The 230,686-nt window shown below is 67.3% G+C and carries 197 protein-coding genes, 2 tRNA genes and 1 pseudogene (2 of these 200 only partly in view); 63 read left to right on the forward strand and 137 right to left on the reverse strand.

From position 1 onward, the window contains the following. Positions 1 to 133: the end of a carbohydrate kinase family protein gene (locus tag WS87_RS10280; protein WP_059818100.1), read on the forward strand. The gene continues 818 nt to the left of window position 1, outside the view; the window shows 133 of its 951 coding nt (coding positions 819–951); the start codon falls outside the window, past its left edge; the stop codon is at positions 131 to 133. A 41-nt stretch (positions 134 to 174) separates the two neighbouring features. Here the strand turns inward: WS87_RS10280 and WS87_RS10285 are convergent, their stop codons facing one another. The 3 genes from WS87_RS10285 to WS87_RS10295 all read right to left on the reverse strand — a co-directional run bounded on the left by WS87_RS10285 (position 175) and on the right by WS87_RS10295 (position 3,211). Then, on the reverse strand, positions 175 to 1,902 hold the full coding sequence (locus WS87_RS10285; RefSeq protein WP_059818098.1) for a SulP family inorganic anion transporter: 1,728 nt from the start codon (positions 1,900 to 1,902) through the stop codon (positions 175 to 177). Between the two features lie 24 nt (positions 1,903 to 1,926). Then, positions 1,927 to 2,553, reverse strand: coding sequence for a ParB-like protein (locus tag WS87_RS10290; protein ID WP_059818096.1), 627 nt, complete (start codon positions 2,551 to 2,553; stop codon positions 1,927 to 1,929). A 115-nt stretch (positions 2,554 to 2,668) separates the two neighbouring features. Beyond that, positions 2,669 to 3,211, reverse strand: coding sequence for a GNAT family N-acetyltransferase (locus WS87_RS10295; protein WP_059818282.1), 543 nt, complete (start codon positions 3,209 to 3,211; stop codon positions 2,669 to 2,671). Positions 3,212 to 3,492: 281 nt separating this feature from the next. Between WS87_RS10295 and WS87_RS10300 the strand changes: the two genes are divergently transcribed. The 4 genes from WS87_RS10300 to WS87_RS10315 all read left to right on the forward strand — a co-directional run bounded on the left by WS87_RS10300 (position 3,493) and on the right by WS87_RS10315 (position 8,729). After that, complete coding sequence (locus tag WS87_RS10300) at positions 3,493 to 4,713, forward strand: MFS transporter (RefSeq protein ID WP_059818094.1); 1,221 nt, start codon at positions 3,493 to 3,495, stop codon at positions 4,711 to 4,713. Between the two features lie 216 nt (positions 4,714 to 4,929). After that, complete coding sequence (locus tag WS87_RS10305) at positions 4,930 to 5,748, forward strand: TetR/AcrR family transcriptional regulator (protein WP_059532963.1); 819 nt, start codon at positions 4,930 to 4,932, stop codon at positions 5,746 to 5,748. Between the two features lie 282 nt (positions 5,749 to 6,030). Then, positions 6,031 to 7,785 (forward strand): AMP-binding protein, encoded by a 1,755-nt coding sequence (locus WS87_RS10310; RefSeq protein ID WP_059691796.1) that lies wholly within the window; start codon positions 6,031 to 6,033, stop codon positions 7,783 to 7,785. A 29-nt stretch (positions 7,786 to 7,814) separates the two neighbouring features. Beyond that, the gene (locus WS87_RS10315) at positions 7,815 to 8,729 is read left to right on the forward strand and encodes a DUF1571 domain-containing protein (RefSeq protein ID WP_059818093.1); all 915 of its coding nucleotides are present in this window, start codon (positions 7,815 to 7,817) and stop codon (positions 8,727 to 8,729) included. 27 nt (positions 8,730 to 8,756) lie between these two features. Here the strand turns inward: WS87_RS10315 and WS87_RS10320 are convergent, their stop codons facing one another. After that, positions 8,757 to 9,038, reverse strand: a complete 282-nt coding sequence (locus tag WS87_RS10320) for a PXPV repeat protein (RefSeq protein ID WP_059533118.1) — start codon at positions 9,036 to 9,038, stop codon at positions 8,757 to 8,759. A gap of 293 nt (positions 9,039 to 9,331) precedes the next feature. Here WS87_RS10320 and hfq point away from each other — a divergent pair, with 293 nt between their 5' ends. After that, positions 9,332 to 9,925, forward strand: coding sequence for an RNA chaperone Hfq (gene hfq, locus WS87_RS10325; protein WP_059701435.1), 594 nt, complete (start codon positions 9,332 to 9,334; stop codon positions 9,923 to 9,925). Positions 9,926 to 10,008: 83 nt separating this feature from the next. Here hfq and WS87_RS10330 read toward each other — a convergent pair whose 3' ends face one another. From WS87_RS10330 to WS87_RS10395, 14 genes are all read right to left on the reverse strand, one after another. Then, on the reverse strand, positions 10,009 to 10,716 hold the full coding sequence (locus tag WS87_RS10330) for a DUF2968 domain-containing protein (RefSeq protein ID WP_059701437.1): 708 nt from the start codon (positions 10,714 to 10,716) through the stop codon (positions 10,009 to 10,011). Positions 10,717 to 10,771: 55 nt separating this feature from the next. Continuing rightward, on the reverse strand, positions 10,772 to 12,163 hold the full coding sequence (locus tag WS87_RS10335; RefSeq protein WP_059818091.1) for a sigma 54-interacting transcriptional regulator: 1,392 nt from the start codon (positions 12,161 to 12,163) through the stop codon (positions 10,772 to 10,774). A 110-nt stretch (positions 12,164 to 12,273) separates the two neighbouring features. Next, complete coding sequence (locus WS87_RS10340; protein WP_236873178.1) at positions 12,274 to 14,313, reverse strand: pilus assembly protein TadG-related protein; 2,040 nt, start codon at positions 14,311 to 14,313, stop codon at positions 12,274 to 12,276. A gap of 11 nt (positions 14,314 to 14,324) precedes the next feature. Further along, a complete protein-coding gene (locus WS87_RS10345; protein WP_059818088.1) occupies positions 14,325 to 14,651 on the reverse strand; it encodes a DUF3613 domain-containing protein in 327 nt (108 codons plus the stop codon). Between the two features lie 26 nt (positions 14,652 to 14,677). Further along, positions 14,678 to 15,520 (reverse strand): pilus assembly protein, encoded by an 843-nt coding sequence (locus WS87_RS10350; protein WP_059818087.1) that lies wholly within the window; start codon positions 15,518 to 15,520, stop codon positions 14,678 to 14,680. Positions 15,521 to 15,538: 18 nt separating this feature from the next. Further along, the gene (locus WS87_RS10355) at positions 15,539 to 16,534 is read right to left on the reverse strand and encodes a type II secretion system F family protein (RefSeq protein ID WP_059818085.1); all 996 of its coding nucleotides are present in this window, start codon (positions 16,532 to 16,534) and stop codon (positions 15,539 to 15,541) included. 4 nt (positions 16,535 to 16,538) lie between these two features. Beyond that, positions 16,539 to 17,531 carry a type II secretion system F family protein gene (locus tag WS87_RS10360; protein ID WP_059532993.1) on the reverse strand — a complete coding sequence of 331 codons (993 nt, stop codon included), beginning with the start codon at positions 17,529 to 17,531 and terminating at the stop codon, positions 16,539 to 16,541. Continuing rightward, a complete protein-coding gene (locus tag WS87_RS10365; protein ID WP_059818084.1) occupies positions 17,524 to 18,891 on the reverse strand; it encodes a CpaF family protein in 1,368 nt (455 codons plus the stop codon). The genes WS87_RS10360 and WS87_RS10365 overlap by 8 nt, the downstream gene beginning before the upstream one ends. A gap of 3 nt (positions 18,892 to 18,894) precedes the next feature. Beyond that, the gene (locus tag WS87_RS10370) at positions 18,895 to 20,169 is read right to left on the reverse strand and encodes a fimbrial protein (protein ID WP_059818280.1); all 1,275 of its coding nucleotides are present in this window, start codon (positions 20,167 to 20,169) and stop codon (positions 18,895 to 18,897) included. A 60-nt stretch (positions 20,170 to 20,229) separates the two neighbouring features. After that, positions 20,230 to 21,561, reverse strand: coding sequence for a type II and III secretion system protein family protein (locus tag WS87_RS10375; RefSeq protein WP_059532999.1), 1,332 nt, complete (start codon positions 21,559 to 21,561; stop codon positions 20,230 to 20,232). Positions 21,562 to 21,625: 64 nt separating this feature from the next. Next, entirely contained in the window at positions 21,626 to 22,561 is a 936-nt protein-coding gene (gene cpaB, locus WS87_RS10380; protein ID WP_059818082.1) for a Flp pilus assembly protein CpaB, read from the reverse strand. Positions 22,562 to 22,650: 89 nt separating this feature from the next. Continuing rightward, positions 22,651 to 23,094 (reverse strand): TadE/TadG family type IV pilus assembly protein, encoded by a 444-nt coding sequence (locus tag WS87_RS10385; protein ID WP_059533005.1) that lies wholly within the window; start codon positions 23,092 to 23,094, stop codon positions 22,651 to 22,653. Further along, entirely contained in the window at positions 23,091 to 23,591 is a 501-nt protein-coding gene (locus WS87_RS10390; RefSeq protein WP_059818080.1) for an A24 family peptidase, read from the reverse strand. Before WS87_RS10390 ends, WS87_RS10385 begins: the two co-directional genes overlap by 4 nt. 87 nt (positions 23,592 to 23,678) lie before the next feature. Continuing rightward, positions 23,679 to 23,885, reverse strand: coding sequence for a Flp family type IVb pilin (locus WS87_RS10395; RefSeq protein WP_059533012.1), 207 nt, complete (start codon positions 23,883 to 23,885; stop codon positions 23,679 to 23,681). A gap of 667 nt (positions 23,886 to 24,552) precedes the next feature. Between WS87_RS10395 and WS87_RS10405 the strand changes: the two genes are divergently transcribed. From WS87_RS10405 to WS87_RS10420, 4 genes are all read left to right on the forward strand, one after another. Further along, positions 24,553 to 26,241, forward strand: a complete 1,689-nt coding sequence (locus WS87_RS10405; protein WP_059818079.1) for a collagen-like triple helix repeat-containing protein — start codon at positions 24,553 to 24,555, stop codon at positions 26,239 to 26,241. 40 nt (positions 26,242 to 26,281) lie between these two features. After that, entirely contained in the window at positions 26,282 to 27,631 is a 1,350-nt protein-coding gene (locus WS87_RS10410) for a collagen-like triple helix repeat-containing protein (RefSeq protein ID WP_059818077.1), read from the forward strand. A gap of 144 nt (positions 27,632 to 27,775) precedes the next feature. Next, complete coding sequence (locus WS87_RS10415) at positions 27,776 to 29,461, forward strand: ShlB/FhaC/HecB family hemolysin secretion/activation protein (protein ID WP_059818075.1); 1,686 nt, start codon at positions 27,776 to 27,778, stop codon at positions 29,459 to 29,461. 166 nt (positions 29,462 to 29,627) lie between these two features. Further along, a complete protein-coding gene (locus WS87_RS10420) occupies positions 29,628 to 30,089 on the forward strand; it encodes a DUF2147 domain-containing protein (protein WP_059818074.1) in 462 nt (153 codons plus the stop codon). A 102-nt stretch (positions 30,090 to 30,191) separates the two neighbouring features. Here the strand turns inward: WS87_RS10420 and WS87_RS10425 are convergent, their stop codons facing one another. The 6 genes from WS87_RS10425 to typA all read right to left on the reverse strand — a co-directional run bounded on the left by WS87_RS10425 (position 30,192) and on the right by typA (position 39,877). Then, positions 30,192 to 30,602, reverse strand: a complete 411-nt coding sequence (locus WS87_RS10425; protein ID WP_059691808.1) for a transposase — start codon at positions 30,600 to 30,602, stop codon at positions 30,192 to 30,194. 144 nt (positions 30,603 to 30,746) lie between these two features. Next, positions 30,747 to 31,844 carry a cell division protein ZapE gene (zapE, locus tag WS87_RS10430; protein WP_059818072.1) on the reverse strand — a complete coding sequence of 366 codons (1,098 nt, stop codon included), beginning with the start codon at positions 31,842 to 31,844 and terminating at the stop codon, positions 30,747 to 30,749. Positions 31,845 to 31,942: 98 nt separating this feature from the next. Next, positions 31,943 to 33,373 (reverse strand): dihydrolipoyl dehydrogenase, encoded by a 1,431-nt coding sequence (lpdA, locus tag WS87_RS10435; RefSeq protein ID WP_057924323.1) that lies wholly within the window; start codon positions 33,371 to 33,373, stop codon positions 31,943 to 31,945. Positions 33,374 to 33,454: 81 nt separating this feature from the next. Then, positions 33,455 to 34,732 (reverse strand): 2-oxoglutarate dehydrogenase complex dihydrolipoyllysine-residue succinyltransferase, encoded by a 1,278-nt coding sequence (odhB, locus tag WS87_RS10440; protein WP_059691809.1) that lies wholly within the window; start codon positions 34,730 to 34,732, stop codon positions 33,455 to 33,457. 136 nt (positions 34,733 to 34,868) lie between these two features. Further along, positions 34,869 to 37,733 carry a 2-oxoglutarate dehydrogenase E1 component gene (locus WS87_RS10445; protein ID WP_059818071.1) on the reverse strand — a complete coding sequence of 955 codons (2,865 nt, stop codon included), beginning with the start codon at positions 37,731 to 37,733 and terminating at the stop codon, positions 34,869 to 34,871. 317 nt (positions 37,734 to 38,050) lie between these two features. Next, entirely contained in the window at positions 38,051 to 39,877 is a 1,827-nt protein-coding gene (typA, locus tag WS87_RS10455; protein WP_059533039.1) for a translational GTPase TypA, read from the reverse strand. A gap of 346 nt (positions 39,878 to 40,223) precedes the next feature. Between typA and WS87_RS10460 the strand changes: the two genes are divergently transcribed. From WS87_RS10460 to WS87_RS10475, 4 genes are all read left to right on the forward strand, one after another. Beyond that, entirely contained in the window at positions 40,224 to 40,715 is a 492-nt protein-coding gene (locus WS87_RS10460; RefSeq protein WP_059818069.1) for a MarR family winged helix-turn-helix transcriptional regulator, read from the forward strand. 87 nt (positions 40,716 to 40,802) lie between these two features. Beyond that, a complete protein-coding gene (locus WS87_RS10465) occupies positions 40,803 to 42,299 on the forward strand; it encodes an efflux transporter outer membrane subunit (RefSeq protein ID WP_059818068.1) in 1,497 nt (498 codons plus the stop codon). A 52-nt stretch (positions 42,300 to 42,351) separates the two neighbouring features. Next, complete coding sequence (locus WS87_RS10470; protein WP_059701462.1) at positions 42,352 to 43,569, forward strand: HlyD family secretion protein; 1,218 nt, start codon at positions 42,352 to 42,354, stop codon at positions 43,567 to 43,569. A gap of 27 nt (positions 43,570 to 43,596) precedes the next feature. Then, on the forward strand, positions 43,597 to 45,156 hold the full coding sequence (locus tag WS87_RS10475) for a DHA2 family efflux MFS transporter permease subunit (protein WP_057924316.1): 1,560 nt from the start codon (positions 43,597 to 43,599) through the stop codon (positions 45,154 to 45,156). 90 nt (positions 45,157 to 45,246) lie between these two features. Here the strand turns inward: WS87_RS10475 and truB are convergent, their stop codons facing one another. From truB to WS87_RS10520, 9 genes are all read right to left on the reverse strand, one after another. Beyond that, a complete protein-coding gene (gene truB / locus WS87_RS10480; RefSeq protein ID WP_059818066.1) occupies positions 45,247 to 46,179 on the reverse strand; it encodes a tRNA pseudouridine(55) synthase TruB in 933 nt (310 codons plus the stop codon). 13 nt (positions 46,180 to 46,192) lie between these two features. Next, on the reverse strand, positions 46,193 to 46,513 hold the full coding sequence (rbfA, locus tag WS87_RS10485) for a 30S ribosome-binding factor RbfA (protein WP_373557200.1): 321 nt from the start codon (positions 46,511 to 46,513) through the stop codon (positions 46,193 to 46,195). Between the two features lie 190 nt (positions 46,514 to 46,703). Then, the gene (gene infB, locus WS87_RS10490) at positions 46,704 to 49,625 is read right to left on the reverse strand and encodes a translation initiation factor IF-2 (protein WP_059818065.1); all 2,922 of its coding nucleotides are present in this window, start codon (positions 49,623 to 49,625) and stop codon (positions 46,704 to 46,706) included. Between the two features lie 91 nt (positions 49,626 to 49,716). Next, positions 49,717 to 51,192, reverse strand: a complete 1,476-nt coding sequence (nusA, locus tag WS87_RS10495) for a transcription termination factor NusA (protein WP_059533060.1) — start codon at positions 51,190 to 51,192, stop codon at positions 49,717 to 49,719. Continuing rightward, the gene (rimP, locus tag WS87_RS10500; RefSeq protein ID WP_014897219.1) at positions 51,192 to 51,650 is read right to left on the reverse strand and encodes a ribosome maturation factor RimP; all 459 of its coding nucleotides are present in this window, start codon (positions 51,648 to 51,650) and stop codon (positions 51,192 to 51,194) included. The genes nusA and rimP overlap by 1 nt, the downstream gene beginning before the upstream one ends. Before the next feature lie 417 nt (positions 51,651 to 52,067). Further along, positions 52,068 to 53,771 (reverse strand): 23S rRNA pseudouridine(2605) synthase RluB, encoded by a 1,704-nt coding sequence (gene rluB, locus WS87_RS10505; RefSeq protein ID WP_059818063.1) that lies wholly within the window; start codon positions 53,769 to 53,771, stop codon positions 52,068 to 52,070. 60 nt (positions 53,772 to 53,831) lie between these two features. Continuing rightward, on the reverse strand, positions 53,832 to 54,854 hold the full coding sequence (scpB, locus tag WS87_RS10510) for an SMC-Scp complex subunit ScpB (protein ID WP_059701467.1): 1,023 nt from the start codon (positions 54,852 to 54,854) through the stop codon (positions 53,832 to 53,834). Between the two features lie 272 nt (positions 54,855 to 55,126). Continuing rightward, complete coding sequence (locus WS87_RS10515; RefSeq protein ID WP_059818061.1) at positions 55,127 to 56,329, reverse strand: pyridoxal phosphate-dependent aminotransferase; 1,203 nt, start codon at positions 56,327 to 56,329, stop codon at positions 55,127 to 55,129. Between the two features lie 64 nt (positions 56,330 to 56,393). Beyond that, the gene (locus WS87_RS10520) at positions 56,394 to 57,296 is read right to left on the reverse strand and encodes a LysR family transcriptional regulator (RefSeq protein WP_059691817.1); all 903 of its coding nucleotides are present in this window, start codon (positions 57,294 to 57,296) and stop codon (positions 56,394 to 56,396) included. Positions 57,297 to 57,726: 430 nt separating this feature from the next. On the opposite strand from WS87_RS10520, the pseudogene WS87_RS10525 reads away from it, so the two are divergent. Together WS87_RS10525 and WS87_RS10530 are read left to right on the forward strand one after the other, a co-directional pair. Beyond that, positions 57,727 to 58,122: pseudogene (locus WS87_RS10525) on the forward strand (transposase); the annotation flags it as partial. Positions 58,123 to 58,323: 201 nt separating this feature from the next. Next, a complete protein-coding gene (locus tag WS87_RS10530; protein WP_059533075.1) occupies positions 58,324 to 58,575 on the forward strand; it encodes a hypothetical protein in 252 nt (83 codons plus the stop codon). Positions 58,576 to 58,755: 180 nt separating this feature from the next. Here WS87_RS10530 and WS87_RS10535 read toward each other — a convergent pair whose 3' ends face one another. Then, positions 58,756 to 59,073 (reverse strand): hypothetical protein, encoded by a 318-nt coding sequence (locus WS87_RS10535; RefSeq protein ID WP_059510817.1) that lies wholly within the window; start codon positions 59,071 to 59,073, stop codon positions 58,756 to 58,758. Between the two features lie 157 nt (positions 59,074 to 59,230). Between WS87_RS10535 and WS87_RS10540 the strand changes: the two genes are divergently transcribed. From WS87_RS10540 to WS87_RS10550, 3 genes are all read left to right on the forward strand, one after another. After that, entirely contained in the window at positions 59,231 to 59,947 is a 717-nt protein-coding gene (locus tag WS87_RS10540) for a YdcF family protein (RefSeq protein ID WP_059533077.1), read from the forward strand. A 222-nt stretch (positions 59,948 to 60,169) separates the two neighbouring features. Further along, positions 60,170 to 60,448: a hypothetical protein gene (locus tag WS87_RS10545; protein WP_059701473.1), complete on the forward strand. Its 279-nt coding sequence runs from the start codon at positions 60,170 to 60,172 to the stop codon at positions 60,446 to 60,448. A 136-nt stretch (positions 60,449 to 60,584) separates the two neighbouring features. Further along, entirely contained in the window at positions 60,585 to 60,842 is a 258-nt protein-coding gene (locus WS87_RS10550) for a hypothetical protein (protein WP_059533081.1), read from the forward strand. A gap of 684 nt (positions 60,843 to 61,526) precedes the next feature. On the opposite strand, the gene bamC is transcribed toward WS87_RS10550, so the two are convergent. The 3 genes from bamC to WS87_RS10565 all read right to left on the reverse strand — a co-directional run bounded on the left by bamC (position 61,527) and on the right by WS87_RS10565 (position 63,839). After that, positions 61,527 to 62,735: an outer membrane protein assembly factor BamC gene (gene bamC, locus WS87_RS10555; protein WP_059691819.1), complete on the reverse strand. Its 1,209-nt coding sequence runs from the start codon at positions 62,733 to 62,735 to the stop codon at positions 61,527 to 61,529. Between the two features lie 141 nt (positions 62,736 to 62,876). Beyond that, a tRNA-Pro gene (locus tag WS87_RS10560) sits at positions 62,877 to 62,953 on the reverse strand. Between the two features lie 172 nt (positions 62,954 to 63,125). Then, positions 63,126 to 63,839, reverse strand: a complete 714-nt coding sequence (locus WS87_RS10565) for a methyltransferase domain-containing protein (RefSeq protein ID WP_059818059.1) — start codon at positions 63,837 to 63,839, stop codon at positions 63,126 to 63,128. 398 nt (positions 63,840 to 64,237) lie between these two features. Between WS87_RS10565 and WS87_RS10570 the strand changes: the two genes are divergently transcribed. Together WS87_RS10570 and WS87_RS10575 are read left to right on the forward strand one after the other, a co-directional pair. Then, positions 64,238 to 65,050 (forward strand): tyrosine-protein phosphatase, encoded by an 813-nt coding sequence (locus tag WS87_RS10570; protein WP_236873179.1) that lies wholly within the window; start codon positions 64,238 to 64,240, stop codon positions 65,048 to 65,050. 360 nt (positions 65,051 to 65,410) lie between these two features. Next, positions 65,411 to 67,621: a hypothetical protein gene (locus WS87_RS10575; protein WP_059818054.1), complete on the forward strand. Its 2,211-nt coding sequence runs from the start codon at positions 65,411 to 65,413 to the stop codon at positions 67,619 to 67,621. Between the two features lie 78 nt (positions 67,622 to 67,699). Here WS87_RS10575 and WS87_RS10580 read toward each other — a convergent pair whose 3' ends face one another. The 13 genes from WS87_RS10580 to WS87_RS10645 form a co-directional block, all read right to left on the reverse strand. Continuing rightward, the gene (locus tag WS87_RS10580) at positions 67,700 to 68,113 is read right to left on the reverse strand and encodes a MerR family transcriptional regulator (protein ID WP_059818052.1); all 414 of its coding nucleotides are present in this window, start codon (positions 68,111 to 68,113) and stop codon (positions 67,700 to 67,702) included. Positions 68,114 to 68,174: 61 nt separating this feature from the next. Beyond that, positions 68,175 to 68,561 (reverse strand): integration host factor subunit alpha, encoded by a 387-nt coding sequence (locus WS87_RS10585; RefSeq protein WP_006486093.1) that lies wholly within the window; start codon positions 68,559 to 68,561, stop codon positions 68,175 to 68,177. A 72-nt stretch (positions 68,562 to 68,633) separates the two neighbouring features. Beyond that, the gene (pheT, locus tag WS87_RS10590) at positions 68,634 to 71,063 is read right to left on the reverse strand and encodes a phenylalanine--tRNA ligase subunit beta (RefSeq protein ID WP_059818050.1); all 2,430 of its coding nucleotides are present in this window, start codon (positions 71,061 to 71,063) and stop codon (positions 68,634 to 68,636) included. 94 nt (positions 71,064 to 71,157) lie between these two features. Then, positions 71,158 to 72,171, reverse strand: a complete 1,014-nt coding sequence (gene pheS / locus WS87_RS10595) for a phenylalanine--tRNA ligase subunit alpha (protein WP_014897235.1) — start codon at positions 72,169 to 72,171, stop codon at positions 71,158 to 71,160. A gap of 148 nt (positions 72,172 to 72,319) precedes the next feature. Beyond that, positions 72,320 to 72,679, reverse strand: a complete 360-nt coding sequence (gene rplT / locus WS87_RS10600; RefSeq protein ID WP_004192938.1) for a 50S ribosomal protein L20 — start codon at positions 72,677 to 72,679, stop codon at positions 72,320 to 72,322. Between the two features lie 30 nt (positions 72,680 to 72,709). Beyond that, positions 72,710 to 72,907 (reverse strand): 50S ribosomal protein L35, encoded by a 198-nt coding sequence (gene rpmI / locus WS87_RS10605; RefSeq protein WP_004191477.1) that lies wholly within the window; start codon positions 72,905 to 72,907, stop codon positions 72,710 to 72,712. 190 nt (positions 72,908 to 73,097) lie between these two features. After that, positions 73,098 to 73,622: a translation initiation factor IF-3 gene (gene infC / locus WS87_RS10610; protein ID WP_071734130.1), complete on the reverse strand. Its 525-nt coding sequence runs from the start codon at positions 73,620 to 73,622 to the stop codon at positions 73,098 to 73,100. A gap of 49 nt (positions 73,623 to 73,671) precedes the next feature. Beyond that, positions 73,672 to 75,579, reverse strand: coding sequence for a threonine--tRNA ligase (thrS, locus tag WS87_RS10615; protein WP_059818048.1), 1,908 nt, complete (start codon positions 75,577 to 75,579; stop codon positions 73,672 to 73,674). A 271-nt stretch (positions 75,580 to 75,850) separates the two neighbouring features. After that, positions 75,851 to 75,927, reverse strand: a tRNA-Val gene (locus WS87_RS10625). A gap of 97 nt (positions 75,928 to 76,024) precedes the next feature. Then, positions 76,025 to 78,259 (reverse strand): RelA/SpoT family protein, encoded by a 2,235-nt coding sequence (locus WS87_RS10630; RefSeq protein ID WP_059818046.1) that lies wholly within the window; start codon positions 78,257 to 78,259, stop codon positions 76,025 to 76,027. A gap of 39 nt (positions 78,260 to 78,298) precedes the next feature. Next, complete coding sequence (locus tag WS87_RS10635) at positions 78,299 to 78,652, reverse strand: RidA family protein (RefSeq protein WP_014897238.1); 354 nt, start codon at positions 78,650 to 78,652, stop codon at positions 78,299 to 78,301. Between the two features lie 80 nt (positions 78,653 to 78,732). Then, positions 78,733 to 79,629: an alpha/beta fold hydrolase gene (locus tag WS87_RS10640; RefSeq protein WP_059818044.1), complete on the reverse strand. Its 897-nt coding sequence runs from the start codon at positions 79,627 to 79,629 to the stop codon at positions 78,733 to 78,735. Between the two features lie 131 nt (positions 79,630 to 79,760). Then, a complete protein-coding gene (locus WS87_RS10645) occupies positions 79,761 to 80,666 on the reverse strand; it encodes a LysR family transcriptional regulator (protein ID WP_059818042.1) in 906 nt (301 codons plus the stop codon). Positions 80,667 to 80,804: 138 nt separating this feature from the next. Here WS87_RS10645 and WS87_RS10650 point away from each other — a divergent pair, with 138 nt between their 5' ends. The 3 genes from WS87_RS10650 to WS87_RS10660 are packed head-to-tail and all read left to right on the forward strand — an operon-like array spanning position 80,805 to position 83,136. Then, positions 80,805 to 81,362: an ester cyclase gene (locus tag WS87_RS10650; protein WP_059818040.1), complete on the forward strand. Its 558-nt coding sequence runs from the start codon at positions 80,805 to 80,807 to the stop codon at positions 81,360 to 81,362. An 11-nt stretch (positions 81,363 to 81,373) separates the two neighbouring features. Beyond that, positions 81,374 to 82,384, forward strand: coding sequence for a polysaccharide deacetylase family protein (locus WS87_RS10655; protein WP_059818278.1), 1,011 nt, complete (start codon positions 81,374 to 81,376; stop codon positions 82,382 to 82,384). 38 nt (positions 82,385 to 82,422) lie between these two features. Beyond that, complete coding sequence (locus WS87_RS10660; protein WP_059818038.1) at positions 82,423 to 83,136, forward strand: SDR family oxidoreductase; 714 nt, start codon at positions 82,423 to 82,425, stop codon at positions 83,134 to 83,136. Between the two features lie 78 nt (positions 83,137 to 83,214). Here WS87_RS10660 and WS87_RS10665 read toward each other — a convergent pair whose 3' ends face one another. Both WS87_RS10665 and WS87_RS10670 read right to left on the reverse strand, forming a co-directional pair. After that, positions 83,215 to 83,856, reverse strand: coding sequence for a CoA transferase subunit B (locus WS87_RS10665; RefSeq protein WP_059533109.1), 642 nt, complete (start codon positions 83,854 to 83,856; stop codon positions 83,215 to 83,217). Position 83,857: 1 nt separating this feature from the next. Further along, entirely contained in the window at positions 83,858 to 84,562 is a 705-nt protein-coding gene (locus WS87_RS10670; protein WP_059533110.1) for a CoA transferase subunit A, read from the reverse strand. A gap of 223 nt (positions 84,563 to 84,785) precedes the next feature. On the opposite strand from WS87_RS10670, the gene WS87_RS10675 reads away from it, so the two are divergent. Further along, positions 84,786 to 85,331: a LuxR C-terminal-related transcriptional regulator gene (locus WS87_RS10675; RefSeq protein WP_059447349.1), complete on the forward strand. Its 546-nt coding sequence runs from the start codon at positions 84,786 to 84,788 to the stop codon at positions 85,329 to 85,331. Between the two features lie 109 nt (positions 85,332 to 85,440). On the opposite strand, the gene WS87_RS10680 is transcribed toward WS87_RS10675, so the two are convergent. Next, positions 85,441 to 85,872, reverse strand: a complete 432-nt coding sequence (locus tag WS87_RS10680; RefSeq protein WP_059533112.1) for an acyl-CoA thioesterase — start codon at positions 85,870 to 85,872, stop codon at positions 85,441 to 85,443. A gap of 32 nt (positions 85,873 to 85,904) precedes the next feature. Continuing rightward, the gene (locus tag WS87_RS10685; protein ID WP_059533114.1) at positions 85,905 to 86,681 is read right to left on the reverse strand and encodes an SDR family oxidoreductase; all 777 of its coding nucleotides are present in this window, start codon (positions 86,679 to 86,681) and stop codon (positions 85,905 to 85,907) included. 178 nt (positions 86,682 to 86,859) lie between these two features. Between WS87_RS10685 and WS87_RS10690 the strand changes: the two genes are divergently transcribed. After that, positions 86,860 to 88,533, forward strand: coding sequence for an electron transfer flavoprotein-ubiquinone oxidoreductase (locus WS87_RS10690; protein WP_059818036.1), 1,674 nt, complete (start codon positions 86,860 to 86,862; stop codon positions 88,531 to 88,533). A gap of 117 nt (positions 88,534 to 88,650) precedes the next feature. On the opposite strand, the gene WS87_RS10695 is transcribed toward WS87_RS10690, so the two are convergent. Genes WS87_RS10695 through rbsK form a run of 3 tightly spaced genes read right to left on the reverse strand, consistent with a single transcriptional unit; the run spans position 88,651 to position 91,950 of the window. Next, positions 88,651 to 89,598: a dihydrodipicolinate synthase family protein gene (locus WS87_RS10695; RefSeq protein WP_059524174.1), complete on the reverse strand. Its 948-nt coding sequence runs from the start codon at positions 89,596 to 89,598 to the stop codon at positions 88,651 to 88,653. Positions 89,599 to 89,642: 44 nt separating this feature from the next. After that, positions 89,643 to 90,962: an MFS transporter gene (locus tag WS87_RS10700; RefSeq protein ID WP_059818034.1), complete on the reverse strand. Its 1,320-nt coding sequence runs from the start codon at positions 90,960 to 90,962 to the stop codon at positions 89,643 to 89,645. Positions 90,963 to 91,020: 58 nt separating this feature from the next. Next, positions 91,021 to 91,950 carry a ribokinase gene (rbsK, locus tag WS87_RS10705; protein WP_059818031.1) on the reverse strand — a complete coding sequence of 310 codons (930 nt, stop codon included), beginning with the start codon at positions 91,948 to 91,950 and terminating at the stop codon, positions 91,021 to 91,023. Between the two features lie 238 nt (positions 91,951 to 92,188). Here rbsK and WS87_RS10710 point away from each other — a divergent pair, with 238 nt between their 5' ends. Then, a complete protein-coding gene (locus WS87_RS10710; RefSeq protein WP_059818029.1) occupies positions 92,189 to 93,259 on the forward strand; it encodes a LacI family DNA-binding transcriptional regulator in 1,071 nt (356 codons plus the stop codon). A 69-nt stretch (positions 93,260 to 93,328) separates the two neighbouring features. On the opposite strand, the gene aroC is transcribed toward WS87_RS10710, so the two are convergent. From aroC to WS87_RS10725, 3 genes are all read right to left on the reverse strand, one after another. After that, the gene (gene aroC, locus WS87_RS10715; RefSeq protein WP_059524168.1) at positions 93,329 to 94,429 is read right to left on the reverse strand and encodes a chorismate synthase; all 1,101 of its coding nucleotides are present in this window, start codon (positions 94,427 to 94,429) and stop codon (positions 93,329 to 93,331) included. Positions 94,430 to 94,626: 197 nt separating this feature from the next. Next, complete coding sequence (locus WS87_RS10720) at positions 94,627 to 96,561, reverse strand: MFS transporter (protein ID WP_059524166.1); 1,935 nt, start codon at positions 96,559 to 96,561, stop codon at positions 94,627 to 94,629. Positions 96,562 to 96,700: 139 nt separating this feature from the next. Beyond that, entirely contained in the window at positions 96,701 to 97,156 is a 456-nt protein-coding gene (locus WS87_RS10725; RefSeq protein ID WP_044846066.1) for a CBS domain-containing protein, read from the reverse strand. Positions 97,157 to 97,313: 157 nt separating this feature from the next. Here WS87_RS10725 and WS87_RS10730 point away from each other — a divergent pair, with 157 nt between their 5' ends. Next, the gene (locus tag WS87_RS10730) at positions 97,314 to 97,631 is read left to right on the forward strand and encodes an Mpo1-like protein (protein WP_059524162.1); all 318 of its coding nucleotides are present in this window, start codon (positions 97,314 to 97,316) and stop codon (positions 97,629 to 97,631) included. 18 nt (positions 97,632 to 97,649) lie between these two features. On the opposite strand, the gene WS87_RS10735 is transcribed toward WS87_RS10730, so the two are convergent. Next, the gene (locus WS87_RS10735; protein ID WP_059818028.1) at positions 97,650 to 98,981 is read right to left on the reverse strand and encodes a YihY family inner membrane protein; all 1,332 of its coding nucleotides are present in this window, start codon (positions 98,979 to 98,981) and stop codon (positions 97,650 to 97,652) included. A gap of 142 nt (positions 98,982 to 99,123) precedes the next feature. Between WS87_RS10735 and wrbA the strand changes: the two genes are divergently transcribed. Genes wrbA through WS87_RS10755 form a run of 4 tightly spaced genes read left to right on the forward strand, consistent with a single transcriptional unit; the run spans position 99,124 to position 102,428 of the window. Then, positions 99,124 to 99,744, forward strand: coding sequence for an NAD(P)H:quinone oxidoreductase (wrbA, locus tag WS87_RS10740; RefSeq protein ID WP_059818026.1), 621 nt, complete (start codon positions 99,124 to 99,126; stop codon positions 99,742 to 99,744). Beyond that, positions 99,741 to 100,133, forward strand: a complete 393-nt coding sequence (locus WS87_RS10745) for a DUF2069 domain-containing protein (RefSeq protein ID WP_059818024.1) — start codon at positions 99,741 to 99,743, stop codon at positions 100,131 to 100,133. Before wrbA ends, WS87_RS10745 begins: the two co-directional genes overlap by 4 nt. 20 nt (positions 100,134 to 100,153) lie before the next feature. Then, positions 100,154 to 101,575: an FAD-binding oxidoreductase gene (locus tag WS87_RS10750; protein ID WP_059818022.1), complete on the forward strand. Its 1,422-nt coding sequence runs from the start codon at positions 100,154 to 100,156 to the stop codon at positions 101,573 to 101,575. 25 nt (positions 101,576 to 101,600) lie between these two features. Then, entirely contained in the window at positions 101,601 to 102,428 is an 828-nt protein-coding gene (locus WS87_RS10755; protein WP_059818020.1) for a metallophosphoesterase, read from the forward strand. A gap of 56 nt (positions 102,429 to 102,484) precedes the next feature. On the opposite strand, the gene WS87_RS33950 is transcribed toward WS87_RS10755, so the two are convergent. Together WS87_RS33950 and WS87_RS10760 are read right to left on the reverse strand one after the other, a co-directional pair. Then, positions 102,485 to 102,643 (reverse strand): hypothetical protein, encoded by a 159-nt coding sequence (locus WS87_RS33950; RefSeq protein WP_175908214.1) that lies wholly within the window; start codon positions 102,641 to 102,643, stop codon positions 102,485 to 102,487. A gap of 125 nt (positions 102,644 to 102,768) precedes the next feature. Next, a complete protein-coding gene (locus WS87_RS10760; protein WP_059818018.1) occupies positions 102,769 to 103,710 on the reverse strand; it encodes a LysR family transcriptional regulator in 942 nt (313 codons plus the stop codon). A gap of 157 nt (positions 103,711 to 103,867) precedes the next feature. Between WS87_RS10760 and WS87_RS10770 the strand changes: the two genes are divergently transcribed. The 4 genes from WS87_RS10770 to WS87_RS10785 are packed head-to-tail and all read left to right on the forward strand — an operon-like array spanning position 103,868 to position 108,765. Further along, positions 103,868 to 105,460 (forward strand): efflux transporter outer membrane subunit, encoded by a 1,593-nt coding sequence (locus tag WS87_RS10770; protein WP_082750614.1) that lies wholly within the window; start codon positions 103,868 to 103,870, stop codon positions 105,458 to 105,460. Positions 105,461 to 105,475: 15 nt separating this feature from the next. Continuing rightward, positions 105,476 to 107,677, forward strand: a complete 2,202-nt coding sequence (locus WS87_RS10775; protein ID WP_059818013.1) for an FUSC family protein — start codon at positions 105,476 to 105,478, stop codon at positions 107,675 to 107,677. Further along, the gene (locus WS87_RS10780; RefSeq protein ID WP_011351756.1) at positions 107,674 to 107,877 is read left to right on the forward strand and encodes a DUF1656 domain-containing protein; all 204 of its coding nucleotides are present in this window, start codon (positions 107,674 to 107,676) and stop codon (positions 107,875 to 107,877) included. Before WS87_RS10775 ends, WS87_RS10780 begins: the two co-directional genes overlap by 4 nt. Before the next feature lie 12 nt (positions 107,878 to 107,889). Continuing rightward, on the forward strand, positions 107,890 to 108,765 hold the full coding sequence (locus WS87_RS10785; protein ID WP_047900486.1) for an efflux RND transporter periplasmic adaptor subunit: 876 nt from the start codon (positions 107,890 to 107,892) through the stop codon (positions 108,763 to 108,765). 36 nt (positions 108,766 to 108,801) lie between these two features. Here the strand turns inward: WS87_RS10785 and WS87_RS10790 are convergent, their stop codons facing one another. Together WS87_RS10790 and WS87_RS10795 are read right to left on the reverse strand one after the other, a co-directional pair. Next, positions 108,802 to 109,830, reverse strand: coding sequence for an EpsG family protein (locus WS87_RS10790; protein ID WP_059818011.1), 1,029 nt, complete (start codon positions 109,828 to 109,830; stop codon positions 108,802 to 108,804). 196 nt (positions 109,831 to 110,026) lie between these two features. Further along, positions 110,027 to 111,700, reverse strand: a complete 1,674-nt coding sequence (locus tag WS87_RS10795; protein WP_059818008.1) for a methyl-accepting chemotaxis protein — start codon at positions 111,698 to 111,700, stop codon at positions 110,027 to 110,029. Between the two features lie 399 nt (positions 111,701 to 112,099). Here WS87_RS10795 and WS87_RS10800 point away from each other — a divergent pair, with 399 nt between their 5' ends. Continuing rightward, on the forward strand, positions 112,100 to 113,338 hold the full coding sequence (locus WS87_RS10800; RefSeq protein WP_059524136.1) for an MFS transporter: 1,239 nt from the start codon (positions 112,100 to 112,102) through the stop codon (positions 113,336 to 113,338). A gap of 66 nt (positions 113,339 to 113,404) precedes the next feature. On the opposite strand, the gene WS87_RS10805 is transcribed toward WS87_RS10800, so the two are convergent. After that, positions 113,405 to 114,202, reverse strand: a complete 798-nt coding sequence (locus tag WS87_RS10805; RefSeq protein WP_059818006.1) for a 5'-methylthioadenosine/adenosylhomocysteine nucleosidase — start codon at positions 114,200 to 114,202, stop codon at positions 113,405 to 113,407. Further along, entirely contained in the window at positions 114,199 to 116,562 is a 2,364-nt protein-coding gene (locus tag WS87_RS10810) for a UvrD-helicase domain-containing protein (RefSeq protein WP_059681737.1), read from the reverse strand. Before WS87_RS10810 ends, WS87_RS10805 begins: the two co-directional genes overlap by 4 nt. 214 nt (positions 116,563 to 116,776) lie before the next feature. Here WS87_RS10810 and WS87_RS10820 point away from each other — a divergent pair, with 214 nt between their 5' ends. Beyond that, complete coding sequence (locus tag WS87_RS10820; protein WP_059818004.1) at positions 116,777 to 119,644, forward strand: valine--tRNA ligase; 2,868 nt, start codon at positions 116,777 to 116,779, stop codon at positions 119,642 to 119,644. Positions 119,645 to 119,732: 88 nt separating this feature from the next. Continuing rightward, the gene (gene galU, locus WS87_RS10825) at positions 119,733 to 120,617 is read left to right on the forward strand and encodes a UTP--glucose-1-phosphate uridylyltransferase GalU (RefSeq protein ID WP_059818002.1); all 885 of its coding nucleotides are present in this window, start codon (positions 119,733 to 119,735) and stop codon (positions 120,615 to 120,617) included. A gap of 59 nt (positions 120,618 to 120,676) precedes the next feature. Here the strand turns inward: galU and WS87_RS10830 are convergent, their stop codons facing one another. From WS87_RS10830 to WS87_RS10860, 7 genes are all read right to left on the reverse strand, one after another. Next, positions 120,677 to 121,291 carry a DUF4136 domain-containing protein gene (locus WS87_RS10830; protein ID WP_059818000.1) on the reverse strand — a complete coding sequence of 205 codons (615 nt, stop codon included), beginning with the start codon at positions 121,289 to 121,291 and terminating at the stop codon, positions 120,677 to 120,679. A 37-nt stretch (positions 121,292 to 121,328) separates the two neighbouring features. Next, positions 121,329 to 123,716 carry a CHASE2 domain-containing protein gene (locus tag WS87_RS10835; protein ID WP_059817998.1) on the reverse strand — a complete coding sequence of 796 codons (2,388 nt, stop codon included), beginning with the start codon at positions 123,714 to 123,716 and terminating at the stop codon, positions 121,329 to 121,331. Positions 123,717 to 123,726: 10 nt separating this feature from the next. After that, positions 123,727 to 125,088 (reverse strand): FecR family protein, encoded by a 1,362-nt coding sequence (locus WS87_RS10840; RefSeq protein ID WP_059817996.1) that lies wholly within the window; start codon positions 125,086 to 125,088, stop codon positions 123,727 to 123,729. Further along, positions 125,085 to 125,789 carry a response regulator transcription factor gene (locus tag WS87_RS10845; RefSeq protein WP_006402120.1) on the reverse strand — a complete coding sequence of 235 codons (705 nt, stop codon included), beginning with the start codon at positions 125,787 to 125,789 and terminating at the stop codon, positions 125,085 to 125,087. The genes WS87_RS10840 and WS87_RS10845 overlap by 4 nt, the downstream gene beginning before the upstream one ends. Before the next feature lie 264 nt (positions 125,790 to 126,053). Beyond that, positions 126,054 to 126,491 carry a hypothetical protein gene (locus WS87_RS10850; protein ID WP_059817993.1) on the reverse strand — a complete coding sequence of 146 codons (438 nt, stop codon included), beginning with the start codon at positions 126,489 to 126,491 and terminating at the stop codon, positions 126,054 to 126,056. 226 nt (positions 126,492 to 126,717) lie between these two features. Beyond that, positions 126,718 to 126,945 (reverse strand): sulfurtransferase TusA family protein, encoded by a 228-nt coding sequence (locus WS87_RS10855; protein WP_006753156.1) that lies wholly within the window; start codon positions 126,943 to 126,945, stop codon positions 126,718 to 126,720. 127 nt (positions 126,946 to 127,072) lie between these two features. Continuing rightward, entirely contained in the window at positions 127,073 to 128,008 is a 936-nt protein-coding gene (locus tag WS87_RS10860; protein ID WP_059817991.1) for a LysR family transcriptional regulator, read from the reverse strand. Between the two features lie 107 nt (positions 128,009 to 128,115). On the opposite strand from WS87_RS10860, the gene WS87_RS10865 reads away from it, so the two are divergent. Further along, positions 128,116 to 129,636 (forward strand): CoA-acylating methylmalonate-semialdehyde dehydrogenase, encoded by a 1,521-nt coding sequence (locus WS87_RS10865; RefSeq protein ID WP_059817989.1) that lies wholly within the window; start codon positions 128,116 to 128,118, stop codon positions 129,634 to 129,636. 62 nt (positions 129,637 to 129,698) lie between these two features. Here WS87_RS10865 and WS87_RS10870 read toward each other — a convergent pair whose 3' ends face one another. From WS87_RS10870 to WS87_RS10905, 8 genes are all read right to left on the reverse strand, one after another. Continuing rightward, positions 129,699 to 130,583 (reverse strand): MurR/RpiR family transcriptional regulator, encoded by an 885-nt coding sequence (locus tag WS87_RS10870; RefSeq protein ID WP_059524114.1) that lies wholly within the window; start codon positions 130,581 to 130,583, stop codon positions 129,699 to 129,701. 284 nt (positions 130,584 to 130,867) lie between these two features. After that, entirely contained in the window at positions 130,868 to 132,040 is a 1,173-nt protein-coding gene (locus WS87_RS10875; protein ID WP_059817987.1) for a Gfo/Idh/MocA family protein, read from the reverse strand. Between the two features lie 54 nt (positions 132,041 to 132,094). Next, the gene (locus tag WS87_RS10880; RefSeq protein WP_059817985.1) at positions 132,095 to 133,021 is read right to left on the reverse strand and encodes a TIM barrel protein; all 927 of its coding nucleotides are present in this window, start codon (positions 133,019 to 133,021) and stop codon (positions 132,095 to 132,097) included. Positions 133,022 to 133,106: 85 nt separating this feature from the next. After that, the gene (locus WS87_RS10885) at positions 133,107 to 134,120 is read right to left on the reverse strand and encodes a Gfo/Idh/MocA family protein (protein ID WP_059524106.1); all 1,014 of its coding nucleotides are present in this window, start codon (positions 134,118 to 134,120) and stop codon (positions 133,107 to 133,109) included. 70 nt (positions 134,121 to 134,190) lie between these two features. Further along, complete coding sequence (locus WS87_RS10890; protein WP_059817984.1) at positions 134,191 to 135,105, reverse strand: sugar phosphate isomerase/epimerase family protein; 915 nt, start codon at positions 135,103 to 135,105, stop codon at positions 134,191 to 134,193. Positions 135,106 to 135,142: 37 nt separating this feature from the next. Continuing rightward, positions 135,143 to 136,168 carry an ABC transporter permease gene (locus WS87_RS10895; RefSeq protein ID WP_014722872.1) on the reverse strand — a complete coding sequence of 342 codons (1,026 nt, stop codon included), beginning with the start codon at positions 136,166 to 136,168 and terminating at the stop codon, positions 135,143 to 135,145. 27 nt (positions 136,169 to 136,195) lie between these two features. Then, positions 136,196 to 137,770: a sugar ABC transporter ATP-binding protein gene (locus tag WS87_RS10900; RefSeq protein WP_059817982.1), complete on the reverse strand. Its 1,575-nt coding sequence runs from the start codon at positions 137,768 to 137,770 to the stop codon at positions 136,196 to 136,198. Positions 137,771 to 137,838: 68 nt separating this feature from the next. Beyond that, the gene (locus tag WS87_RS10905) at positions 137,839 to 138,765 is read right to left on the reverse strand and encodes a sugar ABC transporter substrate-binding protein (protein WP_059817979.1); all 927 of its coding nucleotides are present in this window, start codon (positions 138,763 to 138,765) and stop codon (positions 137,839 to 137,841) included. A gap of 308 nt (positions 138,766 to 139,073) precedes the next feature. On the opposite strand from WS87_RS10905, the gene WS87_RS10910 reads away from it, so the two are divergent. The 5 genes from WS87_RS10910 (at position 139,074) to WS87_RS10930 (ending at position 145,390) form a co-directional block, all read left to right on the forward strand. After that, a complete protein-coding gene (locus WS87_RS10910) occupies positions 139,074 to 141,032 on the forward strand; it encodes a bifunctional 5-dehydro-2-deoxygluconokinase/5-dehydro-2-deoxyphosphogluconate aldolase (RefSeq protein ID WP_059817977.1) in 1,959 nt (652 codons plus the stop codon). 46 nt (positions 141,033 to 141,078) lie between these two features. Beyond that, complete coding sequence (iolD, locus tag WS87_RS10915) at positions 141,079 to 142,962, forward strand: 3D-(3,5/4)-trihydroxycyclohexane-1,2-dione acylhydrolase (decyclizing) (RefSeq protein ID WP_059817975.1); 1,884 nt, start codon at positions 141,079 to 141,081, stop codon at positions 142,960 to 142,962. Positions 142,963 to 143,023: 61 nt separating this feature from the next. Then, positions 143,024 to 143,953, forward strand: coding sequence for a myo-inosose-2 dehydratase (gene iolE, locus WS87_RS10920; RefSeq protein WP_059817974.1), 930 nt, complete (start codon positions 143,024 to 143,026; stop codon positions 143,951 to 143,953). Positions 143,954 to 143,984: 31 nt separating this feature from the next. After that, positions 143,985 to 144,803: a 5-deoxy-glucuronate isomerase gene (iolB, locus tag WS87_RS10925; protein ID WP_059817972.1), complete on the forward strand. Its 819-nt coding sequence runs from the start codon at positions 143,985 to 143,987 to the stop codon at positions 144,801 to 144,803. A 92-nt stretch (positions 144,804 to 144,895) separates the two neighbouring features. Beyond that, entirely contained in the window at positions 144,896 to 145,390 is a 495-nt protein-coding gene (locus WS87_RS10930) for a heme-degrading domain-containing protein (RefSeq protein ID WP_059817970.1), read from the forward strand. Between the two features lie 22 nt (positions 145,391 to 145,412). Here the strand turns inward: WS87_RS10930 and WS87_RS10935 are convergent, their stop codons facing one another. From WS87_RS10935 to WS87_RS10970, 8 genes are all read right to left on the reverse strand, one after another. Next, entirely contained in the window at positions 145,413 to 146,159 is a 747-nt protein-coding gene (locus tag WS87_RS10935) for a glucose 1-dehydrogenase (RefSeq protein WP_059817968.1), read from the reverse strand. 164 nt (positions 146,160 to 146,323) lie between these two features. Continuing rightward, positions 146,324 to 147,028 carry an ABC transporter ATP-binding protein gene (locus WS87_RS10940; RefSeq protein WP_059817966.1) on the reverse strand — a complete coding sequence of 235 codons (705 nt, stop codon included), beginning with the start codon at positions 147,026 to 147,028 and terminating at the stop codon, positions 146,324 to 146,326. After that, positions 147,025 to 147,774 (reverse strand): ABC transporter ATP-binding protein, encoded by a 750-nt coding sequence (locus WS87_RS10945; protein WP_059817964.1) that lies wholly within the window; start codon positions 147,772 to 147,774, stop codon positions 147,025 to 147,027. The genes WS87_RS10940 and WS87_RS10945 overlap by 4 nt, the downstream gene beginning before the upstream one ends. After that, entirely contained in the window at positions 147,771 to 148,997 is a 1,227-nt protein-coding gene (locus WS87_RS10950; RefSeq protein WP_059817963.1) for a branched-chain amino acid ABC transporter permease, read from the reverse strand. Before WS87_RS10950 ends, WS87_RS10945 begins: the two co-directional genes overlap by 4 nt. Next, the gene (locus tag WS87_RS10955) at positions 148,990 to 149,925 is read right to left on the reverse strand and encodes a branched-chain amino acid ABC transporter permease (RefSeq protein WP_059818276.1); all 936 of its coding nucleotides are present in this window, start codon (positions 149,923 to 149,925) and stop codon (positions 148,990 to 148,992) included. Before WS87_RS10955 ends, WS87_RS10950 begins: the two co-directional genes overlap by 8 nt. 13 nt (positions 149,926 to 149,938) lie before the next feature. Next, entirely contained in the window at positions 149,939 to 150,376 is a 438-nt protein-coding gene (locus WS87_RS10960) for an acyl-CoA thioesterase (protein ID WP_059817961.1), read from the reverse strand. A 139-nt stretch (positions 150,377 to 150,515) separates the two neighbouring features. Then, on the reverse strand, positions 150,516 to 151,052 hold the full coding sequence (locus tag WS87_RS10965; protein ID WP_059524079.1) for an NUDIX domain-containing protein: 537 nt from the start codon (positions 151,050 to 151,052) through the stop codon (positions 150,516 to 150,518). Positions 151,053 to 151,173: 121 nt separating this feature from the next. Beyond that, positions 151,174 to 152,430 carry a YbfB/YjiJ family MFS transporter gene (locus tag WS87_RS10970; RefSeq protein ID WP_059817959.1) on the reverse strand — a complete coding sequence of 419 codons (1,257 nt, stop codon included), beginning with the start codon at positions 152,428 to 152,430 and terminating at the stop codon, positions 151,174 to 151,176. 124 nt (positions 152,431 to 152,554) lie between these two features. Between WS87_RS10970 and WS87_RS10975 the strand changes: the two genes are divergently transcribed. Continuing rightward, on the forward strand, positions 152,555 to 153,472 hold the full coding sequence (locus WS87_RS10975; RefSeq protein ID WP_059817957.1) for a LysR family transcriptional regulator: 918 nt from the start codon (positions 152,555 to 152,557) through the stop codon (positions 153,470 to 153,472). Positions 153,473 to 153,613: 141 nt separating this feature from the next. On the opposite strand, the gene alaS is transcribed toward WS87_RS10975, so the two are convergent. Continuing rightward, positions 153,614 to 156,238, reverse strand: coding sequence for an alanine--tRNA ligase (alaS, locus tag WS87_RS10980; RefSeq protein WP_059817956.1), 2,625 nt, complete (start codon positions 156,236 to 156,238; stop codon positions 153,614 to 153,616). A gap of 239 nt (positions 156,239 to 156,477) precedes the next feature. Between alaS and WS87_RS10990 the strand changes: the two genes are divergently transcribed. After that, positions 156,478 to 157,698 carry a CaiB/BaiF CoA transferase family protein gene (locus WS87_RS10990; RefSeq protein ID WP_059817954.1) on the forward strand — a complete coding sequence of 407 codons (1,221 nt, stop codon included), beginning with the start codon at positions 156,478 to 156,480 and terminating at the stop codon, positions 157,696 to 157,698. 107 nt (positions 157,699 to 157,805) lie between these two features. Here WS87_RS10990 and WS87_RS10995 read toward each other — a convergent pair whose 3' ends face one another. Further along, positions 157,806 to 158,354, reverse strand: coding sequence for an RBBP9/YdeN family alpha/beta hydrolase (locus tag WS87_RS10995; RefSeq protein ID WP_059817953.1), 549 nt, complete (start codon positions 158,352 to 158,354; stop codon positions 157,806 to 157,808). A gap of 169 nt (positions 158,355 to 158,523) precedes the next feature. Continuing rightward, positions 158,524 to 158,733 carry an ornithine acetyltransferase gene (locus WS87_RS11000; RefSeq protein WP_006497729.1) on the reverse strand — a complete coding sequence of 70 codons (210 nt, stop codon included), beginning with the start codon at positions 158,731 to 158,733 and terminating at the stop codon, positions 158,524 to 158,526. Between the two features lie 253 nt (positions 158,734 to 158,986). Here WS87_RS11000 and WS87_RS11005 point away from each other — a divergent pair, with 253 nt between their 5' ends. After that, positions 158,987 to 160,696, forward strand: a complete 1,710-nt coding sequence (locus WS87_RS11005) for a glutamine--tRNA ligase/YqeY domain fusion protein (RefSeq protein ID WP_059817951.1) — start codon at positions 158,987 to 158,989, stop codon at positions 160,694 to 160,696. A 112-nt stretch (positions 160,697 to 160,808) separates the two neighbouring features. Here WS87_RS11005 and WS87_RS11010 read toward each other — a convergent pair whose 3' ends face one another. The 3 genes from WS87_RS11010 to WS87_RS11020 all read right to left on the reverse strand — a co-directional run bounded on the left by WS87_RS11010 (position 160,809) and on the right by WS87_RS11020 (position 163,130). Further along, a complete protein-coding gene (locus tag WS87_RS11010) occupies positions 160,809 to 161,279 on the reverse strand; it encodes an NUDIX hydrolase (RefSeq protein ID WP_059524067.1) in 471 nt (156 codons plus the stop codon). Positions 161,280 to 161,290: 11 nt separating this feature from the next. Then, positions 161,291 to 161,677, reverse strand: coding sequence for a hypothetical protein (locus WS87_RS11015; protein WP_059524065.1), 387 nt, complete (start codon positions 161,675 to 161,677; stop codon positions 161,291 to 161,293). Positions 161,678 to 161,789: 112 nt separating this feature from the next. After that, positions 161,790 to 163,130: a cytochrome-c peroxidase gene (locus WS87_RS11020; RefSeq protein ID WP_059817950.1), complete on the reverse strand. Its 1,341-nt coding sequence runs from the start codon at positions 163,128 to 163,130 to the stop codon at positions 161,790 to 161,792. Positions 163,131 to 163,352: 222 nt separating this feature from the next. Between WS87_RS11020 and WS87_RS11025 the strand changes: the two genes are divergently transcribed. Next, a complete protein-coding gene (locus WS87_RS11025; RefSeq protein WP_059817948.1) occupies positions 163,353 to 164,939 on the forward strand; it encodes an acid phosphatase in 1,587 nt (528 codons plus the stop codon). A 105-nt stretch (positions 164,940 to 165,044) separates the two neighbouring features. On the opposite strand, the gene WS87_RS11030 is transcribed toward WS87_RS11025, so the two are convergent. The 5 genes from WS87_RS11030 to WS87_RS11050 all read right to left on the reverse strand — a co-directional run bounded on the left by WS87_RS11030 (position 165,045) and on the right by WS87_RS11050 (position 170,310). Then, positions 165,045 to 166,535, reverse strand: coding sequence for an alginate export family protein (locus WS87_RS11030; protein WP_059817946.1), 1,491 nt, complete (start codon positions 166,533 to 166,535; stop codon positions 165,045 to 165,047). Beyond that, the gene (locus WS87_RS11035) at positions 166,532 to 167,230 is read right to left on the reverse strand and encodes a YoaK family protein (protein WP_059817944.1); all 699 of its coding nucleotides are present in this window, start codon (positions 167,228 to 167,230) and stop codon (positions 166,532 to 166,534) included. Before WS87_RS11035 ends, WS87_RS11030 begins: the two co-directional genes overlap by 4 nt. Then, entirely contained in the window at positions 167,227 to 168,141 is a 915-nt protein-coding gene (locus WS87_RS11040; protein ID WP_059817942.1) for a VOC family protein, read from the reverse strand. Before WS87_RS11040 ends, WS87_RS11035 begins: the two co-directional genes overlap by 4 nt. A 92-nt stretch (positions 168,142 to 168,233) precedes the next feature. Next, positions 168,234 to 170,123, reverse strand: a complete 1,890-nt coding sequence (locus WS87_RS11045) for an amidohydrolase (protein ID WP_107938128.1) — start codon at positions 170,121 to 170,123, stop codon at positions 168,234 to 168,236. A gap of 19 nt (positions 170,124 to 170,142) precedes the next feature. Beyond that, positions 170,143 to 170,310, reverse strand: a complete 168-nt coding sequence (locus WS87_RS11050) for a DUF1427 family protein (RefSeq protein WP_059815448.1) — start codon at positions 170,308 to 170,310, stop codon at positions 170,143 to 170,145. A 113-nt stretch (positions 170,311 to 170,423) separates the two neighbouring features. On the opposite strand from WS87_RS11050, the gene WS87_RS11055 reads away from it, so the two are divergent. After that, positions 170,424 to 171,347 (forward strand): LysR family transcriptional regulator, encoded by a 924-nt coding sequence (locus tag WS87_RS11055; RefSeq protein WP_059815451.1) that lies wholly within the window; start codon positions 170,424 to 170,426, stop codon positions 171,345 to 171,347. 18 nt (positions 171,348 to 171,365) lie between these two features. Here the strand turns inward: WS87_RS11055 and WS87_RS11060 are convergent, their stop codons facing one another. Next, positions 171,366 to 172,052, reverse strand: coding sequence for a hydrolase (locus tag WS87_RS11060; RefSeq protein WP_059700604.1), 687 nt, complete (start codon positions 172,050 to 172,052; stop codon positions 171,366 to 171,368). A 283-nt stretch (positions 172,053 to 172,335) separates the two neighbouring features. Here WS87_RS11060 and WS87_RS11065 point away from each other — a divergent pair, with 283 nt between their 5' ends. The 4 genes from WS87_RS11065 (at position 172,336) to WS87_RS11080 (ending at position 175,550) form a co-directional block, all read left to right on the forward strand. After that, positions 172,336 to 172,596, forward strand: a complete 261-nt coding sequence (locus WS87_RS11065) for a DUF1427 family protein (RefSeq protein WP_059523312.1) — start codon at positions 172,336 to 172,338, stop codon at positions 172,594 to 172,596. 10 nt (positions 172,597 to 172,606) lie between these two features. Next, positions 172,607 to 174,187, forward strand: a complete 1,581-nt coding sequence (locus WS87_RS11070) for a cation:proton antiporter (RefSeq protein ID WP_059815454.1) — start codon at positions 172,607 to 172,609, stop codon at positions 174,185 to 174,187. A gap of 61 nt (positions 174,188 to 174,248) precedes the next feature. Beyond that, positions 174,249 to 174,641 (forward strand): OsmC family protein, encoded by a 393-nt coding sequence (locus WS87_RS11075; RefSeq protein ID WP_059815458.1) that lies wholly within the window; start codon positions 174,249 to 174,251, stop codon positions 174,639 to 174,641. A 24-nt stretch (positions 174,642 to 174,665) separates the two neighbouring features. Beyond that, entirely contained in the window at positions 174,666 to 175,550 is an 885-nt protein-coding gene (locus WS87_RS11080) for a pirin family protein (RefSeq protein ID WP_059815461.1), read from the forward strand. Positions 175,551 to 175,611: 61 nt separating this feature from the next. Here the strand turns inward: WS87_RS11080 and WS87_RS11085 are convergent, their stop codons facing one another. From WS87_RS11085 to bcsB, 9 genes are all read right to left on the reverse strand, one after another. After that, positions 175,612 to 175,806: a hypothetical protein gene (locus WS87_RS11085; protein WP_059691215.1), complete on the reverse strand. Its 195-nt coding sequence runs from the start codon at positions 175,804 to 175,806 to the stop codon at positions 175,612 to 175,614. Continuing rightward, complete coding sequence (gene bcsG, locus WS87_RS11090; protein ID WP_059815464.1) at positions 175,788 to 177,341, reverse strand: cellulose biosynthesis protein BcsG; 1,554 nt, start codon at positions 177,339 to 177,341, stop codon at positions 175,788 to 175,790. Before bcsG ends, WS87_RS11085 begins: the two co-directional genes overlap by 19 nt. 27 nt (positions 177,342 to 177,368) lie before the next feature. After that, positions 177,369 to 179,906 carry a UDP-forming cellulose synthase catalytic subunit gene (bcsA, locus tag WS87_RS11095; protein WP_059816353.1) on the reverse strand — a complete coding sequence of 846 codons (2,538 nt, stop codon included), beginning with the start codon at positions 179,904 to 179,906 and terminating at the stop codon, positions 177,369 to 177,371. Next, complete coding sequence (bcsQ, locus tag WS87_RS11100; RefSeq protein ID WP_059815467.1) at positions 179,903 to 180,691, reverse strand: cellulose biosynthesis protein BcsQ; 789 nt, start codon at positions 180,689 to 180,691, stop codon at positions 179,903 to 179,905. The genes bcsA and bcsQ overlap by 4 nt, the downstream gene beginning before the upstream one ends. Further along, positions 180,688 to 180,897 carry a hypothetical protein gene (locus WS87_RS11105; RefSeq protein WP_059815470.1) on the reverse strand — a complete coding sequence of 70 codons (210 nt, stop codon included), beginning with the start codon at positions 180,895 to 180,897 and terminating at the stop codon, positions 180,688 to 180,690. The genes bcsQ and WS87_RS11105 overlap by 4 nt, the downstream gene beginning before the upstream one ends. Beyond that, complete coding sequence (gene bcsE / locus WS87_RS11110) at positions 180,894 to 182,849, reverse strand: cellulose biosynthesis protein BcsE (protein WP_059815473.1); 1,956 nt, start codon at positions 182,847 to 182,849, stop codon at positions 180,894 to 180,896. Before bcsE ends, WS87_RS11105 begins: the two co-directional genes overlap by 4 nt. 294 nt (positions 182,850 to 183,143) lie before the next feature. Then, complete coding sequence (locus WS87_RS11120) at positions 183,144 to 187,067, reverse strand: cellulose synthase subunit BcsC-related outer membrane protein (RefSeq protein WP_059815475.1); 3,924 nt, start codon at positions 187,065 to 187,067, stop codon at positions 183,144 to 183,146. Continuing rightward, complete coding sequence (gene bcsZ, locus WS87_RS11125) at positions 187,052 to 188,272, reverse strand: cellulose synthase complex periplasmic endoglucanase BcsZ (RefSeq protein WP_059815479.1); 1,221 nt, start codon at positions 188,270 to 188,272, stop codon at positions 187,052 to 187,054. Before bcsZ ends, WS87_RS11120 begins: the two co-directional genes overlap by 16 nt. 3 nt (positions 188,273 to 188,275) lie before the next feature. Beyond that, positions 188,276 to 190,585: a cellulose biosynthesis cyclic di-GMP-binding regulatory protein BcsB gene (bcsB, locus tag WS87_RS11130; RefSeq protein ID WP_059815482.1), complete on the reverse strand. Its 2,310-nt coding sequence runs from the start codon at positions 190,583 to 190,585 to the stop codon at positions 188,276 to 188,278. 504 nt (positions 190,586 to 191,089) lie between these two features. On the opposite strand from bcsB, the gene WS87_RS11135 reads away from it, so the two are divergent. Continuing rightward, the gene (locus WS87_RS11135; protein ID WP_236873180.1) at positions 191,090 to 192,112 is read left to right on the forward strand and encodes a sensor domain-containing diguanylate cyclase; all 1,023 of its coding nucleotides are present in this window, start codon (positions 191,090 to 191,092) and stop codon (positions 192,110 to 192,112) included. Between the two features lie 47 nt (positions 192,113 to 192,159). On the opposite strand, the gene WS87_RS11140 is transcribed toward WS87_RS11135, so the two are convergent. The 4 genes from WS87_RS11140 to WS87_RS11155 all read right to left on the reverse strand — a co-directional run bounded on the left by WS87_RS11140 (position 192,160) and on the right by WS87_RS11155 (position 196,455). Then, a complete protein-coding gene (locus WS87_RS11140; protein ID WP_059815488.1) occupies positions 192,160 to 192,612 on the reverse strand; it encodes a hypothetical protein in 453 nt (150 codons plus the stop codon). After that, complete coding sequence (locus WS87_RS11145) at positions 192,612 to 194,015, reverse strand: phosphatase PAP2/dual specificity phosphatase family protein (protein WP_059815492.1); 1,404 nt, start codon at positions 194,013 to 194,015, stop codon at positions 192,612 to 192,614. The genes WS87_RS11140 and WS87_RS11145 overlap by 1 nt, the downstream gene beginning before the upstream one ends. After that, the gene (locus tag WS87_RS11150) at positions 194,012 to 195,781 is read right to left on the reverse strand and encodes a bifunctional alpha/beta hydrolase/class I SAM-dependent methyltransferase (protein WP_059815494.1); all 1,770 of its coding nucleotides are present in this window, start codon (positions 195,779 to 195,781) and stop codon (positions 194,012 to 194,014) included. Before WS87_RS11150 ends, WS87_RS11145 begins: the two co-directional genes overlap by 4 nt. A gap of 68 nt (positions 195,782 to 195,849) precedes the next feature. Continuing rightward, the gene (locus WS87_RS11155; protein ID WP_059691206.1) at positions 195,850 to 196,455 is read right to left on the reverse strand and encodes a CDP-alcohol phosphatidyltransferase family protein; all 606 of its coding nucleotides are present in this window, start codon (positions 196,453 to 196,455) and stop codon (positions 195,850 to 195,852) included. 83 nt (positions 196,456 to 196,538) lie between these two features. On the opposite strand from WS87_RS11155, the gene WS87_RS33550 reads away from it, so the two are divergent. From WS87_RS33550 to WS87_RS11170, 3 genes are all read left to right on the forward strand, one after another. Then, positions 196,539 to 196,676, forward strand: a complete 138-nt coding sequence (locus WS87_RS33550) for a hypothetical protein (RefSeq protein ID WP_159085658.1) — start codon at positions 196,539 to 196,541, stop codon at positions 196,674 to 196,676. A 231-nt stretch (positions 196,677 to 196,907) separates the two neighbouring features. Beyond that, positions 196,908 to 197,540 carry a lysophospholipid acyltransferase family protein gene (locus WS87_RS11165; RefSeq protein ID WP_059523822.1) on the forward strand — a complete coding sequence of 211 codons (633 nt, stop codon included), beginning with the start codon at positions 196,908 to 196,910 and terminating at the stop codon, positions 197,538 to 197,540. A gap of 36 nt (positions 197,541 to 197,576) precedes the next feature. Then, positions 197,577 to 198,506: a phosphatidate cytidylyltransferase gene (locus tag WS87_RS11170; RefSeq protein ID WP_059523347.1), complete on the forward strand. Its 930-nt coding sequence runs from the start codon at positions 197,577 to 197,579 to the stop codon at positions 198,504 to 198,506. A gap of 196 nt (positions 198,507 to 198,702) precedes the next feature. Here the strand turns inward: WS87_RS11170 and WS87_RS11175 are convergent, their stop codons facing one another. From WS87_RS11175 to WS87_RS11190, 4 genes are all read right to left on the reverse strand, one after another. Next, on the reverse strand, positions 198,703 to 200,532 hold the full coding sequence (locus WS87_RS11175; RefSeq protein ID WP_059815497.1) for a methyl-accepting chemotaxis protein: 1,830 nt from the start codon (positions 200,530 to 200,532) through the stop codon (positions 198,703 to 198,705). 302 nt (positions 200,533 to 200,834) lie between these two features. Further along, complete coding sequence (locus tag WS87_RS11180) at positions 200,835 to 201,146, reverse strand: AtuA-related protein (RefSeq protein WP_059700641.1); 312 nt, start codon at positions 201,144 to 201,146, stop codon at positions 200,835 to 200,837. After that, on the reverse strand, positions 201,146 to 202,507 hold the full coding sequence (locus WS87_RS11185) for an acyclic terpene utilization AtuA family protein (protein ID WP_059815500.1): 1,362 nt from the start codon (positions 202,505 to 202,507) through the stop codon (positions 201,146 to 201,148). The genes WS87_RS11180 and WS87_RS11185 overlap by 1 nt, the downstream gene beginning before the upstream one ends. Positions 202,508 to 202,546: 39 nt before the next feature. Next, the gene (locus WS87_RS11190; protein WP_059523350.1) at positions 202,547 to 203,845 is read right to left on the reverse strand and encodes a CitMHS family transporter; all 1,299 of its coding nucleotides are present in this window, start codon (positions 203,843 to 203,845) and stop codon (positions 202,547 to 202,549) included. Between the two features lie 97 nt (positions 203,846 to 203,942). Here WS87_RS11190 and WS87_RS11195 point away from each other — a divergent pair, with 97 nt between their 5' ends. After that, a complete protein-coding gene (locus WS87_RS11195) occupies positions 203,943 to 204,839 on the forward strand; it encodes a LysR family transcriptional regulator (RefSeq protein ID WP_059815504.1) in 897 nt (298 codons plus the stop codon). A 40-nt stretch (positions 204,840 to 204,879) separates the two neighbouring features. Here the strand turns inward: WS87_RS11195 and WS87_RS11200 are convergent, their stop codons facing one another. Beyond that, a complete protein-coding gene (locus WS87_RS11200; RefSeq protein ID WP_059815507.1) occupies positions 204,880 to 205,473 on the reverse strand; it encodes a flavin reductase family protein in 594 nt (197 codons plus the stop codon). 418 nt (positions 205,474 to 205,891) lie between these two features. Here WS87_RS11200 and WS87_RS11205 point away from each other — a divergent pair, with 418 nt between their 5' ends. Further along, entirely contained in the window at positions 205,892 to 207,052 is a 1,161-nt protein-coding gene (locus WS87_RS11205; protein WP_059815511.1) for a porin, read from the forward strand. Between the two features lie 422 nt (positions 207,053 to 207,474). Further along, positions 207,475 to 208,710 (forward strand): lytic transglycosylase domain-containing protein, encoded by a 1,236-nt coding sequence (locus tag WS87_RS11210; protein WP_059815515.1) that lies wholly within the window; start codon positions 207,475 to 207,477, stop codon positions 208,708 to 208,710. A 21-nt stretch (positions 208,711 to 208,731) separates the two neighbouring features. Here the strand turns inward: WS87_RS11210 and WS87_RS11215 are convergent, their stop codons facing one another. Continuing rightward, positions 208,732 to 209,067 carry a hypothetical protein gene (locus tag WS87_RS11215; protein ID WP_059816357.1) on the reverse strand — a complete coding sequence of 112 codons (336 nt, stop codon included), beginning with the start codon at positions 209,065 to 209,067 and terminating at the stop codon, positions 208,732 to 208,734. Between the two features lie 278 nt (positions 209,068 to 209,345). Beyond that, on the reverse strand, positions 209,346 to 210,092 hold the full coding sequence (locus WS87_RS11220; protein ID WP_059815519.1) for a MipA/OmpV family protein: 747 nt from the start codon (positions 210,090 to 210,092) through the stop codon (positions 209,346 to 209,348). 245 nt (positions 210,093 to 210,337) lie between these two features. Between WS87_RS11220 and WS87_RS11225 the strand changes: the two genes are divergently transcribed. Next, positions 210,338 to 211,066 carry a response regulator gene (locus WS87_RS11225; RefSeq protein WP_059815522.1) on the forward strand — a complete coding sequence of 243 codons (729 nt, stop codon included), beginning with the start codon at positions 210,338 to 210,340 and terminating at the stop codon, positions 211,064 to 211,066. Next, positions 211,066 to 212,436, forward strand: a complete 1,371-nt coding sequence (locus WS87_RS11230; RefSeq protein ID WP_059815525.1) for an ATP-binding protein — start codon at positions 211,066 to 211,068, stop codon at positions 212,434 to 212,436. The genes WS87_RS11225 and WS87_RS11230 overlap by 1 nt, the downstream gene beginning before the upstream one ends. Before the next feature lie 25 nt (positions 212,437 to 212,461). Here the strand turns inward: WS87_RS11230 and WS87_RS11235 are convergent, their stop codons facing one another. The 15 genes from WS87_RS11235 to WS87_RS11305 form a co-directional block, all read right to left on the reverse strand. After that, a complete protein-coding gene (locus WS87_RS11235) occupies positions 212,462 to 212,905 on the reverse strand; it encodes a nuclear transport factor 2 family protein (protein ID WP_175916647.1) in 444 nt (147 codons plus the stop codon). 85 nt (positions 212,906 to 212,990) lie between these two features. After that, positions 212,991 to 213,971, reverse strand: coding sequence for an NADPH:quinone oxidoreductase family protein (locus tag WS87_RS11240; protein WP_059816361.1), 981 nt, complete (start codon positions 213,969 to 213,971; stop codon positions 212,991 to 212,993). 270 nt (positions 213,972 to 214,241) lie between these two features. After that, the gene (locus tag WS87_RS11245; protein ID WP_059815533.1) at positions 214,242 to 214,976 is read right to left on the reverse strand and encodes a winged helix-turn-helix domain-containing protein; all 735 of its coding nucleotides are present in this window, start codon (positions 214,974 to 214,976) and stop codon (positions 214,242 to 214,244) included. A 117-nt stretch (positions 214,977 to 215,093) separates the two neighbouring features. Next, the gene (locus WS87_RS11250; protein WP_059815537.1) at positions 215,094 to 215,831 is read right to left on the reverse strand and encodes a TenA family transcriptional regulator; all 738 of its coding nucleotides are present in this window, start codon (positions 215,829 to 215,831) and stop codon (positions 215,094 to 215,096) included. Positions 215,832 to 215,850: 19 nt separating this feature from the next. Then, entirely contained in the window at positions 215,851 to 218,250 is a 2,400-nt protein-coding gene (locus WS87_RS11255) for a putative bifunctional diguanylate cyclase/phosphodiesterase (RefSeq protein WP_059815541.1), read from the reverse strand. 140 nt (positions 218,251 to 218,390) lie between these two features. Next, positions 218,391 to 219,167, reverse strand: coding sequence for a Crp/Fnr family transcriptional regulator (locus WS87_RS11260; protein WP_059815545.1), 777 nt, complete (start codon positions 219,165 to 219,167; stop codon positions 218,391 to 218,393). A 423-nt stretch (positions 219,168 to 219,590) separates the two neighbouring features. Further along, positions 219,591 to 220,604 (reverse strand): lipase secretion chaperone, encoded by a 1,014-nt coding sequence (locus WS87_RS11265; RefSeq protein WP_059815550.1) that lies wholly within the window; start codon positions 220,602 to 220,604, stop codon positions 219,591 to 219,593. A 3-nt stretch (positions 220,605 to 220,607) separates the two neighbouring features. Beyond that, positions 220,608 to 221,648: an esterase/lipase family protein gene (locus WS87_RS11270; protein ID WP_059816365.1), complete on the reverse strand. Its 1,041-nt coding sequence runs from the start codon at positions 221,646 to 221,648 to the stop codon at positions 220,608 to 220,610. Positions 221,649 to 221,751: 103 nt separating this feature from the next. Further along, entirely contained in the window at positions 221,752 to 222,168 is a 417-nt protein-coding gene (locus WS87_RS11275; protein ID WP_059691195.1) for a DUF4345 domain-containing protein, read from the reverse strand. 16 nt (positions 222,169 to 222,184) lie between these two features. Continuing rightward, positions 222,185 to 223,480, reverse strand: coding sequence for a hypothetical protein (locus WS87_RS11280; protein ID WP_442861410.1), 1,296 nt, complete (start codon positions 223,478 to 223,480; stop codon positions 222,185 to 222,187). A gap of 20 nt (positions 223,481 to 223,500) precedes the next feature. Then, entirely contained in the window at positions 223,501 to 224,280 is a 780-nt protein-coding gene (locus tag WS87_RS11285; RefSeq protein ID WP_059815558.1) for an outer membrane lipoprotein-sorting protein, read from the reverse strand. A gap of 51 nt (positions 224,281 to 224,331) precedes the next feature. Continuing rightward, positions 224,332 to 225,741 carry an ABC transporter permease gene (locus WS87_RS11290; protein WP_059815562.1) on the reverse strand — a complete coding sequence of 470 codons (1,410 nt, stop codon included), beginning with the start codon at positions 225,739 to 225,741 and terminating at the stop codon, positions 224,332 to 224,334. Then, on the reverse strand, positions 225,738 to 226,454 hold the full coding sequence (locus WS87_RS11295; protein WP_059815567.1) for an ABC transporter ATP-binding protein: 717 nt from the start codon (positions 226,452 to 226,454) through the stop codon (positions 225,738 to 225,740). The genes WS87_RS11290 and WS87_RS11295 overlap by 4 nt, the downstream gene beginning before the upstream one ends. After that, positions 226,451 to 227,836, reverse strand: coding sequence for a flavin-containing monooxygenase (locus tag WS87_RS11300; RefSeq protein ID WP_059815572.1), 1,386 nt, complete (start codon positions 227,834 to 227,836; stop codon positions 226,451 to 226,453). Before WS87_RS11300 ends, WS87_RS11295 begins: the two co-directional genes overlap by 4 nt. A 20-nt stretch (positions 227,837 to 227,856) precedes the next feature. Continuing rightward, positions 227,857 to 230,686, reverse strand: the 3' portion of a protein-coding gene (locus tag WS87_RS11305; RefSeq protein WP_059815576.1) for a cytochrome P450. The gene runs 1,202 nt beyond the window's last position; only the last 2,830 of its 4,032 coding nucleotides appear in the window; its start codon lies beyond the right edge, outside the window — the gene reads right to left on this strand; it ends in the stop codon at positions 227,857 to 227,859.

A 230,686-nucleotide genomic window follows, 5' to 3' on the forward strand; every position in this document is an offset into this window, starting at 1 on the left:
GCGCTACGCGGCAGCCTGCGCGGCGGTCGCCTGTGCGCATGCGGGCGCGTATGCGCCGACGGCTGCCGAGGTGGCAGAGGTGATGGCCAATCCCGCGACCGCCGAAGCGGCCGACGCCGCGCTATCGCACTAGGCAGCACCGGAACGCGCCGACGGCGCGTTCGCCTCGCAGCGTCACGCACCGCCCTGCGCGCCCTTCCCGCCATTACCGCGCGCCTGCAGCAATTGCAGGCTCTCGTCGACACTCAGTTCGGACATCGCGTCGTCGCGCAGCGTCTCATCTGCCGCGCGGCGCAGCGCATGCAGCGCGTGCTCCTTGAGCCGCACGATCGCGAACTGCAGCCCACGGGCCGCGCATTCGGCCGCGAACGTACGCAACGACTCGATCGTCGTGCCGTCCACGTCCGGCGTTTCCTCGAGACTCAGCAGCACGGTACGCGTATCGGGCGCGGCCTTCATCAGCGCACGCACGCGATTGAGCATCCGGTCCGCGTTCGCGAAGAACAGCTGCGCCTCGGGCCGCACGATCAGCACGCCGGGCACCGGCTTCGCATCGGCATGATTCGCGACGTCGACGAAGTCGTGCCCGTCGCGCAACCGGCCGAGCACGCTCACGTTCGGCTCCGACAACTTACGCAGCGTCAGCAGCAGGCTCACGCCGATGGCCGCGAGCAGGCCGTGCAGCACGCCGAGCACGAGCACCGCGAGCAACGCGGCGATCACGACGAGCCGGTCGCGATGCCAGACCCAGTACGGCCGGAACACCGTCGGATGCAGCGAGTGGCTGACCGCAAAGATCACGATCGCCGCGAGCACGGGCTCCGGCGTGCGCGCAAGCTGCGGCAGCAGCAGCCACACGATCAGCGCGACCACGCCGGCCGCCCACAAGCCCGCGAAACGCGACCGTGCACCGGCCGCCTCGTTCGCGGACGTCGCCGAATAGCCGGCGCCGACCGGCATCCCGTGCAGGAGCCCGGACACGAGGTTCGCGCAGCCGAGCGCGACGAGGTCGCGGTTCGGCGACACGCTGTCGCCATGCTTCAGCGCGAAGTTGCGAATCGATCCGTACGACTCCGCATACAGGATCAGCATCAGCGCGAAAGCAAGTTCGACCGTCTGCATCCATGCATTGCGGTCGAGATGCGGCAGGCCGAATTCGATGTGCCGGAAATCGATGTGCCCGACGATCGCGATCCCGTAGTGCTGCCAGTCGACCAGATACCCGGCCGCGATCGACAGCACGATCACGACCAGTGTCGCGGGCACGCGCGAGCGCCGGCCGAGCACGAACAGCAACGCGAGCGCGGTGGCGCCGAGCGCGACGCTCGCGAGGTTCGCATGCGGCGCGCCGGTGACGAGCTCGAGCGCGACATGCGGCGCGTCGCTGTGCTGCACGGAGATCGCGAGAATCTTCGGCAACTGCTTGATGACGATCGTCAGCGCCAGGCCGAACGTGAAACCGCGCAGGACCGGACGCGCGACGAAATCCGACATGCCGCCCAGTCGCGCGGCGCCCGCCAGGATGAACAGCACGCCGGTCATCGCGACGAGCGCGGCCGCCAGCGCGAGCTGCGCGGCAAGCGCCATCCCGGACTCGGCCAGCACGGTCGCGGCGAGCACGGCCGCCGACGACGATGTCGACGACACGATCGCAAAGCGACTGCTGCCAGTCAGCGCATAGACGACAAGCCCCGACAGCAGCGCGATGAGACCGGCCTGCGGCGGCAGGTTGGCGAGACCCGCGTACGCGACCGCCTCGGGAATCAGCAGCCCGGCGATCGATACGCCGGCCAGCGCATCGAGGCCGATGCGCCGCATGGGCGGCGACGTTGCCGCATCGAGTGCAGCGAAATGCTCGGGATGCTGCGGGCCGGCATCCGGACGGGGCGGGACGTTCGTCATGAAGTGGCAGGCACCAGGAGCGTATCAGGGCTTGACGGCAATGACGCCCGACCAGCCGGGCAGATAGCGCGCGTCCTGCTCGTGCGCATGGCGCAGCGAGAGGTCGAGCGCCTTCGAGAAGTTCTTGCGGATCTGGTCGAGCGTCACGTGCTGGCGCAGGTAGTCGGCCCACAGGAATTCGCTGAACGGCGTCGCATCCTTCGCGTAGCCGCCGGCCGTGCGCAGCTCGCCCGCAAGGCTCCGGTACGGATCGTCCTCGAGCCCCGTCAGCGCCTTCGGCAGACGCGCGTAGTCGCGACGCGAACCGTCCGCGCCGAACGGATGCACCCACTGGTTGTGTTCCATCATCCGCCAGAAGATCGTGTCGTCGAGCCAGGACAGATCCTTCAGCAGCATCGCGTTCACACGCGTCTCCCCTTCCTCGATCAGCGCGAGGCCGAGGTGGTGATGATCGGTGATGTAGTGCAGCCCGCCCGGACCGAGGACGGCCGGAAACCAGTGCGACTCGATCGCGGCTTTGCGCGCGCGCTTATCGAGCGTCTTCCAGTGCTTGCGCTTCGCTTTCACTTCGCGATAGCCGACCGTCATTTGCGTCGGACGCAGTGCGTCGAGCTGGACGGGAATGAGATGAACGTCGTTGCCGAGTGCCATGGTCGTACCCCATGTTACGAATTTCCGGCAACGATACTCCTGATCTGACGAGCCGTTAATACGTCACGGCCTCGATGTGCATGTGCTTGACCATCTCTGACAACCGGACGCAACACTATGTACGCAGGTCGTCGCGCTCAAGACGGTGGCGCACGTAAGGAATCCCGTCGTGAACGACGCTCACGCGGCGCATCCCGAGCTTGCGTGCGACATTCAGCGAACCCGTGTTCGCCTCGGCGATATCGGCGATCACGCGCGGCAGCCGCACGGTGTCGAACGCATGACGCACGACGGCCGCGGCAGCCTCGCATGCGATGCCGCGCCCCCACGCGGCACGCACGAGCCGCCAGCCGATCTCGACGTCGCGCGCGCCGCCCGCATAGTCGGGAATCAGCAGGATCCATCCGACGAACGCATCGGGCGCGGCCTTCTCGAAGATCGACCAGTAGCCGAGGCCCGGCGGATACGCGCGCGTGATCCGATGCGTGACGAAGCGGCGATGTTCGTCCGGGTCGTGCCACGGGCCCGCGATGTAGCGCGTGACCTCGGGATCGCGATCCATCTCGATGCTCGCGTCGAGATCGGCCAGCACGCGCGGGCGCAGCCACAGCCGCCCGGTCTCCAGGACGGGCAACGCGGCAACGGATGGTTCGGTCATCGGGACTCCTGATTCGGTGGCGATGCGCGTCGCGCACATTACATGACTGATACAAAAAGCCTTCCGGAATGATACAGATGCCTGTCGCCTGTCTCGCGCACGCTCATTTCCGTTTTCTCAACGATCCATTTCATAGGGATTATTCCCGATTCGCGGTTATCGCACCCCGCATCGTACGGCGGTGCGGCCTACACTCGATCCATGCCCCCGCACCGCGCGCAAGCCGGGCCGGCATCCGCCAGCGGATCGAGAGCGCGCAAGCCTACGAGGAGACCTCGGACATGAGCTGGACCCGCGAACAACGCAACGTCACGATCGCCGCCTACCTGGGCTGGACACTCGACGCGTTCGATTTTTTCCTGATGGTCTTCGTGCTGAAGGACATCGCCGCCGAATTCGCGTCGACGATCCCCGCGGTCGCGTTTGCGCTGACGCTCACGCTTGCGATGCGCCCGATCGGCGCGCTGATCTTCGGCCGGCTCGCCGACCGCTTCGGCCGCCGTCCGACGCTGATGGTCAACATCGCGTGCTATTCGCTGCTCGAACTCGCGTCGGGCTTCGCGCCGAGCCTCGCCGCGCTGCTGGCGCTGCGCGCGCTGTTCGGCATCGCGATGGGCGGTGAATGGGGCGTCGGCTCCGCGCTGACGATGGAAACCGTGCCGACCCACGCGCGCGGCTTCGTGTCGGGCTTGCTGCAGGCCGGCTATCCGAGCGGCTACCTGCTCGCGTCCGTCGTGTTCGGCCTGTTCTACCAGTACATCGGCTGGCGCGGCATGTTCATGGTCGGCGTGCTGCCCGCGCTGCTCGTGCTGTATGTGCGCACGCACGTGCCCGAATCGCCGGCCTGGAAGCAGATGGAAAAGCGTCCGCGGCCGAGTCTCGCGGCCACGATCCAGCAGAACTGGAAACTCACGATCTACGCGATCGTGCTGATGACCGCGTTCAACTTCTTCTCGCACGGCACGCAGGACCTCTACCCCACCTTCCTGCGCGAACAGCATCACTTCGATCCGCATACCGTGTCGTGGATCACGATCGTGCTGAACATCGGCGCGATCGTCGGCGGCCTGTCGTTCGGCGCGATCTCGGAGAAGATCGGCCGCCGTCGCGCGATCTTCGTCGCCGCGCTGATCGCGCTGCCGGTGCTGCCGCTGTGGGCGTTCTCGAGCGGCCCGGTCGCGCTCGCCGCCGGCGCGTTCCTGATGCAGATCTCCGTACAGGGTGCGTGGGGCGTGATCCCCGTCCACCTGAACGAGATCTCGCCCGACGAGATTCGCGCGACGTTCCCCGGCGTCGTCTACCAGCTCGGCAACCTGCTCGCGTCCGGCAACGCGACGATGCAGGCGTCGCTCGCGGTTTCCCAGGGCAACAACTACGGTTTCGCGCTGGCGCTCGTGGCCGGCACCGTGGCCGTCGCGATCGCCGTGCTGATCCTGTTCAGCCGCGAACGGCGCGGCATCGACATGACGCAATCGGTCAATACGCGTAGCACCGTCGGCTGAGCCTGCGCATTGCCGCATCGCACCATCGCGCGCGCCCCATCCCGCCGGGGCCGCGCGACAGACTTTCCGCATTCGCACATCGAACTAGAGGAATTTGTCCAGATTCCGCGCTTGCCCGCGCCGCCCGCGTTTTTTTATCTTAATAAAAACGGCTGTTTGAATCAGATAATCAAATCACCTGTTCGCGGCCGGGCGACCGGCATTGGGAGGCGGGACATGGCAGTCAGTCAGGAGGGGCGACCGTCGGCGGGACGGCCGTCCGGGACGCGGTCATCCGGAAATCGGCAGACCGGCGGGACGAAGGCGCGCATTCTCGATGCGGCCGAGGACCTGTTCATCGAACATGGCTTCGAAGCGATGTCGATGCGGCAGATCACGTCGCGCGCGGCGGTGAACCTCGCCGCGGTCAACTACCACTTCGGCAGCAAGGAAGCGTTGATCCACGCGATGCTGTCGCGTCGGCTCGATCAGCTCAACCAGGAACGTCTCGGCATCCTCGACCGCTTCGATGCGCAGCTCGGTGCACACATCACCTGCGAGCACGTGCTCGGCGCGATGTTCATTCCCGCGCTGAAGGCGTCGCGCGACCCCGAGCGCGGCGGCCCCGCGTTCCTGCGGCTGATCGGCCGCGCGTATACCGACCCGTCGCCGTTCGTGCGCAACTTCCTGACCGCGCACTACGCGAGCGTCGCGGGCCGCTTCTTCGACGCATTCCAGCGCGCGCTGCCGCACCTGCCGCGCACGGAGCTCGGCTGGCGGCTGCACTTCGCGATCGGCGCGCTGTCCGGCGCGCTGGCCGGGGCCGAAACCGAAAGCCTCATCGACGAATTCTCGCAAGGCCGCACGATGAACGACGTGCAGATGATCGCGCGGTTGTCCTCGCTGATCGTCGCCGCGCTGAAGGCGCCGATGCCCGACAGCGCGCAGCTGTCGATCTTCGCGGCCGTGCTCGACGATGCGGGTGCGAGCGAGGCGTTCGGGCTGCCGTCGAGCGCGCCGGCCGCCGATCCGGCGACGGTGCATTCGGCGAGCTGATCGCACGAGGCCGCGCAGGCGGCGATTCACGATTTTGGCGGCCCGGGCCGGCGTTGACACGCTGGCCCGGGCCGAACGAATGTCATGCGGCGGGAGCCAAGTCTGGCTTGCGCTCGTCGACGAAAAAGCATGGGGCGAGAATTAGCGCTGAAGCGTCAACTCTTGTCGACCGCGAAGCATGGGACGAGCGTAAGCGCTGAAGCGCTAACTCTTGTCGACCGCAAAGCATGGGACGAGCGTAAGCGCTGAAGCGCTAACGCTCGTCGACACCGGAGACATGTCATGTCCTCATCCGCAGCAACCGCAGCGGCCCAGCTCCCGCCGAACACCGACGGCATCTGGTACGCCTCGTATCCGCCCGGCGTGCCGCATGAAATCGACGTCACGCAATACGCATCGCTCGTGCAATTCTTCGACGAATGCACGACGCGCTTCGCCGAGCGCGTCGCCTACGTGAGCGCAGGCGCATCGATGACCTATCGCACGCTCGCGCAAAAAGTCGATGCGTTCGCGTCGTATCTGCAAAGCACCGGCGTGAAACCGGGCGACCGCGTCGCCATCATGCTGCCGAATACGTTCCAGTACCCGGTCGCGCTGTTCGGAACGCTGAAGGCCGGCGCGATCGTCGTCAACGTCAACCCGCTCTATACCGCGCGCGAACTCGCGCACCAGCTGAAGGACAGCGGCGCGCAGACGATCGTCGTATTCGAGAACTTCGCGCGCACGCTGCAGGACGCGTTGCCGGAAACGCAGGTGAAGAACATCGTCGTCACCGCGCTCGGCGACCTGCTCGCCGACGGCTTCAATGCAAAAGGACGCCTGATCAATTTCGTGCTGAAGCATGTGAAGAAGCTCGTGCCGGCCTACAGCCTGCCGCAGGCGATCCGGCTGCGCGCCGCCCTCGCGCTCGGCGCACGCGGCAAACCGCAACCGGTGCAGACGACACGCGACGATCTCGCGTTCCTGCAATACACGGGCGGCACGACCGGCGTCGCGAAAGGCGCGATGCTCACGCACGGCAACCTGATCGCGAACCTGCTGCAGGCCAAGGCGTGGATCGCCGACCAGGTCTCGGGCGACGTCGAGACCGTGTTGACGCCGCTGCCGCTTTATCACATCTATTCGCTGACGGTGAACGCGTTCATCTTCATGGGGCTCGGCGGGCGCAACATCCTGATCGCGAATCCGCGCGACATGAACATGGTGATGAAGATCATCCGCAACGAGACATTCACCGGAATCACCGGGATCAACACGCTGTACAACGCGTTCCTCGACAACGAGGAATTCCGCAAGCGCGACTTCTCGAAGCTCAAGCTCGCGATGGCGGGCGGCATGGCGATGCAGCGCGCGGTCGCGGAGCGCTTTCAGGAGGTCACGGGGCGGCCGGTCGTCGAAGGCTACGGGCTCACCGAATGCTCGCCGATCGTCACGATGAATCCGGTGGATCTGACCGACATGGCCGCGTTCAGCGGCTCGATCGGCCTGCCCGCCCCGTCGACGCTCGTGCGCTTCCGGCGCGAGGACGGCACCTGGGCCGCCGTCGGCGAGCCGGGCGAGCTGTGCGTGCACGGTCCGCAGGTGATGCGCGGCTACTGGCAGCGGCCCGACGAGACCGCGAAGGTGATCGACGCCGACGGCTGGCTCGGCACCGGCGACATCGGCGTGATGGACGAGCGCGGCTTCATCCGCCTGATCGACCGCAAGAAGGACATGATCCTCGTCTCGGGCTTCAACGTGTATCCGAACGAGATCGAGGAAGTGCTGGTCATGCATCCGGGCATCAGCGAAGCCGCCGCGATCGGCATCCCGGACGAAGTCCAGGGCGAACGGATCAAGGTCTTCGTCGTGCGCCGCGACCCGACGTTGACGGTCGACGACGTGCTCGCGCATTGCCGCAAGAACCTGACCGGCTACAAGATGCCGAAGTTCGTCGAATTCCGCGACGCGCTGCCGCAGACGAACGTCGGCAAGATCCTGCGCCGCGCGCTGCGCGACGAGGAACTCGCCAAGCTCAAGGCCGCGAAGCAAGGCTGAACGATCCATCGCCCCGGGAGACGCTGTCGATGAACGAAGGAACGAAGCGCCGCACGCGGCACGCCGCCGCGGCCGTCGCGTGCATGCTGTCGCTCGCGCAAGCCGGCCTGCATGCGCAGGAAACCGCCGCCGCCGCGAGCGCGGCCCAGGAGGCCGCACTGCCGGCGGACCTGGCGAAGGTCACGCGTGAGCCGGTCGCGCAGCAGGCGCGCTGGCTGCGCACGGCCGCACAGCGCGGCGCGCTCGCACAACTTGACGACGCGACGCTCACGGCGCTGTTCAAGACCCTCGATCCGCTCGCCGTCCCGCTCTATATCCGCAACGGTCCCAATGGCTATCCGTCGTACCAGTTCACGATGGTGCGCCAGGAGCGCATCAGCGGGAAATGGTCCGACACGCCCGACCGCATGCTCGTGAAGACGACCCGCGAACCGTTGCGGGTGTACGCGAAATGGCTGCCGGGCGGCGCGCATGCCGGACAGGAGACGATCTACGACACGACCCAGCGCAAGGACGAGATGTACGGCCATCTCGGCGGCCTGCTCGGCAAGATTCCGCTGTGGACGGCGCTCGACGGCGCACTCGCACGCGCGCAGTCGAATCACCAGGTGAAGGATCTCGGCACCGAGTTCATCACGAACCTGTACCTGACCGAAGGAAAGAAATACCAGGAAGCCGGCGTGCAGCGGCCGACGCAAGTGGAAGCGAAGACGATCGGCGGCGTGCGCGTCGTCGCACTCACCTACGAGACGCCGACCGGCCGCCCGCAGTTCTACGCGAAGAAGGAAACCCTCGGGCTCGACCTGCACGCGCCGTACTTCAGGACCGTCGAATCGTATGACAACGACGGCAAGATCTTCGAACGGATCGTCATCGAGAAAATCGCGCCGGTGACGCTCGACGAATCCGCGTTCGACCCGAAGAATCCGGATTACGCGTTCTGAACGTCACCGGCGCCGCGCAGGTCGCGCTCAATCGTCGTCATCGTCGTGATGCTTGCGCCAATGCTTGTAATAGTGCTTGCGCCATTTCCGGTAACCGTCGTCGTCCTCTTCGCCGTAGTAGCCGTATCCGTAACCCGGATAGGCGACCACCGCCGGCTGCGGCGCCACATAGACCGGTGCCGGCTCGACATAGACCGGCGCGACCGGCACGCCGATGCCCACCGACAAGTCGACGTGTCCCGCCATTGCACTGCCGGAAGCGAGCAACGCCACACTCCCGATCCACACCGCCAATCCCCTCTTGTTCATGTTCCCCTTCCCGGATCCGCCGGCCAGCCCGGCACGCGCGTCGAATGTAATCGCGCCGCGCGCCGCCAGGTGCTACGCCGTTGCGAGAGTCGTAACGCGACGTAACGAAACGGCATTAGCCATTCGACCGAATCGCGAAAATGCACGGGAACGTCTATAGTGGGTTACGGTTCGACACAATCGCGACTGCGCACTGGTGGAACGAACAGGGTAAAATCCCGCCAAACACTTGGTGGGCAACCACGCCACACACGCACAACATATTCTCTGACGCAGGCTCCTGCCGCACCTCAATGGCCAATCCCGCAGAATCCCATCCGCAAAACGACTTCATCAATTCGGCGCGCAAGGAACGTAAGCGTGTTGAAATCTATCTCGTCAACGGCATTCGTCTGACGGGGTGTATCGAGTCGTTCGACCAGTACCTGGTGATGCTGCGCACCCCCGTGGGTCTGCAAGGCATCTACAAGCGTGCGATTTCCACGATCCAGCTCGACACGGGCGGCTCGCGCCCGGGCGGCGGCGGCCCCCGCGGCCCGCGTACCGGCGGTCGGCCGGGCGGCCGCGAAGGCGGCGGCCACAGCCCGTACGGCTCGCACGGCGGCGCCCGCGAATCGCGCGGCGACGGCGGCGGCTACGGCTCGCGCGAACCGCGTGAAGGTTACGGTTCCCGTGAACCGCGCGAAGGCTATGGCTCGCGCGAACCGCGCGAGGGTTATGGCGCGCCGCGCGAACCCCGTGAAGGCTACAGCGCACCGCGCGAAAGCTACGGCGCACCGCGCGACGCCGGCGACGCATCGGGCAACACGTCGCCGTCCGACGCACGCGGCGGCAACGGGCCGGTGATCGTCACGCGCCGCCGGCGAATCGTGCCGGACGGCCAGTAAAACGAAAGGGCAAGCCAAGCGGCTTGCCCTTTTTTCTGGTGGGTCGGCGCGGCATGTCGCCGCACCGGCCGTGCCGTGATCGCTCAGTGCGCCGTCGTCGGCAAGCCTGCGTCGGCCTCGCGCTGCAGCGAACGCACCTGCTGCTGCAATGCGCGCAGTTGCGACTGAAGCTGCGCCTGTTGCGCCTGCAACGCCGCCGTTTCGGTGCGGACGCTCTTCTGGCGGTCCGCGACCGCTGCCTGCTGCTCGCGTGCGATCGAGATGTCCGCCTGCAGACGCCGCGCCCGTTCCTGCGTGACTTCGATCTGCCGGTCCATCTGCGCCTTTTGCGATTCCAGCTTCGCCGCACGCAGTTCGTTGACGGCCAGCCGTTCCGCCTGACGTGAGAAATCGCGATAGATCGTCTCGGCCCGCGTTTCGTCGTAAGTCTTGATCACCCGCCAGAACGCCTTCTGCTGGAACAGCGCGACGAAATAGGAACCGTCCTTCACGCTGAACAGCAGGCTCGCGCCGTAGCTGCCGTTATAGCTGGTGCGCATTTCCGTCAGCGAATGCGCCTGGATCTGGCGCTGCAGTTCGTCGACCGTGCTCTGCCCGGTCGTCTCGCCCGCCTGCGGCTGTACCGACGTCTGAACCTGCTGATCGATCACCGGAATCGCCGCAACCGGCGCCGACGCCTGCTGCACCGCCGGCGATGCATTGCCGGCCAACCCCTGCGCGAACGCGCCCTGCATGCCTCCCATCATGGCGAGCAACACACACGCCCGCCCCAACCCCGTCATATGGCTCATGAATTTCGATTCCCCGCCCGTGTCGTTGTAATTCAGCGCGATTTTATCTCATTAATTATTCGCTTTCGCGAGTCTCGGGCTCTTCGTCGAATATCTGATACTTGCGCATCTTTTCCCACAGGACTTTCCGGCTGATGCCGAGCTGCTGCGCCGTATCCTGGCGCCGCCAACCGTTTGCGTCGAGGGCGGCGATCACGCGGCTGCGCTCGTTCATGTCCCACTTGCTGCGGTCGACGAAGACCTCTGCCGCACTCTCCACCGGCACCGGCTGCGCCGAATTGCGTGCATGCGCGACCAGCCGCTGCAGTCGCGCGGCATCCCAGCCGCCCGTTTGCCGCACCGTCACCCCGACGCGCTCCGCAAGGTTGCGCAGTTCGCGCACGTTGCCGGGGAAATAGCTGTCCGCCACCGCGTCCGCGAGCCAGTAAGGCAGGTCGGACAACTGCGCGAGCCGCTCGTCGCCCACCACCTCCGCGACAAACGACTTGAACAGCGCGATCTTGTCGACCGCGCCCCGCTCTTCCAGCGACGGAATACTCAGCTCGATCACCGCGAGCCGATAGTAAAGATCCGCGCGGAACAGGCCCTCCTTCACGAGCTGCGGCAGCTTCTTGTTGCTGGCCGCGACGAGACGGAAATCGACCTTGATCGGCGTCGTCGCGCCGACCCGCAGCACGGCGCCGTCCTCGAGCACGCGCAGCAGCTTGACCTGCTGGTACAACGGCAGGTCGCCGACTTCGTCGAGGAACAACGTGCCGCCCGCCGCCTGTTCGAAATAGCCTTTATGCGCAACAACCGCGCCGGTGAACGAACCCTTCGCGTGCCCGAAGAACAGCGATTCGAACAGGCCGTCCGGAATCGCGCCGCAGTTGACCGGCACGAATTCGCCGGTCCGGTAGCGCGAATGCTTTTCGTGGAGCAATTGCGCGATACGTTCCTTGCCGACGCCGGTTTCGCCGTGCAGCAGCACGTTGGTGTCGCAGTCGGCGAACGTATCGACCTCGTGCAGCAGCGCCTGCATCGACTCCGAATGCGCGACGAGTTCGGACGGCTGCAACGTGTCGGCCGCATGCGCGCGCAGCTGCGTTACGAGCTTGCCGATCATCCCGCGCAGTTCGGCGCAGGTGAAGTCGAGCGGCAGGATGTGCGAATAGTCGGGCGGATACTGCGACGCGTCGTGGTCGCGCGCCGCGCCGACCCAGACGACCGGCATGCCGATGTTGGCCTGCCAGTCGCGCAGGAACGCCGCGCCGGTTTCGATCATCGTCACGCTGATGATCGCGAGCGACGGCCGCAACGCGGCGCGCTCCGGCGAGATTTCCGCATTGTCGGCGCGGATCACTTCGACGTCGAAGCTCGCCATGCAGCGGGCAACGCGGTCGACGATGTCCGCCTTGCCTTCCCAGACGTACAGGTCGAGTTCTGCGATTGCGGAGGTGGTTCTCATGATTCAGGTGCGGCTACGGTTATTGACGAGTGATGCGGCACTGCGGGTCAGGCGCGGGGCATGGGCCGAAGCGCTGCCCGTGCTCCCGACGTAAGTGGACGCCGCGGTTTTCATTGCACGAGCATCGGATTGCCGCATTTGATCGAATCCGGTGTATTTGTGACATAGGCGTTCCCAAGACTCAAGCCGAGCAAGCCGGTGACCGACGTCAGCAGGGAATCGATCGGTTGCAGGACGAGCGGAACGAGTGTGCTCGCCAGTGCGGTCAGAAGCGGCCCGGTGATGAGGCTCACCACCGGATTCAATATACCGGCCAGCAATCCTGCCAGACTGCCCTGTGGGGCAGACAGTGACAGCGTCAGACCACCGTTGGCGATACCCTGAACCGCGGGCGACAGGAACTGATCGGTTCCCACGGAAAGCATGTACGGCGATGCCGGACTCGGCGACGCGGATGATCCAGGCCCAGGATAGGTGAACACCAGCGACGTCGGATTTTGATTGGCGACCGGAACCGTCAACTGGCCGGGCTGCAAATTGACGTTGACCGAGATGTCGTTCACGTTGAGGAGTCCGAGCGTGGCGACGCTGAGCAACGTTGTCAGCGCCGATGTCAAGCCGCCGAGGTTGAGCAGATTCAGCAGGCTCTGCAAGTTGACGGACACCAACGTGATCGGCGATGCGCCGCCGTTCGGAACATAACCGCTGGACGCATTGAGGTTGATCGGCGTATTCGCCGTCCCACCGATATAGACGGCGACCACCCCGGTCTGCACGTTCACCGTCGCGCTCTTCGTACCGTTCGCGGAACAGGTGACGGAGGCGAGCCCGGCCTTCGCCGGCGCGACATACGCGGTAATCGGCAGTTTCACGGCGGCCAGCGGCGTCGCATTGCCTGACGGGCAGGTGCCCCCCGGATAGACCAGCGATCCGTTCGAGCACGTCGACAGCAGCGATATCGACGTATTCAGGAACACGTTCCCTTGCGCTGTCGACGTATTGGTCAAGCAATTCGACGTCCCGCAATTCGACGGTCCGGGCGGCCCACTCGCGGTGGCCGGCGGCGTTCCGGCGAGGGATACGGAACCCGACACCGTCGCGTTCAGCAGCGGCGCGAGCGCGGTCGGCGTCTGGACAGTGATGCTCGGGATGGCAACGGCATTCGTGCCGTTCGCGACCTGTAGCGCGGTCGACAACAGTCCGAGCGCGTTGACGCTGGCGTCGACTGCAGAGCTGCCGTTGGCCACCGCGGCCGAAACCAGCTGGTTAAGCGCGATCTGCGGCCCGCCGCAGACACTGCCGGAACAAAGCGCGGCGACGATCGCATTCAGCACGTTCAGGTTCGCGCCCACCAGGTTCTGTTGGGTCGCCGCCTGCACCACCGCGTTGGCCAACTGACCAAGGGTCACGGAGCCGTTCAGTACGGCCGTGCTCGAGCCGACCGGCAAATTGGCGAGAATGCCCGCCAGCTTCAGGTTGACCTGCGCCAGCCCCTGATAATCGACAGCATTGAGGCTCAACGATTTGGGCGAACCGGTCAGCGTCTGGAGCAATTGATTGGCCAGCCCGCCATTCAATGCGGCGAGCGACGTGGTCAGCGTAAAGGTATCGGTCGGCGTGCTCTTCGCCATGGCCGACGCACCGATCGACTTTCCGCCGCGGAAAAAGCCTGTCACCGGTTCGGAAACGCTCACGCACACGGCGTTGGCCGACTGTCCGGTCGTTGATCCGGCCGGCCCTGCCGACAAGCCGCCGCATTGACCGTTCATCGGGTCGCCCGCGGTCGGCGTAAACAGCGCGGCACCGCCACTGGTTTGAGGCGCAGTCCACACGCCGCACGTCACGGAAATGGTGGCGTTTGCCGGTACGGAATTCGCCGAAGGGCTCGCGACCTGCTGGGCCGCCGTCTTCGCCGCCGAACAGGTCGTATCCGCGCTGGCTTTCATGACCGACGAGAGCGCGGCCAGATCGGCAGCCGCCTGCATATGGCGTCGTTCGGAATAAAAGCGGCCGATGTCGATCCCGCTGAGTACGATGACGGCAACCGACAGCCAGATCGCCGCCATGATCGCGATGGAGCCGCGCTGACGCTGCCCCGCCGGCCCGTCAGTACCGTGTCGCCGCCCCACCCGTGATTGATCCGCGCGCATCGCCATTTCGCTTACTGCGCACCCTGTCCGTTACCCGACATGCCACCTGATGAACCGAGCTGCGTGCTCATCGACTCAGGAATCTTGTTCTTGAACGAATCGAGATAACGCTGGTAGATCAACGACGCGACGTCGCCAAGCAACGGTTGCGTCGGCGCTGCCGCCCGATTTTCGCCCTGCATCGTGAGCCAGTCCCTGGTCGAGCGCCCCACGTCGGACGCCACCGGTGCCGCATCCTGCTGTGCGTATGCGGTGACGGTTCCCAGCGCCATGCAGGCAACCGCCGCCAGCATCGCAACGCGCCCCGCATGCATGTTCCGACGAGCATTGTTGTTCATGTCGTTCCCCCGCCTGTTCGTTCTGTTCATTGTGCAAACCGTTGCAGCAGCGGCACGGTCTGGTCATAGCCGAAATTGTTCGCCATCGGCGTGATCGGCGCGGTCGCGGCGTGCCGCGACACCACCGGCGGCGTCGCGACCGCACGCTGCTGTGCACGCGCCGCGGCCGTAATCTTTGCGGCATCGCCAATGATGTCCTTGCGGATATCCGCCGGTAAACGCTGCTGATTCATCAGTCGCTGCGCATCCTGCGTGCGCCCGGACGCGAGCAGATACAGTGCGAGGTTGCTGACGATCTTCGGATTGCGTTGATCCAGTTCCGCTGCCTTCATCAACGGCACCCGCGCGCCCACCACATCGCCGTTACGCAATTTCGCATAAGCGAGATCGGACAGCAGCGACGCGTCGGTCGGCGCAAGCTCCGACGCCTGCGTCAGTGCCTGTACAGCCAGACCGAAATCACCGGCCGCACCGGCGATCAACCCCAGCCCGCGGTAACCACGCGACGCGAGCGGCGTCTTCAGTAACTGCGTATACGCAGCCGCGCCGGCAGCCGGTTGGTCGGTCATCCGCAGCGCGTCCGCGCGCAGCAGAATTGTGTCCGGCGACACGCCGTAGGCCTTGTCGTAAGCGTCGATGTGCGCGAGCGACGCGTAATAGAGGCCCTGCGCCTGCATCCGCTGGATCAGACCGAGATACATCGCAGGCGTATCCGGCACCGCCTGCTTCTGGTCGGCCGCCTGAATCAGCGCCGCGCGTTCTGCCTGCGCGTTCACGCCGTACCCGCCCTCCTTGGTCGCACATGCGCCGAGCAGCGCTACCAACGCCACCACGCCAGCGTGCCTCGCCATTCCGCCGATCCGCTTCATCGTCTTTCCTTCCGTCCGTCAATGATGATGCGCCGTCAGCGCACGCATCACGGCCAACAACCCCGGTCCGGCCGTCACGATCAGCAGTGCGGGCAGCAATGTCACCACCATCACACCGGTCATCTTTACGGTCAGCCGACCGATCCGGTCGCGCAGCATCGCGCGGCGCGTTTCCCGAAGCCGGTCGCCGAACTGCTTGAGCGGCTCCTGAACCGCGCCGCCGTGCTTGTCGACCTGCACCATCAGCCGCGCAATCGCGCGCAAGTCCTCGTTGTCGAATCCGCTCGACAACCGTTGCATCGACTGCTCGCGCGTGCGGCCCGCTGCGAATTGACGCTGTGCGATTCCGACCTCCGACGACAGCACCGGCATCATTCCGCGGAAATCATTCGTCACGACCTGCAGGCTTTGATCCAGTGACAATCCGACGCCCTGCAACAAGCGCAGCATGTCGACGAGCAACGGCAGCTCGTCGATGACACTCTGGCGCCGCGCGGCCGCACGACGCTGCAGATAGAGCTTCGGCAGCATGAAACCGAACCCGAATGCGGCGAACATGCCGATCATCCAGAATCCTCTCGTCGTTCGTCCGCTCGCGAATATCGCGAACAGCAGCGGCAACGCGATCCCGCAGGCAATTCGCGCGATCAGGAACAGCCCGCGCGTACGCGCGTCGACGTAACCGCATTGCTCGAGCAGACGACGGTCCTCTTCCGCGACGACGTGCTTGCCGAAACCGGTATCGAGCCAGCGCATCCCTGTTGCCGAGAATCGCGCAAGCATGCGCTCAATGCGCTCGCGCCCGCGCGTGTCCGGTTTCACGGACGGAACCTCGCCCGCCGCGGTGCGCGCCTTGGCTGCCTCCAGCGCCGCCATGCGCTGATCGAGCGCATCGGCCAGCGCACGTTCTGCGCGCGACGCGGCACTCGCACGCAACAACGCGATCATTCCCAACAACAGCACGCCTAGCGCGCCAAGTGCCAGTGCGACCGATCCGATCTGAGTTGCTGTCATCGCATCACCTGAGTCGAGCCATTCGATACAGCCATACGCTGCCCGCAACCTGCGCCAGGAACGCGAACATGAGGAGCATTTGCCCGCTCGGATCGTTCCACATCCCTTCCAGGTACTTCGGATTGGTCATCACGACAAAGCTGCCGATCCCGATCGGCAACATCACGAGCACGAATGCCGACAGCCGCGTTTCCGCCGACATCGCCGTCAGCTCGCGCTCCGCTTGCTCGAGGTCGCGCATGAAGACGGCCATCCGCTCCAGCATGACGTCCGCACGACCGCCGTACTTGACCGACAACCGCAGTACCGAGCCGAGCAATTCGAACTCCTCGGTCCGGTAGATCTTGGCGATGTGAAGCATCGCGCGATCGATCTCGACACCCGAGCGCAGCATCCGGGACACGTGATCGAGACATCCCCGCAGCGGCTCCTCCGTCGTCAGCAGCGCTGCCTGGAATGCGGCCGGCACGCTGTTGCCGAGCGTCACCAGTCGCACGATCCCGTCGAGAAACGACGGAATCTGCCGGACGATTTTCAGTCGCCGCTTCTGGATTCGCGACGTGAGCCAGACACCGAAGATCGCACCGCCGCACGCAAGCGCCGCGAAACACGCAAGCACGCCGCCGCGGCTGCCCGCGATTGCCGCAACCGCGGCGAGAGCGGCCAGCGCGACGATCGCCTTGCCGCGTGCGCCTTCGATCCCCGCACGGTTCACGAGGTTGGTCAGATACTCCGTTGCGAGCGCATACCAGTGCGCCCAGAAAGCACGAGACGCGGCATTGTGCGCGCCACCGGACGACGACACGGCCCGCGACGCGGCAGATGCCGCCGATCGTGCAGCCGGTGCCGCCACGCGCACGCCGGGTTCGAGCCGACTGTCGATGAAGCGCTTCGCATCGGTGCGCACGCGCCGGGTTTCCGCATGTCGCCACAGCATCAGTGCCGATGCCACGCACAGCATCGCGACCGCGAGCACCCAGATCATCGCGCTATACATTGAAGCCCCCGCCGCGGCCGAAACCGCCGCCACCAAAGCCGCCACCGAAACCGCCCCCGCCCATCGCGCTGTTCGTCAGCGTCTGGCGGAAGCGCGCGAGCTTCGGCGAATGCGGATGGATGCCGAGCGATTCCCAGTGATCGATTTCCTCGCCTTCCGGCGTCACGCGCGCTTCGTAGCGATACAGCTCCTGCGTCGCGATGATGTTGTCGGACAGCCCTGTCACCTCGGTGATCGACAGAATCCGGCGGCGTCCATTCGACAGCCGGCCGATCTGCACGATGAAGTCGATCGCGTTCGCGATCTGGCGACGCAAGCTCGACTCGGTCCCCTGGAAGCCGGCGAAGCCGGCGAGCATCTCGAGACGGTACAGGCACTCGCGCGGCGAACTCGCGTGCACGGTGCCCATCGAGCCGTCGTGGCCCGTGTTCATGGCCTGCAGCATTTCGAGCACTTCACCGCCACGCACTTCGCCGACGATGATCCGGTCCGGACGCATCCGCAACGTGTTGCGCAGCAGGTCGCGAATCGTCACGACACCGCTGCCGTCGAATCCGCCGGGACGGCTTTCGAGCCGCACGACGTGCGGGTGGTTCAGCGACAGCTCCGCCGTATCCTCGATCGTCACGACGCGCTCGGCCTCCGGAATGTGGAATGCGAGCGCGTTGAGCAGCGACGTCTTGCCCGAACTCGTTCCGCCCGACACGAGCACGTTGCAGCGTGCCTCGACCGCCGCCTCGAGCAGCGCGCCAATCTCGTCGTTGTACGTGCCGTTGCCGAGCAGGTCCGACGGCTTGAGCGGATCCTTGCGGAATTTGCGGATCGACACGATCGGTCCGTCGATCGACAGCGGCTCGATCACGACGTTCACGCGGCCGCCATCGGGCAGTCGCGCGTCGACCATCGGGTTCGATTCGTCGAGACGACGCCCGATCGGCGCGAGGATCCGGCGCACGATCCGCAGCAAATGCGCGTTATCGGTGAAACGCACCGGCAGCTTCGCGAGAATCCCGTGCCGCGACACGTACACGTCGTTGTAGCCGTTGATCAGGATGTCCTCGACCGCCGGATCCGCGAGCAGGTCCTCGATCGGCCCGAAGCCGGCGAGCTCCTTCGTCAGGGCCTCGGCGATCGCCCGCACCTCGTTCTCGTTGAGCGGAATGCGGCGCAGGCGGACGAAGCTGTCGATCTCGAGATCGACGAACTGATTGATCGCCTGGCGCGACCATCGGCCGAACTCGGCGCCCAGTTCCTCGATACGCGTCAGCAGGTGCTCGTGCGCCGCATTCTTGATGTCGTGGAATTGCTGCGTCTGGGAGAACGGCGCTGCGCCGTCGGCGAATTGAATGTCGTGTGCCATCGGTTATGACCGCTTGGACGAGGGTTGAATGAAGCGTTTGAGCGCCGACAGGCCGGGCGCCGCGCGCGACGCGCCCGCCACGCCCGATACGCCGGGCAGCCGCGTGGCGAGGGATTCGAGTGCGCGCACATACGGATCGCGCTCCGCCGCGTCGATGATGAGGCGCCCCTGGTTTGCCGCATGGCCGATCGCGACGCGACGTGCCGGCAAGGTGCCCACCAACGACAACCCGAGACGCTCGGCGATCTGTCCGGGCATCAGATCCAGCGCGGAATCGTACTGGTTGACCACGAGCTTGACGCGATCGGTATCGACGCCCGCATCGCGCAACCCGGTGAGCAGGTCGGCGGCCGAAACGATCGACGCGACGCCCTGATCGCAGACAAGCCACGCCTCGTCGGCCGATGCCGCGATCTGCGTGACGAACTCCCGATTCGAGAACCCGCCGAGATCGACGACCTGCTGGTCGAAGAACGCACGGAAGCGGTTCAGCAAGCCGATGCACGACGCATAGGACACGTCGCGCAATCCGCCGAGGTCCGGCGGCAGCGTCGTCAGTGCGACGCCGCTCTGGTGTCGCGTGAGCGCGGTGTTCACGAACGTGCGATCGATGCGGCGCAGATTCTGCACGGCATCGATGAAATGGAATTCGCAGCGCGTGTTCAGGAACAGCGCGCCGTCGCCGGCCGGCAATCCCAGGTCGATCAGCGCGGTCTGGCGACCGGCCGGCGCGCCGCCGTCCGCGCCGCCCGTCGCGCCCGGGCCGAGCGCCCGCTTCTGCAGCCAGACCGCGAGATTCGCGGCAAGCGTGCTGACGCCCATGCCCGCACGCGCGCCGAGCAATGCGACGACCTTTCCGTGGCGGCTCGTCGGCTCGCCGACGTGGGAGAGCAATCCACGCGTCGTTCGCAGCGCATCCTCGGCCGATGCCGATACGTCGATGAAGTCTCGCACGCCCGCTCGCAGTGCGGCGAGCGTGCTCTCCGGCTGGGTGAGCGAGCCGAGCGCGACGATCGGCAACCCCGGATGCGCCGCACGTACCGTGGCCGCGGCGACGCTCGCCGCTTCGCTGCGTTCGGAGAAGTCGATGAACACGAGGGCCGGATTGAGCCCGGTGATGCGCTGTGCCAGCACACCCGGTTCCAGCGACGCGGCCTCGACCGCACCGGCCGAAACCAGCGTATCGGCCAACCAGCGCACATGCGCTTCCTTTGTCGACGCACAAACGAAGTAGTCGGTCACGGCGGGTTCACACAATGATTGGGTTCGTGCATTCATGTCGAACACCCCCGATTACGCATGGCGTAGCGATGTGCCGCGACGCGCAATGCTTCAGATTCATTTCGAAAACCCCGGTGCCGCATCCGGCGACGCCGCACCGCCCAGATAGGATCGCCACACCGGCCCGTCACGCTGCTCCGACAACTCGCCGGGCGTCGCGGGCAGTACCGCCCCCTTCGCGATCGGTGCGACGAGATGCGGTGTCACGATGATCAGCAATTCCTTGTCGTTCTGCTGGTAGTTCAGGTTCTTGAAGAACGTGCCGATGATCGGCAGGTCGCCGAGCAACGGCACCTTGCTCACGTTCGACAATGTCTGGCGATCGATCAGTCCGCCGATCACGAAGCTCTCGCCGTCACCGAGTTCGACCGTCGTATCGGCACGACGCGTCGTGATCCCCGGCACGGCGACGCCGCTGATCGTCACGCTGTTCACGAAGTCGAGCTGGCTCGATTCCGGTGCGACCTTCAGCGCGATCCGGCTCGGACTCAACACAGTCGGGGTCAGTGACAGCCCGACGCCGTATTGCTTCCACTGGATCGCGGTCGAGCCGAGTCCCTGTGGCGCCGGCACCGGAATCTCGCCGCCCGCGAGGAAGCTGGCGCTCTGACCGGACAGCGCCACGAGCGTCGGCTCCGCGAGCACGCGCGCCATGTTGTTCGCTTCGAGCAGCGACAGGTCGGCGAAGATGCCTCGTCCTGCTGCGTTCACAACCAGGTTGAACGCTGACGCGACCGGCGCGCCGAGCGTCGGAATGTATGAGCCCGTGCCCGGGCCCGCTGCGCCGTTATACGATTGCACGCCGCCCGGTGCGAACGAACCGAACGAAAAGCCGTTGCTCTGCTTGAAGAAATTGAAGCCGATCTGCTTGAGCACCGAACGGCTGAATTCCACCACCCGCACATCGACCTGCACGACGTTCTTGCCGGCCAGCGTCGAGCGATCGATCACCGTGCCTTTGGGGCTCATGTTTTTGGCGACCGCCGCGGCGCGTTCGTGAGCATCGAGCGATGCCGACGTTCCCCGCAGCACCGACGTCCCGCCGTACGCCTTCACCTGCGGCGTAGAACCGTCGAGTACCGCTTGCGCCGCCGCGTCGACGACTTCCACGCTCCACACCGTCGGTTCGTCGCGACCGCGCTCCCACAACATCACGTTCGTCGCGCCCGGCGCTTTCGCGGTCAGCAGCACCGAACCGGAACGACTGCCCTTCATGATCAGCACATCGGCGATTGCCGGATCACCGACGGCGACCCGCTGCAGCGCGTGGCCGGCGGAAATCTGCCGCTGCGCGCCGACGGCGAGCTCGATCGTGCCGCTCGCGCTTGCAATGGAGGCGAATGTCAGGGTCCAGAGCGCAATCGCGAATGCAATCAGTGTGTTTTTCATTGTTTGTTGGACCGTCGCACGGCCTTTACTTGTCTTCGCCGATATCGATTGCCATCGATGTTGTTCAATACGCGACCGTTTCCGACCGGCCGCCGCGGATCACCTCGATGCTACCCCCGCCCCCGCTGCCGCCTGGTCGCATCGCCGGTGGCAAGCGCGACGGCAGCGGCGGCACGTTCACGTTGGCCACAGCGGTCCTCGACGTGCCGGACAGCTGTTGCAGCGATACGCCGGCCGCGGCAAGCGCCGACGGCGACAGCTTGTTGTCCGTGCGCACCGCCACCGTCTGCGTCGCGAGCTCGTCGTCGCGCGGGTTGCGCAGCGCGAGCGTCAACCGGCCGCTCGCCTCGCCGAGAGTCAACGCATCGACCTGCGCGGTCGGCACCGCGAGTACCGCGATGCGCGTGTTGCTCGGCTGGCCATTGCTGCCGTTCGTGTTGTTGCCGCTGTCGCGATCCGGCGTCGCATCGCCGAACGACAGCACGCGAACCTTCGACATCAGGAGCCGCGCCTGCGTCTGCGAGACTTCACCGTCGAACATCGCGCCACCTCCCTCCCGCTTCAGGTTCAGGAACACGTCGACGAAATTACCGGGCCGAAGGCGGTTGCCGACCGCATTGGTCTCGTCGACGCGAACCGCGATTGCGCGTTCGCCCGGCTCGACGTCCTCGGCAAGACCCGACACCAGTGCGCCCGAGACGACGGGTGCCGATGCCGGAATGTCGCGCGCCGGTACGCGACCGACCAGTGTGGCCGGATCGGAAAACGCCCCTGCCGGCGCTGGTGCGGTCGGCTGAATCTTCAACGCGTCTGCGGCGATCGGCTGACCGACCGACAGCGTGCGCGTCGCGACCACGACCGGCACCGGGGTCGCGGCCGCTGCCGGTTGCGCCGGGACAGGACTAGACGAACTGCGCCCGAGCATCCACGCATAGATTCCGAGCAGAACGGCGATCGCAATCAGCAGCCCCGCGATGATCTTCGTTACGTTATTGGCCATGTTGTCGTATGGATACCGGATAAGGTCCGTGCAAATCTTTTTGTCTGACAATTAACACGACAAAAAACCGCCTCGTCGCGATGTGCAACTCATTGAAGCAACGACTGCGAAATCTGGACGACTGCCGTGCTTGTCAGCGGTTGGGTCAGAATGGTGCCCACGAAGGGCATGGTCGTTACCCAAGCTTGCGGCGAATAGCTCACCGTTACCGACAGGCAATACAGCGACGCGTCGTATTTGCATGCAGGTGCCTTCACCACGACATTCGGCGCGCTGATATTCAGCCAGCCGACGACGTCTTTCGCGGTCGCCTGCGCCTTCGCGGTTCGAGTCGTCAAATCCGGGGCGTAATTCAAGGCCGCGCGCGCGCCCTCACTGGCGGCGAACGTCAAACTTTGCTGAATCACGAAAACCATTCCGAAACAAATGATCCCGTAGCAGATCACGAAGAAAAGCGGAAATATGATTGCGAATTCGACTGCAGTCGCTCCGCGCTGCCGCCCGTATCCGCACCGCTTTCTCTGCCGCTTCATCGCACGCTCCCACCCGCGACGAGGCAGACGAGCCATACAGCCGCAGGGATTGCAAGGCACGCGCCATAAGGCGTCGCGCGATATCGACCGATCATCGACGCCGGTGCGCCACGCCGCCACAACGTACCGAGCGGCGTGCGAGACAACAACAGCACGGCAAGCGCGTGAATCCCCGCCACAAGGCTTGCGGCGATCCAGAGCCACATCAGGCCATGAACGCCGCACCACGCGCCGAGGACGGCAAACACCTTCACGTCGGCCGCGCCCATCACCCCCAGGAAAAAGAACGGGAGAAGGCCCACCAGACCGACGAACGTGCCGAACAGCGCCTGGACGCGTCCGATGCCGAACGGATTTGCACCGTAAAAGGCGCTTGCAAATGCGGCGACCAACCCGCCGACAACGAGCAAATTCGGAATACGCCGGGAATGAATATCACTGGCCGTGACGAGCACTGCCCAGGCCAGGAACGCCCCGATAGAAAATAGATATGCCATCGCGCCAGACCGGTCGCGGATATAAGTTGAGCGGCTCGCCGCAGCAAGCCGCCCGATATCACGCCGAAAGACAATGATTGGGACTGCTTAACCCAATTTGCACGCCGCGGCCGTGCCCGAGCTACCGACCGTGCTGACGCACGTGCCGATGGTCGAGAACATCGAATTGAGATTGGTGCCGAGCGACGATACACCGGCGATGATGGCGACAGCGACCAGCCCCGCAATCAGACCATACTCGATCGCGGTAACCCCGTCTTCTTCCTTAAGGAAGCGCTTGATGAGTGCTTTCATTTTTTAATTCCTCGTGCCTGTGTGTACGTTCTTTGGCCTTTTATACGTTGTGCGTCCCCGTATATCTGGCCCTTGCCTCGCGCCGTTCGTTACACATGTGAAACGACAGCCGAGTGCGCTTTCTTTATATGTCACCCCGAGGGGTGCGTATCACAATTTGATGCAAGTTAACATTCGCGATAGTGACCCTCCTCGAACGTCGTGTACCGAACTGTACATTTCCTTACACCTGCTCCGGATTCTATATCCGTTCCTATTTAACTTCCAACCTCTTTTAAGACCGGGCCGAAAAAACTTTCCGGGAGCACAACGTATTTGTACGGTGTTTCGGTACGATTTACACATAGGATTTACGATAGGTTAGATGTGCACACCTAATCCACCAGTAAAACAATCAGACCGCCCGCCAGCCCTACCCGCCCCTCACGTTACGCCGCACGCGTAACGCCAATGTTGTGACGTTACGTTACGAAACGGCCGAAACCGTTCTCATTTGACTGCCCTTAAACAGATTCAACAATCTTTCAATTTGCCTAAATCCCTTTTCCGACAAGGAATTGCCTCGTTTAAAACCAATCGTCGAACTGTCGGCCATCGAAATGGCACGACAGTTGCAGAGTAATCCGCGCATCACTCAACACAACATCAGCTTCAATGCGAGGACGAAATGGACATTCAGGTTATCCCTCATGGCACGCTCCGGACGACAATGATCGCGGCCACCGTGGCAGCCATGCTTTCCCTCTCCGCGTGCGGCGGCTCCGGCTCCATCAGCAAGGGGCTCAGCGGCGGCTCCAGCTCGGGCGGTGGCGATTCGATCTCCACGTCGGGCGGCGGCACCTCGGGCGGCACGTCCGGTTCGACGAGCGGCAGCACCTCGGGTAGCACCAGCGGCTCGACCAGCGGCAGCACGAGCGGCTCGACGAGCGGTTCGACGAGCGGCAGCACCAGCGGCACCACGAGTGGAACGAGCAGCGGCACGAGCGGCACCTCCGGTGTGTCGTCGAACGCGGTGGGAACCGTCCTCGCAAGCAGCAGCAATCTCGTCACGAATCTCGGCGGCACCGTATCCGGCCTCGGCTCCGTGATCGCCGGCCAGTCGCTGCCCGGCGTCAACCCGGGCACGACGCAGGCGGCAGGCGGCATCGTGCAGAACGTCGGCGGCGCGGTAACGGCGCTCGGCAATGGCCTCGGCAACGGTCTCGGCCAACTCGGCGCGACGAAGGACCCGATCGGCGTCACGGTCGCCAGCACCGGCGGCGTGGTGAACCAGCTCGGTGGCGCCGTCACGCAAACCGGCAACCTGGTCACGAGCCTCGGCACCGGCCCGCTGTCGCCGCTCGCGCCCGTCACCGGCGCCGTCGGTGGCCTCGTGACGCAGGTCGGCAACGCCGTATCGAACGGCGGCACCACGCTGTCCAACGTATTGTCGACCGGCCCGATCCAGCAGGTCACGCAGACGGTCAGCTCGGCGATCACGCCGATCACGACGATGGTCGGTCAGACGACGCAGACGATCGGGACGGCCACCGGCCTCGGCGCCCCGCTCAACATGCTGCTCGGCACGATCGGCAACGGCCTGAACCAAGGCGGCGCGCTGATCGCATCGACGGGCGGCAACCCCGTCACGACCGGCCTCGGCAACACCGTCTCGTCGACCGGCAATACCGTGAAGGCTGTCGGCGGCGTGTTCACGGGCGGCACCGGCGGCGCAACCAACCCGCTCGCGCCGCTCACGGGCCTCCTCACGACGGTCACCGGCACGCTCGGCGGTGCAGCGGGCGGCACCAGCGGCGGCCCGCTTGCCCCGGTTACGGGCCTCGTCTCGACCGTCACCGGCGCACTCGGCGGCGCGACGGGCGGCGCCAGCGGCGGTCCGCTTGCCCCGGTTACGGGCCTCGTCTCGACCGTCACCGGCGCGCTCGGCGGCGCGACGGGCGGCACCAGCGGCGGTCCGCTCGCGCCGGTCACCGGCCTTCTCTCCACCGTCACCGGCGCACTCGGCGGCGCGGCGGGCGGCACCAGCGGCGGCCCGCTCGCGCCGGTCACCGGCCTTGTCTCCACCGTCACGGGCGCACTCGGCGGCGTGGCCGGCGGCAGCAGCGGTCCGCTCGCGCCGGTCACGGGCCTGGTCTCCACGGTCACCGGCGCGCTCGGCAGCGCAACGGGCGGCGCAGGCGCCGGCAACCCGCTCGCCCCCGTGACGGGCGCCGTGTCCTCCGTCACCAGCACGGTCGGCGTACCGGCACTGAGCGGCAGCACGGGCGGTGTCACGAACTCGGGCTCGGGCTCGAACCTGCTCGCGCCTGTCACGTCGCTGATCGGCGGCCTGCTCGGCGGCACGCACGGCAAGTAATCGAACATCCATTCATCGACAAGACAGCGAGGAGTCCATCATGTCCCAGCAACGTTCCATCACGACGGTCGTCCTGCGCCAGTGGCGCGTACCCCTCACCGCCTTCGCCGCGGCGTGCCTGCTGGCTGCCTGCGGCGGCAACAGCGTCAGCACGCCGCCGACCAGCAGCAACGGCGGCAGCTCCAGCGGCACGAGCGGTACCAGCGGCACGAGCGGCACCAGTGGCTCGTCCACCGGCACCAAGGGCGCTGTCAGCACGGTCGGCCAGACCGCAACGGATCTCGGCAGCACGATCGGCAACGTCAGCCTGCCGGGTCTCGGCGACGGCGTGACGAAGGGCGTCGGCAGCACCGTCTCGAGCACCGGCACGATCATCAACGCGGCCGCCGATGCGTTGAGCAACGGGCTCGGACAGACCGGCTCGATCAAGGATCCCGTCGGCACGACGGTCGCCGGCCTCGGGAATGTCGTCGGCGCGACGAGCAATACCGTGTCCGGGCTGAGCTCGACGGTCAAGGCGCTCGGCACGGGTCCGCTCGCACCGCTCGCACCCGTCACGACGCCGGTCGGCACCGTGCTCGACACGGTCGCCAACGGCCTGTCGGCCGCGGGCACGACGATCGGCTCGACGCTGTCGTCGGGCGCCGTGCAGCAAGTGACGCAACCGCTCAGCTCGGCGATCACGCCGCTGGTGATCACCGCGGGCCAGGTCACGCAGCAGGTCGGCACGACCACGGGTCTCGGACAACCGGTGTCGGGCCTGCTGGGCCAGATCGGCGGCGCAATCAGCTCGGCGGGCAAGCAGGTCGGCAGCACGTCGAATCAGCCGCTCGTCGGCGATGTCGGCCAGCTCGTCACCGCGGTCGGCAACACCGTGACCAATGCAGGCGGCCTCGTGAACCCGAACGGGCCGAACGGCGCGGCGCCGATCCCCGGCCTGATCACGAGCCTCGTCGGTGGCTCGACGGCTAACGTACAGAACGGCTCGTCGTCGGGCTCCAGCTCGACGAACCCGCTCGGCGGCCTGCTGTCCGGTCTCGGTTCGACGCCGCTCGGTTCGCTCACCGGCGCAGTCGGTGGCGCAACGGGCAGCTCGGGCAGCAGCCCGCTCGCACCGGTCACCGGTCTCGTGTCGACGCTGACGGGCACGCTCGGCGGCGCAACGGGTGGCGCAGGCGGGGCAAACCCTCTCGCGCCCGTCACCGGTTTGCTGAATACTGTCACCGGAGCAGTCGGCGGTGCAGCGGGGTCCGGGGCTTCGTCGAATCCGCTCGCACCGGTCACGTCGCTCGTCGGCGGCGCGACGGGGACGGCATCGTCGGGCAGCTCGACGGGGCTCCTCGCGCCGGTAACGGGGTTGCTGGGCACGCTGGGTAGCGTTGGCAAGTAAGGAGGACGGTCGCGCCTTTGCAGCCGGAGCATGAGGCGCGGCCGTACAAACACAACCGGCAATGCGGCAAGCGGCGCGCGACACCCTGGTGTCGCGCGCCTGCATTAGAAAGAAGACGAAAAGCAAGGCCTACGAGGAAGAACAATGAAATCCAGACTCGACAGATGGATGATGCTGCTCGCCATCGCAGCGGCAGGCACGGCACATGCACAGACGCGCGCGGCAGGTAATCCGCTCGATTCGCTCCCCCAGATCAACGCACCAAAGAAAGGCCCGAGCGTCACCGTGCAGGTCGCGCCGCAAGCACCGCAACTCCAGGAGTTGCTGTCGCGACACCTGACACCGACGACGTTCCAGGTCGAAGGCGTGAAGTCGGTGCCCTTCGACGAAATCTCGCGTCGCTTCACGCCGCTCGTCGGCAAGGACATCACGATCGGCGAGCTGATCGAAACCGCGAACGGCGTGACCAAGCTGTATCAGGATCGCGGCTATGCGCTGTCGTTCGCGTTCATTCCCGCGCAGACGTTCGAGAACGGCGTCGTGCGCGTCACGGTCGTCGAAGGCTATGTGTCGGACGTCAAGGTCACCGGCAAGCCCGGCGCGATGGAATCGAAAATCCGCGCGATCGCCGCGCACATCACGGCCGATCGCCCGCTGCGCCGCGCGACGTTCGAACGCTACGTGAACACGTTCGGCCTCCTGCCCGGGGTGACGGTGAAGGCCAACGTGCCGCCGCCGCAAACGACCGACGGCGCCACGACGCTCGAACTGGCCGTCGACCGCAAGGCATTCAACATCAGCACCGGCATCGACTTCAATCACCCCGGCGTCCAGGGCCTCATCACCGCGACGGAGAACGGCCTCACGTCGTTCGGCGAACAATTGAGCATTTCCGCGCTGGTGCCGCCCGGACGCGACAAGCAAACCTACGTCGCGTTCAGCGGTGCGGTGCCGGTCGGCAGCAGCGGGCTGGTCACACGCCTCGACGCCAGCACGTATCGCGGCAAGCCGACCGACAACCCGGGCCTGCCGTCGACCGTCGAGCGTACGGTCAAGAACGAGAAGCTCGGTCTTTCGGCATCCTATCCGTTGCTGCTGAACAACCAGCGCAGCCTGCTCGGCACCGTGTCGGGCTATGCGTCGCACAACGAGGACCGTTACCAGAACAAGATCAGCGGCAACAGCATCGACACGCGCTCGCAGGTCCGCGTGCTGCAAATGCAGCTCGACTACACGAGCGTGTCGGCCAAGCAGGTACAGAAGCTGAGCGTCAACGTCGCGAAGGGTTTCAACATTCTCGGCGCGTCGAAATCGCAGGACATCACGATCGGCTCGAACACGACATCGGTTGACAGCCCGATCTCGCTGACGTTCGTGCGCACCGGCGCAACCTTCACGCAGACCAACGAATGGCCGTTCAAAATCGGCACGTCGGTCTCGCTGACCGGCCAGTACAGCCCCGACTCGCTGCCGACGTCGGAGCAGATCTCGTTCGGTTCGACGCGCTATGCGCTCGGCTACCAGCCCGGCGAAACGTCCGGCGACTCGGGCTGGGGGATGTCGCTGGAGGTCAACCGCGGATTCACGCCGGGCTGGACGTATATGAAATCCATTACGCCGTACATTGCGTACGACATGGCGCGCGTGTATCTGCATACCGGCACGCCGTCGCCGAGCCGCCTGTCGTCGGTCGGTATCGGCGTGCGGTTTACGGACAGCCGTTACTACAGTCTCGACCTGAATATCGCGAAGCCGGTCGGCGATGCGCCGGTTGAAAGCGCATCGCGCAGCCCGCGCGTGAATGCCGCGTTCTCGTACCAGCTCAACTGATCGGTCACCAAACAGCCCGCGTCGCGCGGGCCGTTTGGATTAGAGCCCCCTCTATCAAACGCAGCGCGCGGTTTCACGTATTCTGGCAAAGCTCGCAACATGCCACCGCCCCATGCAGACGGTCGTGCGAGCGCATCGAATACGACATGAAACAAGGAGGAAGACGATGATTCAACTGACCCGCCCGTTGCGCACGCTGGCCATTGCAAGCGCGCTGCTCGCTTGCGCCGCCCCTACGTTCGCCCAAGCCGACAGCCCCGTCGGCATGTGGCAGACGATCGACGACAACACGCATCAGCCGAAGGCGCTCGTGCAGATCGCCGATGACGGCGAAGGCTCACTGGCGGGGAAGGTCGTCAAGGGCCTCGGCGCCAACGACACGCCCGATCGCCGCTGCACCGCATGCACGGACGAGCGCAAGGATCAGCTCATCAAGGGCATGACGATCATCAAGGCGATGAAGAAGGACGGCGACCACTGGGACGGCGGCAATATCCTCGACCCGGAAAACGGCAAGGTCTACAAGTGCAAGATGTCGCTGGAAGACGGCGGCCAGAAGCTCGTCGTGCGCGGCTATATCGGCGTGTCGCTGCTCGGCCGGTCGCAGACCTGGGTTCGCGCGCAATAACGCGACGCGCGTCGATACGCGCAACGTAATGAAAAATCGGCCTGCGACGATGTCGTCAGGCCGATTTTGTTTTGATGCGGGCGCGAATGAATTCGACCAACGTCATGCCGCACGCTTCAGCGCATCCGCCGCATAGCCGCCCGGTGCACGATACGCCGGCGCCGCAGCACTGCGCACCTCCGCCGCCTTCGACTGCGCGTGCTTGCGCATCCGCGTGGCCAGCTCCTTGCACAGATTCACGCCGGCGTCGCCATACAGCTCGCGCATCACCTGCATCAACGTGCCGGTCTCGTGCCATACCTTGAAGCGGCGATGGCACGTCTGGTACGACGGGTAGCGACGCGGCATCGCGGACCAGGTCGCGCCGCTGTAAATCACCCAGAGTACGCCGTTCAGGACGGCGCGCGTGTTGGCCAACGGACGGCCGCGCAACTCGGTGCGCGGCTGCATTTCGGGCAGAAGCGGTACGACGCAGCGCCACTCATGGTCGGTCAGATCGCGATACGGTGTCATGGACATCTCCAGCCTTAGGAACCATGACTCAACGATATCGACAGCCCTCAACCATGAATATAAGACAAATCCGAAATTACCCCGAGATCGCGATAATTTAACCGGAATTGACGTTTGAAGTCCGTCATTTGCCGAAAACCGCGATCAGGTCAGCGAAGTATCGACGATGCGGCGCCGCGTCTCGAGGTATTCCTTCGACTGCATCTCGACGATCCGCGAAACCGTGCGCGCGAATTCGTTCGCCATCGGCCCTTCGACGTACAACTGCTCCGCCGGTACCGCCGCGGACATCAGCAGCTTGACCTTGTGGTCGTACAGCACGTCGATGAGCCAGGTGAAGCGCCGCGCCTCGGACGCCATCCGCGGCGACATCTGCGGCACGTCCGACAGCACGATCGCATGGAAGCGGCTGGCAAGCTCGAGATAATCGTTCTGCGAACGCGGGCCGCCGCACAGCGTCGCGAAATCGAACCAGACGACCCCGTCGGCCTTGCGCAGCGCCTTCAGCTCGCGCTTCTCGATATGCAGGATCCGGCTTTCGTCCGGCACCGCGGCGAGCTTCGCGAATGCATGACGCAGTTCGCGATCGGCATCCGCGCCGAGCGGCGTGTGGTACATCTGCACCTGCGCGAGCGTGCGCTGGCGATAGTCAACGCCCGCGTCGACGTTCAGCACGTCGAGCTTCTGCTTGATCAGCGCGATCGCCGGCAGCATGCGGTCGCGATGCAGGCCGTCGGGATACAGATCGTCGGGATCGTAGTTGGACGTCATCACGAACTGCACGCCGTTGTTGAACAGGCGATCGAGCAGCCGGTACAGGATCATCGCGTCCGCGATGTCCGACACATGGAATTCGTCGAAGCAGATCAGCCGGTAGCGCTTCGCGATGCGTCGCGCGAGCTCGTCGAGCGGATCGGCCTGCCCTTTCAGCTCCTCGAGTTCGCGGTGTACCTCACGCATGAATTCGTGGAAATGCAGGCGCGTCTTGCGCTGCACGGGCACCACCGCGTAGAAGCTGTCCATCAGGAAGCTCTTCCCGCGACCGACGCCGCCCCACATATAGACGCCGCGCGGGAGGTCCGGATGATTGATGAGCTTCTTGAACGCGTTCGAGCGACGCGCCTTGTATTCGACCCACTCGTCGAAACAGCACTGCAGGCGATCGACGGCCGCGCGCTGGGCGGGATCGGACTGATAGCCGCGCGTGGTCAGTTCGCGCGTGTAGTATTCGGTGACGTTCATCGGGCAAACCGGAAAAAACGAAGGCGGACGGGAAACCCCGCCCGCCTTCGTCATGAGACGGCTGCGCCGGCCGATGGTCGACCGGCGCTATATCGCGCTCAGCTGTTCAGCGAGCGCTTGTCGACGGCGAGCGCCGCTTCGCGCATCACTTCCGACATCGACGGGTGCGGATGGCAGATGCGGGCGATGTCTTCCGACGCCGCCTTGAACTCCATCGCCACCACGGCTTCCGCGATCAGGTCCGACGCGTTCGCGGCGATCACGTGCACGCCGAGCAGTTCGTCGGTCTTCGCATCCGCGATCATCTTCACGAAACCGTCCGGCGCGTTCATGCCGAGCGCGCGGCCGTTGATCGAGAACGGGAACTTGCCCGACTTGATCTCGCGGCCTTCGGCCTTCAGTTGCTGTTCCGTCTTGCCGACCCATGCGATTTCCGGGTACGTGTAGATCACCCACGGAATGCAGTTGTAGTCGATGTGCGGCTTCTGGCCGTCGATCACTTCCGCGACCAGCACGCCTTCGTCTTCCGCCTTGTGCGCGAGCATCGGGCCACGCACCACGTCGCCGATCGCATAGACGTTCGGCACCGCGGTACGGCAGTGGTCGTCCACGTCGATGAAACCGCGCTCGTTCGCCTTCAGGCCGATCGCCTCGAGGCCGAGGTTGTCGGTGTTCGGCACGCGGCCGACCGACACGATCAGGCGGTCGGCGTCGAGCGTCTGCGCGTTGCCGTCCTTGTCGGTGTAGGCGATCGACACGCCGTTCGCCGTCGTCTTCACGTCACCGATCTTCACGCCGAGATGGATGTCGAGGCCTTGCTTCTTGAACAGCTTGGCCGCTTCCTTCGCGAGCGCTTCGTCGGCTGCGCCGAGGAACGCCGGCAGCGCTTCGAGCACCGTCACTTCGGCGCCGAGGCGACGCCACACCGAGCCGAGTTCGAGGCCGATCACGCCTGCGCCGATCACGGCGAGCTTCTTCGGCACCGAGTCGAACGTCAGCGCGCCTTCGTTGTCCGACACGATCTTGTTGTCGACCGGGATGTTCGGCAGGTGACGCGCCTTCGAGCCCGTCGCGATGATCACGTTCTTCGCGGTGACGACTTCGGCCTCGCCCTCGCCGCTCACTTCGATCTGCACGCCGGCGTCGGTCTTGCCGGTGAACTTGCCATGGCCCTTCAGCCAGGTGATCTTGTTCTTCTTGAACAGGAACTCGATCCCGCTCGTCATCTTCTCGACGATCGCATCCTTGCGGCCGAGCATCTTCGCGACGTCGATCTTCACGCCGTCGACCGTGATGCCGTGGTCGGCCAGGTGATGCGACGTGTTCTCGAACTCTTCCGACGAGGCGAGCAGCGCCTTCGACGGGATGCAGCCGACGTTCAGGCAGGTACCGCCGAGCTTCAGCGCGCCGGCCGGGTTCTTCCACTTCTCGATACAGGCAACGGTCTTGCCGAGCTGCGCGGCGCGAATCGCGGCGATGTAGCCGCCGGGGCCGGCGCCGATCACGACGACGTCAAATTCCTTGGACATGACAATCCTTTCTACTTGTACGCCCGCACGGTCGCGCGTGTACGCGAGCGTGCGGAGCGGGTCAATGCAGTGAGACTCGGCTTACAGGTCGAGCAGCAGGCGTGCCGGATCTTCCAGCGCGTCCTTCATCGCGACGAGCGACAGGACGGCTTCGCGGCCGTCGATGATCCGGTGGTCGTACGACAGTGCCAGGTAGTTGATCGGACGGATCACGATCTGGCCGTTTTCGACGACCGGGCGCTCCTTCGTCGCGTGCACGCCGAGGATGGCCGACTGCGGCGGGTTGATGATCGGCGTCGACAGCATCGAGCCGAACACGCCGCCGTTCGAGATCGAGAACGTACCGCCCGTCATTTCCTCGATCGACAGCTTGCCGTCCTTCGCCTTCTGGCCGAATTCGGCGATCTTCTTCTCGATGTCCGCGAGACTCAGTTGATCGGCATTGCGCAGGATCGGCACCACGAGGCCGCGCGGCGAGCCGACGGCGATACCGATGTCGAAGTAACCGTGATAGACGATGTCGTTACCGTCGATCGACGCGTTCACGAGCGGGAACTTCTTCAGCGCATGCACGGCCGCCTTCACGAAGAACGACATGAAGCCGAGCTTCACGCCATGTTCCTTCTCGAACTTGTCCTTGTACTTGTTGCGCAGTTCCATGACCGGAGCCATGTTGACTTCGTTGAACGTCGTCAGGATCGCGTTGGTCTGCTGCGACTCGAGCAGACGCTCGGCGATACGCGCACGCAGACGCGACATCGGCACGCGCTGTTCCGGACGATCGTTGAGCCACGTCGTGGCCGACGCCGGCACCTTCACTTCCGGCAGCGACGGCTTTGCAGCGGCGGTCTTCGCCGGTGCGGCGGCCGGAGCGGCCTTCGGTGCGCTGCCTGCGGCCAGCGCGTCGCCCTTCGTGACGCGGCCGTCGCGGCCCGAACCGGCGACGTCGCCTGCCGACAGGCCCTTCTCGGCCAGCAGCTTCGCTGCGGCCGGCGATGCGGCTGCCGAGCTCGATGCAACCGCGGCAGCCGGCTGTGCTGCCGGTGCGGCTGCAGCGGGTGCTGCGGCCGGCTTCACTTCGGCGGCGCCCGCCGCTGCTTCGGCAGCACCTGCCTTCGCTTCGGTGTCGATCGTCGCGATGATCTGGTCGGCGACGACCGTGTCACCGTCGTTCTGCAGCACTTGCGCGAGCACGCCCGCGGCCGGTGCCGGCACTTCGAGCACGACCTTGTCGGTCTCGAGTTCGATCAGGATTTCGTCCTGCGCGACTGCTTCGCCCGGCTTCTTCTTCCACTGCAGCATGGTGGCTTCCGAAACCGACTCCGAAAGCTGGGGGACTTTGACTTCTACGATAGCCATGTGATTTTCCTGGATGCTTAATCTGGGTAATGACGAGGTTCGTGCGATTCCTTCGGCCGATGCGGCGCGCGACGCGCCCGGCGGGCCAAAAGACACGGGAAAGCGCTGCGCGCCTTCCCGTTTCGCTTGACGTCGATTATTTCGCGATCGATGCGCTCTTCAGGCGGCCGAACGCACCTTCGATGAGGGCCTTCTGCTGCTCGTAGTGCTTCGCGTAGTAGCCAACCGCCGGCGAGGCCGAAGCCGGACGGCCGCTGTATGCCAGCTTCTGCCCTTCCTTCATGCCTTCCTTCAGGTGGTGCTCGACGTAGAACCAGGGGCCCTGGTTCTGCGGCTCGTCCTGCACCCAGACCACTTCAGTCGCGTTCTCGTACTTCTTCATTTCGGCTTCGAACTGCTTGTGCGCGAACGGATACAGCTGCTCGATACGGATGATCGCGACGTCGTTCGCCTTCGCTTCGCGGCGATGCGCGACGAGGTCGTAGTACACGCGGCCCGAACACGCCAGCACGCGCTTGACCTTCTTCGCGTCGATGCCGCCGTCGGTTTCGCCCAGCACCGGTTGGAACGAACCCTTCGCGAGTTCCGACAGGTCCGACACCGCTTCCTTGTGGCGCAGCAGCGACTTCGGCGTTGCGACGATCAGCGGCTTGCGGAACAGACGGATCATCTGGCGACGCAGCAGGTGGAAAATCTGTGCCGGCGTCGTCGGTTGAACGACCTGCATGTTGTGATCGGCACACAGCTGCAGGAAACGCTCGATACGCGTCGACGAGTGTTCCGGACCCTGGCCTTCGTAGCCGTGCGGCAGCAGCATCGTGAGACCCGACACGCGGCCCCACTTCACTTCGCCCGACGAGATGAACTGGTCGATCACGACCTGCGCGCCGTTGACGAAGTCGCCGAACTGGGCTTCCCACAGCACGAGCGTGTTCGGCTCGGCGGTCGAGTAACCGTATTCGAAGCCCAGCACCGCTTCTTCCGACAGCACCGAGTCGATCACCGTGAACTTCGCCTGACCGTCGGCGATGTTCTGCAGCGGCACGTACGTGCCGTCGTTCCAGCGTTCGCGGTTCTGGTCGTGCAGCACCGCGTGACGGTGCGTGAACGTGCCGCGGCCCGAGTCCTGGCCCGTCAGGCGCACCGAGTAGCCCGATGCGACGAGCGACGCGAATGCGAGGTGTTCGCCCATGCCCCAGTCGAGCGGCTGGTCGCCGCGCGCCATGTTGCGGCGATCGTTGATCACGCGCTCGACGAGCGGGTGGACCTTGAAGTTTTCCGGGACCGTCGTGATGCGTTCGCCGAGGCGCTTCAGTTCGGCGAGCGGCACGGCCGTATCGGCTGCATCCGTCCACTTGCGGTTCAGGAACGGAACCCAGTCGACCGCATACTTGCTCTTGTAGTTCGACAGGACCGGATCGACGGTGTGGTGGCCGTCGTCCATCGCCTTGCGGTACGCCTTCACGTAGTTGTCGGCGTCTTCGGCGGTGATCACGCCCTGCTGCACGAGCTTCTCGGCGTACAGCGCACGGGTGCCCGGGTGCTGCGCGATCTTCTTGTACATCAGCGGCTGCGTGACCGCCGGCGTGTCCTGCTCGTTGTGACCCAGCTTGCGGAAGCAGACGATGTCGATCACGACATCCTTGTGGAACTGCATCCGGTAGTCGATCGCGATCTGGATCGCGAGCACGACGGCTTCCGGATCGTCGCCGTTCACGTGCAGCACCGGCGCTTCGATCATCTTGACCACGTCGGTACAGTACAGCGTCGAGCGCGCGTCGCGCGGATCGGACGTCGTGAAGCCGATCTGGTTGTTGATGACGATGTGCAGCGTGCCGTGCGTGCCGTAACCGCGCGTCTGCGCGAGGTTCAGCGTTTCCATCACGACGCCCTGGCCAGCGAAGGCCGCGTCACCGTGGATCTGCACCGGCAGCACCTGCAGGCCGTCTTCGTCGCCGCGACGGTCCATCCGTGCCTTCGCCGAACCTTCGACCACCGGGTTCACGATTTCGAGGTGCGACGGGTTGAACGCGAGCGACAGGTGGACCGGGCCGCCTTCGGTCGACACGTCCGACGAGAAGCCCTTGTGGTACTTCACGTCACCTGCCGGCAGGTCGTCGACGTGCTTGCCTTCGAATTCGGCGAACAGGTCGGCCGGCATCTTGCCCAGCGTGTTGACCAGCACGTTCAAACGGCCGCGGTGTGCCATGCCGATGATGATTTCCTGCACGCCGGTCTTGCCTGCGTGCTGGACGACTTCGTCCATCGCCGCGATGAAGCTTTCGCCGCCTTCGAGCGAGAAGCGCTTCTGGCCGACGTACTTGGTGTGCAGATAGCGCTCGAGGCCTTCCGCTGCCGTCAGGCGATTCAGGATGTGCTTCTTCTTGTCGATCGAGAAGGACGGCGTCGCGCGGGTCGATTCCAGGCGCTCCTGCCACCAGCGCTTCTGCTCCGGATCGCTGATGTACATGTATTCGGCGCCGATCGTGCCGCAGTACGTGTCACGCAGGCCCTTGACGATGTCGCGCAGCGAAGCCTGGTCGAAACCGAAATACAGGTTGCTTGCGCTGTACGTCTGGTCGAGGTCGCCTTCGGAGAAGTCGTAGAACGCGGGTTCGAGTTCGGGGATGGCGGGACGTTCGCGACGCTTCAGCGGATCCAGATTGGCCCATTGCGAGCCGAGGAAGCGATATGCGCTGATGAGGGACTGGACGTGGACCTGCTTGCGCGCGGTCGCCAGATTGCTCGTGCTTTCGCGCGGGATGAAGGCATTGGCCTTCGCACGCTCGGCAAACGATTCGACGATCGGGAAATGAGCAACGTCATTGGCGTTCGAGCCGTCGGTTGCAGGCACGTTCTGCAGCGCGTCGAAATACTCTCGCCAGTTCTCCGGCACCGATGCCGGATTGTTAAGGTATGCATCGTACAGTTCTTCAACGTACGAAGCATTGCCGCCGAACAGATAGGAGTTCAGCTGAAACTGCTTCATTACATCTGACATTTTACGCTCACCTTTCTTCGAGCTTCTCGAGAAATAGCGGGTTACTCAACCTTCCGCGACACGGCCTGACCGTTTAGCGGATTGCGAATCAAGTCTTGCTTGGAAGGACCTAAAACTTGCGTGCGCGCAGCATATCACAGAACCGATACCGAAGTTCACGGCGAAATGCGGCTGAAAGCACCGCGTGACGGGGTTTCGCCGGATTGCCACGACTCGCGGGAACAGTGTTTTGCAACCCGCCCGATTGCACACTGCGCAGATGCAAAAAAGGCCGCCCGAAGGCAGCCTTTTTCGTCATGCACGGGAACAGCCGATGCTTAGTCGACCGCGCCTTCGCGGCTCGCGCGGCGACGCTCGTGCTCCTTCAGGAAGCGCTTGCGCAAACGGATCGACTGCGGCGTCACTTCCACGAGTTCGTCGTCGTCGATGAATTCGACCGCGTATTCGAGCGACATCTGGACCGGCGGCACGAGACGCACGGCTTCGTCGGTGCCCGACGCACGCACGTTGGTCAGCTGCTTGCCCTTGATCGGGTTCACGACGAGGTCGTTGTCGCGGCTGTGGATACCGATGATCATGCCCTCATACAGCGCATCGCCCGGCTTCACGAACATGCGGCCGCGATCCTGCAGCTTCCACAGTGCGTACGCCACGGCAGCGCCGTCGTCCTGCGAAATCAGCACGCCGTTGCGGCGCTCGAACACCGAGCCGTCCTTGACCGGTGCGTACGAGTCGAAGATGTGGCTCATCAGGCCCGTGCCGCGCGTCAGCGTCAGGAATTCGCTCTGGAAGCCGATCAGGCCACGCGCCGAGATCTTGTATTCCAGACGCGTGCGACCGCGGCCATCCGACGCCATGTCGAGCATTTCGCCCTTGCGGCGACCAAGCTCTTCCATCACGCCACCCTGATGCTCGTCCTCGACGTCGACGGTCAGCAGCTCGTACGGCTCGTGCCGCACGCCGTCGATTTCCTGCATCACGACGCGCGGACGCGACACGGCCAGCTCGTAGCCCTCACGGCGCATGTTCTCGACGAGAATCGTCAGGTGCAGTTCGCCGCGGCCCGACACTTCGAACACCGTTTCGTCACCGGTATCCTTCACGCGCAGCGCGACGTTGTGATTCAGTTCCTTCATCAGGCGGTCGCGGATCTGGCGGCTCGTCACGAACTTGCCTTCACGGCCGGCCAGCGGCGACGAGTTGACGAGGAAGTTCATCGTCAGCGTCGGCTCGTCGACGGTGATCATCGGCAGCGCTTCGGGCGTATCGACCGCGCAGATCGTCGCGCCGATGCCGACGTCTTCGATACCGTTGATCAGCACGATGTCGCCAGCTTCCGCCGACTCGACCTGCACGCGCTCGAGGCCCTTGAACGACAGCACCTGGTTGATCTTGCGGTTCAGCACGTCGCCTTCCGGACCGAAGCGCATCACGACCGGTTGACCCGGCTTGATGCGGCCGCGCGTGATGCGGCCGACGCCGATCCGGCCGACGTACGTCGAAAAGTCGAGCGACGTGATCTGGAGCTGCAGCGGCGCTTCCGGGTCGGCCGGGCGAACCGGCACGTGCGCGAGGATCGCCTCGAACAGCGGACGCATGTCGCCTTCGCGGGTCGCCGGATCGAGCGACGCGTAGCCGTTCAGGCCCGATGCGTAGACGATCGGGAAGTCGAGCTGCTCTTCGGTCGCGCCAAGCTTGTCGAACAGATCGAAGGTCTGGTTGATGACCCAGTCGATCCGCGCGCCCGGACGGTCGATCTTGTTGATGACGACGATCGGCTTCAGACCGAGCGCGAGCGCCTTCTTCGTGACGAAGCGCGTTTGCGGCATCGGACCCTCGACGGCGTCGACCAGCAGCAGCACCGAGTCGACCATCGACAGCACGCGCTCCACCTCGCCACCGAAGTCCGCGTGCCCCGGCGTGTCGACGATGTTGATGTGCGTGCCTTCGTATTCGACCGCGCAGTTCTTCGCGAGAATCGTGATCCCGCGCTCTTTTTCGATGTCGTTCGAGTCCATCACCCGCTCGGCAATCTGCTGGTTCTCGCGGAAGGTGCCGGACTGGCGAAGCAGTTGGTCGACGAGCGTGGTCTTGCCGTGGTCGACGTGAGCGATGATGGCGATGTTACGAAGGGCGCGGGTCATAGAAACCTGGAAATCGTTGAACGCGCAAACGCGCACGCTCGTCAGTCACCGGGACACGTGCGCGCGCGTTGCAGCTTGGAAACCGCAAATTATAGCACGTGAGGATGTCGAAAGCTGGACTGCCTTTGCAACGCAGCAAACGACGCCTCCCTGCCCTCGTCGCAGACCGGTAAATCGAGCCGGCAGATCGACCGGCCGACACCGCCGACGGGAAGCCGAAAACCCTGACGACGACACGGGAATTTCGAGACGCGGAGCGCGCCCTCGCCCGTTCGATTAACATTTGCCGCGGCAAGCAATTGTGCCTATACTGCTGCCTAGTCAACTATTGCAGCTTCAGGGTTTTATGTCGGATTCTCCTTCCCAATCGCCTATTTCGCCGCTGTCCTCGTACCAGATGAACGACAGCGTCGGTTATCTGATGTCGCGCGTGAAATCGGTGATGACCAACCTCGTCACACAGCGCACGCAGGAAGAGCTCGGCATCACGGGCACACAGGCGAGCATGCTGTTCATGATCGCGGTCGGCAAATGCTCGACGGCCGCGGAGCTCGCCCGGGAATACGGGATCGACGCGAGCGCGGTCACGCGCCTGCTCGATCGCGTCGAGAAGCGCGGCCTGCTGTCCCGTGTGCGCAGCATCGAGGATCGACGGGTCGTGCGTCTCGAGCTGACCGACGAAGGCCGCGCGCTGGCAGAGCGGCTGCCGCCGGTGTTTCGCAGCGTACTGGACCAATTGCTGGACGGTTTTACGCCTGAAGAAGTCGGGTTCCTGAAGAGCATGCTGCGCCGCATTCTCAGCAACTATTGCGAGACCGCCGGCGGTAGCGTCACGTAATAGTTGCCATAACAATTACTTTTGACAGATTAATGTAAGGAAATCCTTGCAGTGTCCATCATTCATTCCGAGTCAGGGAACAGCGCGATGAAATCCTCCCCGTTGTCCGTGCGCGCCGGGTCGTGCCGCGCCGCCGTTGCCGCCGCGGTCGCCGCGCTGGCACTGGCGGGCTGCGCAAACTACATCGGCATCAAGAGCGACAAGCAGATCGCTCCCACGTCGCAATTCGAAACCGCCCAGAGCCTGCCCGCCCAGGGCGGCCAGTGGCCGGCACTCGACTGGGCGAACCAGTTCGGCGATCCGCAGCTGCCGAAGCTGATCGACGAGGCGCTCCAGGGCAGCCCGTCGATCGCGCAGGCACAGGCGCGCATCGCGAAGGCGTCGTCGTACATCGAATCGTCGCGCTCGAACCTGATGCCGAAGGCCGAAGCCAGCTATTCGTGGACGCGCGAGCTGTATTCGTCGAACGCGCTGTTCCCGCCGCCGTACGGCGGCCAGTGGTATAGCGAGAACAACGCGCTCGCGAGCGCGTCGTGGGATCTCGACCTGTGGGGCAAGAACCGCGAGCGCCTGCATACGGCCGTGTCGCAGGAAAAAGCCGCCGAAGCCGACATGCAGCAGGCGCGCATCACGCTCGCGTCGTCGGTCGCCCGCACCTACAATTCGCTTGCGCAACTGTATGCGCTGCGCGACATCGCGCAGCGCGAGATCACCAACCGTCAGACGGTCGGCAAGATCACCGACGGCCGCGTATCGGCCGGCCTCGACACCAACGTGGAGCGCCAGACCGCGCGGGGCAACATCGCGACGACCCAGGCGTCGCTGTCCGACCTCGACGGCCAGATCACGACCGTGCGCTACCAACTCGCCGCGCTGCTCGGCAAGGGGCCGGACCGTGGGCTGCAGATCGCCGCGCCCGTGATGAACCCGACCGGCGAAGTCGCACTGCCCGGCAACCTGCCAGCCGACCTCGTGTCGCGCCGTCCCGACATCGTCGCCGCGCGCTGGCAGGTCGAGGCCGCGATGCACGACGTGAAGGAAGCGAAGGCCGAATTCTTCCCCGACGTCAACCTCGCTGCCGGCTTCGGCTTCGACGCGTTCGGCTGGGGCAAATTCCTGAATTTCGCGAGCCGCCAGGCGCAGTTCGGCCCCGCCATCCACCTGCCGATCTTCGATGCCGGTGCGTTGCGCGCGCAGCTCAAGGGCCGCTATGCAGACTTCGACCTGTCGGTCGCGAACTACAACCAGACGCTCATCAGCGCGCTGAACGACGTCGCGACGCAGGTCGCGTCGATCCGCGCGGTCGATCGCCAGATGGACGACGCGCAGCGTGCGCTCGACGCGTCGACGCGTGCATACGACCTTGCCGTGATCCGCTACAAGGCCGGCCTGTCGCCGCAGCTCCAGGTGCTGACCGCCGACAGCAACCGCCTCGCGTCCGAACAGACGGTGACGAACCTGAAGATGCGCCGGCGCGACATGCAGCTCGCGCTGATCAAGGCGCTCGGCGGCGGGTTCGACGCGACCGGCACGCGGCTCGCCGCGCCCGACGCCGACAAGCAGACAAAACAGGCCGCCAACTGATCCGGCGCCACCACTACGCAGACACTCGAAATAACGGACGGAGAAAATCGCCATGAGCGACCCTCAACAAAACGCCGCCAGCGCACAGGCGCAGAACAACGGGAAGCGCAAACGGATGATGACGCTGCTGATCGCGGTGATCGTGATCGCTGCCATCGCGTACGGTCTGTACTACTTCCTGGTCGCGCGCTTCCATGAAGAGACCGACGACGCGTACGTGAACGGCAACGTCGTGCAGATCACGCCGCAGGTCACGGGTACCGTGATCGCCGTGAAGGCCGACGACACGCAGACGGTCAAGGCCGGCGATCCGCTGGTCGTGCTCGATCCGGCCGACTCGCAGGTCGCGCTGCAGCAGGCCGAGGCCAACCTCGCGCAGACGGTACGCCAGGTGCGCGGCCTGTTCGTCAACGACGACCAGTACCGCGCGCAGGTCGCGCTGCGTCAGTCCGACCTGTCGAAGGCGCAGGACGACCTGCGCCGCCGGATGGCCGTCGCGCAAACGGGCGCCGTATCGCAGGAGGAAATTTCCCACGCACGCGACGCGGTGCGCGCCGCGCAGGCGTCGGTCGACGCGGCGCAACAGCAGCTCGCCTCGAACCGTGCACTGACCGCGAACACGACGATCGCATCGCACCCGAACGTGATGGCCGCGGCAGCGAAAGTTCGCGACGCATACCTCGCGAACGCGCGCAACGTGCTGCCCGCGCCGGTCACCGGCTATGTCGCGAAGCGCTCGGTGCAGGTCGGCCAGCGCGTGTCGCCGGGCAACCCGCTGATGTCGGTCGTGCCGCTGAACGCTGTGTGGGTCGACGCCAACTTCAAGGAAGTTCAGCTCAAGCACATGCGCATCGGCCAGCCGGTCGAATTGACCGCTGACATCTACGGCTCGTCGGCCGTCTACCACGGCAAGGTCGTCGGCTTCTCGGCCGGCACGGGTTCGGCGTTCTCGCTGCTGCCGGCGCAGAATGCGACGGGCAACTGGATCAAGGTCGTGCAGCGCCTGCCGGTGCGTATCGAGATCGATCCGAAGGACCTGGAAAAGCACCCGCTGCGCATCGGCCTGTCGATGCAGGTCGACGTCGACATCAAGGACGAGCGCGGCGACCAGCTGGTCAACGCAAAGAACACAGTCTACGAGACCAGCGTGTTCGCGAAGTACGGCGACGAAGCCGACGCCGAGATCGCGCGCATCATCGCCGAGAATGCCGGCGGCAACGCGCCGGCACCGGCCGCGGCGAAGTCGAACGGCACCGCAAAGATGATGTAACGGCTCCGATTCCGGAAAACTACCGACATGGCACAGGCTCCTGTCTCCCACCCGCCCCTGCAGGGCGGGCAACTCGTGCTCGGAACGATCGCGGTATCGCTCGCGGTGTTCATGAACGTGCTCGACACGTCCATCGCGAACGTCGCGATCCCGACCATCTCGGGCGACCTCGGCGTATCGTCCGACCAGGGTACGTGGGTCATCACGTCGTTCGCCGTCGCGAACGCGATCTCCGTGCCGCTGACCGGCTGGCTGACCGACCGCTTCGGGCAGGTTCGTCTGTTCCTCGCGTCGATCATCCTGTTCGTCATCTCGTCGTGGATGTGCGGGCTGGCGCCGAGCCTGCCGTTCCTGCTCGCATCGCGCGTGCTCCAGGGCGCGGTCGCCGGGCCGATGATTCCGCTGTCGCAATCGCTGCTGCTGTCGAGCTACCCTCGCGCGAAAGCGCCGATGGCGCTCGCGCTATGGTCGATGACGACGCTGATCGCACCGGTCGCGGGCCCGATCCTCGGCGGCTGGATTTCGGATAACTATTCTTGGCCGTGGATCTTCTACGTGAACATCCCGGTCGGCATCGCCGCCGCGCTGGCCACCTGGTCGATCTATCGCACGCGCGAATCCACGGTGCGTCGCGCGCCGATCGACGGCGTCGGCCTCGCGCTGCTCGTCTTGTGGGTCGGCTCGCTGCAAATCATGCTCGACAAGGGCAAGGATCTCGACTGGTTCGCGTCGACGACGATCATCGCGCTCGCGCTGATCGCGGTCATATCGTTTGCGTTCTTCGTGATCTGGGAGCTGACCGCCGAACATCCGGTCGTCGACTTGTCGCTGTTCCGGATGCGCAACTTCACAGGCGGCACGATCGCCCTCGCGGTCGGCTACGGGCTCTATTTCGGCAACCTCGTGCTGCTGCCGCTGTGGCTGCAGACCCAGATCGGCTACACGGCAACCGATGCAGGCCTCGTGATGGCGCCCGTCGGGCTGTTCGCGATCCTGCTGTCGCCGCTGACCGGCAAGTTCCTGCCACGCACGGACCCACGCTACATCGCGACCGCCGCATTCCTGACGTTCGCGCTGTGCTTCTGGATGCGCTCGCGCTACACGACCGGCGTCGACGAGTGGTCGCTGACGCTGCCGACGCTCGTGCAAGGCATCGCGATGGCCGGCTTCTTCATCCCGCTCGTGTCGATCACGCTGTCCGGCCTGCCCGGTCACCGCATTCCCGCGGCATCGGGCCTGTCGAACTTCGTGCGGATCATGTGCGGCGGCATCGGCACTTCGATCTTCCAGACCGCGTGGGACCACCGGAACAATTTCCACCACGCGCAACTGGTCGAGCAGACCAACCCGTACAATCCGACGTTCAACCAGGCCGTCACGCAGATGGGCAACCTCGGGCTGACGCAGGACCAGGCGCACGGTCTCATCAACAACATGGCCACGCAGCAGGCCGCGCAACTCGGCGTGAACGACCTGTTCTACATCTCCGCGGCGATCTTCGTGCTGCTGATCGGACTGATCTGGATCACGAAGCCCGAACGCGCGGGCGGCGGCGATGCGGGTGCGGCGGCGTCGGCTGCACACTGAGCACCGCGCTCGAACGCACACGCCAAACAAAAAGCCCGGTCGATTTCGACCGGGCTTTCTTTCATGCCGACGGCGCTTGCGCGCCGCGCATCACACTGCCGTCACGACGAGGCGCTCAGGTGCGAGCACGCCGTTGGCCTTGCGAGCCACGCCGAGCAGCCGTGCCGCGTCGTACACGCGCACACGCTCGCCCTCCGCCGCGTCGATCGAATCGAGCGCCGACAGCGGCAGACGCTGGCCGTGCAGGAACCGCTTCGCGCAGGCTTCGTCGAGACGCACCAGCGGAAACGTCGACAGCAGCGCGTCGACCGGCTGAAGCCACGCGTCGCGCGCCGCTTCGGCGGCGTCGGACAGCGCGTCGAGCGTCACCGCATGTTCGAGCGTCAGCGCGCCGACGCCCGTGCGACGCAGCATCGTCAGATGCGCGCCGCAGCCGAGCGCCTCGCCGATATCCTCCGCCAGCGTGCGTACATACGTCCCCTTGCTGCAAGTCACCCGAAACGTCACGTCCGGCAGGTCGCAGGCCAGCAGATCGAGCGCATGGATCGTCACGTTGCGGCCTTCCCGTTCGACGGTCTGGCCCGCGCGCGCATATTCATACAGCGGCTTGCCGTCGCGCTTGAGCGCCGAATACATCGGCGGCACCTGCACGATCTCGCCGGTAAAGCGCATAAGCGCCGCCGCCACCGCCGTCCGGTCGCATTCGACGGCGCGCGTGTCGAGCACATCGCCTTCGGCATCGCCGGTGGTCGTGCGCACGCCGAGACGCATCGTCGCTTCGTAGGTCTTGTCCGCTTCCAGCAAGTCCTGCGAGAACTTCGTCGCCTCGCCGAAGCACAGCGGCAACAGACCCGAGGCCAGCGGATCGAGCGTGCCGGTATGGCCGGCTTTCTTCGCGAGAAGCAGGCGCTTCGCGCGAATCAGGGCGTCGTTACTCGACAGGCCGACCGGCTTGTCCAGCAGGAGCACGCCGTCCAGCGCGCGCCGCGGCATGCGTGGACGCTGAGGAGCTGCAGTCTTCATGGGGCGCGCGCGCTCACTCGTCCTTCGCGGGCGCGTCGGCTTCGTCGTCGTCCTTCGCGCGCGTCGAGTTGGCTTCCTTGATCAGACGCGACATTTCCACCGCTTTTTCGATCGTCTGGTCGTAATGGAAATGCAGCGTCGGCACCGTATGAATGTGCAGGCGCTTGAAGAGCAGGTTGTGCAGGTGACCCGACGCGTGATTCAGCGCTTCCTGCGTCTTGTCCGGATCGCCGGTGAGCGCCGTGAAATAAACTTTCGCGTGCGCATAGTCCGGCGTGAGCTCCACGCTCTGGATGGTCACGATGCCGATGCGCGGGTCCTTGACCTCGCGCATGATGAGCTCGGACAGATCGCGTTGAATCTGGTCTGCAATCTGAACGTTGCGATTGGGGGAAGTACGTTTCCTGGACATGATCGATCCGTGATCCGTTTATCAGGATAAAGCGGCGCGCCGCTGGCACGCCACCATGAAAATGGGCGGGACAGGCCCAAGCCTGCCCCGCCCACGAGCCGATACGCGACGATTACAGCGTACGTGCGACTTCGGTCACTTCGAAGACTTCGAACTGGTCGCCTTCGATGATGTCGTTGAAGTTCTTCACCGACATACCGCATTCGAAGCCTTGCTTGACTTCCTTCACGTCGTCCTTGAAGCGCTTCAGCGATTCGAGTTCGCCCGTGAAGATCACGACGTTGTTGCGCAGCACGCGAACCGACGACGAGCGCTTGACGATACCGTCGGTGACCATACAGCCGGCAACCGTACCGACCTTCGGCACCTTGAACACCTGACGCACCTCGACCATGCCCGTCACGACTTCGCGCTTCTCCGGCGCCAGCATGCCCGACATCGCGGCCTTCACCTCATCCACTGCGTCGTAGATGATGTTGTAGTAGCGAATATCGATACCGTTCGCTTCGGCCAGCTTGCGCGCCTGTGCATCCGCACGCGTGTTGAAGCCGATGATGACCGCCTTCGATGCCGTCGCGAGGTTGACGTCGTTTTCGCTGATGCCGCCCACCGCGCTGTGCACGATCTGCACGCGCACTTCGTCGGTCGACAGCTTGAGCAGCGACTGCACGAGTGCTTCCTGCGAGCCCTGCACGTCCGCCTTGATGATGAGCGGCAGGTTCTGCACTTCGCCTTCGCCCATCTGCTCGAGCATGCTTTCCAGCTTCGCGGCCTGCTGCTTCGCCAGCTTGACGTCGCGGAACTTGCCCTGACGGAACAGCGCGATTTCGCGCGCCTTGCGCTCGTCCGGCAGCACGATCACTTCCTCGCCCGCACCCGGCACTTCCGACAGACCCTGGATTTCGACCGGGATCGACGGGCCGGCTTCCTTCGTCGGCTTGCCGTTCTCGTCGAGCATCGCACGCACGCGGCCATAAGCCGTGCCTGCCAGCACGATGTCGCCGCGGTTCAGCGTACCGGACTGCACCAGGATCGTCGCGACCGGGCCCTTGCCCTTGTCCAGCTTCGCTTCGATCACGATGCCCTTGGCCGGCGCCTCGACCGGTGCCTTCAGTTCCAGCACTTCTGCCTGAAGCAGCACGTTCTCGAGCAGGTCGTCGATACCGGCACCCGTCTTCGCCGACACCGGCACGAACGGCGAATCGCCACCGTATTCTTCCGGCACGACGCCTTCCGCGACCAGTTCCTGCTTGACGCGGTCCGGGTTCGCTTCCGGCTTGTCGATCTTGTTGATCGCCACGACGATCGGCACGCCACCCGCCTTCGCGTGAGCGATGGCTTCCTTCGTCTGCGGCATCACGCCGTCGTCCGCAGCCACCACCAGCACGACGATGTCGGTCGCCTTCGCGCCGCGTGCACGCATTGCCGTGAACGCCTCGTGACCCGGCGTATCGAGGAACGTGATGACACCGCGCGGCGTTTCGACGTGGTATGCGCCGATGTGCTGCGTAATGCCGCCCGCTTCGCCCGCTGCAACCTTCGCGCGGCGGATGTGGTCGAGCAGCGAGGTCTTGCCGTGGTCGACGTGACCCATCACGGTGACGACCGGCGGACGCGGCAGTTGCTCCGCATCGGTACCGGTCTCGCCTTCGACCAGCAGTGCTTCCGGATCGTCCAGCTTCGCGGCGACCGCACGGTGGCCCAGTTCCTCGACGACGATCATCGCCGTTTCCTGGTCCAGCACCTGGTTGATCGTGACCATCTGGCCCATCTTCATCATCACCTTGATGACTTCGGAGGCCTTGATCGACATCTTGTGCGCGAGATCGGCAACCGAGACGGTTTCCGGCACGTGCACTTCACGCACGATCGGCTCGGTCGGCGCCTGGAACGTCGATGCGCTGTCCTGGTGACGGCCGCGCCCCTTCGGGCCGCCGCGCCAACCGCGGTCGACACCGCCGCTCGAATCGCCGCGCGTCTTGATGCCGCGGCGCTTGGCCGCGTCGTCCTGCCAGCCGCCCTTGCCGCCACCCGGCTTCTTGTTGCGGTCGCCCGCGCCTGCCGGCGCCTGCGTCGTCGCCGGCGCTGCGCCGGCCGGCTTCTTCACGGCCGGACGTGCCTGCGCGCCTGCGCCTGCGGGCTTGGCCGGCTTGTGCAGCGTGCCCTTCGCTTCGGCCGGCTTCGGCGGTTCCACCGGCTTCGGCGGCTCGACTGCCTTGACCACGGCCTTGCGCGGCGTGTTCATCATTTCGCGGATCGCGCGAGCCTCGGCTTCTGCCGCCGCACGACGCTTGCTGATCTCTTCCTGCTCGGCCCGCGCCTTGTCGGCCGCCTCGCGGGCAGCGTCCTCGGCCTTCTTCGCCGCTTCACGCTGGGCCGCACGTTCGGCGGCCGCGCGCGCTTCGTCCTGCGCGGACTGCGCACCGGCTGCTTCCTGCTGGGCTTCGGCGGCCTGCTGGGCAGCAGCCTGCTGTGCCGCTGCGGCTTCGGCAGCGGCGCGCTTCACCGCTGCTTCTTCCTCGGCACGACGGCGCTCGGCTTCGGCCGCTTCCTCGCGGGCACGGCGCTCGGCTTCCTCGCGCTCGAGGCGTTCCTGACGCTCGCGCAGTTCCTGCGCCTGCTTTTCGAGCAGCTCGGCCTCGCGGCGCGCTTCTTCCTCGCGACGCTTCAGATCCGCATCGTCATCCGCTTCGGCAACCTGCGCCTGACCCTGTTCCGCACCCTCGGCCACGTCGTCGCGCTTGACGAACGTACGCTTCTTGCGGACCTCGACCTGAATGGTGCGAGCCTTGCCCGTCGCGTCAGACTGCTTGATCTCCGACGTATGCTTGCGGGTCAGCGTGATCTTGCGCTTGTCGCCGTCGGTTGCGCCGTGCGACTTGCGCAAATGATCGAGCAGACGCGCCTTGTCCGCCTCGGACAGCGCATCGTCTTCACTCGCTTTCTGGACGCCCGCTGCCTGCAGCTGTTCGAGCAGCACACCAGCAGGCATTTTCAGTTCCGCGGCAAATTGGGCTACGTTGTTACTCGCCATTCATTCCTCTTAGTGCAAGGACCGATTCCTTGCGGTTAGCATCGGGTCAGGCCATACGGCCGCCATCAAATCAGTGCGCCATGGTCATTTCTCACTGGAACCAGTGTTCACGTGCTTTCATGATCAACGCCTTAGCGGCATCCTCTTCCATCCCGGTCATGTCGACCAGTTCATCCACAGCCAGCTCGGCGAGATCGTCCCGCGTCTGCATGCCGTGTTCGGCCAGTTTCGCGAGCAACTCCGGCGTGACGCCGTCGAGGCCCTTCAAATCCAGCGCTGCGTTTTCGACCTTTTCTTCGTTCGCGATCGCCATCGTCAACAGTGCATCGCGTGCGCGGTTGCGCAGCTCGTGCACGGTGTCCTCGTCGAACGCCTCGATTTCGAGCATTTCGTTGAGCGGCACGTAAGCGATCTCTTCGAGGCTCGTGAAGCCTTCGTCGATCAGGATGTCAGCAACTTCTTCGTCGACGTCGAGACGCGCCATGAACAGCGAACGCAGTCGATCGCGCTCTTCACCCTGCTTCAGGGCGGATTCGTCCGGCGTCATGATGTTGATCTGCCAGCCGGTCAGCTCGCCGGCAAGGCGAACGTTCTGACCGCTGCGGCCGATCGCGACAGCCAGCTCGTTTTCGTCGACGACGACGTCCATCGAGTGCTTTTCTTCATCGACGACGATCGACTGGACGGCTGCCGGCGCGAGCGCGCCGATCACGAACTGGGCGGGATCCTCGGACCATAGCACGATGTCGATGTTTTCGCCACCGAGCTCGTTGCGCACGGCCTGCACGCGCGAACCGCGGATGCCGACGCAGGTGCCGATCGGATCGATCCGCTTGTCGTAGGCGATCACGCCGATCTTCGCGCGCACGCCCGGATCGCGAGCGGCTGCCTTGATCTCGAGCAGGCCCTGCTCGATTTCCGGCACTTCCATCTCGAACAACTTCATCAGGAACTCGGGCGCGGTGCGCGAGAGTTCGATCTGCGGGCCGCGCGCGGTGCGGTCGACCTTCGCGATGTATGCACGCACGCGGTCACCCACGCGCAGATTTTCCTTCGGGATCAACTGGTCGCGGCGCAGCAGCGCTTCGACACGGCCCGATTCGACGATGAAGTTGCCCTTGTCGAGGCGCTTCACCGTGCCCGTCATGATCTTTTCGCCGCGCTCGAGGTAATCGTTCAGGATCTGCTCGCGCTCGGCATCGCGCACCTTCTGCAGAATCACCTGCTTGGCGGCTTGCGCGCCGATACGGCCGAACTCGATCGACGGCACCGGCTCCTCGATGAATTCGCCGACTTCGACGTCGGGGTTCTGCTCACGCGCTTCGAACAGCAGGATCTCGCGATCCGGCTCCTGCAAGCCTGCCTCGTCGGGCACGACGAGCCAGCGACGGAAGGTTTCGTGCTCGCCGCTTTCGCGATCGATATGGACGCGGATTTCGGCGCCTTCGTCGAACAGCTTCTTGGAAGCGGACGCGAGCGCAGCCTCGAGGGCGCCCAGCACCACATCCTTGTCGACGTTTTTCTCGCGCGCCAGCGCATCCACCAGCATCAACACTTCGCGACTCATTATTTGCGGCTCCTAAAGTCAACTTGCGGAATCAGGCGGGCTTTGTCGATATCGGCCAGCGTGAAATCCAGCATGGCTGCCTCGCCCTTCTTCCTCTCAAATTCCAAACCGATCGTTTCGCCATTCGGCGCGTGCAGAATGCCCCGGTACGTCTTGCGCCCGTCCAGCGGCTTTTTCAAGGTCACGGAAACTTCGCTGCCGGCGAAGCGCTCGAAGTCGGCCAGCTTCTTCAACGGGCGGTCGAGCCCCGGGGACGAGACTTCGAGCCGTTCGTAATCGATGTTTTCGACCGTCAAGACGTGCTGGAGCTGACGCGTGACCTTTTCGCAATCTTCGAGCGAGATGCCGGCAGGCTGATCGATATAGATGCAAAGCATGCCGCGCCCGGTGCGCTCGAGATCCACCAGCTCGTAGCCGAGCCCGGTGACCGTGGTTTCTATCAGTTCCGTCAGTTGCACAGTGTCCTCTCAGGTGTTCGCGCCCGCCGCTCGCGATTCACCCGCGGGCGCGCGCCTTAGCCGGCGCAGGAAGCGCTACCCGAGATGCCTAACCGTTTCAGCAAAAAAAAATGGGCGGAACGCCCATCTTCTTACTGGTGGTCGCACCTGAGCCGCACATTGAATCCGTACGCCCAGCGACTCCGCGATTATAGCGATTTTTGGCGCAAACGCCAAGCCAGCCGGTAAAAGCAGCGCCCAGCCCGCCATTACCGACCAAAAATGCGAAACCGGACTGTCCGACCAGGCGGCACAATCCGGCAGCGCGTATATATACAGTCAAAAGCAAACCACGCAACGCGAGGTGCCGACGCAACCCGACTCGCGTCGATATTGTCGGCACACCGGCGGCTTCACGCCGCCGACCGCCGGAAACGCTCAGCGACCGCGTGAGCGATTACGCTGCGGACGCTGGCCGCCGCGCGCACCACCACCACCGTTGCCGGCGCCTTCGGCGCGATTACCGTTCGGATTGCGGTTGCCGCCCTTGCCGCCGCCGCGCTTGCCGCCCGCGCCTTCACGCTTGGGGCCGGCGCCATACGACGCACGATTGCCATCGACATCGCGACCGCCACCCGAGCGGTTGCCGTAGCCCGACGGCGAAACCGGCAGGCTGCCGTAGCCGCTCAGGCCAGGCAAGCCCGGGGCGCCACGTCGACCACCACCGCGACGCGGCTGATCGAGCTGACCATGCGTCGTCAGCACCGGCTCGCGGCCGATAAAGCCCATCGACGTCTGCATCGGATCCGGCTGGCGGCGCTCGGCCTGCCCGCCACCACCGCGCTTCCCCTTTTCCTCGGACGGCGCCTTCAGGCCGACGGTCGCCATCAGCTTGCGCACCTGCGCTTCGTCGAGCTCCTCCCAACGACCGCGCTTCAGGCCGCGCGGCAGCGGAATCGGACCGTGACGCGTACGGATCAGGCGGCTCACCATCAGGCCGGCCGCTTCGAACATCCGGCGCACTTCGCGGTTGCGGCCTTCGGCCAGCGCGACGTGATACCAATGGTTCGTGCCTTCGCCGCCGCCGTCGCGGATGCGCAGGAAGTTCGCCGGGCCGTCATCGAGTTCGACGCCGTGCAGCAGCTTCTGCCGCATCCCTTCGGACAGTTCGCCGACGACGCGCACCGCATACTCGCGCTCGACGCTGTAGCGCGGATGCATGAAACGGTTTGCGAGATCGCCCGACGTCGTGAGCATCAGCAGACCTTCGGTGTTGAAGTCGAGACGACCCACCGCGAGCCATTTCGCCGTCTTCATCGGCGGCAGGCGATCGAACACCGACGGACGACCCTCCGGGTCCGCGTGACTGACGATCTCGCCCGTCGGCTTGTGGTACAGCAGCACGCGCGGCGGCTTGTTCGGCAGCTTGCGCTTGACCGGCTTGCCGTTGATGCGGACCTGGTCGGTCGGCATGATGCGCTGGCCGATGTGCGCGGGCTCACCGTTCACCGACACGCGGCCGGCGACGATCAGTTCTTCCATTTCACGGCGCGAGCCCATGCCGGCTTCCGCCAGCACCTTGTGGAGCTTCGGCGCGTCGTCGTCCGGCGACAGCACGCGCTTGTTCGTCGGCTGGCTGCGACCGCGACGCAGCATCGGCGCACGTACGCCGCTGCCGCCGGCCGAATTGTCCGCATCGAACGCCGGCGACGTCACATAGGCGAACAGGTCGTCCTGCGACGCCGCGTCGCCGTCGGCCTTCGCTGCGCCGCCCTCGGCCTTCGCCGAACCGCTGCGCCGCGCCTGGCCGCCTTGCCCGCCCTGGGCACCCTTGGCCGCACCTTCGCGCTTGCCGGCCGGCTTGCGGCCGCCCTTGGCCGCGCCTTCCTTGCGCGGCGCGCGTGCGGGCTGAGCTTCCGCGGCCGGCTGCGCATCCGCGCCTTCGCCGCCCTGCGACTCGCCATCGCCCTTCGACTTGGCCGCCGCACGGCGGCGCGCGATCAGGCTGCGCGGGCCGCGCCGCAGGCCGCGGCGGGGACGCTCGTCACCACCCGCGGCCGGAGCATCCTGCTCCGGCGCATCGTCGGCACGCGCGGCCTGCACGGCAGGCGCGGACGATTCAATATCGTGGATATCAGTCAAAACAACCTCAAAATGTCAGGTCTCGCGCCCGGCTCGGGCGCGGCAAGAAGTCGGCCGCGATCAGGCGCGGCGCTGTTCGGGTTCTGCTTCGTCGTCCGGCAGTGCGTCGGCGCCGATGGGCGCGCTGGCACTGCGTACGGCATCGGCGAGGCTGTCGGACGTATCGTCCAGCAGTTCGCCGTCCGCGGGACGGGAGCGTGAGGCGTCAGCGTGGCCAGGCTCGCCCGGCATGTCGCCGGCCGCTTCCGCTCCGTCTCCGGCAACCGCGTCGGCGGCCGGCTTGCGATCTTCCTCGTTCCCTTCCGCGCGCAGCGGCTCGGGCTGCTCGCCGGCCGGCGCTACTTCGGCGCCGCCCTGTTCCATCTGAACGCGATCAGCTTCCAGCGTATCGCGGTTCGGCATTTCCTGCGACGCCGCACCTTCCGCTGCGGCGTCGCCCGGCAATTCATCCGGCTGCATGTGCGACACGTCGGCCGCCGCTTCGCCGGCTTCCGGCACCGCGTCCGCTACCGGCGCGTCGCCATCGAAGTCCATCGCCTGCTGCGCGAGCAGCGCGGCCTCGATGTTCGCGGCCGGCTCCTCGAGCGCCGGCAGGTCGTCGAGCGCCTTCAGGCCGAGATCGTCGAGGAACTGCTTGGTCGTCGCGTACAGCGCCGGACGCCCCGGCACGTCGCGATGCCCGATCACCTCGATCCAGCCGCGGTCCTCGAGCTGCTTGACCACCTGCGTATTGACCGTGACGCCGCGAATCTCTTCGATGTCGCCGCGCGTGACGGGTTGCCGATACGCGATGATCGCGAGCGTTTCGAGCACCGCGCGCGAATATTTCGGCGGCTTCTCGGGATGCAGCCGGTCCAGATAATGGCGCATCGCCGGCTTGCTCTGAAAGCGCCATCCGGTTGCCAGCGCCACCAGTTCAACACCGCGGCCGGACCAATCCTGTTTCAGATCTTCGAGCAACGTGCGGACCGTGTCAGCCGACACGCCGTCGGCAAAGAGCTTGCGCAAATCGCCGAGTTTCAGCGGTTCTTGCGCGCAGATCAAGGCAGTCTCGAGGACGATCTTCGCCTCTTGGGTATTCATGCAGCTAGGCCAGACCCTGTGGTCAAACGAACCGGATCAACAAACAGACGAAAGGAACGGAAGACGCGCTCGCCCGATTCTGATCGGTCATATTGATGGGAGCACGAACCGGGGGCGGCGAACCAACTTCAAGCCAGGCCCAAACCGGACGGAACAGCACGGCTCAACGACGGAACCGCGTGACTGAGCGCCATCTTACGCAAAATTGCCCGGTGCGTAAAGATGAGCCGAACGGCCCGTCGCTCGCACGCCGCAGCAGCTCCGCCCCCGCTTCAACGCAGGCCCGCGCCGCGCGCGAGGAACGCCCGCAAGCGCTCGACGCCTGCGTCGAGCCGCACCGGATCGCACGCGTAGCACCAGCGCACGAACCCTTCCCCTTCCGGGCCGAACGCGCGCCCCGGCGCCAGCCCAAGCCCGGCCTCGCGCACCAGCGACTTGCAGAACGCGAGACTGTCGTCCGCGCCCGGCAGGCGCAGGAACAGGTACATCGCGCCCGGCGGAGGCGGCACATCGACGCCCGGCAACGTGCGCAGCGCGGCGACCAGGTGGTCGCGCGCGCCACGCAGCGCCGCAACGAACGACTGCACGAACGATTCGCCGTCGCGCAGCGCGACTTCCCCCGCGGCCTGGATGAAACCTGGCGCACACGACGTGTTGTATTCGACCAGCTTCGACAGATCGCCCATGATCGACGCCGGCGCGACCAGCCATCCGAGCCGCCAGCCCGTCATCGCCCAGGCCTTCGAGAACGAATTCACGACGATGACCCGCTCGTCGCGCGACGCAATGTCGAGAAACGACGGCGCGCCGTCCGCGCCGAACGCGAGCCGTTCGTACACCTCGTCGGAGACCACCCAAATGCCGTGACGCCGGCAATGCGCGAGCACGGCCCGCTGGTCGTCGCGGGACATCGTCCAGCCGGTCGGATTGTTCGGCGAGTTCACGAACAGCATTCGCGTGCCGGGCGTCAGCGCCGCGAGCAGCTGGTCGATGTCGAGCCCCCAGCCCTCATCGCCATGGCGGAGCGGCATGCACTCGACCTGTGCACCGAGAATCTTCGGGATTTCAACGAGGTTCGGCCAGAGCGGCGTGACCGCGACGACGCGATCGCCCGGACCGACCAGCAGCTGCGCGGCCAGCATCAGCGCGCTCACGCCCGAACTCGTCACGGCGATCGCATCGGCCCCGGTCGCGCCGTGACGCGCGCTCACATAGACCGCAATTGCGTTGCGCAACGATACCGTGCCGAAGTTGTGCGTGTAGAAGGTTGCGCCGTCGCGCAGCGCCGCGGCAGCCGCGTCGCGAATGAATGCCGGCGTCACGCGATCGGATTCGCCGAACCAGAATGGCAGCACGTCGGGCACGCCGAAGCCGGCGTTCGCGACTTCCCTGATCAGCGACGGACGCAGCGCGCGGACCGCGCTGCGCGCCGTCGGCTCGCCCGTCGCCGGGCCGACATCTGCGGAATACGTCATCGAGAACCGCCACCGAGGAACACGATCCGCGTAGTGTACCGGCGTGCGCGCCGGATCAGCACCCTCAGTCGAGGTCTTCCGCCCGCGCCGGCATCTGGCGCACGAGTTCCCAGATCGCCTGCGCGGCCGGCGACAGCGACCGGTCGCGGCGGCGCACCAGCTCGACGGTGCGCTCGGTACGCGGCGTCAGCGGCCGCGCGACCAGCGACGATCCCGCCGGCAGCGGCAGCGACAGCCACGGCTGCACGCTCACGCCGACACCGGCCTCGACGAGCCCGAATACCGTCGCCGAATGCCCGAGCTCCTGCATGACCGTCGCGTTCACCCGATGGGCTGCCAGCGCGGCGTCGATCAATGGCCGGCTTCCGGACGCATGGTCGAGCAGGACGAGGCGCTCGCCATCGAGCGCCGTCCAAGGCACCTCGGCCCGCGCCGCGAGCGGGTGATCGGCGCGCGCGACCAGGCAGAACGAGTCGGTCATCAACGGTTCGCACACGAGATCGGCAACGGTGAGCGGCCCGATGACGACGCCGAAATCGACCTCGCTCGACTTCACCTTTCGCAGCACGTCGCTCTGCACGTCGTCGCGCAGGCCGAGCGTGACGAACGGAAACTGGCGCTCGCAGGCCGCGACGACGCGCGGCATCAGCCGGCACGCAATCGTCGGGCTCGCCGCGACGATCACGCGCCCGCGCCGCTGCTCGCCGATCTCGCGAATTTCGCGCAGCGTGTCGTCGAGATCGTCGATCAGGCGGGACACACTCGCGATCAGGTTCCCCCCGACGTCGGTCAACTGCACGTCGCGGGTCGTCCGGTCGATCAGCTTCAGTCCGAGCTCGGCCTCGAGTTCGCGCACGCAACGGCTGACCGCAGACTGCGTGAGTCCGATCTCGTCACCCGCGCGACTGAAGCTCCGGAGCCGCGCAACCTCGATGAATACGCGAAGCTGGCGCAGCGTAACGTTCATCCCCTCACCTCATCAATCGTCGATATCGATGCACGATTTTAATGCACGAAATCAGCGTCGATTGACGAATGCCGCACCGGCCGCACATGTTTCGCTGCGGTGCAATATCCACGGAAACGCACGTGGCGCGGGCGAATTGCACAAGATTGGTGATTGTCCTGATTTGCTGACGGGTTATTTTGGCGTCTTATACGCCCCTAGCTGACTTAGCCGTTAGCCCGCTGCCAAGCGGCTCTCAAGGGAATCGCCTCCGACATGGCACGCATCGTGCTTTACCTGACGCACAGGGCGCAGGTCGAGTCGGACGGAAGGCAGAAACGCCGCTGCCGGTCAACCGGACGCCCCCACCCGGCACTCGACGCTCGAGTGCTTGAAGAGTGCGCGGCGCAGGGCAGCGCACCGGAGTTAGCTTCGCTGAGGTGAGGACATGATGCTGTTCGACGATTTGAGAGATAACGAGTGGGCGCTGGTCGAAGGTCTGTTTTGCTCGGAACCCGCACGCAGTGAACGGCGCGGCCGCCCCCGCGTGGAGGCCCGCTCGGTGGTAAACGCCGTGCTGTGGGTACTGTCGACCGGTGAAGGCTGGTCGAAGCTGCCGGGTCGCTATCCGTCGCCGCCGACCTGCCGCCGTCGCTTCGACGAATGGCAGGCAGACGGGACGCTCGCCGAAATCGTCAAGCGCCTCGGCACGAGCGGCCGCCAGATCTCGCTGCGCGGGCGCATCGGGGCAAGCGCGGCGAAGCCGCCTGCACCGCCGAGCCGCGACCGGTTGCGCGGCGCCTTCTGGACCAATCCGGAATCCTGGCGCGCCCCCGTGAAGATGGCGTAACGCATGCTCGATCGGGCGGCTTCGGCCGCCCGGTTTCTTTCGGCGCCACGCGTTTTGCGCGGCGCCCGCGTCGTCGCCGATTACCGCTGTCGTGCCGCGATACATCTATTTACTATTATTTACAGCAAGCCTGCACTCCCGCGCTTACCTTAGCGTCATATCAACAAGCCGCGCCGATGGCTTGAAGGGAGCCCCGCCATGAAAACAATGTCACTGCTCGTCGCATGCGGCATTGTCATTTCGCTGGCGCTGACCGCCCCCGCTCACGCCGACGATCGCGCGAAGCCGCCTCACCGCCAGCAGGATCACCGAAACACCCTTCGCCAGCAACCGCCCGCCACGTCACTCAATCGACAGACCGTGCCGCGCGGCGATTTGCGCGGCGACATCGCCAGCAACGCACGCGCGCGCATCGGCTCGCAGCCGACAGATCTGCCGCGTCATCCGTAGTCCACAGGATTTCGTCAAAGAAAATTCCCCAATCCGGGAACTGCTCGACATACGACGAGTCACATCCGTTGCCATGAGCACAGCGTGGCAACAGCAAAAGTATCCGGTACGCCCGTATCCTCGCGATACGGGCTTTTTTTTGAATGCCGCCGGCGACGGCGCGAGGCCAGGGGTGCGCCGCTACAGGCGGCTTTCGAGAATCGCCACGGCGCTCGCTTCGCTTAACGCGTAGTCGTCCATACGGCGATCGGTCCAGGAGAGTAATTTCTCGTCGCGCTCGAGGCGCGCGCATTCGGCCCGACCACTATCGGTCAGCACCGCGATGTCGACCGGCGCATGGAAACCCGGCGCGGGGGCAACCGTCTTCTGCCTGACCGTGTCCATCAGCCCCAGCGACCGAAGATACTCGAACACGCCCGGGCGGCGCGCCCACGGTACCTGGCGGTACTGCACTCGTCTCAATGCGTCGAGCACCGCTTCGTTGGAATACGTGGCCATCTCGATTCTTTCTTAAAGTGCAGCGACAATGCGAAGCGGCGCGCCGGGCGGGAGCTCCGCCCGCCGATACCGCCACCGATTCTGGGGGCCGACGTTCGGCGTCGCGTCAGGGCCGGATCGTCAGCCGTCCATAAAAAGACACCATACCCCAATCAAATTGATTCTGTTCGATTCATTTGTACTTCTCTTCATCGGTTTCATGCTCTTCCGCAAGCGGCGGAGACTCATCGCGATCGCGAGCGTCGCGCTGCTCTGGCTGCTCGCGACAGGCTGGCTCACCGCGCCACTCATCGCATGGACCGAGGCGGGCGTGACGCCGGTCGAGCGCCCCGACATGCACGGCCGCACCACACTGATCATCATCGGCATCGGCACACGGCGCAGCGACACCGGCCTGCGGCCGCCGCCCGACGGGGAAGCACGCATCCGTACGACCGCGGCGCTCTATCGCACGTGCCGCGAGCAGGCCACCCGCTGCACCGTGGTGATGTCGGGCGGCGACCCTCAACATCACGGCGAAACCGAGGCGGCCGTCTACGGGCGCCGCCTGATCGCGGAAGGCGTCGCTCCCGGCGACCTCGTTCTCGAGCCGGACAGCCGTACCACCTACGAAAATGCGAAATTCACCGCTTCTATACTACGCTCACAACATGACGACTCGCGCATTCTCGTCGCATCGTCCTACCAGATGCGTCGCGCATTGCTCGATTTCCGCCGCTTCGGCATCGATCCGCAGCCCGTTTATTCCAATCGCCGGCGCGCGCAAACGGGCTGGCTGCCCCGCTGGCACAACCTGGAAGATGCGAATCAGGCATTGCACGAACTGATCGGCATCGCGCAGTTCCACGTCTACCGATGGCTCGGCTGGTTTTGATGGCGACGCGTGCAGCGAAGGCGGAAACGACGGCGCCGCGCGGGATGGCATGCGCATGACGGAATGCAGGAAGTGTTGCGCGACTTCAACGGGGCCTTGCGCTGCACACCGATCCGGTGCACATTGATCCGTCACTTTTGTTACACTCGACACGCACTCGATTGCAGTCGCCAGACAAAACGGCAACATTCGGGTTCATCACCACTTAGCGGAGGTAAAGCAATGAAGAAGACGTCCCTGGCTATTCTGGTCGCGATGTCGGCGCTGACTGGCGCAGCGTATGCGCAAGAGAGCACGCAAATCCAGACCATCACCGACCCGGCCAAGATCGCCGAGATCGAGCAGCGCGCACAGGCACTGCAACAGCAGCAAGCAGCCGAGGCTGCACAGCCGGCGATGCAGGAAGAGCACCACGGCAAGAAGGCTGCTCACCACAAGGCAGCGAAGAAGGCTGGCAAGAAGGCCGCCAAGGCCGCTCCGGCAGACGCTGCCAGCCAGTAAGTTCGGCGGCACCGCACAAGCGAAAAGCCGAATCCGGGCAACCGGGTTCGGCTTTTTTGGTTGCGGCGCCTGCGCGCTGTGCTAAAGTCGCGCACCGAAATTTTCCACCCGTGCGCACCCCGGTGCGGAGGACAGCATGAGCAACATTCAACTCGACATCGAGTGGACCGACGCAGCCACTCGCAAGATCAAGCAACTGATGCCGCGCGGCTCGGACGACGCCTTCCTCGCGCTGCCGCCGATCGAGTGCCTGCCGATGGAGGGCGACGTGATTTTCCTCGGTCCGCAAGGCAAGCAGCAACCGTTTATCGTCGCCGAACGTCAGTATCACCATGACGGCGACGCCGACTGGACGATCATCCTGATTCTCGACGTACCCAGCGCGTCGCACTGACGCGCCGCAGCGGCCGGCAACGTGTCCGGCCGCACCACCCTGCTCACGCGGGCTTCGACAGCACGCGGATCCCGGACCGATCAACTCAGTGCGCGGCGGCACGCGCATGCACAGCCAAAGCCATCTGGCCGTCCCGGCGCTCTGCGAATCGCGCCAGCTCTCCATTCAGAAAAGATTGCGAATCAGCGAATCCAGCACGCGCCGGATCGCCATGTGTCGCATTGCGGCCCCACCAAAAAAATTGCCCGCGCTTCAGACGAAGCGCGGGCGAAACCGTCGCCCTACGAGGATAGGCGACGGGGCCATCGAGATCCGCGCGAGGCGCGGATCATCATCGGTTACGCCAACGCTCGCAGCGCCGGCATCTGAGACGTCGAAACCGTTGATCGGGCGCTCGCGACGCCTGCCCGGTCTCTGACGCCATCCTCCCTGTCCTAACGATTCGCACTTATAAAGCAGTTTGCGTGCCAGGCGCACTTTCGAAAATATGCCGTTGATCCATAAGGATATTTTCCGAGGTCACGGTGATGTAACACCCGTTCTTCCGCCGTAACGCGCGAATGTTACGTAACGTCACGACGGAGGGACGCGAACGTCCCGCACACGCCAGAATCGGCAGGCGCGCGACCATGAAAAAAGCCCGCCGGAAGGCGGGCTTTTTCGAAGAGCGGGAGCGAACCGCGATCAGCGCAGCTGATTCACGAGCAGCCCCATGATCTGCCGGGCCGGCCCCGACGTATCGATCGCGCCCGAGTCGTCGACGATTGCCACACGCGTCTGGTCGGGCGTCAGCGCCTTCACGTTGACGCGATACTGCTTCGCCTGTTTTTCCTTCTTGCCGTGGAACAGTTGGCTCCAGAAGCCCTGCTCGGCCGAGCTCAGATCCTTCGGATCGACATAACGCACGAAATACAGCCCCTTCGTGCGATCGCGATCGTCGACGGTGAAATTCGCACGATCGAGTGCGAGGCCGACATGCAGCCACGACCGGTCGTACGGTTCGCCGAGCGTGACTTCGGACGGCACCGCGGCCGAATCGACGTCGTTCGCTTGCGACGACGTACGCGCGACGTTCTGCGCAGCGATCGCCGCGGCGGCGGCCTTCGATGCGTCGGTATCCGCCTTCTTGTCCTTCGGCACCGTGTTGTCGTTGATGTTCGCGATCGGCGGCTCACCGTTCTTCGCGCGCTGCTCGTTCTGTGCGAGCACCGCCATCAGCCGCTTCAGGTATTCGGTCTCGAGCGCTGGATCGTTGGGTTTCGCTTCCCACTTGCTCGAATCGTTGTTCGCGCCGGTGATCGCCTCGCGCATGCCCTTCTGGCTAATGAACACGTAGGTGCCGCCGTTCGGCGCCGAATCGAGGCGGGTGCGGTACTTGTTGCGCTCGGCCGTCACGTACGAATTGCCCATCGCCTTGGAGATCACGCTGCGAATCAGGCCGTCGTTGATCTGCGGATGGGTTTCGTTCCAGTCGGTTTCCATCACGCCTTTATCGCGCTGGTCGACGACGAGCAGGAAGCCCTGCTCCTGCCAGAAACGGCGAACTTGCGGCCAGATGTCGGCGGGCTTCTTGCCGTCGATCACGAGCCAGCTCTCGGTGCCGTCGCGCTGAATATGCATGCCGGCCACGGCGGGCGCGACGGTGTCCGTCGTGGGCGCCGCGTGCTGGACCTGCTGAAGTGCGGACAGGGAAGTCGCGCCGCCCTGTGGCGGCAGCGAACGCTGATCGGCCGTCTCGTCGAGCATGTTGGGCGGCACTGCGAGCGACGCTTCCTTCGATTTGGAATCGCTCTTGTAGTCCACTTTCGTGGGCGACGACGTACCGCAACCGGCAACGAGCGCGCCGGTGGCGAGCACTGCAGCGAACCGCATGGTAAGACGAAGATCAGTCATGTTCGGGGAATCCTCTTCCGCTAAATCACGGCGCTTTCCGTGGATCAACCTTGCATTTTACCGGGGCCGCGCCGGGATGTGCAAAAAAGCGACCGGCAAGAAAAAACCCGCGTCAGCCTGAACTGACGCGGGTTCTTTGTCTGGTCGGGGCGAGAGGATTTGAACCTCCGACCACCTGCACCCCATGCAGGTACGCTACCAGGCTGCGCTACGCCCCGAAAGAAAAAAATTATAACAGACAGTTGGCCGCTTTAGAACGGGTCGCATGCATTTTGTGCATGTTCCTGCGAAATTATTTGCGACATGAGCCAACGGGGCAAGCCGGCTTCGACACGGGCGGCAACGCGCATCCCGCTATGCCACGGTCCGGCGATGCGATCCGCCCCATGCTCACGGCCGGCGTGCGACACAGATGACCGTGAGGCCCGCCATCCGGTTGAACCGGAACATCGGCAACTCGGCGCGGCAGATCAGCTTGAGCAAACCGTTGACGACCGGACGGTGCCGGCGCAACTGCGACGCCGGTTCGCGCGGTTGCCGACGCACCCGCTCGCTCAGTCGCAATGCCGCCGCGAGCGGGAACGTGAGGCCGAAGTAGTAGGCGCCGCGCTCGACCTCCAGCCCCGCGCGACGCGCGACATCCTCGAGACCGTCGAGCGTATACCTGCGCTTGTGCTCGAGAAAATCGTCATGCGCGCTCCAGAGGAACTGAAACGCGGGAACCGTGATCAGGAACCGGCTGCCCTTCGGCGCACCCGCCACGTAGCGGGCAAGCAAGCCGACATCGTCGTCGACGTGCTCGAGGACATCCATCAGCAACACGAGATCGGCATCGAACCGATCGACGGCCCGGCGAAAATGGACGGGCTTGCCGGCCGCCTCCCCGTCGGTGTCGTCGGCGTAGCTCGTATCGACACACCATGCTTCCGTCGCCTGCGTGCGCTCGAGCAAATGCTTCGAAAAGAAACCCGAGCCGGCACCGACGTCGAGTATGCGGTTCGCGTCCGACGTGCCCAGAAACCGACGGATCGCGCTCGCCTTCGACGCGTAGTACCAGTGATCGCCTACATCCGCTCCCAATACGTCGAGCTCCTTCAGATCCATGACGCCTCCCCCGTGTCGGCCACCATGCTTTGATCCATCCAGCCACTGACGCCGATCTTACCGCGCCGCCGCCGTCGCACGTACGGCAAGTTGCGCGATTCGCACGGGCAATCTGTGTCGCGCCTTAATCGAAAAGGACGATGGCCGATTCGTCACGGGTCGCTACCGTGCGCTTGCCCGGTGCGAGATCAACGCGCACGGCACATCGTCCGACTGCATGCCGATCGATATGGCACATCTCCGCTTCGCCGCGCTGCGCGGCACGCCGGCGGCGGTTTCGATCGCAACGGCGGTCGCGACGTCCCGTCACCGTCTCAGACAAAGGCCAGTGAATGACTCAGAAAAGCGACATTTCCCGTCGACACTTTCTCCGGCTGGGTGCCGGCACGATCGGCATCATGCTGGGAGGCACGCCTCTTCTGACCGCGTGCGGCGGCGATTCGATCGCGGTCGCCCCCGTCACGACGCCCAGGCTCGGTTCGGCAGCGAACTTTCGTGACACCGGGGGACCGGACGGAACGGGCTATGCCACCGCGAGTGGTGCAGCGATGAAGAAAGGCGCGATCTACCGGTCGTCCGCGCTCGCGCTGTCGGCGGCCGACCTCGCAACGGTCGATACGCTCGGCATCACGCACGTATGCGACCTGCGCACGACCGCAGAGATCCACGCGCAGCCGGATGTGCCGCTGGCCGGCGCCACCTGGCAGAACCTCAACGTGCTCGGCGTCGCCAGTATCGGTGCGCTCCCGACCGACGGTGCGACTGCCGCGGCCTTCATGCAAAGCATGTATCGGGCGTTCGTGACGTCGGAAACGGCACGGACGAGTTACCACACGCTATTCGCCGGCTTTGCCGCGTCCGGTGGCAACCTGGTCTTCCACTGCACGGCCGGAAAGGATCGCACCGGCTGGGCGACGGCCATTCTGCACACGATCCTCGGTGTCCCACGGCAGACGATCCTCGCCGACTATCTGCTGACCAACGTCTACAGCGCGTCGGAGATCGCCGCTTATGTCGCACAGGCGCGCAAAAGCGGCGGGCAGGATGCGGCCGACATGATGGCCGCGTTGCAGAGCGCCCAAGCGACCTATCTGCAGGCGGCATTCGACCAGGTTGTCGCATCGTACGGCTCGATGACGTCGTACATCGATAACGGCCTGCAGCTGGACCAGACGACGCAGAATGCAATCCGGCGGAGCATGCTGGTCTGATCGGTCGTGCAGGCGGCGAAAGCGGTGGCGTGTCAGCCACTCCCGCCCGCCGCCTGCACCCCGGATCGGACATCGCCTTCATCCGGCATGTCACTCCGCGCCAGCCAACGCCGACGCCGGGTTTGTCGATCCGGCGCAACGCGCGCCGCCCGCCTCGACCGCAAAACCAAACGACCGTTTGATCTTTCCGCCCCGCCGCCGCGAATCCATTGTCCCGTCGCGCGCCGGCCGGTCCTGCCCGGACGCCCGCTGTTTGGTTACGCCGCTCTAGCGCGCTATGCCACACTGCACGGCATCGACGTCCGCGCCGCGCAACGGCCGTGCGCCCTCGCCGATCACGACAAGACATGGAGACAGACGATGCGGAATGCGGTCCGGCGCGGCCATCGCACGCCTTTGGCATTTCTCGACTGGATGGCCGGCCCGCGACGCGCGGCCGCGTCGGTTTCACCGGGCACCTCTCGTGTGTTCGGCCTTGGCGCGCTTGCGCTCGCGCTGCTCTGCGCCGGCTGCGCGGAACCGGCCGCGCAGCGCGACGGCAACACGTCTGTCGCATCGACGAAGATCGAGCGCGCCAAGGCCAAACGCCTCGCCCGCGAACAGCAGATCGCGCGCACGGTGCCGTCGCTCGCATCGCTCAGCCTCACTCAGCCGCGCCCGTTCACGCTGCGCGACTCGGGCCAGAACGGTGCGATGACGTTCCTGCGCGACGTCGATTTCCGCATCGTCAACAACCTCGGCTTCTTCATCCATCAACTGTCCGCGACACTCGTGCCGACGCAGGCCGGCGCGCCGATCGTGTTCGACGATCCGACGAGTTTCGAGATCGACGTGCACGAAGGCACGGTCACGCTCGACAACGCGAAGCTGACCGCCCTCTTCAACACGTACATCTTCGGTTACCGCAACGCGCCGCTGCGCAAGCTCGCGGTGTCGGCAGGCGACGGCGTGATCCATCTGCAGGGCGAGATGCAGCGCGACGGCTGGGTGCCGTTCTCGCTGACCGGCACGCTCACGATCCGCGACGGCAGCCAGCTCGTATTCCACCCGACCGGCGTACTTGTGTCGGGCATCAACGCGCAGCCGGTGATGCGCGCGGCCAACGTGAAGATGGCCGATTTGCTGAAGGTCGAGACGCCGATCGCGCGGCTCGCCGGTGACGACCTCGTGATGTCGGTCGACAAGCTGATGCCGCCGCCGCGGCTGAAGATCAGGATCACCGCGCTGCGCGTGACGCAGGCCGGCCTCGACCTGACACTCGACGACGGCTCGCACGCCGGCTTCGCGCTGCCCGCGAACGCGCCGCAACAGGCGATGTACATCCGCGGCGGCGACGTGAAGTTCATGCGCTCGATGCCGATGAATGCCGACATCCTGATCGGCCCCGTCGATCCGACCAAGCGTGACCAGCATTTCGTCTTCGACCTGTATCACTATCGCGACCAGGTATCGGCCGGCTATTTCAATTTCGACGAAAGCGGCGCGATGGCGATCCGGATGCCGTCGTACACGGGCCCCGCGAGCGGCGCCGCGCTCGGCAACGCGGCAGCTCGCCTGAACGACAGCTTCCTCGCCGCGCAGCAGACCGCGTTGCACGACTCGCGCCAGCATTGGGAAGCGTTTGCACTCGCGGCCGGCACGGCGCAGCCCGGCATGCAGAAAGTTGCGATGCGGCGCTCGTCGGCCATCCCGTTCAACGAACGGCACGTGTCGAACCGCAACCCGACGATCCATCTGCACAATGTCGACTTCAACCTGTCCGGCGACATCGGCTTCCACGTCGAGGATCTCGACGTCCAGCTCGTCGCGAAACGGCCGGGCGAACCGGTCGACCTCGACGATCCGAACCAGTACGACATCCGCATCCTCGGCGGCACGGTCGTCGAATCGTGGAAGGCGATGTCGGCGCTCTTCAACAGCTACCTGCTCGACTACTCGCCGCGCTCGCTGAACGACCTGCAGTTGAGCGCGGACGGTCAGGACCTGCGCGTCCAGGGCGGCATCAAGCTCTGGAATCACGTGCCCGGAGTGTGGCTGCCGACCGACATGAAGGGCTCGCTTTCGGTGCTCGACGACCGGCACCTCGCGTTCCGGCCGTCGCAGGTATCGGTGCTCGGCATCCCGCAGGCGAAGCTGCTTCGCTCGCTCGGCATCGAGCTCGCGTCGTTGACGCCGCTGCAGCGCCGCGGCGCGGAACTGCGCGGCGACACGCTCGTGCTCGACCAGTACACCGTCTTTCCGCCGCCGGTGCTGAGCGGCAAGCTCGGCCAGGCCACGGTCGAACGCGACGGACTGCGCCTCACGTTCCGGCGCGTTGCCGACGCACCCATGCCGAAGCGGCCGCAGATCGACGCGCCGAGCTACATGTGGATGGAAGGCGGCGACGTGAAGATGTTCAACGTGCTGGAACTGAACGTGCGCGCGTTGATCCGGAACTCGGCCGAGGCAGGCCCGATGCGCTTCGACCTGTACAGCTACCGCAGCCAGGTCGCGCAAGGCTCGGTGCGGATGCTGCCGGACGGCACGCTGGTCGTCGACATGGGCAAGCCGAATCCGCTCGCATCGCGCTGATCCGGGCAGGCACGCGTGCATGAAAAAAGCCCGGTGGCGCTTCGCCAACCGGGCTTCGTGTCGATCCGAGCGTCGCGCTCAGTCGTGCTTCAGTCCGTCGATCACGTCGAGGAGCGCCTGCCGCAGCGCGATCACGTCGACGGTTGTCCCCGGCTTGCCCGATGCACGCGCATCGGCGGCCGGCACGTCGGGCTCGACCGGGGCGCCTGCAGCACGCTCGCCGGCCGGTGAATCGAGCCGGTTGCGCGCCCCGTTGATCGTGAACCCCTGTTCGTACAGCAACTCGCGAATCCGCCGGATCAGCAGCACTTCGTGATGCTGGTAGTACCGGCGATTGCCACGTCGCTTCACCGGTCGCAACTGCGTGAATTCCTGCTCCCAGTAACGCAGTACGTGCGGCTTGACCCCGCACAGCTCACTGACTTCACCGATCGTGAAGTAGCGCTTCGCGGGAATCGGAGGCAAGACGACTTTCTCAACCGTAGTGGTCATCGTCGGTTAACCGTCGGTAAAGGGTGCGCGGCGGCCGCGCGGAGACGTCAGCGCGCGGGCGTTACTCCGCGCCGTTTTCGACCAGCGCCTTCAGCTTCTGGCTCGCGTGGAAGGTTACCACCCGGCGAGCCGCGATCGGAATCGCCTCGCCCGTCTTCGGATTGCGGCCCGGACGCTGCGGCTTGTCGCGCAACTGGAAGTTGCCGAACCCCGACAGCTTGACGCTTTCACCGTTCTCGAGCGCGTCGCGGATCACTTCGAAAAACGCCTCGACCATGTCCTTCGCTTCACGCTTGTTCAGCCCGACGCTGTCGAACAGCAGCTCCGCCAGTTCCGCTTTCGTCAGCGTCGGCGTCTCGGTGGACGCCGGCGCCGAAGCGTCGCGGTTCATGGCACTGCGTTGCGCCGTCAGGAGGGCTTCGAATTCACTCGAGGTCATGTCGTTCATATCTGCCATACAGCGCGTTAAACCAAAACTCACGATGGGGAAGCGCCGCCCTCAAACGGACGGCCCCTCTCCTTAGCCGCGCAGGCGGCCACCAGCACGAGCCATCCGCTCGACCAGCGTCTGGATCGCCTGATCGACGACCTCGTCCTGTAGCGTGCCAGCCGCGTCCTGCAGCGTCACGCGGAAGGCAAGGCTCTTCTCGTGCGCGGCGAGACCACCGGAAGTATTTGATTTTGCACGAAATTCGTCGAAGAGTACAACCTTCTGAACGAATCGGCAGGCGTCTTCGGCCAGCGCCTTCTTCATTTCGTCGAAAAGCGCCTGAACCTCGACCGCCTGATCGACCACGACCGCGATATCGCGCCGCACCGGCGGGAATTTCGACACGTCGGTCGGCGCCGGCAGCGCACGTGCGATCAGCGCATCCGCGTCGATTTCGAAAATCACCGGCGCATGCGGCAGCTCGTACTTCTGCATCAGGCGCGGATGGAGCTCGCCGATCCAGCCGACCGCGCGGCCATCGACCTCGATGCGCGCGCTGCGACCCGGATGGAGGGCCGGATGCTCGGCCTTCACGAAGCGCGCGGCGGCCGGCGCGAGCAGCGCCTCGAGATCGCCCTTCACGTCGAAGAAATCGACTGCGCGGGTCGCGACGCCCCACTGCTCGTCGACCGCGGGGCCGTACGCGAGCGCGCCGACACGCTTCGGCTGCGTGTAGCCTTCGACGGTCAGTTCGCCGGCCTTCACCGACGGATCGGCGAGGAACACGCGGCCCGTCTCGAACACGCGAACGCGATCCGCGCGGCGGTTCAGGTTGTGGCGCAGTACCGAGATCAGGCTGCCGAACAGCGTCGTACGCATCACTGACAGCTGGCTCGCGATCGGGTTCAGCAGGCGGATCGGGTTGTCGTTGCCGGCGAAGTCGTGCTCCCACTCCGCATCGACGAAGCTGAAGTTGACCGTTTCGGCGTAGTCGCGCGCCGCAAGCGCGTGACGGATGTCATGGATCGAACGCCGCGTCTCGTTGGTCGCGCGCATCTCGCTCGTCGCGACCGGCGGACGTGCCGGGATCTTCTCGAAGCCGTAGATGCGTGCCACTTCCTCGATCAGGTCTTCCTCGATCTCGATGTCGAAGCGATGCGACGGCGGCGTGACCAGGAATGCGTCGTCGTCACGCTCGAACTGCAGGCGCAGGCGCGTGAAGATGTTGGCGATCTCGTCGGCGTCGATCTTCACGCCGATGATGCGGTTCGCGCGCGACACGCGCATCTTCACCGGCGCGCGCTGCGGCAGATTCACTACCTGGTCGTCGACCGGGCCGGCCTTGCCGCCGCAGATCTCGAGAATCAGCTGCGTGATGCGCTCGACGTGCTCGACGGTCGTCGCGTAGTCGACGCCGCGCTCGAAGCGATGGGCCGCATCGGTCGAGAAGTTGTACTTGCGCGCGCGGCCACGGATGCTGTCCGGCCACCAGAACGCGGCCTCCAGGTAAATGTTGGTCGTGTCGAGGGTGACGGCCGTGCTGTCGCCGCCCATGATGCCCGCGAGGCTTTCGACCTGACGGTCGTCCGCAATCACGCCGACCGTTTCGTCGAGCTCGACCGTGTTGCCGTTCAGCAGCTTCAGCGACTCGCCGCGCTTGCCCCAGCGCACCTCAATACCGCCGTGGATCTTGTCCAGATCGAACACGTGCGACGGGCGGCCGAGCTCGAACATCACGTAGTTCGAGATGTCGACGAGCGCCGACACGCTGCGCTGGCCCGAACGCTCGAGGCGCTCGACCATCCATTGCGGGGTCTTCGCATGTGCGTTCACGCCGCGGATCACGCGACCCGAGAAGCGGCCGCACAGATCGGGGGCGGCGATGCGCACGGGCAGCGTTTCGTCGAGCTCGACGCACACCGGACGGATGTCGACCGGCGCCAGCGGCGCGCCGGTGATCGCGGCCGTCTCGCGCGCGATGCCGAACACGGACAGGCAGTCGGCCTTGTTCGGTGTCAGCTTGATTTCGAAGATCGTGTCGTCGAGATTGAGCGTATCGCGGATGTCCTGGCCGACCGGCGTGTCTTCCGGCAGGATCAGCAGGCCGCTGTGGTCCTCGGACAGCTTCAGCTCACGCGCCGAGCACAGCATCCCCTGGCTCTCCACGCCGCGCAGCTTCGACAGCTTGATCGCGAACGGCTTGCCGCCCTCTTCCGCCGGCGGCAGTTCCGCGCCGACCAGCGCGACCGGCACCTTGATGCCGGGCGCCACGTTCGGTGCGCCGCACACGATATTCAGCGTCGCGCCGGTGCCGGCGTCGACCTGGCAGACATTGAGCTTGTCCGCATCCGGATGCTTGACGACTTCGAGCACGCGGCCGACGACGATCTTCGACGTCGGCGGCGCAGCCTTGCTCAGCGATTCGACTTCGAGCCCCGCCATCGTCAGCGCGTGCGACAGTTCGTCGGTCGTCAGCTGCGGGTCGACAAAGGTTCTCAACCAGGATTCAGGGAATTGCATGGATGTCTACGTTCGAAACAGGTTAGATCGGCGCCCGGCCCCGTCGGAAACGTCCGGCGGGCATGCGCGGGCACATGGCGGCGCGGCGCGTGCGTTATGCGAACTGGCGCAGGAAACGCAGGTCGTTCTCGAAGAACAGCCGGAGATCCTGCACGCCGTAGCGCAGCATCGTCAGGCGCTCGAGGCCGCTGCCGAACGCAAAGCCGATGTAGCGCTCGGGATCGAGGCCCATGTTGCGGATCACGGTCGGATGCACCTGCCCCGAGCCCGAGATCTCGAGCCATTTGCCGGCGTTCTTGCCGTGCTCGAACATCATGTCGATCTCGGCCGACGGTTCCGTGAACGGGAAATACGACGGACGGAAGCGCACGAGGATGTCGTCGCGCTCGAAGAATTTCTTCAGGAAATCGGTATAGACGCCCTTGAGGTCGGCGAAGCTGATGTTTTCGTCGATCCACAGCCCCTCGACCTGATTGAACATCGGCGAGTGGGTCGCATCGCTGTCGACGCGATACGTACGGCCCGGTGCGATCACCTTGATCGGCGGACGGTTCATGCGCGCGTAACGCACCTGCATCGGGCTCGTGTGCGTGCGCAGCAGCAACTGGCGGCCGTCGGCGTCCTTGCCTTCGACGTAGAAGGTGTCCTGCATCGAACGCGCCGGATGGTTCTCCGGGCTGTTCAACGACGTGAAGTTGTACCAGTCGGTCTCGATTTCGGGACCGTCGGCTACGTCGAAGCCGATCGAGCGGAAAATCTGTTCGACGCGCTCCCACGTGCGCATCACGGGGTGCAGGCTGCCTGCACCGGCGCCGCGACCCGGCAGCGTGACGTCGATCGCCTCGGCGGCAAGGCGCTGGTTCAGCAGCGCATCGGCGAGCGCCTGACGGCGTGCGGTCAGCGCGGCTTCCACCTGCTGCTTCACGACGTTGATGCGTGCGCCTTCGGTCTTGCGTGCTTCGGGATCGAGCTTGCCGAGGCCCTTGAGCAACTCGGTCAGCGCACCCGACTTGCCGAGAAATCGTGCTTTCTCGTTTTCGAGCGTGGTGATGTCGGCAGCCTGTTCAAAGGACTGCTGCGCGTCGGCGACAATCTGGTCCAGATCCATAGATCCCATCATTTCCAACGTCATTCGGTCTTGGCGAGCGAAACTGCCCGCCAAACAAAAAAGGGGCTCGGAAGAGCCCCGTTTTCGCTGCAGCGGCCGAAACTACCGGAACATCGCTGCAACTAACCACGCAGTGCTAATTTCGCAATTAGGCTGCAACGGCGGCTTTCACCTGCTTGACGATCGCAGCAAAAGCAGCCTTGTCGAACACCGCCATGTCGGCCAGGACCTTACGGTCGAGTTCGATCGACGCCTTCTTCAGGCCGTTGATGAACACGCTGTAGGTCATGTCGTGCTGGCGAACTGCCGCGTTGATACGCGTGATCCACAGTGCGCGGAACACACGCTTCTTGTTGCGGCGATCGCGGTACGCGTACTGACCAGCGCGCATCACCGCCTGCTTGGCGATGCGGTAGACGTTATTGCGACGGCCGCGATAACCCTTGGCCAGGTTGATGATCTTCTTGTGGCGGGCCCGTGCGGTTACCCCACGTTTGACTCGAGGCATGTTTCTCTCCTTGGAGTATCAGTTGAGGGGTTACGCGAACGGCAGCATTGCGCGGACGGAGTTCAGATCGGAATCATGAACTGCCGTTGCGCCGCGCAGGTGACGCTTGTTCTTCGTGGTTTTCTTGGTCAGGATGTGGCGCTTGAAGGCTTGACCGCGCTTGACGGTACCGCCCGGACGCACCACGAAGCGCTTTGCAGCACTCTTCTTGGTCTTCATCTTAGGCATGACGAACAACTCCAGTTTATTTGATGGCGATGGGTGTGCGGTTGGCTTGCGCCCTTGACCCGCCCTTCGAAACCCAGTCCACTTGTGTACGGCGAACCACTTGCGCAGCCGCCGTCATTGTTGGCGCGCCGCCCTGACCGGGCAACGCACCGAACCACTTTCGAACCTGCGCGGCATGCGCGCGGGCCCGTTACTTCTTTTTCTTCGGCGAGAGCACCATGATCATCTGGCGCCCTTCCATCTTCGGCATCTGCTCGACCTGGCCGACTTCCTCGAGATCCGTGCGCAGACGCTCAAGCATCCGCATGCCGATCTCCTGGTGAGCCATTTCACGGCCGCGGAAACGCAACGTGATCTTCGTCTTGTCGCCCTCTTCGAGGAAGCGCACGAGATTGCGAAGCTTGACGTTGTAGTCACCGTCATCGGTACCCGGGCGGAATTTGACTTCCTTCACCTGGATGACCTTTTGCTTCAGCTTCGCTTCGTGCTGCTTCTTGGACTCCTGATACTTGAACTTGCCGTAGTCCATCAGACGGCAGACCGGCGGAACCGCTTGCGGCGCGATTTCCACCAGGTCAACATCCAGCTCTTCCGATTTACGGAAAGCATCAGCGAGTTTTACGATACCGAGCGGTTCGTTCTCGATCCCGACCAGACGCACTTCCGGCGCAGTGATTTCACCGTTGATGCGATGCGACGACTTATCAGTAGCGATGTTACGTTTCCTCTAAAAATTAAAAAAACGAGCCGCGCTGCCAGGGCGGTTACTTGAACGAGCGCAGGTCTTCCTGCAGACGCTCAACGAAGGCTTCGATCGGCATAACGCCAAGATCGACGCCGCCACGGGCACGCACGGCTACCGTTTGCGCATCACGCTCCTTATCGCCCACGACGAGGAGATAAGGCACCTTTTCCAGCGTGTGCTCGCGTATTTTATAGCTAATCTTCTCGTTGCGCAAATCGGCCGCCACTCTAACCCCTTGTTTTTGCAACGTTTGGGCCAGAGATTGTGCGTATTCCGCCTGACTTTCGGCGATATTGAGCACAATTGCCTGGAACGGCGCGAGCCAGACCGGCATTGCACCAGCGTGGTGCTCGATCAGAATGCCGAGGAATCGCTCCATCGAACCGACGATCGCACGGTGCAGCATCACGGGCCGGCGGCGGCTGTTGTCTTCCGCGACGTACTCGGCACCGAGGCGTTCCGGCAGCATCATGTCGAGCTGCAGCGTGCCGCATTGCCACGAACGGCCGAGCGCATCCTTGATGTGGTACTCGATCTTCGGTCCATAGAACGCACCTTCGCCCGGCAGTTCTTCCCACGACAGGCCGCAGGCCGTCAGCGCTTCGCGCAGCCCCTGCTCGGCACGGTCCCACGTTTCGTCGGAACCCATGCGCTGCTCGGGACGCAGCGACAGCTTGATATCGATGTGCTCGAAGCCGAAATCGCCGTACACGCTCATCGCGAGCTTGTTGAACGCGATCGACTCGGCAATGATCTGGTCTTCCGTACAGAAGATGTGCGCATCGTCCTGCACGAAGCCGCGCACGCGCATCAGGCCATGCAGCGCGCCCGATGCCTCGTTGCGATGGCACGAACCGAATTCCGCGTAGCGCAGCGGCAGGTCGCGGTACGAGCGCAGGCCGTGCTTGAACACCTGAACGTGACCCGGACAGTTCATCGGCTTGATCGCGTAGTCGCGCTTCTCCGACTCCGTCGTGAACATGTTCTCGCGGTAGTTCTGCCAGTGGCCCGACGCCTCCCACAGCGAGCGGTCCATGATCATCGGGGTCTTGATCTCCTGGTACCCGGCTTCATTCACGCGGCGGCGCATGTACTGCTCGACCTGCTGCCACAGCGCCCAGCCCTTCGGATGCCAGAACACCATGCCCGGCGACTCTTCCTGCACGTGAAACAGGTCGAGCTGCTTGCCGAGCTTGCGGTGGTCGCGCTTTTCCGCTTCCTCGAGCATGTGCAGGTACTGATCCTGATCTTCCTTCTTCGTCCAGGCCGTACCGTAGATGCGCTGCAACTGCTCGTTCTTCGAGTCGCCGCGCCAGTACGCGCCCGCGACCTTCATCAGCTTGAAGACCTTCAGCTTGCCGGTCGACGGCACGTGCGGGCCGCGGCAGAGATCCGTGAAGCCGCCGTGCGAGTACAGTTTGATTTCGTCGCTTTGCGGAATCGATTCGATGATTTCGGCCTTGTACTTCTCGCCGAGGCTGCGGAAATAGCCGGCCGCCTCGTCGCGCGACACGACGCGGCGCGTCACCGGCTCGTCCTTCTTCGCGAGCTCCTGCATGCGCTTTTCGATCTTTTCCAGATCTTCGGGCGTAAACGGGCGGTTATACGAGAAGTCGTAGTAGAAGCCGTTGTCGATCACCGGACCGATCGTCACCTGCGCATCCGGATACAGATCCTTCACCGCGTAGGCAAGCAAGTGCGCGGTCGAGTGACGGATGATGTCGAGACCGTCGGCATCCTTGTCCGTGACGATTGCGAGCGACGCATCGCGATCGATCACCGTGGACGTATCGACCAGCTCGCCGTCGAGCTTGCCCCCAAGCGCAGCCTTCGCAAGGCCGGGACCGATCGAGGCTGCAACCTCGGCAACTGTCACCGGATGCTCGTATTGTCGAACTGAGCCGTCAGGCAAGCGTATCGAAACCATAGCAATCTCCGTGATGCCGACAGTGGGCGGCAGACCAAGCACGCGATATCAAAGTCACGCGCGAAAATTTCGCGACAAAAAAAATGCGGCCCCGCTTTCGAGGGGCCGCATTCGATACTTCACTCAAACTGAAAGGGCGAAAGGGTTCCTCGACTAGCGTCGCTCCGAAAAGGTTTCGGTCAACGTTCGCGGTGTCATAACCGTATTCGCCTTGTTCGCGTTGAGTTATTTACTGCATCGAACACCCGGAAACCGGGCATTCTCAATTCGTTGGTAGGCTCGATTGGACTCGAACCAACGACCCCCACCATGTCAAGGTGGTGCTCTAACCAGCTGAGCTACGAGCCTAGAGAAGCTGAAATTATATGGAGCTATCGTTCATTTGGCAAGCGCTTTTATGCGGTCGCAGCAAAATGATTGCGCTCCAACCCCATTTACAGGGGCGTCACGTCTTGCGCCCCGCCCGCACGACACCCGGCACTTCGCCGAGCAGCGTGCACGCGCGCTGCACCTGCGCGGAATTGGACACCTCGACCGTGAACTGCATGAATGCCGCATTCCGGCGACTCTGCGTCTTCACGCCCACCACGTTCATCTTCTCGCGTGCGAACACTTCGGAGATGTCGCGCAGCAAGCCTTGCCGGTCGCTCGCCTCGATCATCAGATCGACCGGATAGACGGACACGCCACGGCCGCCCAGCACGTCGGCCGACCAGGTCGTCTGCAACACGCGCTCCGGCGCCCGTTCGGCCATGCGCCGGAACGTCGGGCAGTCGCTGCGGTGAATCGACATCCCCTTGCCGCGCGTCACGAAGCCGCTGATCGGGTCCGGCGGCGCCGGACGGCAGCAGCGCGCAAGCTGGGTCAGCAGCGCATCGACGCCGACCACCAGCACGCCGGTCGACGCGCCGTGCGCGACACTCGCGCCGCTGCTGCGTTTCTCGAAATCGGCGGGCGCCTCGGGTGCATGCTCGGGCGGCGGCGCATCGGACAGCGCGTGCTCGACGTTGCGCAGGCTGAATTCTTCCTTGCCGACGACCGAGAACAGCTCCTCGGGCGACTTGAAGCCGAGCTTCGCGGCGAGGTTGTCGAGATTGACCGACGTCTTGCCCTCGCGCTGCAGCGTCTTTTCGACGAGCGCGCGACCATGCGCGATGTTCTCTTCCTGCTCGATCGAGTTGAACCACGCACGCACCTTCTGCCGCGCACGCGGACTCTTCAGGTAGCCGAGCTGCAGGTTCAGCCAGTCGCGCGACGGCCCACCCTCCTTCACCGCGACGATCTCGACCGTCTGGCCGTTCGCGAGCGCCGTGTTCAGCGGCACCATCACACCGTCGACGCGCGCGCCGCGGCAGCGATGGCCGAGCTCGCTGTGCAGGTGGTACGCGAAATCGACCGGCGTCGCGCCCTGCGGCAACGCAATCACCCGCGCCTGCGGCGTCAGCACGTAAATGTGGTCGTCGTCGAGCGACGTCTCGCGCAGTTGGGCCCACGCCTGGTCGCCGGATACTTCCGTGCCGTCCTCGACGTCGTCCTTCCACGCGAGCAGCTGGCGCAGCCACGCGATCTTCTCGTCGTACTTGTCGCTCGCCGAGAACTGGCCGCCATAGCCGCGCGCGCCGGCCTCCTTGTAGCGCCAGTGCGCGGCGACACCGTACTCCGCGAAACGGTGCATTTCCTGCGTGCGGATCTGCACTTCGAACGCGCGGCCGTCGTCACCGATCACGACCGTATGCAGCGACTTGTAGCCGTTTGGCTTCGGACGCGAGATGTAATCGTCGAATTCCTTCGGCACCGGCTGCCACAGGTGATGCACGATGCCGAGCACCGCGTAGCAATCCTTGATGTCCGGCACGATCACGCGGAACGCGCGCACATCGTACAGCTCGGAGAAATCGAGCTCCTTGCCGCGCATCTTGCGCCAGATGCTGTAGATGTGCTTCGGCCGCCCGCTCACGTCGGCCGGGATGTGCGCTTCCGCCAGCTCGTGCTGCAGCCGCTCGATCGCCTGCGCGACGTACGCCTCGCGTTCGATGCGCTTTTCATCGAGCAGCTTGGCGATGCGCTTGTACGTGACCGGATCCTCGAAGCGGAACGCGAGGTCCTCGAGCTCCCACTTCAGTTGCCAGATACCGAGACGGTTCGCGAGCGGCGCATAGATCTCGAGCGTCTCGCGCGCGACGTCGGGCGGCGGATCGATCTTCGCCGCCGCGTAGTAGCGCAGCGACTGCAACCGCGACGCCAGCCGGATCAGCACCACGCGGATGTCCTGCGCGAACGCAAGCAGCATCTTGCGCAACGCCTCGATCTGCGTGCGCCGCTCTTGGGCGGCGTCGCGCCCGGCGTCCGGCATTGCGTTCTGCGCCGCGCGCAGGCTCACGGTGCCGAGCCGCAGCAGCTTGCGCACGTCGGATACGAGCCTCGCGACCTCTTCGCCGAAACGTTCGGTCAGCTCCCGCTCGGGATCGCTCAGGTGCGGCGTCAGCACGAACAGCGCGGCCGCCTGCATCGCGTGCGGATCGACGTTCAGCGTGCGCATGATCGACGCCGTGCCCGCCGAGTGATCGGCCAGCAGCTCGCCCGACGACAGGCGTGCGTCACCGGCACGCTCGCGCACGAACGCGAGCACGTCGTCGAACGACGGTGCCGCGACGGAAGAAGCGGAAACGGATTCGGTCATCGCACGGCCTGGCGCATTGCTGTCATCGGAACGCTTCGCTCAGCTCCGTTGCGCGGCGACGACGACGATCTCGACGAGCAGCGCCGGATCCGCGAGCTTCGCCTCGACGGTCGCGCGCGGCGGCGTATTGCCCTGCGCGACCCACGCGTCCCACTCCGCGTTCATGCCCTCGAAGTTCGCGAGATCCGAAATGTAGATCTGCACCGACAGCAGATGTGCCTTGTCGCTGTTCGCTTCGGCGAGCAGGCGGTCGATGTGGCCGAGCACTTCGCGCGTCTGGCCCTTGATGTCCTGGGTGGTGTCTTCGGCGATCTGGCCGGCCAGATACACGGTACCGTTGTGGATCGCGGTTTCGGAGAGACGCGCTCCGACGTGGTGACGAATGACTGCCATGGAATGTTCCGGTCGTATGAGTGGGTGAGAATCGGCGACGACGCGGCCCGCGTGCCGCCGAACCGCATATTATGACGCGTTTATGCGTCGCTTTCGACGAAAAACCGACGGGCAAGCGCAATCTGGTCATCGCCGATGAACGCTGGCGCATGGCCCGCGCCCTGGATCTCGGCCTGCGTCACGTGCCGGCCGCGACGCACCATCTCCGCCAACGTGTCGCGCGACAGCAGGTCGGAACGCTCGCCGCGCACGACGAGCAGCGACGCGTCGGTGGTCTCGATCGCGCGCCACAGCGCGGCCTCGCCGAGCGCGGCCAGCTCGGGCGTCGTCGCCTTGAACGGCTCGGCGATGCGCGGATCGTAGCGCATCGTCCACCCCCCGTCGGGTAGCTCGCGCAGCAACGGCCCGTTAATCTCGCGCCATTCGTCGTCGGTCAACGCGCCAAACGGCAGCGATAGCGACGTCAGATAGTCGATGCCCTCCTGTTCGGTCGCGAAACGCGGCTGCACGCCGAGGTATTCGCCGATGCGCGTCAGCGAATCGGGCTCGATGCGCGGGCCGACGTCGTTGACGATCATGCGGCGCAGCGGCGAACCGGGAAGCCCCGCGAGCGCCATGCCGATCAGGCCGCCCATCGACGTGCCGAACCAGTCGACCGACTCGACGTCGAGCCGCGCGATCAGCGTGACCATGTCGGCCACATATTGCGGAATCGCATAAAGCCGCGGATCGGCGAGCCAGTCGGAGCGTCCGCGCCCGACGACGTCGGGGCAGACGACGCGATACGTATCGGACAACGCGGCGGCAAGCCGGTCGAAGTCGCGCCCCGAACGGGTCAGGCCGTGCACGCAGACCAGCACGCGAGGATTGGCGGGGTCGCCCCATTCGGTATAGGCGACGTGGTGAAGGCCGGCGGCGCTCGCACACTGCACGCGTCGCTGACGGGGAACCGGAGGATTCGCTGAGGTTGTTGGCATCGTTGGCATCCTGTCGAACGGGGGCGGTGCGGCGGGCAACACTCGCGCCGCCCGATGCGAACGATTGTAAACCGCTTCGCAACGACGGGCCGTGACGCGGCCGCGGTCATCCGACGCATCTTCCCGACCGCTCACGCACTGCGGCGCCACGTCTCGCGCAACTGGTCGCGCAGGAAATCGACGAACGCCCGCACGCGCAGCGGCACGTGACGGCCGCCGGGATAGACGGCATGGAGCGGTGCCGCAGGCGCCGCGAATGTCGGCAACACACGCACGAGCCGGCCGGCCTCGAGATCGGCACCGACGTCCCAGATCGACTTCAGCGCAATGCCCGCGCCCTCCAATGCCAACGTACGAGCTGCACCGCCGTCGTTCGTCAGCAGCGCGGCCGTCACTTCGACCGTCACTGCGCCCTGTGCACCGTCGAACCGCCACTCCGTACGAGGCTGGTCGCCCATCACGATGCATCGATGTGCACGAAGTTCGGCCGGATGAGCCGGCAGCCCGTGCACGGCGAGATAGCTCGACGACGCGCATAGCACGCGATGATTCGGCGCCAGTTCGCGCGCGATCATCGTCGAATCGGCAAGGCTGCCGATCCGCACGGCAACGTCGATGTCCTGCGCGAGCAGATCGACGATCGTGTCGGTCAGCATCAGTTGCACGATCAGCTCCGGATGTTGCCGCTGAAACGCCGCGACGAGCGGCGCGATCCGCAGCCGGCCGAGCTCGCCGGGCCCCGTCAGGCGCAGCACGCCGCTGACCGTGCCGCGACGGTCGCTCATCAGCGTTTCGGCGCGATCGACCTCGGCCAGGATGCGCAGCACCTGCGCATGGAACTGCGCCCCGTCGTCGGTCAGCGTCTGCTGCCGCGTCGTCCGGTGCAGCAGACGCACGCCCAGTTGCGACTCGAGATGCGCGAGCCGCTTGCTGACGACGGACAGCGACAAGTCAAGCTCGCGCGCCGCTGCGGACAGGCTGCCGGCCGACACGATTCTCGCGAACGTATCGAGCGCCGGGAGATCGTCGATCAGCATCGCGGCACCTGCCCTGCGTCGACCTTTCCTTTTTTCGAATAATCCATTCGCCTTTTCCCCGTATTTCAGCTCGAAACGGAAACCTACCATACCTGTACCGCGTCGCCCCACGACGCCATCCAGAGGACACCCGAAACCATGCCGATCCCCTTTCCTTCGATCGCACGCCCGATCAGCCGCGTCATCGCTGCAGCGGCCTGCGTCGTTGCGCTGTCGCCTGCCGCATCCCGCGCCGCCGACCTTCTCGATGCGCACAGCCTGACGGTCGCGGCCGACGTGCCGGCTACGCAGGCACGTGCGCAAATCCTCGCCGCGCGTCGCTACGGCACCTTCTGGAATACCGGTGATGCCGCCCTCGCCCGCGCCGCACTCGCGGCCGATTTCGTCGACCGAACGTTGCCGGCCGGTCGTGAGCAAGGTGTAGCGGGACCACTCGCGGCGTCCGGCACGATGCGCACGGCCATCCCGGACCTGCGCTGCGACATCGACCAGATGATCGTGGCGGGCGACCGTGTCGTCGTGCACCTGCACTTTCGCGGACATTTCACCGGCACGTTCAATGGAACGACCGGAAACGGACAGGCGATCGACTTCATCGCGACGGACATCTACCGGATCGACCACGGCCGGATAGCGGAAAACTGGCACATCGAGGACAACCTGACGCTGATGCGTCAGCTCGGGCTCGTCGGATGACGGAGGAAACGATGACTCACCGCAATCACGGCTCGACAACGCATCCGGCTCGCCGCACGTTTCTTGCACAAGCGGGCGCCGGGCTGGCAGCCGGCATCGCGATGGCCGCGGGCGCCTCCGGGTCGGCAACGGCCGCCCCGACACCGGGCCCCGCATCGGCAGGTACCGGCGGGTTCTGGCAGGACGACACGCGCCTCGTCATCTCGATCTCGATGCAGTTCGAGGCCGGCGGACAACCGCCGAAGGGCGCGGATAGCCCGTTCCCGTCCGTCGAATTCCCGTCATCGGTGCCGGTCGATCTGGCGTCGGCCACGTGGTTCGCATATGGCTACCGCGAAGGCATTCCGCGCCTTCTCGACCTGTGGGACCGGCATGGCGTGAAAGTCACGTCGCACATGATCGGAGAGGCCGCGCGCCGGCATCCCGAACTGGCACGCGAGATCGTGTCGCGCGGCCACGAAGCGGCCGCGCACGGCTCGACCTGGCGATCGCAGTTCGCGATGAATCGCGACGACGAGTGCCGCTTCCTCACCGAAGCCCGCGACATGGTCGAAGCAGTGACGGGCAGGCGCCCGATCGGCTACAACTGCAACTGGCTGCGGCGCGGACCGAACACGCTGCCGCTGCTGCAGGAACTCGGCTACCTGTATCACATCGACGACGTCAGCCGCGACGAGCCCTTCATCGAAACCGTCGACGGTCGCAATTTCGCGGTCGTTCCGTACACGTTGCGCAACAACGACATCCTGCTGATCGAAGGCCGCAACTATTCGCCGACGATGTTCCTCGATCAGATCAAGCTCGATTTCGACCAGTTGTACGCGGAAGCCGGACAGCGGCGGCGATTGATGTCGATCAGCGCGCACGACCGGATCAGCGGCACGCCGCAGATGGTCCGTGCGTGGGACGCATTCCTGCACTACGCTCGATCGCATCCGGGCGTTGCCTTCATGCGCAAGGACGACATTGCCCGCTTTGCCCTGCACAGCCCGTCGACGTTGCGCGAAGCCGAAACGATCTGACCGGATTGCGCTCACCTCATCACCTCGGAAGGACCACCATGAACGATTCACTCCACGGAAAGAAGATACTCGTCGTCGGCGGCAGTTCCGGCATCGGTGCCGCCGCCGCGAAAGCATTCGCACAACATGGCGCTGTCGTGACGATTGCATCGCGCGACCCGGCCCGGTTCAATGCAGATGTCGCGCCGGGCGCGCAAGTCCGCGCCGAAGTGCTCGACATCACCGATACGGCGGCCGTCGATGCGTTCTGCGCGCGCGCCGGACAGTTCGACCACGTCGTGATTTCGGCGGCGAAGACGGCGACGGGCCCGGTCCGCGCGCTGCCGCTTGCCGACGCGCAAGCCGCGATGGACAGCAAATTCTGGGGCACATACCGCGTCGCACGCTCGATCGATATCGCGCCCGGCGGCTCGCTGACGTTCGTGTCGGGTTACCTCAGCGTACGGCCGAACGCATCGTCGGTCCTGCAGGGCGCGATCAACGCGGCGCTCGAGGCGCTCGCCCGCGGCCTTGCACTCGAGCTGGCACCCGTTCGAGTGAATGCCGTGTCGCCCGGCCTGATCGCGACGCCATTGTGGGACAAGCTCACGCCCGATGCGCGCGACGCGATGTACGCGGGCGCCGAGCAGCGCCTTCCGGCACGCCGCGTGGGCCAGCCGGAGGACGTTGCGAATGCGATCGTGTATCTGGCGACAACGCCTTATGCGACCGGCTCGACGGTACTGATCGACGGCGGCGGTGCAATCGCGTAGCGTATGCGGCCATGACAAAACGCCCCGCGTTCCATCGCGGAACGCGGGGCGTCGAGAGTCGCGCCGGTAAGCCAGCGCTTACGCGACCGCGCTCACATCGAGCGGCGCGCCCGTCTTCGTCTGGATCTCTTCCACGCTCACGCCGTCGGCGAGCTCGAGCACCTTCAGGCCATTCGGCGTCACTTCGATCACACCGAGATCGGTGATGATCAGGTCGACCACGCCGACGCCCGTCAGCGGCAGATTGCATTCGTCGAGGATCTTGTGCTGGTCGCCCTTCGCGACGTGCTCCATCAGCACGACGACGCGCTTCACACCCGCGACGAGGTCCATCGCGCCGCCCATCCCCTTGATCATCTTGCCCGGGATCATCCAGTTCGCGAGGTCGCCCGTCTTGCTGACCTGCATTGCGCCGAGGATCGCGAGGTTGATGTGGCCGCCGCGGATCATCGCGAACGAATCCGCCGACGAGAAGATCGACGAACCCGGCAGCGTCGTGACGGTCTGCTTGCCGGCGTTGATCAGGTCGGCGTCGACTTCGTCCTCGGTCGGCGACGGGCCGATGCCGAGCAGGCCGTTTTCCGACTGCAGCCACACCTCGACGCCCGCCGGCACGTGGTTCGCGACGAGCGTCGGCAGCCCGATGCCCAGGTTCACATAGAAGCCGTCCTGCAGTTCCTTCGCCGCGCGCGCGGCCATCTGGTCACGATTCCAGGCCATGTCAGTCTCCTTTCGCGCGTACGACGCGTTGTTCGATGCGTTTTTCGGGCGTCGCGTTCAACACGATGCGCTGCACGAAGATCCCCGGCGTATGGATCTGATCCGGATCGAGCGTGCCGTTCTCGACGATCTCCTCGACTTCCGCCACGGTGATCTTGCCCGCCATCGCGCACATCGGGTTGAAGTTGCGCGCGGTGCGGCGATAGATCAGGTTGCCGGATTTGTCGGCCTTCCACGCCTTCACAAGCGCGACGTCGGCCGTCAGCGACGGCTCGAGCACGTAATGACGATCGCCGAATTGGCGCGTTTCCTTGCCTTCCGCGATCACGGTGCCGTAGCCGGTGTTCGTGAAAAACGCGGGGATGCCGGCGCCGCCCGCGCGCAGCTTCTCGGCGAGCGTGCCCTGCGGCGTGAATTCGAGCTCGAGTTCGCCGGCCAGGTACTGGCGCTCGAACTCCTTGTTCTCGCCGACGTACGACGAGATCATCTTCTTGATCTGGCGCGTTTCCAGCAGCAGGCCGAGACCGAAGCCGTCGACGCCCGCGTTGTTGCTGATGCAGGTGATGCCCTTGACGGCGGAGTCGCGCAGCGCCGCGATCAGCGCCTCGGGAATCCCGCACAGGCCGAAGCCGCCCACCGCGAAGGTCTGTCCGTCGCGGACGATCCCTTCCAGCGCGGCAGCCGCGCTTGGATAGACTTTGTTCATCTGTATGTCCCTTCCTCTATGGAAACCAGCAAAACCGGTTCACGCGCCCACTGGGCCGCAAGCCCGCCGCATCATTCTATGCATGCACGGCGATACCTGCGTCGAAGCGCGCTGTTTTTATATCGCGACAAGGCGCCGCGAGATGCCTGAAAGGGTACGATGCGGCGCGGATGCGGCACAATACGCAAAAATACATAAGCGTTTGCCTCCGCTTGCCTGCGCCATGCCCGCTCTCGATTACCAGACTGCCTTTCACCTCGCGCCGCTCGGCCTCGTGATGTCGCGCGACCGCGTGATCGAGGACTGCAACGACGCGCTCGCGTCGATCTTCCGCTGTGCGCGGGCCGACCTGATCGGAAAGTCGTACGAAGTGCTCTATCCGTCGCCGGACGAATTCCAGCGCATCGGCGAGCGCATCTCGCGCGTGATGATCGCGAACGGCACCTACGCCGATGACAGAATCATGAAACGAGCCGACGGCGAGCTGTTCTGGTGCCACGTGACGGGCCGCGCGCTCGACCGCACCGCACCGCTCGCAGCCGGCGTCTGGACGTTCGAGGACCTGAGCGCGACGCGCCGCGTCGCCGTCGAGCTGACGCCGCGCGAGCGCGAGATCGCCGCGCAGCTCGCGACCGGCAAGACCAGCAAGCAGATCGGGCGCGTGCTCGACATCAGTTCGCGCACGGTCGACATCTATCGGGCGCGGCTGATGCGCAAGTACGGCACCAACAATACGCCGGAACTGCTGCAGCGCCTGCTCGGCCAGTAAAAGCCCCCCCGGAATGGCAATCGGCCGCGTGAAGCGGCCGATTCCGGAGATTTTCAACGGGAAATGGCGACACACCGGCGCCCGGGCGCCGGCTTCGGTGCCGCCGCGCTCAGCCGACCTTCGCCGCGAGCGCGCGCTCGATGGTGTCGCGCAGCAGTTGCGGCAACGGCACCGACTTGCCGAGCGCGTAGTCGACCCATACGCAGCGCGCGTTACCGCGCGCATAGACGTGCTCCGGATCGTCAGCGCGCGTCAGCTCGAAACCGGTGTCGAAGCTGCTGCGGCCGGGCTTCGCGGCCGACATCCTCGCGATCACGTCGCCCGGATAGTGCAGCTGCTTCAGGAACTCCATCGACGCCGTGACGATCACGGGCCCCTGCCCCTCACCGTTGCCGCCCGCGATGCCGAGTTGCTCGAACCACGAGATCCGGGCCTGTTCCATGTAGCGGAAATAGACCGTGTTGTTCACGTGGCCGAACGCATCCATGTCGCCCCAGCGGATCGGCATCGACATTTCAAATACGGGGGAATATTCGCTCATTACAGTCTTCTTTGTTGCTGAATGTCATCCACTCAGGCGAGGCCGAAGCCGTCGTCGGCGGAGATAATCGAGCCGTTGATGAACTGCGACTCGTCAGCCGCGAGCAGCAACAACAGCCCGTCGAGATCCTGCGGCTTGCCGACGCGCCGACGCGGCAGCATCGACTGCAGCTTCTGGCCCTGCTCGGTTTCCCACAGGTAATGATTGATTTCGGTATCGATATAGCCCGGACAGATCGCGTTGACATTGATTCCGTGGCGGCCCCATTCGAGCGCCATCGCACGCGTCATCTGCACGACCGCCGACTTGCTCATCGCATACAGCCCGATCTGCGGAAACACGCGCAGCCCGGCCACCGAAGCGATGTTGATGATCCGGTAAGGCGGCTTGCCGTTGCCGTTCCCGCGCATGATCATCCGCTTCGCGACTTCCTGCGCGACGAAAAACGCGCCGCGCGTGTTGGTGTCGAACACGAACTCGAAATCGGCCGGCGTCACGTCGACGAGCTTCTGCATCGTCGAGACGCCCGAATTGTTCACGAGGATGTCGATCGTGCCGGCTTCCGTTTCCGCGTGCGCGATGGCCGCCTTGATGCTCTGCACGTCGGTGACGTCGAGCGACACGACGTGCGCGGCACCGCCCGCCGCCTCGATTTCCGCGCGCAACTCCTTCAGGCGCTCGACGCGGCGGCTCGCGAGCACGACCTTCGCGCCGGCCTGCGACAGCACCTGTGCGAAGCGTTGCCCGAGGCCGCTCGATGCGCCCGTGACCAGCGCGACCTTGCCTTCCAGATTGATCGATCGACCCATTGCACATCCCCTTTCGATGTCGTTTCGCCGCCGCGGGCGCCCTGTCCCACGCAGCATAACCCTAGCACAAAAAATAGAACGATCGTGCTAATCTACGCGCATGCTGTTGCGGCAAGCGTTTCGTTTCGCAGACAATACGCTCCCGAATAAAAGCATTCTAACGGTTAGAGGAACGCCAATGACCCCCGCAAGCCTCATCGAGCAATACGGCCCGCGCGAATCGATGGAATACGACGTCGTGATCGTCGGCGGCGGCCCCGCCGGGCTGTCGGCGGCGATCCGGCTCAAGCAGCTGGCCGCCGAGAAAGGCACCGAGATCGGCGTGTGCGTGCTCGAGAAGGGTTCCGAGATCGGCGCGCACATCCTGTCGGGCGCGGTGATGGACCCGCGCGCGATCACCGAGCTGTTTCCCGACTGGAAGGAACAGGGCGCGCCCTTGAACGTCGAGGTGACGGAAGACCGCTTCCTGTTCCTGTCCGAGAACAGCGCGGTCACGACGCCCAACTGGGCGCTGCCCGACAACTTCAAGAACCACGGCAACTACGTGATTTCGCTGGGCAACGTCACGCGCTGGCTTGGGGCACAGGCCGAAGCGCTGGGCGTCGAGATCTTCCCGGGCTTTCCCGCAGCCGAGATTCTCTACAACGACGACGGCTCCGTAAAAGGCGTCGCCACCGGCAACATGGGCGTGGGCAAGGACGGCGAGCCGACCGAGAACTTCCAGCTCGGCATGGAGCTGCACGCGAAGTACACGCTGTTCGCCGAAGGCTGCCGTGGCCATCTGGGCCGCCAGCTGATCTCGAAGTTCAAGCTCGACGCGAACGCCGATCCGCAAGCCTACGGAATCGGGATCAAGGAACTGTGGGAAATCGATCCCGCGAAGCACAAGCCGGGTCTCGTGATCCACACGGCCGGCTGGCCGCTGAAGTCGGATACGTACGGCGGCTCGTTCCTGTATCACATGGACAACAACCAGGTCGTGGTCGGCTTCGTGGTGGGCCTGGGCTACACGAACCCGTACCTGTCGCCGTTCGAGGAATTCCAGCGCTACAAGACGCACCCGTCGATCCGCGCGTTCCTGGAAGGCGGCAAGCGCGTGTCGTACGGCGCGCGGGCGATCACGGCCGGCGGCCTGCTGTCGCTGCCGAAGACGGTGTTCCCGGGCGGCGCGCTGATCGGCGACGACGCGGGCTTCCTGAACGCATCGCGGATCAAGGGCAGCCATGCGGCGATCAAGACCGGCATGCTGGCGGCGGACGCGGCGTTCGACGCGCTGCAGGCCGGCCGCCAGAGCGACGAGCTCAACGCGTATCCGGACGCCTTCAAGCAATCGTGGCTGCATACGGAGTTGTACCGCGCGCGCAACTTCAAGCAGTGGATGGCGAAGGGCCTGTATCTCGGCACGCTGATGGTCGGGCTCGAGCAGAAGGTGATGGGCGGCAACGTGCCGTGGACGCTGCACCACAAGCATGCGGACCACGAGATGCTGAAGCCGGCGTCGCAATGCACGCCGATCGAGTATCCGAAGCCGGACGGCAAGCTGACGTTCGACCGGCTGTCGTCGGTGTTCATCTCGAACACGAACCACGAGGAGAACCAGCCGGCGCACCTGACGCTGAAAGACGCAAACGTGCCGGTGAACGTGAACCTGCGCACGTACGCGGGGCCGGAGGGACGCTTCTGCCCGGCGGCGGTGTACGAGTTCGTGAAGAACGACGACGGCAGCGACCGGCTGGTGATCAACGCGCAGAACTGCGTGCACTGCAAGACCTGCGACATCAAGGACCCGACGCAGAACATCGTGTGGGTCACGCCGGAAGGCGGCGGCGGGCCGAATTACCCGAACATGTAACCTGCCGGAAAACGCCGCCTTGCGCGGCGTTTTTTTCGTCCCGTCAGCATTCGACGCCGCCCTGCCCGCCACCGGGCGCGCGATTGCCGCACCGAACCGCGCCCCGAACCGGAGGCGCTAACGCGCCGCAATCCGCCGACGGAAATGCTCGGTGCCGGACACGATCTTGTCGAGCACCGCGTCGAGTGCCCAGAACCGCTCGCGCACGTCGTAGTCGATCGCACGGCAGCGAATCGATCCGAACGTGCCGATCCGTTGATGGTAGATCTTCGCGAGCGCCGGGTAGCCAAGCGCTTCCGACACCGCCGAGAGCACCAGGAACGTCGACAACTCGTCGGCAAGCGCCGGATCCGAGTCGCCCTGCGTGCGCAGCCACCGATACAGATCGGGATGGAAGTTGGTGAACACGCCGTTGAAACCGGCGGAGCCCGCCTTCATCGCATCCCATGCGATCGCGGCGTTCGCATTCAGGATCTTCATCGGCGAGCCCGCGGCCAGCGCAACGCGCCGCTTCACCGTCTCCAGGTCGCAGCTCACGTCCTTCAACATCACGAAGCGGCCCGTGTCGATGCACGCGCGCAGTTCGTCATCGGACAGCAATCGCCGATAGGGCGCCGGACATTCATACAAGCCAAGCGGCAGATCCGTCGGCAATCGGGCGAGCAACTTGTGAAGATGATCGAGAAACGCGGCGCTGCCCTTGCGCTGTGGATCGAGGCGGTTGGTCACGAGCACGACGCCCTGCGCACCCGATTCCGCCGCGGCACACAGCTCGGCGACCTGCGCGTCCAGATCTTCGCTGACGTGCCCTGACGCGACGACAGGCACACGCCCGGCCACCCGCTCGACCACGAAACGCGCAAGTTCCGCACGTTCTGCGAGACTCAGGAATTGCATCTCGCTCGATTGCGCGACCGCGAACAGCGCATCCGAGCCGTGCGCCAGATACCATTCGATGAGTCGTTCGAGGCCCGCGTAGTCGATTGCGCCGGCATCGTCGAACGGCGTCAGCATCACCGGCACGATCCCTTCGATGGTCGTGCTCGCCTGCTGATGTGATTGCATCTGTTTCTCCTTCCTTCAGTGAATACAGGGGGTAGCCGGCGGCCTCAGGCCGGCAGCGCTCCGCGCGCGGCACTCGCGGACTGCTCGGGAATCGGCTTGCGCACCAGCAGCAGGTAAGCCATCGCGCCGGCGAAGGCGATTGCCGCCGCGGTCAGCAGCGCCGGCACGAACGACCACTTCTGCGCGATGACACCCGTCAGGATCGGCGCGAGCGCACCGCCGATGAAGCCGCCGAAATTCTGGATCGCGCCGAGCGATGCGACACGGCTCGGCGGTGCGGCCGCCGTCGCGAGCGCCCACGAACATGCCGATGCCGCATTGGCGAGAAAGATCACGACCGAAATGCATGCGAGCGCGACCGTATTGCTCTGCACGAGCGCAGCCGGAATCGTGAACGCGACCATGCCGAGCATCGCGACGACCACCGCATTGCGCCGGCTCACGACCGGCGAGCGGCTGCGGCGCGTCACCAGATCCGACAGCCAGCCGGCAACGAGCGAACCGACGAACCCGCACAGGAACGGCACGGATGCCGCAAACCCGGTGCGAATGAGGCTCATGTGACGCTCCATCGTCAGATATCCCGGCAGCCAGGTCAGGTAGACCCAGTTCAGATACACCGAACCGAAGAAGCCAATCAGCATGCCCCAGGTCGTGCCGTGCGAAAACAGGCTGCGCCAGTCGGCGAAGGTCAGCTTGGGGGCCGTGACGGTCGTCTGCGCATCGGCATCGAGATACCCTCGTTCCGCCGCGGTCAATTGCGCACGCGCCGGATCGCGATACGACGCAAACCAGACGACGGCGACCACGAGACCGAGTGCCCCCGTGATGAAGAACGCCCAGCGCCAGTCGAACGACGCGACGAGCACCGACAGCAGCAACGGCGCGAGCGCGGTACCGAGCGGCGATGCCGCGTTGAAGATCCCGGTCGGCGTACCGCGTGCGCGCAACGGAAACCAGTTGCTCACCACCCGCGCCGCCGACGGGAACTGCGGCGCCTCGCCGATGCCGAGCACGATGCGCGCGACGATGAACCAGCCGAAGGTGGACACGAGGCCGCCCGCCATCTGCGCGAACGACCAGACGATCAGCCCGATGCCGAGCAGCCGGCGCGGCCCGATGCGATCGACAAGCCCGCCGACCGGAAACTGGCACAGCGCATAGCTCCACGAGAACGCCGACAGCAGCAACCCCATCTGCGAGAGCGACAGCCCGAGATCGTTCCGGATTGCCGAACTCGCGACGGCCAGCGTGCCGCGATCGAGATAGTTGACGATTCCGCTCGCCATGAGCAGCGCGAGCGCGATACGTTGTCCGCGCCGGATACGTGGCGGCGCAGTCGGAACAGCCTGGTCTTCGTTCATTTCGAATGTCTCCATGTCATAGGCGGGTGTCTGCCCGCGCCTTCCGTCGTCGCGGAATCTATACCGCCATGCTCTCCACTTCCTCGCGTGTCGGAATCGACGTCTGCGCGCCGTGGCGCGTGACGCTGATCGCGGCAGCACGCTGGCCGAACGCGATCGCGTCGTCCATCGGCGCACCGCTCGCCCGGGCGGCCGCGAATCCGCCGACGAAGGTGTCGCCGGCCGCCGTCGTATCGACGGCGACCACCGCCATGGCCCGATGGCGGCCGTTCCCCGCGCTGCCGCGCCAGCAGACGCCGCGCGCGCCCAGCGTGACCAGCACGTTGCCGACGCCTTTCGCGCGCAGCGCCTCGGCGGCGCGCACCGCCGAGACGTCGTCGCCGACGGCGATGCCGGTCAGCGATTCCGCTTCCGTTTCGTTGACGACGAGGTAGTCGATCCGCGCCAGCAATGCGTCGAACAGCGGCCGTGCAGGCGCCGGATTGAGCAGCACTGGCGTGCGATGCGCGATCGCACTGCCGATCGCGCGCGCGACGGTCTCTATCGGCACCTCGAGCTGGCACACCATCAGCGCCGCACCGGCGATCGCGTCGCGCGCTTCGTCGATCAATTCGGCATCGAGGCGCGCGTTCGCACCGGGCACGACCACAATGCTGTTCGCCCCGTGCGCATCGACCGTGATCGTCGCGACGCCGGTTGCCTCGCCGTCGATCCGGTGCAGGTGCGTCACGTCGATGCGTTCGGCCACCAGCGCGTCGTGCAGGCGCGCCCCGAACGCGTCGTCGCCGACGCAGCCGATCATCGCGACCGATGCACCCAGACGGGCCGCCGCCACCGCCTGGTTCGCCCCCTTGCCACCGTGAACGGTCTGGAACGTCGTGCCGAGCAGCGTTTCGCCCGGCACGGGCAGCCGTGGCGCATGCGTGACGAGGTCGACGTTGATGCTGCCGACGACCGCGATTCGAGGGGATTTTGCGTGGCTCTTCATTCTATGTAACCGCTTACATTTACGACAAACAAAATAGCCGGAGCGGCCATCGTCGACGAAAATTTCACAATGCGGGTGCAGCCTGTGTCTGACATAATACGGAATAGCATCAAGATAGCGCTTACATTCGCACAGGCGTCACCGGGAATGCAAGCGGGACCACGATGAATCGAGGGTAAACGATGGCGTTTTTGACCACGCGCGGCGCCTGCGAGGCAGCCGCGCCCGAGGATGACCGATGAGTATGCCCTCATCCAGCGGCGGCACGACTCGCGCACGCCGCGGCAGCGGCCGATCGGTGCTTGGGGATGTCGCGAAACTCGCCGGCGTGTCGACCGCGACCGTTTCGCGTGTGTACAACGACCCCGGCAAGGTCTCGGCCGACGTGCAGCAGCGCGTGCGCGACGCGGCACGCGCGCTGAACTGGATTCCCAACGCGGCCGGCCGAGCACTCGCCTCCACGCGCACTCACATCACGGGTGCGATCATCCCGACGCTCGACGACCAGGTGTTCGCGTCGCAGGTAGCGGGCATGCAGGCGGTCATGGCCGAGCACGGCATCACGCTGTTCCTGGGCTGCTCGAATTACGACCCGGCACAGGCGCTCGCGCAGGTGCGCGCGATGCTGTCGCGCGGCGTCGAAGCCGTGTCGCTGGTCGGCGAAGCCTATCCGCCGGAAGTATTCGAACTGCTCGACCTGCATCGGGTGCCGTATGTCGTCACCTATGCTTACCGCGACGACAGTCCGCACTGCTGCATCGGCTTCGACAACCGTGCGGCATTCGCACGACTGACCACGCACCTGCTCGACCTCGGGCATCGCGATTTCGCGATCATCATGCAGCCTTCGGCGGACAACGACCGTGTGCAGGCCCGCCTGCGCGGCATCCACGACACGCTCGCCGCGCGCGGGCTCGCGGTCCGGCCGATCCACCAGCATGAGGGCCCCGCCACGATCGCGTTCGGGCGCGCGAGCCTGCGCGCGATCGCCGACAGCGGGGCGACGCGCCCGACGGCCGTGATCTGCGGCAACGACGCACTCGCGCTCGGCGCCCTGCTGGAAGCGCAGGCGATCGGCCTCGATGTGCCGTCGCAATTGTCGATCACCGGCTTCGACGATGTCGCGCTGGCTCGCGAGATCCGGCCCGCGCTGACGACGATGTGGGTCGACACCGACGCAATCGGCCGCAAGGCCGCCCGCGCGTTGCTCGACGCACTCGAGCACGGCGAAACCGGGCCCGGTTACGCGATACTGCCGGAACTGCGGGTGCGCGAATCGGCCGCGCCGCCGAATTCGGCGGCTCAATGAAAACGGGGCGCCTCAGGCGCCCCGTTTCGCATCGAATCGATCGAGCCGGCGCTTGCCGGCCCCGCTGCCTCAGGTCGCGCTGCCCGCGATCTTCGGCGTCGGCGTCTCGACGTCGCCGCACTGCGCGCGATGGCGCAGGGCATGGTCGATCAGCACCAGCGCGAGCATCGACTCGGCGATCGGCGTCGCGCGAATGCCGACGCACGGGTCGTGACGACCGAAGGTTTCGACCGTCGCCTCTTCGCCGGACTTCGTGATCGAACGGCGCGGCGTGCGGATGCTCGACGTCGGCTTGATCGCGATCGACACGGTGATGTCCTGCCCCGTCGAGATCCCGCCGAGCACGCCGCCCGCATGGTTGCCGACGAAGCCGGCCGGCGTCAGTTCGTCGCCGTGCACCGAGCCGCGCTGCGCGACGCTGTCGAAGCCCGCGCCGATCTCGACGCCCTTCACCGCATTGATGCTCATCATCGCCTTCGCGATGTCCGCGTCGAGCCGGTCGAATACCGGCTCGCCCCAGCCGACCGGCACGCCGGACGCAACGACGTCGATGCGCGCGCCGATCGAATCGCCGTCCTTGCGCAGCGCGTCCATGTAGGCTTCCAGCTCCGGAACGACCGCCGCGTTCGGCGAAAAGAACGGGTTCTCGCGAACGTGCGACCAGTCGACGAACGGCACGTCGATCTCGCCGAGACCGCTCATGTACCCGCGCACCTCGACGCCGAAACGCTCGCGCAGCCATTTCTTCGCGACCGCGCCCGCGCCGACGATCGGCGCGGTCAGGCGCGCGGATGAGCGACCGCCGCCGCGGTAGTCGCGGATGCCGTATTTCTGCCAGTAGGTGTAGTCGGCATGACCGGGTCGGAACGTCTCGACGATGTTGCCGTAGTCCTTGCTGCGCTGGTCGGTGTTGCGGATCAGCAGCGCGATCGGCGTGCCGGTCGTCACGCCTTCGAACACGCCGGACAGGATCTCGACCTCGTCGGCCTCCTGGCGCTGCGTCACGTGCCGCGACGTGCCGGGCTTGCGGCGATCGAGTTCGATCTGGATGTCGGCTTCGGTCAGCCCCATTCCCGGCGGGCAGCCGTCGATCACGCAGCCGATCGCGGGACCGTGCGATTCGCCGAAGGTCGTGACAGTGAAAAGCGTGCCGAGGGTATTGCCGGACATGATGGAACCGCCCAAAGAGAATTGGACAAACCGATGCGCTGCCGGGACCGCTGGCAGGCCGATCGTTTGCCGGTCGAGAAAAAGAAGTAAACCGCTATTATGCCAGCCGTCCCGTGCCCGCGGGCCGTGTGAACCGTTCAGACCACACGGGCCGGCCGCGCGGGCGGCCCGGCGCGAGCCGCCGGGCCCGCCCCTGCTCACTTTCGCGCGCCGCGCAACTCGGTCACCGCGGCTTGCAACGCCTCGGGCGTCGCGACCGAGGCCGGGATCGGCTCGCCGACCGCGAGCGTCAGCCGGCTCATCACGCCGCGCTTGATGGGTCGCGGCATGCGCGCATCGGTATGACGAGAGAAATAGCTGCCCCACAGCCCGCGCAACGCCATCGGAATCACGGGCGCCGGCGTACGGCTCAGGATTTCAGTGATGCCGTGGTGGAACGTGTTGATGTCCCCCGTCTTGGTCAGCTTGCCTTCCGGGAAGATGCACACGAGTTCTCCATCCTTCAGCGCGGCCTCGCACGCGTCGTACGCACGTGCGAGCATGTCGGGATCCTCGTGGCGCGGCGCGATCGGAATCGCCTTTGCATGCCGGAACACCCAGCTCGCGAAGCGCGTCTTGAAGATCCGGTGATCCATCACGAACCGGATCGGCCGCGGGCTCGCGGCCGCCAGCACGAGCGCATCGACGTAGCTCACGTGGTTGCATACGAGCACGGCCGCGCCGTCTTCCGGGATCCGCTCCGCATGCACGAGGCGAATCCGGTAGAACGTATGCACCAGCACCCACGCGACGAAGCGCAGCAGGAACTCCGGAACGAGCAGGTAGATGTACGTCGCGACCACGACGTTCAACAGCGCGGTGACGAGGAACAGGCCCGGGATGTCGACGCCGGCCTTGGTCAGCCCCATCGCCATCAGGGCCGACAGGATCATGAACAGCGCATTCAGGATGTTGTTCGCGGCGATGATCCGCGCACGATGGGTCGGCGCGCTGCGACTCTGGATCAGCGCATACAGCGGCACGCTGTAGAAGCCGCCGAACATCGCCAGCAGGAACAGGTCGGCCAGGATGCGCCAGTGGCGCGCGCCGGCCAGGAATTCCCCGACCGACAGCAGATGCCCGGGCGACGGCAGCGCGCGGCTCGCGAAATACAGCTCGATCGCGAACACGCTGATGCCGATCGAGCCGAGCGGCACGAGGCCGATCTCGACGCGCCGCTGCGACAGCCGCTCGCACAGCAGCGAGCCGAGGCCGATCCCGACCGAGAACGTCGCGAGCAGGACCGTGACAACATCGGGGCTCGCGGACAGCACGTCCTTCGCGAAATTGAAGAACGACGTGAGGAACGTCGCGCCGACGAACCACAGCCACGAGATGCCGAGCAGGCTCAGGAACACGGTGCGATTCTGTCGCGCGAGCCCGAGGTTGCGCCACGTCTCGCTGAACGGGTTCCAGTTGATCACGAGATCGGGCTGCGGCGCCGGCGTCGGCGGCACGCGCTGCGCGACGAGCCGTCCCGCGAGCGCGATGACGACGACGCTGACGGCCAGCACACGTTCACCGTTGCCTTCGATGCCCGCGGCCGCACCGCCGATGATCGTGCCGATCAGGATCGCGATGAACGTGCCCATCTCGACGAGGCCGTTGCCGCCGACCAGTTCGTGGTCGCCGAGATGCTGCGGCAGGTACGAATACTTGACGGGGCCGAACAGCGTCGAGTGCATCCCCATCATGAACGTGCACAGATACAGCAGCGTCGCGCTGTGCGTGACGAAGCCGGCCGCGCCGACCAGCATCAGCACGATCTCGAAGGTCTTCACGAAGCGCGTGAGCGTCGCCTTGTCGTATTTGTCGGCGATCTGACCGGAGGTGGCCGAGAACAGCACGAACGGCAGAATGAAGATCGCGGAAATCAGGAACGCCGCCGTCTTCGCGTCGACGCCGGAGAAACGCGCGGTGTGATAGGTGACGAGCGATGTGAATCCGATCTTGAACACGTTGTCGTTCAGCGCCCCGAGGAACTGGGTCGTGAAGAACGGTGCGAAACGGCGCTGGCGCAACAGGTCGAACTGCGACGCGTGGGCGCGCCGTTCGCCGCGCGACGCGGAAGAGACTTGCGTGTGATCGCTCATGCGGAATACGCGCGCATCGTCTGGGCGAAGCTGCGCGGGCCTTGTGTTGTTGTCGAAAAAACGGCGGCGCAGGCTGAACCTGCGCCGCCGTGCGCCGAGTGGCAGCGCCCGCGCGTCATGGCACCGGGCGCGACGTGTTTCACGGCTTCTGCGCTTCGGCTTCCGATTCCGGCCAGTCGCGGATGTACGCCTTCAGCATCCGGTTCTCGAAGCTTTGCGCCTCGACGACCGTCTTCGCAACGTCGTAGAACGAGATGACGCCCATCAGCACCTTCTTGTCGAGCACCGGCATGTAGCGCGCGTGACGCTCGAGCATCATCCGGCGCACTTCGTTGACGTCGGTTTCCGGCGTGCACGTGAGCGGCTCGTCCATCACCTTGCGCACCTGCACGTCGCCGATCGCGCCGCCGTTCACGTGGAGGCGCAGGATGATCTCGCGGAACGTCAGCATCCCGACGAGATCGCCGTACTCCATCACGACGAGCGAACCGATATCGTGTTCGGCCATCGTATCGACCGCTTCGCGCAGCGGCTTATCGGGCGTCACCGTAAACAGCGTGTTGCCCTTCACTTTCAGAATATCGCTGACGCGCATCGTAGTCCCCTCATGCTTGAATGCAAATCCGCTTTCGATCCTATCGGAAAGCCTGTCAAAAGGAAAGCGCGGGCCCGCGCGGCGCGGCCGCCCCGCTTGCGGACGCGAGCCGCCCGCCGCACAATGACTCCATCGACAGCGGCCCGAGGAGACGGCCATGGCGCATACTCATACGGATCAATTCGCCAGCTTCGCTGACTTCTACCCGTATTACCTGAACGAACATCAGAACCTCACGTCGCGGCGGCTGCACTTCATCGGCTCGCTCGGCGTGATCGGCTGCGTCGCGATGGCGATCGCGACGGGCCACTGGCCGTGGCTGCCGGCTGCGGTCGTGTGCGGCTACGGATTCGCGTGGGTCGGACACTTCTTCTTCGAGAAGAACCGCCCCGCCACGTTCCGGCACCCGATCTACAGCCTGATGGGCGACTGGGTGATGTTCAAGGACATCTGCACCGGGAAGATCCCGCTGTAACGCCCGCCCGGTGGCGCGTCACGCCGTTTTCGGCGGCCGCGCGTGCGGGTCGGGCGCCCCGCCGGGCACGGGCCCCGGCACTGTCTCCGCCGGCGGCACGCCGGCGAGCCGATGCTCGGCGATCAGCGACGCAAGCGATACGTCGAATCGGTCGTTCGACAGCACTTCGAGCAATGCCGCCCCTTCGACGTGGCTGCGGCGGCGCTGGAGCTGGTAGGTCAGCTCCGTGCGGTCGATCACGAGCACGTCGAACAGCTGAGCCAGCGTCAGGTGCTCCGGATTCGCCAGCAGGATGTAGCTCGGCGCGAGTTCGCCGCTTTCCAGCCGCGCGATCCATTCCCGCTCCTCCATCGTCAGCAGCAGCCGCTGCGCGGTTTCCATGTCGCAGCGCAACATGGTCGCGAGCCGCATCGCCGTATAGCCCGCCTTGCCGACCGCGCGCGCCTCGGCCAGCCTCGCCAGCAGTTCGAGCGCGTCGAGCAGGTCGCTGCCCGGATAGTGGATGCGATGGAACTGGCCGACGCGAATCGCCGGCAGCGCGGACGCCACCATCGCGCCGAGCAGCGCGATGAACCAGCTCAGGTACACCCATAACAGGAACACCGGCAGCGCCGCGAACGCGCCGTATACGGCCGTATAAGTCGGAATGCGCCGCACGTAATAGCCGAAGCCGCGCTTCGCGAGCTCGAACGCGATGGCCGCGAACAGCCCGCCGATCACCGCGTCGCGCCATGCGACCGTGCAGTTCGGCAAATACACGTACAGCAACGTGAACGCGAGCACGGTCAGCGGCAGCGACACGAATGCGAGCAGCCATTCGACGATCGACGTCGACGGCGCGGCGCCGGTGAACGCCAGCGACTGCGTAAACAGGTACGACGAGATCGACAGGCTCACGCCGAACAGCAAGGGCCCGAGCGTGATCAGCGCCCAGTACGCGAGCACGCGCTGCGCGAACGGCCGCGGCTTGCGCACCCGCCAGATCAGGTTGAACGCGGACTCGATCGTCATCATCGTCATCACCGACGTGACGACGAGCGCGATCAGGCCGGCCGTCGTCAGCCCCTTGGCCTTCGACGCGAACTGGTTCAGGTACTTGAAGATCTGGACGTTGAACTGCGCGGGCATCAGGTGATCCGCGAGGAACCCCTGCAGCGAGATCTGGAACGATGCGAACATCGGGAACGCGGTAAACAGCGCGAACGCGACCGTCACGAGCGGCACGAGTGCCAGCATCGTCGTGAACGTGAGGCTGCCCGCCACTTGCGGGATGCGATCCTCGGCGCTGCGCCGGGCCGCGAACTGCGCGAGGCGCTTGAGGGTGTCGAGATCGACGCTCAACTTCGGCAAACGGCTTCTCCTTCTCGATGGCGCGCGCGATGGCGCGCCGCCGCCGCGCTGCGCGACGACTTCAGCCCCTATAATAGCCGCTCGATCCAGCAGGGGCCGACTGCACCGGGCATGCGCGCGGCCGCACGCGGCTCCGTCGCCCATGAAAGACATTCTCGTCCTCTATTACAGCCGTCACGGCGCCACGCGCGATCTCGCGCTCGCGATCGCGAACGGCATCGACAGCGTGCCCGGCATGCAGGCCCGCATCCGCACGGTGCCGCCCGTCTCGACGGTCTGCGAAGCCACCGCCCCCGACATCCCCGACGACGGCCCGCCCTACGCGGAACTCCGCGACCTCGAGGAATGCGCGGGCCTCGCGCTCGGCTCGCCGACCCGCTTCGGCAACATGGCCGCCTCGCTCAAGTATTTCCTCGACGGCACGACCCCGCAATGGCTGTCGGGCGCGCTGACCGGCAAGCCGGCCTGCGTGTTCACGTCGACCGGCAGCCTGCACGGCGGCCAGGAATCGACGCTGCTGTCGATGATGCTGCCGCTGCTGCATCACGGGATGATGATCGTCGGGATCCCGTACACGGAATCCGCGCTCAGCACGACGCGCACCGGCGGCACGCCTTACGGCGCATCGCACGTGTCGCAGCACGATCGCAGCGCGGCCGACGGGCTGTCGGCCGACGAAAAGGCACTCGCGGCCGCGCTCGGCGTGCGGCTCGCCCGCGCGGCGGCCGCCCTGTCCGCCGCCCAGGCCACCGAAGCCGCATGAACGCGCCCGCCCGCCCCGCCGTCACCGCCCGGCCGCGCTACGCGCTGGCCGCGGCCACGTGCCTCGTCGCGCTGATCGCGTTGTCGCTCGCGTGGGAACTGTGGCTCGCGCCGCTGCGCCCGGGCGGCTCGGCGCTGATGCTCAAGGCCGTGCCGCTCGCGCTCGCGCTGCCCGGCGTGTGGCGGCGTAACATCTATACGATGCAGTGGGCGAGCATGCTGATCCTCGTCTATTTCGCCGAAGGCATCGTGCGCGGCATGTCCGACCGCGGGTTGTCCGCGACGCTCGGCTGGTGCGAGACCGCGCTCGCCGTCGGCTTCTTCGTGGCAGCGCTCGTGTACGTCGCGCCGTTCAAGCGCGCGGCGAAGCGGCAGCGCGCCGCGTCCTGACCCTTACGCGACCGAACGTGATGATTTCTTCCGAAGCCTTCGTATCCGCCTGCCGCGACGCGATCGGCGCCACCTACGTGCTGACCGATCCGCACGACACCGAGCCGTTCCTGACCGACTGGCGCCGCCGCTACAAAGGCAGCGCGTGCGCGGTGCTCAAACCTGCCGATACGGCCGAAGTCGCCGCGCTCGTCCGGCTCGCGAACACGCATGGCGTCGCGCTCGTGCCGCAGGGCGGCAACACGGGCCTCGCCGGCGGTGCGACGCCTGACGCGAGCGGCGGCCAGGCCGTGCTGAGCCTCGCGCGCCTGAACCGCGTGCGCGCGCTCGATCCGCACAACAACACGATCACGGTCGAAGCCGGCGCGATCCTCGCCGACGTGCAGGCACGCGCCCGCGAAGGCGGCCGACTGTTCGCGCTGAGCCTCGCCGCCGAAGGCAGCTGCACGATCGGCGGCAACCTGTCGACCAACGCCGGCGGCACCGCGGTGCTGCGCTACGGCAACGCGCGCGAGCTGTGCCTCGGGCTCGAAGTCGTGACGGCGCAGGGCGAGATCTGGGACGGCCTGCGCGGCCTGCGCAAGGACAACACGGGCTACGACCTGCGCGACCTGTTCATCGGCGCGGAGGGCACGCTCGGCATCATCACGGCCGCCGTGATGAAGCTGCATCCGCTGCCGGCCGCGCAGGTCACCGCGCTGGCCGCGCTCGAGTCGCCGCACGCGGCGCTCGACTTCCTCGCGCTCGCGCAGCGCGCGGCCGGCCCGCTGCTGACCGGCTTCGAACTGATGTCCGATTTCTGCATGCAGCTCGTCGGCAAGCACTATCCGCAACTACGCTATCCGTTCGACCGCACGCATGCGCAGACGGTGCTGCTCGAACTGTCGGACAACGAGAGCGAAACGCATGCGCGCGCACTGTTCGAGAAACTGATGGAAGAGGCGTTCGAGGCCGGGCTCGTGGTCGACGCGGTGGTCGCGGAAAATCTCGCGCAGTCGCGTGCGTTCTGGGACCTGCGCGAACACATCCCGCTCGCGCAGGCCGACGAGGGACTGAACATCAAGCACGACATCGCGGTGCCGATCTCGTCGATCGCGCGCTTCATCGACGAAACCGACGCAGCAATCCAGCAAGCCGCGCCGGGCGCGCGGATGGTCACGTTCGGCCACCTCGGCGACGGCAACCTGCACTACAACGTGCAGACGCCCGAAGGCGGCGACCCGAAGGCGTTCCTCGCGGAATTCCAGAAACCGATCAATCGCATCGTCTACGACAACGTGCACCGCCACCACGGCACGATCAGCGCGGAGCACGGGATCGGCCAGTTGAAGATCGACGACGCCCAGCGCTACAAGTCGCCGGTCGAAACGGCGCTCATGCGCACGCTGAAGACCGCGCTCGACCCGCGCGGGCTGATGAATCCCGGCAAGGTCCTGCGCTGAAGCCCCCCACCCCGGAGCGATGTCCATGAGAGTTCGCGTCCTGTCCGACCTGCATCTCGAAAGCAACCAGCCCGACACGATCGCGCACGCCGATGCGGATCTGGTCGTGCTGGCCGGCGACATCCACAATCACGCGGAAGGCCTGCGCTGGGCCGCCGAAACGTTCGCCCCCGACGTGCCGGTGATCTACGTGCCGGGCAACCACGAGTACTACGACGGGGAATTCGGCGCGCTCGAAACCGCGATGCGCGACGCCGCGCAGGCGATCGACAACGTGCATTACCTGAACAACGGCGTGTACGTCGATCCGGCACAGCGCTTTCGCGTGCTGGGGACGACGCTGTGGTCCGATTTCTCGCTGTTCGGCACCGACGAGGCGAGCGTCGCACGCGCGATCGACGCCGGCATGCGTGTGATGCTCGATTTCAAGGGCTTGATCCAGGTGACGTGGCCGCACGATGCGGCACTGCATGCGGCGGAAGCGCCGGAGCGGGATTTCACGCCGGCCGACGCGATCGCGCTGCACCGGCAAGGTCGCGCGTGGCTGGAAGCACGACTCGCGACGCCGTTCGACGGCCGCACGATCGTCGTCACGCACCATGCGCCGCACCTGCGCTCGCTCGCCGAGCGTTACGCGGAAGACCTGGCGTCGGCGGGATTCGTCACGGACATGGCGGAACTCGTGCGACCGCCCGTGGACCTGTGGATCCACGGCCACACGCATACTTCATTCGATTACGTGACCGACAGCGGCACGCGCGTGGTGTGCAACCCGCGCGGCTATATCCACCGGCGCACCGGCGAACTGGAAAATCCCGCGTTTGTGTGGGACAGAGTGGTCGAGCTCGGCTGAGCGCCGGGCCATCCGGCCGCGTGATGCGGCCCTTCCCGATCCGAAAGGCCGCCCGATCAGCGATCGGCGCGGCGCGATCCGTTCGCCGACGGGCGTACCCGCACCGGCGCCGGCTTCATCCGTGCCTTCATCGCGCGCAGCAGATCGCGCGTCGCCGCGGCGGCGGCAGCCGCACCAAGCAGAACTCCAAGGCCGATCATCAGTTGCGTATCCATTGCGACTCCGGGTATGGGCAGATCCAAATCTCTCTGATTTGAACAGTATCAAACTGTCCGCCGTCCGAGGGTAAAAAAATGTTGCGCGAAGGACAAATCTCGTCAGATCGGGCTCGACCGCGCGCTCATGTCGCAGCCGTGAACTGCGCGAGCGCGGCTTCATCGGCTTCGAGCGTGGCCGGCAACTCATCGCGCAGAAAATCGACCCAGGTGCGGATTTTCGCGTCGAGGTACTGGCGCGACGGATACAGCGCGTAGATGTTCATCACGTGCGACCGGTATTCGGGCATCACGCGCACGATGTGTCCGCTGCGTAGCCCGCCGATCGCCGAATAGAGCGGCAACCCGCCGATCCCCATCCCTTCCCGCACGGCCACCGCGAGCGCCTCGGCGACGTTCACGCGGAACGGCGGCGCCGTGATCGGAATCACCTCGTCGCCGTGCGGCCCCGACAGCGACCACTCGTCGAAGTGAAAGCCCGGCGCGACCATCCCGAGACAGACGTGCTGCTTGAGATCCGCTGGCGTCCGCGGCACGCCGTGCGCGTCGACATAGCCCGGCGACGCGCACACGACGCTGTAGCTCTCGCCGAGCCGCTGCGACACCAGCCCCGAATCGGGCAGGTCGCGGCCCACGACGATCGCGACGTCGTACCCCTCATCGAGCAGGTCGGGCATCCGCTGCGCGAGCGTCAGTTCAACGTGCACGTCCGGATAGCGCTGCCGATAGCGCGCGATGGCCGGCACCAGGTAGTGCTGCCCGAGGCTCGTGAAGCAATGGACCTTCAGCTTGCCCGACGGGCGCGCGTGCGCGTCGCCCGCTTCGGCTTCGGCCTGTTCGACGTACGCGAGGATTTGCTCGCAGCGCTGCAGGTAGCGCTCGCCTGCCTCGGTCAGCGCGATCCGGCGTGTCGTCCGGTTCAGGAGGCGCGTGCGGAGGTGCGCCTCGAGATCCGACACGGCGCGCGATGCATAGGCGGTAGTCGAATTCATCTGCTGGGCGGCCGCGGTAAAGCTTCCCGCGTCGACCACACGGACGAATACCCGCATGTTTTGTAACGTATCCATCCCATTACCCGTTTGAATCCGGAGGGATTGTTGCACAGGGGCGAACAAATATTATCTCAGGATTCGTAAAAATGACTTGCACCCTTGTCCATTTATTCAGGAATCACTGAAAAATATAATCGCATCCGACTCATCTATATCCGAAAGGGAGAAAATCGTGCGGTCTCCGGCAACAAAAGGGACGCTGGCACTGGCGGTTCTTGCAGTCTCATTAATAATGGCCGGATGCGCGAGCATGGGCGACAACAAGCCGCAGTCCGCGCGCATCGAAGCGAACACGCTCGATGCCGGTGCCGCCATCCGCGCGGCGGACCACGATGCGGGCTGGCCCGCGTCCGACTGGTGGCGCGCGTACCGCGACCCGCAACTCGACGCGTGGATCGCCGCCGCGCAGGCCGGCAACCCCACCCTCGCGGCCGCCGAGGCCCGCGTGCGCGAAGCACAGGCGATGGCCCGCGTGGCCCGTTCGGCGGAACTGCCGCAGATCAACGGCAACCTGTCGCTGATGCGCCAGCACTGGCCCGACAACGTGTACTACGGGCCCGGACCGCTCGCCGACACCGACACGTGGAACAACACCGGCACGCTCGGCCTGTCGTACCACCTCGACCTGTGGGGCAAGGACAAGAACGCGACCGAGCGCGCGCTCGACACCGCGCATGCAACCGCGGCCGACGCACGGGCGGCGAAGCTCGAGCTCGAGGTCAATGTCGTGCGCGCGTATGTCGGCATGTCGATGAACTACGCGCTGCTCGATCTCGCGCACGAAACGTTCGAACGCCAGCGCTCGCTGGCCGATCTCGCGCGCAAGCGCCTGCAGGCCGGCCTCGGCACGCAGCTCGAAGTCAGCCAGGCCGAATCGACGCTGCCCGACTACGAGCGCCAGATCGACAGCTATGAAGAAGCGATCCAGCTCGCGCGCCACCAGCTCGCCGCGCTCGCGGGCAAGGGCCCGGGCGCCGGCGATGCGATCAAGCGGCCGAGCCTGTCGCTCGACGCGCCGGCCGGCTTGCCGTCCGCGATGCCGGCCGACCTGCTCGGCCGCCGCCCGGACGTCGTCGCGGCCCGCTGGACGGTCGACGCGCAGGCACGGGGCATCGATGTCGCGAAAGCCGCGTTCTACCCGAACATCGATCTGCTCGCGACGGTCGGCGGCTTCGGCGTGACCGCGCCGTTCACCGACTTCCTGCGCGCGATGAACGGCGGCTGGACGGCCGGCCCCGCGCTGTCGCTGCCGATCTTCGAAGGCGGCCGCCTGCGCGCGCAACTCGGCGCGGCCGGCGCCGGCTACGACCAGGCCGTCGAGCGCTACAACCAGACGGTCGTCGGCGCGCTCAAGGACATCGCCGACCAGGTCGTGCGGATCCGCTCGCTCGATACGCAGAAGAAGGACGCCGCGCGCTCGGTGGCCGCCAACGACCGCAGCTACCAGCTGTCGCGCGAAGGCTTCCGCCGCGGCCTGACCGATTACGTGAACGTGCTGGTCGCGCAACAGCAGCTGCTGCGCGCGCAGGAGACGGCAGCCCGCATCGACGCGGAGCGCCTCGCCGCGCACGCGCAGCTGATGGCCGCGCTCGGCGGCGGCGTCGAGCCGGAAACGGACGTTCAGGCCGGCCATCCGCCGCACGACGAATCCGCCGCGAGCGCCGGCGCGCCGGCCACCGCATCGGGTGCGAAGCCCGCCGTGGCCGCCGCCCGGCCCGCGCAGGTCGCAACCGCCGCCGCGACCGCCGCGCCGGCCGCACGGTAACGCGGAGCGACCGCCATGTCCGCCTCCTCCCCCGCTTCCACACATGCCGCCGGCCCGCTCGCGGCCTGGTCCGCCGCGTTCGGCGACTGGGTCCGCAGCGACGGCGCCGCGTGGCTCTATCTGTTCAAGGCACTGCTTGCCGCGTTCATCGCGACCGGCGTGTCGATGCGGCTCGACCTGCCGGCGCCGAAGACGGCGATGACCACGGTGTTCATCGTGATGCAGCCGCAAAGCGGCGCGGTGCTCGCGAAGAGCTTCTACCGGGTCGCCGGCACGATCTTCGGGCTGATCGCGACGCTCACGTTCGTCGGGCTGTTCCCGCAGCAGCCGCAGCTGTTCCTGCTGGCCGTCGCGCTGTGGGTCGCGCTGTGCACGGCCGGCGCCGCGCGCAACCGCAACTTCCGCAGCTACGGCTTCCTGCTCGCCGGTTACACGACCGCGCTGATCGGCCTGCCGGCATCGCAACACCCGGACGGCGCGTTCATGAGCGCGATGACGCGGGTCGCCGAGATCATGGTCGGGATCGTGTCGGCAGGCGTCGTCAGCGCGCTGGTGTTTCCGCAGTACACCGGCGAGCAGATGCGCACGACAGTACGCAAGCGCTTCAGCAGCTTCGTCGACTACGTCGCGGCGGCGCTGTCGGGCCAGCTCGACCGCGCGCACATCGAAACCATCCATACGCGCTTCGTCGCGGACGTGGTCGGCTTCGAAGCGGCGCGCAGCATGGCTGTATTCGAGGATCCGGACACGCGGATGCGCAGCGGCCGCCTCGCGCGTCTGAACAGCGAGTTCATGAGCGTATCGAGCCGCTTTCACGCGCTGCATCAGTTGATGAACCGGCTGCGCGCGGCCGGCGCGCAGGCCGCGATCGATGCGATCGAGCCGTACTTTCGCGAGATCGCGCCGCTTCTGACGCGCAATGGCGAACCGGTGCGCTCGTCGGCCGACGCCGCGCTCGCGGCCGAACAGCTGCTCGCGTGGCGCGACGCGCTGCCGCGCCGCATCCGCGCGACGCGCGCCGCGCTCGAAACGCAGCCGGATTTTCCGCTGCTCGACTTCGACACGGCCACCGAGCTGCTGTACCGCTTCATCACGGACCTGCACGAATACGCGGCGACCTATGCGTCGCTTTCGACCGCGACGCACGAGCGCGAACGCTGGATCGAGCGCTACGAGCCGCGTACCAACGCGACGGCGATGGTGATCGCGGCGATTCGCACCGCGACCGTGATCCTGGTGCTCGGCTGGTTCTGGATCGAGACCGCGTGGCCAAGCGGCGTCACGATGACGCTGACGGCCGCGGCCACCTGCGCGCTCGCGTCGTCGACACCGCGGCCGACCGCGATGTCCGCGCAGATGGGCATGGGTACCGCGCTGGCCGTCTGCACGGGCTTCCTGCTGACGTTCGGCATCTACCCGCACATCGACGGCTTCCCGCTGCTGTGCGCGGCCCTCGCGCCGCTGCTCGCGATCGGCATCTTCATGACGATGAAGCCGAAGCTCGCGGGCTACGGGATGGGCTACCTGATCTTCTTCAGCTTCCTCGCCGGCCCCGACAACATCACGCATTACGATCCGATGAGCTTCATGAACGATGCGCTCGCGCTGGTGCTGTCGATGCTCGTCTCGGCGATCGCGTTCGCGGTGCTGTTTCCGCCGACCGCGCCGTGGCTCAAGAAGCGGCTGTTCGCCGACCTGCGCCATCAGGTGGTCGCCGCGTGCCACGCACGGCTTGCCGGACTGCGCACGCGCTTCGAGAGCGGCGCGCGCGACCTGATGTATCAGGCGCACACGCTGTCGGCCGATCAGCCCGACGTGCAGCGCGACGCGCTGCGCTGGATGTTCGCGGTGCTGGAGACGGGCAACGCGGCGCTCGACCTGCGCACCGAGCTGGCGACGCTGCCGTCCGACCCGCGCTATGCGCCGACGACGCCGTGGCGACGCGCGATCGAGACGATGCGCACCGCGCTGTCCGCGCTGTTCCGCAAGCCGGACGCGGCGCGCTTCGACGCGACGCTCGACGCGGTCAACGCCGCGATCGACGCGACCCGGCAGACGCTCGATGCGTTCACGCCGTCGCGCGAGGAGCGCCATCGGCTGCAGCGCATCCTGAGTCATCTGCATTTCGTACGCACGGCGCTGCTCGATCCGGAATCGCCGCTCGAGCCGCTCAACCGCAACCGCCCCGTGCGTCCCCAACAAGGAGCCTCGTCATGATGCCGCGTGAAATCGCCATTCTCGATGCCTACATGCCCACGGTGGTCCTGATGTTCGTCCTGGGCGCGCTGGCGACCTGGGCCGTCGACCGCCTGCTCGCCTACACGGGCCTCTACCGTCTCGTCTGGCACCCGTCGCTGTTCCGCGCGTGCCTTCTCGTCTGCATTTGCGGCGGACTGAGTCTTGCCGTTTACCGTTGATTCCGAACCATCATGATTCTCAGAAAACTCTTCGGCTTCGTCGCGACCGCCGTCATCCTTCTCGTCGCGATCCTGATCGGGCGCTCGCTGTGGGTGCACTACATGGACGATCCCTGGACGCGCGACGGGCGCGTCCGTGCCGAGATCGTCAACGTCGCGCCGGACGTGTCGGGCGCGATCGTCGAGCTGCCCGTGCATGACAACCAGCTCGTGAAAAAGGGCGACCTGATCATGCAGATCGACCCGTCGCACTATCAGATCGCGGTCGAGCAGGCGCAGGCGGCCGTCGCCGCCCGCCGCGCGGAACTGCAGATGCGTCGCGACGATGCGGCCCGCCGTGCCGACCTCGACGCGCTCGTCGTGTCGAAGGAAAACCGCGAGAACGCCGCGCACAGCGCATCGAGCGCCGACGCGCAGTACCAGCAGGCGATCGCCGCACTCGACGCCGCGAAGCTCAATCTCGAACGCACGCGCGTGGTCGCGCCGGTCGACGGCTACATCACGAACCTGCAGACGTTCAAAGGCAACTACGCGGTGGCCGGCCAGGCGAAGCTCGCGATCGTCGACAGCCATTCGTTCTGGGTCTACGGCTACTTCGAGGAAACCAAGCTGCCGCGCGTGAAGGTCGGCGCACCGGCCGAGATGCGGCTGATGAGCGGCGGCGTGATGAAGGGCCACGTCGAGAGCATCTCGCGCGGCATCTACGATCGCGACAACCCGCAAAGCCGCGACCTCGTCGCGGACGTGAATCCGACCTTCAACTGGGTGCGCCTCGCGCAGCGCGTGCCGGTGCGCATCCGCATCGACGAAGTGCCGGCCGACGTGGTGCTGTCGGCGGGCACGACCTGCACGGTCATCATCGATCCGGACAAGCAGAAAAAGTCGTGATGAAACGCTGGCCGGGCGGCGCCCCGCCCGGCCGCGTCATTCCCAAAAGAACCGGTAAGGCAGGAACGGCGACGGGCCGAGCCCGTATTCGCCGAGCATGTTGCGCAGTCGCATCGCGAAGCCGACGGCGCCGATGACGACCAACGCGACGATCACGTGCCGGCGTCGGATCCCCGGCACGTGCTGCAGCGGCACGAACTGACAGCCCATCGCGAACAGCACGAGCCACTGGAAACGCAGCCCCGCATAGCTGATCCGCGCGAGCGCGAAGCTCGCGATCTCGCAGACGAACAGGAACACGAGCGTGCGCGGCATGCGCGCCAGCAGCACCCAGCCGGCGGCGAGCGTCAGCAACGCAAGCACGAGCGGTGCGCCGCCCGACATCTGCGCGGGCGGCGTGAACGCCGCATACAGGCCGACCTTCGCGAGCAGCGCGTCGTGATGCATCGCGAACAGCACGCCGCCGATCGCGACCGCCAGCCCCGCATAGCGCAGCAGGCGCAACCGTCCGACCTGCAGCAGCACGACAAGCAGCGCCGCCGACACGTGCATGGCGGTCGCCGCGGCCGCGAACGCGAACGACGCGCCGTGCCGCCTGCGCGCCCATGCGTCCGATGCGAGCTTCGCGACGCAGAACGCGACGCCGTAGCGCACGCCGCTCATCGCCATGTCGTAGAAGAACAGCGGAAAGATCAGCGTGGCGAACACGCATGCGTCCTCGGCGCTCCGGCCGAACGCGGCGACGCACGCGACGACGACCAGCAGCGACAGGATCGCCAACGCGATGTGCGGCTCGTGCCCGAGCCACGCGAGCGCGCGCACGAGCCAGACGAAACCCGGTTCGAGCGTGCGCGGCACGACCTTCAGGTTGCCGCTCCAGATGCCGGTAATGATGTCGAGGTAGATCGCCGTGTCGGTGCCCGTCCGGCCACGCAGCACGGCGACCGCGGCGGCCGGCGCGATGCCCGCCGCGAGCCATCGCCACGCGGCCACGCGCGTGCGCATGCCGATCGCCGCGGACGCGAGCATCCACAGGTATCCCGTCAGGTAAATCGTCATCGTCATTGTTGTGACCCGCTCGGCGTGCGGTCGCACCGGAGTCGGTGCGCATGCGCCGCGGGTTCTGGCCCCCGCTATGTGGAGGCGCATTGTAAGGGATTGCGCGCGGGCCGACTGCCGGGTTTGTCACCGATCGACAGCAGCCCGCCAGCCTGCGCGTCGCGGGCGGGACGGCCCGCTACGGAGTGGGACGATGCGACGCTCAGGCCGCGATGCGAAAGCGTCCGACCAGCGACTTGAGCGCCTGCGCCTGCTCGTCGAGCGCGTTCGCTGCGGCGGCCGCCTGTTCGACGAGCGCCGCGTTCTGCTGCGTGCCGGCATCCATCTGCGTGACGGCGCGGCCGATCTCGTCGATCCCCGCGCTCTGCTCGTCCGACGCCGCGGAGATCTCGCCGATGATGTCGGTCACGCGCTTGACCGCCCGCACCACGTCGTTCATCGTGCGGCCCGCATCGTGCGCGAGCGCTGCGCCGTTCGCGACGCGCTCGACCGATGCGCCGATCAGCCCACGGATCTCCTTCGCCGCGGTCGCCGCGCGCTGTGCGAGCAGCCGCACCTCGCCCGCGACCACCGAAAAACCGCGTCCCTGCTCACCCGCGCGCGCCGCCTCGACCGCGGCGTTCAACGCGAGAATGTTGGTCTGGAACGCGATCCCCTCGATCGTGCCGATGATGTCGCGAATGTTCTTCGCGCTGTCGTCGATCTCGCTCATCGTCGCGACCACGCGCCCGACGACTTCGCCGCCCGCCTCCGCGACCGCCGACGCATTGGCCGCGAGCGCGCTCGCCTGCCGCGCGTTCTCGGCGTTCTGCCGCACCGTCGACGTGAGTTCCTCCATGCTGGCCGCGGTGCGCTCGAGCGCGACGGCCTGCTGCTCGGTGCGACGCGACAGGTCGAGGTTGCCGGTCGAGATCTCGCCGGACGCGGCCGCGATCGCCTCGGCGCTGACGGCGATCTCGCCGACGGTCGCCGCAAGCCCGGTCTGCATGTCGGACAGCGCACGCACCATGCTGTCGCGGTCGTGCCGGGCGAGCGATATCGGCCGTGCGAGGTCGCCGCGCGCGATGTCGGCGGCGATCGCCTTCGCCTCCGCGGGCTCGCCGCCGAGCTGGGACGCGAGGCGGCGCACGACCCCTTCGGCAATCGCGATCGCCAGCACGATCAGCGCAGCCGTCATCGCCGCGATCATCGCGAACGACGACGAGAAGATCGTTGCGGACGCATCGAGCGTCGCCTTCGACTTCGCGCCGCGCGTCTTCACGAGCATCGCGACGAGTTTCTCGAGCTTGCCGGTTTCGACCAGCAGCGACACGTCCTGCGTGCCGACCTGCCAGTTCATCTGCGACAGGTCGAGCGGCTGCGCCTGCACGAGCGCGACGAAATCGCGCAAATGGCCGCTCCACGTGCCGACCGCCATCGAGAATGCGCGCAGTCGCGCGGAATCGTCCGCATCGGCCGGATCCGCGTACCGCTGAAGCGTCGCGAGCGCCTGGCCGATCGACGCGAGCCCCGCGCCGACCTCCGCGCCCAAGTCGTCGCGCTCCTTCGCGGTGGTGGCGGTCAGCAGCATCTTCTGCGCGCGGCTCGCGCGCAGCACCTCGGCGCGCACCTCCTCCGCCGCCCGGCTCGCGACGTGCCCCTGCTCGTAGACCGATGCAATCGACGCGTTCAGCCGGCTGATCTGCCACAGCGAAAACACGCCGATCGCGAGCGTGCCGGCCAGCAGGATCGCGAACGCGGCGCGCAACGTCGCCTTGACCGTCCACGGCCGGGACTCGCGCCGGGCTGCGCGCGCGCGCCGTGCGGTGGGCCTGGCGGCTGCGTCGGATGCGGCGGCGGCCGCAACCGGCCGCGGATGCAATGAAGCTGCTTTCATCGATATATCCCCGTATTGATCATGCCGCCGGAAAGGTCGGTTCCGGCGGCCGGCATTCCCACGCTGGCCCGCCATGCCGCGCGCCCTGCGCTCGCCCGGCTCGTGGCCGGTGCCGCACTGTGATGTCATTTGTCCTTCTACGGCCGCCATCGGCGCGCCTTGAGTCCGGGCAAACACCGATCCCGTCCCGCGCGGCCCGACGAAAGCCGGACGCGCCGCAGCGTTATACCTGGCCAAAAAACGGCGTCATGGCCGAATCGTCACAACAATGTCCGAATCGCGACAAAATTTGGCCTGACATTCTCGATACGCCACATTAGACTTCTTTGACGCAACAACGATTCGAACGCGCCGATCCCCATCAGAGCGCGTCCCGCCACCTCAACTCGCTCAGCTCACATGGAAACCAGCCTCGATACGGGCGCCGGCGCGACAGCCGCAGCCCAGCCGTCTGCCCCACCCGCTCCGCGTACCGTCTACCCCGTGCTCGGCGCGATCAGCTTCTCGCACATGCTCAACGACATGATCCAGTCGTTGATCCTCGCGATCTATCCGATGCTCAAGAGCCAGTTCGCGCTGTCGTTCGCGCAGATCGGCCTGATCACGCTGACCTACCAGATCACCGCGTCGCTGTTGCAGCCGCTCGTCGGCCTGTACACGGACAAGCGGCCGAAGCCGTATTCGCTGCCGGTCGGGATGGGCTTCACGCTCGCGGGGCTGCTGCTGATGTCGGCCGCGCAGAACTTCCCGACGCTGCTGGCGGCGGCGGCGCTGGTCGGCTGCGGCTCGTCGGTATTCCATCCGGAATCGTCGCGCGTCGCGCGGATGGCATCGGGCGGCCAGCACGGGCTCGCGCAGTCGCTGTTCCAGGTCGGCGGCAACGCCGGCTCGGCACTCGGGCCGCTGCTCGCCGCGCTGGTGATCATTCCGCACGGCCAGCACAGCATCGCGTGGTTCTCGGCGGCCGCGCTCGTCGCGATGGTCGTCCTCACGCAGATCGGCCACTGGTACAAGAAGCATCCGTCGATGAAGAAAAAGGCCGCGGCGGCCGGCCATCCGACGCTGTCTCAGGGCCGCGTGCTCGCCGCGATCGGCGTGCTGGTGCTGCTGGTCTTCTCGAAGTACTTCTACCTCGCGAGCATCAACAGCTATTTCACGTTCTATCTGATCGACAAGTTCCACCTGTCGGTGCAGGCCGCGCAGATCCACCTGTTCGTGTTTCTCGCGGCAGTCGCGGCCGGCACGCTGATCGGCGGGCCGGTCGGCGACCGGATCGGCCGCAAGTACGTGATCTGGGTGTCGATCCTCGGTGTCGCGCCGTTCACGCTGCTGCTGCCGTACGCGAACCTGTTCTGGACGAGCGTGCTGAGCGTGATCATCGGCGTCGTGCTGGCGTCGGCGTTCGCCGCGATCCTCGTCTACGCGACGGAGCTGATGCCCGGCAAGGTCGGAATGGTCGCGGGCCTGTTCTTCGGCTTCGCGTTCGGCCTGGGCGGCGTGGGTGCCGCCGTGCTCGGCCAGCTCGCGGATGCGACGAGCATCACGTTCGTCTACAAGGTGTGCTCGTTCCTGCCGCTGATCGGCGTGCTGACGGTGTTCCTGCCGAACCTCGAAAGCAGCCGGCGCAAGAAGGCGTGACGAACCGGCCGCGGCATGTGTGCCGCGGCCGGTCGACCGATTTGAAGGGAAAGTACGACGGCGGCTTCAGGCCGCCGTCGTCGCATGCAGCGTCAGGAAACGCTTGAGGATGCCGGACGAATAGTTGCTCGCGATCGCCGACAGGAAGTGCGAGAACGACTGCGTCGCATGATCGTCGGCCGTATCGGAGATCGTGCGCACGATGGCGAACGGCACGTCGTGCTCGGCGCAGACCTGCGCGATCGCCGCGCCTTCCATCTCGACCGCGAGCGCGTCCGGCAGCGCGTCGCGCAGCGCGACGACTTCCCGCTCGCTCGACACGAAGCGGTCGCCGCTGATGATCAGCCCGCCGTGCAGCGTCGCACCCGCCAGCCCGAAACGCTCGGCGAATCGCGCGCCCTCCTCGGCGACGAACAGCGTGCATGCGGCCTTCAGGCGAGCCGTCAGCGCCGCATCGGTCGCGAACCGCGTGATGCCGAGCAGCGGCACCTCGTAGCGCGGAAACAGCGGCGACGCATCGAGATCGTGCTGCAGCAGCAGATCGGCGACGACGACGTCGCCGACGCGCACCGTGCGCGACACGCCGCCGGCGACGCCGGTGAAGACGATGCCGGACACGCCGAACACGTGAATCAGCGCGCTGACCGTCGCGGCGGCCGCCACCTTGCCGACCCGCGCGAGCGTGACGACACAGGCCGCTCCGTGCACGGTGCCGACATGGTAATCACGGCGGCCGAGCGTGATCGTCTTCATCGCGCCTTCGGCACGCATCGCGGCGATCAGGTCGCCGAGTTCCTCGGGCAGCGCGGCCAGAATGCCGAGCGGACGCGTCGATACCGTTTCAACCATGTCGATGCTCATCATTCCACCGCCTGCAGTTTCGCGACCGCCAGCGCGAGCCATTTCTCGCCGTGCCGTTTGAACTTCACTTGCGCCTTCGCATCGGCGCCGTTGCCTTCGAGCGCGGTGACCGTCCCCTCGCCGAACTTGGTATGGAATACCTGCTGGCCGATGCGGAAGCCAGTGTCGGCCGCGCGCTGCTTGTTCGCGAACGCCGGCAGCGGCGCGGAGACCGCCGCATCGACGACCTGCTCGCGACTGCCGCCGCCCGGCCGCGCGAACCAGTCGCGCCCCCAGCCGGCATTGTCCGAGCGGCCGCCCCAGCGCGAGCCCGCCTCGACCTTCGGCGTGAGCCACTTCAGCACGTGCTCCGGCAATTCGTCGAAAAAGCGCGAGCGCACGTTGTAGCGCGTCTGGCCGTGCAGCATCCGGCTTTGCGCGAACGACAGGTAGAGCCGCTCCTTTGCGCGCGTGATCGCAACGTACATCAGCCGCCGCTCTTCCTCGAGACCGTCCGATTCGAGCACGCTGTTCTCGTGCGGGAACAGCCCTTCCTCGAGGCCGGTGATGAACACGGCCGAGAATTCGAGACCCTTCGCCGCGTGCACCGTCATCAGTTGCACCGCGTCCTGGCCAGCCTGCGCCTGGTTGTCGCCGGCTTCCAGCGACGCGTGCGACAGGAAGCCCGCGAGCGGCGTCATCGTGTCGGGATTCTGCGCGGGGTCGCCGAGCGGCGCCGGATCGAGCACGTCGACCGTCGGATCGTCCGCGTCCACGCCGAGCTCCGGCGCCGCGATCGCGCCCGCGCGCAGCGGAATCGAGCGGGCCGGCGCATCGAGCCCGTAACCTTCCTCGCTGACGAACGCGGTGGCCGCGTTCACGAGTTCCTGCAAGTTCTCGAGGCGGTCCTGGCCTTCGCGCTCGCCCTGGTAGAAATCGGCGAGGCCACTCGCGCGCACGACGTATTCGACCGTCTCCGGCAGGCTCATCTGCTGCGTCTCGGCGCGCATCTTCGCGACGAGGTTTGCGAACGCGCCGAGACTCGTGCCCGCCTTGCCGGTGACGTACGGAATCGCCGCGGCCATCGAGCAGTCGTACAGGCGCGCCGCGTCCGCGAGCTGCTCGATCGAGCGCGCGCCGATCCCGCGCGTCGGGAAATTCACGACTCGCACGAACGCGGTGTCGTCGTTCGGGTTGTCGATCAGGCGCAGGTACGCGAGCGCATGCTTCACTTCCTGGCGCTCGAAGAAGCGCAGACCGCCATACACGCGATACGGGATGCCCGACGTCATCAGCGTGTGCTCGATCGCACGCGACTGCGCGTTGCTGCGATACAGCACGGCAACCTCGCTGCGCGACATCCCGGTGTTGATCAGCGAGCGGATCTCCTCGACGATCCAGCCGGCCTCCTGCGCATCGGTGCTCGCCTCGTACACGCGCACGGGCTCGCCGTGGCCGGCGTCGGTGCGCAGGTTCTTGCCGAGGCGATGCGAGTTGTTCGAGATCAGCTGGTTCGCCGCGTCGAGGATGTTGCCGTGCGACCGGTAGTTCTGCTCGAGCTTGATCAGGTTGCGCACGCGGAATTCGTCTTCGAAGTCGCGCATGTTGCCGACGTTCGCACCGCGGAACGCGTAGATCGACTGGTCGTCGTCGCCCACCGCGAAGATCGCGTTCTCGCCGCCCGCGAGCATCTTGAGCCACGCGTACTGCAGCTTGTTGGTGTCCTGGAACTCGTCGACGAGAATGTGCTTGAAGCGCGCCTGGTAGTGCGCGCGCAGCGGCGCGTTGTACGCGAGCAGCTCGTAGCAGCGCAGCAGCAGTTCGGGAAAGTCGACGACACCCTCGCGCTGGCACTGCTGGTCGTACGCCTGGTAGAGCTCGACGAACTTGCGGTTGAAGTTGTCGGACGCGTCGACCTTGTCGGGACGCAGCCCCTGCTCCTTCGCGTTGTTGATGAAGTACTGGACGTTCTTCGGCGGATATTTTTCGTCGTCGACATTCGCCGCCTTCATCAGCCGCTTGATCGCCGACAACTGGTCGGCCGTGTCGAGGATCTGGAAGGTCTGCGGCAGGCCGGCGTCGCGCCAGTGCGTGCGCAGCATCCGGTTGCACAGCCCGTGGAACGTGCCGATCCACATGCCGCGCGTGTCGATCGGCATCATCGCCGACAGCCGCGCCATCATTTCGCGCGCGGCCTTGTTCGTGAAGGTGACGGCAAGCACCGTGGCCGGCGACGCGTAGCCCTGCTGGATCAGCCACGCGATGCGCGTGATCAGCACGCGGGTCTTGCCGCTGCCCGCCCCCGCGAGGATCAGCGCCGGTTCGTTCGGCAGCGTGACGGCGGCGTATTGTTCAGGGTTCAGATTGGCGAGCAGATCGGGCATGGAGCGGCAGCGGACGTGCGAGAAAAATGCGGACCCGCCATTATAAGTCGGCCGCGCGATGCCGTTTCCGATCCGTTCCGACGCCTGCCGTCGCCCGCGTTGCGACGCCCCCGCGACCCGCCCGCCCGGGCAAGCGATGGCTGGCCGATGTGCATCCATTTATAATTGTCAGATTCGGCATCCAATTCACGCATTTTTCGGCAGATTTCCAACCATGAGCGACAGCACGCTTGCGAAGAGTTTCGAGCCCCACACCATCGAGTCCCAATGGGGGCCGGAGTGGGAAAAACGCGGCTATGCCGCACCGGCATTCGATCCGGCACGCCCCGATTTCGCGATCCAGCTGCCGCCGCCGAACGTCACCGGCACGTTGCACATGGGCCACGCGTTCAACCAGACGATCATGGACGGCCTCGCCCGTTACCACCGGATGCTCGGCGAGAACACGCTTTGGGTGCCCGGCACCGACCACGCGGGGATCGCGACCCAGATCGTCGTCGAGCGCCAGCTCGACGCACAGGGCGTATCGCGCCATGACCTCGGCCGCGAGAAGTTCGTCGAGCGCGTGTGGGAGTGGAAGCAGCAGTCCGGTTCGACGATCACCGGCCAGGTGCGTCGTCTCGGCGCGTCGACCGACTGGTCGCGCGAATATTTCACGATGGACGACAAGATGTCGGCCGCCGTGCGCGACGTGTTCGTCACGCTCTACGAACAGGGCCTGATCTACCGCGGCAAGCGCCTCGTGAACTGGGATCCGGTGCTGCTCACCGCGGTGTCGGATCTCGAGGTCGCGAGCGAAGAGGAAAACGGCCACCTGTGGCACATCCGCTATCCGCTCGTCGACGGTTCGGGTTCGCTGACCGTCGCGACCACGCGCCCGGAAACGATGCTCGGCGACGTCGCGCTGATGGTCCACCCGGAAGACGAGCGCTACGCGCACCTGATCGGCAAGCTCGTCACGCTGCCGCTGACGGGCCGCGAGATTCCGGTGATCGCCGACGACTACGTCGACCGCGAGTTCGGCACGGGCGTCGTGAAGGTCACGCCCGCGCACGACTTCAACGACTACCAGGTCGGCCTGCGCCACAACCTCGCGCCGATCGAGATCCTGACGCTCGACGCGAAGATCAACGACAACGGCCCCGAGCAGTATCGCGGCCTCGACCGCTTCGACGCGCGCAAAGCGATCGTCGCCGACCTCGATGCGGAGGGTTTCCTCGACTCCGTCAAGCCGCACAAGCTGATGGTGCCGCGCGGCGACCGCACCGGCGTCGTGATCGAGCCGATGCTGACCGACCAGTGGTTCGTCGCGATGACGAAACCAGCACCGGAAGGCACGTTCAACCCGGGTAAGTCGATCACCGAAACGTCGCTCGACGTCGTGCGAAACGGCCAGATCAAGTTCGTGCCGGAAAACTGGACGACCACCTACTATCAATGGCTCGAGAACATCCAGGACTGGTGCATCTCGCGCCAGCTGTGGTGGGGGCACCAGATTCCCGCATGGTATGGCGAAAACGGCGAGGTGTTCGTCGCGCGCAACGAGGAAGAAGCGCGCGCCCAGGCCGCCGCGAAGGGCTATGCCGGCGCGCTGAAGCGCGACGAGGACGTGCTCGACACGTGGTTCTCGTCGGCGCTCGTGCCGTTCTCGTCGCTCGGCTGGCCGAACGACACGCCTGAACTGCAGCACTTCCTGCCGTCGTCGGTGCTCGTCACCGGCTTCGACATCATCTTCTTCTGGGTCGCCCGGATGGTGATGATGACGACGCACTTCACCGGCAAGGTGCCGTTCCACACCGTCTACGTGCACGGCCTCGTGCGCGACGCGGAAGGCCAGAAGATGTCGAAGAGCAAGGGCAACACGCTCGACCCGATCGACATCGTCGACGGCATCGACCTCGAAACGCTGGTCGCGAAGCGCACGACGGGCCTGATGAACCCGAAGCAGGCCGCCACCATCGAGAAGAAGACGCGCAAGGAATTCCCGGACGGCATCGCCGCGTTCGGCACCGACGCGCTGCGCTTCACGATGGCGTCGATGGCGACGCTCGGCCGCAACGTGAACTTCGACCTCGCGCGCTGCGAAGGCTATCGCAACTTCTGCAACAAGCTGTGGAACGCGACGCGCTTCGTGCTGATGAACTGCGAAGGCCACGACTGCGGCGCCGACAAGCCGGAAGTGTGCGGCGCGGGCGACTGCGGCCCCGGCGGCTACCTCGACTTCTCGGCGGCCGACCGCTGGATCGTGTCGCTCCTGCAACGCACCGAGGCCGACATCGCGAAGGGCTTCGCCGATTACCGCTTCGACAACATCGCCACCAGCATCTACAAGTTCGTGTGGGACGAGTACTGCGACTGGTACCTCGAACTCGCGAAGGTGCAGATCCAGAACGGCACGCCGGAACAGCAGCGCGCGACGCGTCGCACGCTGCTGCGCGTGCTGGAAACGGTGCTGCGCCTCGCGCACCCGATCATCCCGTTCATCACCGAAGCGCTCTGGCAGAAGGTCGCGCCGCTCGCCGGCCGTTATCCGCAAGGCAAGGCCGAAGGCGAAGCGTCGCTGATGATGCAGGCGTATCCGGTCGCGAACCTGCAGAAGATCGACGAGGCGTCGGAGCAATGGGCGGCCGACCTGAAGGCGATCGTCGACGCGTGCCGCAACCTGCGCGGCGAGATGAACCTGTCGCCGGCGACCAAGGTGCCGCTGCTCGCGGCCGGCGACGCCGAGCGCCTGCGCTCGTTCGCGCCGTACGTCCAGGCCCTCGCCCGCCTGTCGGAAGTGCAGATCCTGGCCGACGAAGCGACGCTCGACCAGGCAGCGCACGGCGCGCCGATCGCGATCGTGGGCCCGAACAAGCTGGTACTGAAAGTGGAAATCGACGTCGCGGCCGAACGCGAGCGCCTGTCGAAGGAAATCGCGCGCCTGACGGGCGAAATCGCGAAGTGCAACGCGAAGCTCGGCAACGAGGCGTTCGTCGCGAAAGCGCCGCCGGCCGTGGTCGAACAGGAGCAGAAGCGTGTCGCCGAATTCCAGAGCACGCTGGAAAAACTGCGCGCTCAGCTCGATCGGTTGCCTGCGTAACAAACGGTAAGGTCGTTTGCGTTCACTATAATCGGAACGTGAACATAAGACTGTCTGACAAGTCGATTACAGGAATAAAGGTTCGATCATGTTGAAAGTCACCAAGGCGGTATTCCCCGTTGCCGGTCTCGGCACGCGGTTCCTCCCGGCAACGAAGGCGAGCCCGAAGGAAATGCTGCCCGTCGTCGACAAGCCGCTGATCCAGTACGCCGTCGAGGAAGCGATCGCCGCGGGCATCACGGAAATGATCTTCGTGACCGGGCGCAGCAAGCGCGCGATCGAGGACCACTTCGACAAGTCGTACGAAGTCGAGGCCGAACTCGAGGCGCGCGGCAAGGAGAAACTGCTCGAGCTCGTGCGCAGCATCAAGCCGAGCCATGTCGACTGCTTCTACGTGCGCCAGCCGGAAGCGCTCGGCCTTGGCCATGCGGTGCTGTGCGCGGAGAAGCTCGTCGCCGACAACCCGTTCGCGGTGATCCTCGCCGACGACCTGCTCGACGGCAACCCGCCCGTGATGAAGCAGATGGTCGACGTGTTCGACCACTATCACAGCTCGGTGATCGGCGTGGAGGAGATCCCGCCGTCGGAGACGAAGTCGTACGGCATCGTCGACGGCAAGGAGTGGGAAGAATCGATCGTCAAGATGTCGGCGATCGTCGAGAAGCCGGCGCCGGAAGTCGCGCCGTCGAACCTCGGCGTGGTCGGCCGATACATCCTGAAGCCGCGGATCTTCGAACATCTGCGCGCGCTGAAGCCTGGCGCGGGCGGCGAGCTACAGCTCACCGACGCGATCCAGGCGCTGCTCGCCGACGAACAGGTGCTGGCCTACAAGTATCAGGGCACGCGCTACGACTGCGGCAGCAAGCTCGGCTACCTGAAGGCGACGGTCGAGTTCGCGCTGCGCCACCCGGAAGTCGGCGCCGAGTTCGACGCGTATCTGCGCGCGCGCGGCAACGGGCAACCGGCTGCCTGAACGCGGCACGGGCCGGCCTCGCCTGCGCGGCGGCCCGCCCTCACCTCACGGCCGGCGCGTCAGCGCGCGGCGGCCGACTTCACCGAGACGACGCCCGGCATCGCGCCCGCGTCGTCTTTTTTCGTCTTCACGAGCCAGCCGTCGCCCTGCTCGAACGGCAGCTTCGCGAGCGCGCTCTTCACGAGCGTCGGCGCGGCCTGCTGCGTGCCCGCATCGCGGTCGCGCATCGACGCCGACACGCGATAGACGTCGGCGCCCGACTTCGCGTCGACGAAACGCAGCGTCAGCACGTGGCGATACACGCTGCCCGCGAACGGCAGCGCGAACGGCGCCGGCCCGTCGACGGTCACGCACGCGCTGCTTGCCGCGCCGCACTGGTCGGCCGTCGCCGCGACCGACGCCGGCTGCGTCGCGTATGCGATCGACAGCCGGTAGCGCGCGGCCTGGCCAGGCTGCGCGTCGAAGCCGCGGTGCGCGAGCTCGTCGCGCACGAGCGTCTCGATCTGCCGGTATTCGGCATCGTCGGCCTGAGCGGCCGTGCGAACGAGCTCGTAGTCGTGCGAACCGGACTCGAACGCGTTCGGCTGCCCGAGCGCGCTCACGCCGGTCGTGACGCCGGCGCAACCCGTCAACAGCGCCACCGCGAGCGCGGTCGCTGCCCATTCCTTTCTCATGACTTCCCCCAAATGCCTGCCGTCGTGCCCGGCCCTGTCAGGCGGACGGCTCGTCGATCGCGGGCAGCGACACCGTCACCGCGGTGCCGACACCCACTTCGCTGTCGACCGTCACGCTGCCGCCGTGGCGCGTGACGACCGTCTTCACGAATGCCATGCCGAGCCCCGAGCCCGAGATTTCGGGCCGCTCGCCCGCATGGAATCGCTTGAAACGCTCGAACAGATGCCGCTGATCTTCCGGCGCGATGCCGTACCCCTGATCGCGAATCGTACAGAACATCCGCTTCGATGCATGCTCGACCGTCAGCGTACACGTGATCACCGTGTCGGACGGACTGTATTTGACCGCATTGTTCAGCAGGTTGACGAACGCACGCGTGATCAGCGAGCGGTCGGCACGCGCCCAGCACATGTCGGCGCCGACGTCGGTCTCGATGCGGATGCGCTTCGCCTGCGCCTGCGGCCACACTTCGTCGCTCGCGTCGATCAGCACGTCGACGAGGCTGGTCGGTTCGAGCTGGTACGCCTGCGACTCCGCGCGCGCCAGCTGCACGAACTCGTCGGCGAGCGACAGCGCACGGTGCGCATATCGCTCGATCCGCGCGAGCAGCCCGCGCATCGCGTCGGTTTCGACACGATCGCGCTCGATCTCGACGAGCGCGAGGATCGACGACTGCGGCGAGCGCATGTCGTGCGACAGCAGGTGCAGCGCCTCCTCGCGCTGCCGCTCGGCCGCATGCAGCTCGGTTACGTCGACGAGGCCGGCGATCCAGCCCGTCACATGGCCCTGCGCATTCGTACACGGGGCGTAGCGTAACAGATGGTCGAGCCCGTCGCGATCGCGCACCTCGATGCCGCGCGCCATCGCTTCGTCTTCGGCCCCGAGCGTCGGGTCGAGCGCAGCCGGCCAGTGTTCGCGGATCGTGACGTCGTGTTCGGCGTTGCCGTCGACGGTCTTCATGAAGGTCAACTCGCCGAGCGCGGCGCGCAGCGGCCGCCCTTCCGGCAGCGGCAGCGCGAGGCGCGCCCCGTAGCGCTTCGCCGCATGGTTCGCGATCAGCACGGTTCCGGCCAGGTCGGTGACGAAGATCGGCTCCGGCATGCTGTCGAGGCTGTCCCACACGAAGCGCTTCATGTCCTGCACGCGTTGCGCGGCCTGCGCCATCAGCGCTATCTGCCGTTCGAGCACGTCGCCGCCGACGCTGCGCGTGCGCGGCGCCTCGGGCAGCAGGTGCGGCTCGTCGGCCAGCCGCTGCAGCTCACGGCGCAGGTGCGACATCGTCATTTCCAGGCGCCGCCAGTTCCAGATCGGGTAGACGGCGATCAGCCCGAAGATCGCCGGCGCGGGCGACAGCCACACGCGCGCCTCGAACAGCAGCGCCAGGCTCGCGACGACGGACAGCGCGGCCAGGCTCAGCGTCAGCAGCAGCGCGCGCCACGGCGACAGCATCAGGAAACCACCCAGCAGCACGGCGAGCGGCAGCAGCGATGCGGCGAAGAGCCAGTCGCGAGGCGCGGGCAGGATCGCGCTGCCGGTGGCCAGCATGTCGAGCACGTTCGCATGAATGTACACGCCGGCGAGCGGGCCGAAGTCCCCCGACACCGGGGTCGCGAAGCGGTCGAAGAGGCCCGATGCGGTCACGCCGACGACGACGATCTTGCCGCGCAGCGCGTCGGGTTTCACGCGCCCTTCGAGCACGTCGTCGAACGACACCGTCGGATAGGCGGGCGTATTGCGGCTGAACGGGATCAGGTAGCGGCCCTCGCCGTTCGCGTCGCGCGACAGGTCGTGCGCATTCGCCCCGGGCACACCGCCGACCGGATGCAGCCGGCCGGCCTGGATCGCACGATAGACGGGCACCATCAGTTGCGGCCAGCGCACGCGTCCGTCGCTTTCGAACAGCGCGACGCTGCGCACGATGCCGTCGGGATCAACTTCGAGATTGATGTGGCCGAGCCCCATCGTGCGTGCCGAGAGCTCCGCCACCGGCGGATCGACGGTGCGCGTGCCGTCCGCCTGCTCCGGGCTCAGCAAGACGGGCAGGAAGGTCGGCACACGGGTCATTGCGTCCGCGAACGCGCGATCCTCCGGCGACTGCTCGGTAAACAGCACGTCGTAGACGACCGCGGCCGGGTGCGCACGCGCCAGCGTGTCGAGCAGCCGCGCGTGCACGCTACGCGGCCACGGCCAGCGGCCGAGTGCGGACACGCTCTGGTTGTCGATGTCGACGACGACGACATCGGGTGACAACGGCAGGCTGCGCAGCATCAGCAGCCGGTCGTAGATGAGCCCGTCGACGCTCGACGAGAACCGGCCGAACGCGCATGCGAGGATCACCGCGATCCCGAGGCAGCCGATCGCGATCCACTCGATGAGGAAGCGGCGGCCGAGGCGCCGCCGCGGGGAAACGGAGTCGGTTTTCATGCGCCGCGGGTCAGCGCGACAACGTGAACGCGCTGACCGGACTCGTCTTCTGATAGAACTTGCCGCCTTCGAACTCCTCGACCGTCACCGCCCAGTAGTAGTCGCCGGGCGGCAGGTGCGCGACCGTGATCCTGTGCGCCTGCAGGCCCATCTGGTCGACGACCGGCGCGCTCAGGTCCTTCGAGCGCGACAGCACGAACCGATAACGCGCATCCTTGCTCGCGCCATTCGGCGACCAGCGGAACTCATAGCCGTTCGGGCCGGGCGACGCGGTCGCGTCGAGCCCCATCAGGCGCCGCTCGAACGCGTAAATGTGCGGCATGCCCTCGAGGCCGTTGTCGTCGATCGCGGCAATCCGGACGAAGTACGTACCGTTCGGCACCTCGCGGAACACCGCGCGCGACGAGACGGTGCGCGTTTCGCTGAACAGCTCCAGCATGCCCGCGTCGCGCGCGAGTTGCAGGTGATAGGCGTGCGCATGCTCGAGCGGCGCGATGTCGAACGTGAGGTCGGGCTCGTCCTGCACCTTGTCGGGATGCGTGAGCGCGGGCGCCGACAGCAGCTGCACCGGTGCGCCGACCGCGCCGGACGACGTCGAGACGCTGCCGAAGTTCGCATGCACGAGCGTCGGATCGGCCGACTGCTGCTTGCCCGCGACGCCGACGGTGCCGTCGAGCACCTCGACGCGCGTCGCCGCGTTGCCGGCGGCGTCGTAGTTCACGCGGAAGCGCGTGCCGCGCACACCGGCCACGACCGACGGCGAGCGGATCTGGAAGCGGTCGTCGCGTTTCTTCAGGTGCGTGACCTCGCTGTCGACCGAGCCGCGCGTGAGTTCGAATTCGCGATCGAGCGTGCCGGTCAGCACGGTGCGGCGCAAGGTCTTCAGGTTGAGCTGACTGTCGGGCGGCAGGCTCATGTGCGTGCCGTCGGCCAGTTCGAGAGTCAGGAAGCCGTTCGCGCCGGTGCGCACGCGGTCGCCCTCGGTGAGCGTCGCATCGCTCACGAGCGGCGCGTATGCGTCGCCGGACGCGCGCTCGGCCGTGCCCTGCACCGCGACGACGCGCGCGGTCAGCTTTTCCTTGCGCAGACGCGCGACGGGCAGCTTCAGCGCGATGCCCGGCTGCAGGCGCTTCGGCGCGGGCACGCCGTTGATCTGCTGCAACAGCTGCCAGTCGTCCGAGCCCTGCAAGTAGCGCGCGGCGACGTCGTACAACGTGTCGCCGGCCTGCGTGCGGTAGACGACCGTCTTGCCCACGGCAGCAGGCGGCTGCGCGACGGCCTGCTGTGCCGCGAACGCGAACGCGACCGCGCACGCCGCATGCAGTGCCACCGCGCGCAAGCGCGCCGTGCGCTGCGTGATTCGCTGGGTCACTCCGGTTCTCCCTGGCCGACCCGCTCGAGCCGGTAGCCGTAGCCGTAGATCGGCGCGAGGCGATAGCCGTTTTCCGGCCGCAGGCCGAGCTTCGTGCGCAGCATCGAGATGTGCGTGTCCATCGTGCGCGACGGAATGTCGGTCGCCTGCTTCCACACGAGATCGAGAATATGCGCGCGCGACAGCGGTCGGTCGAGGTGCTGGAACAGCAGCAGCGCGAGCTCGAATTCCTTCTGCGTGAGACTCACGGCCTTGTCGCCGACGTACGCCTGCTTCAGGTTCACGTCGAAGCGGAACTGGTCGAACTCGCGAACGGTCGCCTCAGCGTTGACCGGATACGCGCGGCGCAGCAGCGAGCCGATGCGCGCGCGCAGGATCGGGCCCGACACGGGCTTGACCACGTAATCGTCGGCGCCGGCGTTGAGGATCTGCGTGATCCCCGCCTCGTCGTCGCGGCTCGTCATGAAGATGATCGGCAGGCTGTGCTCGGTCTGGTTCGCACGCACCCACTTGAGCACTTCCTCGCCGGACATGTCCGGCACGTTCCAGTCGAGCACGAGCAGATCGAACGTCTCGCGCTGCAGACGCTTCTTCAGGGCCTTGCCTTCCTTGAACGCATAGCATGTGTGGCCAGCGGCCGTCAGCGTTTGACTGACGAAATCCGTCTGGGCCGGGTCGTCATCCAGTACAGCAATTCTCATAGCACCCCGCAAATCGAAAACGATTCGTCCAGTTCAGCTCCCCGCGCTCACCCCGCGCAGCACGCGCGCGGCCTTTGACACCGGCCGGCGAGCCGTCGTTTGCCGAGCGCGCAACCTGCGCGGCACGGCCGCCCCAGGGAAATATCTCAAAAACGGGGCACGGACGAACCGGCGATTTCATCATAGTAGTATGAAATTCGCCAAGAAATTGCGCGGACTACGGTCCTTTATTCGAATAATCCTTCCCGTCGCGCGATTGCGCGCCTAGTCGGGGCCCGCCTTGCCGGCCTTCGGCTCGGCCAGATCGTCGGTCGACAGGCGCCGCAGCCGCGCGACCGGGAACGCCTCCGGCAGCCCCAGCATCCGCTCCAGCTGGCCGCGCACGCGCTCCCACGCGGGCGCCGCGTAGTCGGGCTGGCTCGCCGCCCACGTCTGCGCGAGATCGAACACGCGCTCGATCGTTGCGCCGCAATACGTGAGGCCCGCGCCGTCGTCCTGCGCGGCGCCGCGCAGCCGTTCGTCGAGCGATTCGGCCAGCCACGGCATCTCGGCCGCCGCCGAATCGGCATATGCCTCCAGCGCAGCACGCGCGTGGCGATCCCGTTGCGGGTCGAGCTCGATCCGGCTCAACCCCGCCGCGCGTGCGGGCGCGATGCATTCCGCTGCGGACGGACTTCGAATGGTCCCTGGTCTGAAGGACATGTCCTCTCCCCGTTTGTACGACGGTAGCGTCAGGCATGGCCCCCGTGCCAGCCTCGTATGACGTACCGTGGCCGGCGCATCCATCCGAGACGGACGACCGGCCGGGTCAGTATACGTAGCCGACCGTGCGACGAGGTTTAAGAATTGTCAGAGGTGTCAGAGGCGCGGACGGACCGCAACAGGCGCTGCCCGTCCGGTTGCCGCAAGCGGCGCGTGATGCGGGCCGTCAGCGGCGGCGCATCAGGAACACGAACGTCTTGTCCTGGGTCGTCACTTCGACGATCTCGTTGCCCGTCTGCTTCGCGAACGCGGCGAAATCGCGCTGCGAGCCCGGATCGGTCGCGAGCACCTTGAGGATCTGCCCGCTCTCCATATCGGCGAGCGCTTTCTTGGCGCGCAGGATCGGCAACGGGCAATTGAGCCCGCGCGCATCCACTTCCTTGTGAATCTGCATCGGCTGTCGACCTTCGAATAACGCGCCACACGGGCGCGGGAGGAAGCGGCGATTTTACCGCAGCGCGGCCACCCCTGCCCGCGCGGCCGGAGCCCGGCCATACGACCGGCGCGCCCGCCCTCGCCCGTCAGGCGCCCGTGAAACCGCCCGCGAGCCGCTCGCGCAGGTGCCTCACGAGCGCGCGCACCGCGCTCGGCACAACCGGGCTGTACGGCCGGATCGCGAAGATGTGCTCGCCGAACGCGCCCGACGGTCGCCAGCCGTCGAGCAGCGCGACGAGCCGGCCGGCGTCGAGATCGCGCCGCGCGCTGAAATCCGGCAGCAGCGCGATGCCGAGCCCGCCGAGTGCGGCCTCGCGCATTGCCTCGCTGTTGTTCGCCGCGAAGCTGCCGCGCACGGGCACGCTCACGCGCTGGCGCCGGCGGCCGTCCGGCTCGAAGCTCCACGCCGCCGGTTCGTTGTCGCGCAGGTAGCACAGGCAGCTGTGGTCGACGAGCTCGCTCGGGTGGCGCGGCGTGCCGCGCGCGTCGAGGTAGTCCCGGCTCGCGACCAGCAACGAACGCGTGTCGCACAGCTTCCACGCGACGTGGGTTTGCGGCGCGGTCGTCGTATGGCGGATCGCGAGGTCGAAACCCTCCTGCGTCAGCGAATGCAGCCGGTCGGACAGGTCGAGTTCGATATGCACGCCCGGATGCTGCCGCAGGAAATCGGGCAAGTGCGGCACGACCTGCTGGCGCCCCAGCGCGACGGGCGCCGTCACGCGCAGCAGCCCGCGCGGCTCGCCGGCCAGGTCCTTCACGCGCGCGAAGTGCTGGCCGATCGATTCGAACGCGTCGCGCGTGCTGTCGACCAGCGTCTGCCCCGCGTCGGTGAGCCGCACGCTGCGCGTCGTGCGCCGCACCAGCGGCACGCCGGCCGCCTTCTCGAGATCGGCGATGCGCTGGCTCATCGCGGCCTTGCTGATGCCGAGCCGCTGCGCGGCGGCGGTGAAACTGCCTGCCGCCGCCAGCACCGTCAGCGAATGGATATGCGGCCAGAGCGCCTGAACATTTTGCTGATTCATCCGCTGATTATTCAGAATTCTGAACAGTGAATCAAGCTGCGCGGCCTTCTCCCGCCCCGCCGCTTTGCCTAGACTAGGTTCCGTCCACCCCCATATCAGGAGACACGATGAACCCGGTTCCCGCCTACACGTCCGACGCCGACGTCGGCCACTATGTCGACGGCGCGCCCGTTGCCGGCCGCAGCGGCCGCTTCCAGGACGTCCTCAATCCGGCGCTCGGCCGCGCGGTGCGCCGCGTCGCGCTCGCCGGCGACGACGAGGTGCAGCAGGCCGTCGCGTCCGCCCACGCCGCGTTCCCGGCCTGGGCCTCCACGCCCCCGATCCGCCGCGCACGCGTGCTGCACCGCTTCCTGCAGCTGATGAACGAACACCGCGACGCGCTCGCGGCGATCATCACGGCCGAGCACGGCAAGGTGTTCTCCGACGCGCAGGGCGAAGTCGCGCGCGGCATCGACATCATCGAATTCGCATGCGGCGTGCCGCAGCTGCTGAAGGGCGACTTCACCGATCAGGTCAGCACCGGCATCGACAACTGGACGATGCGCCAGCCGCTCGGCGTCGTCGCCGGGATCACGCCGTTCAACTTCCCGTGCATGGTGCCGTGCTGGATGTTCCCGGTCGCGCTCGCGACGGGCAACACGTTCGTGCTGAAGCCGAGCGAACGCGACCCGTCGGCGGCGCTGTTCATGGCCGACCTGCTCACGCAGGCCGGCCTGCCCGCCGGCGTGTTCAACGTCGTGCAGGGCGACAAGGGCGCGGTCGACGCGCTGCTCGACCATCCGGACGTGCAGGCTGTCAGCTTCGTCGGCTCGACGCCGATCGCGGCCTACGTGCAGCAGCGCGCGGTGCAGTCGGGCAAGCGCGTGCAGGCGCTCGGCGGCGCGAAGAACCACCTCGTCGTGATGCCCGACGCGAACATCGAGCAGGCGGTCGACGCGCTGATCGGTGCCGCGTACGGCTCGGCGGGCGAACGCTGCATGGCGATCAGCGTCGCGGTGCTGGTCGGCGACGTGGCCGACAAGATCGTGCCGGCGGTTGCCGAGCGCGCGCGCAAGCTGGTGATCGGCGACGGGATGTCGCCGGAAGTCGAGATGGGCCCGATCGTCACCGGCGAAGCGCTCAAGCGTATCGAAGGCTATATCGAGCAAGGCGTCAGCGAAGGCGCGCAGCTGGTGGTCGACGGGCGCGGGCTGCGCGTGCCGGGCCGCGAGGCGGGTTTCTTCACCGGCGGCACGCTGTTCGATCATGTGACGCCCGACATGCGCATCTACAAGGAAGAAATCTTCGGGCCCGTGCTCGGCTGCGTGCGCGTGAAGGACTTCGGCGAGGCGGTCGACCTGATCAACGCGCACGAGTTCGGCAACGGCGTGTCGTGCTTCACGAGCGACGGCGGCATCGCGCGCGAATTCGCGCGGCGCATCCAGGTCGGCATGGTCGGCATCAACGTGCCAATCCCGGTGCCGATGGCATGGCACGGCTTCGGCGGCTGGAAGAAGAGCCTGTTCGGCGACATGCACGCATACGGCGAGGAAGGCGTGCGCTTCTACACGCGCCAGAAGTCGGTGATGCAGCGCTGGGCGTCGAGCATCGGCAAGGGCGCGGAATTCGCGATGCCGACCGCGAAGTAAGCGCGATGCGCATGCCGCCCGCCGGATGTGCCCGCGGGCGGCACGCATGCGCAAGGCCGGCGTCAGCCGGCCTTCGTGTCGTGGCCGCCGTCGGCGGTCGGCAGGTACGACAGCTCGAGCCGATAGGCGAGCGCCACGAACAGGCTCTGCGCGAGGCCCATCGTCGCGGTCAGCGCACGGAACCCGAACGTCGCGCTGTCCTGCACCATCAGCGTCACCTCCGCCTCCCGCGCCAGCGGGCTCATGCGGCTGTCGGTGATCGCGATCAGGCGCGCGCCGCGCTGCACGGCCTGCTGCGCGACCTGCACCGTCTCGTCCGCATACGGCATGAACGAGATCACGATCATCACGTCGCCCTCGCGCACTGACCGGATCTGCCCGAGATGCATACTGCCGAGCGCGCTGAACAGGCCGATGCGCTTGTCGGTGTGCTGCAGCGCGTAGTCGAGATAGACGGCGATCGGAAACGCGCGGCGCGAGCCGGCGATCCAGATCGCCTGCGTGTCGGCGAGCAGGTCGACGGCCTGCGCGAGCGCCTGCGGGTCGAGCGTCTGCCGCAACTGCTGCATCCCGGCAATGCTGCCCTTGATGAATTCGTCGGCGATCTGCTCGGGTTGCAGGCTCGACGAGCCCGATTCGATCACGTCGCGCAATCGCAGGTTGTACGCGCGGCCCGGCGCGATCTGCTGGGCCAGGCCCTCGCGGAACAATCGCTGCATCTCGGAGAAGCCGGAAAAGCCGAAATGCTTCGCGAACCGCACGACGGCCGACGGCTGGACCCCGCACGCCTCCGCGAGCGACTGGATGCCTTCCAGACCAAGCTGGTCCCGATGCGTTTCCACGTGACGCGCGATCACCTTCAGGCGATTGCTGAGGCCGTCGTACTCCTGCGTCAGATGCTGCAGGAACTGCTCGACGGTGGCGGGAGGTTTCTCGGATGAACTCATCGGATAGCGCGAAGTTGACGGCCCCGATGCGCGCGCGATACCGACGCACGCCGCCCGGGACTCACCTGTACACATGCATGAAGGGCGAATTTAATCACGTTTGCGGCACGGACCGCGCCGCACGCTCGCTCCCACGCGCTCGATCATCACCTGCACACGCTCCACGGCGGTAATGGAAACGATTTTCCAACGCGCGCGCCGTGCCGTAAAGATTAGGGCGTTTACCGACGCGGACGCCGACACCCGCCGCCGCAGGCCGATGCCGCGCGTCGGCCGTCCATGGCTCAACGATAGTCGACCCACACGCCGCCCGCATCGGCGGACCGCACGCAGTTCTCGACCCAGCGCACGCCTTCGACGCCCGCGTGGACGTCCGGAAAGCGGATTTGCTTCAATGCCTGCGCATCGCCGCGGTCGGCCGCGTCCATCGCGAGCGCGAAACGCGCATACAGGTTCGACCACGCTTCGAACAGCCCTTCCGGATGCCCGGCGCCGATGCGATCCTCGCGCAAGGCGTGCGGATGCAGATAGCCCATTCCGCGATCGAGAACCTGCGCGGGCTGCCCCTGGATTTCGTAGCGCAACTGGTTCGGATGTTCGTCCCACCATTCGACGCTCGCCTTCGAGCCGATCACGCGCACCTTCTGCCCGTGCATCGAGCCCGCGTTCACCGCGCTCGACCAGACGTAGCCGATCGCGCCCGTGTCGTATTCCATGATCGTGAACGCGTTGTCCTCGAGCGGCGCGCGGCTCTTCACGAAGCTTTGCCGCGAGCACATCAGGCGGCGGATCTTCAGCTCGGGCGCCATCACTTCCGAGATGTACAGCGGATGCGTGCCGATGTCGCCGAGCACGTAGCTCGGGCCCGCGAACTTCGGGTCGACGCGCCAGCGGGCGGCCGCGCTCGCGGCCTCGACGCCCTCGCTGTGGAAGCCGTGCGCGAACTGCATCTGCACGATGCGGATCTCGCCGAGATCGCCGCGCGCGATCATTTCGCGCGCCTGCTCGATCATCTGGTGACCTGAATAACCGTACGCGACGCCGACGATGCGATTCTTCTCGACCGACAGCCGCTGCAGCGTCTCGGCCTCCTCGGTCGTGAAGCACAGCGGTTTCTCGCACACGACATGCAGCCCCGCGTTCAGCGCCGCGCGGCAAATTTCGAAGTGCGTATTGTTCGGTGTCGCGATGGACACCGCGCGAATGCCGTCGGCGCGCTTCGCCTCGGCCTCGAACATCGTCCGATAGTCGGAATAGCAGCGCTCGGCGTCGACGCCGAGCTTCACACCGAACTGCCGGCCGCGCTCGGCATCGATGTCGAATGCGCCGGCGACCAGCCGAAAACTGCCGTCGCGCAACGCGGCCGACCGGTGGCTGTAGCCGATCTGGCTGCCGAGCCCGCCGCCGACCATGCCCCAGGGAATCGAATGTCCGAGCAGAATCTGTCCGTCGATCATGATTGTCGTGTTCCTGTCCGTGTTCAGTGTTCAGAATGTCGGGCCGACGGCCGATTACGCGAATCCGGCCGACGCGAGAAACGCGCGGCTCGCCGCGACGTCGCGTAGGCTCGTGCCGGCGTTGCGCGGATCGCGCTCCTGTTCGATCGTGATGTAGCCCGCATAGCCGATGTCGTCGAGCGCGCGACGGATCGCTCGGTAGTCGAGCACGCCATTGCCGATCGGGCACATCACGCCGCGCGCGCACGCCGCGAAGAACGCAATGTGTTCGCCCATCACCGCGTGATACACGGCCGCGTCGATATCCTTGAAATGCACGTAGTCGAGCCGCGCCGCGTGACGGCGCAGCCACGTCTCGGGATCCATCCCCGAGTAGTACAGGTGCCCGGTGTCGAGACAGAGGCCCGCCGTATCGGCGGCGATGTCGGCGACGATCCGGTCGATCTCGTCCGCGAACTCGATGTAGCCGCCCGCATGCGGATGGATCACCGCGCGCACGCCGAATTCGTCGCGCGCGATCGTCGCGATCTCGCGAATGTGGTCGACCATGCGCGCCCAGCGTTCGTCGGACAGGCGCGGCGCACGATCGGCATGGCCGGCCGCGTAGTCGCGTTCGTCGTGCCCCCAGTCCATCACGACCAGATACGGCGCCGCATGGCGCTGACCCGGCTGCGTCGGCAACTTCGGCAAGCGCGAGATCAGCGCGCAAATCTCGCGCGTCTGGCGCAGCAGGTTCGGCAGGTTCTCCGGCGACACCAGGTCGTCGAAGATCGTGCCGGCGGTGATGCTCAAGCGCTGCCGTTCGAGCTCGGCGCTCACCACGTCGAGCTCGAGCGAGATGTAGCCGTACGGGCCGAGCTCGATGCCCGAATAGCCGGCCTCTGCAGCTTCGGCGAGCACGCGCCGCCACGGCGGCAGGTGCGGGTTCTTCACATCGTCGACGCCCCAGCAGCAGGGCGCGCAGCCAATCTTCATCGTCATGTCGGTCGGTTCATCAGGAAAGCGGCGCGCGGCCGCGAGCGTGGCCGCATGGACATGCGGCCCGGTATCAGCTTGTTCAGCCGGTTCAGCCGCGATAAAACGCAGGGCGTTCGGCCATCGCGATCGGCTCGACCGCCCCGCTCTGCTGCGCGCGCACGCACGCATCGGCCGCGACTGCCGCCGCATAGCCGTCCCATGCGGACGGGCCGGTCAGCGCCCCCTGTCGCACGCCGTCGATGAACGCCTGCAGCTCGACGTCGTACGACGCGATGAAGCGCTCTTTCCAGTCGGTCATGATCTCGACCGACTGCCGCGCCGCATGCTTGAGCCCGACCGCGGGCGGATCGGGCAGCTTCGCGATGCCGTTCTCGCCGACCACCTCGCATTGGATGTCATAGCCGTACTGGCAGTTGACGAAGATCTCGACGTCGATGCGCACGCCGCTCGCGGTTTCGAGCAGCACGATCTGCGGATCGGCGAGATGCGCGCTCGCATGACGCGTCTTCTTCGGGTAGACGACCTGCGCGCTCGTGTAGTCCTCGCCGAGGAGCCAGCGCAGCACGTCGAGCTCGTGGATCAGCGTGTCGGTGATCGCCATGTCGGTCGTATAGCGCTCGCCGACCGACTGGTTGCGGTGCGCGCAATGCAGCATCAGCGGCGCGCCGATCTCGCCGCCGTCGATCACGCGCTTCAGCGCGCGATAGCCTTCGTCGTACGGCCGCATGAAGCCGACCTGCACGAGCCGCTTGCCGTGCGCGACCTCGGCCTCGACGATGCGCATGCAACCGTCGGCCGTCACCGCGAGCGGCTTCTCGCAGAACACCGGCTTGCCGTGCGCGATCGCGTCGAGCACGAACGCTTCGTGCGTCGGCCCCCACGACGTGACGAGCACGGCCTGCACGTCGGCGGCCGCGACCACCTCGTGGCCGTCGCCGTAGATTTCCGCGTCGAGCCCGTACTTCGTCACCGCGTCGCGCGCCTGCTGCGGATCGATGTCGTTGACGGCCACCACGCGCGCGCCGGACAGCGTGCGCGTGAGCCTGCGGATATGGTCCTGGCCGATCGCGCCGCAGCCGATCACGCCGATTTGCAAGGTCATCCGGATATCTCCAGTCTGTCGTTCATCAACGGCACGGCCCGTGCCGCGCCGGTCAGCAATTCCAGGCGGGTCAGCGCGCGGTCGCCCGTTCGAAATGGCGCTCGACGTAGCGCTGGATCGTGTCGCGCATGTAGCGCGACGATGCTTCGGCGCGGTCCTCCCACGCGAACACGCACGACGACATCACGCCGTCGAAGCCGACGCTGCCGAGTGCGCGGAAAAACACGTCCCAGTCGATCTCGCCCTGCCCGATGTCGAGATGCTGGTGCACGCGGATCTGATTCGAGCCCGGCGGGTTCACGATGTAGCGTAGCTGGCTGCTCTTGCGGTGATCGAAGGTGTCGGCCACGCGCACGTGCGCGAGGATCGGCGCGGCGGCCGCGATCATCGCCGCCATGTCGTCGCCGTAGTAGAACGTGTGCGGCGCGATGTACGACAGTTTCAGCGACGGCGAGCCGATGTTCGTGACGATGTCGATCGCCGGCTGCAGCTGCTCGATCCAGTCCTCCGGATGCGGCTCGACCGACAGCACGATGCGTTCGCGCTCGAGGATCGGCAGCAGCTCGTCCATCGAACGGAACCACGCGGCTTCGCACAGCTCCTTCGGGTTCGCGCCCGGCCGTTCGCCGACCGAGCGCTCCGGCGACGCGCCGCGCCCGAATTCGGACACCATCAGCGGGCATTCCATCTCGAGCGCGACCTCGATCGCCTTCTTCCAGCAGCGCACGGCCCACTGCCGCTCGTCGTCGAACGGGCTGGCCCAGCGGTACATCGGCTGCAGCGACGCGAGGCCCACGCCGCTTGCGCGCAACGCGTGCCGGAACGCGGCCATGCGCTCGCGCGTCGCGCGCGGCATCACCCACCAGTCGAGAAAGTCGCTGCGCGGCGACAGCTCGATCTGATCGTAGCCGAGCTCGGCGACGGCATGCGGCAGCCGGTCGAGCGGCAGGTGACGAATCATGTAGGGATCCAGAGCGATCTTCATCTTCTTCCCGGAAGGTTGAGCATTCGGCCGTGGCGAATCAGCGCCGCGACTTCTTGTTGCGATACTGGTCGGCGATCACGGCCGCGACGATGATCGCGCCCTTGACCATTTCCTGGTAATACGCGTCGATCCGGATGAACGTGAAGCCCGACGTCATCACGCCGAGGATCAGCACGCCGATCACGGTGCCCGTCACGCGCCCGAGACCGCCCGACAGCGACGTGCCGCCGATCACGACGGCCGCGATCGCGTCGAGCTCGTACATCACGCCCATGCCCGACTGGCCGGAGATCGCACGCGCGGCCGTCACGGTGCCCGCGATCCCGCTCAGCAGGCCCGCGATCGCATAGACGAACACCAGGTGGCGCGTCACGTTGATGCCCGACACGACGGCCGCGTGGCGGTTCGCGCCGATCGCATACGTGTACTTGCCGAAGCGCGTGTAGCGCAGCACGACGTGGAAGATCGCCGCCACCACGACGAAGATGATCACCGGGTTCGCGCCCGCGCCGATCGCCGCGAACTGGTCGGTCAGCATCGACACCGGCATCCCGTTGGTGAACCACTTCGCGAAGCCGCGCGCGGCAACCATCGTGCCGAGCGTCGCGATGAACGGGGGGATCCCCGTCAGCGCGATCAGCGAGCCGTTCAGAAGGCCGACCAGCAGGCCGACGCACACGCCGGCCAGCACCGGCCAGATGATCGGCAGGTCGGTCAGGTGCGGGAACACCGCGCGCGGAAAATCGGACACCTGTGCGAGGCTGGCCGACACGACGGCCGCCGCGGCGACGACCGACCCCGACGACAGGTCGATCCCGCTGGTGATGATCACGAGGTTCACGCCGACTGCGATGATGCCGATCACGGCCATCTGCAACACGATGATCTCGAGCCGCTCCGCGTTGAACAGGAAGCTCTGGCCGACGACGAGCCAGCCGATCACCTCGAAGAACAGGCTGATGCCCACCAGCACGAGGAAGATGCTCAGTTCGGGCGGCCACTTCGCGTGCCGCGTCTTGATCGTCATGGACTGCGCGTCCGCGACCGGGTTCAGGTTGCCCATTTCAGTTGTCTCCATGCTTGTTGCGGCTCAGCGCGAGGCCAGGTCCATGATGCGGACCTGGTCGGCGTCCTTGCGCTCGACGATGCCGGTCATCCGGCCTTCGTGCATCACCATCACGCGGTCGCTCATGCCGAGCACTTCCGGCATTTCCGACGAGATCATCAGAACCGCGACGCCCTTGCCGGCAAGCGCGCTGACGAGCCGGTGGATCTCGGCCTTCGCGCCGACGTCGATCCCGCGCGTCGGCTCGTCGAGGATCAGGATGCGCGGTTGCGTCAGCAACCATCTGCCGATCAGCACCTTCTGCTGGTTGCCGCCCGACAGGTTCTGGATTTCCTCGTGCAGCCCCGGCGTCTTCACGCGCAGCATCCGGCTCATTTCCTCGCAATCGCGCTTCAGCTGCGCCTGCCGCACGAAATTGAACTTCACGTAGCGGTTGCTGAGCACCGCCGCTTCCATGTTCGCGAGCAGGTCGAGATTCAGGAAGCAACCGGTGTCCTTGCGGTCCTCGGTGAGGAACGCCATCCCGTGCTTCATCGCCTGCGCGGGCGTGGAAATTCGCACCGGCTTGCCGTCGATCCGGATCTCGCCCGCAGTCGCCGGCACGACGCCGAACAGCGCCTCCGCGACGTTCGAGCGCCCCGAGCCGACGAGGCCCGCGACGCCGAGGATCTCGCCCGCGCGCAGCTCGAAGCTGACGTCGCGGAACACGCCGTCGACGCCGAGGTTCTTCACGGCCAGCACGACGTCGCCGATCGGCACCTCCTCCTTCGGGAACATCTGCGTGATCTCGCGGCCGACCATCATCCGGATGATGTCGTCGCGCGTGACGTCGGTCGACGCATGCGTGCCGATGTACTTGCCGTCGCGGAACACCGAGAACTCGTCGGCGATCTCGAACAGCTCGTTCATCTTGTGCGTGATGTAGACGATGCCCTTGCCCTGCTCGCGCAGCTGGCGAATGATCCGGAACAGGTGCGTGACTTCCTTGTCGGTCAGCGCGGAGGTCGGCTCGTCCATGATCAGCACGTCCGAGTCGAACGACACCGCCTTCGCGATCTCGACCATCTGGCGGCTCGCGACCGTCAGCGTGCGTACGTCGGCTTCGGGGTCGATGTCGATCGACAGCCGCTCGAACAGCGCGGCGGTGCGGCGGCGCAGCTCGGCGTGATCGATCAGGCCGAAGCGGTTCTTCGGTTCGCGGCGGATCCAGATGTTCTCCGCGACCGTCATGTACGGCATCAGGTTGAGTTCCTGGTGGATCATCGCGATCCCGCGATCGAGCGCGTCGAGCGGACCGCTCAGCACGACCGGCTCACCGTTGATCAGGATCTCGCCCTGGTCGGGCGTGTAGACGCCGGCGATGATCTTCATCAGCGTCGACTTGCCGGCGCCGTTCTCGCCCATCAGCGCATGCACGGTGCCGCGGCGCACGCGGAACTGCACGCCGTCGAGCGCGACGACGCCGGGAAACGACTTGCCGACGCCGCGCACCTCGAGCAGGCAATCGTCGACGGGCGCACCGGACGAACCCGACGCGGCGAACGAGGCGGCCGGCGCGCTTTCGCTGGCCATCGAGCGCGCCATCCTGGCTGTAAACATGGACGTTCCTCGAAAGTCACACGCGAACCCGGACGCGCCGGGCTCGCGCAGTTCAGCGGAAAAACCGGTCAGTGCTTCGCGTACTGGTTCATGTTCTCCGGCGTGACCAGCTCGAACGGCACGTTCACGTAGCGGTCGACCGGCTGCTTCTTCGCGAGCTTCAGCGCGGTCGCGACGGCCTGCGCCCCCTGCCCGGCCGCGTTCTGGTACACGGACACCTTCAGGTCGCCGCTCTTCATCGCCGCGAGCCCGTCCGGCGTCGCGTCGATGCCCGCGACGACCGTCTTCGGCGTCAGCTTGCGCGCGGCCTTCAGCGCGTTGATCGCGCCGATCGCCATTTCGTCGTTGTTCGACACGATCGCATCGAACTTCGTCCCGGAGCTCAGCCAGTTCATCGTGATGTCCTGGCCCTGCGTGCGGCTCCACTTGCCTTCGCGCTTGTCGACGATCTTCATGCCGGAACAGTCCTTGGTCGCGATCACGTCCTCGATGTCCTTGGTGCGCGCGCGCGCCGACTCGTTGGACAGCTCGCCCATCAGCACGAGGATGTCGCCCTTGCCGCCGAGCAGCTTGCACACCTGGCGCGCCTGCAGCGTGCCCGACTGCTTCTCGTCGGACGCGACCACCGCGACGCCGGCCGGCAGCTTGTCGAAATCGACCGGCTTGCGGTTCACGTAGACGAGCGGAATCTTCGCGGCGGTCACCATCTTCGTGATCTTCGGCGTCGCGTCGGTGTCGACCGCATTCACGATGATCGCGTCGACCTTCTGCGCGATCATGTTCTGGACCTGGCTCAACTGCTTGCCGACGTCGTTGCTGCCGTCCTCGATCTGTACGGTCGCGCCGTCCTTCTTCGCCGCGTCGCCGATGCTGTTGCGCAGGATCGTCAGGAACGTGTCGTCGAACGATGCCATCGTCACGCCGATCTTCTCGGCATGCGCGAGCGGCATGGCCAGGATCGCGGCGGCCGCGGCGGCCATCAGCTTGGTCTTCATGATCACTCTGTCTCCTCATCTCCGGGGGGCGGAAAACGGCGCGTTGCGCGCCGCCGGGCCGAGTCCGATAACGGACTGAAGCATCCGGATGAAACTGTAGATCACTTCGTCGAAAATTTGGAAATTTATTTCTACGTGATTTCACCTAGGGAACTGGATTTCCAAAAAGTCTAGACTCCGTTCCGTAGCCCGAGTCGTTGCGGCACGCGCATTCGCGTCGCGTCGCGACATGCGACGAAGATCCGTCGCTGGATCGGTCCCCAATCCGCCGGCAAGGTCGAACGCCGGCCGCGAGCGTGATACGTGATATGAGCCCGTTGAACTTTCCGACTGACCGCCCCATCGATCTCGCCTGCCTCGGCCGCGTCGCCGTGGACCTTTACGCGCAACAGTACGGCAGCCGCCTGGAAGACGCGCGCAGCTTCCAGATGTATCTCGGCGGCTCGTCGGGCAACGTCGCGTTCGGCGTCGCCCGGCTCGGGCTGAAGACCGCGATGATCTCGCGCGTCGGCGACGAGCAGATGGGCCGCTTCGTGCGCGAGACGCTCGAGCGCGAAGGCTGCGACACGAGCCAGCTGCAGACGGATCCGGAACGGCTGACCGCGCTGGTGCTGCTCGGTCTGAAGGATCGCGACACGTTTCCGCTGCTGTTCGTGCGCGAGAACTGCGCGGACATGGCCGTGCGCGCCGACGAAATTCGCGAGAACTTCATCGCCGGTTGCCGCGCGCTCGCGATCACCGGCACCCATCTGTCGACGCCGGGCACCCGCGAGGCATCGCTGACCGCGCTCGGCTACGCGCGCCGCCACGGTGTCGTGCGCATTCTCGACATCGACTACCGGCCGGTGCTGTGGGGGCTGACCGCGCGCGGCGCGGGCGAGAACCGCTACGTGCCGGACGCGCAGGTCACGCGCCAGCTGCAGCAGGTGCTCGGCGAGTTCGACCTGCTGGTTGGCACCGAGGAGGAATTCCTGATCGCGGGCGGCGTGCCGCACGACCTGATCGCATCGCTGCAGGCCGTGCGTCGCGCGAGCGGCGCGGCGCTGGTGGTCAAGCGCGGTGCGCTCGGCTGCTGCGTGATCGAGGGCGAGATCCCCGCCCGCATCGAGGATGCGCCGACCTTCCACGGCGAACGCGTCGACGTGCTGAACGTGCTCGGCGCGGGCGACGCGTTCCTGTCCGGCCTGCTGTCCGGGCTGCTGCGCGGGCGCGACTGGGCCGAATCGACGCGCATCGCGAACGCGTGCGGCGCGATCGTCGTATCGCGCCACGCGTGTTCCGCCGCGATGCCGACGCCGGCCGAACTCGCGCACTGGTTCGGCGGCAGCCGCAATCCCCGGGTGGACGCCGATCGCACGCTCGCGCACCTGCACCGCGTGACGGTGCCGCGCCGCGAATGGGACGACCTGTGCGTGATGGCGTTCGACCATCGCAGCCAGTTCTACGAACTCGCGGTGCAGGCCGGCGCGGACGAGGCGCGGATCAAGACGCTGAAGCGCCTGCTCGTGCGCGCGGCCGAACAGGTCGAGCGCGATCGCCATATCGAAGGCCACGTCGGCGTGCTGATCGACGGCGGCGCATACGGCAGCGACGCGCTCGCGTCGGCCACCGGCCGCGGCTGGTGGGTCGGGCGCCCGGTCGAACTGCCCGGCTCGCGGCCGCTGTGTTTCGACGACACGCGCTCGGTCGGCTCGTCGCTCACGCACTGGCCGACCGAGCAGGTCGTGAAGTGCCTCGTCCACTACCACCCGGACGACGACGTGGACCTGCGCGTCGCGCAGGAGCAACGCGTGCTGGAGCTGTGGGAAGCCACGCGCGCGAGCGGCAACGAGTTGCTGCTGGAAATCATTCCGCCGCGCGCCGTCACACCGGCCGGCACCGAGGACGACGCGGTGCTGCGCACGGTCGCGCGCTTCTACAACCTCGGCGTGATGCCCGAGTGGTGGAAGCTCGCGCCGATGAGCGCCGACGGCTGGGCGCGGCTCGAAGCGCTCGTAGCCGAGCGCGATCCGTACTGCCGCGGCGCGGTGATCCTCGGGCTGAACCAGCCGTTGCAGTATCTCGTCGACAGTTTCCGCTCGGCGACCAACCCGATCGTCAAGGGCTTCATGGTCGGCCGTACGCTGTGGGCCGACGCGTCGCTGCACTGGCTCGCCGGCCGGATCGACGACCAGGCGCTGATCGACGAAGTGGCCGGCAATTTCGCGCAGCTGGTCGACGCCTGGCTCGGCCGCCGTGCCGCCGCGCGCGCCGCGGCGGCAGCCTGATGCAGATGTCCGTGATGACCACCCGACTCCTCCTGATCGACAGACGATGACCACCACCGTGAGACTGACCGTCAGCCAGGCGCTCGTGCGCTACCTGGCCGCCCTGCGCGCCGAAGTCGTCCAGCCGGACGGCCGCACCGAAATCCTGCCGTACTGCGGCGGCGTGTTCGCGATTTTCGGGCACGGCAACGTGGCCGGGCTCGGCGAGGCGCTGCACGCCGAAAAGGACCGGCTGCCGACGTTCCGCGCGCACAACGAGCAAGGCATGGCGAATGCGGCCGTCGCGTTCGCGAAAGCGAATTTCCGCCAGCGGATGATGGCCGCGACGTCGAGCATCGGCCCCGGCGCGACCAACATGCTGACCTCCGCCGCGCTCGCGCACGTCGGCCGGCTGCCGCTGTTGCTGCTGCCCGGCGACGTGTTCGTGTCGCGGTTGCCCGACCCGGTGCTGCAGCAGGTCGAGGATTTCGAACAGGGCGACGTCAGCGCGAACGACTGCTTCCGGCCGGTGACGCGCTACTTCGACCGGATCACGTCGCCGGAACAGCTGCTCGTCGCGCTGCCGCGCGCGATCCAGGTGATGACCGACCCCGCGCAGTGCGGGCCCGTGTGCCTCGCGCTGCCGCAGGACGTGCAGACCTTCGCGTACGACTGGCCGGAAGATTTCTTCGCGCCGCCGGTGATCCGGATGCGCCGGCCGCCCGCCGACGCGCTCGAACTCGCGGACGCGCTGGACGTGCTGAAGGCCGCGAAGAAGCCGCTGATCGTCGCCGGCGGCGGCGTGCTGTACAGCCAGGCATGGGACGCGCTGCGCACGTTCGCCGACACGCACGGCGTGCCGGTCGCCGAATCGCAGGCCGGCAAGGGCAGCCTCGCGTGGGACCACCCGCTGAACCTCGGCTCGATCGGCGTGACGGGCTCGCCCGCCGCGAACCGCGCGGCCGCGCAGGCCGACGTAGTGTTCGCGGTCGGCACGCGCCTGCAGGACTTCACGACCGGCTCGCACGCGCTGTTCGGCAACGCGACGCTGCTGAGCCTGAACGTGCAACCGTTCGACGCGGGCAAGAAGCGCGGCCGGCAATTGATCGCCGACGCGCGCACCGGCCTCGGCCAGTTGTCGGCCGCGCTCGCGGGCTGGCAGGCGGATGCGGCGTGGACCGCCGCGAACCGCGACCAGGCCGCCGCGTGGAACGCACGCGTGACCGAGCTGACCACGCGCGTGCCGAAGGACACGCTGCCGTACGACGCGGAAGTGATCGGCGCGGTGCGCGACTCCGCGGCCGACGCGGGGCGCGACAGCGCGCGCGACGATCTCGTCGTGTGCGCGGCCGGCACGTTGCCGGCCGAGCTGCACAAGCTGTGGCGCAGCGGCGTGCCGGGCAACTATCACATGGACTACGCGTACTCGTGCATGGGCTACGAGGTCGCGGGCGGCCTCGGCGCGAAGCTCGCGCGGCCCGAGCGCGAAGTGATCGTGATCGTCGGCGACGGCTCGTACATGATGCTCAACGCGGAGCTCGCGACGTCCGTGATGCTCGGCCGCAAGATCATCGTCGTGATCCTCGACAACCGCGGCTACGGCTGCATCGAGCGGCTGCAACTGAACTGCGGCGGCGCGAGCTTCAACAACATGCTCGACGACTGCGTGCCCGAGGGCGGCGAGCGCTCGACGATCGACTTCGCGATGCATGCGCGCGCGATGGGCGCCGAAGCCGTGCACGTGCGCGACGTCGGCGAGCTGCGCAGCGAAATGAAGCGTGCGCGCGCGGCGAAGACGAGCCAGGTCATCGTGATCGACACGACGCACGAGCGCACGACCGCGGACGGCGGCGCATGGTGGGAAGTCGCGGTGCCGCAGGTGTCCGCGCGCGCCGGCGTCGGCGATGCGCATCGCGCGTATCTCGACGCGAAAACCCGGCAGCGGCGCTGACACGCTCTCCGTTTCAATCCTCCGCCCCGCGACGACAACAATCGAACCAAGGAAGCAAGTCATGAGCTGGAACGTTCGCATCGGTATCAATCCCCTGTCGTGGATGAACGACGACCTGCCGTCGCTCGGCGGCGAGACGCCGCTCGAGACGGCGCTGAAGGAAGGCGCCGAAATCGGCTATGCGGGCTTCGAGCTCGGCAACAAGTTTCCGAAAACGGGCCCCGAGCTGAAGGCGAAGCTCGCCGAATTCGGGCTCGTATGCGTGTCGGGCTGGTATTCGGGCTTTCTCGCGGAAGTCGAACCCGGCATGAGCGACGCCGATGCGCTCGCCGCCGAAATCGAGCGCTGCCGCGCGCACATGACGAAGCTGCAGTTCAACGACGTGAAGGTCGTGGTGTACGGCGAATGCGCGGGCACGATCCAGGGCAACATCGACACGCCGGTCGCGAAGCGTCCGCGTTTCGTCGACGACGAAGCCTGGCGACGCTACGCGGCACGCCTCGACGCATTCGGCGCGCACCTGCTCGAGACCTACGGGATCAAGCTCGCCTACCATCACCACATGGGCGCATACGTCGAATCGCCCGCCGACGTCGACCGGCTGATGGCGCTGACCGATCCGGCGAAGGTGTTCCTGCTGTTCGACACGGGCCACGCGTATTTCGGCGGCGCGGCCGATCCGGTCGCACTGCTGAAGAAACACGTGTCGCGCGTCGTGCACGTGCACTGCAAGGACGTCCGGCCGCAGGTCGTCACGCAGGCGCGCAACGGCGGCTGGAGCTTCCTGAACGGCGTGATCAACGGCACCTTCACGGTGCCGGGCGACGGCGCGCTCGATTACGAAGCGACGCTGCGCACGCTGAAGGACGCCGGCTACGAAGGCTGGCTCGTGGTCGAGGCCGAGCAGGACCCGGCCGTCGCGCCGAGCTATCAGTATGCGAAGAAGGGCTACGAATCGCTGCGCGCGATCGTCGACCGGTTGAGCGCTTAAGCCCCGTCACCCCATTGTGGAGCCCCGTTCCATGACGATTTCTCCCCTGCTGGTCAAGGCATCCGCCGACCGCGAAATCTGCAACGTGACGCCCGAGTCGGCCGGCTGGAAACACGTCGGCTTTCGCGCGCTGCGCCTGAAGGCCGGCGACACCGAAACGCTCGATACCGGCGCGCGCGAGCTGTGCGTCGTCGTGCTTACGGGCACGCTGCGCGCGCAAGTCGACGGCGAAACCTACGATGCGCTCGGCAAGCGCGACAGCGTGTTCGAGGAAGTGTCGCCGGACGCGCTGTACGTGCCGGGCGGCAAGACCGTCACGCTGGTCGCGACGCGCGATGCGGAAGTCGCGCTGTGCACCGCGCCTTACGCGAGCGGCGACAAGCGCGTGCAGCGCCTCGACGGCGAACGGATGCGGCGCGCGGTGCGCGGGCAAGGCACCAACACGCGCTACGTGTGCGACATCCTGATGGGCGACAACCCGGCCGCCGATCGCCTGCTCGTCGTCGAAGTGATCACGCCCGCGAGCCACTCGAGCAGCTATCCGCCGCACAAGCACGATCGCGACGCGGCGCCGGACGAAACGTCGCTCGAGGAAACCTATTACCACCGGATCGATCCGCCGCAGGGTTTCGCGTTTCAGCGCGTGTACACGGACGATCGCAGCCTCGACGAGGCGTGCGCGGTCGAGAACCACGACGTGGTGATGGTGCCGCGCGGCTATCACCCGGTAGTCGCGCCGCATGGCTACAACCTGTATTACCTGAACGTGATGGCCGGGCCGAGCCGCGCATGGGCGTTCAAGAACGACCCCGCGCACGAATGGATGCTCGACGCGGCACCGAGGCGCTAACGCGCTGATGCGCTGAACGATCGACGGCTGGCACGCGACACGCAGGACGAGGACGCGCGCGTGAGCCGGATTTGCGACGACACGGAGCTGCCATGGCGACCACCTTCCCGCGCTTCGCACCCGCGCCCTTCTGCGACACCGCGTCGACTCCAACGCTGTCGCACTTCGATGCCGACGTCGCGCGCCGGCTCGGCGACATCGCCGTCAATCTCGCGGCGCGCCGCGGGCTGCCGATCGCGGTCGGCATCGTCGGCGAAGCCGCGCCGCTGTTCTACTGCGCGCTGGACGGCAGCCGCGCGAACGACAGCGACGCGATCCGCCGACGACAGAACACGGTGTTCCGTTTCGGCGTCAGTTCGCTCGAGGTCGGCGCGCGTTTTCGCCACGCCGGCTGGTCGTTGCAGTCGCAGGGATTGTCGGACGCCGACTATGCGCTCGACGGCGGCGGCGTGCCGTTGCGGCTTGCCGGCGGCGGCATCGTCGGCGCGATGACGATCGCGGGGCTCGACGACGCATGCGATCACGCACTCGTCGTCGAAAGCCTGCGCTGGCATGTCGGCGCGAACGCGCTCGCGATGATCGCGTAGCCGCGCGCGCCGACTCGCGCGGTCAGTGCAGCCCGCCGCTCGCGACGAGGCGCTCGCCGGTCAGCCAGCGGGAGTCGTCCGATGCGAGGAACACGGCGACCGACGCGATGTCGTCCGGCTCGCCGAGGCGGCCGAGCGGCGTTTCGCTGCGCACCTGCTTCTCGAGATCCGAACCGATGATGCCCGCGCTGTGCGTGCCTTCGGTCACGATCATGCCCGGGTTGATCGCGTTCACGCGGATCTTGCGCGGGCCGAGCTCGAGTGCGAGCACGCCGGTGATCGCGTCGACGGCGCCCTTCGTGCCGCTGTATACGGCGCTCGCGGGCGGCGTGATGCTCGTCACCACCGAGCTGATGTTGATGATGCTCGCGCCTTCGCCGAGATGCTTGACGGCGGCCTGCGTGGTCAGCAGCACGCCGAACACGTTCGTGTCGAATTGCCGGCGGTAGTGCTCTTCGGTGATCGCCTCGATCGGCGCGAATTCGTACACGCCGGAATTGTTGACCAGCACGTCGAGACGGCCATAGGTCTCGATCGCGGTGTCGACGATGCGCTGTGCGTCCGCTGCCTTCGACACGTCGCCGCCGACCGCGACCGCGCGGCCGCCCGCCTCGACGATCGCGCTCACGACCGCGTCGGCACCGGCCTTGCTGCTCGCGTAGTTGACCACGACCGACGCGCCTTCGGCGGCCAGCGCCTTCGCGATCGCGGCGCCGATCCCCTTGGAGCCGCCCGTGACGATTGCTACCTTGCTTGCCAGCTTGCTCATGATTTCATTCCTCAGTCGGAAGACTTTCGATGGATGGGTGCCGATCGCGCCTGTCGCGGCGCACACCGGCCTTGCTGGCAATCTTGGCGGTTCGCGCGGCGGCGATAAAGCGGCTCGATGCGAATTGACTGGCGGAGTTATCCGAACAATCGGCGGACGGACGGTCAGCCGGCACTCAACCATGCACTGACGACGTCGGCGCCGAGCCCGTCGAGCGGGCCGTCGTAGACGATCCGACCGCGCCCCATCACCGCGACGCGCCGCGCGAGCCGCGGCGCGAGCTGCAGCCGCTGCTCGATCAGCAGGATCGCGACGCCGTCGGCCTGCAGCGCGGCGAGACACGCGCCGACCTCGTCGACCGCGCGCGGCGCGAGCCCTTCGGCCGGTTCGTCGACGATCAGCACGCGCGGGCGGCCGGCGAGCGCGCGCACCAGCGCGAGCACCTGCTGTTCGCCGCCCGACAGCCGTCCGGCCTTCACGTCCGCCCGCGCGGCCAGCAGCGGAAAGCGCGCGAGCAACCGGTCGAGCGCCGCGCGTTCGGCCGCGCCGTGCACGCCGCGCAGCCCGAGCCGCAGGTTGTCGCGCACGCTCAGCAGCGGGAACACGTCGCGGCTTTCAGCGACGTAAGCGACCCCGCGCCGCGCGATCTCGAACGTGCGCGCGCCCGCGCATTCGGCGCCGGCAATGCGCACCGAGCCCGCGGTGCGTACGAGCCCCATCACGGCCTTCGCGAGCGTCGAGCGGCCCGAGCCATTGCGGCCGAGCAGCGCGAGCGTCTCGCCCGGCGCGAGCGCGAGATCGACGCCGTCGAGCACGGGCTGCATTCCGTACCACGCGCGCAGGCCGCGAATGTCGAGCAGCACGCTCATGCGCCCTCGCCAAGATAGGCCGCACGCACGGCCGGGTCCGCGCGGATCGCGTCGGGTGCGCCGGTCGCGACCACCGCACCGCGCACGAGCACCGTGATGCGCTCGGCGAAGCCGAACACCGCATCCATGTCGTGCTCGATCATCAGCACCGTGCGGCCCTGCGTCGTCGCGCGGATCAGCGCGATCATCCGCGCCGCCTGATCGCGGTTCATGCCGGCCGTCGGTTCGTCGAGCAGCAGCGTGCGCGCGCCGCTCGCGAGCGCGATGCCGAGATCGAGCGCGCGCTGTTCCGCATAGCCGAGTTCGCCGGCCAGCGTGTCGCGCCGCGCATCGAGACCGATGTCGCTCAGCACGCGCGCGGCCGCACGATCGACCGACGCGGATTCGCGCAGCCGGTTCCACCAGCGCCGCCGCTCGGCCGGCGCATGCAGCCCCGCGCAGCGCAGGTTGTCGAACACGCTCAATCGTGCGAACGCGCTCGTCTGCTGGAAACTGCGGCCGATGCCGAGCCGGCTCGCCACGACCGGCCCGCGCCCGCGCAGCTCGACGCCGTGCAGCATGACGCGCCCGCGCGTCGGCCGCGTCGCGCCGGCGATCACGCCGAACAGCGTCGACTTGCCCGCGCCGTTCGGCCCGATCAGCGCGTGACGCTCGCCGGCCGGGACGTTCAGCTCGATGCCGTCGAGCACGGTTTGCGCACCGAAGCGCTGCACGATCCCGTGCAGCGCGATCGCATTACCGTTCATCGCCCGTCCTCCCGCTTGCCGTGCCCGTGGTTCTGGAACCGCGCGCGCCAGGCCCACAGCAACGTGCCGATGCCGGCCGCCGAGCATGCGACGACCCAGCCCGCCGGCGCATCGGCGTCGATGCCCCACGCGCCGAACGCAATGCCCGCGCCGTCGTCCTGCGCGAAGCGCCATGCATAGCCCAGTTCGGCCGCGCAGACGATCGCGACGGCCCAGAACGCACATGCGCCAACGCCGCACAGCACGCGCCAGCGCTCGGCCGGCGGCGCGTCGCCGCGCGACGCATGCGCAAGCGTCTGCGCGATGCCCGCGATCCCGCGCGGCGCGGCGACGACGACCGCGACGAACAGCACGCCGAGATACAGCGCCCATGCGCGCGACACGCCCGCGACGACGATGCTCAGCGCGGTCAGCACCACCGCGCCGGCCGCCGGCCCGAAGAACGTGCCGGTGCCGCCGATCACCGCGGCGATCAGCACGGTCGCCGAACGCGCCATCGACACGCTGTCGGGCGTCGCGATCTCGACGTCGATCAGCGTCAGCGTGCCGGCAATGCCCGCGAAGAACGACGCGCAGGTCACCATTGCGAGCCGCACGCGACGCGGCTCGGTGCCGAGCGCGGCAACGCGCGCGGGGTTGTCGCGCACCGCGTTCGCGAGCCGCGCGAGCGGCGTGCGCGTCAACGCGTGCATCGCCACCGCGGAGACGATGCACCACGCGGCAATCACGGCGTAGGCCTGCGTTTCCGCGCCGAAATGCCAGCCGCCCAACGGCGTGCCGCTCGCGCGATCGATCGGTACGCCGCCGAGGCCGCCAAACCACGCGGGCACGCTCCACGCCGCGGCCGCGACGCACTCGCCGAGGCCGAGCGTGATCATCGCGAACACGGTGCCCGCGCGGCGTGTCGCGAGCAGGCCGGCGACGAACCCGAAGCCCGCGCCGGCCACCCCGCCGACGAGCGGCAACAACGGCAACGGGCCACCGACATGATTGAACCAATGCGCGGCGGCGAATGCGCCAAGGCCCGCGAACGCGGCATGACCGAACGACAGCAGCCCCGTCGTGCCGAGCTGCAGGTTGTACGACAGCGCGAGCACGACGAGCGCGGCCGTCTGTGCGAGATAGCCGAGCACCGCGCCATGCGGCCACAGCCACGCCGGCAGGATCAGGCACGCGGCGAACAGCACCCAGCGCAACGCGCCGGCCCGTGCGCCGCTAGCCATCGACACGCTCGCCGAACAGTCCGCGCGGACGGGCAACCAGCACCGCGACGAGCAGCAGGTACGGGACCAGCGGTGCGAGCTGCGCGATCGACACGGCAGCGACGCTGTCGGGCAGCGCGACGCCCGACCATTGCGCGAGGTCGCGCAACGACGTGTCGCTGGCCGCCGCGAAGGTCTGCGCGAAGCCGACCGCGAGCGACGCGACGAACGCGCCGCCGAGCGAGCCGAGCCCGCCGATCACGACGACCGCGAACACGACCGACCCGACAGTCTCGGCCAGCGCCGGTTCGATCACCGCGAGCGGCGCGCCGATCACGCCGGCCAGCGCCGCGAGCGCGGTGCCCGCGCCGAACAGCCCCGTCATCATGCGCGGCACGTCGTAGCCGAGCGCCTCTACGGCCGCGCGGTGCGTGAGCGCGGCGCGCACGACGAGCCCGATGCGCGACGCGCGCAGCAGCACGCCGAGCGCGACCAGCATCGCCGTGGACATCGCCATCATGAAGAGCCGGTAGCGCGGCAGCGCGAGGCCGAACACGGCCACGGGCGCGCCGTCGAACAGCGGCGGCACCGGGGCCGGCAGCGGCGCGAGGCCCCAAAAAAGTTTCGTGCCCTCGCCGATCAGGTATGCGAGCCCGAAGGTCAGCAGCAGCTCGCTCGTGTGCCCGTGCGGCTGTACGCGGCGCAGCAGCCAGCGCTCGCAGCCGGCACCGAGCAGTCCGACCGCGAGCGGCGCGAGCGCGAGCGCGGGCCAGAAACCCGCGCGGGCCGCGATGCTGTATCCGATGTAGGCGCCGAGCATGTAGAAGCTCGCATGCGCGAAGTTGAGCACGCCCTGCACGCTGAAGATCAGCGTGAGGCCGGCCGACAGCATGAACAGCAGCAACCCGTAGCTGAGGCCGTTGAACGCCTGGAGCGCGAACGCGTGCACCGCCACGCGCCCGTCAGCCGGCGAGCGGTTCGAGCGCCGCGCGCAGCGCGTCGGGCAGCGGCACCGGGCGGCGCGTGCCGCGATCGACGTACACATGCACGAAATGCCCCTGCGCGGCCGGCGCGGCCTCCCCTGCCGCGAACAGCCCGATCTCGTAGCGCACGCTCGACGTGCCGAGCTTCGCGACGCGCAGCCCCGCATCGACCGACTGCGGAAACACGAGCGGCGCGAAGTAGTTGCATTGCGTCTCGACCACGAGCCCGATCGTCTGCCCGTGCTCGACGTCGAGCACACCCGCGCGGATCAGGTATTCGTTCACGACGGTGTCGAAGTAGCTGTAGTACACGAAATTGTTCACGTGTCCGTAGACGTCGTTATCCATCCAGCGGGTCGTGATCGGCAGGAAGTGGCGATAGGCGTCGCGGGAACGCGGCTGCGGCTTGTCGGACATGGCGATGGCGGTCAGGAGGAAGAAGACGAAGCGGACGGCGCGCGGTGGCCGTGCGAGACGGCGCGCCGGCGAACGGCGGGTTGCCGCGTCGCGACCGTGCGCGGCGCGGCAGATGACGTGCCGGGAACGGCGCGGCCCGTCACTGCCCCGCTCGATCGACGAATTCGAAATCGAGGCCGCGCGCGCGCATCCAGTCGGCCAGCGCGTAGCCTGTGCCGGCGCGCCACGGGCGCAGCAACGGCGGCTCGACGAGCCGGTATTCGAGCAGCTCCGGCGACAGCGCGACGGTGCCCGATGCGCGCACGTGATACGCGATGATCAGCTCGTTCTTGCGGATGAATTCATAAACGCCGACCAGCGTGACCTGCTCGGCCTTCAGCGCGGTTTCCTCGAACACCTCGCGCGCGATGCCGTCCTCCGGCGTCTCGCCGTTCTCGAGGAAACCGGTGATCAGCGCGAACATCCCCTCCGGCCAGGCCGCATTGCGCGCGAGCAGGATCTTGCCGTCGAGCTCGACGATCGCCGCCACCACCGGCAGCGGGTTGTTCCAATGGACGTAGCCGCACTCGTCGTCCGGGCAGGCCTGGCGGACACGCCCGCCCTCGTGTTCGGGATCGGCGCGCTCGGTCAGCGGACGCGCGCAGCGCGGGCAAAAACGGTAGTCGGCGATGGTCATCGATGAGGATCTGGCAAGCGCCGACGGCGGCCGGCAAGCCGCCTCGCACGCCTGCCCGGCGCGGGAAAGGCTTCATTCTAGCGAGTTTGCCCGCGTCGCTGACGATCCGGCCCCGATGATGTCAGGGTTGCATGCGCGGTTGCGCACGCCCGCGTGCGGCCGTCGCCGCGAAGCCGGCGGCACCGACGAGCAAGGCAGCCGCCGCGACCCACAACGCCGGCGAGAACGACCCGAAGCGCGCGGTCAGCGGTGCCGCGACGAGCGGGCCGAGAATCTGCCCGCCCCCGTACGACGCGGTCGCATAGCCCATCAGCCCGGCCGCGCGCTCGCCGTGCAGCCGCCGCGCCTCGCGCATCGCAAACAGCGTGATCGCGGTGAACGGCAGGCCGAGCAGCGCGCTGCCGATCGAGAAGCCCGCCGCATTCGGCCACACGATCCCCGCTGCGATTCCGAGCGCCTGCGTCGCGCAACCGGCGGCGAGCAGCAGCCGGTTGTCCCAGTGGCCGGGCAGCCGCGCGGCCGCGATCGCGCCGACGATCAGCGCCGCGCCGAACATCGGCCAGAACAGATCCGGCCACGGCGAGCCGGCCGGCAGCGCGGCGCGCGCGATCACGGGCAGGAACGTCGCGGTGATGATGTAGCCGAAGCCCGGCATCCCGTACAGGACGACGAGCCATGCGGCGTCGGCGCGATGGCGCCGCGCGTCGTGCGGTGCAGCGTCCGTCGCCGCATGCCGGACGGGCGCGGCCGACGAAACGGTTGCCGCCGCCGGCACCGGCGCGCTGCCGAACGTGCGCCAGATCGCGATCGACAGCACCGCAGACAGCGCCGCGAAACCGAGCCAGCCGGGCGCCGCGCGATGGCCGGCCAGTGCGCTGCCGATCAGGCCCGTCAGCACGATGCCGACGCCGGGCCCCGCGTAGATCACCCCGCTCCACTCGGGCGCGTGCAGCTCGGCGAGCCGCCGCAGCCCCCATTGCGACACGAACACGAACGTCCATGCGCTGACGACGCCCGCGACGAAGCGCACCGCCAGCCACACGGGCAGCAGGTGACCGACGCCCATCGCGGCGGTCAGCAGCACGGTGGCGCCAAGCCCGAAGCGCACCATCCGCGCATGCTCGACCCGCACCACCGCGCAGCTGACCGCGCCGACGAAATAGCCCGCGTAGTTCGCCGACGCGAGCCAGCTGCCGGCCTTCAGGCCGATCGAACCGTCGGCGAGCATCAGCGGCAGCAGCGGTGTAAACGCGAAGCGGCCGACGCCGAGCGCGACCGCGAGCCCGATCATGCAGGCTACCGCGGCCGCGCGGGCGCGGCGGTCGGCGTGATCGGACAGGTGTACGCCGGCGGCGCTTGGGGCATCGGAACGGGACATGTCGGCATGGGCCGCGCGGGTTGTGCGACGGCCGGAACGGGAATCGGATTGCTTGTATCGTAGCTTGACCGAATGTTCTCTAAAAATGAATAATTGAGAATCCATCCATCGCACGGAGAGAATCATGGACCTGGCGGCGCTGGCGATTTTCCGGGCCGTCGTGCGCGAGAACGGCATCACGCGCGCGGCGGCGAAGCTCAATCGCGTGCAATCGAACGTGACGACGCGCATCAAGCAGCTCGAGGAGGAACTCGGCACGGCGCTGTTCGTGCGCGACGGCCGCCGGCTCGTGCTGACGCCGGCCGGGCACACGCTGCTGCCGTACGCGGAGCGGCTGCTCGAGCTTGCCGACGAGGCGCGCGATGCGGTGCGCGAGGACACGCCGCGCGGGCGGCTGCGGCTCGGCACGATGGAAAGCACGGCCGCGAGCCGGCTGCCGACCGTGCTCGCGCGCTATCACCATGCGTGGCCCGACGTGTCGCTGGAGCTCGTGACCGGCACGACCGGTTGGCTGATCGACAAGGTGCGCGACTTCGAGATCGACGCGGCGCTGTTCGCGCGGCCGCCCGAGCCGGACACGCTGCCCGACACGTTCGAGACGGTGCCCATTTTCCGCGAGGATCTGGTGCTGCTGACGCCGCGTGGCCATCCGCCGGTGCGCACGCCGCGCGACGTGATCCTGCCGACGCTGATCGCGTTCGAGCGCGGCTGCACGTACCGGAAGTATGTCGAGCGATGGTATGCGGCGCACGGGATGAAGCCCGCACGCGTGCTCGAACTGGGTTCGTATCACGCGATCGTCGCGTGCGTCGCGGCCGGTGCGGGCATCGCGGTCGCGCCGCGCTCGGTGCTCGAGCTTCAGCCCGAGACCGGCAACGTCGCCGCTCATACGATCGCGGAACTCGAAGGGATCGACACGCTGCTTGCGTGGCGGCACGGTTACGCGTCGGCGGCGCTCGCCGCGTTGCGCGATGCGCTGGGCGATGCTGCGCGGGAATCGGGGGATGCGCCCGCGTTGCCGGCGACGGCATTACCGGCCTGATTCAGCCGCGCCGCCGCGCCGGCACGCGCTCATCCTGGGCACCGGCAAAAACAAAACGACCCGACCGGCCACTGCCGATCGGGTCGTTCTTTCGTGCGCTGCGATGGGGTCAGCAAGACCGCATCGCATCAACCATACCGATCAAAGACGCTCTTCGACCCAGCCCTTGACGCCTGCCAGCGCGCCCGGCAGATTCGCCGGTTCCGTGCCGCCTGCCTGCGCCATGTCCGGTCGGCCGCCGCCCTTGCCGCCCACCTGCTGCGCGACGAAGTTCACGAGCTCGCCGGCCTTGACCTTCTTGCTCGCGTCCGGCGTGACGCCCGCGATCAGGCTGACCTTGCCGCCTTCGACGGCCGCCAGCACGATCGCCGCGCTCTTCAGCTTGTCCTTCAGCTTGTCGACCGTTTCGCGCAGCGTCTTCGCGTCGGCGCCGTCGAGCGTCGCCGCAAGCACATACACGCCGCCGATTTCGACGGCCTGCTGCGCGAGTTCGTCACCTTGGCTCGACGCGAGCTTCGACTTCAGCGCGCCCAGTTCCTTCTCGAGCGACTTCACCTGGTCCTGCACCTGCGCGATGCGCTGCGTGAGTTCCGACGGCTGCGCCTTCAGCGCGGCCGCGGCTTCGTTCACGCGGGCGTCGAGCTCCTGCACGAAGCGAACGGCGTTGTCGCCGGTGATCGCCTCGACGCGGCGGATGCCGGCCGCGACGCCGCCTTCGACGACGATCTTGAAGAAACCGATGTCGCCGGTGCGATGCACGTGCGTGCCGCCGCACAGTTCGCGCGAGAAGCCGAGGTCGAGCACGCGCACTTCGTCGCCGTACTTCTCGCCGAACAGCGCCATCGCGCCACCCTTCACCGCTTCGTCATACGGCATCACGCGCACGATGCCCGGCGCGTTCGCGAGGATTTCGTTGTTGACGATCTGCTCGACGCGACGAATTTCGTCGTCGGTCATCGGCGCGTTGTGCGCGAAGTCGAAGCGGGTTTTCTCCGCGTCGACGAGCGAACCCTTCTGTTGCACGTGCGAGCCAAGCACTTCGCGCAGCGCCTTGTGCATCAGGTGGGTGGCCGAGTGGTTGCGCTGCGTGCGCGCGCGGCGGTGCGCGTCGATTTCCGCGCGCAGCACGTCGCCGATCTTCAGCGTGCCCTGTTCGAGCGTGCCGTGATGGCCGATCACGTCGGCCTGCACCTTCAGCGTGTCGGCCACCTCGAAGCGCGTCGCGGCGTTCGCGAGCACGCCCTGGTCGCCGACCTGGCCGCCCGATTCCGCGTAGAACGGCGTGTGGTCGAGCACGACGACCGCATCCTGGCCGTGCTTCACTTCGTTGACGGCCGAACCGTCGACGTACAGCGCGACGACCTTCGCGTCGTCGAACGCGATTTCCTCGTAGCCGTGGAACGTGGTCTTCGCGCCCGAATACTCGAGGCCCTGCGTGGCCTTGAACTTGCCGGCCGCGCGCGCCTGCTCGCGCTGGCGCGCCATCGCGTCGTCGAATGCCGGCTCGTCGACCGTCATCCCGCGCTCGCGGCACACGTCGGCCGTGAGGTCGAGCGGGAAGCCGTAGGTGTCGTGCAGCTTGAACGCGAGTTCGCCGTCGAGCACCTTGCCGCCCTTCGCCTCGACCTCCGCCAGCGCGGCCTCGAGGATCGACATCCCGTGCTCGATCGTCTCGAAGAAGCGCTCTTCTTCCTGGCGCAGCACGTCCGTCACGCGCTGTTCGGCTTCCTTCAGTTCCGGATACGCGGCGCCCATCTCGGCGACGAGGTCGGCCACCAGCTTGTGGAAGAACGAGCCCTTGCGGCCGAGCTTGTAGCCATGGCGGATCGCGCGGCGCACGATGCGGCGCAGCACGTAGCCGCGGCCTTCGTTGCCGGGAATCACGCCGTCGACGATCAGGAACGAGCACGCGCGGATGTGATCGGCGATCACCTTCAGCGAGTTGTTGGTGAGGTCGCTGATCTCGGTCACGCGCGCGGCGGCCTTGATCAGGTTCTGGAACAGGTCGATCTCGTAGTTGCTGTGCACGTGCTGCAGCACCGCGGCGAGACGCTCGAGGCCCATGCCGGTGTCGACCGACTGCTTCGGCAGGCGCGTCATGTTGCCCTGCGCGTCGCGGTTGAACTGCATGAACACGAGGTTCCAGATCTCGATGTAGCGGTCGCCGTCTTCTTCAGGCGACCCCGGCGGGCCGCCCCAGACGTCCGGGCCGTGGTCGTAGAAGATTTCCGTGCACGGGCCGCACGGGCCGGTGTCGCCCATCGTCCAGAAGTTGTCCGACGCGTAGCGCGCGCCCTTGTTGTCGCCGATGCGGATGATCCGCTCGGTCGGCACGCCGACTTCCTTCGCCCAGATGTCGTAGGCTTCGTCGTCTTCCTGGTAGACGGTGACCCACAGCTTTTCCTTCGGCAGCTGGTAGACCGTGGTCAGCAGCTCCCACGCGAACTTGATCGCGTCGTGCTTGAAGTAGTCGCCGAACGAGAAGTTGCCGAGCATCTCGAAGAACGTGTGGTGGCGCGCCGTGTAGCCGACGTTCTCGAGGTCGTTGTGCTTGCCGCCCGCGCGCACGCTGCGCTGCGCCGTGGTGGCGCGCGAGTACGGACGCGGGTCCGTGCCGAGGAACACGTCCTTGAACTGGACCATGCCCGAGTTCGTGAACATCAGCGTGGGGTCGTTACCGGGCACGAGGCTCGACGAGCGGACGATCGTGTGGCCCTTCGATTCGAAGAATTTGAGAAATTTCTCGCGGATTTCGGCAGCTTTCATGGCGTGCGGGGAATGTCTGGCTGAGACGGCTTCAAACGCCGGCCGTCCTCGCGGACGCACGGCGGGCAAATATCGTAAACGGTCGATTATACGATACAGATCGGCGGCCCTGACGGCAGCGGCCCGGCGCGGCGGACGACCGGCCTGGGCCACCCATGCGGCCGATTCGCCTTAAGATGCTCGGCATGCCAATCCGCCTTGCCCCGGCCGGGCGAGCCATGAAAGGAGACGATTCGACGATGGGTGCCCTGAGCCATATCCGCGTGCTTGACCTGACCCGCGTGCTCGCGGGCCCGTGGTGCGCGCAGACGCTCGCCGACTTCGGCGCGGACGTGATCAAGGTCGAGCGCCCCGGCGCGGGCGACGACACGCGCCACTGGGGGCCGCCGTACCTGAAGGACGCGAACGGCGACGATACGGCGGAGGCCGCGTATTACCTCGCGGCGAACCGCAACAAACGCTCGGTGACGGTCGACATCGCGACGCCGGAAGGCCAGCAGATCGTGCGCGAGCTCGCCGCGCAGAGCGATGTCGTGCTCGAGAACTACAAGGTCGGGCAGTTGAAGAAGTACGGGCTCGATTACGAATCGCTGCGCGCGGTGAAGCCCGATCTCGTCTACTGCTCGGTCACGGGCTTCGGCCAGACGGGCCCGTACGCGCACCGCGCGGGCTACGACTTCATCGTCCAGGGAATCGGCGGTTTCATGAGCATCACCGGCGAGCGCGACAGCGAGCCGGGCGGCGGCCCGCAGAAGGCCGGCGTCGCGATCGCCGATCTCGCGACGGGCCTCTACTCGACGATCGCGGTGCTCGCCGCGCTCGCGCACCGCGACCGCACGGGCGAAGGCCAGTACATCGACATGGCGCTGCTCGACGTGCAGGTCGCGTTGCTCGCGAACATGAACACCAACTTCCTCGCGAGCGGCAAGCCGCCGGTGCGCTGGGGCAACGCGCATCCGAACATCGTGCCGTACCAGACGTTCCAGACGCGCGACGGCTGGATCATCGTCGCGGTCGGCAACGACGGGCAGTTCCGCAAGTTCGTCGAGGCCGGCGGCCGGCCCGAGCTGGCCGACGACGAACGGTTCGCGACCAACCCGTCGCGCGTGCGCCATCGCGACACGCTGGTGCCGATCCTCGCGGAAATGGTGAAGACGCGCGGCAAGGCCGACTGGATCGGCGCGCTCGAAGCGGCCGGCGTGCCGTGCGGGCCGATCAACGAACTCGACGAGGTGTTCGACAACGAGCAGGTGGTCGCGCGCGGGATGCAGGTGTCGCTGCCGCACCCGTGCGGCGCGGACGTGAAGCTCGTGCGCAATCCGATCCGGATGAGCGCGACGCCGCCCGACGCGCGCACCGCCCCGCCGCTGCTCGGCGCGCAGACGGAAGACATACTGCGCGACATGCTCGGCTACGACGAGGCGCGCATTGCGGCGCTGAAGGCGAAGCAGGCGATCTGAACGGCCCCGGACGAGCGCGCCGCGACACCTCCGGGTGTACACGGCGGCGTGCCCGGGCGCCGGCGGACGCTGACGGGATCGATGGACCGACGGTTAGCGGTTAGCCGCTAGCGCGCGAGCGCATCGAGCCAGCCTCGCGCGTCGGGCCAGTCGCCGAGCCCGCTGTCCGCGTTGATGTGGCCGCGCGGGCCGAGGTCATGGAAAGTGCTGCCCCACGCGTGCGCGCAGCCGCGCGCGAACGCGATCGAGCCGTACGGATCGTCGCTGCTTGCCACCACGCAGGTCGGAAACGGCAGCCGCTCATGCGGCACCGGGCCGAAACCGTGCGCGTCGGCCGGAAACGCCGGCCCGGCCGGATCGGGCAACGCGACGAGCAACGCGCCGCGCACCTTCGCGAGCGCGGCCGGCCGCGCGTAGCGGGTCGCCCACCACGCGGTGGTCAACGTGCCGAGGCTGTGCGCAGCGATCGTCACGGGGCCCGGTGCGGCCTCGACCGCGCGGTCGAGCGCGAGACACCAGCCGTTGCGGAACGCACGGTCCCAGTCGGGCATCGCGACGCGCACGAAACGCGCGTCGGCGCGCTCCCAGCGGCTTTGCCAGTGGAGCGGACCGGAGTTGCCGTAGCCCGGCAGCACGAAAACGAAAGAATCGCTCATGGAGGGTTCGTCGACGAATGAAGTCGTTATGTGACGTCGACGAAGTGTCGCACACCCGCTCCTCCCTGATGCTGCCTGTCGAATCGCGGAATGGATGTGCGGAGCAAGAACGGGCCGTGATGCGGCAACGCCGTCACGACCAGCCGGCGCTCACGCGCGCCGGCTTCGATCAGCGCACGCCGGCGCCGACCAGGCCGCCTGCCGCGGCGCCGGCAACCGTGCCGACCGGGCCGCCCGTGATCAGGTAGCCGAGCGCGCCGCCCGCGGCCGCGCCGATACCGGCGTTACGTTGCGTATGCGTCATCGCGCATGCGCCGAGTTGCGACAGGGCCGCGACGATTACCGCGGTACGAACGAGAAAAGTGGTCTTCTTCATCATGATTGTTGGTGTCCTCCCGCCAGCAAAAAATACGAATGGCGGCATTGAATCGGTAAAGCCATCATAGGAAACGCCGAATGCGCCGGGCAATCCGATTTACGTCGTGTTACAGCCGACACACAATCGAGATATTGCGGTTCCGCACCGCGAACCGGCCCGCCCGGTGGCGCAACCCGCGCGGGACGGACCCCGGTCAGGTAGAATTACGGGATTAAACCGGCGCGACGCGCCGACACAACCTGACGCCAACCGCATGAGCACCGAACGCAACGACGCCCCCGCGGCTTCCAACTTCATCCGCAACATCATCGACGACGACAACCGCACCGGCAAATGGGGCGGCCGCGTCGAGACGCGCTTTCCGCCCGAGCCGAACGGCTATCTGCACATCGGCCATGCCAAGAGCATCTGCCTGAACTTCAGCGTCGCGCGCGACTACGGCGGCGTGTGCCACCTGCGCTTCGACGACACGAACCCGGAAAAGGAAAGCGTCGAATACGTCGACTCGATCGTCGACGCGGTCCGCTGGCTCGGCTTCGACTGGCGCAAGGACGCGGTCGATCACCAGTATTTCGCGAGCGACTACTACGACAAGCTGTACGAATTCGCCGAATTGCTGATCCAGCGCGGCAAGGCGTACGTCGACAGCCAGAGCGCCGAGGAAATGCGCGCGAACCGCGGCTCGCTGACCGAAGGCGGCAAGCCGTCGCCGTTCCGCGACCGTTCGCCCGAGGAAAACCTCGACCTGTTCCGCCGGATGAAGGCCGGCGAGTTCAAGGAAGGCGAGCACGTGCTGCGCGCGAAGATCGACATGGCTTCGCCGAACATGAACATGCGCGACCCGGTGATCTACCGGATCCGCTACGCGCACCACTACCGCACCGGCGACGCATGGTGCGTGTATCCGATGTACGACTACACGCACTGCATCTCGGATGCGCTCGAAGGCATCACGCACTCGCTGTGCACGCTCGAGTTCGAGGATCACCGCCCGCTGTACGACTGGGTGCTGAACGAACTCGCGGACGCCGGCATGTTCACGCGTCCGCTGCCGCAACAGATCGAATTCTCGCGCCTGAACCTCACGTACGCGATCACCAGCAAGCGCAAGCTGCTGCAGCTCGTCACCGAAGGCCACGTCGAAGGCTGGGACGACCCGCGCATGCCGACGATCGTCGGGATCCGCCGCCGCGGCTTCACGCCGGAAAGCATCCACCTGTTCTGCGAGCGGATCGGCGTGACGAAGGTCGATTCGTGGATCGACATGAGCGTGTTCGAAGGCGCGCTGCGCGACGACCTCGACGACAAGGCGCCGCGCTCGGTCGCCGTGCTCGATCCGCTGAAGCTCGTGATCGACAACTACCCGGAAGATCTCGAGGAAGCGTGCACGGCCCCCGTGCATCCGCATCACCCGGAGCGCGGCGTGCGCACGTTCCCGATCTCGCGCGAGCTGTGGATCGAACGCGAGGACTTCGTCGAGAACCCGCCGAAGGGCTATTTCCGCTTGTTCCCGGGCAACAAGGTGCGCCTGCGCTACGGTTACGTGATCGAGTGCACGGGCTTCGACAAGGACGCCGACGGCAACGTGACGGCCGTGCACTGCAACTACTTCCCGGACAGCAAGTCGGGCACCGAAGGCGCGAACAACTACAAGGTCAAGGGCAACATCCACTGGGTCAGCGTGAAGCATGCGCAGGCGGCCGAAGTGCGGATCTACGACCGGCTGTTCAAGGAGCCGCATCCGGACGCGGGCGGCGCGAACTTCCTCGAAGCGCTGAACCCGGACTCGAAGAAGGTCACGCAGGCCTATGTCGAACCGGGCGCCGGCGACGTCGCGCCGGAAACGCGCCTCCAGTTCGAGCGTCACGGCTATTTCGTCGCCGACCGCGTCGATTCGAAACCGGGCAAGCCCGTGTTCAACCGGATCGTCGGGCTGCGCGACAGCTGGGGCAAGCCGGCCTGACGGCGTGGTCCATGCGCGGCGCCGAGCCGGCGTCGCGTGACGATAAAAAAACCGGCCTTCGGGCCGGTTTTTTATTGCATGCGCGGGATCGTCGGGATCGAAGCGGCTGCCCTCACGCCCCCGCCAGCCGCCGATGCAGATCCGCGAGCGACAGCGTCGTGCGAAACAGCCGCGCGAGGCTGCGGCTCGCATACGCGTCGACGTCGCCGGGCGCGGTCCAGCGATATGCGTCCATCTCGGGAATCGGCGAGCCGTCGCGACGGCTCGGGAACAGCGACGTGCACGTGCAGTGCGCGGGATCGATCTCGTCGTCCGCGACCCGCACCGCGAACAGGTGCAGGTCCTTGTCGTGACGGTATGCGAAGCGGCCCAGGTCGAGCAGCCGCGCCGCCGCGAGTTCGATGCCGGTTTCCTCGCGCAGCTCCCGCAGCGCCGCGTCGGCCGGCGATTCGCCGGGCTCGCCCTGCCCCTTCGGAATATCCCAGTGTGTGGTGTCCGTCGCGTGCGCGAGGAACACCCGACCGGCCCCGTCGAGAATCACGACGCCGCACGAAACCGTGCGCGGCGCACCGCTGCGCTTCATTGCTCGCGCGCTCAGCGCTTCTGCAGCTGCCACTTGCCCGCGGCGGTCTTGCAATAGACCGGCTTGAGCGTCATCGTCTGGCCCTTCGCGGAAATGTCGGTGGCGATTTCGCGGCAGGTCTTGCCGTCGTTCTCGGACGTCGACGGCGTCAGCTTCGCGTCGATCTGGGTGCCGCGACCGCTGCTCTGCCACGTCGTGGTCTCGCCGTCCTTGCCTTCGTCGCGCGCCTGCACGACGGCCTTGGCCAGCGACGCGCGGTCGGCCTTGCTGAAGTAGGCCAGCGGCGTGTCGTTCAGGAAGCCGAGGTTGCTTTGCGCGTGGGCGGGCAGCATCGCGGCTGCGCACGCGGCGCCGGCCAGCACGCGCGTGACGACGGAAAGGGATGCACGCATCGACATGTGTTGTTCTCCTTGGATGTTCGATCGAACGGCGTGGCGCACGGCCGGCACACCGGCACGCGCCACGCCCGTCAGCCAGCGAGCATAGCATGCGTGCCGCGAGGGTCGCGTTCTAGCGCGCGGCCGACGTGGCCGCCGGTTGATATCCGTCGGTCAGCGTGTTCAGGAACGCGATCACGTCCTTGATCTCGGCCGCGTTCAGCGCGGGGGCGTCGCCGCGCTTGCGGTCGAACGGCGGTTCGCGGTTGATGTTCGGCCAGTAGCGCTTCGGCAGGTCGTCGTACACCTGCACCTTGCCGTGCACGACCGGATAGAACTTCTCCGGATGGATGTCGCGCTCGACGTAGAAGCGCATCACGTCCTCGAGCGAGTGGTACACGCCGTTGTGGAAGAACGTCTTGCGCAACGCGACGTTGCGCAGCGACGGTGTCCGGAACAGCCCGCAGAATTCGTCGCGGCCCTTCAGGTCGGTGCGCTCGGGGCCGCACGCGCCGAGATCGTGGAAGCGCGGATCGCGATTGACCGGCAGCGCGCGGTTACGCGGCACCGCGATCGCGATCAGACCGAAATCGCTGAACTGCGGCGGCCCGCCTTCGAGCGTGCGCTGGCTCACGTGACAGCTCGCGCAGTTGCCCTTCTTCTCGTCGTTGAACAGTTGCAGCCCGTGCAACTCGGCGGGCGTGAGCTGCGCGTGGCCGGCCAGATACGCGTCGTACTTGCTCGTGTACGGATCAAACAATGCCGGCTGCTGCTGGAATGCGTCGAGCGCACGCAGCACCGCACCGAAAGTCGCCTGGTCGTCGCCGAGGACCCGATCGCCGAACGCCTTGCGGAACGCGTCGGCATAGGGCGCGGCACGCACCGCCTGCGCGACCCGCGCCGGCGAGCTGCTCATCTCGAATGGCGACGTGAGGGGAATGCGCGCCTGCGCATCGCGCGTGTCGACGCGACCGTCCCAGGTCAATCCGCCGGTCGGGCCTGCGTCGATGCTTTCGTCGCCTTCGTCGGGCGAATCGTGGAAGTGCTCGGTGAACGGCGGAATGCCGCGCACGTATTTCAGCGACGGCACCGCGCGAAAACCCATGCGATGCATGTCGTCGCCGCCGAGTTGCACCGACAGCGCGTTCGGCGGGCCGAACGCGTGCTCGACGCTATGACACGACGCGCACGCGAGCTTGCCTGAGCCGGACAGCGACGGATCGAAGAACAACTGCTTGCCGAGCGCCGTCATCTGCTTCACGCCCTCGAATACCTGCGCGCGCGTCTGCGGCTGGCTGGCCGGCGCGACCGCCGGAGCGGCTTGCGCCGCCGATACGACGGCGACCGCCTGCGCGTTCGCGCCGGGCCGCGCATCGCAACCGGCGAGCGGCGCGAGCCCGCCCATCAGCGCGAGCGTCGCCGCGGCAGGGATCAACGATCGCGCGAACGCGAGGGATTTCAGAAGGCTGTGCATCGTCGTTCTTCTTGTAGCGGTGGGCAATCGGCCGGAGCTTATGTCAGTTCCGTGACCGGTGCATGACGTTCGACCGACAGTCAATTGAAAGCGCCCCTACACCCGGCTGTCAAACGGGTTCCAGATAATGCGCGCAGCCGGTCGGTGCCCCGTGGCCCCTGCTCCGGTCTGACGCCACCCGGTTCCCACACGCGACAAACGACGAATGAGAGAGAACATCGCATGAAGAAGCACGCCTGGATTCGCTACACGCCGATCGCCCTCGCGGCCGCGCTCAGCCTGACCGCCTGCGGCGGCGACGATGTCACGCAGCAAGGCCTGTCGGCCGTGAAGAACGTCGTCGTGATCTACGCGGAAAACCGCAGCTTCGACAACCTCTACGGCAACTTCCCGGGCGCGAACGGTCTGCAGAACGCAACGGCTGCGAACTCGGTGCAGAAGGATCGCGACGGCTCGACGATGGCGACGCTGCCGAAGATCTGGGGTGGTCTGACGGCAACCGGCATCACGCCCGCGGTCACCGAAGCGATGACGGCGAACCTGCCGAACGCCCCGTTCGCGATCGACGATCCCAACGGCTTCAACCAGTCGATGAGCATCGCGACGCGCGACATCGTGCACCGCTTCTACCAGGACCAGATGCAGATCGACGGCGGCAAGAACGACATGTATGCCGCATGGACCGATGCGGGCGGCCTGACGATGGGCCACTACACGCCGGATCCGTCGAAGCTGCCGCTGTGGAAGATCGCGCAGCAATACGTGCTGGCCGACAACTTCTTCATGGGCGCGTTCGGCGGCTCGTTCCTGAACCACCAGTACCTGATCTGCGCGTGCGCGCCGTTCTACGCGAACGCCGACAAGAGCCCGGCGGCCGGCAAGATCGCAGTCCTGAACGCCGACGGCAAGTCGCTGGCAGTCGCCGCGAACTCGCCGGCATCCGCGCTGAGCGGCCCGCCGAAGTTCGTCAACGATGGCGCACTGACGCCGGACTTCTACGGTGTCAACACGATGCAGCCGGCGTACCAGCCGAGCGGCAACAAGGCCGCGACGGGCGGCGACCCGCTGCTCGCCGACCCGGCCAACCCCTCGACGATGCCGCCGCAGACGGCGACCAACATCGGCGACCTGATGACCAATGCCAACGTGTCGTGGGCATGGTATAGCGGCGCATGGGGCCAGGCACTGCAGGCGAGCCAGAACGGCACGTCGAACGTGATCTACGGCGCCGACCTCTCGACGCCGAACTTCCAGCCGCACCATCAGCCGTTCAACTACTACGCGAACCAGGCACCGGGCACCGCGAACCGCGCGCAGCACCTGCTCGACGGCGGCGCGAACGGCGCGGAATTCATCAAGGCGATCGACGCGGGCACGCTGCCGCAAGTCACGTTCTACAAGCCGCAGGGCAACCTGAACGAGCACCCGGGGTATACGGACGTCACCTCCGGCGATCAGCACATCGCGGACGTGATCGCGCACCTGCAGGCCAGCCCGCAGTGGAAGAACATGGTCGTGGTCGTCACGTACGACGAAAACGGCGGCTTCTGGGATCACGCCGCACCGCCGAGCGGCGATCGCTGGGGCCCCGGCACCCGCATTCCGGCGCTGATCGTGTCGCCGTTCGCGAAGAAGGGTTTCGTGGACCATACGCAATACGACACGGGTTCGATCCTGCGCTTCATCACGCGTCGCTTCTCGCTGCCGCGCCTCGCGGGCCTGCAGCAGCGCGACGACGCGCTGAAGGCAAATGGCGCGCAGCCGATGGGCGACCTGACGAACGCGCTCGCGCTGTCGCCGAACCTGTAACGGCATCGCGGCGAACGGGCCGGCCGCGCTGCCGGCCCGGACGAACGAAGGGCGGCCCCGCGGGGCCGCCCTTTTTGATACGCGCGCGGTTGCCGCGCGGTCGCGTCACCAACCGTACTTCAGCTCGACGCCAGCGTAGTCCGCGTTGTGCCCGCCCGCCTGCCGGATCGCGTCGCCGACCTGGAAGTGCACCGCCTCGACCGAACCGATCAGGTTCGCGGCGATCGTCCAGTCCGCGCGCAGTTGCACGTACATCCCCGTCCACAGGCCGCCCTTGCCTGCCGTGCCGGGCACCGCGACGTTCGGCTGCTGATAGACGGCGTCGCCGGTCGTCTCACGCCACTGGAAGCCGAGCGCACCGAGCAGCGACAGGTTCGGCGACGGCTTCAGCGTCACCGACGGCTTCACGTGGATCAGGTTCGAATAGCCCGTGTAGCCGGCCAGCGTGAAGTAATAGCCGTTCGGAAACAGCGGATTGAAGGTGCCGACGCGGCCGTCGTGCGGATGCCGGTCGCCCGATGCCGCATCGAACTGCAGCGCGATGCGCGGCGACCACGGCGCATCGAGCTTGTAGCCGGCGATCGAGCCGACGGCCCACGCACCGATCGTGTCGTTACGGACCGTCCCCGTCTGCAGCATCGTCTCGAAATCCCAGTCGAAGCGGCCCTGCGTGCCCGTGTAGCGCAGGTCCCACACGTCGCGATGCTCGGGGCCGCTCGCATCGAGAAAACGCGCGTTGCTGCGGTTGTAGCGCGACCAGTAGCCCGACAGATCGCCCGGCCCGACCGACTGCCGCTCGAAGCGCACGCCGCTGAACGTGAGGTCGCGGTTCGACACGTCGTCGAACGCGGACACCGTGCGGTTCTGCACGGGCTGCGTCGCATACGCGATGAAGCGCCATTTTTGATATTCGTAGTCGGCCCACACTGCATCGAACGCCTGCCGCACGTTCGGACCGTCGCGCGTGGCGATGAAGCGCTGCAAGTCGAACGCCATTTCCTGCCGGCCGACGCGAAACTTGAACGTGCCGCCGCCGAGCGCGCCCGTGTAGGTCGCGAATGCCTGTTCGAGATCGAGCGGATTCCGGTCGACCGGCGAGATCGTGTTCTTGCCGAATGCGCGATCGTCCTGCAACTGCACGAAGAACTGCCAGTGCTGGCCCAGATGCGCATCGGCATGCACTTCGACGCGCTGGATCAGGTAGGTGTCCGATTGCGCGGAGCCGATCCCGAACAGCGGCGCGTCGTTGGTCTCCAGCCGCTCGCGCAGGTTCACGCCGAGCGATAGATAGGATGCCGGATCATTGCCGAGCGGAATGTATTTGAGGCCGTCGAGCGGCGCGCGCGGCACGCACGGATTCGCCAGCACCGACCAGTCTTCCTGCCAGCGGTTGAACAGCACCGTCGGCCGCTTCACCGTGCAGGTCGAGGCGGTTGCGTCACCGGATGTCGATGTCGACGGGGATGTCGCCGCCGATTCCGCGAACGCCGCGTCGGCGCCCGCGAGCAGCAGGCCCGCGACGATCGACACGCGCGCGGCCCGCTCGAAGCGGCGGCCGTGGCGCCTCCCTTGTCTCCCCCGCGCCCGCGCGATCATGCGCGCTCCTGCGTGGCGGGTCCGGCCGCTTGCGCCGCACACAGTGCAAGCATCGCAAGCGCGCCGACGGGCACGAGCAACGCCAGGAATCCGACATGGCGGAACCCGAGCGCACCGCCCGCCGCGCCGAGCGCGAACGCGACGATCGCCGGCAGCATCTTGCCGAAGCGCGCCCGTGCCGCCGCGCGCGCGGCGTCGGACGTGCCGGCCGACAGCAGGTCGACGACGTCGAGGATCGCTTGCGTCACGTTGCCCGTCATCACCGTATTCGGCACGCCGCCCGCGCGCGAAATCACGCGCGGATGCGCGTTCTGGACGCCCATCGCGAACGTGCCGACGATGCCGGCCACGAGCGCCGGCAAGGCGTCCGGCTGCGTGACGGGCGTCGCCCACACGCCGGCCGCGCAGAAGCCGAGCAGCAGCACCGCCTGCACCGCGTGCAGCGCGCGCGCACCTTGCCACGCGGGTCGCCCGGACATCGACCGCGCGATCAGGCTCGCCGCGATCACGCCGCACACGAACGCGGGAAACACGCTGAGCTTCAGCACGACACCCTGGCCGAAGCCCGCGATGCCCGCGCCGATCAGCACGAAGTTGCCGGTCACGTGTGCAGTGAACAGCCCGAACAGCGCGACGAAGCTCAGCGTGTCGACGAAGCCGGCCACCGCGGCAAGAATCGTGTCTTCGTGCTTCATCGCGTCACGCTCGCGTGAATCTCGGCGACATAGCCACCCGGGAACTGCACGAGTGCAGCGTCGCGCCCATCCGCCGCGAACGGCGGCACGAGCACGTTCGCGCCCGCGGCTTCGGCCTTCTTCAGCGTCGCGGCGAGATCGGGCACTTCGTAGCCGGTCATCTCGCGCCCGAACGGATAAGGCAGATGGCCGTCGGTCACGAGCACGGTCATCTTGCCGAAGCCCGACTCGATGCGGATGCGGCGATACGTGTCGTTCGGCCGGCCGATCTCGATGCCCGGCGCCTTCAGGTTGTCCGACACCACCTTGCCCTTCGAGAACTTGACGAAGTCGTGCACGAACTTGCGTACGCTTTGCGGCGACACGTAGACGCGGTTTTCGGGGATCGTCTGCAGCGCGCCGTAGTTCGGCGTCTGCGTGTGCCAGTAGAGCTGCATCTTCACGCCGCCCGCCCACGCAATGACCGCATCGCGGCCGATGGGATCCGGGAACGTGTCGACGATCACGTCGGCGCCATGCTCGCGCGCCGACTTCACGGCGACGTCCATGTCCGTGACGAGATAGCCGGTGCGCTCCGCGCAGAACGGATACGGGATCGGTGTCTTGAAGCCGAACACCGAGATCGTGCCGACGGGCGTCAACACGAGCTGCGACATCGTCTGGCTCGGTGTCGGCGTGACCTGGAACACGCCCTGCTTCGACTTGCTGCCGCCGAATGTCGCGACGAAGCTGTCGGTGAAGCGGTCGAAGTCTTCCGGTGCCACGCACACGTGCGTCGTATCGTACTGCGGACCGACGGCCACCGTGGGCGCGACGGCGGGCGGCACGGGCGGTTTCCCGAACGCGGCAGGCGCGGCGACGAGGCCGCTGGCAATCGCAAGCGCCAGCAACGCGGAACGAAGAAAGTTCATAACGGATGTCCTTGTTGTTTCATCGAATGGTGCAGCGGTTCGGGCGATCCCGGTCACTCTCGACCCGTCGCCGACCGGTTGTCGTCGACATGTCAGACCGCCCAGCACGAACAGCCGAACGCGCCCCAGAAGCCCTTCGCGTCCGACGTCGGCAATGCGCTGCCCCACGCGCTCGCATGCGCATGCTGGTGCACGTTGCACGCATTCGCGCAGCCGCACATCGCGGCGGCCGCCGCCCGTTGCAGCGGTGCACCATTGCGCTGCGTCGCGCCCCAGCCGCCATAGCCGCCATACTCGCGCACGGGCGACCAGTCCGGCATCGCGGGTGGTATCGGCGCGTCGTGCGACGCGAACGGCCCCGCGCCCCACACGATCCTGCCGCCGACCACCGTCAGCAACGCGGTCGTGCCCGCGATGTCGTCCTCCGCGCACGCGAAGAAATCGCGATCCGGGACCACCAGGTCGGCAAGCTGCCCGACCGCGATGCGCCCCTTCTTGCCCTCTTCGTTCGAGAACCACGTCACGTACTCGGTCCACATGCGCAGCGCCGTTTCGCGATCGAGCAGGTTGCGCTGCGGATACATGCGCAGGCCGCCGACCGTCTTGCCCGTCACGAGCCATGAGAGCGACACCCACGGGTTGTACGACGCCACGCGTGTCGCGTCCGTGCCGGCCGATACCTTCAGCCCCTTGCCCAGCATCTTCGCGACGGGCGGCGTGGCTTCGGCCGCCTGCGCGCCGTAGCGCTCGACGAAGTATTCGCCCTGGTACGCCATCCGGTGCTGCACCGCGACACCGCCGCCGAGCGCGGCGATCCGGTCCATCGATTTCTCGGAGATCGTTTCCGCGTGATCGAAGAACCAGTTCAGCCCCTCGAGCGGGATGTCCTTGTTGACCTTCTCGAACACGTCGAGCGCGCGGCTGATCGTTTCGTCGTACGTCGCGTGCATGCGCCACGGCCAGCGGTTCTGCGCGAGCACGCGCACGACGCCTTCGAGATCGTCTTCCATCTGCGCCGGCAGATCGGGACGCGCGACGCGGAAATCCTCGAAATCGGCCGCCGAGAACACCAGCATCTCGCCCGCGCCGTTATTGCGGAAATAATCCGTGCCGTCGTGATACTTGACGCTCTTGGTCCAGTTCACGAAGTCTTCCTTCTCGGCGTTCGGCTTCTGCGTGAACAGGTTGTACGCGATCCGGATCGTCATCTCGCCCGCGTCGTGCAGCTTGCGGATCACTTCGTAATCGTCGGGGTAATTCTGCGAACCGCCGCCCGCGTCGATCACGCCCGTCACGCCGAGCCGGTTCAGTTCGCGCATGAAGTGACGCGTCGAGTTGTACTGATACTCGAACGGCAGCTTCGGCCCCTTCGCGAGCGTCGCGTAGAGGATCGTCGCGTTCGGGTTCGCGAGCAGCAGGCCCGTCGGGTTGCCGGCGGCGTCGCGCAGGATCGTGCCGCCCGGCGGCTCCGGCGTGTCCTTCGTATAGCCGACCACGCGCAGCGCGGCCGCGTTCAGCAGCGCGCGATCGTACAAGTGCAGGATGAACACCGGCGTATCGGGCGCGGCTGCGTTGAGTTCGTCGATCGTCGGCAGGCGCTTCTCCACGAACTGATGTTCGGTGAAGCCGCCGACCACGCGCACCCACTGCGGCGCGGGCGTGATCGCGACCTGACGCTTGAGCATCTCCATCGCGACGGCGAGCGAAGGCACGCCGTCCCAGCGCAGCTCCATGTTGTAGTTCAGGCCGCCGCGAATCACGTGGCAGTGGTTGTCGATCAGGCCCGGCAGCACGCCGCGGCCGTCGAGGTCGACCACCTTCGTCGCGCGGCCCGCGAGCGGCATCACGTCCGCGTCGCTGCCGACCGCGACGAAGCGGCCGTCCTTGATCGCGACGGAAGTCGCGACGGGGTTCGTGCGGTCGAGGGTCGTGAATCTTCCGTTATGGAGGATCAGATCCGGTTGGGTGTCGGTCGTGCTCATCAATATGTCCTCGATGCAATCAGAAACCGAGCCAGTGACGGACCGGTGCGACGGCCGCCACGCCGATCAGCATGCCGCCCAGCCCGACCAGCGCGATCAGCGGCGGTGCGGGCGAGCGCACCTTGATCACGCTGTACACGACGCCGATCAACACGCCGGCGCCCAATGAAGCCAGATACGATTCCATACGCCCTTCCCGACTGAATTAGAATGTGCCGCAGTGCCGCCCGGGCGCCGTGCGTCGGCAGCCCGAACCGTTTCCGCCCCGTTCGCTTCACTTCGCCGCCACGCTCTCCAGCCATGCAACATCTTCCCGATCTCGAAGCCTGGGCCATCTTCGCGCGCGTCGCCGAGACCGGTTCGTTCGCCAAGGCGGCCGACCTGCTCGGCATCTCGCAACCGACCGTGTCGAAAGCGATCGCACGCCTCGAAAAGCGCCTCGGCGCGATGCTGCTGTACCGCACGTCGCGCAAGCTGTCGCTCACGCCGACCGGCGAACTGCTGCGCGATCGCGCGATCCGCCTGCTCGCCGACGCCGAGATGATCGAGGACGAGGCCTCCGCGCACGCGCTCGAACCGCACGGCCTCGTGCGCGTGAACGCGCCGATGTCGTTCGGGCTGCACCACCTGGCGCCGGTGCTGCCCGCGTTTCTCGAACGCTACCCGCGCGTCGACATCGATCTCGTGCTGTCCGACCAGTTCGTCGACATCGTGTCGGGCGGCTTCGACGTCGCGATCCGGATCGCCGAGCTGAACGATTCCTCGCTGCGGGCGCGTCGTCTGTGCGCGGTGCGCCGGCCGCTCGTCGCATCGCCTGCGTATCTCGATCGGCATGGCCGGCCGACCCATCCGAGCGAACTCGACCGGCACGTGTGCCTGACCTACACGAACATCCCGACACCCGACTACTGGCGCTTTCGCCACACCGCGTCGAACGACGAAATCGGCATCCCCGTGCGCGGCCGCATCCGCACCAACAACGCCGACGTCATCGGCCCCGCGCTTCTTGCAGGCCACGGTCTCGCGCTGCAGCCGACGTTCCTGGTGTGGGACGCACTGCAAAGCGGCGAGCTCGAGGAAGTCATGCACGACTGGAAAATCGCCGACATCAACGTCAATCTCGTCACGCCGCCCGGCATGCTGCGTGCCGCGCGCGTGACGGCGCTGCTCGAGTTCCTCGTCGAACATCTGTCGCACGCGCCGTGGGCACTGCCGCCCGTCTGAACGGGCGGCCCGTGCCCGTTACTTCGCCGGGACGGCCGGAATCGACTCGTGCGGCGTCGCGGTGCGCTGCGCGGCCTTGTGAACCATCGTGTACGCGTAGTCGACGCCCATGCCGTACGCGCCCGAGTGTTCCTTCGCGACCGCCATCACGGCGTCGTAGGTGTCGCGGCGGGCCCAGTCGCGCTGCCACTCGAGCGCGACCTGCTGCCAGGTGACGGGCACGACGCCGGCCTGGATCATCCGCTGCATCGCGAAGTCGTGCGCGTCCTTCGACGTGCCGCCCGACGCGTCGGCCACCATGTAGATTTCGTAATCGCCTTCGAGCATCGCGCTGAGCGCGAACGTCGTATTGCAGACTTCCGTCCACAGGCCCGACACGATGACCTTCCTGCGGCCGTTCGCGGCCAGCGCATCGCGCACCTTCTGGTCGTCCCACGAGTTCATCGACGTGCGTTCGAGCGTCTTCTGGTTCGGGAACACGTCGAGCAGCTCGGGATAGGTGTAGCCCGAGAAGCTGTCGCTTTCGACGGTCGTGATCGTGGTGGGGATGTTGAATGCCTTCGCGGCCTTGGCCAGCCCGACGACGTTGTTCTTCAACGTCTGGCGATCGATCGACTGCACGCCGAACGCCATCTGCGGCTGCTGGTCGATGAAGATCAATTGGCTGTTCTGGGGGGTGAGGACTTCAAGCTTCGGGTTGCTCATGGCGCGAATCATCCTTTGGACAGGAAACGTTTGAGGCTTGCCTCGACCGGAAACCGGGAGGAGCCGACTGTGCGTTACCCCGGAACGGCGTCTTCCGGTTGCAGCCACTTAATCGGAAAAGTCGCGGCTCGAACATCCAAGAAATGGAATCGATCGAATTCCGAAAGAGAGGGCTCTCAAAGGGCCATCCGCCCTTTTGTTCCACACGTAAACCCGATACGCTTCCAGCACGTTGAAGGCGCGCCCTTCGCCCCCGATCAGCCTATCACGAGAGGTTTTCATCATGAAACCGTATTTTCTGTCGCTGTTCGCAGGCATCCTCGCCGGCGTCATCTACGGCGCGCTCGGCGTGAATTCGCCGGCACCGCCGATCATCGCGCTCCTCGGCCTGCTCGGCATGCTGGCCGGCGAACAGATCCTGCCGCTCGCGCGCCGGATGCTGTCCGGCTACCGGCTGAATACCGCGTGGCGCGACGCACAATGCAGCCAGCACATGTTCGGCACGCTGCCGGGCGGCGCCGCGAACGACCGCAAGCCGTCGTGATGCACGGCTCATGAACAACGTCGAACTGTTTCATTACCTGCTGCTGTTGATCTGCGGCGCGGGCGCGCTCACGTGGCTCGCGGAGCGGATCTCGATTCCACCGGCCGTCGTGCTGCTGCTCGGCGGCTGCGTGGTGGCCGTCGCCGGCAAGCGCGTGCCCGACATGGACCCAGCGCTGCTGCTTGCGGCCGTGCTGCCGCCGCTGCTGATGTCGAGCGGGTTCTATACGGCATGGAAGGAATTCCGGCACGAGCTCGGGTCGATCGCGTCGCTCGCGCTCGGCGCGGTGGCGTTCACCACGGTTGCGGTCGCGCTCGCCGTGCATGCGGTCAATCCGGCGCTGCCGTGGGCCGCGTGCTTCACGCTCGGCGCGATCGTGTCGCCGCCCGACGCGGTCGCCGCGAAGGCGATCCTGCAGCGCCATCCGCTGCCCGCCCGGCTCGTCGCGGTGCTCGAAGGCGAAAGCCTCGTCAACGATGCGTCGGGCCTGCTGCTGTATCAGATGGCCGTGTCGGCCGCGCTCGCCGTCACGATCACGACCGCGAGCGCCACCGGCCTGTTCTTCTCGCTCACGCTGATCGGCATCGCGGTCGGTCTCGCATGCGGTCATGCGATGTGCTGGGTGCTGCAGCGCCTGCGCGAGCCGATGCTCGGCATCGTCGTGACCTTCGCGATGGCGTGGGGCAGCTACGGGATCGCGGAAGCCGTGCATGGTTCGGGCGTGCTGTCGGTCGTGACGTGCGGCCTTGTGCTCGGCGTGCGCCAGCATCGCGTGTTCGACGCCGACATGCGGATCAAGGCGAAGGCGACCTGGGAAGCGATCGTGTTCGTGCTCGACGCGCTCGTGTTCATCCTGATCGGCCTCGCGCTGCACGCGATCCTCGCGCGCGTGAACCACGAAGGCGCGGTGCTGATGGCCGGCCTGCGCGTCGCGCTGCCGGCGACGGCCGCCGCGATCGCCGCGCGCGTCGTGTGGGTGTTCGTCGCGATGTGGCTGCCGGGCCGCCTGCGCGCGCCGCGCGCGGGCCACGCGCTGTGGTCGTGGCGCGAGGCCGTCGTGCTCGGCTGGTCCGGCATGCGCGGCGTCGTGAGCCTCGCGGCCGCGATCGCGCTGCCGAACGACTTCCCCGGCCGCGACCTGATCCTGTTCAGCACGTTCCTGCTGATCATCGCGACGCTGGTCGTGCAAGGCGGCACGCTCGCGCCGCTGATCCGCGTGCTGAAGCTGCGCCCGGCCGCGCGGCACACGATGTCCGAGCATGCGGTGCGCGCCTACACGTTCGGCGCGGCGCTCGCCGAACTCGATGCTCGCGAACAGCGCGGCTCGGGCCTCGAACGCGCATCGCTCGACCGGCTGCTGACCGAATACCGCAGCCGCGTCGCGTTCAACGAACGTGCGCACCGCGACGGCGCCGAACCGGCGGACGTGCGTGCGCGGATGCTGCGCGTCGAGCTGGAACTGGTCGGCGTGTCGCGCGACGCGCTGCTCGGCCTGCATCGCGACGGCCGGGTCGACGACGCGGTGTTGCACCGCATAGAATCCGAGCTGGATTTCGAGGAACTGCGGCTTCAGCGCCTGCTCGAACCGTAACGCCTCGCCTGCCCGGCCATGCCCGGCCGGCCCGTCTCCCCTTTCCCCACATGGAATTGCAATGAGCGAACTGTCCGTCGAAGCGAGCATCGGCTCCGTCGATTACCTGGTCCATTTCACCGACGGCGTGCATCAGTGGCGCGCCGATGAACCGGCGGCGCTCGGCGGCGGCGACACCGCACCGACGCCCGTCGCGCTATTGCTGTCGAGCCTCGGCGCCTGCACCGCGATCACGCTGAAGATGTACGCGCAACGCAAGGGCTGGCCGCTCGCCGAAGTGCACGTGAAGCTCGCGCACGAATCGGGCAGCGCGGGCAGCACGATCATGCGCCGCATCACGCTCGACGGCGACCTGACCGACGAGCAGCGCGAGCGCCTGCTGCAGATCGCGAACGCGTGTCCGGTGCACAAGATCCTCACGCACCCGATCACGATCGACACGGCCATCGCCTGACTCACCGACACCGAGAAACCCACCATGTCCGCATCGATCAAGACCCTGCTCACGCCGCGCGAGAGCGACATCGGCAACCTCGTCGTGCGCCGCGTGCTGCCCGCGCGCGCCGCGCGCCTCGTCGGGCCGTTCATCTTCTTCGACGAAATGGGGCCGGCCGTGCTGCCGGCCGGCAGCGGGATCGACGTGTTGCCGCATCCGCACATCGGCCTCGCGACCGTCACCTACCTGTTCGACGGCACGCTGATGCATCACGACAGCCTCGGCTTCCGGCAGAAGATCGTGCCCGGCGACGTGAACTGGATGACGGCCGGGCGCGGCATCGTCCATTCGGAGCGCTCGCCCGACGAGGACCGCCCGCATGAACAGCCCGTGCACGGGATCCAGACCTGGGTCGCGCTGCCGGTCGAGCATGAGGACACCGCGCCCGCGTTCGTGCATCACGCGGCCGACACGCTGCCGTCGTTCACGCGCGACGGCGCGCGCGTGCGCGTGATCGCGGGCACCGCATTCGGGCTCACGTCGCCGGTCGCCGTGTTCTCGCCGACGCTCTATGCGTATGCGGAATTCGCCGCGGGCGGGCAGCTCGCGCTCGATGCAGAACACGACGAGCGCGGCGTGTATCTCGTCGACGGCGACCTCACGATCGACGGCACGCCGCTCGCACCGGCGACGATGGCCGTGCTCGAACCCGGCGCGAACGTCGCGCTCGCCAGCGGGAACGGCGCGCGCGTGATGCTGCTCGGCGGTGCGCACCTGCCGGGCGAGCGGTTCATCGAATGGAATTTCGTGTCGAGCGAGCGCGCGAAGATCGAGGCGGCCCGCGACGCATGGGCCGCGCAGACCTTCGGCAAGGTGCCGGGCGAGGAAAACGAGTGGACGCGCCAGCCGGCGCGCCGCGCGCAGTAAGCCGGCAGCAGTCGGCATCATCGATGCAACGCGGCCGGCATTCACGCCGGCCGCATTGCGTTTACCGCTTCAGTCCCATCAGCTTCGCGAGCACCGGCCAGCGGTCCAGCGATTCGACGAACGCGCGCCGCGCCTGCTCGTCGACGTAGCGTGCCGGGTCCAGTGCGGGCAAATGCCGCGCGAGGCCGAGCACGTCGTTCGGTTGCGACAGGCGATCGTCGTCGCCTTCGCCGATGTTTACTGTTCGTCGATCCATACGCCGTCCGGAGTCTTGACCGCATAGCCGGCGCTCGTCTGCACCGTCACCGTGCCTTCGTTCTCGCCGACCATCCGCGTGCGCGGCAAGTCGGCCGCATATTGTGCAAGCGTCACGCCCGGCTTGAACGGGCTGTTCGACACAAGGTTCGACAGCAGCTGCGCGAGCGCGAGAAAGCTCGTCGGCTGGTCGATCACCGTCGTCGTGCCGTGATTGCCGGTGAAGCCGACGAGCCGCACGCCGACCGGCCCGTGAACGATGCGCGGCGTCGGAATCTCGCGCAGGCCCGCGACCTGGTTCCTGTCGCCGCGCAGCGCGGCGCCGTGCTCGGGCACGAACACGATCACCGCACGCCGGCCCGACTGCGCGATCAGGTCGGCGAGCCGGTCGAAGTCGTTCATCAGCTTGGTCGCGCGCTGCGGATACGAATCGATGCTGGTCAGCCCACTCCCCACCACGCGGTTGCCGTCGTGCAGGCTGATCGTGTTGTAGTACAGCGCAACCGGGCCCGGCACCGACGCGCGCTGCGCGTACCAGCTCGCGAGCGTGCCGTAATCGTCCTTGATCGCCGAGCCGTCGAACGCATGCATCGCGACCGGGGCGGCGGCGTTCGAGATCATCGGCGCGTCGGGCACGCCGATATTGTCGTGAATGACCTGGAGGAAGTTGTCGAAGTGGCCGTCGTGGTTCAGCAGCGACTGCACCGTGTAGCCGGCGGACGCGAGTTGCGAGAACAGGTGGCACTGCTGCGGCGCCGGTTTGTACAGGTCCGCATGCGCTTCCTGCCCGCAGCTCGCGCGCAGCACGCGGATCGCGGCCGGGCCGCTGTAGCTCGCGGCCGTGCTGAAGTTGTTGAACAGGTAGTCGAAGTGACTCAGCATCGGGTGGTTGCGCACCTTCGCGGCATCGAGGTCGTCCCACGACAGCGAGCAGACGTGCAGCACGATCACGTCGAACTGCGCGGCCAGGTCGTTACCGAGATGACCGAACGCGACCTGGCGCTGCGACTCCTGCGCGCGGAACGTCGCGAGCGCCGCGTTGTGATCCTCGGGCTGGCCGGCGCGCCCGCCCGTCGCGTCGGCCTGCTGCGGCGGCGGTGCGACGACGCGCGCCATCAGCCCGTTGCCGGCTTGCCACAGCGGCATCACGATCAGCACGGCGAGCACGAAGGTCGCGACACGCACCCAGCGATTGACGACGAAATAGACGATCAGCACGCCCGCGACCGTCAGCACCAGCACGGGCGGCAACAGGCGCGGCAGCAGCTCCATCCAGTAGTCGAGGCGGAACGTGCCGACCTCGCGCGCGGCTTCGGCGAGGCGCGCGAGCGGCGGCGCATGCATTTCGCGCGCGAGGAGCGGCACCGCGATCGCGATCGCGACGAGCTGCCGCACGATGCGCCATGCGCGGCGCCGGATCGGCGCGCTCACCGCGAGCGCCAGTGCGAACGCGAGGTTCGCGAGCCACAGCGGCTGCAGGTGGCCGGTCGCGAACAGCGCGAACTTCAGGATGAAATACAGATTCCAGAACGTCATTTAAACCACTCCGTGATGGGCGCCGCGTCAGTCGCGCGCCCGATCGAGCTTCGGCGCCAGCATCGACTGCACGCCGCGCGCCGCGCCCTTCCACATTCGTACGTAACCGTCCAGGCCCACGCGCAGCACTTCCTTCAGCCCGCGCAGCGGCGTATCCGCTCGCGCGCTCGCGTGCCAGTCGAGCCACGCGTCCGCGCGGCCGAACGTGCACTGCACGAGCTGGCGCTCCTGCTCGAGCGTCAGCGCCTCGAAGCTCACGCCGACGTGCGTCGGTGTCACGCGGCTCACGCGCACCGGGAACGGGAACGGCCGGTCGCCACGCGTCACGCACACCGTCAGCGTGTCGCCGACCGCGAGCGGCAACCCCGGCACCGCTTCGAGGCCGAGGCCGCCGGTCGAGTAGTCGCTGGTGAAGCAAGCGGCCGTCGACCCGTCGGCGAGCAGCAGCGTCGCCGGCACGCGCATCGCGATCCGGTGCGTGACGCGCACCTGTTTGGTCTCGCGCGCGACGGCCAGCGCGGCGCCGAGCATCGCGAGGTTGTAGACGGTCCAGCCGAGCGTGATCAGGATCGTCGACGCCTCGTCGCCCTGATCGGCCGCAAGCCGCCACACGCCGGCCGCGATCGCGAGCACGTTCAGCGCGAACAGCACGAGGTACGGCTTCGACGTCGACCAGTCGACGTAGCCTTCGTCGATCTTGCCGCCCTTGTCGGTCACGTTGAACTTGCCGTGCTTCGGGCTGAAGAACGCGACGGTGGTCGGCAACGCGATGTACCAGGCGAGCACCGATTCATAGACCTCGGCCCAGAACGAGTGGCGATAGCGCCCCTGCATCCGCGAGTTCGCGACGTTCGCGAGCACCAGGTACGGGATCACGTAGCTCGCGAGCGCGATCGACGACGCATTGATGAAGTACAGGTGGAAGAACAGGTAGGCGAGCGGAATCGTCAGGAACACGAGCCGCGGGATCCCGTAGAAGAAATGCAGCATCGCATTGCCGTAGCAGATCCGCTGGATGAAGCCGAGCCCGCGCCCGAGGAACGGATTGTCGATGCGGAAGATCTGCGCCATCCCGCGTGCCCATCGCGTGCGCTGCTTCACGTGGCCCGCGAGGCTCTCGGTCGCGAGGCCGGCCGCCTGCACGGTCGGCAGGTAGGCCGACGTGTAGCCGCGGCGATGCAGCTTGAGCGCGGTGTGCGCGTCCTCGGTCACGGTCTCGACGGCGACGCCGCCCACCTCCTCCAGCGCGCTGCGCTTGAGCACCGCGCACGATCCGCAGAAGAACGTCGCGTTCCACAGGTCGTTGCCCGACTGCACGAGCCCGTAGAACAGGTTGCCCTCGTTCGGGATCTCGCGGAACGTGCCGAGGTTGCGCTCGAACGGATCGGGCGAGAAGAAATGGTGCGGCGTCTGCACCAGCGCGCATTTCGGATCGCGCAGGAACACGCCCATCGTCGTCTGCAGGAACGAGCGCGTCGGCACGTGATCGCAGTCGAAGATCGCGATGTATTCACCGTGCGTCTTCGGCAGCGCGCGGTTGATGTTGCCGGCCTTCGCGTGGCGATTGTCGTCGCGCGTCAGGTAGCCGATCCCCGCTTCCCGTGCGAACGCCTCGAACTCGGGGCGGCGGCCGTCGTCAAGCAGGTACACGCGCAGCTTGGCCGTCGGCCAGTCGATGCTCTGCGACGCGAACACGGTCGGCTTCACGACCGACAGCGGCTCGTTGTAGGTCGGGATATAGATGTCGACGCTCGGCCAGTTGTCGGGATCGTCGGGCAGCGGCACGATCGGCCGGTCGAGCGGCCAAGCGGTCTGTATGAAGCCGAGCAGCAGGATCATCCACGTGTAGGCTTCGGCACCGTACAGCAGGTAGCCGGCGAACGCCTCGACGGGGCTGCGGAAATCGAGCGTCTGGGTCGTGCGCCACCACACGTAGCGGACCGTGGCGAGCAGCGCGAGCGACGCGAGCGCGAGCGTCGGCAGATGGCCCGGCAGGCGGCGCAGCGCCAGCGCCAGCACCGCGACGATCGCGAAGAACGCGAACTGCGCGCCGGGCATCAGCGGCGACATCCCGGCCGCGGCCCACATCAGCGCACCGGCGATCAGCAGCAGCGGCGCGAGCCAGCGGTGCCGGCCGACGCCGTGCGCGCGCGCGTCGAGCCAGCCGCCCCAGCGCGCCCACGGCAGGCGCCCGAGCAGCGCGTCGAGGCGGGCGCCGAGCGCGCGCGCCGCGACGTAGACCGGCACGACGAACGTGTCGAACCATGCGAGCGGATCACGCGCGGGCCGCTCGTCGGCCGCGCGCGGCGCGCGCACGATCGCGCGCCACAACCATTCGCGCAGGCTCAGCGGCTGCAGCACGCCCCACTCCTGCGCGAGCCACAGGAAGGCAACGCGCGCCCGGCGGCGCACGGGATCGGGCCGGCCGGGCGGCGGTGCATGGAAGAACAGCCGCACGAGCCAGTCGAGCAGCGTGCGCTGGGCCGGCAACCCGATCCCGCGCGCGCACCAGTCGGTCGCGCGCCGGGCCGCGGCGCGCCAGCGCGACGCGAACGCGGCCTTCATCGCCGCGCTCCCGTGCGACCGGCCGCGGCCGCCGCGAGCCACGCGTCGACCCAGTTCGCGACGCCGTTCAGGTCGTGCGACGCCTGCGAATACGGCGCGTCGTCGAAGATCCAGGTGCCGCGCGCGAGCGTCTCGGGCACGGCCGCATCGACGTGTATCCGCTGCTCGAGCATCGACGCCGGCCCCGCGACCGCGCGCAGCATCGCGAGCGCATCGCGCTGCATGTCGCGCGCCGGGTTCAGCCGGTTCACGACAATCTGCAGGTCGCCGCCGCCTGCCCGCAGCGCGTCGAGGCGCGCGGCGACCGTCGCGCACGCGGCCGGTTCGGGCGGCACGACGACGAGCGTCAGGTCGGCGCGACGAATCGCCTGCTCGGCCTGCGGCGACGGATAGCGCGCGGTGTCGACCAGCACGACGCCGTCGGCCGGCAGCGCGATCTCGTCGAGCGCGCGCGACAGCCAGGCCGGATCGGCCGCGAGCCGCGCATCGCAGGCGGCGGCGCCCGCCGTGTCGACGTGCCCGTACGGCACGAACAGCACGCCGTCGGCATTGCGCCACGTATGCGCGTGCCATGGCGCGGCGTCGCCGGCGTCACCGAGCAGGCTGTGCGCGAGCCCGTGCTCGGCCAGCGTGTCGAGACCGAGCGTCGCGCCCATCAGGTTCTGCGCGTCGAACTCGACCGCGACGACCGGCCGGCCGCGGCGCGCGAGCAGCACCGCGAGCGCGCCGGCGAGCGTCGTGCGGCCCGCGCCGCCGGTCGTCGACGTGACGGCGATCGTTTTCATGACGTGGCCTCGTCGGTACGGCCGGCTTCGGGCAGCAGGCGCCCGCGCAGCGCGACCGGCACGAGTTCGCACGGCACCGCGTCGCGCCGGTGCAACCCTCGCGGCGCATGAAAACCGCGGCCAAGGCCCAGGTGCTGCGCGACGATCCACACCGGCACCGCGATCGCGATGCCGACGACGAATCCGATGACGAGTTCGGCGATCATGCGCCCTCCGGCTTGCGCAGCGGCATCGCGCTGCGGATGGCGCCGCGCGTGCGCGCGACGGGAAATTCCGCGGATGGTGGCGGCGTATCTGCGGCCGGCGTGGCGTCGCCGACGTGCGGCGCCGCATCGGCATGCGCGTCGACCGTCCCGGCCGCTGCGACGTCGGCGTCCGGTTCGGCGAGCGGCGCGACATCCTCCGCGCGTTCGATCGGCGCGCGCGCCGCGCCGGCCGGCTTCGCCGTCGCGAACAAGTCGCTGTAGTCGGCAATCGGCGCGCGCCGGTTCTCGGTCTTCAGCGCATCGAGCTCGGTGTCGATGCTGCCCTGTCCGAGACACACGACGCGATCGGACAGCGTGTCGACCGGCACGTCGAAGATCCGCGCAAGCGCGTCATCGGCATCGGCCGGCTCGCACGCGAACAGGAACACGTACAGGTGTCCGGCATCGGCGGTCACGACGTCGCCCGCGCGGCGCGGCCGGCAGTGCCGGAGCGCATCGACGTGCGACACGCCGGGCAGCAGCGCGATCTTCGCGAGCGTATGCGGCAACGCGAGCACGGCGCCGCGATCGAGCACCGCGCGAATCCGCAGGCAGAAGGCGCCGACCGGCAGGTAGCCCAGCACCGAATCGCCGAGCGCGGCCGCGAGCGCCGCACGATAATCGGCCGCGACGGGCCGCGCATAGAGCTGCCCGCGCAGCGCGTTCACGGCCGCGTGCATCCGCGACACCGGCAGGTCGCGCGCGACGACGCGATTCGCGCCGACGCTCAGCACGAGCATCTCGAACTGCTGGCGCAGCACCTCGCCGCGCTCAACGACGGCGATCTTCAGTGCGCCGCCGGATTGCCGGCGCAGCGTGTGAACGGCCGCGCACAGCGCCTCGAGCTGCGCGTGCGTGCGGAACGCCAGAACCGCGGTCGCGGCCTGCGCATGCGCACAGGCGGCGACGACCGCCGCGTTGTCGTCGACGATTTCCCAGCCGGCAGGTACGCGGCTCGCTTCGTCGAGCACCGCGCGGCTGACGACGACACGATCCTCGTCGGTCGCGAGCTTCATCCGGCGCGACGGCTCGGCGGCGCCGCCGTCGACGATCGCCGCGAGCCGGCCGCTCGGCGCGAACCGCAGCGGCCGCACTTCACCGGCCGCGAGCGTGTCGCCGGCACGCCAGAAATCGACGACCCACAGCAGCTCGCCGTGCGTGCGCTGCAACTGCGCGACGCCCGAGCACACGCCGTGAAAGCCGCTGCGCGGCGCGCGATTCGCATCGCGCACGAGCGGCGGATCGTCGGTATCGAGGTCGGCGCCGGTGCGCACGATCTCCGGATCGACCAGCAGCACCAGCGCGATCCGGTGCGTGCGGCACCAGTCGGCGAGCGCGTGTGCCTCTTCCGCGAGTGCCGCCGGATCGTCCCAGCTGAACCAGCGCTGCGCGCCTTCGATGAAATACAGCGAGCGCGCGCGAAAGCCGTAGCGCTTCATCGCGCGCAAGCCACCCGTGAGCCGTGCGAACGGACCGGGCGCCGCACGGCGCGGCGCAGCGGGTTCGCGCGCGGCATCGCCGTCGGCCGGCTCGTGCGCGGGCGGCATCGCCAGCACGTTCAGGTTGCGCGGCCAGCCGGCCGGCTGCGCGCCGCCCGCGAAACCGCGCGACGCCATCTGCGCGGCGACGCGCGCCGCGTCGCGCGACAGCACGACCGTCACGTCGCGCGTGCGCGACTGCCGCGCGCTTTCCCACACCAGCGCGTCGCACGCCGGCGTGCCGGCAGCGGCATAGATCGCGTACAGGCCGCCCGCTTCCAGCTGCGTCCACGTATCGGGCAGGCCGTCGATCGCGAGCCGGCTCAGCGGGCCGGCGCGGCCACCGGCCGGCCCGGTGCGCAGCAGCGCGCGCAGGCGGCCCAGCAGGCCGGCGGCGCCCAGCGCGGGACGGGTTGCATCGATTTCCGTATTCACGCGCTTCCCCTAGGGTCTGCTTGCATATGGAACGCACATGCGTTGCCACGAGAACGGCCGCTCGCGAGGCGTGGGACGCCGCGAATACCGGCCGTATTCGCAAGGAGCACAACGCGGCGAGCGGCCGTTCTCGTGGCAACCCCAAACCAAAAAACCATTCCAGGGGAACGCCCGAAATCGCCCGCATGGCAGCGTCGCTCGTCTCTTGTTTGGCTCGGCCAAACGGCGCTCCTCACTTCTTGCCCTACGAGCGATTTCGGGCATTCGCATGTACGTTCCATATGCAAGCAGACCCTAGTAATCCGAATAAAGCCGCACCGGCGCCGGCGTGACGAGCCAGCTGCGCTCCGCGCGTGCGTCGAACGCATAGCGCAGGTACACGAGCGCCGAACTCGGCGCATAGTCGTGCGACCGGTCGATGTGCAGTTGCGCGCCGACACTCAGGTGCGGATTCACGCGATATTCGACGATGCCGTTCACGCCGTACGAGAACGACACGCCGCGCGTCGAACTGCCCGCGTAGACGAGCCCCGCCGCCTCCTGCGCGGCGCGCTGGTTCGCGAAGGTCGGGTAGAACAGCGAATCCTTTTCGTAGCTGTTCGAGATCCCGGCCGTGACGGTCAGGTCCCACGACAGCGCATCGCGCCGCCCGGCCCACTCGATCGGCACGCCGAGCGACAGGTAGCGCTGCGGGCTGTAGTAACCGCCCTGCCCGTACGTGTAGTAACGCAGGTTCTGCGCGTAGTGCCACGCATTGCCGACGAGCCCCGTGCTCACCTTCATCGTCGCGCGTTCGTACACGGGCACCGTGAAGCCGGAGCGCAGCGTGACTTCCGCGTTGCGCTCGACGTTGCGGCCGGACAGCACGCCCGCGCCGAGTTCGGCGAACAGGTTCACGCGCCCGACGTCGACCGCCGCGCGCAGGTTCACGCCATCGCGACGCACGCCGCCCCATACGGCCCCGGTCCACGGATCGCGCATCCCCGCATACGACAGCACGCTGCTCGTCTCCGGCCGGCGCGACGCGTTCACGGTGAAGCTCGCCGGCCCCGCGTCGAAGCGGTAGCGTACGCCGCCGACCAGGTAATGCACCGGGAAGCCGAGCGGCGACGTGCCGAGATCGACGCGCCATGCGTCCGTGCGATAGCCGGCGCCGAGCGCGACGCCCGTCATCGGCTGATGCAGGTCGCCCGGCGGATGCCCGATCAACGCGGCGGCCGCGGGATTCGCGGCGAACGGCGCGGGCAGCCCGATCGGCGTGTTGAGCGCCGCGTAGGTCCCGAACGTCTTCAGCGAATACGCGTTCGGGTCGCTCGTATCGAGCGTGCCGGCGTCCAGATGCACGGTGTCGAGCTGCAGGAACGCATGCCCGTCGTAGCGCACCGGCATCTGCATGTAGATCGGCACCTGCTGCGCGCGGTACGCGGAAATTCCTTCGTCGCCCGATTTGTACGCGGGCAGCCAACCGATCTCGATCTCGGGATCGCGCCGCTGCGCAAGATCCGCGAACGCGGCCTGCGCGGGCGTGCGACCGTCGCGGCCAGGGCTCACGCCGCTCGTGCGCTCCTGCGACAGCGACAGCCGGTACAGCGATGCGGCATCGTCGTAGCGGCCCTGCGCCTCGGCCACGCGCCCCGCCGCGACCGTCACGTCGGCACGCGCGGGGTACGCGGCCTGCAGCGGGTCGATCACCTGCGCGGCTTCGTCCGGGCGGCGCAGCGCGTTCAGCCGGCGCACGACCGACAGCCGCGTATCGACGTCGTCGTCCGGCGTGCGCGCGAGCACGGCCTGCACGCGTGCGAGCGCGGCCGCGCGGTGGCCGCTGTCCTCGTCGATGCGCGCGAGCGCGAGCTGCGTATCGGCATCGTCCGGCGTGCGCGCGACGACCGGCGCGAGCGCGTCGCGTGCCGCGTCGAAACGGCCCTGCGCGCGTTCGAGGTCGGCCAGTTCGAGTGCGTAGCGCTTGTCCGCGCGGCCGGCCGGGCTCGCCCGATCGAGCAGCGTGCGGGCGCGCGCATAGTCCCGTTGCGCGATCGCGTCGTCCGTCTGCCGCAGCACGAGCCGCAGCGACTGGTCCTCGATCCGCGCGGTCTGTGCCGGCGTCAGCGCCGGCTCGCGGCGCAGCGCGTCGAGCCACGCGGCGAGCGCGTCGTCGCGCCCCGCGCTGCCGAGCAGGTCGCCGTAGCGCAGCCGCACATCGGGATCGGCCTCGCGCGGATGCGCGGCGATCCAGTCGCGCAACGGCGCGAGGCCGCGCTCGGCTTCGCCCGCGTCGATCCACTGCGCGCCGACCGCGGCCAGCATGTCGGGATCGTCCGGCGCGCTCGCCTGCGCATGGGCGAGCGACGCGGCGAAGGCAGCACGATCGCCACGGCCGAGCGCGCCGCGCGCGCCGGCCAGCGAACCTTCCGCGTCGAGCTTGCGTGCGAGCGCACGCATGCCGTCCGAACGTTGCGTATCGTCGACGCCCGCGAGCGCGGCCTGCGCGCCCGCGATGTCGTCGAGCGAGTTGCGATACAGCGCGGTCGCATAGCGCATCTCAGGCGTGTCGCTTTGCGCGAGCCCGTCGTCCATCACCGTGCGGCCGAGCTGCGGCAGCCCCATGTCGCGATACAGCCGCGCAAGCGCGAAGCGCGTCCACGGCGCATCGGGCGCCGCGCGCACCGCCGCTTCGTAGCGTTGTGCGGCCGGCCCGCGTTCGCCCTTGTCCGCAAGCGCGCGCGCCTCGCTCGCGAGCAGGTCGGCGCGCAGCCCGTCGAGCGCGTGGCGATCGTCGCGGCCCGTCACGCGGCTCTGCAGCGCGTCGAGCAGCGGGCCGATGCGATCCGCGCGGCCGGTGTTCTCGTACAGCGTCGCGGTGCCGCGCACCGCCGACAGGTTCGGCGAACGTGCGGCGAGCAGTTCGCGCAACAACGGCTCCGCGCGCGCCCAGTCGTGCTGCGCGAGCAGCGCATCGGCAAGCTGAAGCTTCGCGTCCGGGCTGTCGGGCTGCATCGCGAGCGCGGCGCGCGCCGCGCGCTCGGCATCCTGCGGCCGTCCGGCCGACGCCGCCGCGCGCCCCTGCGCGATCACCCCCCAGAACTGCGCGGTGCGCGCGAGGCTCTGCCACTTGCCGCGCTGGTCGGTCGACAGCGCTGCGGCACGCGTGAACAGCGCGCGCGCTTCGTCGTGCCGGCCTTCGCGCAGGCGCAGCAGGCCGAGCCCGCCGACCGCATCGGCATCACCCGCGCGTGCCTGCGCGGCGCGCGCGAGCAGCGGATCGGCGCCGCTCAGGTCGCCGCGCGCGAGCGCCTGCAAGCCGCGCTGTTGCGCGATGTAGCCCGGATCGCGCTCGAGCAGCCGCTGCGCGTCGCGCTGCCGCTCGAGTGCGGCGGCGCGATCGCGGAATTCGGTGTCGTCCGGCACGAGCGCGAGATAGGCACGCAATGCGTCGAGATAGGCGGGATCGGTGCCGGCGGACTGCAGCACGCGCCGCCACACGGCCATCGCTTCCGTATGGTCGGCGTCGGGCCGCTTCGCGAGCGACCACGCGATGCGGTTCGCCTCCGCACGCGTGTCGTCGCGCTGGTTCAGGAGCCGCGCGAGCGCCAGCGCCGCGTTCGAATCCTGCGGGTCGGCCGCGACCGCGCGGCGCAGCGCGGCGACCGCCGGTTCGCGGCCGCCCGGCGCGTTCGCGACGATCTGGTAATACTCGGCGCCCAGCGCACCGGACGGCGCGCCGTTCGGAAACAGCGCGACGATCCGGCGGGCCGCCTCGTCGGCGCGGCCGCTGCGCGCAAGCAGGCGGATCTGCGCCATCTCGCCGCGGCCGCTCGTCGCGACGCGGTATTCGTCGGCCGCGCGGCGCGTGTCGGGCGCCGCGGGCGCGCGCGCCTGCAGGCGCGCCAGCGTGGCCTGCGCGCCTTGCGCGTCGCCGAGCCGCAGCAGCACGCGCACCTGCTCCGCGAGCAGTTCGGAATCATCCGGCGCGATCAGGAGCCCTTTGCGCAGGGCATCGCGCGCGAGGTCGTCGCGATGCTTGGCGCCCCACATGCGGGCGGTCGCGAGCTGACGCCGCGCCTCGGGCGACGTGGCCGAGGCCGGCGCCGACACGGCATTCGGCGCGACGGGTTTCGTCGCCGCGACGGCGACGGTGGCCGGCGCCGCCGCGGAGACCGACGATGCGAGCCACGCAAGCCCCGCGACACGCCGCGCGCCGTGCTTCATCGGGCCGCGCATGAACGGTCCTCCCAGCGCGCATCGAGCGACCCGTCCGCGCCGAACCGGTAACGGCCCTCGCGCCAGCCGAGGCCGAACAGCGTCAGCACGCTCGTGTAATAACCGGGCGCCGACTGGCGCGCGAGCGCGTCGACACGGGCCGCCTGCGCATCGGCGAGCGCATGCTGGCCGCGCGCGTCGAGGAACGGCACGGCCGCCGCCGAGAAGCCGCCGTTGCCGTCGTTCGGCCCCGCGACGCCGGTCGTCGTGTCGACCTTCTCCGGCGGCGCGCCATGCGCGGCGATGTAATCGGCGAACGGCGCGAAGCGCGCGAGCAGCGGCGCGGCGAGCGGATCGGCGCGATCGAGCATGCCGGCCCACAAATACACGCGTATCGCGTTGTACGCGCTTTCCGCGTGGGTCTGCGGATCGGGCGCGAAGCCGGCGCCGGCGCGATACAACGCCCAGTCCGGCGCAAAGCCCTTGGGCGCGGTGTCGAGCAGCACGCGGCCGGTGCTGGCCGCGAGCGCGGCCCAGCGGCGATCGTCCGGCAGGCGCGCGGCGAGCCCGCGGATCACCTGCGGCGGCGAATAGCTCGGGTTCACGCGCCATCGACCGTCGGCCAGCCTGAATCCGGTCGGCCCTGGCAGCAGCGTGAGGCCGAGGCCCGGCACGCTGGCCGTCTCGTCGTCGAGCACGCGCTTCGCGAGCAGCGCGCCGCGCGCCGTGTAGCTGCGCTCGCGCCACAGCCGTCCGGCTTCGACGAGCGTGTACGCGATCCACAGGTCGGCATCGGACGCCGCGTTCGCGTCGAGCACGCGCCACGCGCCGTCCGGCGCGCGGCCCCACAGCCACGCCGGCAGACGGGCGCTCAGGTCGCCCTGCGCGAGGTTGTTCTCGGTCCATGCGAGGATCGTGTCGAACGTGCGCCGGTCGTTCGCGACGAGCGCGAAGAACAGTCCATACGCCTGCCCCTCCGATACCGTGCGCGAATCCGTCGAGCCGACGTCGATCACCCGGCCGTCGGCCGACACGAAATCGCGCTTGAACGCGTCCCAGCGCGGCCACGCCTCGCCGCAGCGCACGTCGGCCGCGCCGCCTTGCGCGGCCTGCGCGCGCCCGGCGGCGCCGGCCGCCGCGCACACGGCCGCGACGGCCAGCACGAGCGTCGTGCCGACCCGCCGCGCCGGCTGCGCTGCCCGTCGCCTTGCGAATGCCCACGCCATCCGTTACATCCCCCGTCGGCGCGCGGCGATTCTCTGCAGCACGCTGAACACGCCGAGCGCGAGCAGCAGCCCCGCGACGACGCCGACCACGCCGAGCACCACCGGGTGCCGCGCCGCTTGCGTCCAGACGCGCGCGTACCACGGCACGAAGCCGACCACGTACGGCTCGCCGACGCGCAGGCTGTCGACCTGCCCCGGCCGCACCAGCGCGAGGTCGCCCTGCAACTGCGACACGAGGCCCGGCTTCTCGAACACGTCGAGCAGATCGGCCAGACGCGCCTGGTCGGTCGCCGTCAGCGCCACGACGCTGCGGCCATGGCTGCCCGGCAGCTCGAACCCAGCCAGCGCCGCGAGCGAGCCCGTCTGTTCGATATGCGCGCCGCCGTCGGCCATGCCGACGCCGTTGCGCCAGCGTTCCTTCACCGAGAACGCGACACGCGTCGCGCCCGTGCCGGCCTGCTGGTCGATCGACAGCGGCAACGCCGCGCGCCAGTGCGACAGCAGCGGCGACGCGGGCGAGCCGTCGATCACGAGCAGGTCCTTGCGGCCCGCGAGCGCGGCGACGTCGCCGGGCCGCGCGACCTGCACGCGCAGCGCCGGGAAGCCGGTCCACTGCCCCATGTGGCCGAGCATCGTCAGGTAGGCTTCCAGCTCCTGCGGCGACGGCCGGTCCGGCATCACGACCGCCGTCTGCGACAGGTCGGCGAAGCGCGTGAACGGGAAACCGCTGTTCGCGAAGAACGCGAGGTTCGGCAATTGCGCGTAATGGACGAAGTGCGAGAAGTCGATCGTCGAATCCGGATCGATCGCCGCGCGCTGCGGCTCGGTCGCGGTGCTCGAGCAGAGCCCCGTCTTCTGCGAATCGAGCGTGAAGCGGAACTGCAACTGGTTGCCGCTGCCGACGCGGAACGCCGGAATGTCGACATCGCTCGTCACGCGCCCTTCCGGCACCGACAGCAGCGGCAGCTGCATGCGCCCGCGCGCGTCTTCCGCATGGGCCGGCCCGAGCCGGTACGACTTCACGAGCTGTTCGTTGATCTCGACGGCGAGCGTCGAGTTGTCCTGCACGGTCGGCGCGGTGTAGCGATAGCGCAGCGTGATCGGCACGCCCGAGCCGTTCCACGAATGCAGATCGGCCGGCACGCGCAGGTTCAGCCGGATCGCGTCGGGCGACGTGCCGCGCACTTCGAGTTCGCGCGGGTCCGACACCAATTCGCGGAATGTGATCGGCCGGTTCACCGGCAGCCAGCGCGGTGCGTCGTACGGCTTGCGCGGCGCGCCGAGATCCACGTGCGCGACCGTCGCCGCCGGGCCCGACAGCGCCGCGCGGCCGAGCACGAGCGCCGCGACCGCGTCGTCGACCTCGGCGGCCGTGCGGCCCGTCACGACCAGCAGTTTGCGGCCCGGCGCGGCCGGGTTGTCGGCGACGGCGAGCAGCGGGCCGTTGACCGACGGCAGCGCGAGGCCGGCCGGCAAGGTCGCGGCCGTGCCGACCACCACCGCCTGGTCGTCGGCCGGGAGCGTCGCTGCAACCGGGAAGCGCGCCTGCCGGTAGTCGGCCTGCGCGCCGAACCACGACGCGAGCACGCCGGCGCTGCGCAGCGTCGCCGAGTCGGGTGACGCCGGCAGCACGAACGGCAGCCGCAGGAGCCCGTTGTCGCGCCGGTCGAAGAACGGCGCGGGCAGCAGCGCGAGATCGTTCGGCAGGCGCACCGGCGACTCGTCGAGGATCAGTTCGCTCGTCGGGCTCACGTCGGCCCACAGCGCCGAGCTCGACGGGTCCTCGCAGTGGTCGAGCGAGTAATGCGCGATCAGGCGCAGGCCGATCTGGTTGAAATCGGAGAAGTAGCGGGGATCGATCGGGATGTCCTGCGTGACCGTGCGGCCCGCGCGCGTCGCGTCGAACGGGACGGTCGCGACCACCTCGCCGTTCATCGACACCTTCAGGTGTGACATCGGGAAGACCAGCGACGGCGAATACGCGTAGGTCAGGCGCAGCCGCGCGCCGGTGACCACGCGGTCGAGCCGCACGCCCGCATTGATCGTGCGCGCGTCGTCGGCGCCGCGCAGGTGGACCGGATCGAACGCGCCGAGCGACGCGAACGGCAGGTGCACGGTCGTCGCGGGCTGGCCGGCGGACGCCGTGCTGGCGGCGCTCGGCACGGCCGCGCCGCTGGCGGTCGCCGTCACGGCCGGACTGCCGGCAGACGCCGAAGCGGCCGCAGCCGGCATCGGCGCGGCCGACAGCGCGGCCGCGTGGAACGCGCCGAACGTGGCGAGCGACAGGACGAACAGCGACGCGGCCGGCTTCATGCGCGGCCCCGCTTCGTCAAGATCGTCCGGTCATCAAGCGCGCCGCAACCGACGCGCGCAAAGCAGCTATGCCCGTGAGTGCACATCCCCACTGCTTCCCCTCAAAGTCTGGCCTGAATGCATTTATCGAAACGACGCGGCGAATCATTTTGCTGCCGATTCGTCGGACAGCGCGCACCGGGCACCGGCGCTCGCACATTCGTCACACTATCTCAAAATCAAGACAAAACTCACCCTGATTCGTGCTGACGAAGCGAAAAACAACTCAATCCGGTCGGAAATGCTGCGCGTCGCGATGGAATGGCAAGAGTTACACCGTTGCCGCCGGCCAGACCGACCGGCATACTGCCGGCGCTGCCGAACCGGCGGTCCGGCGCCCCGGGAAACCGGCCGGATGCCGGCGGCGGCCCGTTGCGGGCCGCCCGGAACGCGCTGCCGCGTGAGCGGCGCGTATGCTACCGCAAGCCCGGGCCGCGTGCTGAGCTTTCTTCATGGAAAACTGACTTGGATCAAATCGTCGACACCGCCACCCCGTCCTCCGACACGCTGCTGCGCATCATCGCCGCGCAGACCGAGATTGCGAAACTCGGTCTCGACCTCGGCAGCGTGATGGCTTACGTGACCGAGCAGGTGCCGCAGCTCACGGGCGCGAGCGGCGCGGCGGTCGAATTCGCCGAAGGCGACGACATGGTGTACCGCGCCGCATCTGGCTCCGCCGCCGGTATGCTCGGGCTGCGGCTGCGCCGTTCGGGCAGCCTGTCCGGCCTGTGCGTGACGCGCGGCGAACTGCTGCACTGCAAGGATTCGGAATCCGACCCGCGCGTCGACCGCGATGCGTGCCGCCGGGTCGGGCTGCGCTCGATGCTGGTGATGCCGCTCACCCACGCGGACACGACGGTCGGCGTGCTGAAGGTGATGTCGCCGGACATCGACGGTTTTTCGGCCGCCGATGCCGGGACGCTGCGGCTCACGGCCGACCTGATCGCCGCCGCGATGTTCCACGCGGCGCGCAACGAGGCCAACGAGTTGTACCTGCGCGCGACGCACGACGCGCTCACCGGCCTGCCGAACCGCGCGCTGTTCTACGACCGCCTGCGCCAGTCGATGCATACGGCGCTGCGCGCGAACGGCCGGCTCGGCATCCTCAACATCGACATGGACGGGCTCAAGCCGATCAACGACGGCTACGGCCACCGCGCGGGCGACGCCGCGCTGCGCGAGATCGCCGCGCGGATGCAGCGCGCCGTGCGGCGCTCGGATACGGTCGCGCGCGTGGGCGGCGACGAGTTCGCGGTGATCCTGCCGAACATCGGCAGCCGCGACGACGTCGATGCGCAACGCGCACGGCTCGCCCGGCAGGTCGGCGAGCCGTTCGAATTCGAGGGACATCCGCTGCGGCTCGGCGTCAGTGTCGGCGTCGCGATGCTGCCTGACGACGGCACCGACATGAACGTGCTGATCGAGCATGCGGACCAGGCGATGTACGAGGTGAAGCGCACGCGGACGCAGCGGGCGGCGCACGCGTAACCCGCTTGACCGGCCCGGGCCTCGGCCGTCCGGCCGGTCACGGATGGTTAGCCGGCCCGCGCCACCGCGATCGCCAAACCGACCACGATCCACTGCACGATCGCGACCAGCACACCGGCACGGCACAACCCGACCGCACCGCGCACCCGCGCGTCGAGCGCGCGTCCGGCCTTGCCTGCGTCGATCCAGCCGAGGTCGGCAAGCGCGCGATCGAGCGCGGCCAGCCCGTCGTCGGCCGACGCCTCGCCCGATGCCGTGCGCGCGAGCGCGGCGAACAGCCGCCGGTCGATCTCGATGCGCACCGCGTACCACAGCGCGGCAATCCCCGACCCGGTGCTGATCACGGCCAGCAGCACACGCGCGATCGTCGCCGGCGGCCAGCCCGCCGCAATCCACCAGCCCGCGCCGGCCGCGGCCAGCGCGGCCGCGATCGCCCACGCGCCGGCGTCGAGCGCCCCGCGCGCGGCGGCGATCCTGAACGGTGCGGACGGGTCGCGCATCACGCCGCTCCCGTCGCGCGGCGGCGGTCGATCCAGTCCTGCAGCACGGCCACGCCGTCGTCCGACCATACCGCGCGCGGCCGCATCGCCCGCACTGCGGCAAGCGCGTCGCGCGCGTCGCCGAGCCCCCGCCGCGCGGCGAGCCAGGCAGCCGCGCACAGCACGCTGCGCCCGTAGCCGAGCGCACAGCAGATCAGCACGTCGCGCCCGTCTGCGTGCAGGCGTTCGAGCGCCGCGACGGCCGCCTCGAGCTGCGCCGCGGTGGGCGCGACGAGGTCGAGCTGCGGCACCGACGCATACGCGAGCGACGCGTCGGCCGCGGCCCAGCGCGGCATCTCGGCCGTCAGGTCGACGAGCGCGGTGAAGCCGTGGCGTCGCAGGTCGCGCGTGGTCGGTGTGCGGCCGATCGACACGCGCTCGTCGATCCGCGCCGGCGCCGGATGCCGGAACGTCCACACCCGCGAGTTGACGAACGCGCCGGCGATCGTCGGTGCGAGCAGCCAGCGGATGAACATCGGGAAACGGCCCGCGTTGTCCTTCTGGAACGCACCGGGCGCGCCGCGCCGGTAGATCCACGCGACGCACGCGAGCGCCAGCGCGGCCCACCCGGCCGCCAACGCCCAGCCCGGCGCGCGCGACACGCAGCCAAGCGCCACCAGCGCGACCAGCGCCGCGCCGAACGCATAGCGGCGGGCGAGCGCGCGGCCGCCGGCGGACGGCGAACCGGTCGCGCCCGGCAGTCGCCCCGCGGCGTCACGCAACGGAAACAGGAATAGCGCCAGACAGCCGACGGCCGCACCGGTCGGCACGTCGATCGCGTGATGCTGGTAGGTCGTCAGCACCGACACGCCGATCGCCGCGAACCACGGATGCAGCACGAACCGAGCGACCGTGCCGCGCAACTGCTTCGCATAGACGGCCCACAGCACGACGAGCAGGCCGATGTGCAGCGACGGCGCCTGGTTGAACGGCTTGTCGAACCCCATCAGCAGCGTGAACAGCGCGCCGGCCACGCCGCCCGCGTCGGGCCGCTCGAAGCCGAAGCGCAGCGGCCACGCGACGAAGCACGCGACCGACACCAGTTGCACGGTCAACAGCCGCTTCACGTGATCGAGCAGATCGTCGCGGCGGGTCCAGAAGAAGAACGACAGCGCGTACAGCAGGTCGATCGACCAATACGGCACGATGGTCCACGGCACGAACGGAATCGCATGTTCCCAGCCGAACGCGAAGGTCGGCACCACGGCGCGGCGCGCGGCGAGCCAGTTCGCGAAGCCGTACGAGGAAAAAAACACCGCGCCCATCGCCGCGAGCCAGCCGACGCGCAGCGCGAACGACGCGTCGCGCGCACCGGCCGCCGACTCGGCGAGACTGTCGCCCGCGCCGCCGCCGAACGCGCTCATGACGCGTCGACCCGCTGCGCGAGGCTAACCGTGAAGATGCCCATCTCGTCGATACGCTGGTCGAGCTTGCGAAAGCCCGCGCGCGCGACGAGCTCGTCCATCTCGGCCTGCGAGCGGCGGCGCATCACCCAGGTCGCGTCGCCGCGATGATTGTTCAGCGCGCGTGCGATGAATTCGAGCTGCGGATGCCACGGCTGCCCGGTATAGACGAGATAGCCGCCGGGCGGCACCGCCTGCGCAAGCCCGCGCAGCGAGCGTTCGATCAGCGCGTTCTCGCCGAACAGTTCATACAGCCCCGACACGATCGCCAGCGTCGGACGCGGCTCGAGCGTCGCGAGCGACGCCTCGTCGAACGCGTCGCCGCGCTCGAAGCGCGCGATCGGCTCGAGACCGCGCTGCGCGATCAGCACACGCCCTGCCTCGACGTTCGGCGGGCTGTAGTCGCGCAGCGTGATGTCGTCGGGCGCCGCGCCGTCGCGTTCGGCGGCCGTCGCGATCGCGTCGAGCACATAGCGGCCATGCCCGGCCGCGATGTCGACGATCCGCACCGGTTCGCCGTGGCCGCGCAGCCGGCCGATCGCCGCACCGATCAGTTCCTGCAGATGCACCTTCCGCTGACGGATGCCGACCCAACCCGGCGAATCGAGATAGGTGCGGTCGATCAGCGCGCCGACGCCGAGCCGGCCCTGCGCGCGGTTGCGGTAGACGTAATCGAGCGTCGAACCCGAATCGAAGCCGAGCCGCAGCCCGAGCGCGATGCCGTCCGACAGCGCGCCGCCGGCCTTCAGACCCGCCCGCGTGATCGCCCAGTACGCCCGTGCGAACGGGTTCGCAGGCGGGCGGCCGAGCGCCGCGTATTCGTCGTGGAATGCGCCGCGCCGGTCGGCGTCGGCCAGCGACACGCGCGGGCTCGGCGTATCGAACTCGCGCAGCACGAACGCGCGCAGCGGCGCGAGCGCCTGCGCGCGGTCGCGCTCGCCGAGCGTGTCGTGATAGAAGCCAGGCAGCACGATGCGCTCCTTGCGCGCGGCGCCGAGCCGCTCGAAGAAGCGGTCCTGCGGGCCGCGATGCACGACCCAGTCGGCGCCCGAGATCAGCAGCTGCGTCGGCACGGTGATCGCGGCCGCATCGGCGACGATCCGCTTCGCGGTGTCGTGCAGGTCGAGCAGCATGTTCACGGCGATCGGCCGCGTGATCAGCGGATCGGCCGCATAGCTGGCGATCCGTTCGGGATCGTGCGTGAGGAATTTCGGTTTCACGTAGCTGTTCACGTAGAACAGCCCGCGCAGCTTGTGCATCAGCCGCAGCCCCGGCCGCGCGAACGGTACGTAAAGCTTGATGTGGAACGCCGGCGACGCGACCACGAGGCAGCGGATCGGCGGCGCGTAGTCGTGTACCCAGGTGGCGGCGAGCACCGCGCCGACGCTCTGGCCGACCACGGCCATGTCCTCGATCGCGATGCCGTGCGTGTCGCGGATATGCTCGACGAAGGTCTGCAAGTCGCGCACCGACGCGGCCGCGCTCGGGCTGTAGCCGCGCGCGCCGGGCGAACGGCCGTGACCGCGCGCATCCCACGCAAAGAACGCGAAGTCCGGCAGGTCGAGCTCGTCGACGAGGTGCGCGACACGCGCCGAATGTTCGTGGCCGCGATGCAGCAGCACGATCGCGCCGCGGCAGCGCGGGCCCGTCGCGGGCCAGTGGCGATAGAACAGCGTTTCGCCGTCGTGCGTGATGAAGTCGGCCTCGCGGGCCGTGCGTGCGTTCATGCGATCTCTCTCGTTTCGTTATTCGAATCATGCGGCGCCGCCCTCCGGCGCCGGTCCCACTACGGCCGTCAGCCGCCCGCTTCGGCGATCCCGGCCTGCACGCGCCGCACCACCGTCACGATCGACAGCACGATCAGCACGCGCCACAGCCATGCGGCGACGCTGCCGACCGGTAGACCGAAGCCGATCCACAGCGCGAACGCACCGAGCGCGAGCGCACGGTCGCTCTTGCCGAACGGGCCGTCGTAGCGGCGCGTCGCGCCGGCGAGCGGGCCGATCAGCCCCGCGCATTCGACGATGACCGCCGTCAGCGCGAACAGCCAGACGTCCGCCGCGGCGAACGCCGAAATCGCGAGGAACGGCAGCACGAGCGCGACGTCGGACACGACGTCGCCAAGCTCGTTCAGGTACGCGCCGAGTGTGCTCTTCTGCCCGTGCTCGCGGGCGAGCATGCCGTCGATCGCGTTGAGCGCCATCCGCACGAACAGCCAGATCGGAATCAGCAGGAACAGCACGCGGGCGAACACGCCAAGCCCCGCGAGCGCGCCGACGACGATCGAGCCGCCGGCCGCGAACAGCGTGACCTGGTTGGCGGTGACGCCGCGTTCGGCAAGCGAATCCGCGAACGGACGTAGACGATTCTGGAATTTCGGTTTGAGTGCGTAGAGGCTCATCGTTTTATTGATTCTTCACGTTCGGACACGTTTGCCGCTGCCCCGCCCCGGGCAGCACGCCCGTCGGCTTCGGCTTTCGACAGGTGGTCGTCATCGTCGCCGAGCGGCCCCGACGCGTCAAGCCGCGCCCCGCGCCGGCCGCGCCGGGCAATCTGGCGTTTTCGACGGAAACTCGCGATAATCCGCTGGCCCACGAGCGCAGCAATTCATTCGAACTGTGACCGGGCGCTCGTGCAACAGCCGATTATCACGCCGTCGAACGGCGAATTCGCCGCGACGCAACACCCGCCGGCGCATCGTCCGATTATCGCGGCCCTGCGACAGGCAGCCACGAATTTGAAAAAACTTAAACAATGGCCGTCCGGCGCGCGTCCTGCTGCGCCGGCATTCCGGGATTCCGCCCGCCGCGCATGCGCGGCCGCGCGGGCATGCATGCAGGAGGCGCCGCGCCGATGAACATCCTGAACGTCTGGCAGCGCGATTTCCTGCTGTCGATCGTGCGGCTGGTCGCCGGTGCGTATCCGGTCTGGCATCAGGCGCCGCCTTCCCCGACGCAGAAGATCTACTTCTCGAACCATACGAGCCACATCGACACGCTCGCGATCCTCGCCGCGCTGCCGCGCGACGTGCGCGCGGTCGTGCGGCCCGTCGCCGCGCGCGACTACTGGGACAGCAGCAACGTGAAGCGTCACATCGCGCAGAAGCTGCTGAACGTCGTGCTGATCGACCGCCACCGCGAAAGCGGCGGCGACCCGTTGGACCCGGTGCGCGATGCACTGCGGCAAGGCCACTCGATCATCATCTTTCCGGAAGGCACGCGCGGCGCCGAAGTCTTGCCGCAGCCGTTCAAGAGCGGCCTGTTCCATCTCGCGACCGAGTTTCCGGAGGTCGCGCTCGCGCCGGTCTATCTCGAGAACCTGCAGCGCATCATGCCGAAGGGCGCGATCTGGCCCGTGCCGCTGATCTGCAAGGTGCACTTCGGCGCGAACGATGCGCTCGGTGCCGGCGAAGACAAGCCGACCTTCCTCGCCCGCATGCGCGACGCGATCGTCGCGCTCGCGCCGCCGCAGCGGCCGGCCGGCTGAACGCGGCGCCCTCCTCTCCCTTTTCCGGACCTCTCCATGCGAACTCTCTTCTGGGAACTGGTCGCAGGCGTCACCGGCGTGCTGGTGCTCGCGACCGTGATCGGCGCGATCCTCGGCGCGCGCAGCGGCGGCACCAGCGCGACCATCGTCAACCTGAACCAGCGCATCCGCGCGTGGTGGGCGATGATCGCGATCATGGTCATCGCGATCGGCCTCGGCAACAACGTCACGTATCTGGTGTTCGCGCTGCTGTCGTACCTGACGCTGCGCGAATTCATCACGCTCACGCCGACGACCCCAAGCGACCACACGACGCTCTTCATCGCGTTCTTCATCGCAATTCCGGTGCAGTACCTGCTGCTCGGGATCAACTGGTACGGGATGTATTCGATCTTCGTGCCGGTGCACCTGTTCTTCGCGATGTCGCTGGTGTCGGCGCTCACGCAGGACACGCGCGAATTCCTGAGCCGCAACGCGAAGATCAACTGGGCGCTGATGGTCTGCGTGTATGGGTTGAGCCATGCGCCGGCCGTCCTGATCCTCGACATCCCGCGCTACGCCGGGCAGAACGCGTTGCTGCTGTTCTTCTTCCTGTTCGTCGTGCAAATCAGCGACGTGCTGCAGTACGTGGTCGGCAAGCTGTGCGGGCGCCGCAAGATCGCGCCGCGCCTGTCGCCGTCGAAGACGGTCGAGGGCTTCGTCGGCGGCGGCCTGCTCGCGACGCTGTGCGGCGCGTCGCTGTATCGCGTGACGCCGTTCAGCTTCGGCGCGGCGTTCGGGATCTCGCTCGCGATCGTGATCGCGGGCTTCGTCGGCGGCCTGGTGCTGTCGGCCGTGAAGCGCTCGCTCGGCACCAAGGACTGGGGCTCGATGATCGCGGGCCACGGCGGGATGCTCGATCGCGTCGATTCGATCTGCTTCGCGGCGCCGGTGTTCTTCCACCTCGTGCGCTACGTGTACGTGTAATACCGGGACGGCGCGACGCCGTCCGGTCCCGATTACTGCACGCTCGATCTCACGCACAGCGCGGTCGACGACGGCGTGCGGTTCAACGTCGTGCGCGACGATGTGCGCACGACGTGCAAGTCGCTCGGCAGCAAGCGGCGCTTCGCCCGCGAATCGGTCGCGCTGCTCGACCTGACCCGGACCTGCGCGCGCCGCATCATGCCGGTGCCGTATCGGCCGTTTGCGGACGCGCGAGCTTGAATTCGCCGACCGTTTGCGCGAGCTGCGCCGCCTGCTCGCGCAACAGCGCCGCGGCCGCGGCGGACTCCTCGACGAGCGCCGCGTTCTGCTGCGTCGAGTGATCGAGTTGCGACACCGCCTGATTCACCTGCGCGAGGCCGGTGCTCTGCTCGTTCGCCGCGACCGACATTTCCGCGATCACGCTCGTGATGCCGCGCACGCCCTCGACGATCTCGTCCATCGTCGCGCCCGCCGTGTGCACGAGCCCCGACCCGCCCTCGATCTTGTCGACGGACGCCTGGATCAGCTGCTTGATTTCCTTGGCGGCCTGCGCGCTGCGTTGCGCGAGCGTGCGCACCTCGCCCGCGACGACCGCGAAGCCGCGCCCGTGCTCGTTCGCGCGCGCCGCCTCGACGGCTGCATTCAACGCGAGAATGTTGGTCTGGAACGCGATGCCGTCGATCACGCCGATGATGTTCGAGATTTCGTTCGAGGCCGCCGTGATCTCACCCATCGTCGCGACCACCTGGCTCACCACCTCGCCGCCGCGCATCGCGACGCCCGACGCCGATTCCGCGAGCCGGCTCACCTGCGTCGCCGCATCGGCCGAGTTGCGCGCCGTGCCGGCAATCTCCTCGAGCGCCGCCGCGGTCTCCTGCAGGCTCGACGCCGCGTGCTCGGTGCGGCTCGACAGGTCCTGGTTGCCCTGCGCGATCTCCGCGCTCGCCACGCTCACCGATTCACTGAACCCGCGAATCTGCAGCAGGATCGCCGAAATCTTTTCCGCAAACACGTTGAACGCGCGCGCGATCTGCGCAGCCTCGTCGTTGCCGTCCGCCCGCAGCCGTTTCGTCAGGTCGCCGCTGCCGCTCGCGACATCGGTCAGCGCATCGCGCACCAGCAGCACGCGCTTGAATGCCGCATTCGTCAGCGCGCCGACGAGCGCGGCCGCGATACACGCCACGATGACGATGGCCACGAGCGTCGTCGTCGCGACCGCGCGCATGCCGGCCGTCACGTCCGACCGATCGAGCGCCATCACGAGCGACCAGTCCGTGCCGGCGATCGGTTGCGCACGGAGCAGCTTGGTCACGCCGTCCACCGCGATCGCCACCGGCTCGCTCGCACGCTGCAGGCCAGCGAGACGATCGGGTGTCAGTTCCGGCGACAGCTGCACGGCCGGCTTCATGATCAGGTCGGTCTTCACGCCCGCGATGAGGCGCCCGCCGCGGTCGACGAGAAACGCGAAACTCGCCGGCGTCGGGTGCATCGACGCGACGATCGCGCTCGCGCGTTCCATGTACAGACTCGCCGCCAGCACGCCCTTCAGCGCGCCGCCGCGCATGATCGGCACCGCAAATGCAAAAGCCGGCTTGCCGGTCGATGCGTCCTGGTACAGCGCGGTGACGACGAGCCGGCCGGCCTCGACCGCCTGCTTGTACCACGGACGCGCGGTCGGATCGTAACCGGACGCGAGCGGGATGTTCGAGAACGCCGTGTGGTCCGGCAGGCCGAGCGTCAGCACCTGGAACCCACCCGACTTGCCGAGCAGCGTCAGGGCCGGCAGCGGATCGCCTTCGCCGATCGCCAGCGTGTCCGCGAGCGCCTGGGTCTGCTGGGCGCGGCTCGCGACCCACTCGTCGAGCGCCAGCGCATGGCCGGCGAGGACCGAACGCAGGTTCTGGTCGATGGTTTCGTCGTTGTGTCGCTGGACGACCTCGTATACCAGCCCGCCCGTGACGGCGAGGGCCGTCACGACGATGGCGACGCAGGTTGCCACGATCCGGGCACGAATTGATGACAGCATGATGACGGCGATCTCCGGTTGCGCGTTGTTATCGAACAGTCAAATGAGTACGCAAACGGGTTTAACGACCGGTCGGGAGGCAACTTGAGGTTGGACTGGTCAGACCGCTCAAAAAAAACCGGAAGCCCCCCGGGCAGCAGCCAGGCGGATCGATATCGCCGAGGGCTCAACGCGCCGGCGGGATGGGAGCCATTGCAGGCGAACGCGTCGACCACGCGGATCGCCGTCGCGACCTGCCGATTCCGTGAGCGCGAACGTGACGGCGAGCGAGCGGCCTGGTGGCCGCGCACACCGTCACGCCGTCACGCCGGATCGGGCAAGTCGATCGCCAGCAACGCCGAGCTGACCGACTTGCCGTGCGCGTCGAGCGCGAGCGAGCGCGTGACGCCGCCACCGAGCGCATCGCGCAGCACGAAGTTGAACGCGGCCAGCGCCGGCAGTTCGTAGCGCACCACATCGCCGTGCACGATGCCCGCGAGCCATGCCTTCACCGCCGGCGCATCGAGATGCGCGCGCAGGTGTTCGTAGTGACGCGGATCGCGGCAGATGACCGACACGTTGAGCGTATTGCCCTTGTCGCCGGTGCGCGCATGCGCCAGTTCACGCAGTTGCATCATGCCTCCACGAACGAAAACGACGGCGTTACGTCCGTGCGCGGCAACAGCACCGACTGCACCGCGATCACCTCGCGCGTCGACTTGAACGCGCCGCCGCCGCCGGCCGGGCCGTTCGTATAAAGCGTCTCGACTTCGTCGCCGATCCGCGCGGCCTCGGCGGCGCTCGCCGCACGGCCGGCCACGCGCACGCGCACTTCGGCCGGCTCGCCGCGCACGGCAGGCGTCGCGTCGCCGTACAGCGAATCCACGCCGATCAGGTCGAAGCGCAGTTCGGTCGCGGCCACGCCGGTCAGCGCGAGCCGCTCGCGGACGATGTCGAGCGCGAGCCGCGCGCGCGCCAGCGCGCCCGGCCCCCCGTACGAGATCTGCCCTTCGCCGATATGGCCGTCGACGTACGCGACCGACACCTTCAGCGTGTCGGTGCGCGCGCTGCCGCGCCCGCCCGTCACGCGCACGCGGTCCGGCGCCTCCTCCGTAACGGACACGCGCGTGAAATCCGCGACGACGTCGGGCTGCAGGTAGCGCGCCGGGTCGTGAATCTCGTACAGCAGCTGTTCCTTGCAGGTCGCCGCGCTCACGCGGCCGCCCGCGTGCGGCACCTTGGTGATCACGACCGAGCCGTCGGCCGCGACCTCGCCGATCGGGAATCCGAGCCGCGCGAGATTCGGCACGTCCTTGTAGCCGGGGTCGGCGAAATAGCCGCCCGTCACCTGCCCCGCGCATTCGAGCAGATGGCCGACGACCGTCGCGGCCCCGAGCGTGTCCCAGTCGTCCATTCGCCAGCCGAACGCGTGGATCAGCGGCGCGGCGAACAGCGACGGATCGGCGACGCGCCCGGTCAGCACGACGTCCGCGCCGGCCGCGAGCGCGTCGACGATCGGCGCGGCGCCGAGATACGCGTTCGCGGACACGATGCGGTCGCGATATGCGGCAACCTCGTCGCCCGACTCCTCGAAACGGAACGCGCCGCGCAGCACGACGTCGAGCACGTCGTCGCCTTCGACCGCCGCGACCTTCAGCCCCGCGAGGCCGAGCGACTGCGCGATCCGCGCGGTGCGCCGCGCGGCCGCGCGCGGGTTCGCCGCGCCCATGTTCGACACGATCCGCACGCCCCTGGCCGCGGCCACCGGCAGCACGGCATGCATGCGCGCGTCGAGCAGCGGATCGTAGCCGAGCGACGGATCCTTGCGCCGCGCCTGCTGCGCGATCGCGATCGTGCGCTCGGCCAGGCATTCGAAGACGAGATAGTCGAGCTGCCCGTGCTCGGCCAGTTCGATCGCGGGCTCGATCCGGTCGCCCGAATAGCCGGCGCCCGCGCCGATGCGTACGCGCCGTTCGTGTGATGGCTTTGCTGTCATGTCGATACCGTGGTCCGGCGCTCGCGCGCCGGGGAAAAATCAGAAGACGCCCAGCACGACGCACGCGATCGTCATCACGATCGAGGCGCCGAACAGCAGCGGGAACGTGAATTTCTGGTGCTCGGCCAGCTCGATCCCGCACAGGCCGACGACGAGGAACGTCGCGGGCGTCAGCGGGCTGACCGGAAACCCGGTCGTCATCTGGCCGAGCAGCGCGGCCTGCCCCACGTGCACGGCCGGCACGCCGAGCTGGCCGGCCACTTCCGCGATCACCGGCAGCACGCCGAAGTAGAACGAATCGGGATCGAACAGCATGCTGAGCGGCATCGACGCGAGGCCGAGCGCGACCGGGATGTGGCCGGCCATCGACGGCGGCACGAAGCCGACCGCCGCCTGCGCCATCGCCTTCAGCATCCCGCTGCCCTGCATGATGCCGGTGAACACGCCGGCCGCGAGCAGGATGCCGGCCATCATCAGCGCCGCGCGCGCATGCGCGTCGATGCGCTTTCTCTGCATGTCGACGTCCGGGTAGTTCACCATCAGCGCGACGCACAGGCCCACCATGAACATGATCGCGGGCGGGATCTTCTCGCCCATCACGACCATCGTGCCGAGCACGACGAGCGTCAGCACCAGGTTGAACCAGAACAGATGCGGCCGGCGCAGCGCCTGCTCGTCGGGCGTCAGCTCGCGTGTCGGCAGCGGAATCGACGCATCGTCGCGCGACAGGCCGAGCCGCTTCTCCTCGCGCCGCCCGAGCCAGTACGCGACGCCGAACACGAACACCAACCCGATCGCCTGCACCGGAATCAGCGGATTGAACAGCGCCGACACCGGCAGGTGCAGCGACGCCGACGCGCGGATCATCGGCCCCGTCCACGGCAGGAAGTTGATCCCTGCCGCCATCGACACGGCAGCGGCCAGCACGCGCCGGTCCATCTTCAGACGGTCGTACAGCGGCAGCACCGCGGGAATCGTCACGAGAAAGCAGACGGCGCCCGAGCCGTCGAGATGGATCAGCAGCGCGAGCAGCGTCGTGCCCATCACGATCCGCGTAGGCCGCGTGCCGACCGCGCGCAGGATGCGGTCGATGATCGGGTCAAGCATGCCGGCATCGGTGATCGTCCCGAAATAGAGGATCGCGAACACGAACATCCCGACCACGGGCGCGAGGCCCTTCAGCCCGTCGATCACGAATTTGCTGGTATGCAGCCCGAAGCCGCCGATGAGCGACGCCGCGATCGGCACGATGATCAGCGCCACGAGCGGCGACATGCGTCTGGACAGAATCGCGGCCAGCAGCACGACGATCGTGCCCAGCCCGAGTAACGGCAGCATCGGTGTCTCCTACCTTGTCTTTTATTGGAGACGAGCGTAAGGTCGGCGCAGCAATAGCACAATTGAAATGATTTGATCGCAGCAATCACGAATCGTTATGGATCTGAACCTTCGCGACATTCGCGCGTTCGTCACCGTCGCGCACGCCGGCAACTTCACGCGCGCCGCCGCGCGGCTGCATCTGTCGCAGCCGGCGCTGACCGTGCAGATCCGGCGGCTCGAGGAAATCGTCGGCGCGCGGTTGTTCGACCGCAACAGCCGCAGCGTCGCGCTCACGCAGACCGGGCGCGAACTGCTGCCGCTGCTGCAGCGCTCGCTCGACGACATGGAGCGCGTGCTGCGCGATGCGCGTGCGCTCGGCGAAGGCGCGAGCGGCACGGTGCGGCTCGCGTGCCTGCCGACGTTTGCGTCGAGCATGTTGCCGGAGCTGATTCAGTCGTTCCGGCGCGACGTGCCGCGCGCGGCCTTCGACATTCGCGACGGCGTCGCGAGCCTCGTCACCGCGCTGGTGCGCAACGAGGAGGCCGATCTCGGGCTGACCGGCGGCGATGCGTTCGACGCGTCGCTGGACGTGCTGTACACGGGCGCCGACCGGCTCGTCGCCGTGTGCCCGAAGGATCATCCGCTCGCGCGCAAGCGGCGCGTGCGCACCGCGGATGTCGCCGCCGTGCCGCTCGTGCTGACCGCACAGGGCACAAGCGTGCGCAGCGTCGTCGATGCCGCGCTGGAGGCAGCCGGCTGCACGCCCGACATCGCGTGCGAACCGACTTACATGATGACGGCCGTCGCGATGGTGCGCGGCGGCCTCGGCGTGACGATCCTGCCGGCGACCGCGCGCGAGGTGCGCGCCGAACCCGACCTCGTCCCGAAGCCGATCGACGACCCCGCGTTCGTGCGGCCGATCGCGCTCGTCGCGAAGCGCGGGCGCACGCTGTCGCGCGTTGCGCAGGCGTTCGCCGACGCGATGCTGGCGGAACTGAAAAAGCGCGCGTGAGCCGCGCGCCCTCGACGACGGCCGGCCGCCGGCCGAACGCTTATTGCGGGTCCGGCTGGCCCGGATCGACGTGCAGTGATTCGCCGATCGCATAGAAGTTGCCGCCCGCGATGTAGTGCAGGCTGCGCAGCGCCGGATCGGCCGATTCGAAATACCAGTGGCCGTCGCGGAACACGCGCGTGTCGGACCACGCGCCGACCACCTCGCCGATGAACAGGTCGTAGGTCTGCTGGTTGTGCGGCTCGGGAATCAGCTTGCATGCGAGCCAGCCCGAACAGCCGGCGACGAACGGCAGGTCGTGGCCTTCGACGTCGAACAGCGTGACGCCCGCCTCGCGCAGCTTGTCCAGCCGCTCCGCGAGACTGGCGCTGCCGACCGCATGCGTGAGCTGCAACTGCGCGGCCGTCGGCACCTGGATGACGAAGGTGCCGCTGCGCTCGACGAGCTCGCGCGTCTTGGCCGACTTGTCGAGCACGACCGTCAGCTTCGGCGGCAGGAAGTCGAGCGCGCAGGCCCACGCGGCGGCCATCACGTTGTCGACGCCGTCGTGACGGGCCGACACGAGCACGGTCGGGCCGTGGTTTAGGAGACGGTAGGCTTTCTTCAGCTCCACCGGAGCGATGTGACTGTCCATGCGGGTTCCCTGATGAGCGGCACGACGCGTGCCGGCCGAAGGCCGCATTCTCGCACCCTGAGCCAATCGCCGCAGACGGCGAACGCGAGCGCCCAATAACACACCGGGCCCGCATCGCGCGCTTCAATTCATTAAATAATCAATTGATGAATCGACGACGAATGCGTCGCCATCGAAATTCACCTGAAAATCGTGCGGAATTATCACGAATCCGGCAATACGCCGATCTCTCCATCCTGAAATTCAAATCGATTGATGCACAATTCTCAATAATGTGAATCTCTCAATGGACCTTGCCGCAGCATGCGCCTGTCTGCTTTAGGTCACACCGGAGAATTTCGTTTTTGCCGTTCGTCGGCGGCTCGGTAGTCTCCTGCCAATCCGGTTCAAGAAAGCAAGTCAATTGCCAGGAGATGAAATGAAACGCACGACCCTCTCGCTGATTTCGCTCGCATCGTTCGCGGCAATGCCCGCCGCGCATGCGCAGTCGAGCGTCACGCTGTATGGCGTGATCGACACGTCGATCACGTACGTGAATCACGCGCAGGGCAAGGACAATGCCTGGATGCTCGGCAACAGCAGCGCGGGCAATCTCGCCGGCAGCCGGTGGGGCGTGAAGGGCACCGAGGATCTCGGCGGCGGGCTGAAGGCGCTGTTCCAGCTCGAGAACGGCTTCGACCCGAGCAACGGCCGGCAGGGCCAGGGCGGCCGCCTGTTCGGCCGGCAGGCGTTCGTCGGCCTGACGAGCGACCGCTACGGCACGCTCACGTTCGGCCGCCAGTACGATCCGCTCGTCGACCTCGTGCAGGGCATCACCGCCGACAACTATCTCGGCAGCGTGTTCGCGACGCCGGGCGACGTCGACAACTACGACAACAGCTTCCGCGTCGACAACGCGGTGAAGTACACGTCGGCGGTGTATTCGGGCCTGCAGTTCTCGGCGATGTACTCGTTCGGCGGCATCGCCGGCAGCACCGGCGCCGCGCAGTCGTATTCGGCCGCCGTTTCGTACAACAACGGCCCGTTCAGCGTCGCGGGCGGCTATTTCCACGCGACCAACAGCCCCGCGTCGAACGGGCTGCGCAACGGCTGGACCAGCTCGTCGGACGGCACCTTCGACGGCCCGATCAACACCGGCTATGCGAGCGCGCACTCGATCGGCATCGCCCGCATCGCGGGCCAGTACGTCGCCGGCCCGTTCACGTTCGGCCTCGGCTACAGCAACGCGCAGTACCGCCGTGACGCGAGCTCGGTGTTCAACTCGAACGAGCACTACAACACCGGCCAGGGCTTCGTGAACTACCAGGCGACCAATGCGCTGCTCGTCGGCGTCGGCTACAGCTATACGCGCTCGGGCGGCGATACGTCGGCGACCTATCATCAGGTGTCGGCCGGCGCGGACTACAACCTGTCGAAGCGCACCGACGTGTACCTGACCGCCGCGTATCAGCACGCGAGCGGCCGGACGGGCGACGGCAACGGCGGGTCGATGGCCGCGCAGGCGTCGATCGGTTCGTACGGCTATGCCGGCACGAGCTCGCAGACGATGGTCAACCTCGGCCTGCGTCACCGCTTCTGATCGACGACGGCCGGCCGCGCGCGGCATGGCGCGGCCGGTCGATCGGTACCGGATTCGGGAATCGGGGATTCATCGACACACGGCGGCTGCGGCCGCCGTCGTCGTTTCCACGGCCCGCGCAGCGCCGGATGCGCCGCGCGTCATTCCGCTTCGCTGTGCCGTTCACGGCCGCCTTCGCGGCGCATCTGACGCGCCGCGTCAGTATTGGGACCGCACCCGCCTGCCGGCATGCGGGCGATTGCAGTCTTTTTTACCGATTCCGTCCTGTCGCGCGTCGATGCGGCGACAACGACAATGCGCGACACATGCGCCGGCAAATGCAAAGGAAAGTTTGACGCGAGCCATTTGACGGCGCGCTATGGCACACTTCGCGTCTGCGTAATTTCCTTGCACCGGGCGGCCGGATTCCGCCCCATCCTGCCATGCCGCGTCAGACTGCCCGTTCGATGAACCACGCCACGCCGAAGATCGCCGCGACGATCGCGCTGTCGTGCGCGCTGCACGGATTCGCGCGGGCCGACTGCCTCGACGACGCGGCCACGTTCCAGAAGGTGAGCGTGAGCCTGCTGCGCGGCATCGCGCAGGTCGAATCGGGAATGAACCCGAACGCCGTCAACACCAACACGAACGGCACCGTCGACATCGGGCTGATGCAGATCAACAGCACCTGGCTGCCGACGCTCGCGCGCGAAGGCATCTCGCGGGAAAGCCTGTTCGACGCGTGCACCAATGCGTACGTCGGCGCGTGGATCCTGTCGCAGAACATCCGCCAGCTCGGCGCCAACTGGAACGCGATCGGCGCGTACAACTCCGCGTCGCCCGACAAGCGCCTCGCGTATGCGCGCAAGGTCTATGATGCAATCCGGACCATGCCGGATTCGCCGGATACTCCCATGCCCATCCTGCCACCCTCTTTCACGCCGCCGCAGCAGGTGCAGGCGTACAACCCGTTCGCAAGCCTGAGCGTGTCGGCGCCGCCGGCCGCGCGTGCCCGCACGCTCGCGCCGGCCGCCCCGCCGCCGCCGCCGCAAGGCGGGCCCGCCGGCCCGGCCGGCACGTACAACTTCGGCTGGACGGTCACGGGCGCCGACCAGGCCAAGCCGACCCAGGTGTTCGACGACGGCGCGCGAATCTACGTGCAATTCAGCGACATGAAGCACGTGCCGGCGATCTTCACCGAGACGTCGTCGGGCCGCGTGCTGATGTCGTGGGAGCTGCAGTTCCCGTATGCCGTTCTGACGCGTCCCGCGCAAACGTTAATCTTCCAGCTCGGGCCGTTCGAGGCGCGCGCGCAGCGCGGCGCGGCGGGGGCGACCGCTCAGGCAGGCACGGGGACGGCAGCGGGCACGCAGCGTTCGGGCGCGGCGGCAACGGCCGCCACGTCGCCGACGGTGAAGCACACCAGCGATGCGTCGGCCAAGCGCACTGCATCGTCCGATGCACTCTGGTATATCGATACGGCATCGACGTCGGGTTCGGCAGCGACCTCGAGTACGGCAAATACCTCGACGGCATCGACCACGTCGCAGACGCCCGCGACCTGGCCCACCGCAGTGACGTCGAACACGCCGCCCCCCGTCGCGACACCTCAGGCGCCGGCCGCGACGAAGCCGGCTGCGCGCGTCAGCACCGACGCGCTCTGGTATCTCTCGAAGTAACGCACGCGCCGGCCCGCCGCGTCACCCGCGCCGCACCCAGATCACCTTGCCGTCGCGAATGCCGAGGTCGCGGCGCTCCTGGCGATAGTCCATCGTGCCCGGCAGCGACTGGCCGTCGCGCTCGAGCACGCGCCACAGGCAGCCGTCGAGCAGCGCGGCCGCCTCGGTCTCGGTCTTGCCGATCAGCGCATCGTCCGGTGCGGCGTCCGCCTTGCATGCGTTCACGGCGCCCGACGGAGCCGGGTTCATCACCGCGCCGCCGGCAGTCGCGTTCGGGTGTTTCGTGTTCATGTCCGCACATCCTGCAAAGGTTGCGCTCGCAACGAGTGCCACGAGCATCGCGATCGTTTTCTTCATCGGTTTCTCCCTGAAGTGCCCCGGCCGTTCATGCGACGCATGATGTGAGCCGCCGGGCATTGCGTGCGTCATCGATTCCGCGCGCGGCACGAGCCGCATCCCGGCGGATGCAGGCCGGCGAACGGCGGCACTGCGCGACGCGGTCAAGCCACTTCGGCTTACGTGTGTCACTGGCCCGGCGTCGCGCCGGACCCGCGTGCATGTTACCGCACGCGATCCGCAGCAACCGTGACCGCGGCGCCGGCATCCCGCATGCGCGATGCGGACCGGCGTCCCGTTCAGAACTTGTACGTCGCGCCGGCCATCCCGTAGTAATTGCTGCGCGTCTGCACGATCGGGCTGTCGCCATAACGCCCGAGCAGGCGCGTGAAGCCGCCGGTCGCACGCACCGACCAGTGCCGCGACACGTCCCAGTTCCACGCGAGCGACAGCGTCGCGCTGTCGACCCCGCCGCTCGTCGAATACGGCCTGAACCCGCTCGCCAGCGACTGCGCGTCGGTCACGCCGTAGAACGTCTGCATATAGCGTCCCGTGCCGGCGTGCACGCTGCCCGTCGCGACGAACGAATGCCGTCCGGTCTCGAACAGGGGCACCGCGAGATCGACATGGCCGGACAAGCCGCGCGACGTATGCGTGACAGGCGCGTCGACCGCGATACTCAGTTCGCCGCCGTCCAGCAGCTTCACGCCGGCGCGCAAGCCGACGAGCACCGATCCCGGAACCCGGCCCATACCCTTCAGGTGATCCGAGCCCGGCAGGCCGAAGCGGTTTTCGTCGGCACGGCCCGCGTCGTAGCCCACCGCCGCCGATACGAACGCACCGTGAGGCAGGTTCAGGCGATAGCCGGCGCCGGCGTTGGTATCGATGAAGAAGCCATTGCCGAACATCGCGGAAAACGACGGTCCGACGACCGCGCGATACTGGTTACTCCCCTGGTAGCGCGGTGCGAAGCCGCCACCGAGCGATATCGCGTACTGGTTTTCGGCGTGAGCCATGGCGGCAAGCGTGAGACCGGCAAGCGGCATGCAATAGCGCAAGGAGCGGAGGGATGGGCGCACGATATCTGGACAAGAGTGAAGGAGCTCGAAGTCTAGGTTCGGCCGTTCGGCACGACTGTCCGGAATCTGCGGAAAATGTGTGCTCAATTGTGTTCGAGTGTTCCCGATTGTCGTGCGTCGCACCGAGCCTTCGGAACGGCGGATAGAATTCGCGTGGCGCGCGCCGTGCCGCCTGCAGCGCGACGGACGACGCGTGCATTTCGAGGAGACCCATGAACGACAATCCGCTCAAACATCGCGTGCTGCTGATCGAGGATGACGACCGCCTCGCGCGTCTCGTGCGCGAATACCTCGACGGCTACGAGTTCGAGGTGACGGTCGTGCGCCGAGGCGATCTCGCGGTCGCCGCGGTACGCGAACACCGGCCCGCGCTCGTGATACTCGACCTGATGCTGCCGCATCTCGACGGGATGGAAGTCTGCCGGCGCATGCGCGCGTTCACCAACGTTCCCGTGCTGATCCTCACCGCGCGCGCCGACGTCTACGACCAGGTCGCCGGTCTCGAAATCGGCGCCGACGACTACGTGACGAAGCCGATCGAGCCGCGTGTGCTCGTGGCGCGTGCCCGCGCACTGTTGCGTCGCGCGCAGCCCGCGGCATTGGCCCCGCACGCCGACATGCCGGCGCACGAGCTCGTGTTCGGCGAACTGGCGATTTCACCGCCGAACCGCACCGTCACGTGGCGCGGCGAATTCGTCGACCTGAAAACCACCGAGTTCAATCTGCTGCTGATCCTCGCCCGCTCGGCCGGCACGGTGCTCAGTCGCGACGCGATCCTGAAGCAGTTGCGCGGGATCGAATTCGACGGAATCGACCGCTCGGTCGACTCGGGCATCTCGAAGCTGCGTCGACGCTTCGAGGACGCTTCGTCGGAGCCGCAACGGATCAAGACGATCTGGGGCCGCGGCTACCTCTTCAGCCCTTCTGCGTGGGATGACTGATGCTGCGCTCGTTGATCAAGCTCTACCTCATCGTGATCCTGTGCTGTGCCGCAGCGATCGTATTCATTCAATGGTCGTTCAACCGAATTTTCTACGAGCGGGTTGCACAGGCGCAGCGCAACGCGCTGACCACTTACGCGTTCGTGCTGAATGACTACCTCGAACGTCATCCGGGCGGGAAGCGCTCCCTCGCGCTGCGTGAACTCGCGCAGCACGGCAACGAGCGATTCGGTTTCGTGACGATGGCTTACGCCCGTGCCCAACTAAGCGGCGCGCCGCTGCGCGATCTGGACGCCGGCCGGATTGCGATCAGTTACGACCGCAGGAATTACTACATGCCGCTCGCGGACGGCTCGGTCCTGCACGCCCGCCCCATCGCACCGGCCGACCTCGACATCCAGATCTACGCTTACGGGATGACCGCACTCGCCGCGCTGTTCGCCGTCGCGCTGTGGATCTCGTATCACTGGCGCGACCTGCGCAAGCTGCAGGCCGCCGCGCATGCGTTCGGCGCGGGCAGCCTGTCGACGCGCGTGAAGCTGTCCGGGCGATCGAACATCTACGAGCTGTCGCAGCAGTTCAACGACATGGCCGAGCGGATCGAGGCGTCGATCAAGCAGCAGCGCGAAATGATGCACGGCATCTCTCACGAGCTGAAAACGCCGCTCGCCCGCCTCGAATTCGGCCTCGCGCTGCTCGCCGACTCCGACGACAGCGGCCGGATGCGCGAACGCCGCGACGAACTGCGACGCGACGTGCGCGAACTCGACGATCTCGTGACCGAACTGCTGACGATCGGGCGTCTCGAACAAGGCGCAAGCGAGCTCGCGCCGATGGACGTCGTCGTCGATGCGCTGATCGACAGCGTGGCCGGCAACGTCGCGAACGACGTCGCCGACCGCGGCCTCACGCTCGGCGTGTCGACGACCGGCGCCCCTGCCACGCACGTGTGCGATCCGAAGCTCGTCGCACGCGCGCTGCTGAACCTGATCCGCAACGGCGCACGTTACGCGTCGCGCACGGTCCTGCTGTCCGCGACGCACGATGCGTCCGGCGCGCTGGTGCTGAGCGTCGACGACGACGGTCCCGGCATTCCGGTCGCCGAACGCGCGCGCGTGTTCGAACCGTTCCAGCGGCTCGACTCGAGCCGCGACCGACAGACCGGCGGGTTCGGGCTCGGGCTTGCGATCGTGCGACGCGTCGCGCTCGTGCACGGCGGCGACGTGCGGCTCGAGGATTCGCCGCTCGGCGGCGCACGCTTCGTGATTTCGCTGCCGCCGCGGGCGTTGCCGGACTTCCTCGGCGGCGCACCGGAGAGCACGGCGCGCGGCCAGGCCCACCACGCATCGTCGAGTTCACTGCGTCAATGAATGCAGACGGGGCGTCGCCGCCCCGTCACCCGCCGGTCCTGAACGCGGGCAGTTGCTGCCCGAGCCGCGCGCCCATTTCCGCGCCGAGTGCCTGCAGCGCATTGAACGGACGGATCATCACCTCGAATTCGACGATCCGTCCGTCGGCGTCGAAGCGGATCATGTCGATCCCCTTCAGCCGCTTGTCGCCGACCGTCGCACTGAACTCCAGCACGACGCTCGTGCCGTCGTCGTCGGCGAACGCGCGGTGATATTCGAAGTTCTCGAGAATCGTGAGCACCGTGCGCAGCGCGAGCAACAGCGCGGGCGCCGGCCCGTACGGCTTGAACGCCATCGGCGAACGGAACACGGCGTCCGGATGGACGATCGTGTCGAGCTCGCTGAAATCCTTGCGCGCGAGCATCGCATGCCACGCAGCAAGCGAGGACGCGACGGCGGGTTGCAGATTCGACAGGGGTTGCATGGTCAGCGACTCCGGTAACGTCACACGAAAGAACCTTGATCGAAGGCGGCGCCCGGTCGGGCCGCCGCCGCGTGAATTGGCACCGGCGTAATCACGCGTCCGGGAGGATCACGACCTTGCCCTTGACCTGCCGGTTCGCCATGCGCTCAATTGCGTCGGCCGCACCCGCGAGCGGCACGCGCTCGGTGATCGCGGGCCGCACCTTGCCGGCCGCGAACCATTGCGCGAGCTGGCGCATGTTCGCCGCATGCTGCGCGGGGTCGCGCCGCACCGCGTCGCCCCAGAACACGCCCAGGATGTCGCGTTCCTTGAGCAGTGCAAGGTTCAGCGCGATCTTCGGAATTTCGCCGGCGGCGAAACCGACCACGAGGAACCGGCCGCGCCACGCGGTCGCGCGCAGCGCGGCTTCGCTGTACGCGCCGCCGACCGGATCGTAGACGACGTCCGCGCCGCGTCCGCCGGTCAGTTCGTCGACGCGGCGCCGCAGGTCCTCGGTCGCATAGTCGATCGTATCGTCGGCGCCGGCTTCGCGGCACAGCGCCAGTTTGTCCGCGCTCGACGCGGCCGCGATCACGCGCGCGCCCAGCGCCTTCGCGATCTCGATCGCGGCGAGCCCGACACCGCCGGCCGCGCCCAGCACCAGCAGCGTCTCGCCCTGCTGCAGGCGCGCGCGCTGCTGCAGCGCATGCAGCGACGTGCCGTAGGCCAGCACGAGCGCCGCGCCCTGCTCGAACGTCATCCCCGGCGGCAGCGCGGCGATCTGGTGCACGTCGGCCACGCACTGCTCGGCGAAGCCGCCGTGGCCGGTGAACGCGACCACCTCGTCGCCCGGCCGCCAGGCGCTCACGCCGTCGCCGACCGCGTCGATCACGCCGGCGAATTCGGCGCCGGGCGAGAACGGCAATGCCGGCTTCACCTGATACAGGCCCTGGACGATCAGCGCATCGGGGAAATTGAGCGACGCCGCCTTCACGCGGATCCGCACCTGACCGGCTGCCGGTTCGGGAATCGCGACGTCCTCGATACGCAAGCGGTCGATCGGGCCGAATGCGGTACACAACAGGGCTTTCATGCTCTCCATCCTCCTTGCGCGACATCGCCGCGCATCGATACGGCAGCGGGACGCGCCCGCGAGCGGCGCAGGCCAGGCGGCCCGCACCGCGACACCATCATCCGTGCGGCGCGAACAGGTCGGCAGCAAATGCCGGCGGGAAATTTAGCACGGTCGTTCGGAAGCGACAATGGCGAGTCGCCCCGACGGCGAACCGGGGCCATAGCGGCAGGCGAAGGTGAAGAGTGGTCGATACCGGCACGCGACGCGCCCGGCTCACCCGTGCGGCGGCTAACCCGCGTCGTCGTCGGCCAGCGTGCCGAGCGGCACGAAAACGTAACCCTTCCCGCGCACGGTGCGGATATAGCGATAATCGCCGACCGCCCGCTCGACCAGGTTGCGCAGCCGGAAGATCAGCACGTCGAGCCCGCGCTCGGAGCGCCCGGCCACGCTCAGTCCCAGCAGCGCGAGAATCTCCGCACGCGACAGGACGCGCATCGGCTGCGAGATGAACAGTTCGAGCAGCGCGAATTCACTCGCACGCAATCCGAGGTCGGCTCCCGCGCGCGTCGCGCGCCGCGTGACGAAATTCACCTCGATATCGCCGAATGCATAGGATTCGGGTTTCCCGCGCCCGCGCCCCGGCTCCGGGCGGTTCGATGCGTACCGACGGATCGCGCTGCGCACGCGTGCGATCAGTTCCATCGGCTCGAACGGCTCCACGACATAGTCGTCCGCGCCGAGCTCGAGCGCGACGACCTTGTCAACCACTTGCGCATTGCGGCTGATCACGATCACCGGCATGTCGTGACCGGCGCGCCGCAGCGCACCGAGCGCCATGTGGGACGTCGTGGCCGGCCGTTCGACCCGCAACACGATCAAGGTGGGCGGTGCCGCCGTCACGTGCCCCGGCAGCAGCGACACGTCGTCGAGCGCCGACGTCTCGATCTGGCAGCCGCGCAGGAGCGCGCGAATCATGTCGCGCATCCGCGGATCGGGATCTACGACGAGAACTTGGGTGGTCATCGGCAATCGTCCGGCACGACGGCCCGCCCGGCGCATCGCGACGTCACGTCGACCTGCCGTCCGACCGGAACGGCCCGGCACGGTCTGTTCGAACCCGCGAGCGTACGGCGCCGGCGACTACACATGCATGCAGCAATCGAGACTCGTCAGGAAATAGCTCAGGCTCTTGCGGATCGACGTCTCGACGTCCCGCACGTCGCGAGCCGGGGGCGACTGCCCGAGCAGCGTCGCGACGATGTCCAGCGCTTCCCACGGATGCCGGTCGTCGTAATCGGCATGCAGCTTGAGCCAGCGCATCGCGCGATGCCGCACGGCCGGATCGAACTGCTGTTCGTACGGCGATGCGCACAGCAACGCACTCCACTCGCCGGTCACGCCTTCGATCGCATAGTTGGTCGCGGCGATGCTCGGCGCGAGCGCGTCGGTGCTGCCGCTCCTCCAGCACCAGTGGCTCAGCGCGAATCCGGCGAGCGGCGCGTCGCCGCGCAGCAGCATGTCGATCGTGACCCCCGATTCCGCGGCCCAGTTGGCCCAGTGATCGACGTGATTCTGCTCGACGCGGATATTGCGGATCAGATAGCGCCGCGCCTTCTCTTCGCCGCGCGACCGAAAGGCGGCGGTCTTCAGCAGGTTCATCGCCATGTATTCCGGAAACTGGCTGACCACCGCCCAGCCGGTCACGAAGAATGCGCGCAGTTGCGACGCGCGCAGCGTCCCGCCGCTCATCGCCGCGAACACCGGATGCGCGCGGACGCGCGCCTTCAGCTCGTCGGTCGCGCCGACCACGTCACGCAGCCAGGCCGGATAGCTCGCCAGGTCCATCAAGTCGCCGGTCAGTTCAAATGGAGCACTCATGCGTTCGTTCCTCGCTTGTTCAATGGAATCCCCCTTCCTGCCAGGGCGCGGGGCGGCTGAAGTAATAGCCCTGGCAATAGTCGACGCCCAGCGCGCGAAGCATCTCGGCCGTCGCCGTGTCCTCGACGTGCTCGGCGACGGTGCGGTACTGCATCACGTGCGCGATGTCGTTGATCGCGGACGCGATGCCGCGCTTGATGCTGTCGGACGTCATGGTCGACACGAGGCCGCCGTCGATCTTCAGGTAATCGACCGGCAACTGGCGCAGATACGAAAACGACGACATGCCGGCGCCGAAGTCGTCGAGCGCGAAGCGGCAGCCGAGGTCGCGCAGCTCGCACATGAAACGCGACGCGACCTCCAGGTTGCGGACCGCGCTCGTCTCCGTGATTTCGAAACACAGCAGCGATGGGTCGAGCCCCGACGCCGACAACTCGGCGATCACGAACTCCACGAAGCGCTCGTCGGTGATCGACATCGCCGACAGGTTCACGTTGTATTCGACGTACTGGCGCTGTTCGAGCCGCGCGAGGCGCCGGATCACGGTGCGCACGACCCAGCGATCGATCATCGTCATGTGGCCGTAGCGCTCGGCGGCCGGCAGGAAGACCGGCGAGATCAGCTTGCCGTCGGCGTCCGGGATGCGCAGCAGGATCTCCGCGCGCTCCTGCGCGCCGAGCGCCGGCTGGATCGGCACGATACGTTGCGCATACAACTGGAACGAATTCGTTTCGAGCGCCGTCTTCACGCGCCGGCTCCACTGCATGTGATACGCCTGACGGCCCGAGTTCATGTCGCGCGCATCCGCGACGTGCACGCGATTGCGGCCGCGATCCTTCGCGACGTAGCACGCGATGTCGGCCATCTGCATCGCCTTCTCGACGCTCTCGGGCCGGCAGGCGAGATCGAGCACGCCGATGCTCACGCTGATCTTGAACGGCTCGCCTTCCCACTGGAACGTGAAGTCCTCGAGACATGCCCGGATACGCTCCGCCTTGCCGCCGTCCGGCGGGCCGTTGCGGGCGGCCGGCAGCAGGATGCCGAATTCGTCGCCGCCCAGCCGGCCGAACACGTCGTCGTCGTCGAGACAGCGCGCGAACACCGCCGTCGCGTCGCGCAGCAGCGCATCGCCGGCCGCGTGCCCGCACACGTCGTTGACTTCCTTGAAGCCGTCGAGGTCGAGCACCAGCAACATCCCGCCACCGCGCTGCGCCAGCGCGTCGCCCAGGCGCCGCTCGAACGCCGTGCGGTTGATGAGGCCGGTCAGCGCATCGTGCGACGCCTGCCACGTCAGCTTCTCGATCAACTGGTATTCGCGCGTCATGTCGCGCAGGATCAGCACGTAGCCCACGCAGCGGCCGGCGGCGTTGTCCATCTTCGACAGCGACGCGCGCACGGACACCGCCGAGCCGCACACGCGGATCAGGTCGAGATCGCGGGTGAAGGTGTGGTCGCCGCTGTTGCTGAGCGACGCGAGCAGCTTGATCGACATGCCGGTCGACGTGTCGATCAGGTCCAGCACGTCGTTGATCGGCTTGCCGACGCACAGCCGCGACGACGCGCCGAGCAGCTGTTCGGCCGCCGGATTGACGGTCTCGATGCTGCGCGTGAGGCCGATCGTGACGATCGCATCGGCGACCGAGCGCAGCGCGGCTTCGGCGAACGCCTGGCTCCGGTCGAGTTCGGTCTGCATCGACACCTGCTGGCGTTGCGCGCGGCTCGCCCATCGCACCGACAGCAGGATGATCAGCAGCGACGCCACGACGTACGACAGGAACAATTGAATGACGGCCGAGCGGAATTCGGCGCTCAGCTCGGCGGAGAAGCGCTTCGGCAGCGGTTCGATGTGCGAATTGAGATCCCAGATCGCGCGGTTCAGGCGGCTCGTGCGCCGGACGTCGTCCGCGTGCACGGACTCGCGCAGTGCGTTGGCGATCGCCCGCAGGTCGACCAGTTGCCGGTCCGCGTCCTCCCAGTATTGCAACGCCGCATTCAGGCGCGCGAAGCTGCTCAGGATCGGATAGAACCACACCACCGCCGCCGCATCGACGGGATTGATGCCCGCCTCGATCAGCGCCCGGCGCGCCACGCCGTGGTCCGGCGGCACGCTCGTCATCGCGCGGCGCGCGACGCCCAGGAACGCGAGGGTCCGGTCGACCGTCCGGTAATCGTCGAACAATTTTTCGTCGCCGGTCTGCCCGTAGCGGCTCAGCAGGATGATTTCGTCCTTCTGCGCCTTCGACCAGCTGCTTTCGCCACAGACGTACACGCGCAACGACATGATCACGATCAGGCTGACAGCGACGAACCCGGCCAGCGCGCCGATCACGACGACGATCGGCAGAATGCCGAGCGCCGGACTCCATGGCCACACGTGAAACGAGCTGCGCTGACTCTGGAGCTTCGAAATGTTTTCCATACCTGAATGACTGCTTTTCTGATTCTTCTCGATGCACCGGCCTGCCGCGTCGATGCGCGTCCTGCGTTCAGGCCTCTCCCCCTTCCATGCTCGCGACGCGCTGGCGCTCATGCAGGCGCGCCGGCACAACGCGCCGGCGACTAGGTCGTCCGGATACGTCGCGACAACCCGGCACCCGCATTCGTACCCGCATCGATCGCGAGGATGCGGCGCGTTTCGTCGCGGATGACCCGATGGCAGTCGCAGCCCTGTCGTTCGAGACCGTCGAGATCCGTCAGCACGACGGCACCGCGATGCTGATGGATCAGGCCGAGTTCGTGGAGCTGCCGCGTGGTATCGGTGACGGTCTCGCGACGCACGCCCAGCATCTGGCCCAGCATGCCGTGGGTGACCGGGATCTCGATGCTGCGCGAGCGCTCGTAGGCGATCAGCAGCCAGCGGCTCAGTTGATGACGCATCACGTGATGGCGGCTGCAGAACATGACCTGCGACGCCTGGGACAGCACCAGCTGCATCCGCACGAAGACCTGCCGGCGGATCGCCGCCGATGCGTCGCACGCGTCGGCGAAACGGTGCGCATACAGCCGATACGCGAACCCGCCGCGATAGACGACGACGCGGCGCTGCATCGCGCTGCCGATGACGTCGTCGCACACGAGGCCTTCGCGGCCGATTTCCGTCACGCCGAGCGTCGTCTTGCCGCCCGCCGTGTATTGCAGGGAAATTCCCGCGGTCACCGGAAAATAGACGGCCTCCAGATCGTCGCCGGCATCGCACAGCACCTGGCCGGTCTTGAGATTCGAAAGCATCAAATGAGGCGCCAATTCCGAACGGCTGATTCCGTCGAGCGCAGACAGGAAATGATTGGCACCAAGTGCATGCGGCAACTCGATGACGTTGTTGGCCTGATCTCTCACGGCGCACCTCGTACGTTGTATCCCTGCCCCTCGGCCACCGAACCTTTCTGCTGTTTTCACCGCACCGGTTTAACGGTTTTTTCCGCCTTATCATCGCGGTGACATTGAGCAAAAAGGTATCACGCAGCCCAACCGTTCGCGACACTCCGCATTCGTTACATGAAGTAATTTGACAGTTCGTTTCACCATCCGAAGATACTTGCACCGTCAATCGAAAATCCACGATTTAAACTTGTTCCATATAAGGCGGATTGCTCGATGGATCATTGGAAATGACGGGGGAATGCCAATACGGGGTAATGCGATTTACTCGGAAAATTAAAATCATTCTCGAATCGAAAAGAATGCGGGAAACGTGGGCTACCGCACACTTTCCGCTCGACATGTTTGGAAGCCGTGGTGGCGCGCACTCGGAAACCGGTGCTAGCGCGCCGATGCCGCAGCCCTGCCCGCGTCGAGCGATGCGGCCCGCGATGCATCCGGCGGATCAGGGAAATTGCGTCGCCGCAATTGGGCGATCTGCGCATCGCGCACGTCGGGCGCAAGCTGCTGCGCGTCGAGCCGGTCGCGTTCGGCCGCATAGTCGCGATAGCGTGCTTGCCACGCGTCGTCGTCCTGCTGCATCCGCACGACGCGCGCGGCAACATCGGCACCGAGCTGCGCGCGCAGCGCATCGGGCGTTGCGCGCTGGCCGTCGAGCCTCGCAACCGTTGCAATCGCGTCGCGTTGTCGCGACGCGCGCTCGCGTGCGTCGCGCTCGCCGGGCGGCAGCGCCTGGTCGAGCGCGGCGAGGCGCGCGCGCTTTTGCGCATCGCCGAGCGTCGGATCGCGCGCGATCCTGATCCGGTCGAGGTCGTCGCCCTGCCGCCGGACATCCGCGTCGAAGAACGGCGTGCTCCAGTCGCCGAGCCAGCGGCGCGCGAGTGCCGCGCGCCGCTCGAGCTCGCCCGCGATCGCGTCCGGATCGAGACCGGCGCCGGCCTGCATCGCGCCCGGCTGCGTATCGAACGCGGCGAGGCACGCGCGATAGCGCGGCCACAAGTCGAGCGCGTCGCGGCGGGCCGCCGCACCGATCGGTTGCGCGTCGATCTCGCGCGCGACCAGCGCATCGAGCGCCATGGGCGTCAGGTCATGCTGCGCAAGCAAAAAGTAATCGAAGAATTCCCGCACCGCGCCCACTTTCGCGAGGTGCCCGTCCGGCGCGACCGGCAGACTCGGTGCACGCGTGCCTGCAAGTGATGCCGGCAACGCGACATCGGATGCGACAAGCATCGGCTGCGCCGCCGCACCGCGCGGCGCGGCACGGCTGGGCGGCGGCGCAGCCGCGACAGCCGGCGACGCAGCCTGACGACCAAACACGTGCCACGCGGCGGCGACGGCGATCGCCCCGGTCGCGCCGTACAACACGGCGCGGGACAGCGCGGTCCGGACTCTCATCGCTCAGACGCCCCGCAGCTTCAGCCGGTTCGCCTGCACGCGCAGCGCGGCGACCGGGTCTTCCGCATACGCGCCGCGAATGCCGAGCAACTGATTGATCGCGTCGAAGTGATTCCAGCGATAGCGCGTCGAGATCACCGTGCCGAACAGCGAACTGCAGGTCGACGTGAAACCGTCGTTCGGGCCCGCGCCGGCCAGCGCCATGATGTTGCCGGCCGTCAGGAACACGAGCGTCGACGGATCCAGCACGTTCGCCGGATCGATGACCGGAATCACGCTGGTGTCGACCGCGCCGGTCACGATGCCGAGCAGCGACACCGGCTGATACGCGGCCCCGCTCCACGAGTACAGCAGATGCACGTTGCCGCCGATCGTCTCGACCGGTGCGCCGGTACCGCATGCGCCGGCGCCGAGCCCCGGGCTCGGAAACAGCTGGTTGAACCGCGCGGCATAGGTCGTGCTCAGTGCGTTGAGCGCGGCGATGGCGTCCTGATTGGTGTTGTGTGTGTTGCTGGTGAGGATCCCGAACAGGTTCAGCAACGCGCCGAACACCGGCGTCGACAGGCCGGTCGGGTCCAGCTTCAGCGCACCCAGCACGAAGTCGGCGAACTGTGAGCCGCGATGCGGCGTCGCGATCGTCGTGACCGACGCGATGAGCGCGGGGGCGACCGATGCCACGTAGCGCGACGTCAACCCGCCCTGGCTGTGGCCGATCAGGTTCACCTTGGCAGCACCCGTCACCGCGAGCACTTGCTTCACGTAGGCCAGCAACTGCTCGCCGCGCCCGTTCGGGCCGAGGTCGCTCTGGAAGCCGGAGAGATCGGCGACGTAGACGGTCGCGCCATGCCGCTGAAGGTCGGCCTGGATGCCGTACCAGTACGGCAGGATGCCGAAATAATCGTCCGTTCCGGTTAGCCCGTGCACGAGGATGATCGGATAACGGGTCGCCGCGTAGTCGTCGACCGCCGTCTGCGCACCGGCCTGCGCCGGACCCAGCACGACGCACGCGAGCAGCACGATTCGAGCGATGAACCCCGCGCGCATGCGCGACACGCATCGCGTCGCCACGGCGCGCAGGACCATCGCGACGCCCTGCACGGCGATATCGGCGCGACGACGCGGCGCGATACGCCGGTTGATGTCGATGTCATGCATTCTCACTCTCCCATGCGGCATGCGCGGCCACGCGCCGCTGCCACGCGATGAACAGCGGCGCGCCGACGACTTCGAGCGCCGTGAAGCCGACGAACGGCGGCCACGGCAACCCGAGCGCCGCGAGCGACATCAGCCGCCCGACGCCGCCGAGAAAAATCATCATCCACAGCGTCGCGAACAGCCGTCCCTGCCGCTCGATCCGCGGGATCACCGAAAACGCCGCGAGCCCGAGCCCGAACCACACGCCCGCATAGAAACGCAGGTTGCCGTCCAGCGTCGCGTCGGCCGGCAGCGCGATGCCGAGCGACGCGTACAGCGGGTCGCGAATGCCCATCATCCCGAGCACGCCGGTGATCGTCGGAACCAGCGCAAGCACGGCGGTCGCCGCCTGAAGCGCGCGTTTGCTCATTCGAATTCTCCTTGCGTCATCGATAAAAAATGCCCAGCACCTGAATGCTCGTCGACTCCGGCATCGCACCGAAGCGGCTCCACGACGGCCCGCCCCGATGCAGCCACTGCAGCGCGACGTCGAACCGGTCGAAGCGCCGCCGCAGTTCGAGCCAGTATTGCCGGCCGCCGCCGAGATCGGCCTGCACGAAACCCGACAGGTCGAGGCGCCGAACGCCGACGTTGCGCCATGCCGCCATCACGAACACGCCGTGACGGGTCTGCAGTTCCTGTGCGGCGATCGACGTCTGCACCGCGCTGCCCCATGCCATCGGGTTCGCGCGCTGCAACGACCGCCATTGCGCCGCGTCCGCGCCACCGCCGTTGCTCTGGAATTCGGCGGTCAGCGAAAGATCGACCGGCAGCGTCCACGTCGCGCCCACCGACGAACTGCTGCGGAACGCGCGATCGTCGGCCGCGCCGGTGGCACGCGCGATCAGCGAGCGCCGGTAGCCGCCCGTCCATTCGACGTATGCGACCACCGAGTTGCCGAGCAGCACGCTCAGATTCTGGCCGAACTGCGGCGCCTGCCCGCTTTCGCCGTAGACGATCCATTGCGGCTGGATCGCCGCGCTGAGCCGCTGGCTTGCGACGAGCATCCAGCGATCGACGCCGTTGGTGCGCTGCAGGTCGGACGCCGCGGCCGGGTCGCCCGGCACGCTGCGGCGCTCGAGCCGCGGCGACAGCAGCGCCGCGAGCGAGCCCGTGTCCCACACCCGCTGTGCGCGCAGCCCGACCGTGCCGAGCCGGTTCGTGTGCCGGCTGTCCGGATCGGGCGGCACGTCGAGGCTCACCGCGCCGGCGCGGAAGAAGTCGGTCGGGTTGTAGCCGATCGCCGCGCCGAGCCGCTCGTTCACGCGGCCTGCGACGACGACGAACGTCGGCGACGCGCGCCAGCTCGCATACGCTTCCTTCACGAGCGTCACGTCGCGCGACGACGTGCGCGATGTGCCGAGCGGATCGAACCGGTCGAGGCGCATCGAGAAATGCGCGGCGAACGACGGCGTCAGCCACTGCCCGTACTCGAACTCGATCGACAACTGGTTGCGGCCGGCCTCGCCGCCGTCGCGATAGCGGCTCGCACGCAGCGCGTCCTGCACGTTCAGCTTCCACGGCTTCGCGGCGTCGGGCGGCGTCGCGGCCGGCTGGTCGGCCAGCGCGAGCGCCGCGGCATCGGCCGCGTCGACGCCGGCCGTGCCTCCCGTCCCGTCCGCCCCGCCCACATCCGCCGCGTGCACGCACGCCGGCAGCAACGCAAACGCGACCGCCGCGATCCGGCCTCGGCGTCGCACCGTCATTGCGCCTGGAAGCGGGACAGGTAGTCGCGCTGCAGCCATGCATCGGGAATGTCGCGCCACGCGTAGTCGGAAAAGCGCATGACCGTGACCCAGTTGCTGTCGAGCCCGTCGATGATGACGGTCTCGGTCGGCCGCTCGACGCCGAGCTGCATCGTGTAGCGGCGATAGAACGCGGTCTTCAGCAGGCGGTCGCTTTCCGAATAGAAGCGCGCCTTCAGCGGTCGGTTGTTCGCCGCGTCGATCCAGATCTCGATGCGGCGATACGTGAGCCCCTCGCCGTGGCCGGTGAGCGCGAGGCGGTACGCGCGGCGCGTCTGCCGATCGCCGTCGACGATGTCCTCCACGCCCTTCAGCTCGGCCGTATAGTCGTGCGCGAGATTGACCGTCACGACGTCGCCGTTCGCGGCCTGGCCGAGCAGCCGCTGGTCCGGCGAGATCCGCACGCTCGCCTGGTTCGCCGGGTCGTAGAACCACAAATCGTTGCCGTTCTTCAGCATCAGCTTGCCCGTGTCGCGCGCCGGCGCGACGAAGCGCACCAGCGTGCGGAACGCGCCGCCGGGCGCGTCCGGCTTCGAGTGGATCGACAGCGTATTGCCGTCGACCTGCTTGCCGGAGCGGTACTCGACGAGCGTCGCGGTCAGCACGAACGATTTCTCCGGCGTGCGGATCGCGTCGCTCGCCGCGAGCAGCTTCTGCGGATCGGGCGTCGGCTGCGCGTGCGCGACGCCGGTCAGGAACGAAAGACTCAGACAGCATGAAACGAACAGGCGACGCACGAGCGCTCTCCCGAAAGTGAAGTGAACGAAAAACGCGGCATCCGGGCGACGTCACACATGCCGCAGCGCATCGACGATCGACAGCCGCGCCGCGTGCCGCGACGGCAGCCACGCGGACAGCCCGGCCACGCACGCGAGCCCGACGAACGTGACGGCGATGGTTCGCCACTCGCCCCACACGCGCACCGTCAACGCGACGGCGTCGATTCGCGCGGGCGGTGTCCACGCGAGCCCGCTGTGATTGACGATCGAGGCGATCGCAAGCGCGACCAGCACGCCGAGCGACGCGCCGGCCACGCCGAGCAGCGCGCCCTCGCAGACGAACAGCCGCTGGATGCCGCCGCGCCGCATGCCCATCGCACGCAGCGTGCCAATCTCGACGGTGCGCTCGATGATCGCGGTGCTCATCGTGTTGCTGATCACGAACAGCACGATCGCGCTGATCAGCACGAACACGAAGCCGAAGATCACCGAGAACATCCGGTTGGTCTGGTCGTAGAACGGGTTCAGCGTCGCGAAATCGACGACGTCGAGCGGCTGGCCGTCGAAGCCGCCGTGCAGCAGCTGCTCGATGCGCGCCCGCGCCGCGGGCAGATCGGCCGTGCGCGCAAGCTGGATCTCGATCGCGGTCGCGCGCGGCGCGGCGCCGCCGTAGACGAGCCGCTGCGCCTGCGGCAGGCGCACCGCGAGATATACGTCGTCGAGCTCCTTCACGCCCTGCTGGTCGGCCTTCACGACCGAGAAGCGGCCGACGTTCGGCGCACCGCCCGCGCTCGCGGTCAGCACTTCGACATGGGTCGCGCCGTCGGCGGCCGGCCGCGTGCCGGCCTCGGCCTGCGCGAGCGCGAGCACGTCGGGAGGCGCGCTCGCGGCCGGACCATCTGCGGCCGGCTCGGCCGGGCCAGGCGGCGCATCATGGCAATCCGGCACGCGCAGCGGTGCGCACAGGTGCAGCACGCGCGCGACGCCAAGGCCGACGATCGCCGCGTCGTCGGCGCTGCCGCGCAACGCGAACGCACGCGGCCGCAGCGGGAACCCGTACGCGTTCCATTGCTGCATCCGGTACTGGTCGTCCGGAATCGCGCCGAAGCCCATCACGGTGCGCGACACGCCGGCCGCGAAGTTGCCGGCGATCCCGCCGAACTGCAGCGTCGGCGTGACGACCTGCAGCAGCGGCGCGAGCTGCGAATCGCGCCGCAGTCGTTCGATCAGCGCCGGGTAATCGCGAATCCCGTATGCGGCCGGGTCGCCCGTGCCGTACAGGAAATAGCCCTGACGCTGAATCTGCAGGTGGCCGCTGCGCTGCACGAAGTCGGTCTGCAGGCCGAGCGTGATGTCGCGGCTGAAGCCGCCGAACAGCAGGATCGCGCTGACGCCGACGATCATCGCGAGCAGCGTGGTGAGCGAGCGCCGGCGGTTGCGCTGCAGATTGCGCAGCGCGAGCATCAGCGTATGGGTCATCGGCACACCTCCTGCGTCGCAGTGTCGCCGCGGGCCCGTTCGTGGCCGACGATGCGGCCGTCGAGAATCCTGATCACCTCGTCGGCCACCTTCACCACTTGCGGATCGTGCGACGACACGATGAACGACACGTCGCGCTCGCGCTGGATCGTGCGCATCAGTTCGATGATCGCGTGCCCGGTCGCGCTGTCGAGGTTCGCGGTGGGTTCGTCCGCGAGGACCATCGCAGGCTCGGCCGCGAGCGCGCGCGCGATCGCGACACGCTGGCGCTGGCCGCCCGACAGCTGGCTCGGCCGGTGCCGCGCCTTGTCGGCCAGGCCGACCGCGTCGAGCAGGTCGCGCACCCGCGCGGCGCGGCGCGCCGGCGCCCAGCCTGCCATCAGCAGCGGATACTCGACGTTTTCGTAGGCGGACAGCACCGGCAGCAGGTTGAAGGTCTGGAACACGTGGCCGACATGACGCGCGCGAAAATCGGACAGCGCATCGTCGGACAGCGACGCCGTGTCGTGACCGGCGATCGTCACGCGCCCGCTGTCGGGGCGGTCGATGCAGCCGATCAGGTTCAGCAGCGTCGTCTTGCCGCTACCCGACGGGCCGCTCAGCACGGTGAAGCGGCCCGCGTCGAGCGTCGCCGACACGTCGGCGAGACCGGTCACGCGCACGCTGTCGAGCAGGTACGTCTTCGACAGGTGTTCGACATGCACGAGGCTCACGACGCACCTCCCGCGCGCACCGCATGCACCGGCGCCGCCTTCGACGCATCCGCGCCGGCACCGCCGGACACGGCCGGCAACGCGCGTATCAGCCGCCGCAACTGCAGCCGGTACGCGAAATGCTCGACCTCGATCACGTGCCGCGGCGTGCGATGGAATGCGATGCCGCCGCTCCAGTCCGAGCGGCCGCGCCGGATCAGCCGGTCGATGCGCGAGGCCTTGCGCGGCGCCGCATCGCGCGCATGCAGATAGCGGGCGAGCAGTTGCGCCTGATAGTCCATCAGCGGCCAGTTGCCGGTCGACGTCTGGAACAGCCCGATGAAGAACAGGTCGCGATGCTGCGCGTCGAACAGGTTCAGATACAGCGACGGTTGCTGCTTGCGCCATTGCAGGTGTGCCTGGTCGATGAACGGAAAGCTCGGCTGGTAGCCGGTCGCGTACACGATCACGTCGATCGGCTCCTCACTGCCGTCGACGAACGCGACACGATCGCCCTTCAGTTCGCGCACGTCCGGCCGCGCGTCGAGATCGCCGTGACCGAGGTGATAGAACAGCGTCGAGTTGATGATGAAATGCGATTCGAACAGCTTGTGGTCGGGCTTGCGCAGCCCGTAGTGCTCCGGCTGTCCGGCCGTCGTCAGGCGCAGCAGCCGTTCGCCGAAAAAGCGCCACGCCCAGAGCGGCATGCGCAGCCGCAGCGGCCACTCCGCCCACTCGTCCGCCGGCATCCCGAACAGGAATTTCGGCCAGTAGTAGTAGCCGCGGCGCGTGCTGTGGAATACCGCGCTCGCATGATGCGACGCCTCGACCGCGATGTCGCAGCCGGAATTGCCGGCGCCGACCACGAGCACGCGCTTGCCGTCGAAGATCTCCGGTGTGCGGTACTGCGACGAATGAAGCTGCAGCCCGTCGAAATGCCCCGGATAGTCCGGCAGTTGCGGATGCGACAGATGCCCGTTGCAGACGATCACGCCGCGATAGGTCCGCACTTCGCCGCGATCGAGTTCGACGCGCCACTGCGTGCCGCCCTCCACCGGCGCGATCTCGAGCACCGAACGGCCGAACTCGATCCGGTCGTACACGCCGAAGCGCCGCGCGTACGCGCGCAGATACGCGAGCGCCTGGTCGCCGCGCGCGTAGGTCGGATAGTCGTCGGGGATCGGAAAGTCGGTGTATTCGGAAAACCGCTTCGAGCTGATCATGTGGATCGAGCGATACACCGCGCCGCTCGGCCGTCCGTAGTACCAGTTGCCGCCGACGTCGTCCTCGCGCTCGATCACGTCGAAGCCGATGCCGGCCGCGAACAGGTTCTTCGCGGCGGTGATGCCCGCCGCGCCCGCGCCGATGATGCAGTACCGCGCGCCGTCGTTGCGCTCCGTCATGTTGAGCCTCCTCTTCCCGTTCAAATGGCCGACGCCGCCGCGGCCTGCGTGTCGGTCGCGCCGGCAAGCCGTGCGCCGTACAGGTCGGCGATCGATGCGCCCGCGCGATCGGCGATCGCGAAGCGGTCGTTCGGATAACGCAGCAGCATGTCGGCATCGCCGGCGTGCGCAGCGCCGAACACGATGCGGCCGATGCGCCATGCGCGCGGCGGCTCGCCGTCGGCGGGCCACGCGCCGAGCAGCACGCGCAACACGTTCTCCAGGTGATTGACCGGCAGCCACAGCTGCGGACACGGCACGCGCCCCTCATCCCCCTGCACGCCCCATAGCGCGGCGGGGTCGGCGGCCTTCGCCTGGGCGATGCCGCCGCTCCATCGCGCCTCGGACAACAGGTCGTCGCGCCAGCTCGCCCGCGCGGACCGCCGGATCGTGTCGTCTTCGGTTTCGCGCGGCAGTGGAACGGTCACGCCGCCGGGCGGATGATCGCGGTACACGAACGTCGCATCGAGCAGCGCGCGGCCGGCGAGCGACGCGCAGCGCACCGTCACGTGCCAGCCGTCGTCCACCGCGCGACCGCTCGCGTCGGTGTCGAGCGCGAGATCGCCGTGACCGTCGAGCGCATCGGCGAGCGCGTCGAGCGCGATCGTGATGTCGACGGCTTCGTGCAGGCACGCCCGCTCGCCGCCGGGCGGCGCGACCCAGTCGGCCGCGACGCGCGCGTGCTCGAGCAACAGCGACGCCGGCACGGCCGCGCGGCCGTCGAAGCGGAATGCATGCGTATAAGGTGCGCCCGCCGTGCGATAGCGCGTCGAGAAGCACGTGAACGGCCGGAAGCGTCGTGGCTCACCCGCGTGATGTCGGCGCGTCGCGAGTTCGCCGAGGTTCGGCAAGCCGTCGACCGCGTCGAATCCGCGCAGCTGGATCGGCGTCAGCGCGCGGCCAACCGCCCCCATGTACATCGGTTCGCCGCTGCCGCGGGTCGCCGGCGTTGCCGGTGTCGCGAGTTCCGCGAGCCAGTGGCGCACGCCTTCGTCGATCCGCATCGGCGTCACGTAGCGCCGCGTGACGGCGAGGTTCGTGATCATCCCGACGCCGTCCCAGGTCGGCCACACGATCGTCTTCACGACGCGCGCGCCGGCGTCGCGCCGCGCCCACCAGCCGAGCCGCGCCAGCGCCTCGTTCGCGGCCGCATAGTCGGTCTCGCCGGTCATTCCGCCCCAGCGGCCGGTCAGCGAGCCGACGTTGACGAAGCAGCCCACGCGCGGGAGCTCACGCACCGCCGCGTAGAGATTGAGGAAGCCGAGCACCTTCACGCGTACGGTGTCGATGAATTCATCGGCGCGCTTGCGCGGCAATCGCACCGGCTGGTCGATGCCCGCGTTGTGGATCACGCCGCGCAGCCGGTCGCCGAAGGCGTCGCACAGCGTCCGCACGGCTTGCGCGTCGGTCACGTCGCATACGCGGTAGTGCACCGGCAGGCCAAGTGCCGCCGCCGCATCGAGCGACGCCTTCAGTTCGCGGCGGCGTTCGAGCTGCCGCAGTGCATGCCGGATCGCCTTCGGCGACCGCTCCGGCGTCGCCTGGCGCAGTTGCTCGAGCCCGTAGCGCTTGAAGCCCGCGTCGTCGAGCGCAAGCCACGGCTCGTCGCCGGCGGGCAACGCATCGCGCCCGGTGACGATCACCGTGCAGCGATGGCGTTTCGCCAGCGCGCACGCAGCCAGGAAACCGATGCCGCGCGCACCGCCCGAAAACAGCACGACGTCGCCGGGCCCCCAATCGGGCGCCACGTCGGCCGGCAGATCGTCGCGGGTCGCGACGAGCGTATGGCGGCGCCCGCCGCGGTGGCCGACCTCGAAGCGTCCCCAGCGATACAGTTCGCGCGCGATCAGCTGGTCGACGCGTCCCGTTTCGTCGGGCGCGATGTCGAGCACGCGCACGTTGCAGTTCGGCAATTCCTGCGGCAGCGTCTTCGCCAGGCCGGCCCACAATCCGCCGAGCGGCTGCACGAGCGTGCCATCGCCGTGACCCATCAGCCCGTCCTGCCAGGTGAGCGCCAGATAGAACAGCCGCGACGTCGACGCCTCCTGCGACCAGTCGCCGTAGCACACCTGCAGCAGCGCGACCGTGCGGCGCAGCGGCGCTTCCCATTGATCGTGCGCGTCGAGCGAGAACGGCGCCTCGACACCGAGATCGACGATCCCGTCGAACGGCCCCGACTGCGCGACGAACGCGCTCGCGGCGGTCGCCGGATCGATGCCGTCGGCCGGTGCGAACACGCTCGGTTTCGCACAGGCGCGCGTGAGCGTCGCCACCACGCGCTCGACCGAGCGACCGAGGCCATTGACGATCGCGATCCGCTTGCCGCTCAGTTCGGCCGCCGGCAGGTCTGGCAGCGGTTCGATCTCGACCGGCCGCCATGTGAAGCGGTGCGTCGGCGTGGCGTCGGTGCATGGCGACGCTTCGTCCGTGATCGCGTCGCGCTGCAGAAAGGCCAGCACGTCCGGCGCCAGCGCTGGGCCGGCGGAACGGACAGGCGTCGGCGACGCCGCATGCGCTGGTTGCCCGGCGTCGGGGGCCGGCACGCGCGCTTGCTCTTGCACTTGCGTTCCCGCTTGCGTGCCCGTGAACGGGCACACCGAAGCCCGGGCACCCGGCACGCTTGCGTCCCGTCCCGTCTGCACCGTCTGCTCCCTCGGCACCCGCTCGCGCGATCGCGGTTTCGCGATCAACCGGATGCCGTCGCGCGGACGCAGCGAGATCGTCGCGCCGGTGTCGAGCGAATGACCAGGCACCGCGCTCAGATCGACGTGTTGCGCCACCACCGCGATCAGCACGCGTATCTGCAGCAAC

Source organism: Burkholderia sp. MSMB0856, assembly GCF_001524645.2.
Lineage (GTDB): Bacteria > Pseudomonadota > Gammaproteobacteria > Burkholderiales > Burkholderiaceae > Burkholderia > Burkholderia diffusa.

Bases quoted from the DNA above. Each gene is read 5' to 3' on its own strand.
- WS87_RS11250 (WP_059815537.1), bottom strand. From the start codon at position 215,831: ATGAGTGCTCCATTTGAACTGACCGGCGACTTGATGGACCTGGCGAGC.
- lpdA (WP_057924323.1), bottom strand. From the start codon at position 33,373: ATGTCCAAGGAATTTGACGTCGTCGTGATCGGCGCCGGCCCCGGCGGC.
- WS87_RS10390 (WP_059818080.1), bottom strand. From the start codon at position 23,591: ATGGCATATCTATTTTCTATCGGGGCGTTCCTGGCCTGGGCAGTGCTC.
- WS87_RS11230 (WP_059815525.1), top strand. From the start codon at position 211,066: ATGCTGCGCTCGTTGATCAAGCTCTACCTCATCGTGATCCTGTGCTGT.
- WS87_RS10775 (WP_059818013.1), top strand. From the start codon at position 105,476: ATGTCCGCCTCCTCCCCCGCTTCCACACATGCCGCCGGCCCGCTCGCG.
- bcsB (WP_059815482.1), bottom strand. From the start codon at position 190,585: ATGAAGCCGGCCGCGTCGCTGTTCGTCCTGTCGCTCGCCACGTTCGGC.
- WS87_RS11165 (WP_059523822.1), top strand. From the start codon at position 196,908: ATGAACATCCTGAACGTCTGGCAGCGCGATTTCCTGCTGTCGATCGTG.
- WS87_RS10930 (WP_059817970.1), top strand. From the start codon at position 144,896: ATGGCGACCACCTTCCCGCGCTTCGCACCCGCGCCCTTCTGCGACACC.
- WS87_RS10385 (WP_059533005.1), bottom strand. From the start codon at position 23,094: ATGAAGCGGCAGAGAAAGCGGTGCGGATACGGGCGGCAGCGCGGAGCG.
- rpmI (WP_004191477.1), bottom strand. From the start codon at position 72,907: ATGCCTAAGATGAAGACCAAGAAGAGTGCTGCAAAGCGCTTCGTGGTG.
- WS87_RS11175 (WP_059815497.1), bottom strand. From the start codon at position 200,532: ATGCTGTCATCAATTCGTGCCCGGATCGTGGCAACCTGCGTCGCCATC.
- WS87_RS10340 (WP_236873178.1), bottom strand. From the start codon at position 14,313: ATGCGCGCGGATCAATCACGGGTGGGGCGGCGACACGGTACTGACGGG.
- bcsA (WP_059816353.1), bottom strand. From the start codon at position 179,906: ATGAAGGCCGCGTTCGCGTCGCGCTGGCGCGCCGCGGCCCGGCGCGCG.
- WS87_RS10420 (WP_059818074.1), top strand. From the start codon at position 29,628: ATGATTCAACTGACCCGCCCGTTGCGCACGCTGGCCATTGCAAGCGCG.
- WS87_RS10995 (WP_059817953.1), bottom strand. From the start codon at position 158,354: ATGAGCGATTCTTTCGTTTTCGTGCTGCCGGGCTACGGCAACTCCGGT.
- WS87_RS10745 (WP_059818024.1), top strand. From the start codon at position 99,741: ATGAACGCGCCCGCCCGCCCCGCCGTCACCGCCCGGCCGCGCTACGCG.
- WS87_RS10710 (WP_059818029.1), top strand. From the start codon at position 92,189: ATGAGTATGCCCTCATCCAGCGGCGGCACGACTCGCGCACGCCGCGGC.
- WS87_RS10405 (WP_059818079.1), top strand. From the start codon at position 24,553: ATGGACATTCAGGTTATCCCTCATGGCACGCTCCGGACGACAATGATC.
- WS87_RS10305 (WP_059532963.1), top strand. From the start codon at position 4,930: ATGGCAGTCAGTCAGGAGGGGCGACCGTCGGCGGGACGGCCGTCCGGG.
- WS87_RS10685 (WP_059533114.1), bottom strand. From the start codon at position 86,681: ATGGGTCGATCGATCAATCTGGAAGGCAAGGTCGCGCTGGTCACGGGC.
- WS87_RS10725 (WP_044846066.1), bottom strand. From the start codon at position 97,156: ATGCGCGTCAGCGATATTCTGAAAGTGAAGGGCAACACGCTGTTTACG.
- WS87_RS10960 (WP_059817961.1), bottom strand. From the start codon at position 150,376: ATGTCCGACAAGCCGCAGCCGCGTTCCCGCGACGCCTATCGCCACTTC.
- alaS (WP_059817956.1), bottom strand. From the start codon at position 156,238: ATGAAAGCTGCCGAAATCCGCGAGAAATTTCTCAAATTCTTCGAATCG.
- WS87_RS11085 (WP_059691215.1), bottom strand. From the start codon at position 175,806: ATGGATCGACGAACAGTAAACATCGGCGAAGGCGACGACGATCGCCTG.
- WS87_RS11065 (WP_059523312.1), top strand. From the start codon at position 172,336: ATGAAACCGTATTTTCTGTCGCTGTTCGCAGGCATCCTCGCCGGCGTC.
- scpB (WP_059701467.1), bottom strand. From the start codon at position 54,854: ATGAATACCCAAGAGGCGAAGATCGTCCTCGAGACTGCCTTGATCTGC.
- WS87_RS10950 (WP_059817963.1), bottom strand. From the start codon at position 148,997: ATGGCTAGCGGCGCACGGGCCGGCGCGTTGCGCTGGGTGCTGTTCGCC.
- WS87_RS10415 (WP_059818075.1), top strand. From the start codon at position 27,776: ATGAAATCCAGACTCGACAGATGGATGATGCTGCTCGCCATCGCAGCG.
- WS87_RS11105 (WP_059815470.1), bottom strand. From the start codon at position 180,897: ATGATCGCCGAACTCGTCATCGGATTCGTCGTCGGCATCGCGATCGCG.
- WS87_RS10720 (WP_059524166.1), bottom strand. From the start codon at position 96,561: ATGAGCGATCACACGCAAGTCTCTTCCGCGTCGCGCGGCGAACGGCGC.
- WS87_RS10395 (WP_059533012.1), bottom strand. From the start codon at position 23,885: ATGAAAGCACTCATCAAGCGCTTCCTTAAGGAAGAAGACGGGGTTACC.
- iolD (WP_059817975.1), top strand. From the start codon at position 141,079: ATGACCACCACCGTGAGACTGACCGTCAGCCAGGCGCTCGTGCGCTAC.
- WS87_RS10810 (WP_059681737.1), bottom strand. From the start codon at position 116,562: ATGCCCGATCTGCTCGCCAATCTGAACCCTGAACAATACGCCGCCGTC.
- WS87_RS10320 (WP_059533118.1), bottom strand. From the start codon at position 9,038: ATGAACAAGAGGGGATTGGCGGTGTGGATCGGGAGTGTGGCGTTGCTC.
- WS87_RS10530 (WP_059533075.1), top strand. From the start codon at position 58,324: ATGAAAACAATGTCACTGCTCGTCGCATGCGGCATTGTCATTTCGCTG.
- WS87_RS10470 (WP_059701462.1), top strand. From the start codon at position 42,352: ATGAGCGACCCTCAACAAAACGCCGCCAGCGCACAGGCGCAGAACAAC.
- typA (WP_059533039.1), bottom strand. From the start codon at position 39,877: ATGACCCGCGCCCTTCGTAACATCGCCATCATCGCTCACGTCGACCAC.
- WS87_RS10335 (WP_059818091.1), bottom strand. From the start codon at position 12,163: ATGAGAACCACCTCCGCAATCGCAGAACTCGACCTGTACGTCTGGGAA.
- WS87_RS10310 (WP_059691796.1), top strand. From the start codon at position 6,031: ATGTCCTCATCCGCAGCAACCGCAGCGGCCCAGCTCCCGCCGAACACC.
- WS87_RS10445 (WP_059818071.1), bottom strand. From the start codon at position 37,733: ATGTCAGATGTAATGAAGCAGTTTCAGCTGAACTCCTATCTGTTCGGC.
- WS87_RS10690 (WP_059818036.1), top strand. From the start codon at position 86,860: ATGACCCCCGCAAGCCTCATCGAGCAATACGGCCCGCGCGAATCGATG.
- WS87_RS10665 (WP_059533109.1), bottom strand. From the start codon at position 83,856: ATGGCCTGGAATCGTGACCAGATGGCCGCGCGCGCGGCGAAGGAACTG.
- WS87_RS10785 (WP_047900486.1), top strand. From the start codon at position 107,890: ATGATTCTCAGAAAACTCTTCGGCTTCGTCGCGACCGCCGTCATCCTT.
- WS87_RS11225 (WP_059815522.1), top strand. From the start codon at position 210,338: ATGAACGACAATCCGCTCAAACATCGCGTGCTGCTGATCGAGGATGAC.
- WS87_RS11255 (WP_059815541.1), bottom strand. From the start codon at position 218,250: ATGGAAAACATTTCGAAGCTCCAGAGTCAGCGCAGCTCGTTTCACGTG.
- WS87_RS10895 (WP_014722872.1), bottom strand. From the start codon at position 136,168: ATGGGCAACCTGAACCCGGTCGCGGACGCGCAGTCCATGACGATCAAG.
- WS87_RS10860 (WP_059817991.1), bottom strand. From the start codon at position 128,008: ATGAATCAGCAAAATGTTCAGGCGCTCTGGCCGCATATCCATTCGCTG.
- WS87_RS10635 (WP_014897238.1), bottom strand. From the start codon at position 78,652: ATGGCAGTCATTCGTCACCACGTCGGAGCGCGTCTCTCCGAAACCGCG.
- WS87_RS10790 (WP_059818011.1), bottom strand. From the start codon at position 109,830: ATGACGATGACGATTTACCTGACGGGATACCTGTGGATGCTCGCGTCC.
- WS87_RS10905 (WP_059817979.1), bottom strand. From the start codon at position 138,765: ATGAAGACCAAGCTGATGGCCGCCGCGGCCGCCGCGATCCTGGCCATG.
- WS87_RS10300 (WP_059818094.1), top strand. From the start codon at position 3,493: ATGAGCTGGACCCGCGAACAACGCAACGTCACGATCGCCGCCTACCTG.
- WS87_RS10875 (WP_059817987.1), bottom strand. From the start codon at position 132,040: ATGATCGACGGACAGATTCTGCTCGGACATTCGATTCCCTGGGGCATG.
- WS87_RS11050 (WP_059815448.1), bottom strand. From the start codon at position 170,310: ATGGAATCGTATCTGGCTTCATTGGGCGCCGGCGTGTTGATCGGCGTC.
- WS87_RS11215 (WP_059816357.1), bottom strand. From the start codon at position 209,067: ATGAAGAAAACGATCGCGATGCTCGTGGCACTCGTTGCGAGCGCAACC.
- WS87_RS11180 (WP_059700641.1), bottom strand. From the start codon at position 201,146: ATGCAACTGCGTGAACTGGCGCATGCGCGCACCGGCGACAAGGGCAAT.
- odhB (WP_059691809.1), bottom strand. From the start codon at position 34,732: ATGGCTATCGTAGAAGTCAAAGTCCCCCAGCTTTCGGAGTCGGTTTCG.
- WS87_RS11185 (WP_059815500.1), bottom strand. From the start codon at position 202,507: ATGACAGCAAAGCCATCACACGAACGGCGCGTACGCATCGGCGCGGGC.
- WS87_RS11045 (WP_107938128.1), bottom strand. From the start codon at position 170,123: ATGAGCACGACCGACACCCAACCGGATCTGATCCTCCATAACGGAAGA.
- WS87_RS11040 (WP_059817942.1), bottom strand. From the start codon at position 168,141: ATGAACTTTCTTCGTTCCGCGTTGCTGGCGCTTGCGATTGCCAGCGGC.
- WS87_RS10460 (WP_059818069.1), top strand. From the start codon at position 40,224: ATGTCGGATTCTCCTTCCCAATCGCCTATTTCGCCGCTGTCCTCGTAC.
- WS87_RS10700 (WP_059818034.1), bottom strand. From the start codon at position 90,962: ATGAACGAAGACCAGGCTGTTCCGACTGCGCCGCCACGTATCCGGCGC.
- WS87_RS10910 (WP_059817977.1), top strand. From the start codon at position 139,074: ATGAGCCCGTTGAACTTTCCGACTGACCGCCCCATCGATCTCGCCTGC.
- iolE (WP_059817974.1), top strand. From the start codon at position 143,024: ATGAGCTGGAACGTTCGCATCGGTATCAATCCCCTGTCGTGGATGAAC.
- rbsK (WP_059818031.1), bottom strand. From the start codon at position 91,950: ATGAAGAGCCACGCAAAATCCCCTCGAATCGCGGTCGTCGGCAGCATC.
- WS87_RS11140 (WP_059815488.1), bottom strand. From the start codon at position 192,612: ATGCGCGACCCGTCCGCACCGTTCAGGATCGCCGCCGCGCGCGGGGCG.
- WS87_RS11000 (WP_006497729.1), bottom strand. From the start codon at position 158,733: ATGATGAAGAAGACCACTTTTCTCGTTCGTACCGCGGTAATCGTCGCG.
- WS87_RS10670 (WP_059533110.1), bottom strand. From the start codon at position 84,562: ATGAACAAAGTCTATCCAAGCGCGGCTGCCGCGCTGGAAGGGATCGTC.
- cpaB (WP_059818082.1), bottom strand. From the start codon at position 22,561: ATGGCCAATAACGTAACGAAGATCATCGCGGGGCTGCTGATTGCGATC.
- WS87_RS10990 (WP_059817954.1), top strand. From the start codon at position 156,478: ATGGGTGCCCTGAGCCATATCCGCGTGCTTGACCTGACCCGCGTGCTC.
- WS87_RS10315 (WP_059818093.1), top strand. From the start codon at position 7,815: ATGAACGAAGGAACGAAGCGCCGCACGCGGCACGCCGCCGCGGCCGTC.
- WS87_RS11300 (WP_059815572.1), bottom strand. From the start codon at position 227,836: ATGACGGAGCGCAACGACGGCGCGCGGTACTGCATCATCGGCGCGGGC.
- bcsG (WP_059815464.1), bottom strand. From the start codon at position 177,341: ATGACGTTCTGGAATCTGTATTTCATCCTGAAGTTCGCGCTGTTCGCG.
- WS87_RS10695 (WP_059524174.1), bottom strand. From the start codon at position 89,598: ATGCAATCACATCAGCAGGCGAGCACGACCATCGAAGGGATCGTGCCG.
- WS87_RS11010 (WP_059524067.1), bottom strand. From the start codon at position 161,279: ATGAAGCGCAGCGGTGCGCCGCGCACGGTTTCGTGCGGCGTCGTGATT.
- WS87_RS10520 (WP_059691817.1), bottom strand. From the start codon at position 57,296: ATGAACGTTACGCTGCGCCAGCTTCGCGTATTCATCGAGGTTGCGCGG.
- WS87_RS11075 (WP_059815458.1), top strand. From the start codon at position 174,249: ATGAGCGAACTGTCCGTCGAAGCGAGCATCGGCTCCGTCGATTACCTG.
- pheS (WP_014897235.1), bottom strand. From the start codon at position 72,171: ATGGATCTGGACCAGATTGTCGCCGACGCGCAGCAGTCCTTTGAACAG.
- WS87_RS10350 (WP_059818087.1), bottom strand. From the start codon at position 15,520: ATGAAGCGGATCGGCGGAATGGCGAGGCACGCTGGCGTGGTGGCGTTG.
- aroC (WP_059524168.1), bottom strand. From the start codon at position 94,429: ATGTCCGGCAATACCCTCGGCACGCTTTTCACTGTCACGACCTTCGGC.
- WS87_RS10870 (WP_059524114.1), bottom strand. From the start codon at position 130,583: ATGAGTTCATCCGAGAAACCTCCCGCCACCGTCGAGCAGTTCCTGCAG.
- WS87_RS11035 (WP_059817944.1), bottom strand. From the start codon at position 167,230: ATGAAGCACGAAGACACGATTCTTGCCGCGGTGGCCGGCTTCGTCGAC.
- WS87_RS10355 (WP_059818085.1), bottom strand. From the start codon at position 16,534: ATGACAGCAACTCAGATCGGATCGGTCGCACTGGCACTTGGCGCGCTA.
- WS87_RS10880 (WP_059817985.1), bottom strand. From the start codon at position 133,021: ATGACGATGAAGATTGGCTGCGCGCCCTGCTGCTGGGGCGTCGACGAT.
- WS87_RS10820 (WP_059818004.1), top strand. From the start codon at position 116,777: ATGAGCGACAGCACGCTTGCGAAGAGTTTCGAGCCCCACACCATCGAG.
- nusA (WP_059533060.1), bottom strand. From the start codon at position 51,192: ATGAGTCGCGAAGTGTTGATGCTGGTGGATGCGCTGGCGCGCGAGAAA.
- WS87_RS10365 (WP_059818084.1), bottom strand. From the start codon at position 18,891: ATGGCACACGACATTCAATTCGCCGACGGCGCAGCGCCGTTCTCCCAG.
- truB (WP_059818066.1), bottom strand. From the start codon at position 46,179: ATGAAGACTGCAGCTCCTCAGCGTCCACGCATGCCGCGGCGCGCGCTG.
- WS87_RS10970 (WP_059817959.1), bottom strand. From the start codon at position 152,430: ATGTCCCGTTCCGATGCCCCAAGCGCCGCCGGCGTACACCTGTCCGAT.
- WS87_RS10550 (WP_059533081.1), top strand. From the start codon at position 60,585: ATGAGCAACATTCAACTCGACATCGAGTGGACCGACGCAGCCACTCGC.
- WS87_RS10865 (WP_059817989.1), top strand. From the start codon at position 128,116: ATGAACCCGGTTCCCGCCTACACGTCCGACGCCGACGTCGGCCACTAT.
- WS87_RS10730 (WP_059524162.1), top strand. From the start codon at position 97,314: ATGGCGCATACTCATACGGATCAATTCGCCAGCTTCGCTGACTTCTAC.
- WS87_RS10575 (WP_059818054.1), top strand. From the start codon at position 65,411: ATGCGGAATGCGGTCCGGCGCGGCCATCGCACGCCTTTGGCATTTCTC.
- WS87_RS11060 (WP_059700604.1), bottom strand. From the start codon at position 172,052: ATGAGCAACCCGAAGCTTGAAGTCCTCACCCCCCAGAACAGCCAATTG.
- thrS (WP_059818048.1), bottom strand. From the start codon at position 75,579: ATGGTTTCGATACGCTTGCCTGACGGCTCAGTTCGACAATACGAGCAT.
- WS87_RS11070 (WP_059815454.1), top strand. From the start codon at position 172,607: ATGAACAACGTCGAACTGTTTCATTACCTGCTGCTGTTGATCTGCGGC.
- WS87_RS10675 (WP_059447349.1), top strand. From the start codon at position 84,786: ATGCCCGCTCTCGATTACCAGACTGCCTTTCACCTCGCGCCGCTCGGC.
- WS87_RS11005 (WP_059817951.1), top strand. From the start codon at position 158,987: ATGAGCACCGAACGCAACGACGCCCCCGCGGCTTCCAACTTCATCCGC.
- rplT (WP_004192938.1), bottom strand. From the start codon at position 72,679: ATGCCTCGAGTCAAACGTGGGGTAACCGCACGGGCCCGCCACAAGAAG.
- WS87_RS11145 (WP_059815492.1), bottom strand. From the start codon at position 194,015: ATGAGCGCGTTCGGCGGCGGCGCGGGCGACAGTCTCGCCGAGTCGGCG.
- WS87_RS11015 (WP_059524065.1), bottom strand. From the start codon at position 161,677: ATGTCGATGCGTGCATCCCTTTCCGTCGTCACGCGCGTGCTGGCCGGC.
- WS87_RS10645 (WP_059818042.1), bottom strand. From the start codon at position 80,666: ATGCTGATCGACGATCTCCCGGCGCTCGATACGTTCGCGAGAATCGTG.
- WS87_RS11155 (WP_059691206.1), bottom strand. From the start codon at position 196,455: ATGAGCCTCTACGCACTCAAACCGAAATTCCAGAATCGTCTACGTCCG.
- iolB (WP_059817972.1), top strand. From the start codon at position 143,985: ATGACGATTTCTCCCCTGCTGGTCAAGGCATCCGCCGACCGCGAAATC.
- WS87_RS10585 (WP_006486093.1), bottom strand. From the start codon at position 68,561: ATGAACGACATGACCTCGAGTGAATTCGAAGCCCTCCTGACGGCGCAA.
- hfq (WP_059701435.1), top strand. From the start codon at position 9,332: ATGGCCAATCCCGCAGAATCCCATCCGCAAAACGACTTCATCAATTCG.
- WS87_RS10855 (WP_006753156.1), bottom strand. From the start codon at position 126,945: ATGCAGATTCACAAGGAAGTGGATGCGCGCGGGCTCAATTGCCCGTTG.
- WS87_RS10900 (WP_059817982.1), bottom strand. From the start codon at position 137,770: ATGTTTACAGCCAGGATGGCGCGCTCGATGGCCAGCGAAAGCGCGCCG.
- WS87_RS10830 (WP_059818000.1), bottom strand. From the start codon at position 121,291: ATGAGAAAGGAATGGGCAGCGACCGCGCTCGCGGTGGCGCTGTTGACG.
- WS87_RS10850 (WP_059817993.1), bottom strand. From the start codon at position 126,491: ATGTCCTTCAGACCAGGGACCATTCGAAGTCCGTCCGCAGCGGAATGC.
- WS87_RS11190 (WP_059523350.1), bottom strand. From the start codon at position 203,845: ATGCTGCCGTTACTCGGGCTGGGCACGATCGTCGTGCTGCTGGCCGCG.
- WS87_RS11170 (WP_059523347.1), top strand. From the start codon at position 197,577: ATGCGAACTCTCTTCTGGGAACTGGTCGCAGGCGTCACCGGCGTGCTG.
- WS87_RS11210 (WP_059815515.1), top strand. From the start codon at position 207,475: ATGCCGCGTCAGACTGCCCGTTCGATGAACCACGCCACGCCGAAGATC.
- WS87_RS10845 (WP_006402120.1), bottom strand. From the start codon at position 125,789: ATGAGAATTGCTGTACTGGATGACGACCCGGCCCAGACGGATTTCGTC.
- WS87_RS11265 (WP_059815550.1), bottom strand. From the start codon at position 220,604: ATGAGAGTCCGGACCGCGCTGTCCCGCGCCGTGTTGTACGGCGCGACC.
- galU (WP_059818002.1), top strand. From the start codon at position 119,733: ATGTTGAAAGTCACCAAGGCGGTATTCCCCGTTGCCGGTCTCGGCACG.
- WS87_RS33950 (WP_175908214.1), bottom strand. From the start codon at position 102,643: ATGGATACGCAACTGATGATCGGCCTTGGAGTTCTGCTTGGTGCGGCT.
- wrbA (WP_059818026.1), top strand. From the start codon at position 99,124: ATGAAAGACATTCTCGTCCTCTATTACAGCCGTCACGGCGCCACGCGC.
- WS87_RS10330 (WP_059701437.1), bottom strand. From the start codon at position 10,716: ATGAGCCATATGACGGGGTTGGGGCGGGCGTGTGTGTTGCTCGCCATG.
- WS87_RS10465 (WP_059818068.1), top strand. From the start codon at position 40,803: ATGAAATCCTCCCCGTTGTCCGTGCGCGCCGGGTCGTGCCGCGCCGCC.
- WS87_RS11275 (WP_059691195.1), bottom strand. From the start codon at position 222,168: ATGAGCAAACGCGCGCTTCAGGCGGCGACCGCCGTGCTTGCGCTGGTT.
- WS87_RS10835 (WP_059817998.1), bottom strand. From the start codon at position 123,716: ATGAAAACCGACTCCGTTTCCCCGCGGCGGCGCCTCGGCCGCCGCTTC.
- infB (WP_059818065.1), bottom strand. From the start codon at position 49,625: ATGGCGAGTAACAACGTAGCCCAATTTGCCGCGGAACTGAAAATGCCT.
- WS87_RS10370 (WP_059818280.1), bottom strand. From the start codon at position 20,169: ATGAATGCACGAACCCAATCATTGTGTGAACCCGCCGTGACCGACTAC.
- WS87_RS11150 (WP_059815494.1), bottom strand. From the start codon at position 195,781: ATGAACGCACGCACGGCCCGCGAGGCCGACTTCATCACGCACGACGGC.
- zapE (WP_059818072.1), bottom strand. From the start codon at position 31,844: ATGAACGTCACCGAATACTACACGCGCGAACTGACCACGCGCGGCTAT.
- WS87_RS10655 (WP_059818278.1), top strand. From the start codon at position 81,374: ATGACTCACCGCAATCACGGCTCGACAACGCATCCGGCTCGCCGCACG.
- WS87_RS11025 (WP_059817948.1), top strand. From the start codon at position 163,353: ATGAAGAAGCACGCCTGGATTCGCTACACGCCGATCGCCCTCGCGGCC.
- bamC (WP_059691819.1), bottom strand. From the start codon at position 62,735: ATGACTGATCTTCGTCTTACCATGCGGTTCGCTGCAGTGCTCGCCACC.
- WS87_RS11245 (WP_059815533.1), bottom strand. From the start codon at position 214,976: ATGACCACCCAAGTTCTCGTCGTAGATCCCGATCCGCGGATGCGCGAC.
- WS87_RS10295 (WP_059818282.1), bottom strand. From the start codon at position 3,211: ATGACCGAACCATCCGTTGCCGCGTTGCCCGTCCTGGAGACCGGGCGG.
- WS87_RS10780 (WP_011351756.1), top strand. From the start codon at position 107,674: ATGATGCCGCGTGAAATCGCCATTCTCGATGCCTACATGCCCACGGTG.
- WS87_RS10345 (WP_059818088.1), bottom strand. From the start codon at position 14,651: ATGAACAACAATGCTCGTCGGAACATGCATGCGGGGCGCGTTGCGATG.
- WS87_RS10660 (WP_059818038.1), top strand. From the start codon at position 82,423: ATGAACGATTCACTCCACGGAAAGAAGATACTCGTCGTCGGCGGCAGT.
- WS87_RS10285 (WP_059818098.1), bottom strand. From the start codon at position 1,902: ATGACGAACGTCCCGCCCCGTCCGGATGCCGGCCCGCAGCATCCCGAG.
- WS87_RS10640 (WP_059818044.1), bottom strand. From the start codon at position 79,629: ATGCCAACAACCTCAGCGAATCCTCCGGTTCCCCGTCAGCGACGCGTG.
- WS87_RS10545 (WP_059701473.1), top strand. From the start codon at position 60,170: ATGAAGAAGACGTCCCTGGCTATTCTGGTCGCGATGTCGGCGCTGACT.
- WS87_RS10570 (WP_236873179.1), top strand. From the start codon at position 64,238: ATGCTGGGAGGCACGCCTCTTCTGACCGCGTGCGGCGGCGATTCGATC.
- WS87_RS10975 (WP_059817957.1), top strand. From the start codon at position 152,555: ATGGACCTGGCGGCGCTGGCGATTTTCCGGGCCGTCGTGCGCGAGAAC.
- WS87_RS11290 (WP_059815562.1), bottom strand. From the start codon at position 225,741: ATGACCCATACGCTGATGCTCGCGCTGCGCAATCTGCAGCGCAACCGC.
- WS87_RS10760 (WP_059818018.1), bottom strand. From the start codon at position 103,710: ATGGATACGTTACAAAACATGCGGGTATTCGTCCGTGTGGTCGACGCG.
- WS87_RS10890 (WP_059817984.1), bottom strand. From the start codon at position 135,105: ATGAAGATCGCTCTGGATCCCTACATGATTCGTCACCTGCCGCTCGAC.
- WS87_RS10410 (WP_059818077.1), top strand. From the start codon at position 26,282: ATGTCCCAGCAACGTTCCATCACGACGGTCGTCCTGCGCCAGTGGCGC.
- WS87_RS10565 (WP_059818059.1), bottom strand. From the start codon at position 63,839: ATGGATCTGAAGGAGCTCGACGTATTGGGAGCGGATGTAGGCGATCAC.
- WS87_RS10945 (WP_059817964.1), bottom strand. From the start codon at position 147,774: ATGAACGGTAATGCGATCGCGCTGCACGGGATCGTGCAGCGCTTCGGT.
- WS87_RS11220 (WP_059815519.1), bottom strand. From the start codon at position 210,092: ATGCCGCTTGCCGGTCTCACGCTTGCCGCCATGGCTCACGCCGAAAAC.
- WS87_RS10680 (WP_059533112.1), bottom strand. From the start codon at position 85,872: ATGAGCGAATATTCCCCCGTATTTGAAATGTCGATGCCGATCCGCTGG.
- WS87_RS10425 (WP_059691808.1), bottom strand. From the start codon at position 30,602: ATGACACCGTATCGCGATCTGACCGACCATGAGTGGCGCTGCGTCGTA.
- WS87_RS11205 (WP_059815511.1), top strand. From the start codon at position 205,892: ATGAAACGCACGACCCTCTCGCTGATTTCGCTCGCATCGTTCGCGGCA.
- WS87_RS10515 (WP_059818061.1), bottom strand. From the start codon at position 56,329: ATGACGTATTCCGCAGATGTCGGCCCGGCGACGGGCGAGCCGACGGCG.
- WS87_RS11055 (WP_059815451.1), top strand. From the start codon at position 170,424: ATGCAACATCTTCCCGATCTCGAAGCCTGGGCCATCTTCGCGCGCGTC.
- bcsQ (WP_059815467.1), bottom strand. From the start codon at position 180,691: ATGAAAACGATCGCCGTCACGTCGACGACCGGCGGCGCGGGCCGCACG.
- bcsZ (WP_059815479.1), bottom strand. From the start codon at position 188,272: ATGGCGTGGGCATTCGCAAGGCGACGGGCAGCGCAGCCGGCGCGGCGG.
- WS87_RS10885 (WP_059524106.1), bottom strand. From the start codon at position 134,120: ATGACCTTGCAAATCGGCGTGATCGGCTGCGGCGCGATCGGCCAGGAC.
- WS87_RS10935 (WP_059817968.1), bottom strand. From the start codon at position 146,159: ATGAGCAAGCTGGCAAGCAAGGTAGCAATCGTCACGGGCGGCTCCAAG.
- WS87_RS10630 (WP_059818046.1), bottom strand. From the start codon at position 78,259: ATGACCGAATCCGTTTCCGCTTCTTCCGTCGCGGCACCGTCGTTCGAC.
- WS87_RS11030 (WP_059817946.1), bottom strand. From the start codon at position 166,535: ATGATCGCGCGGGCGCGGGGGAGACAAGGGAGGCGCCACGGCCGCCGC.
- WS87_RS10375 (WP_059532999.1), bottom strand. From the start codon at position 21,561: ATGAAAAACACACTGATTGCATTCGCGATTGCGCTCTGGACCCTGACA.
- WS87_RS10750 (WP_059818022.1), top strand. From the start codon at position 100,154: ATGATTTCTTCCGAAGCCTTCGTATCCGCCTGCCGCGACGCGATCGGC.
- WS87_RS10965 (WP_059524079.1), bottom strand. From the start codon at position 151,052: ATGACCATCGCCGACTACCGTTTTTGCCCGCGCTGCGCGCGTCCGCTG.
- WS87_RS10580 (WP_059818052.1), bottom strand. From the start codon at position 68,113: ATGACCACTACGGTTGAGAAAGTCGTCTTGCCTCCGATTCCCGCGAAG.
- WS87_RS10650 (WP_059818040.1), top strand. From the start codon at position 80,805: ATGCCGATCCCCTTTCCTTCGATCGCACGCCCGATCAGCCGCGTCATC.
- WS87_RS10805 (WP_059818006.1), bottom strand. From the start codon at position 114,202: ATGATGAGCATCGACATGGTTGAAACGGTATCGACGCGTCCGCTCGGC.
- WS87_RS11020 (WP_059817950.1), bottom strand. From the start codon at position 163,130: ATGCACAGCCTTCTGAAATCCCTCGCGTTCGCGCGATCGTTGATCCCT.
- WS87_RS11080 (WP_059815461.1), top strand. From the start codon at position 174,666: ATGTCCGCATCGATCAAGACCCTGCTCACGCCGCGCGAGAGCGACATC.
- WS87_RS10940 (WP_059817966.1), bottom strand. From the start codon at position 147,028: ATGAGCGTGCTGCTCGACATTCGCGGCCTGCGCGCGTGGTACGGAATG.
- WS87_RS10535 (WP_059510817.1), bottom strand. From the start codon at position 59,073: ATGGCCACGTATTCCAACGAAGCGGTGCTCGACGCATTGAGACGAGTG.
- WS87_RS10360 (WP_059532993.1), bottom strand. From the start codon at position 17,531: ATGTATAGCGCGATGATCTGGGTGCTCGCGGTCGCGATGCTGTGCGTG.
- WS87_RS11240 (WP_059816361.1), bottom strand. From the start codon at position 213,971: ATGAAAGCCCTGTTGTGTACCGCATTCGGCCCGATCGACCGCTTGCGT.
- WS87_RS11200 (WP_059815507.1), bottom strand. From the start codon at position 205,473: ATGGACAGTCACATCGCTCCGGTGGAGCTGAAGAAAGCCTACCGTCTC.
- pheT (WP_059818050.1), bottom strand. From the start codon at position 71,063: ATGCAATTCCCTGAATCCTGGTTGAGAACCTTTGTCGACCCGCAGCTG.
- WS87_RS11120 (WP_059815475.1), bottom strand. From the start codon at position 187,067: ATGCGCGGCCCGATGAAGCACGGCGCGCGGCGTGTCGCGGGGCTTGCG.
- WS87_RS11195 (WP_059815504.1), top strand. From the start codon at position 203,943: ATGGATCTGAACCTTCGCGACATTCGCGCGTTCGTCACCGTCGCGCAC.
- WS87_RS10800 (WP_059524136.1), top strand. From the start codon at position 112,100: ATGGAAACCAGCCTCGATACGGGCGCCGGCGCGACAGCCGCAGCCCAG.
- WS87_RS10475 (WP_057924316.1), top strand. From the start codon at position 43,597: ATGGCACAGGCTCCTGTCTCCCACCCGCCCCTGCAGGGCGGGCAACTC.
- WS87_RS11270 (WP_059816365.1), bottom strand. From the start codon at position 221,648: ATGCGCGCGGGGTTCATCGCTCGAATCGTGCTGCTCGCGTGCGTCGTG.
- WS87_RS10755 (WP_059818020.1), top strand. From the start codon at position 101,601: ATGAGAGTTCGCGTCCTGTCCGACCTGCATCTCGAAAGCAACCAGCCC.
- WS87_RS10290 (WP_059818096.1), bottom strand. From the start codon at position 2,553: ATGGCACTCGGCAACGACGTTCATCTCATTCCCGTCCAGCTCGACGCA.
- WS87_RS10795 (WP_059818008.1), bottom strand. From the start codon at position 111,700: ATGAAAGCAGCTTCATTGCATCCGCGGCCGGTTGCGGCCGCCGCCGCA.
- rbfA (WP_373557200.1), bottom strand. From the start codon at position 46,513: ATGCGCGAGGTCAAGGACCCGCGCATCGGCATCGTGACCATCCAGAGC.